The organism is Deefgea piscis, assembly GCF_013284055.1.
Lineage (GTDB): Bacteria > Pseudomonadota > Gammaproteobacteria > Burkholderiales > Chitinibacteraceae > Deefgea > Deefgea piscis.
Genome location: NZ_CP054143.1, coordinates 2,471,991 through 2,702,676, shown reverse-complemented (window position 1 = coordinate 2,702,676; position 230,686 = coordinate 2,471,991). Strand labels below are relative to the sequence as shown.

Below are 230,686 nucleotides of genomic sequence, written 5' to 3'. Positions count from 1 at the left end.
TGTCGGGTAAATCGGTGTTATGCGCGCTTTGCGTCACCCACGTCACCTTTGGCCCAGGCTTAGTTCTGCCCTGTGCGTACAAAGCGTTTTGCTCAGACTGTGGCCGCCAAGTGCAAGTCAAACGTACCTCGAGCGCTGGATTTTGCTGCTGCAAAGTGGCATTGGCTTCAGCCACAAATTTCGCTGCCAGCGTGCGAATACTTGCGTGTAAATCTTTAAGTTCACGACTAGACATGATTTTTCCTTTACTGAGCTGCATCGTCGGTGCTTGATTTAATCCAGCCGCGCTTTTCGCTAAATAAACGCGCCCAATGCTCGACGCCCGACTGGCCCAGCGTACCCAGGGCACACGCCACACCGACTAATGCCAGCGATGGCGGCGAAAACCACAACAACACCACCAGCGCCGACACACTCAAAATGCCGTTAAGCACCGCACGCCCCAGCACCATGCGCCAGTTGTCCGGTGCGGCACTGGCGAGTGCCCGAGCAATCGGCACAATGGCGCCAACAACGAACAGTAGCGCTAGGGTTTCCCAAAACGATTTCAATTCTTCTTGCATGCCGATTCCTTTTTGAAGGGCGTAAAAAAACCCGCCATTAGTTTGGCGGGCTATTGATTTTGCAATGGCAACTACTCAGGCTGTGGCAAGCCCTTAACAAAACGCTCGTTGTCTTGGGTTGTTAAATTCATGACCGCCGAGGCCTGCTCTTCATTTAACAAGCCAACTGAAACCAAGGCATTTACGCCTGCTGATACGTCAGGGTTTTTAAGATCGATGTACTGGCGCACACTAGTGTCACGTACCACAGCCATGACCAGCGGATCAGTGCTCGACAGAATGCCTAATTTACGACTACCGAATCGGTCGTAAAACGCACCAATGTCGATGTGGAAATACGCTCGACTGGCGTTATCCCACGTCAATACGTTTACCAGCGGCTCAGACCATTGACCATTGATCTGCCGCCAACCCTGCTGAACAAACTCAGGTACCACGACAAATTGAGCAGCCAGAATCGGGTGAAAGTCTTGGTCTGGATTATTTGATGCCGCGACAACAGCGTTATTTTCGATTAGTGCTTTCATGCTCACCACTCCACAACAATTAGGCCTTCGCCGCCCTTGGACGGAAAATTTCCGCCACAGCCACCGGCTATGCCACCAGCAGAGCCATTAACTGAGCCACCACCGCCACCGCCAAAGGCGCCACCTAATCCGCCTTGCGTATAGCCGCCAATACCGCCGCTGCCACCACCACCAATACCACCCGTTACTTGATTGCCATTGCCACCACCACCACCTAAAAAATCACCCAAAAACCCTGAATTTACAGCCGGTGCGTTATATAGATTACTGATTGTTGGGCTGCTAGTATTGTAATTACCGTGTGCATCTGTACCACCAAACGCAGAGCCGCCAGTACTTACCCCCGCCGCCACATCACCCATTGGCGAAACACCGCCGCCGCCGCAAACGCCATTACCGGTATTGCCGCCACGCCCTAATTGCGAGCCTGCACCACCACCGCCTGAACCGTTTGCGTTACCAGCCTTACCGCCATTGGCTCTAAAATCGCCGCCGATACCCACGCCACCCGTACCGCCAACCGTCGCCGTACCCGCCGTGCCGCCAGTTGCAGAAATCAGCGCACCAAAGCTGGATGTGCCGCCTGTGCCGCTCACTACACCAAGCCCGACCGTCGCGGTGTGGCTTGCACCCTCGACCACATCGAATACGCCCATCGCGAAACCACCGCCACCACCGCCAGCGCCACCAACAATCGAGCCGCCACCCGCACCAAAAACACGGACTCGAACCGACGAAACGCCAGCAGGGATAACGAATGGTGTGGTTTTGAAAAACACCATGAATTGGCCGCTACCAAATGGCGGCAATTGCCCGCATGCACGGGGCGTGCCGCCCGATCCAAATAGTGCGCTAGCTCTCATTTAATCGCCCATCCGTGGCTGGCGCTGATATAGGTCAGCTGATTATTTAAGTAATTCAGATCCATGATGTAATCCTCGCTTTTGCCTTGGATTTTTTTGCCATTACGCAAAACAGTTAAATTGTTTTTTGCGAACGTACCTAAATGATCATTCAGCCAAACAAAGTCACCGACATTTGGATTTAGCGGCAAGGGAACGCTAAAAGCGGCGGCTGAGGTGTCGCACTCATACGCGCGGCCCGTTTGCAGCTGCACGCTGGCGTTGATGATATTCGTCTGCCCTTCGGTGTGGATGACTTGACCAAATTGCGCCGTGGGCGGTAAACCAGCGGCGGCTTGCGCGGCAGCGGCGGCGGCACTGGCTTGCGCGGCAGCAGACTGCACGGCATCAGTTTGCGCTGCGACCGCTGCGGCATCGGTGGCGACCTGCTCGCCTGCGGCGTTGATGTAAGCACCCAGATCATTGGCTTTAGCGGTCCACCCAGCCAATGCGGCAACATGGGCGTCGGCTTTTTCTGCAAACACCGAGCCCGAATCGGCACGCGAAGGTGCTGGAGGTAAAGCGGGAATAACAGGAACTGGCATTAAGTTAACCCCTCAATTTCTAAATTGCATTCACTTAAATTGGCGTAGGCGATCACAATATCGAACTCCTTAAAAAAGCCATAAATCACCGTGGCGTTATATTGTTCGGCACCGATCCATAAACACGGCTTGGCGCGTAGCGTGGATAAATAGTCCATTAGGCCGTCGATTTGGGTATTGAGTACCTTCATTTGCCAGACACCGCGCTTGGCAAAATTGCGCTCGGTCAGCACAAAATTGCCCCACTGATCGCGCTCTTTGCGCGAGAAATCCTGAATGCCAGCTTTGGCGCCCATTTCGATGCCCTCACCAAATTCAACTTGCGCACCGACAATCGCAGTACCCAGCGTGACATTGCCTGCCGAATTGGTAATGGTCAGCCGAATTTTGGCGGTACCATAGGCAGGCAAGTCGGTTAAGATCACCATGCTTTTGCGCTTAATGGGGGCAAAACACCACTGCCACCAGCTGGTTACAATGCCGTTATCCAGCATTTGGATTTGGCGGCTATATACCAGGCCATCGACCAGATCAATCAACTCAATCAGTACGGTTTCGGCTTCGACATTGAGCAGCGCCACCGTGTTGACGACCTTGGCGGGGGTGATTTCAACCACAATCGACCCCGCCTTGACAGTTTTAGTGCTGTTGACTTGATCAAACATCGCCCAGCGATTAGTCGGCCCAACATCAATCCAATTGAGCTTGTCCACCTCGGGCAAAGCAGCGGTGGTACCCGCGGCCACACGCTCATAAATCCGATGCGTTTGTGTGCGGATCACCCGCTGCCCGACGATATACGCAGTGGCAGCAGCCCATACCGGATAGTCATTTTCCGGTACTGAGCTGCTGCTTAACGCGGCATCACTAAGATTGATCGGCTGTACAATTTTTAAACTCATACCGCCCTCACTTCAGGTTGACCATCCCCATCCCAGCGCGCCAAAACCTTGGCGGTTTTTTGCGTGGATTCGGCGATAGCACGGCTTTGCGCGGCTTGATCACTACGTAAACCTTGCAACTCTTTGATTAGTTCGGCATTGAGTGCGGCCAATTCAGCCAACCGCGCATCACTGGCCGCACTACGCTGTGCTTGCTGAGCCAGCAAAGCAGCGAGCGACGCATTAAAAGCTTGCGTCGATTCATTCAGTGACTTGGTTTCGGTCCATGTGCCTTTTGCAATTTCAAGCTGCTCGCGGGCGGCAGAGACAATCCCATCCAGCCGAAAAATATCAGCGTCATATTGGTTTTGCGCCAGCCCGATTTGCGTATCAAGCTTGCCCAGATTGTCTTTATGCTGCGTTTCTAGCTGTTTGAATTGCGCGGCGGCGCTGGCTTCAAAAGCCGCCTTCATGTCGCGACCTTGCGACTCAATCGCGGCAATCGATTGCTCAAGTAACACCACCTGCTGATCCGCCGTACTGATTTTGGCGTCCACCAAGCTGCCTAACTCACGCAACTGCCCTGCTGTCACTAACTGCTCGCGAGCAAAATCAGCGGCACTACTAAACCGATTGGCATCAATGCGGCTCACAACATCGAGCTGCTGATTGAGTGCATCGCTCGGTGTAAACGTGCCCGATTTGGCCGACTGCAAAGCGCCAGCAACAGCCGCCTTGGCTTGCTCATACTGCACATCTGCCAAGTCTTGCTGACTGCCGGTTAAGCGATCAATTGCCGATTGAATCCCATTAAACACTGACTTCAAAGCGCTTAATGCCGATTTAGCCCCGTCGATCTGTGCTTGATAAGCGGCTTTTTGTGCGTCGAGCTGCGCGGTGGCCATGTCTAATCGCGCGGAATTTTGCGCGGCAATAATCGCCTTTTGCGCTTCAAATGCCGCAACTTCAGCATTTTTTTGCTCGTTCAGCACACCTAAACGCCCATCGAGCGCCGATTTTGCGGCTAATTTCTCCGCATTGGCTGACTTTTCCAGCGCGGTCATCGCCGCATCAGCTGCCGCCTTTTGATCTTGCAAGGCATAAATCTGATTTTGAATAGCGCGATTACTGGCACTGATCACCGCCAATTCACGCTCACGCAATGCGACGGTATTACCTTGCGCGGCCAATAACTGGCCCTCTAAATTAAAACGCTCAGTCGCAATTTCAGCCGCACTTTTGGCCGCCCGATTTTGCATTTCGAGCGCCGCTGCGGCGGCGGTGGCCGATTCATCGACGGCATTAATCACCGGGTGTAATTCAGCAAATGCGCCCGACACCCCCAGCAAAGCGGCATAGGCTTTTTGCCCCGATTCGGTAGTTAAATCTTGCGCCTCAACCACCGCCCGAAACGCCTCGCGGGTCTCGGGCAATTTCACCCCGACAGCGTTCAGCGCATCAGTCATATTGCGCGTGACATTGGCGGTTTTTTCAGCGTCGGTATAAAAGTTGTCGTAATACGTTTTGAGCGAGCCAGTCAGGTTTTCTAAACCGCCAGTAAACCCCAGCAAACCCGCTTTAGCGTCATACGTTAATGCCGACAATTGCGCCATCGGCAGTAAACCAATCACCGCGCCAAACCCCGCCACGGCATTAGCTTGCTCACCGATCGCGGCAATCACGGCATCGGATGCGCCGCCGTTAGCAATGATTTTTTTAACCGCGCCAGGTGCATCAGAGGCGGCGATAGCCGACACCATTGCATCATTAATCCGTGTGGTGTATTCAGCGGCGGCTTGTTCTGCGGTTTTACTACCGCGTCCAACTTGGCGCAGCGTCTCGTTGTCGCCAACATTCCCAAAACCAACGCCATTCGATAACACCCCGCCGGCATACGCAAAGCCCTTGCCATTTTTACTGGTTTCGAGCGCGCCATAGCCACTAGCGACTTTGAGCTGCGAACCGGTGGCTGCCAAAATGCCGTTTACGTTACTGACCATTGCCGACAACTGATTGGCTGCGCCGCCTTGGGTGAAATCGCCGCCCGATGGGCCTTGGATTTTACGCACACTGCCTGCTGCATCCACCGCCAAATCAGTACCGCTGCGGGTTTCGCCCCCCTCAAATTTTTTAAACATGGTATACGCCGCGATGGCCACACCGACGTAAGGCATTACCGTGCCCAGTGTTGAGGCCACGCTACCGAGTGATGAAGCCAAGCTGCCCATTGATGAGGCGGCGAGTGTCGCCCCTTGCCCAGCAACCGAAGCACCGGCAGCAATACCGCCGATGCCAGATGCCGAAGCGCCAACTAAAGACGCGATACCGCCGATGCCTTTAGTGACGAGACTGCTTAAATCCATGCCACCCAAATTAACGCCGCCAGCACTGGCATTGGCCGTGCCTGCCAAACTACCTAAACCTACCGCACTAAGCCCACCCTGAATCCCCATTTTAACCGTGGGCTGCAAGATCAAAGTCTTGAACATATTCACCAGCGTGTCTTTGAAGTTTTTGGCAAAGTCTTTGCCATCTTCAAAGCCGCGCATCAGTGCATCGGTGATCGATGAGCTGATGCTATCACTGGTTTTTTGCCATTCGTCACGGGTTTTTTGCGCGGCGTCAGCTTGGTTTTTAATCCATTCGGCAGTGATCTCTTTGCCTTCAAATTGCTTTTGAAAGCCAAGCGCTTCTTTCATTGCCTTAATTTGGTCTTTGAGCAATTGCTGCTCGTTGTCCATGCTGTTGATACCCGCGCCCATATTGGCTTCGCGCTGCATTTCAACGAGGAGTAATTCTTTTTTGGCCAGCGTCAATTCAGCAATCTGTACTTTACTCAAACCAAATTGCTCGGCCTCATCGCGTGCCGAATTGACTAATTCGGCATTGCTTTTGGCCGCATCGCTAAAGGCTTTGCTGAGTCGATCAATCTCTTCACGCGCCAACTTAGCGCTCATTAACCGATCAATCTGCGTATTCCAAGCCCCCAACAAAACAGCGCCATTTTTAAGCGGCGCGGCGATTTTTTCGGCCTCGAGGCGTAGTTTGCCGAATTCATCAAGGCCGTCTTCAGCGAGGCGTTTACTGAGTGAGGCACCGAAGTTTTCAGCGGCATCGGCAGCGCGTTTCATCGCTTTAGCGGCGGCATCGGATGCATCGGCGGTTTTTTTAATTGGCTGAGTGACATCATCAGCCGCTTTGCCGGTTTTTTTAAGTGCTTCGGTAGCCAGATCGCTGCCATTAATTAACCGCTGCGTTGCCGTATCGCCACGCCCAAATGAATCCACCACACCATCAGCGTAATCACGCGCACTTTGGCCAAGGCCACCGAGGGTTTTTTTCACATCCAGCGTGGCGACGCTAAAGCTACCAACCGCACCACTGGCTTTATTAAATCCAGCTGCGATGGTATCTGCGCCGGTGACACTAGCCACTGATGCGCCGGCGGATAAAACTTTGGCAAAACCACTGGTTAAATTGGCGATGCCTTGCAGTGCGGCATTAATCGGTGCAACCAGCGCATCGACCAAAACCCCACCCATACCGACAACCGTCGCGTTAACTAAATTGAAACCGTCAATCAGTCCAGCAATACCGAGCCGAATACTAAAAATGGTAAATGCCATCACATCAGCACCACCCAGCGCAGTATTGATTTCAGCCGCCCAACTGGCAATCGCGCTGCCCGCATCCCACAAATCACCCACTAAGCCTTTGGTTTGATCCCAAACACGGCCCAACGAATCGGCATTGTCTTGCACCCATCCACTAAAGCTAGAAGCCGCGCTTTCTAATTCAACCCCCGCACTTTTTAAGCTTTCAGTGATTTCATTGACACCTGTCGCCAGCATACTGCCGACGCCCGCACCGTTGATTTTACGAAAGACACCATCCCAAGTATCGCCAAGATTAGAGACTTCACCCTCTAGGCTTTTCATGCGCTTTTCGGCGCCACCCGCAAAAGTAACGTCACCTAATTTGCGTAAATAACCTTCGATTTCTTGGGCGTTATTTTTAACCGTGGTGGTTACACCTTGAAACGTCAGCTTGACTTGATCGCCCTGCTTGCTGGCTTTAATACCGAATTCTTTCAGGCGCTCAAATTCACCGGTTGACGCATCAGCGACGGCCTCAATCATTTCATTAAGTGATTTACCCAGTGCACCGGCGGTATTGGCGTAGCTGGCAATGGCTTTTGACGAAGGGTCTAAACCCAAGTTTTTGAGTTTGACGAAGCCGCCGACTACGTCTTGCAGCGACTCGGGCAGTGTGCCAGCCAAGCCCTCTAATTCAGCAAACTTGGCTTTGGCGGCATCGATCGAACCGGTGGCGGTTTCAAGCTGGGCATTGAGCGTGCCAAATTCACGCTCGACGCTGACTAATTTGCCGATGCCAAAACTAGCTGCTAAACCAGCGGCAGCTACACCGGCAGCAACCATTGAGGCGGTAAAAAGACCGATGTTTTTAATATCAAACGCGCCACGGGCTGAATTGGCCATTTGGCCTAAACTGCCATTTAAATTGGCCGCAGCGGCCGCTGAACCAGTGAAGCTACCGGCCATACCGCGCGCCATATCGCTAATCGAAGTCGATGCCTTACGCGCTTCACGCTCTACGCCCCCCGCGTCGGCGTTGATTTTGATGGTTACATTATTGTCAGCCATTGTTTTGCTCCGACCAAATGGTTAGGGTTTCGACCTCGAGCACTTGCAGCGCTTCAAATAGATCATCAGATTGATCTGGCTCGACTTTAAAGCGCCGCTCCATCATGGGTATGATGTTGTAATCCAAGCCGGTCTTACCGTTCAGACCCACACGCCACTGGGTACCCATCGCCATAAATACCTGATATGCCAGCCAGTTTTCGGGGTAGACGTCGATTTCAGTCGGCGTGGCGGCGGGCATTTGGGCTAGATACTCTGCGGCCAAGTCAGGCGGCAAGCCAGGTGGCAGTGTCGGGGCGGTGGATCGCGCAGGCCGAGCAATCGCCTGTGCGATCTGTTTTAGTTTTTTGCGCGCGATTCCAAAAACGATTTGCGGAAACCGACAAATAGATCGGCTGCTGCGGTTGGGTAATTGGTGCACAAAGTTTCGAGCGCCACACTATCAAACGGCACTGCTGCTCCATCGTCTACGATACCAGCCCAATCGACTATGATTTCGCCAAGTGCTTCGTGGTCTTTTTTACCTTCCAGCGTCTCAAAGAATTCTTTCACTTGCGGGCGCGGCAGATGCTTGAATTCAATCGTAACTTCGACTTGCTTTTCTTGACCGGGCATCGTGAGGCCAACTTTTGCTTTGAATGTCGGTTTTGGTGTGAGTTTGAACATTGAAAATCCTTTAAATTTGAATAAAGACCCGCGCGCGAGTCTTAAAAATTGCTGCGTCAGCCATGCCATAAACTGGCAAAAGCCGACCGCAGCAAAATAACTAAACACTCACTGCGGCAGCAGATGTCAATCGATGATCACTTGGTGTAACGCGGTGCTGATGCCTGCGTGATACTCACCGTTGAGGTATGGACTTCACTGCCACTGCCTTCGGGCGTACCCGAAAAGCCGATATAGCCAAAGAACAGCATTTCGAGTCCATTGGGGTATTGGATCTTCATCGCCAATTTTTGACGCGTGTCGGATGCTTGACGCAAGCGCATCTGCACCGGATCCATCGGGTCCCATAAGACTTTCACTTGGGTTTCGATGCCGTCGGTTTCGGTCGGAATTTTGCGTTTGGTGGTTTCAGACAGCACCTTGTATTCGGCAAACTGCTGCGCACCACCACTAAAGCTGAACTCGCTGGCGGTCGTCAGCTCGGTACCCAGCGTAACGATTTGCATCTGGCCCGAGACCAACGCCGAATAGCCGGTAGTATCTTGGTCTTTAAGCTCAAACGTTTTTGCCGCACCGTTGATATTTGCCGCTTTGACTAAGCCATCATTGAGCTGGCTTGGGCCAACCATATTGCTGAATGCAATGTAGTCGCCGTTGGCTGGCGCGGTGGTTTGCGCGGTCGCTACAGACGGTTTACCAATGGTTAATGCCGTGACGTTTTGTGCGGCAGTGATTGCCGATTGAATAAAGATTTTCGATCCAGCGGGTACATAAATATCAGCCATTTGAAGCTCCTAAGAATAAAATTTAAATACGGCGACCGCGTTCGGTCAGATACGTGGCTTTCCAAATCACGCGCTTGATGGCGTAGTTGGCGTCCGACATTTGCGAATGCTCCCAACGATCACCCAGCCATTCCCATTTCACAGCGTCGCCTAATTGGCGGCTGTCGCTGATGACGGCAAACAACGCGGAGTCCATCGCCTCGATCAGCGCGATAGGATCACTACCGCGCGCGATTAAAGTGACGGAGAACGGCTGATCAACCGCGTGATTACCCATTGGATAACCACTGACCGGCTGAGCATCGAGCGGCTGAATCACCACCGCACGAGTGACTGAATTGGCAAAAGCGGCTTCTTCAGTCGTGACCACCGGTACACCAGGCAGCGTGGATTGCGTTAAAACCGCGAGCGCGTCGCGGATGCGTTGCAATGCGGTCATGGGGTTACCTTTTGCAGATTGACGCGCAGTAGCGCATCGCCTTCGGGTGGACTCATGACCTCAAATAGCTGCGCATTGATCGTGACGTGTGAGCCCACATCGAGGCCGACAAAATCAGCGGGGTCATACGTGATGCTGATGCTTTTGCCAGCGAAACCACCAAACTGCGCAGCGGCGTTGACTTCATCAAAAATCACCTTGCTCACGACTGCGCCAAAGGTCATCGGCACACCGAAATCCACCAAGAAAGCGGCGGGGTTTTCGGTCATTTTTCGCCTTTGTCCTTGATTTCGGGATTTGATTCGTCGACAGTCGTTTCGTTAATCGGTGCAGCTGCATCGACATAACGCACGCGCTTGCAGCTAGACAGCACATAAGCTTCATCGTCGGAAATCTCGACTTGCTCACCGACTTCATGATGCTGACCGCCAATCAGGCATGCCTCTAAAATTTCAATCAGTTTCATTGCAACACCCCATAAAAAAACCCGCCGACTGCGACACAGCGGCGGGTTTCGGTTAAACAATTAGGTCAATGCATCGACCATGGCAGAGAATGATTCAGGGTGGCGCACGGTAAAATCAGCGGATTGGAATGCCGTCACACGCACCGCGCCGGTAGTGCTGTTGCTGTATGGATCAACCAGCAAATCCAAACCGCCCCACAGGCCCATCAGCAAGTCAGCCCAATTGCCGTAAATCAATGCCGAGCACACGCCGCTCGATGTGCCTTTAGTCAGGTTACTTGGCACTTGATTTGATACTGCGACATTACCCGCGATCACGTCCCAAATCGATGTGCCGTTGGTACCCGAGAATTGCTGGGTTTTCTTTAAGCGGCCGCGCACTTTGGTGTTGGTTAAGTACGCGCCGTTGCCGGCATTCAGATTGGCAATGGCTGATTCGAGATCAACGATATTGTCCCAAGTTGGCGCCAAACCGTTCGCACCACCCGCGACTGAACCAATCCCTGCTGTAGCCAAGATGCCGCGCGGCTGATTACCCGTTGCCGAACCATTGATTGCTGCAAAATCCAAGCCCAGCGCCATGCTGCGTTGCAAGTCCATTTGAATAAAAGCTTCAACGTCTAGCGAACTTTGTTTTAGCAGTAAGCGTGATACCTCGGTAAATGCAGCGATGGTTTTCGGTGTGAGTGCGACCTGATCAAACGCGGCTTGCGTCTCAGTCGGTGCGCCATTTTCAGCCACCCAATAGCATGCGGCACCGCCAGTTTGCCGTGGAATCGCCACATTGCCGACCAAGCCCGTCATGCGGGTAATGCCGAGCTGTTCAAGCACCATTTGATTGACCAGCAAATCAACAAAAGAGCCGTGCTGTAAATCAGTCTGTACAGTATGGCCACCCGCTGTCAGCGTGCCGACGAGCAAATCACGCTTCATCGCTGGGCGAACCAATTGGCGCATAATGACTTCATGCGGAATGCTTACCTGCGCCCCCGAGCCTTTGGCAATTGAGCTGCGGGTTTGCGCTGCTGCGCGGCAAGCTTCTAATTCAAAGGCTGCCTCTTTGGCCATGGTTGGATCAGACAGGCTGCAAATCAATTTACGGAAGCTAAAGCTCGCCGCTTCTGCATCACTCAAGCCCGTTTGCACGTCGTTTTCTGAGGCGCGTACGACACCAGACCCTTTTTGCTTGGCAAGGTCATCCATCACGAGGGCGCGATAGTCATTCACCCCCAAACCTTCAGCAATGGCTTTGGTCGCGCTAGCAGCATGGCCAAATTGCTTGGCAATCGCGTTGATTTCAGCAACGCGGTTACGCTCTGCGGTCAGTACCGCGTTTGGATCTACGATTACTTCCATTTGTTTTTGCTCCACTGAATTAATAAGGTCGGTTTTTACTTCGGGTTGTGGTGTTGCCACCGTTTCGATCACACGTTCTGCAGCCAGCGGGCGCGGATCGAATTCGTCGGCACTGCGACCGACCCCCACGGTGTCGTCGGCCGGGACAGACACAATGGAAATTTCGTAAGGCTCCCAATCGGTGACGCGATAGGTTTCGATTTCGCCCGATTTGGATTCCAATTGATAAGCGTTGATGAGGTAGCCGACTGACACCTTGCTGCGGATGCCATCGACGATGTCTTGCCAGATTTCAGTCGCTCGCGGCGACTGGCCAAAGCGCACTGTGGCGCGGCCAGTGCTGTTGTCTAATCGCACCGACTCCACGACGCCAACTTGATCGCGCAGGTTGTGATCCATCAGCAGCGGCGCGGCGTTATTGAGCCGTCCCATGCGAATGGATTCGGGCTTATGGTCCAAAATCTCGACGCCCCACCAGCGCTCGTATGGTTCTTCACTTGAAAATGCCAGCTCGACGGTGCGAGCCTCGGTATCAATCGCATCGCGCACCACGCTAAAAGCGCGGTGGGCAATGTTTGGCTTTTTATTCGCCATCTGCACCTCCAGACGTCAAAACGCCCGCATCAGCGGGCGTGGTTTAAGATTCAGTTTTTTCGGGGGGTGGCGGTGGCGTCTCAACAGCCAGGGTAACTGGACGCCTTACGCCGCCAACATCTTGCCAAGCCGTTTTAACTTCAGCGCTCGCAGCAGGGAGTCCTGTCGCTGAACGCATGAATTCCTCGTCCCCTGTTTGCGGCGTTACCGCCCCAGCACGAACCAACACCCCATAGGTGTCAGCCATCGACTTCAGTGTGTCGCCCCCCCCCACTGCATCTTGTACTCCACCAGAAAACGCCTTCATTTGCTTAATGAGTGGCCCGAATTCATTAATATCCCGCTGGAATCGTTGCTTAAATTCTTCAGGATCAATCCCAAGGCTTGTAAGCACATCACTCCACGTTGATAAACCATTCTCGATAGCCAGAATGCTGGCTTCCATATCTTTCTTAGGGTCAACCCACTGCCAGCGGCGACCTTGCCAGCGAGCGGCGTCAAATTTAGCTAACTTGCTCATCGGTAAGGCCAACTGGCCCGACAAAATCGCTAATGGCAACCATTCGGAATACATGGGCGCCAAAAACACATCGATTAACCAGCTTTGCAGCGCCATCCATTCATCACGTTCATCGAGTAAACCGGCACGAATCGAGCTGTAATTGACGTTTTCCAAGTCACCAGTGAGCCCGTTGTATGAAACGCCCATGCCCGCTGCCATGCCGCGTAAACACGCTTTAGTGAATTCGCCATACAGCGCATGCGGATAATCGGGATTGAACGATTCAAACTTCATGCCGACGGGCAAGGTCTCGAACGTCCCTGGCTCAGCGTCGGTAATCACCGCTTGGGCGGCATCTTCGTACTCACCGAGCGCGGCACCGCCTGAGCTGGTTTCGTCTTGGGTGAAAAAGCCCATTTTGGCCGCGCCGACTCGCGCCGCCGTGACGGCGGCTTCTTCATAGCCCCCGAGCATATTCATGCGAATCATGCCGGTGGTCATCCACGGCACGCCGCGTTGTTGACCGATTTCAAGGGGTAAGAACAAGTGCCAGATTTCATCAGCTAAAACTCGCAAGCGTTCTCCCGCAAGGCGGTTGGCTTGTTTGATGTGATAGGCCACTGGCTTATCCCATTCATCGAGCTCAACCCCCATCACGATACGATTGCCGCTAGCGGCTTCGGTGTTGAGCGTTTCATCGAGCAAGCCTACGTCGAGCATTTGCAGCTGATAACCGAAATCGCCCTTGCCTTTAACACGGCGAATTAAGCACTCACCATCTTTGACCAGCGTTTCAATAATTAAACGCTGCAGCGTGAGTAAGCTGTGTTGGCCTGTCACGTCACACTGGCCACGTTTGGCCCAGAGCCAAAATGCATCGGCAATGGTTTTTGAATCGACAGTGTCAATCTTGCCATCCGGTCTGGCGGCTTGTACTTGCAGCCCAAAGCCTTCTGGCCCGACGATATTTCGCACACAGAGCCGTACAAAATTACGGGCGTAGTCGTTATTGCGTGCGAGATCGCGCGAGCGAGCGCGCAATTGGCGCAGGCCACGCTGTAAATCTTGGTTAATGGTGGTGGGTGTGGTGCCCCAACTGGCGGTTAACCGCCCAGTATTGGCGGCAGCAAAAAGTCGCTTTGCCGCAGGAGGCGGCATACTGCGCAAGCCAAAGGTTTTTTTTATCCAGTCGAACATTAAAAGCGCACCTTAATTTGAGCAGTCCGAGGTTTAAAGCCCTCTGCTGCTTCCAAAGTTCTCACTTCTTTTTGCCAGTGGGTGATCTGCTTGAGAAAATCTGCGCCATCGCGATATTTCATCGAGCGATCGGCACCGCCACCACCCCCAATCCGATATTCCTGAACAACAGCATTACCGCCTTGCTGATAGCTTAAATAAGCAGCGCGCGCGGCAGCGAGGGCGTCTCGTGCAAACACTAAGTCCACACTGGGGATTGGGTCAGCCATGGTGTTTTGCCTTGTTGCGATGTTTTTTATTGCGAACCTTGGCCGCTGCGCGTTTGACCTTGGCGGTACCGCGACCCGTAGCGAGCAAGGGGCGATCATGGCCTGACACCACCGGCAGATTCACATGGGGGGCATTGGCAAAAGCAATGGCAGCCAAAGCAGCGAGTAAGCGAATTGGCGCATGGCGCATGGCGATTCTCCGGGCATAAAAAAACCCGCCAACTGCGATACAGTGGCGGGTTGAATGGATCACCTCCTTCGAGGCGAAAAGAATGAGGACGGCGGGGGTAATCCGCCGTGCCCTGGGCATGTTGCACCGAAGTGCTCAGCGCATCAGGGTTGGGTTGCACAGACATGCAAAGGACAGTGTTTTGAGTTGGGAATGCCGCTTGGGGAGCGGGGCTTGGGGAGCCTTGAAACCCAAAACACTGGCCTTTGCAGATCAAAAACAAACGAGTGGACGCAAAAAAGCCCCTGCATTTCTGCTAGGGGCTTTCTTTAAACTACCTGAACGCAACTTTGTTCACTGTAGCACCACTATAGATGATGGTAAAAATTAGTGTCAAGTTTTTTTGTTAATTATTTGCCGCCAAATCCGATTTAAAGCGACCCATAACACCCGTACCTTGTGGCAAACGTAGGCTTTGCTTGAGTTCTTGCCAGTGAAAGCCAAACCGCTGAACGGCGCAATGCCAGCGATAATTTAATGTTTGCTTTGATACCCCCATAAATTTTGCTTTTTCAACCATTGTGCCGTAGCGCAAATAAACCAGTTCCAGCACTTCCCGATCTTGTGGATTAGGGAGCGCTAAAATCAGTTTTAAGGTTAAATCCAAATCTTTACGATCAAAGGTGTAATCCCGATCATCACGCCCTTTAACGGTGACTTGGTAATACAAGCCACTGGGCAGCATTGCACCTTTACGACCACCACCGCTCACTTCGCCGTACTTTGCTTGAGCAAACCCACCTGAACCTTCAACTTCGAGCTCTTTAAGTTGTGCCAAAGCGGTTAATTGCGCGTCTACATTAATAAGCAGCATTCCCGTCTCCGTAATTCCCCAGAGACTCCTTAGTCTTGTCCAATCCCACACGGCAAGACTTTGTTTTATTGACTTATTTTACTCGATATTTCTGATAAATAAATAACAATCGGTGTCAACAAAGTAACTTTTTTTCTTACCAATTTTTAGCATAGCCCCCTTGGCGGCGTGGGCGTTGTTGCTGCTTGGGCTTGGCAGGCGGCAAAGGTGCGAGCGGTGCAATGAGTGCAGCAGCAGGATCGGGCTTATCCAGCGGCACTTCGACCGGAACAACGTGTGCCGGCTGCAGCATGGCTTCGCGTTTATCCCAATCGAACTGCTTCCATTTGTGAATGTGCAGCTCAGGGTGATGACTGGCCGCGAGTGCATAGACTGCGGTATCGAGCGGCTCATTGCGTTTGCCTTTTTTGATTTCCCAGCGATTCTTTTTCGGGTTAAAGGCTTCGGACACTAGGCCGTCGTACCATTTGGCTTCGAGCTCATGGCTGAAATGCTCTAACCGCGCATCTGCGGGTTTATCGGTATCGGCATTTAATCGCGCATACAGCCAGTGCTTGGCGGTATCGCCACCGACGGTATAGAGTTGCACGCCTTTTTTAATGGTTTGCCCTTTCCAGTTCACATCTTGCTGAGTCGGTTTACTTAAAATGGCGCGGCCGGTGGTATTGGCGCCCTTGATGGCCATGGGGCGGCGCACACGCTGTGAGCGCACGAATTGATACACCATGTGGGTGTGATGACCACCGGTATCGATGGCCGATGCTTCGAGGCGCATGATTTTGCCCCAAGCATTAACGAATTCCGCGCCGTTAAGGTATTCAGCGAGCGAATCCCAAAGGCTTTCTTCTGCTGGATTGCCATACAGAATATGGTAATCAATCACCCACGATTTGCTATCTCGGCCCCAGCCACGAATTTGGATTTCTAAGCGATCATCTTGGGTATCGACGCCGGCAGTGAGTGCCACGCAGCCAATCGGGATGGTGCGTAAGTCGTAAGGCTCAGCGCGAGCGAGCAAGGTATTCGGTTTAAGATCGTGACTGCGATCAGCCCATGTTTCACCGAGGCGGGTATTCATAAACACCATCAGTTTCTCGGGCAGGCCTTGCGCGGCGATCCATTCGTTAGCGAGCTCAACCCAAGACAGGCCAAGGCCGACGGGCGAATAGATGGCGTTAATATGGTAGCTGCGATACGGGGCTGATGGATTGTGCGCTTGCCACACACCACCGGCGAGCATGGCGGTTTTTTCGTGCTCTTCGATAATGCAGCCATTGTGTTCGCAAACATACCAGGCTTGCCGCACGTATTCTCCAAGACGACGCCACTGCACTTGGCCCCAGCGTAAATACTGGCGTTCGCCGCAATGTGGGCAGGCCAGCATATAGCGGCGTTGATCGCCGCCCTCGAATTTTTCTTCGATTTTGCTTGCGTCTTTGATCGTTGGGCTCGATACGCCGAACATTTTGCGGTCATGAAACGTGGTGAGCCGCACTTTAAGCAATTCAACTGGATCACCTTGCAATGTAGACCAGTCATATTCATCAACTTCATCAGCCAGTGCATAGCGTAGCGAGGTCGATTTTAGGTCAGTCGTTGAGCCGGCCGTTTTGGCATATAAAATACCGCCAACGAATTTTTTACGCTCGGCACTATTATCGCCACCCTTATTGCTTCGACTGGCCAGTACGTCACGAACAGCGGGGGTTTGCTCGGCCATTGGGTCGAACTTTTGACTAAACCAGTCTTTTAAGGCTTTTTCAGTCGGCATGATGACCCCGACTGGGCCTTTGGCGTGTGCCATGATGTAGCCCAGCCAGTTCGATCCCGCCTCGGTACCCCCGACTTGGGATGACTTTTGAAACCAGACTTCGCGCACAGGACTGTCTTCAGACAGTGCGTCCATGATCTCGCGCAAATATGGCGTGCGGCTGGTTTTCCACTCACCATGCTCAGCACTGCCCTCGCTGGACAGTTTGCGGTTTTGATCTGCCCATTCAGAGACGGTAATAAATTGCTTAGGGCGAACCGCACGACGCGCAGCGCGGTAGGCAAGGTTAAAGGCGTTGGCGGTTTGCATGCTTAGGCCTTTGCTGCTGCACAAGCAACAATTGCACGTCGCACGGCGGCAAAACGATCATCACCAGACTCAAAATACATCCCATTCACAGACAAATCATCGGCATCGACCAGCATTCGCAAATGTACTGCCAAGCTCAGTGCGTCTCCGTCATCTGCTAGCGGATTCCAATACTTATTCATTGCAGCCATCACAACACCTTTTGGCCTTTGGAGCCTAGGCCCAAAAAACATGCCATGCCCTTCTAAAGCAGGATAATCCCAATCCAAAGGCCCAATACCAGCCGCCTTTGCCGCCGAATCTAATAACTCACGATCAGTCATCACTCATCTCCTTCAACTTCTTATCAAAATTGCGCTCCATTTCGGATAGCGCGGCGTGGATTTCGGTTTTTAGCGTGGCGCGGATGCTGTCTAAGTCCTTGCCGACCAGCTCGCTGGCGATGCGTGCGGGTAGGTTTTCCAGTGCTTGGCGAAAAGAAATGGAGATATCGGCCACGGCGTGGCTCACTTCGCTGGCTTCGACCAGCTCACCAATCCGCAAGCGATAGTCGGCTTCTGACTGCATGGCTTTGAAGTGGGCGGTTTTGGCTTCTGATGCGGCCTTGCTGGGTATATCGCTGGGGATATCATCGGGCATGCCTTCTGTTTCGATACCTTCGCGATGTTGTGCGTGGCGATCACTCACATCGGGCCGCGCGGCACCATCGGTTGCTGCAATGCGCGCTTGACTGGCGGCGACATCAACTTTGTCATCGATGATCACGAGCCGCCCCGCTTGCTTGAGCTTGGTGATATAGCTTTTGGCATAGCCGGTCATGCGAGCGAATTCGGCTTGGGTGACGAGTTGGGTCATGATTGCAGCGCCTTGATAAATTCGGTTTGAAAATGTTCGGAAACAGCTTTTTCTGCGATTTTTTCCAGATCGATTTGCGGCTTGTATCGCGCTTGTTTTACATAGGCCAGCACCATGCGCGAGCCCCAGCCGCTGCCAAATCGGCGACGCTGATAAACGCCAGGTGGCAGGCCTTCGCGATTACCGGGCTGCATGGCAAAGAACGTGCCGTTGCGCTTTTGATTACGTGCTTTTACTTTTGCGTCGGTTGATTTGTTTTGGTAGCCACTGAGTAGCTCGGTGCCGATTTGACTGATAATTTTCATTAAGATGCCGCGCCCCATGCCGCCGTAGGCATCAAGGGCAAACTCTTTGGCGGGTACGGCAACCCAGCCACGTGGCATTTGGTTGACGGCTTGCAAGGCCAGCTCAAAGCGTTTGAGGTGGCGCTTTGATTCACCAACACCACTGACAATATTGCGTAGGTATTTTTCTTGCCAGTCTTTGGCCTCTACTTTTGCGGTCATGCTACCGCGATCATATTTTGCAGGACGCACCACTAGGCTATTCAAAGTGAACGTCGTAGGGCGGTCGATTTTGCTTTTCATTTGCTCGACAACATCGGCCTTGGTTTGCCAGGCGGTCTTGGTGAGTGCAATCGCAGTGCTGCGTTGCACTTTGCGGCCTAGATTAGCGCCCAGCGCTTTGATTGCGCCTTGATCGACTGTGATTGTGACTTTCATGCTTGTACCTTTTTGGCCTTGGTGCCGACTTCTATGCCGTTTTCTGAGGCGTAAAACGTCGGCTGGCCGTTGATGCCCGACTTGATGCTGGGGTTGATGGCATCGGCACCAAATGCGGCGCGTAGGGCATCAATAAAAGCAGTGGTGACGGGCATGGCTTCACGCAGATTTGATTTTTGGCTATTTTTTGCAATGTTAGACATGTTAAGCACCTTGTTAGCGTATTTTTTTAGCCTAACTCATTGTTTTATATAATGATGTTAGGCACGTTAGATGTGTTAGATAGGCTATGTGTATGTGAGATTAATAAAATTAACACAATCATTAATGTGTTCGCGTGTGCGTATACGTGCGCGGGTGTCTAACTGGTCTAACTTATCTAACAAAGCTAATGAATACGCGGGTTTGCGTGGTTTTTTATGGCTAACCAAGTGGCTAACAGGTCTAACATCAATCATCAAAAACTCGCTTTACTGCGCTGATGCACTCAATAAAACGTTCAACTTGTTGTGAATTCCATGCCGACATGGTGGTATTGCTTGGCGGCAGCGTGTGATTGGGTGGGTATACGATGGTGAGTTGTGATTTTTTTAAGCCGAGTTGCACATGCTGGGCTACACGCTTCATAAAATTGGGTAAGCGCGAAATTTTGGTGAGGAATTGATTTTTTTGTTCAACGTATCGGCAGCCATTACGATCTGCCCATTTGCGGTAGAGCTGAAAAAGGGTTTCGATATCGGCAGCCATGACGGGGGACCCGTTTTCATCCGGATGAAAAATCAGGCTGGATGACAATTGACCTGCGGCCCACTCACGAGCAAATTGCTCCCACGAGTCCATGCTGGTGTTGATCAGTTCGGCTTTAGCTGCTGTCATCGGTGGGTAGGTTTCTGGTGTGAAACCATCCAGATTGACATGATGTAATAGGTGGTAATGCAGCGCTGCGAGTCCGCCGTTGTCGAGCGAGGATCGGATTGCGTTGTAGAATTTTTTCTCTTCTTTAGGCGGCGTCCAAATCACCACGTAGCGCCGGTCATCACGCTCTAGCACTAATGGCTGCGCTTCATTGGATAGAAATACCACGTTGCAGTGATTTGATTCCCAGTAGGCTTTGATGTTTTTTGGGTTAATGCGGATTTTCTTGCCGGTGACGATGGCTTTGAGTTTATTTTTGATATGGTGCATTTCTTGGCGAGCGATAACTTCATCGGCAACGACAAATAATTTACGACTGGCCCAGTCGTTATGTTTATCTTCTAGGGCTGATTGGTCGATGATTGCGCCGTATTCACCGTACAGCCGCATAATGGTTTCAAAAAATAGGTTTTTACCTGTGCCTTGTGGGCCATGAAATACCAGCGCTGTTTCCATTTTTGCGCCGTGATTTTGAATCGGATAGGCGAGCCACTTTAAAACCCATTGATAGAGCTCTTCTTTTTTATCGTCTTCATTGCTCACCAGGTAATACAGTAGATCGAGCAATTCACTGCAATCACCCTGCTCTGGACTAGTTGGCCAGCCAGCCCATAGATTGCATTTTATTTTTGGGTCTTGCTCGGTGGGATCAAAGCCGACTTCTTCAATTTTGACGATGCGGCGGCGTTTTGCATCGGCCTGCCATATACGCACGAAGTTTTTATCGGTACATGCATCACGAACATCGCCAAGCGGCACCAATAAATGATGGTCATGATCAAATGCCACAGAGCCGCCGTTGTAGACCAAACTAAAACGACCAAACATCATTTCGGCGTCATCAATCACTAATGCATTTGCAACCCCTCCCCCTTGTGTTGTCGCCACCGCGCGGGGCGCGACTGGCTGCAAACCCATTGCCGTGAGGTGGTCGGCGATTTGTGCTTCGACGACGCGTGGGCCTTCGAGCACCGCGATGTCGTTAAAATCAGTTGGGCCTTTTTTGTCTATCGGGCGTTCGTCGTTAAATTTTGGAATGACAACGGTGCCGCTGACTGCGAGCGCGGCCAGTTTGCCCATGGTGACACCCGGATTGCCATTTGGCATTTTTTGACCGCATTCACATTCAGCGACATCAGCTAGGTGATATTTTTTGCACTTAGGGCATTTCTTGAGATAGTCATCATCACAAGCAATCACGATTTTGGCTTTGGGGTATTTTTTGGCGATGGCCTGCGCGACTGGCTGTAGATTGCCAGCGTCAAAGGCGACGACGACAGGTAAACCCGTTGCTTCATGAATACTGGCGGCGGTGGCGAAACCTTCAGCAATAAATACGATCCACGTTGGCGTGCCGATTTGGTAAAAATGGCCTTTCTTAGCGAGTCCTTGCGGGAAAAAATCTTTGTCACGGCCTTTTTTGGCTTTGTCCGCAGCGCAATAAATGATTTGCAAGCCGTGGATCGCGCCTTTTTCGTCTTGCAATGGAATGGCAAAGTTGCCCCGAGGGCTAAAGCGTCCACCATTGGCGCCGACTTGCTTGCGAGTGAGGTACTCGAACTCACCGTCAGTTGATAATTTTTTCCAATAGACGTTAGCTTCTTTAGCGGCTTTCTCATTTTTGAAGCGCAGCGCGGTGTCTTGTTTCTTTTTGTCAGCCGCCGCACGCGCTTTGATCGCCTCGGCCTGTTCACTTGAGAGCGTCACACCTTTGGCGAGCGATACTTTTTGCGCGTTATTATCGGCACCTTGCCAAACACCAAACGATCCAGTGATAAATGAGCCAGTGCCATCGGTTTTTGGCACTTCGTACAAAATGTACCAACCGCGTGACTCGCGATCGCCATTGACCATTTTGCAGCGTTTCATTTTGCCGCTGTAATCAAGCGAAGTGATATCTAAGCCAAACGCTTGCAGCTGATTGAATACGTCATCGTAATTTGATAGTGAGTTCACGCAACGCACCCCTTGTAACTTACAAAGTGTGCGGCAACGCGTTCACTATGTTTCAAGCCTTTCCACATGCCAAAACATGGGGTCCGAATTACCCGCAGAGGGGAAAGCTCAGGGAGTACCTTTTGTCCGGTGCATTGTTGTAAGTTTTCGCTGATGGTGTTCACCCGCAGTGAACGCGCCATCAAGATGCCGCCCCACCCTTCAACGGGGAGGCGGGGGCTGCATGCTAGAATGATGCGACCCAACACCACCACGAGACCTACCATGACACAAGACCAGCTTGACCAACTCAACACCATGCAACAAGTATTACGGGGCTTAGTTGCATCCTTAGTCCAAGCCAATGCAGTCAACGGCACAGACCTTGCCGCCCACTTGCAAGCATTCGCCAACATGCCTGTTATTGAGCCGTTTGCGAAGACGATGCTACTTGATCTAGCAGTTGGGGCGGATTCGTTCCAGACCAAACAAGCACCTCCGCAGTATCCAGCATCGTAAACAACTTGCGAGCCGCCCACTCTTGCATAAATAATTCCATCGCACCCTCCTTGCTCCATAAGAGCTATTGAAAAATCATCGGCCACCGTTAGCCCTTCGTAGCCAGCATCAACAACAAAGCCGCGCACACTTGATGTGCTGCGGCCTTCTTCTCGCGCTGATGTAAACGTCTTATTGCCCAAGCCCTGCGATTGATACGCTGCTGAATATAAGTCATGATGGAAACTCATGATGCCACCCGAGCCAGCGTGGCGCGGATCGCGTTCAGCCCCTTAATTGCATCAGCAATCGACGCCTCAAGATCATCAGCCTCAGACCGAGTAATCACCAAATCATTAAACGCAGCAGCCAGCTGCCCTGCCACCACCGAACTATCCCCCAACTGCCGACGCATCACCTGCACCGCCAAATCAGCAGGACTATTAAAAATCAAATCAGACGCCAATAAACGCGACTCAATCACCACATGCCCGGTCAAAGCCGCCAAGGCGCTAGCAATCGCGGGAGACTGGCTCAAGCTCACCACCTCAGCCAACTGCAAAGCATTCAATTGTTTCTCAGGTAAATTAGGATTAGCCATGCCGTAGATACTTGGCTCTGCACGATCCAACGCCACACTCAAACGACGCACACCCGCCGCCTGAACGCATTCCTGAATCGCCTCAACGAATCGGCGATAATGATTAGCAGCCTCAGCATTGTTCATCACGACTTTCCTTTTTTAACGATGGATAACGCCGTTCGTAGAATTATCCTTTTACCCAAACCACCCAAGCTACGATTGAGCTTGGGAACTGCAATAAAAAGCTGACTCTTTGGGGGAGTCAGAAACCAACATCACTGGGGAGCGTTGTTGGAGGAGTAATTGTTAGAAGCGAACGCTTCAGGCCTTAATACTTGCAATTGATAAACACGCATCGGCGGAACTGAACCCTTGGTAATCCATTGGCTCACAGCACCGGCCGTCACTCCGAGGGCTTTTGCCAGCGCGGAGGGCGATCCATACAGCTCGATTGCTTTATTCGTATCCATAGGATTACTTTAGCATGCTAAACATTCAAAAAGCAAGCACACTTAATCTGCTTTGCTTTAGCCTACTAAACATGAGTCTTCTATCTGAACGCATCAAAGCGGCAATGCAGGCCAGCGGGATTAAATCCGCGCCATTAGCAAACGCAGCCAAAGTGACAGCCAGTGCGGTATCGCAATGGCGGAGTGGTCTTGTTAAGAATTTGGACGCGGCGACATGCATCCGAGCGGCGAATGCAATGGGCGTCTCCCCGCTATGGCTAGCGAGTGGTGAAGGTCAAATGTATAGCGCGGACACAACAAAACCAATCGCCAGCCCAGCGGTTATGCCGTTGATTGAACGACTCATCAGACTCGATTTAGATCAAAACATCACACCAAAAGAAATCGCGGCACTCAGCACCTTTATCGATGCGATCAGCCAAAAAACAACCATCGACCAGCCCGCACCAGGTACAGCACCCAGCCAATTTCCAACCGACGCCACGCGGCCAAGTGAAGAGTGCGCCCAAGAAGTCAACGACATCAGCGAAAAAATCAGCCAACTAGGCCAAAAAAACGCCCCTAAAAAGTCAGCATAACCGCTGGTCAGGTTGACCAAAATGCACATTCCAAAATTGAACGTAAGTAAATAACTTACGCGGTCATGGAAACCAGCGAAATTCGGCGACTCAACCTCAAGAGGCTCGCCGCCACCTATCCAAGTCAAACCGCCTTTGCCAACGCAATCTATCGCGAGCTTGATCAAGTCGGGCATCTGCTCAGCGGTCGCAGAAACATCGGCGCACGCCTCGCAAAACACATCGAAACCGCACTCAATCTAAATAATGGCAGCCTATCGCTGCCGCCCCCGATTGCACACGACCAAAACGGTCAATACAATCAATCGTCAGAAATCGACCACAATCAACAAATACTCGCCATGCTCCAAACAAACCCGCTACCCCGCGACGACGCGGCAGCGGTTTACTACTTAATAACAAGGCTTTCCGCTTGAGCATTCCTGTTCTACACCACCACAACTTTGCCGCCCCGATTCGTAAACTCACCGGTTTTAAATCAAAATGTGTGCTCTGTATCATCTACGACGAGACTGGCGTACAGCGGCGCGTCTATCTATTCGCACACCCTCACACCAGTAAAGGACTTGCCAATCAGTTAGCCTACTGGATGATACAAGCCTACGCCGACTGCCAACCCTCAGACGCAGCGTGGCTGATTCAGTTGCCTCGCGCCACACTCAGCCAGCTTTGGCCAGATCATCACTGGCACGAGCTGCACACCTGTTGGGCACTGCAAGAAATCCCCAACAGCAGCCCTGAGTCACTATCCACCACTCACAGTGCCGCACTCATGCGCGACCTAAATGCATGGCCAGACCTAGCATTAATCATCGGCATTAATGAAATGCTCTGCCTCAACAGCGCCACACCGACTACCCGCCTCGGCGTTGGCCGCTACGCCGCCATCGACGGCGGCGATCTACTCGGTGGCGAATACTGGACCATACCCAGCCTAAAGCGGCTCACCTGTACGCATAACCACCTCGCCCACCTTGCCGGATTCACCAATTCATGGGGCATCGCCAGCGAGCATCACCAGCAACAAGTCCAAGCAGCGTGCGCCAAACTGCCACAGCAGCTATCATCCATAGAAGAACTACTCGAATGGTTACAATTTATGCTCACCGACCAAGCCGCGCTCGCCGCCATTAAATTCATTCGCCCACGACTAAATCTAGCGCGCACGCGATGGAATCCGCACCATGACCCCCGAATTTGAACAACGCATCGCCCAAAAAATTAACCCCGACAGCATCATGCCCGAAGGCATCACCGGTCATTTCTGGCCTGTTTATCTACGCGGCCACTGGGGCACTGCCGAGCAAGGCGCACTCGGCGTCATATTAAAAATTGAAACTCCAGTCCCGCAACTCGTCTGGAAAATCATGCCCCCGCTCGCCCTTGCCGATCTCTACAACACCGAGACGCTCGAAAGCTGGACATTCCAACTCGAAATACTCGAAGAAACCCTCTCCCGAGGCGATACCCAAAGCCCGTTTCCCAATAGCCTGATCTTTGGTGAACCCATGCCCTGCCGTTTTCCCGACATCAGCAGCGCCGTCAACTCGCTCTACGAAGCCTGCACCAGCTTTCACCACGGCCTTGCCAAACAAGAACAACTCGGCGGCGAACTCAACAACCCATCATCGGCCAAATCGCAAATGCTCATCGAAATCAGCAAACGATTAGCCCGGCATATCACCATCATTAACGATGCGCCACACAATGAGATCATTCGCCTCGAAGGGCTTGGCCTATTTGGCATCGTCACCGACGGCACCCCACAAAGCGCCATCAACACCGCCGTAGAATTGAGAAAACAACAGACTGACGATGAACCGCTCACCGTCTGCATGGTCAACGAAGACCTCGTCTACGCTGAAGCCGCTACCGCTAAATTGATCGAATCGCTACTCTCGATCGGCGTCAACAGCATCATCGCCCCAGACGACAACGAAGCAATTCGTCAAATCGAACAGAACGCGAACAAATAACCCCCAATACACGTATAAACCAAGAACAAACCACAACCCGCTTCGGCGGGTTTTCTTTTGTATGCCATTCCTGTAAATTTCAAGACGCTTACCAATTAATTTACCTAAACCAAATAAACAAAGAGAAAACACTTATGGAACCTTTATTATTAATCCCACTTATTGTTTTACTTTTTCTATACATTAAAGAAAAAAAATCCCATCAAACAAACATCAAACTCGCCAAATTAAGAGAAGAAGAATTAAAGTCGATACAAGAACTAGCTATCAAAGAAGCTGAATCAAAAAATAAAATACTAAACGCAGAGAATGATGACCTAAAGTCAAATATCGAGAAACTTAGTAAATACCAATCCATCGCTGACATCGACGAAGAAATAAAAAAGAAAATAACTGAATCGCAAGCAATCATCGACAGAAACAAAACACATGCACAAAACATTGAAAATAGCGCTAAATCAGCAGCAGAAAGCACTATTCAAAATGCAAACATCAAAGCTACAGAACTTAGAAACAAGGCAAACGCACTACTTAACAGTGCGCGTACCGAATCAGAAACCATAGCCAATTCGGCAAAAGAAAACGCAGAACAAATACTAAAAACAGCTAGAACTAACGCAGCCGAACTTCGCAACAAAGCAGATCAAGCGCTTAACGCTGCCAATAACCAAGCAGCAGAAATCACACTAAGAGCGCAAAACAACGCGACAAGCATCGCTGGCGATGCTTATACAGCACTAGAGCGAAGCAAAGAAATCCAAGCCACAGTCACCGCTATGGAAAATGTAATAAAAGGCTACGGCATCAAATACCTCAAACCCACACAAAGCCTACTTGATGATTTAGCTGATGGATTTAGCCATACTGACGCAGGATTGCAGCTAACCGCAGCCAGAAAAAACAGTAAATTACTCACCGAGACGGGCAAGGCTGCCCTGTGTGACTATGTCGAAGTCAATCGAAGCCAAACCGCAATAGCATTCGTAACCGATGCATTTAACGGCAAAGTAGATTCAATTTTAGCCACCATCAAAGCAGAAAACATCGGGAAACTAGAGCAACAAATTCATGACGCATATAGTCTGGTGAATCATCTAGGCAAAGCATTCAGAGACGCCCGAATTACACCTGCCTACCTAGAGTCTCGATTACAAGAACTTAAATTAGCCGCCACAGTAGTAGCATTGCGCGATCAAGAGCGTGAAGAACAGCGCCAAATCAAAGAACAAATCCGCGAAGAAGAAAAAGCCCGTCGCGAATATGAGCGCGCAATTAAAGATGCAGCCAAAGAAGAAGAAAATATTCGCAAGGCCATGGAAAAAACAGCAGCGCAAATTGCCAAGGCCACCGATGAACAACGCACAGAATTCGAACTTAAATTGGCAGAGCTACAAGAAAAACTCACCGAGGCAGAAGCTAAAAATCAACGCGCACTCTCGATGGCACAACAAACCCGTGCTGGACACGTTTATGTCATTTCAAATATTGGTTCATTTGGCGAAACCGTTTTCAAAATCGGCATGACCCGTCGACTCGAGCCAATGGACCGCGTTAAAGAACTAGGTGATGCATCCGTTCCGTTTACTTTTGATGTTCATGCCATGATGTATAGCGACGACGCCCCTGGTCTTGAGCGTGAGCTACATCGCCGTTTCAACCTGCAGCGAATGAATATGGTGAATTTCCGTAAGGAGTTTTTCTGCGTCGATTTACAACAAATCAAAAGCAGCATCACAGAACTTACTGGAGGTGATTTACTAAAAGAAGCGCCTCACTTCACTCTGACCGCGGCCGCACATGAATACCGCGAAACGCAAGCTATCAAACACATGAACCAAGAAGAGCGTAATCAGCATCTCGCACGACTTTTAAAGCTAGAGACGCTCACTCCACTAGAAGAACTTAGCGAAGAAATCGAATAGTAAAGAAACAACCAACACAAACCGCCTTCTGGCGGTTTTTTTTCGCCATTATGTTTAGCTTGCTAAATATTTATTGACACTAAAACTTTAGCACACTAAAGTTACCACATCACCCCAGCGCAGCGGTGCTGATGTGGGTGTTCAGCCAGTAATCAAACCTCCCCGCTGCGCTTTTTTGGATGTCCACCATGCGTTCAGCAACAGACACTCTGCGCGACATTGCCGGCGGCGAATTGGTCGAGGATCTCGGCGAAGTCATCCGCGAGCTCAACACCGCCATTTCACTCGTCGACAATGGCAAAGGCGGCAGCATCACCGTCAAAATCAACATCAAACCCGCAGGCCGTCAATCTGGCGCGATGCGTGTGGGTTATGACATCAAGCTCAGCAAGCCAAGCCAACCACGCCGCGAATCGATCATGTTTGGCACGCCCGAAGGCGACCTACTCGCCACCGATCCAACGCAACGCCAGCTCGATCTACGTGACATCAACGCGACCAGCCCAACTACCGTGCGCGATCTGGGTACCACCACCCAAACCACCGTTAAACAAGTCGCATAACCCAAGGAAAAACCATGCCAGTCGAACAAATCGAAGCCGAACTCGTCAGCCAACCCAGCTCTGTTGCACAAATCTTAAAAGCCGCCCAAAAGCCGTTTCAAGAAAACGTTGAATTAGACGCTTATCGTGAAGGGTATCGCCCTGTAGTCTTTATCCCAAATGGCTACAAAGCCGAATACCCCGACTTTGAAAAACACCTAGACACCCCTCTACGCAAAACTGCCACCGTGCGCCTGGATGATGCCGAATCATTTGTCTGGTACCTAAAAGAACACGGCGAAGCCCACCGCACCCGCACTTATCTGCAAGCCGATTACGCCGCAGGCAAAGTTAACTTCACCGCGCTAATCAACGACCACCAAAGCGGCTACACCGAGCAAAACTGGCGCGACCATAAAGCCCTATTCACCCCGGCAAATTCGGTGGAATGGAAAAAGTGGACAAGCCGCAACTGCGACGTCATGAGCCAAACCGAGTTCGCCATCTTCCTCGAAGACAACCTCGCCAATATCTGCCTGATCGACGGCCTACCCACCGCCACCGACATGATGGAAATGGTGCTCAACTTTGAAGCCACCAACGAAAAACGCTTCAAATCCGCCGCGCGCCTGCAATCAGGCGGCATCAACTTTGAATACATCGACCAAGAAGACTCCGTCACTAGCAGCAAGATGAAAGTGTTTGAGCGCTTCGCCATCGCCATTCCAGTTTTTGTACAGCCGATTGCTGCTTCGGATGAAATCGTTGCCTACCGCATCGATTGCCGCCTGAAATACCGCATTCGAGACGGCAAATTGGTGCTTTGGTTTGAACTGGTCCGCGAAGACAAAGTGCTAGAGGCCGCCGCCAAAGACATCGTCGCGCAAATCAAAAACGACAGCGGCTTCCCGCTCATCGCAGGCGATCCTTTCGCTCGCTAATCCACCCATTCCCAACGTCCAGCCGTTTGTTAACAGACGGCTTGGCGATGTGAATCAAAACAAGGACAGCATCATGCATACGCTCACAGTTGAATTAATCGACAGCACTGACGACTATTTTGTTTTGCGCACTTGGCGGCTACGCGGATGGCGCATTACCCACAAAACGGGTGATCGCTATCAAGCCACCCAAACCATCAAGGTGGCAGCATGAAACCTCAAATCATCATTGGCCTTACGGGCAAAGCAGGCGCAGGCAAAGACACCGTTGCCGATTACCTCGTAACGCAAAAATTCACCAAAATTGCTTACGCTGATCGACTGCGTGACGACGTGTGCTTTGCCTGGGGCATCGCGCCCGAGCTACTCACCGAGCGCAGCACCAAAGAAATCCCTCAAACCGCGCTCGCGATATCGGGCTGCCAAGACAGCCGCTTCTTGCAACACATTTTGATCGTGCTAGCGGGTGATGATCGCTCGCAGTGGGAAATCGAAGCGCGCATGCCGCGTGCACCGCGCTGGATTATGCAGCGCTGGGGCGACTACCGCCGCGCCCTCTTTGGCGCCGACTATTTCTTAATCGAGCTCGCCAACAAAATCGCCGAAATCGACGGCCACATCGTGGTCTCTGATGTGCGCTTTGATAACGAAGCCCAGCAACTCAATCAACTTGGCGCATGGCTATGGCAAATCCAACGCCCCAATCTCACCGCCGTAACCCACCACGCCAGCGAACAAGGCATCAAATCAGGCTGGATCGACTGCGACATCAACAACAGCGGCACCATCGACCACTTAATCGAAAACGCCGCAGATAAATTGACACTGGCGATTTTTGGGGAGAAGGCAGCATGAAAGAAGTTATTTTTCTTAGTGGCGAAGCACATCCACTGGCGATTGGCAACAATGACCGCCGCTTTTCCGTCGCAGACAATACCCTCGACGATAACGCCACCCGCACAAAACTAAAGCTACTCATCACAAAGCGAGAAGACTCCCCGCCATCCCGCTACACCTCTGACGTAGAAAGCGACGGCGGTGAGATATGAGCTCAAGCAATGCAACTATCATCGCTGCGCTACGCATATTGGCCTGTGAAATTCAATCGGGCGATGGCGTAGCAAACTCCGTAATCAGCGAAGCTGCAGATCGAATTGGCAAACTTGAAATAGAGATAAGCACAGTTGGTCGAATAGCCTCAGATGAGGCCACATTCAACGATGCAATCCTAGCCAGAATCAGATCGCTAAAAAATCAACTACGTAGCGCCTGGACTAAAACCGCCGAACAAGGCCCTGACGACGAATGCGCGGTACTCATGGCGCTCAGTGAAAACGAAGTTTGGAGCGGCTTTCGCCTCGACGGCCAGTGGCACTTCATCAACGGCGACCCATGCTGCGAAGTCCCAACGCATTGGATGCATCTGCCACGCCACCCGCTGGATATCGCACCATGAAAATCAATTTAAAAACCAACAACCCTGCAGCAGCAATTACCAGTGCAAAACGGGTGCAATCGGTACTTGACCGCATCGACGGCGAATTGGTCATCACCACTGACCACAACGCCATCGTGACGAGTGAATACACCCAAGCGAATAACTTTTTCGCCAACGCCGCCAAGTACGGCATGCTCGTAAAAGCGACTGGCGAAGGCACTCAAAAACGCCACGTTTGGCGCAAAACAGGCGAATTCCCTGAGTTTATCGCCCCCGAAATCAGCGAAAGCAAACGCCTTCAGCTCGAAAACCAAGGCCGTGGCCGTGGTGCAAAACGCACTAAACCCGACACCGACAGCCAGCGCCAAGTCGCTACGTATTCCAGCGCCAAACAGCGCGCCAACGCAGCAAAAAGCAGCGTAAAACAAGGCGACGGCTCGGTATTAAAACCAAAATTCAACCACGCCATCAGCCCCGCGAACGAACCAAAAACCTACGTCTATTACGACCGCTACCAGCCCAGTCGCCTAGGGATCATGAACGAAATCGAAGACAAAGGCGGCTACCAACACCACATGCACCAGCCTCAATCAACTGGGCGCGTATTTAGTAACAAGGGGAGATACTAAAGATGGCTCGCCAAACCACTCTACAAAACTGGGCGCGCGCGGAATTTGGCGACGACGCCCCCACGATCAACACGCTAACACGCTGGGCGCGAGAAGGCTGGATCACGCCGCTACCGACTAAAATCGGCCGCACTTGGTTTGTCATTCCGCAAGCGCAATATCGCCCACCGTCACAAAACCACAGCGAACCCGCTGCAAAAGCAATACGCAGCGGCAATCGCCTCATTAACCGCATTCCACAATAAAGCACATCATGGCCCGCAATCGTTCACTCGCTAATCGCCACCTTCCCGTCAATCTGTATTGCCGCGATGGATATTACGCTTGGCGCGATCCACGCACTGGCACCGAGTACGGTTTAGGCCGCGATAAACGCGAAGCCATCAGTCAAGCCATCGAAGCCAACAGCCATGTCGCCCAACCCAGCGCAAGGCTGATCGACCGACTTTCGGGCAAGCACAATCAAACCTTTGGCGCATGGCTAGAGCGCTACGACGCCATTTTGATCAATCGCGGCCTGCGCCCCAATAGCCTATCGAGCGTCAAATCTTATCTGGCACTGGCCAAAGTCACATGGGCCAGCCGCCAAATCGCCGAAATCAGTACCATGGAAGTCGCCGATCTATTGCAAACATGGGTCGATAAAGATCAAAAGCGCATGGCGCAGCACGTTCGCAGCCGCCTTGTTGATTGCTTTCGCGAAGCGATGGCCGCAGGCTGGATCACGCAAAACCCCGCCGACATCACCAAAGTGTACGGCGTCAAAACCAAACGCTCGCGCCTATCGCTCGAGCAATTCCAAGCCATTTACGCTTGGTCAATCAGCCCCGAATGCCGCTGGACGTGGCTACCGCGTCTCTTGATGCTGGCGATCCTATCGGGCCAACGCCGCGAAGACCTATCCAAGCTCAGCCTGAGCGATGTTAAAGACGGCAAACTATGGGTGAAGCAAAGCAAAACGGGCAGCCCAGTCGCGCTCAGTCTCAAGTTATCACTGGACGACTTCCCCGGCTTCACGCTCGGGCGCGTCATTGACGAGAGCCGCAAACTCTACGACACCACATCACTCATCCACCACGAAAGCAATGTCGGCAACGCTCCAAGCGGCTCAAAAATCAACCTACGCACGCTCAGCCTCGCATTTACTTACGCACGCGAAGCAGCAGGCATCATCGATGAAAACCCACCCACACTGCACGAAATCCGCAGCCTGTCAGGTCGGCTGTACGAGAAGCAATACGGCAAAGACTTCGCCCAAGCCCTATGGGGCCACAAAACCGCCCACACCAGCGCCATGTACTTAGACGCACGCGGCTCAGAGTGGGTCGTGGTTGAGCCTATCTAAGGCTGGGATGCGGAAAAATTGATTGATCGATTCTTTTTCATCTAACCACACTGTCCAAGACAGATTTAGCAACAAGCCAGAATGGTTTCCGATATGATTCTTACATCAATCAAACGGAGTCTGCTTTTATGGGTAATGATCTGATCGACAAGGCAGGAAATTTTAAAACTTGGAAAGACACTCACCAATGGGATTCATGCCTTCTCAAGCGAGAAGAATATGGGAAATTTCTCATTGACTATTTAATTGAGGAAAAAGGTGGTTATGTTCTGAATATTGACTCTGAGTGGGGCTCTGGTAAAACGGAAATGCTTAAGCGTTTATATGTAGAAGCGATGGCTCGGCGCAACCCATCTGTATATATTAATGCATGGATTAGTGATTTTAGTAATGCCCCCTTGCAAGTTGTTTCTAGCGAATTGGTTACTCAACTATCTGAACTCAATGAAGTTTCTGGTGATTATTTTGACAAAGTTAAAGGGGTGTTGGGGAAATTTTTAAAACACGCAGCTATTCACGCAGCAGGGGTGCTAGCAGCTAAACTGGGCGGAGAAGCATCTGATGGCAAAGATCTTGCAAAAGACCTTTTTGACAAAGAGCCAAAAGATTTCTTAAATGCACTTACCAATGATTACAACGATCAAATTGCGGCAATTGAATCAATCAAAAATGAGTTGGAAGCTCTTGGCGAAACCTTAAAAACCAATTCGAAATGCATGCTGCCAATATTTATTTTTGTTGACGAGCTTGATCGCTGCAGGCCAAGTTATGCAGTAGAGCTTTTGGAGTCAATAAAACATTTCTTTAACGTGCCTGGCTTTGTGTTTGTTGTGGCAACAGATACCGAGCAAATTAAACATGCCATTAAGGTAATTTACGGGAATGGCTTCGACTCAGAAAAATACCTAAGAAGGTTTTTTGATCGAATCGCAAGTTTGCCCGCACCAAGTATGACCGACTATATCAATTCGAAGGTCATTAATAATGAAACATCAAATCATTTCAAATTATATCCGAGTAATCTGAAAACAACCATTACGCAGCTTGCAATAGTCTATGAACTCACTTTGCGAGATGTGGACCAGCTTTTTACAAGGCTATCTAGTTGTTTAAGGGCTAAAAAACAAACAACTCCCAAAGGCTATCCAATCAATGTTATTTCATTGGTTTCATTATTAATTGAGTTTTCAAACCATAAAGAAATTTATGATCTTCGCATAGGCAACACAGGAGGGAAAAGTATCCAAGCATTGGATTTTTTCATTAATAAAAAAATCAACGAAGAATCTGCACGTACCGTAATTGCAGATGCGCTTAGTTGTGAGGAAAAAATTAATGCTACAAATGATTTAGGAATTAATCATCCACGATTCAATGAAAATTTCCAGCTACAACATCAAAGAAAAAATGAATTGATATATAAAGAACTTGCTAATTACTCTAAAAAAAAGAACGACAATCAGATTGAATTGAATATTCAGGACTACCGAAATTTAGTTGAATTGTCATCATCACTAAAATAGTTGTCGACATAAGCAATGCCAATACGCATTGCTTAAGTACTGCCATTAAAGCATACGACTTTTTCTTGCAAACACTTACGCAAGGGCGCCTTGCTGCCTTAGATGACATACCAACATGGTGTAACGGAAAGGACCAAGGAAAGCTACGATTGGTGGCTTTGATTCAAAATCATCAATCAAATCTTTTCCATGCCATTTAGGAGTTATTTCGGAGGATTTAGAAAAACGAAAAACAAAACCTATTAAATCAAAGACTTAAAATTGCGTTACTTATGAATATTGTAAGAAGCAACTCGCAATATATTTTTGCTTTTTAATGGCATCGCAGCACCCTCCTCAAAATCCCAATGTCAACACTGAATCGAGCAAGCTTAGCACAGCCTTAGACGCTACAACGGGATTGCAGTTCACCATCGTCAGCAAAAATAAAAGGGCCATCGGCCCTTTTATTTTTAATACTGCCACCATCCTTACCTTATTCCAAGGATGTACCCGCTTCCGCTTGCAATATGCCGCATAGCAAACGGCTCAGTGCCGGATAAAACGCCACTTGCGTTGCGATCGTTTGGCATTTCTCGCTAAACATCGGCACCCAGCGCAGCAAAGACGCCACCATCTCTTGCTCGTCCTGCGCTTTGCCCGCCATGGCCAGCCATGACAATAACTCCAGTTGAATCGCCAAATGATCGGCCGCTTCAGGATAATTACTATCTAAGCCAAGGCCATAGAACTCAAGCTTTTCACGCATGGCTTTTTCTTCTGGACCAAACAGCGTTTTATGCTCCCCGACATAACAAGAAGCATATGGCAAAGCACTGCTTTTAACGTCCAACAGAAAACACATGGTGTAATCGGCCGCTAATTCAAGTTGAGCATCGGGCAGATCACGTAAAACATTGATCGACTCTTGCATCTGCTTCACTTCAGCCGCAAATCCCGCTTGCGCCAACACATCAAATAGCGGCTCAGCAGCACCGGAAAACCAAGTTTGTAGCTGCGCCTCATTCAACTCACGCGCAAAGAGCGTGGCAAACCAAGCGTACAATGCCGCGCGTTGATCGGCGGGTGCCGCTTCTGCTTGTTCCGATGTTACTGTGCTTGCATTCATTTCGGCATTACCTCAGTTGGGCCACCAAACGCAGTCACTGCGGGGGCTTTACCTTTGTATTTTTCAACTTCGACCACGCAGGTATTAGCACTAATCGCTTGTGCCAAACTGGACGAGCCAATATCTGGCGTCATGGTATTGGGATCACCATAGGTATCAAGCGCACCAATTTCTGAGCCAGTTGGGCCATACCATGCCCCTTCTTGCAAACGTACCACGCCTTTCGGGTAATCACTAGAAACATGCGCACCCACCAAAGCTTGGCCACGATCGTTAAACACCCGAACCAAATCACCATGCTTAATGCCACGCTGACGCGCGTCTTCAGGGCTCATAAATAATGGCTCGCGACCTTGAATGGCATACGTGGCCCGCATTGGTTCCGAGTCACACATTTGCGAATGCAAGCGTTTATCCGGGTGAGCCGACTGCATCCACAATGGGTAGCGTTTTGAATTCGGACCACCGTGCGAGCGCTCGCTTTTTTCCATCCACACCGGATGCCCCGGGCAATCGGCGTAATTATAGCTGGCGATTTTGCGGCTAAAGATTTCAATAAAGCCCGATGGCGTACCCAAAGCATTGAGTTCCGCGTCTTCACGGAAATCGGCATGGCGCACCCACGGTTTACCCGCTGGGAATAATACAAATCCTTTAGCCCAGAATTCTTTAAACGGTGGCATTGGGAATTTACTACCGTTTTCTTTACGACAGTTTTCGTACAAGAATTCCAGCCATTGCATTTCATCCATACTGCGGCTGTATTCTTTATCGCGACCAAAGCGCTGCGTTAAGCCACGGAAAATTTCAAAGTCCGTTTTAGAACTAAACAGTGGATCAACCAGTTTTTGCATCGCAATCACACCTCGCCCGCTGTATGAACCATACGCATCAATGTCATTACGCTCAAATTGCGTACACGCTGGTAACACGATGTCGGCAAAACGGCAGGTTGCAGTCCAGGTGTAATCCACCGCCACCACCGTTTCGAGGCGATGGAAGGCTTTTTTCATCTTGTTACGGTCTTGTTGACGATGCCATTGATTGCAACCGCTATACACCGCCATTTTATACGGTGGCAATTTAACTTTTTGGCCGTTGTAATCAATCACCTTACCGGGTTCTAGCAATGCGTCGATGGCTCGAGCGCACGGAATCATTGGGCTATAGCCTTTGTAATCGGTGTTGGTGTATTTCGGTTTTTTACCCGGGTCTAAATTCAAAGGGAAAGAACCTGGCATCGCAGCGCCCGAAGACGGTACGCCAATCGAGCTATAGTGATGGGCATAACTAATCCCGCCACCTGGCAAACCAATTTGTCCCAACATCGCCGCCAATACCGCGCCCATCCAATACGGTTGCTCACCATGCTGCTGACGCTGCACCGCCCAGCCAAAAATCAGCTGCGTGCGACCGCTGGCCATCAAGCGCGCCAATTCACGGATTTGCTGCGCTTTTACGCCGCAAATCTTCTCGGCCCATTCAGGGGTTTTGGCGGTTTTGTCTGCGCCTTGACCCAATAAATAAGGCAAGAATTTTTCAAACCCGAGGGTATACGTATCAAGGAATTGCTGGTCATGCAGTTTCTCGGTATACAGCGTATGCGCCAAACCCATCATCAAGGCCACATCCGTCAATGGATTGACGTATTGCTTTTCGCAGCCTAGATAGTTTTGCGTTTTGCTTTTCACCGGATCAATGCTGATCACGCGAATTTCTTTTTTGGCGATCTTGTTTTTCAATTGCTCAAGGTAGGCGAACGATTCATGCGTTTCGCAATTCCAACCCACTTGCAAGTTTTTAACCGGATCGCTGGCCCAAAAGATAACGGTTTTACTTTCTTTAAGGATAATTTCCCACGAAGTGCCTTGTGAATACACTTCAGTCGAGCCCAATACGTAAGGCAAGATCACCTGCCCTGCGCCTGTTGAGTAATCACCGGCAGTCGAAATGGTATGCCCGTGCATATTCATGGCCCGCAACATGTGATTGCCGCAGGTATGAAATTGCCCTGTCTGGCGCCAACCCACTAAACCAGTGTGCATTGCCCACGGGCCATAGCTGGTTTGCACCCGCTCTAATTCCGAATAAAACAGATCTAAAGCTTGGTCCCAAGTCACACGTACAAAGCGATTGTCACCGCGTTGGGTGGTATCACTTTTATGACCATTCTTAAGCCAATCTAAACGCACCATTGGATAACGAATCCGCGATGGGCTGTAGATCAAACCAATAATGCCTTGGATCATTTCGGTCGGGTATTTATCAAATTCAAAGGCTTTGATTTCAACCACTTTGCCACCGGCAACTCGGGCACGAATCGCGCCCCAGTGTGAACCAGTGATTTTCCAATCGGTGCCACTGCCAGTGACAGCAGCCGCTTTGGCCTCGCTTTCGCGAGAGAGTAATAAACTAGGGCTTACTAACGCAGCCACTGAGGCTAGCGACAAACCCTTTAAAAATACACGGCGTGAGTTCTGAGTCATGAGCTTATTCAATTAGTGGCTAGGTTTTTTAAAATCAGACGAATTATTTTGTAGGTACTTCAGTACTAAGCCTTGGGTATCTTTATCCATGCTAGTAAAGCCGACCATCCCACCAAATAACCCCGGCCAGGTATTTGCATCAAAATGCGCTTCGTCCGGCTGCTTATGGCAAACACTGCAGCTATTTTTGTAACTGTCTTTGGCCACTAACCAGATAGGATCGGTGCTGGCCACCACTTCGCCCTTCTTGATCCAGAACGTGGCGGACGATTTTTGCCAAATCAAACCGGTATTTGGATCTTCTTTACTTTCTTGCACTTTCACCAATTGCTTGTCTTGCGCAACGGTTTTTTCTAGCGTGGCAACGGTAATGTTTTTAGCAAAATGGCCATACCAAACTCGGCCAAAACCTTTGCTCTTACGCCAAGCCGAAACTTCAACTTGCTGCGCATCGCCTTTCTCTTGCAATACTTTAACTGGCGCACCAACTTCCAACTTACCCGCCACCTTGCTCATGGCTTCATCCAAGTACAATTCACGCGGATAGACATTAAAGTAAGTGCCACCGACTTTAACGCTCTCATTGCCTGCAGCTTGAATCAAGCCATCAAATGCTGGATTACGGGTGTCGGTTTTTGCTGGTTTTTTGTGCGCAATCCCTTGATGACAATCGACACAACTTTGATTACGCTCGGCCGCACCGCGCATGGCTTCACGCGACGTTTCGCGCATTTTTTCAAAGTCCATGCTGTTGTAATCATGGCAAGTACGGCATTCTTTTGAGCCATTGGCTTTAAAACGATCCCACTCGTTTTGCGCTAAGCGAGCACGATTGGCTTCAAATTTTTCTGGTGTATCGATTTTGCCGGTTAGGTGCGACCAAACCTCAACACTGGCTTGAATCTTGCGGGCCATTTTGTCGGTAAAATCATGCGGCACATGGCAATCAGAGCACTGCGCCCGCACGCCAGAGCGATTGCTCCAGTGCACCGTTTCTTTGAGTTCTTCTTGGTTTTGATGCATGGTGTGGCAGCTAACACAGAATTCTTCCGTATTGGTCGCAGCCATACCTGCGTTAAAGCCTTGCCACGCTAAAATACCGGCGATAAAACCCACCGTTACCAGAACACCAAGACCAATCTTGGCCGCTGGTTTGCAAAATAGATTTCGCAACCAGATCCATATTTTTTTCATAAACAAATCCAATTCATCAAAACAAAAAAGCGAGATAACAATCTCGCTTTACGCGCCCGGCAAGCCGATTAAAAAAATCTGCAATAAGCGCACAATCAAACCATACGTGGCAATCGCACCAAACATCGCAATTGGCAAGCCTACAAATGCCAATAACAAAAGCTTTTTCCATTCGCTTTTTCGTGTTTTCTCTGTTGTTATTTCAGTCATTATTACCACTATCCAATGCTTCAATTAAAACCAATGCCCACCGCGATACACAGCAAACCCATATATATATACTTATAATTATCTACGATCCAATTCATTATTTCAGTTAACTTTTACCCACAAATACATAGGTATATATGCATACCTGCTATTAACAAATACCACAACGGGTAAAGCGCCAGCCAAGCAACCACACGGCCACTACATTAAAGTCGACCCAGAAAACAAATTAGCAGTCATGAATTTGAACTACATAGACAAAACAAGACAGCAGCATGAAATCCTGCCAATCTATTTAAAATAGCGCGCCAAGCAAAATACAATATTGACTTCAATCAAATGGAAACTCAGCGTCAATATTCTGAAAGAACTCAACAATAAAATCCAGACATTGTGTTACGCAATAACCCAACAAAAACAAGCACTCACACTACATCTAGCGAAAAATTCGAAAATACATCTCGTCAATTATTGTTAATATTTACATCAATACTTACCGATAGCATTTAATAAAGAAATAGACGTAATCGCGGCTACGTTTAATCAACATCACCCTACATCACCCAGTGTATGCGCTACACCCTACCGATCTTAAAATCAGCTACGTTTAAAAAAACTGCAATGCAAATTGCAATCCATACCGATGCCAGTGTAAGCAATAATTCATTTCAAGATGAATACACGCGGTTAACTTACAATTAAAATTGCAATTGATGTGCATTATTGCCATTGATCAGAGTAATTTATCCGCTTCGATTATTGATTTAATTCTGCGACACTCAAATACCTGATTGACTTTAAATAAAAGCTCACCGAATGAATTGGATTGACATCTTACAAGCCCAAGCAATTAGCTATGCGCCCAAATTATTATCTGCACTGATTGCGCTTTTTATTGGCTGGAAACTGATTGGCGTTGCTAGTCAGCTATTAGAAAAAATGCTGACGCGTAGCAATGTCGAAACCACACTCAAGCATTTCTTAGGTAGTTTGGCCAATGTGGCATTAAAAGCACTGCTACTGATTAGTGCGGCATCAATGATCGGCATTGAAACCACGTCATTTATTGCGATTTTAGGTGCGGCAGGTTTAGCCATTGGCTTGGCACTGCAAGGCAGTTTGAGTAATTTTGCCGGTGGTGTACTGATTTTATTGTTTAAACCCTTTAAAGCCGGTGATTATATTGAGGCACAAGGCCAAGCCGGCACGGTGGAAGGCATTCAAATTTTCACTACGCTTTTACGCACACCCGACAATAAACTCATCGTCATTCCCAACGGGCCATTAGCCAATGGCAATCTCACCAATTACTCCGCTATGCCGACCCGTCGCGTCGATTTTGTTTTTGGTGTGGGTTATGACGATGATATCGATCACACCCGCGCAGTGATTTTATCGGTACTCAATCAAGATTGCCGCATTCACTCCGACCCCGCCCCATTGGTCGTGGTGGCTTCACTTGGCGAAAGCTCAGTGAATTTCACCGTTCGTGTTTGGACCAATAGCGAAGATTACTGGCCGGTGTTTTTTGATACGACCGAAAAAGTCAAAAAAGCCTTTGATGCGGCCAAGATCTCGATTCCTTATCCACAACGCACCGTGCATCATATTCAGCATATTGAAAAATAAACGGCGGCCAATCAGCGCGCTCGGCTCATGACGGCGTGACAGGCAATAAAAAACCGGCAATGCCGGTTTTTTATTGCGCTGCAGTTTAGCGTGGCTCAGCCCACTGCTCGTATTCGGGCAAATCGACAAAATTCAGCCACGGCACATCGTGCGACGTCCAGATGTGCTGGCTAGCACGCAAACTTGGGTCGTCATCTAAAGTGGCCACACGTAGCACCCACATTGGTTTACCAACCTTTTTAGCCAATAGATGGCTGCCGCATTGCGAGCAAAAATACCGCACCTTATCCGCAGAGGACGCATATTCACTCAGCTTTGCCTCGCCACTAAGCCAACGAAATTGCTCAGGGCGCACGCCTGCGGCTGAATTAAATGCCGCCGCATGCGTTTTACGGCAAGTCTGACAATGGCAGTGCGAAATGGGCGTCGCCAATTCATCCACTGCATAACGCACTGTTTTGCACGCACAAGACCCTTGTAAGCTCATATCCATTCACCTTTATCAATCATCCACAGCGACCTCAAACTTCATCACCAGCAATCCACTTTTTAAGCACTGCCGCTTTCGCGGCATCGTAATCGGCAACGGTAATCAAATCTTGCGCCAGCAAGGATTTTAATTGCTGCAACTGCAATTGCGCCGCGCTCATTTGGGGGGATGAAATTGCCGCACCGGCATGATTTGCACCATCCGCCAGTTCAGCCGTCCGATTGGGCGGCGTGGTTGGCGCCAGCGCAGAATTCATCGCCGATGCCATCACTTGGCCAGCCGCCACACCGGCGCCTAAACCCACGCCCAACCCAGCTAGTCCACTGTCATTTTGCGCGGCGAGCACCATCGACTGGGCTGCCTGATACTGGCCAAACGCGCCTAGATCGCCGATCATCTGCATTGAAATTTTGTTGTCGAGGGCTTTTTGTAATTCATCGGGCAAGGAAATATTTTCTAGCGTAAAGGTATCAAGCACCAGTCCGTACTGCGCAAATTGCGAACGCAGTGCAGCGCCAATGCGCTCGGCCATTAAGCTTTGATTACTCGCCATATCCAAAAAAGGCACGTCAGAACTGGCTAAAACCTGCGTCATCGTCGACACCACATGATTACGCAACTGCAGCTCTAAATCATCGCGAGTATAAACGTCACGCGTGCCACTGATTTGGCTAAAAAACACCGCCGGATCGACGATTTGATACGCATACACGCCAAAAGCACGCATGCGAATCATGCCAAAATCAGCGTCTCGCAGCGTAATCGGCTGCGGCGTACCCCATTTTCGCCCCAGTTGCAAACGCGTACTCATAAAGTACACATCCGACTTAAACGGCGACTCGAACAATTTGTCCCAGTTTTTAAGCGCAGTCAGTACTGGTAAAGTGCGCGTAGTTAAGGTATATCGACCGGGGCCAAATACATCAGCAAACTGGCCTTCATTTAAAAACACCGCCATTTGCGACTCACGCACTGTGAGACTAGCGCCATACTGAATTTCGCAATTAGCCTGCGGGAAGCGATAAGCCAACACGCCATCCTCATCTTCATTCCACTGCAGTATGTCGATGAACTGATTATGAATAAACGATCCTAGCCCCATACCCTCTTCCTCTTCGTCACAATCAAATCGACAAAAAACCCGCCCCATCAACACCAACAACAAGACGCACCACAACGCAGTGCATCTGCCGTATGCAATATCGCAGTTTTGTCAGCGATCAGCAAGCAAATGACCGGCTTATGCTTAGCATTGCTCAATTAGAAACCATTGTAGATTTGAAAAACAAAACGTTAAATGCTGAACTTATTCGCTAAGCGACGACGCACTTAAGCCAAGGTCACACCGCACATGAAGTAGAACCTGACGATTGAACGCCTTCACCTAGAACCAAAAGCCTCGGTCAAAGCCAGCCGACTAGATCAATAACCGACTTGGTAACTGCTGTAAGGCATCGGCATTCGACGGGGAAAACACCATCTCGATGGCCTCATCCAAGCCCACCCAACGATATTGCGTGTGTTCCCGTGGGGAAATCGTTACCGAGCTGCCGCTTGGCACCGCAACACTAAATACATGCTCGGTATTGTGCGTAACCCCGGGCGCGTAACGATGGCGCCAGCGCTCATAAATTTCAAACTCACTGGCGTAGTGCCAATCGCGCACCGCATCGGGGCTGACTTGCAAACCAGTCTCTTCAAAAAGTTCACGCACGGCTGTGTCAATCAGGGATTCATTGGCTTCGCAGCTGCCGGTTACCGATTGCCAAGCGCCAGCAAAATCACAACGCTCGAGCAATAAAATCTGCAAATCCGGCGTATGAATGACAAGTAATATAGAAATAGGCTGTTTATAGGGCATGGCGCATTATACAATTGCGAGTCCAAGCTGCCAGCTGTTCTTCAGGCAAACACCATGTTTGACGCACTTACCCTCAAAAAACAGTTCCCGATTTTTAGTCATTATCCCGAACTGATCTATTTAGATAATGCCGCGACGCTGCAAAAACCACTCGCGGTGCTCGATGCGGAGCGTTTTTATTACGAACACCACAATGCCAATGTGCATCGCGGCGCGCATCGTTTAGCCACTGCGGCCACCGAAGCTTTTGAAAACGCGCGGCATACTGTTGCGCAATTTATCAATGCCGTGAGCGACGATGAAATCGTATTTACGCGTGGCACGACTGAAGGCATCAATTTAGTCGCCAATACTTGGGGCAATACGCTGGCGGCGGGCGACGAAATCATCCTCTCGACGCTCGAGCATCACGCTAATATTGTGCCGTGGCAAATGCTGGCCGAGCGCCGTGGCCTGACGTTAAAAATCATCCAGCTTGATGCGCAAGGCGCGCTGGATTTAACGCATTTTTTAAGCTTGCTATCGAACAAAACCAAATTAGTCGCTATCAGCCAAGTGTCCAATGCCATCGGCAGCATTCAACCGGTGCAATGGATTTGCCAGCAAGCCCATCAATATGGCGCAAAAGTGCTGGTTGATGGTGCACAGGCCGTCGCCCATAGCGTGATCGATGTGCAAGAAATCGGCGCTGACTTTTATGTGTTTTCGGGTCACAAAATCTATGGCCCTACGGGTATTGGCGTACTCTGGGCGCATGCTAAGCTCTTAAATGAGATACCCCCTTGGCAAGGTGGCGGAGAAATGATTGCAACAGTGTCATTTGAGCGCAGCACTTATGCCGCAGCGCCCTATCGCTTTGAAGCCGGCACGCCGCCGATTGCGCAAACGGTCGGCCTCGCCGCCGCGCTCAATTGGCTGAATCAACAAGACCGCACCGCGCTCGCCGAGCATGAAATCGCATTGCGCCAGCAACTTGAAGAGGGGCTAGCCCAGCTGCCAGCAGTCAAAATTCACGGCCAAAGTGCCAATAAGGCCGCCATTACTTCTATGACTTTTATGGATGCGCATCCGTATGATGTCGCCCAATTTCTCGACCATCAGCACATTGCCGTTCGGGTTGGCCATCACTGCGCACAACCTTTACTGCACTCGCTGGGTTTAAGCGGCACTTTGCGCGCCTCATTTGCCGCCTATAACACCGCGCAAGATGTCAGTCGTTTTCTTAGTAGTTTGCAGAATACTTTAGACTTATTGGATGAATCATGATTTTACCGCAGCATCCATTTGGCGTGAGCGCCAACGCCGATACCATAGGGCTTGACGAGCTCAGCCAGCGCCTCGCGCTAGCCCACGGCTGGGAGGCCAAAAATCGCCTGCTGATTCAACTGGCTAAAGCGCTGCCTGAATTTACTGCAGAATATCGCCAAGATGAATTCCGTGTGGCGGGCTGTGAAAGCCAAGTCTGGTTATTAATTCAAGCCAATAACGGCAAGTACGATATCGCCGCCGATAGCGACTCAAAAATCATCAAAGGACTACTCACCTTGATTTTGGCGGCCTACCACGGCCGCAGTGCCGAAGAAATTCAGCAATTTGACTTTAATGCTTGGCTCAATCAACTCGGATTGCATCGTTTTTTGTCGGCCAGTCGTGGCAACGGCCTAGCGGCAATAGTGACAAAGATCAAACAGCACGCAATTTCAATGACATAATGACGCCTTTCTTGCACCGAACTGCTATTTTAGTGGACTAATTGGTCGCACACATTCTACTCAGGGAGACAATACATATGCTTAAACTAAAAACAATCATTAGCTGTATCGGACTATCTGCCGCCATCATTGCGATGCCGGCCGCTGCTGAAAAAACCTATACCGTGGCAACCGATGCAACTTTCGCACCGTTTGAATCGCTGAACAAAAACCGCGAAATCGTTGGTTTTGACGCCGACATTATTAAAGCCATCGCCGCTAAGCAAGGCTTCAAAATTAAAATGAACAACACCCCTTGGGAAGGTTTGTTTGTGAGCTTAAATAATGGCGAACGCGACATTGTAATTGCCGCAGTGACGATCACCCCTGAACGTCAAAAAAGCATGGATTTTTCAGCACCGTACTTTGATGCCAAACAGCTGATTGTGGTGAAAGAAGACAGCCCGATCAAACAATTTAGCGATTTGAAAGGCAAAAAAGTCGGCGTACAAAATGGCACTACCGGTGATACCGTAGTGCAAAAACAGTTCGGCAAAACCAATCCAGATATTCGCCGTTACGAAAACATCACTTTAGCGCTATCAGAATTAAGCAATAGCGGCGTGAGCGCAGTGGTTGCTGATAACGCGGTAGTACGCAACTACCTGGTTAACAATCCAAAACAAAAATTCCGTTTAATTGATGACACCAGCTTTGCAGTCGAGCACTATGGCATCGCGGTACGTAAAGGCAATAGCAAATTACTCAACGAAATTAATGCCGGTCTTGCAGGTATTAAAGCCGACGGCACGTATCAAAAAATTCAAAATAAATACTTCGGCAAATAATTACGCTGAGTCTCTATTAAAAAACGGTGCATTAATTGCACCGTTTTTTTATTCATTTGATCGCTTTGTTTTGCACGATTTACCATTTAGCATGCATGACTGAATTGGTAAAAATGGGATTTTAATCGCCAGAAAGTACCTTGCAACACGGCAATCGCTCTATTAGTATCTAAAAATCATCTTGGTGGAAACAAATACTCCCTTGAATTACGATACTCGAGCACTCATTGCTTGCACAGACTGCGATTTGCTAATCCAAGCGCCGCAACTTAAACCGGCAGAAACCACCAACAGCACGGCACTTTGTCCGCGTTGCAATGCCGTATTGTTCAAACAAGTCAACCACAGTGTTTCACGCACCTTAGCTTTAGCTATTGCCGCTTTTTTTATGCTTTTGCTGGCCAATGCCTTCCCGATTTTAACGCTACAAATTGGTAGCGAAAGCATTTCATGCTCTATTTTTGGCGCTGCCGAGACGCTTTATCAGCAAGACATGTGGTATTTATCGGTCATTATCATCATCACCACCATCATCACCCCTGCTTTGCAGCTACTTATCTTATTGTATTTATTAATCCCCATCGCACTGGGAAAACGCCCTCAGTTTATTATTGTGCCGATGAAAATATTTAATGCCTTACACCCTTGGAGCATGATTGAAGTATTTATGCTCGGCATCTTGATTTCACTGAGTAAACTTATGGGGATGGCTCGCATTGAGCCCGATGTGGCGCTCTGGTCGATCGCTATATTAATGCTGCTATTAACTGCGACATTATCCACCTTCAATCCAAAGAAAATTTGGCAGCTATTAACACCGGCTCCCCAATAATGGCCAAACCATTCACCGCCAGCGCGCTGCGCCTATTTAACTGCCAGCAATGCGGCCTACTCTCCAAACAAATCAGCCAAGTTCAATCTTGCCCACGCTGCCAAAGCCGGCTTCATTTTCGCAAACCCAATAGCCTACAGCGAACATGGGCGTTTATTATTGCGGCGTATATTTTATATATACCGGCCAATTTACTGCCGGTTATGAATACCAGCTCTATTCTTAGCAGTGAAAAAGACACTATATTAAGTGGCGTATTTTATCTTTGGACTTCGGGGTCTTGGCCGCTGGCCATTTTGGTGTTTGCTGCCAGCATTACCATTCCAGGGCTTAAATTGCTGATTTTAACTTTGCTCGCTTGGACGGCAAGCAAAAAAAAACAATGGCGAAACCTAGAAAGAGCAAGATTATTTCGTATTGTTGAGTTCATTGGTCGCTGGTCAATGCTAGATATTTTTGTCACCGCAATGATGGTCGGATTGGTGCGTTTTGGCCCAATCGCTTCCGTCACCGCAGGACCTGGTGCAATCGCTTTTGCCTTAGTGGTGATTTGCACCATGTTGGCGGCACTTTCATTTGATCCTCGATTAATCTGGGATTTACCATCGGACGAACACGACAAAGAAAATGACTGAATCACACACCACACCAGTAGCCGATGACATCAATGACGGCAGCATTGCACAAGCTAAAATTAAACCCAAACGGTTACGCCCCACTTTAATTTGGCTGATCCCTTTTATTGCCGCTCTGGCTGCCGGCTGGATTGGTGTGCAAGCGATCATGCAAAAAGGCCCAACCATCACCATTGAATTTAATAGCGCTGAAGGCCTAGAGTCAGGAAAAACCAAGGTTAAATACAAAGACGTGGTGATTGGTACAGTCAGCAGCGTCGCACTCAGCAAGGATCACCAGCGCGTCAAAGTGACGGCTGAGATGACGCATGGCAGCGATAATTTACTCGGAGAACAATCGCGATTTTGGGTTGTTCGACCATTAATCTCTGGCGGAACGGTTTCCGGCTTAGGCACATTGCTTTCTGGCTCATATATCGCACTTGACCCAACACGCAAACCAGACAGCAAACGATTTTTCACCGGTTTAGAAACCCCTCCGGTCATTACGTCAAATCAACCAGGCCGAGAATTTACACTCAAAGCCCAAAATATGGGCTCAATCAGCAACGGCACGCCGATTTTCTTTCGTCGCTTACAAGTCGGTGAAGTAACGTCATTTAAGCTCGACCCCAGTGGCGAGTTTATTTCCGTATCGATTTTTGTCCACGCGCCTTATGACCAATTTGTCACTGATAACAGCCGTTTTTGGCACGCCAGTGGTTTTGACGTTGCACTCAATAGCAACGGACTGAGCATTGAAACGCAATCATTGGCATCGGTTGTCATCGGCGGCTTGGCATTCCAATCGCCACTTGGCGAAGACCCCGGTGCAGTTGCCAAAGCGGGCAGCCACTTTTTATTGGCCGATAATAAAGCCGCCGCGATGAAAAGCAATGACAGCTATAAACTCCCTTTTGTCATTCACTTTAAAGACTCGGTCCGCGGCCTTGCTGTCGGCGCCGCCGTTGATTTTCGCGGTATCCAAGTAGGTGAAGTGCAATCGATTAAATTAGTTTTGGCCAAAAACAAATCCGATATTGAGCTACCCATCACGATTGCGATTTACCCGGATCGTTTCCGTAATTTGCAAACCGACGACAATCAAATACTTAGCTTGGCCGATCAGAAAAAAATCATTAATCGTTTAGTCGAAAACGGCATGCGCGCGCAAATGCGAACCAGCAATCTGATCACTGGGCAGCTTTATATCGCGCTAGATTACGTGCCCAATGCCAAAAAAGCGCGGATCAATTGGGCCGGCAATCCACCACAAATGCCGAGCGTAAACAGCAGCCTAAATGAGATCCAAGACAGAATTGCATCGATTGTTAAAAAAATGGACCAAATTCCACTGCAATCGATCGGCCAAAATGCTGACCAAACGCTCAAAACACTGCAAGAAACGCTCACATCCAGCAATGCATTGATCCACAAAATTGATCAAGAATTGCTTCCTGAAGCGAAAGGCACGCTAAAGAGTGCTGAGGGTGCTTTTAAGCAAGTACAAACCACCTTGCAGCCAGAGTCGCCGGTACAGCAAAATCTAGATCAAACGCTACAAGAACTCAGTAAAGCCGCACAATCATTACGTGCATTATCAGACTATCTGAATCGTCATCCAGAGGCACTCATTCAAGGTCGTAAGGCAGATCAACCATGAAAATAACACCATCGCGCCTCATGGCATTCATCGCGGTATTATTACTTTCGCTAATTGGCTGCAGCAGCCCGAAAGAATATTTTTACACGCTGAGCGCAACTACAACGCCTAATTTGCAATGGCAAACCGCAAGAAACATTTACATCAACCCGATCCACATTCCTGCCAGCGTTGATCGACCACCAATTGTCATCCAAAAAAACCCGCAACAAGTCACCTTACTTGAGCAACGCCTCTGGGCGTCCCCGCTGAAAGAGCAAATCCTCAATGTGCTGGCGCTCAATCTAACGCGCCTAAGCCAAAATCCCAGTATTAATACTTGGCCGCAACTTCCTGCCAAAAACACCGAACTGACCATTTCGATGCAAGTACTTCGTTTTGAATCAATACCCAGCCAAGGGATTACACTTGAAGTGCAATGGACTTATTTAGATCACAACTTCCAAAGCATCAGCACCCAACATGAGATCATCCATGAAGTGGCAAGTAACGACAGCATTGATGCACTGATTGTGGCGCATAACCAAGCATTGGCCACACTGGCAGCAAAAGTGATCCAAACCCTTCCCGCCACAGGGCATTAACTATGATGTTTGGCGATCAATGGCTTGCTGCAATTGACGCCGCCATTTTTTACTCGGGCGACCTTTAATATCCGGATGATCAAAATGCGGCTGCAATTGCTGCGCATACTGCTCACGCTCACGCCGGACTATACTTTCTGGGGTTTCTTGATATAAAGTTCGCGCAATTTCGGCCGACCCGCGCTGCTGACTCAATTGCACGATATGCACTTCAAACACGCCGTGCGCTGCTTGCACTTTAATAAGGTCTCCGACTTTAAGTGGCATGGCACATTTAGCACGTTGACCTTGGTAATGCACATGCCCCGCGTCAATCGCACGCGCAGCGCATGAACGGGTTTTAAAAAATCGTGCGGCCCACAGCCACTTATCTAAGCGAATTTTTTCTAGCATGATTAAACACAGTTGAAATACAAAATGACATTCTACGATGATTCGAAGTGCCACTATGGATAAAGAAATAACGCAACAATTAAAGCGTTTACGCAAGCAACTACGTGAAGCAAAAAAAGCCCACCACCTACCAGCAGCCAAGACCAAAACCGCCCAAGAGAGCGATCACGCGCTATTTTTAGCCGCGATGAAAGGCGTGCAAGTATTATCTGGCCCAGCAACAGTACAGCATACACGTCCAACACCGAGCCCTTGGCCTAAAGGCTTACACGTTGCCAGCCCTATTTTAAATGACACGATGAGCGATTTTTGGCCATGGGACGAACTGGAGGCGGGCGAAGAACTTATGCATATGAAGCCCGGTCAAAAACTCGATACCTTGCGTAAACTTAAGCGTGGGGAATGGCGCGTCGAAGCCGAGCTTGATTTACACGGAGAAAACATCGACTCCGCACGCCGACAAGTGGCGCAGTTTTTACATCTCTGCCAGCAGCGGCAATTGCGTTGCGCTCGTATTATCCACGGCAAAGGCTTAAGCTCTACCGATGGCATTCCGGTGCTGAAACTCAAACTAAAAAACTGGCTGGCACAAATGCCCGAAGTATTGGCTTTTGCCCAAGCTAATCCATTTCAAGGCAGCGCTGGCGCGGTCTTAATCCTAATTAAATCAGGTCAGCCATGAAGCACTTTGCCAATAAACCCTATTTACGCCTTGCCTTTTATCTATGGATGGCGTGTATTTGGATCGGTTCGTTAATTCCGCTTGGGCCACCGAGCGGCAATCATGGCGATAAAATTGAGCATTTTATCGGCTACGCCATACTTGCTGGTTTAGGCCAACTGATTTGGCAACAACCACGACGAGCTTGGCTGCTGGCCAGTTTAATGGGCGTTGCCGTTGAATTTGCTCAAGCTTGCACAACGTGGCGCAGCTTTGATCTATACGACATGTTGGCCAATGCCATTGGCGCCGCAATCGGTACCACCTTAGCTTATCTGTATTTACGCCGTACACAGGCCACTTAAACGCAAGCAAAGCGATTCAGCGATGGTGTTTGGTAACAATGCATTGCTCGACGCTTAAAGAATATCGTATGGTATAGCTATCAAGATTATTTGCACTAAGGGGGCCATAGATATACCCATGAATCAATTTATTGAGCACTCACTGCCATTTTTACTTGATCGTTCAACCTTGCGCGATGCGCTGTTCACGCTGTTTTTACTGATCGCCATCGTTTCAATGCGCGCGGCAATTCGCTCGACCATTTTGCATCGCAACGATCTATCGGTAGAAATCAAGCGGCGCTGGCTGGTTAGCTTACGTAACATCGCACTAGGCTTTTTTGTTCTCGGCATTATTTTAATCTGGGGCAATGAGATCCAAGCCTTTGCCGTTTCTTTAATTGCCGTTGCCGCCGCATTTGTGCTGGCCACAAAAGAAGTGATTTTGTGCATGCTCGGCTCAATTTACCGCACTAGCAGCCATGTGTATGAAGTGGGTGATCGCATTGAAATCGCGGGCATTAAAGGGCAAGTACTCGACATCAATTTAATTTCCACCACGCTCGTCGAATCGAGCCGTGCCGAGCAGCATAAAGGCACAGTGGGCCGTGGCATTAAAATCCCCAATTCAATGCTGTTTGGTAACCCCGTCTACAATGAAACCATGATGGGTAATTTTGCCATTCAAACGATTCATATCAATGTCGCCCGAGATGCCGACTGGGAACTGGCCGAAACCGTGCTTTTAAAGTGTGGCCGTGAGATTATTTCGGAATACATGGATGAATTAGCGCAACACGCCAAAGAGATTTCAAGTGACTACGTCATTGATACGCCACTTCAAGAGCCACGCGTGCGCCTGATTCTCGATGAAATCGAATTCATTGGACTTCAGCTACAACTTCCCGCACCATTGGGTTTGCGCGCACAAATTGAGCAGCGCGTATTGCGAGACTTCCTAAGAAAAGTCCCCATTCATCCCATCGCCTAGCAGTTATTGTGTGACTATTCAAACAATCACAACAAATATGTTGCATAATTGGCAACAAGTCGGCATAATTCGCCTCCTTCATCCGTGCCTCTATTTTTAGCGCACGATACTCGTTAGCCCCGTCATCGCCTCTAACCTTATTCCCGCGTGCTTTTGATAAAGCGGTTGTTCCTGGTTGGCGTCGATGCTGCGCTGGATTTTCCAGCCCGATACCTTACAAGGACAACTCAATGCCGCATACTACTGCGCCTGAAACAACTACGCCTAATGCTTTTGTAACACTAGGCCTTGCCTCACAACTGACTGACATTTTAGCCGCACAAGGCTTTAATACCCCAACACCAATTCAAGCGGCATCGATTCCAGAATTACTTGCTGGTAACGACGTTATGGCTTCAGCACAAACCGGTACTGGTAAAACAGCCGCCTTCTTGTTGCCTGCGCTGCACCGCCTGACTAAAGAAGCAAAACACACTGCCCGTGGCCCACGCATCCTTGTTTTGACACCGACTCGCGAACTCGCTGAGCAAGTATCAAAAGTAGCGACTGATTTGTGCCGCAACATTCCACGCTGCAAAGTCGTGACTGTTGTGGGTGGCGTGCCTTACCCAGTACAAAACAAATTACTATCGCAACCTTACGAAGTTTTGGTAGCGACACCAGGTCGTTTAACTGACTTGATGCGCAGCGGCCGTATTGACTTCAAACGCTTGGAAATGCTCGTTCTTGACGAAGCCGATCGTATGCTGGACATGGGCTTTATCGACGAAGTTGAAGCCATTGTTGATGCCTTGCCAAAAGAGCGTCAAACCGCCCTGTTCTCTGCAACCTTGACCGAATCAGTTCAACGCTTCGCCGTGCCAATGTTAAAAGCACCGAAATTGGTTGAAATGGCCGCTCAAGCAACAATGCAAGCGCAAATCGAACAATCAGTACATTACGCTGATGGTTACGAACACAAACAAAAATTAACGGCGGCTTTGCTCAAGAAAAACGAAGGCCAACAAGCCATCGTCTTCACTGCAACCAAAATCAGCGCTGATGAATTATCAGAATGGTTGAAAATGGAAGGCTTCCGCGCAGCAGCAATGCACGGTGACTTAGCACAACGTGATCGTCGTCGCACCTTAGATCGTTTGCGCAAAGGCGATATCGATGTATTGGTTGCCACTGACGTTGCCGCACGTGGTATTGACGTTGCCGGTATTACATTAGTATTGAACTTTGACTTGCCACGCTTCTGCGAAGATTACATTCACCGTATCGGTCGTACTGGCCGCGCCGGTCGCACTGGTGAAGCGGTATCATTAGTAACAAAAAATGATTTCACTTTATTGACGCGTATTCGTCGCCAATACAATCTTGACTTCAGCACACAAGTGATTGAAGGCTTGGAAGCGCGCTTCCAACCTGGTCGCGCTGGTTCTGGCGGCGGTCATGATCGTGGTCGTCCAAGTGGTGGTCGTGGTCGTCCAGCCGGTGGTAACGGCGGCGGTCGTGGCTATCAAGGTAACCGTGAAGGCGGCGGCTACCAAGGCAATCGTGATCGTGATGCTGGTCGTAGCGAAGGCTATAACGGCGGCCGTAGTGAAGGCACTCACCCACGTGGCGAAGCTGGTTACCAAGGTCACCACCGCCCAAGCGATTCGTCACCACGTGATGGCGGCTATCAAGGCCAACCACGTGAACAACGTTCATTCGGTACCGGCCAAAGCCGTGACCGTGATGGCGCACCACGTACCGGCGGCTACCAAGGTAACCGCGATGGCGCAGCACCTCGTTCAGGTGGCTATCAAGGCAACCGCGACGGCGCAGCACCACGCACCGGCGGCTACCAAGGCAACCGTGATGGCGCAGCTGCACCACGCACAGGCGGTTACCAAGGTAATCGTGAAGGCGGCAGCAATACCGGCGGCGGTTACGCAGGTCGTGGCGGTGACGGTCAACGTCGCAGCACTGGCGGCGGCTACCAAGGCAAGCCAAGCGGTAATCGTGGCGGCGGTCGCTTCGAATAAAGCTTTCGCTTAAAATAAAAAGGCAGCCTAGGCTGCCTTTTTATTTAGGTATCTCGCTAGAAACGAACCACACCAAAACTTACAAAACAATACCCCATGATTAGCCGAAAAATTCGACTCATGCATCCCGATGACTTTAATGCCATCCTCGCATTGCAATCGGACTGCTACCCCACAGAATTCATTGAAACTGCGCAGACACTACAACAAAAGCAGCAGCTTGCTCCTCATTCCTCATGGGTGATTACCCTCAATGAGCAAATCAGCGGCTATTTATTCTGCCACCCTTGGTTCGGCGAAAAACTGCCGGCACTGAACAGCCCGCTAAACCATCTGCCTGAAACCACTGATCGATTTTATATTCACGACCTCGCTATTTCACCCGGCGCTCGTGGCAACAAATTAGCCGAGCAACTGATACAGCACGCCATAACATGGGCAATCCACGCTAATTTTTCACAAGTGATGCTGGTTGCGGTATTGGGCGCAGATCATTTTTGGCGAAAACACCAATTCAAACCGCTACCCACACCATTACCAGCCGCCTATGGCGAAGACGCCATCTGCATGCTGCGCCAACTATAACGACCGCTCTGACCACACCCAGCGCAGCCAAACCCGCCATTGTCGCAACGATTCGCTGGGGGCACTATCTGGCCATAAGACCAAATTAATCTTATGCTGGTCTTCATCTTCAAAATGCAAAACAATCAAGGCCTGCGTGACCACACTACTTGGCAATAAACGCGCAGAAATTTCGCCACCTTGATGATCAAATAGCCGAAATTCCCCCTCAGAGCACGCACGAACCACCGCAATCGTTTCGGTATGAGTCCAGTAAAAAGGAAAAATACCAAACAAAAACAAAGCCAAAAGCAGCGCCCAAGCAGCCTGAAGCACTAAACATGCCGCAATCGCCAACAGAAAAATCAATAATAAAAAACCCCGCCGCCAAAATGACACGGGGTTTATTTGCAAATCAATTGGTAACATCAATCACCCAGTTGAATACTGCCATTCACATTCACCTGCACATGGCTCTCGCCACTTTCGATCGGCGCTGGCGCGGCAGACACCGCCGCATCCATCATCGGCGCACTCTTCATCATCATGACACGAGGCTCAGGACGATAGCCGGTATTAATATTCATATTCACCAGCTGCCAATCCTTGGCCGACATACTGCGCTGAATCAGTGCCGCTCGGCGCTTAAATGCGGCAATACCTTCTTCGATCAGCAACTCCTCGACCTTGCTTTTGGCAGCATCAGATACGCTATAGCGCACCCCAGCCAATTGCAATCCAGACGAGGCTTGCAAATCACCAATCAATTGCGATAAAGCCGAAAAATCTTTCGACGTTAATTGCAACTCGCCTCGACTGCGCCAACCTTCTTGCTTATTACTTTTATTGCCATAAATCGGGTAAGTCGCATACGTCGTCCCCGCCGATTGCACCGCAGGATATTGCTTTAATGTTTTCAACGCACCCGACAAAGCCAAATTCACTTTTTCCGCTAGTCGCGCAGGATTGGCATCACTTAGCTCAACAAATAAAGTGGCCGTCGCCAAATCATTACTCACTTCACGACTGGCTACCGCCTCAAAATTAACCAGATTCCGTTGCGGCACCTCTGCCGCCCAAACCGAACCCGCCAACAAAGCACACATCAAACCCAATTTATGCATCATAAAACCTCATATAAAAGTCATTGCAATTAATGATAGCTATGATCTGCGGGGGTATTATGAATTTCTTCCGCAACGGCATCCATCACACCCAAATGAATTTCTACATCAAACCACTCCCAAAACAACTTTAAATTGCGCTTTTCTGGCCACAAAGTTTCGTCAATAACCCAAGATGCTAATTCCATCGCAAAAATTTTATCGGCAATTTCATCAATATACGCAATGGCATCTTCTGGCTCGGCGGCTTCTGGCACCATCAGCACAGTACAATCCGTTCTAATTTCATCCAAGGTTAATACAACGTCATTATCTGGCAATTGATTTAACCAATTCAAAAATGCCAGCTTTGGGCGAATAATCGCAGCAGAACGGTCAACAATAAACATACATTACTCCAAAATAAGTCAGTTTTAATCTCAATTTAAATAATAACAAGCCAAATTAGGCCAATAGGCTTTAAACTAGCTCAGTTCGTGTGTCATTATTTATTTTGGTAATCATTTAATTCATGTCGCAAAATACAATCAATCTATCTAATTCTAAACGCAAATTCGTTCGTTGGCGTGCTGCAATTATACCTAAGCATCACACACAAGCATTCGAAGGAAAAATCACCGAAGCCAATGCCAATGTATTAACTTTAATCTCAGCCACTGAATTTAAAGCCGGCAGCGAAGCACGTTTAATGCTCGAAGTTCATGAATACCTTGGAATGGAAAGCACCAAAAACACACTTGATTTAACTGGCAAATTCATTAACAGCGCCTTGGTCGGTCATATCAGTGTTTTTCGGCACCAATTTCAATTGCATTCATTAAGTTACCAACAACAGCAACTACTCAACAAACTCACAAACAGCTAAAAACCAAACACGCCGCAGCTAAATAAACTTTAGCCGCCTCACCCTAGCGAGCAAAGTGCGGCATAACGCCCAACAAAATAGCCAGCCCCAACAAGGCTGGCTATTTTAATTAGCGGCGACGCCGACGACGTGCCGAGGGTTTACTCGTTGCTGCAGGCGCGGCCCCCGACTTAGGCTGACCTTCCGGCTTCACCGCTGCCGGCTGGCGCAATACAGAACGCGTACCCGTGCGTGCTGGGGTTTTTTCTCCACCACGCGTACGACTCGATCTTGGCGCAGTCGGTTTAGATTGGCGCTCTCGCTCGGCAGCATCCAGCACCAGCACAAAATCAATTTTGCTGGTTTCCAAATCAACCCGAGCCACACGCACCTTAACGCGATCGGTTAAGCGATACACCTTACCGCTATGCTCACCCTTTAACTCGCGGCGCTTTTCATCATAATGAAAGTAATCTGTACCTAGCTCAGACACATGCACCAAGCCCTCGACATACACCTTATCGAGCAAAACAAACATCCCAAAACCGGTTACCGCCGATACTGAGCCTTCAAACTCTTCGCCCACTTTATCTTGCATAAAGTAGCATTTGAGCCAGTTTTGTACGTCTCGGCTCGCCTCATCAGCACGGCGCTCAGTCATAGAGCACTGCACCCCCAAAGCTTCCCACTTCATTGCTGGCTTATATTTCTTGCCAGCCAAAATCGCCTTAATCGAGCGATGCACCAACAAATCCGGATAACGGCGAATTGGCGAAGTAAAATGCGCGTAAGCCTCATAACTTAATCCAAAATGACCTTCGTTATCTGGGCTATACACCGCCTGAGACAAACTACGTAACAGCATCGTTTGCAAAAGCGGCGCATCCAAACGGTCTTTGAATGAATTGAGTAATTTGGCGTAGTCGCTGGCGGTTGGATCTTCGTCACCCCCCAAGCTCAAGCCCACTGTTTTTAAATATTCACGCAGATTTTTAAGCTTCTCTGGTGTTGGACCTTCGTGCACACGGTATAAAGCGGGATGCTCTTTTTTCAGCAAAATATCGGCAGCGCAGACATTGGCAGCCAACATGCACTCTTCGATCAATTTATGCGCATCATTACGCAGCACAGGCACGATTTCGCTGATTTTGCCTTTATCATCAAAACGCATTTCAGTTTCTGTCGTTTCAAAGTCAATCGCGCCGCGCTCAGCACGGGCTTTGGCAAACGCTTGAAACAGCGCGTACAGTGTTTGCAAATGCGGCACTTGCTGGGTATATTGCTGCGCGACTTCACCTGCGGGGTTTTGCAAGATATCCCATACCTTGGTATAGGTAAACCGCGCCTTAGAGAGCATCACCGCGGGGTAAAATTGATAGCCTTTAATCGCCCCCTTGGCGCTCACTTTCATATCGCACACCATACACAGGCGCTCGACATCGGGATTGAGCGAACAAAGACCGTTTGAAATTTGCTCGGGCAACATCGGAATCACGCGGCGCGGAAAGTAAATCGAATTGCCGCGCTCAATCGCGGTCAAATCCAAAGCATCATCCGGACGAACGTAATGACTCACGTCAGCAATGGCCACCACCAAACGCCAGCCTTTGCCGCTTTTCTCGGCATACACCGCATCGTCAAAGTCTTTGGCCGTTTCACCGTCGATGGTCACCAACGGCATATCGCGCAAATCAACCCGCTCAACCCCGTTTTCTGGCTTCCAATCCAGTTTGCGCACTTTTTTGGGCATTTTGCGCGCTAACGCTTCTGCTTCCGCCGAAAACACATGCGGCAAATTATGTTTACGCAGGGCAATTTCAATTTCCATACCCGGGTCATCATAATTACCAAGCACTTCGGTCACGCGTGCCACAGGCTGGGTATAACGCGATGGCTGAGTCAGCATCTCAATCATCACGACCTGCCCCACTTGCGCAGTACCACACCCTGATGGTTCGATTTGAATATCACGACTAATTCGCTTGTCTTCCGCCGTCACAAAGAACACACCACGCTCGCAATGCAAGCGGCCGACCAAACGCAAATTAACGTGCTCGAGCACTTCAGCAATCGCCCCTTCAGGACGACCACGCCGATCAACGCCAATCTTGCGCGCCAGTACGCGATCGCCGTGCAGCACTTTGTCCATTTCTTTAGGGCCAAGAAATAAATCATCGCTGCCGTCATCCGGAATCAAAAAGCCAAAACCATCCGGATGGCCCTGTACTTTCCCGGGAATTAAATCAACTTTTTCTGGCAGACATAAAGCGCCGGCCCGATTAATCAGTAACTGGCCTTCACGGCCCATTGCCTGTAGACGTCGCTCAAATGCGACCTCTTCAACCAATAAAATATCTAATTGCTTAGCTAAATCAAACGCCGACATCGGCGCACCATGCTGCTCTAACACTTGCAAAATAAATTCGCGAGAAGGCAAAGGATTTTCATAGCGCTCGCGTTCACGTGCCAAATAAGGATCTTGTGCTCGCAAACCTTTTAGTTTTTTGGCTCGCACAGGTTTCTTCGCTGGGGATTTCTCATTTTGAAATTTATCCATCGGAACCGTTTTTTTCATAGTTTTTTATTGACACCATTTCTAGGTTTGAATATTATTGCGCCCTTCTGTAAGTGGCGCCGCGTTATTGTAGCGCAGTTGAAGAGCCCAGGTGGCGGAATTGGTAGACGCACTAGGTTCAGGTCCTAGCGCCCGCAAGGGTGTGGAAGTTCGAGTCTTCTCTTGGGCACCAACTTTTCAACTTATTTACACACTGTATCAGAAATGCCCAGGTGGCGGAATTGGTAGACGCACTAGGTTCAGGTCCTAGCGCCCGTAAGGGTGTGGAAGTTCGAGTCTTCTCTTGGGCACCATCAGTAAAAGTAGCAAGATGCAAAACCCCATAAAACTTAGGTTTATGGGGTTTTTTGTATTTACGCCGCCACTGAAGGGCGTAGCCCACCTAAAGCCACTTGCAATATATACGTCACGATGGCTTCGTTATCCATTTTGCTAAATTTTTGCAAATACTCGACTGCCGGATCACACGTGCGTGAGTAATAACTAAATAAAATTACATCACTTGGCAACTCTGGATTCAAATCCCCTTTTTTTTGCGCTGCCAGCACCAGCTTTTCAAGCTGCCCATTGAGCTTCAACACCCGAGTTACATACTTTAAATTGCGCATTAACATATCACGCACATGCGCGCTGGTAGACGGCAAAAATGGCATCCCCCCCTCTAGACGCACGCGCAACGCCCATTCCAGCAAAGCAATGAGTTTATCGATCGCACTTAATTCATTATTCAATTGCGCTAAAAAATCGATCGCCCCATCAATCAAACGAATCAAAGCCTCGCCGACTAAATCTTCTTTGGATTTGAAATGCTTATATAAGCTCGGTTTAGAAATACCGACCGCATTGGCAACGTCATCCATCGTCATTAGATCGTAGCCTTTGGTGCCGAGAATCGCCGTCGTCGCATCTAAAATCGCGTTCTCACGCAATTTGAAGGCTTGGTCTTTGAAGCTTAATTTGCTAAAGATACTCATCGGTAAATTTCCGCTACTAATTAGTAGATATTATTTTGAATTAGTAGTAATGTTAGCACTTAAGTAGCAAAACACAAACTACCCATGATGATGAACGGCAGGAAGAACGATGAATTTAACTCGGCAACGCATCGCAGTGATTGGCTCAGGCATCTCTGGCTTGGCCAGCGCCTATTTTTTAAGCCGCAGCCACGATGTGGTGCTATTTGAGGCTGGGCGCTATTTGGGTGGCCACACCAATACGGTCGACATCACTGTTGAAGGACAAACTCACCCTGTTGATACTGGATTTTTGGTATTTAACCAAGCGACGTATCCGAATCTAATCGCTTTGTTTGCTGAGCTGGGGGTCAATACCTACGCCACCGACATGTCGTTTGGCGTATCACTTGATGAAGGCGCACTGGAATGGGCGGGAACGAATCTAAACACCGTCTTTGCGCAACGCCGCCGGCTGCTCTCACCATCGTTCATCGGCATGCTGCGCGATATTTTGCGCTTTAATGCGGCAGCGAATGAAAACCTCGCCGCCAGCCTACACAGCAAAGCCACCTTAGGTGAACTGCTAAAAAGCGGCAATTACGGCGATACTTTCCGCGATGCGTATTTATTACCGATGGCCGCGGCCATTTGGTCAAGCTCACCCAATGATATTTTAGAATTCCCCGCCTCGACCTTTTTGCGCTTTTGCCTTAATCACGCGCTACTCCAAGTCAACGATCGGCCGCAATGGCAAACCGTCCAAGGTGGTGCACGAGAATATGTGCGCAAAATCGCCGCCACTTTGAGCGACATCCGCCTGCAAACGCCGGTATTGCGCGTCGAGCGCCTCGCCGACGGCGTGATGGTGCACACCGACATGGGCGCAGAACAATTTGACGCGGTGGTGTTTGCTACACACGCCCCCGATACGCTCGCCATGTTAAGTGACGCTAGCGCCGCCGAAACGGCACTCCTGTCGGCGGTACGTTACCAAGCCAATACCGCTGTCTTGCACACTGACCCACAGCAATTACCCAAACTTAAAAAAGTCTGGTCGGCGTGGAATTACCTTGGCGGCGCCGATGTTGATGGGCAACGCCCCGTCTGCGTCAGCTATTTACTCAATCAATTGCAAAATCTGCCTGTTGCAACACCGGTGGTGGTCACCCTCAATCCTTTCACACCGCCAGCGCCGGAAACAGTATTGGCGCAGTTTGAATATCAACATCCAGTATTTGATCACGCGGCGATTGCCGCGCAAGCGCAGTTACACACCATTCAAGGGCAAAATCGCACTTGGTTTGCTGGCGCATGGACTGGCTATGGTTTTCATGAAGACGGCTTGAAATCGGCCCTGCGTGTGGTCGCTGATTTTGACCTCGCCCCAGCTTGGACCACCTTGCCATGAACGCCCCTGCGCAAATCATTCGCGGCCAAGTGATGCACCAGCGTTTACGCCCAGCCCAAAACCGCTTTGTGTATCCAGTATTTTGCCTGCGGCTCAATTTAGCGCGCTTGGGCGATATTAACGTAAGTGGTTTTGGCCTAAATCGCTGGCGGCCCGTGGCAATTTACACCCAAGATTACGGCCCGAAAGACGGCAGCAATCTTGAGCAATGGATGCGCAATGTGTTGCTGCAATACGGCATCGAAGCCAATGGCGAAATTTGGCTACACACTTTTCCACGCGTTTTTGGTTTTGTATTTAATCCGGTGAGTTTTTGGTATTGCTACGACCGCGATGGCGGCTTACGTGCGGTGCTCGCTGAAGTCAACAACACTTTTGGCGAAACACACCAGTATTTAATTGCAGCCAATGATGATCAATGCATAGAAGCCGATACCCGTCTTGAATGCATCAAGATGATGCACGTATCACCGTTTTGCGAAGTGCAAGGCCACTATCAATTTGGCTTTCGCGATACAGCGCAAACCGCCTGGGTGGGCATTGATTATTTTGATACTGACGGCCTACTAATTAAAACCGCCGTCGGCGGCAAACGAGAGGCGCTCAATCGGCAAACACTGTGGCGTGCCCTACTCGCGCAGCCCTTGTTGACGCTAGGCGTGTTCGCGCGAATTCATTGGCAAGCGTTTCACTTATGGCGCAAACGGGTGCCGTTTTTTAGCAAACCCGCCCCGCCGACTATTGAATTGACCTCTTCAATCCACCCAACACCACACAAGGTCGTCGCACAACATTCGGAGCTGACATCATGAATCAAAGCCAAGTTATCCAAAGCATTGCGCAAAATGCCCCCACTGCCGCCAAATTATTTTTGAATCTGCTCGGCCGTTTGCAGCATGGACATTTGCAATTGATTACGCCTGAAGGCACGCATCTGATGTTTGGCAACTTGCATCAACCGCCGTCGGCCACCTTGCAAGTGAATGACTGGCGCGCGTGCAGCCGCATCTTGCGGGCTGGCGACATTGGCTTTGCCGAGAGCTACGAAGCGGGCTGGATTGATAGCCCTGACTTGACTGCGGTGCTCAATTTGGCGCTACGCAATGAAACCGTGCTCGATAAAATGGTATTTGGCGGCAAGCTGGCAACATTGTGGTACCGCATCAAGCATTGGCTACGCCCCAATACTCGCGAAGGTAGCCGCCGCAATATTCATGCGCACTACGATATTGGCAATGATTTTTACCAACGCTGGCTCGATCCAAGCTGGACGTACTCCAGTGCGATTTTTCACGGCGATTACGCGCAATCACTACACAGCGCGCAAATCGCCAAATACCAACGCATTATCGACGTGCTCGGTCTGCGCGCCGGCAGCCGCGTACTGGAAATCGGCTGTGGCTGGGGCGGTTTTGCCGAACATGCGGCAAAACTTGGTATTCAAGTGCACGGCGTCACCATTTCACCAGCGCAACTGGCCATCGCCCAAGAACGGATCGCAGCGCAAGATTTGGGCGATCTCGCGCAACTGGAAATCTGTGACTACCGCGATTTGCAAGGCGAATACGACGCGATTGTATCGATTGAAATGTTTGAAGCCGTCGGCGAGCGATTCTGGCCGGAATACTTCAAAACCGTCGCCGCACGCCTGAAATCGGGCGGTAAAGCCTTAATCCAAACCATCACGATTAACGAATCGGCGTTTGAGCGCTATCGCAGCAGCACCGACTTTATTCAGCAATATATTTTCCCCGGCGGCATGTTACCTAGCCCTGAGCGTTTTAATCAAAAAGCCAGCCAAGCTGGCCTGTCCACCCTTGATCAATATCACTTTGGCCGCGACTACGCCGAAACCTTGCGTCGCTGGCGCGCCGACTGGGAAACTGAAAAAGCCGCCATCAGCGCGCAAGGCTTTGATGAAAAATTTATGAAAATTTGGCGTCTGTATTTTGCTTACTGCGAGGCGGGATTTGACGGTGGCAAAACCGATGTAGTGCAATTTTTGCTGAAAAAAGATTAAGGCTATGTTCATCAACCGTATTGCCCTATCCGCTTTATTTGCTATGGCCTGCATCGCAATACCTGCACAAGCAGCCATATGGCGCGAGCATATTCCGCAAGCGCAAGCCATCGGCAGTGGTGATTTACGCTGGTTTGGCTTGCGGATTTATACCGCCAAATTATGGAGCGAAAAAAAGCCATTTGATCTCAACGCCCCCTTTGCCTTGGAGCTGACGTATCACCGCAATATCAGTCGCGAGCAATTTGTTGAAACCAGCTTGGACGAAATTAAGCGGCTATTTGGTACGCGCTACAGCGCCGACACGCTCAAGCGCTGGGAAGGCGAAATGCAGCGCGCATTTACGGATGTCAAAGCCGGTGATCAGTTGATTGGCGTATTTATCCCCAATGAAGGGGTTCGCTTTTATAGCGGGAGTAAATTACTCACCGACATTCGCAACCCCGAGTTTGCCAAAGCTTTTTTTGCCATTTGGTTTGACGCGCGCAGCAAAGACAAAGATTTGCGCGCGCAATTATTAGGCAATTCACCATGAAAGCCATCAGCCCATTGGCCTACGCCAGCTACGGTCTACTGGGCCTGCCATTGGCGATGGCAGCCTTGCCGGTGTATGTGCAAATCCCAGCTTATTACAGTGGGCAATTGGGTTTGGCGCTGGGATTGACCGGCTGGGTGTTATTTTTGGCGCGTTTAGTCGACACCTTTCAAGATCCGCTGCTTGGGCGTTGGATTGACCGACTCAATGGCAATGTCAGTACGTGGTTTTGGGGTAGTGCCGCGCTGTTAGCTTTGGCATTTTTAGGTTTATGGCTACCGCCTGTCCCCACTGGCAATACGATGTATCTGGCGCTATGGCTTGCTGCCATGCTGATTGCTGCCTATACCGCGCACAGCATGCTCAATATCGCTTATTTAACTTGGGGCGCACGCATAGATGCCGGCGCAACCCCTAGCGATCAAGGATTATTAGGCGCGGCAGCATGGCGCGAAGGCGCTGGCTTGTTGGGCGTGATTTTAGCCAGCGTGATTCCAAGCTGGATCATGAGCCGCCCCGCCGCCGCACTGAACAGCAATTTAAGCTATTACAGCATCGCCTTTGCCGCTGTTTTGCTACTGGCCGTATGGGTGCTACTCAAATTCGCCCCCACATGGCAACGCGCCAAAGACACTGCAACAGCAGCAAGTTGGCGAGCCACTTGGGCTTTGATGAAAGCGCATCAAGGTTTTCGCCAACTGTTGCCACCCTACTTTTTAAATGCGATTTCAGTGGCAATTCCATCCACGTTGGCGCTGTTTTTCATCAACGACAGGCTACAAGCGCCCAGCTACGCGGGCGCATTTTTAGCCAGCTACTTTATCGCCGCCGCGATCGGCTTGCCGCTGTGGGTGATGGCCGCCAAAAAAATCGGCGTTTTATGCGCTTGGCGCTGGGGCATGGTGTTGGCGATTGTGGCATTTTGCTCCGCGGCCACATTGGGCGCGGGTGACATCATCGCCTATCTCATCGTCTGCATCGCCGCAGGACTAGCGCTAGGCGCTGATTTGGCTTTGCCACCGGTGCTGCTGGCCAAGCTGATCCGCCACGACCACTCACCCGCCAGTTATTTCGGCGTTTGGACTTTACTCGGCAAATTAGCGCTGGCGCTGTCTGGACTGGCCCTTCCGGCACTCGCAGCGCTTGACTATCAACCGGGCAGCCCAGCTGGGCCGGCATTGGCTTGGGTTTACGCTGGCGTGCCTTGTGCATTCAAATTGGCTGCGTTTTTGTTGCTCACTCGTATCAAAACCGAACCCGCAGGAGTTTCATCATGAAAAAATCCATCATCGCCGCCTTGTGTGGCTTACTGACCGCCTGCGCGTCGCCGGATGTGGCGCAATATCAAAAGGCCGAACCCAAACTCGATTTAGTGCATTACTTTGTCGGCAAAACCGACGCTTGGGGCATGTTTCAAAAACGCAGCGGCGAGGTAGTGAAGCGTTTTCATGTCGAAATCACCGGCAAGCACCATAACGGCAAGCTGGTACTCGACGAGCAATTCAAATACGACGATGGCACCACGCAGCAGCGGATTTGGACACTAAGCAAAGCCGCCGATGGTTCTTGGCGCGGCACTGCGGACGATGTGAAAGGTGAAGCGGTTGGCAAAATTGCCGGCAACGCGCTCAATTGGCGCTACACGATGTTTTTACCGGTGGATGGCAAAACCTATGAAGTGCAGTTTGATGATTGGATGTTCCTTATTGACGACAAAGCCATGATCAATCGCGCCAGTATGCAAAAATTTGGCTTTGAGCTCGGCCAAGTGACGCTGTTTTTCAAGAAAAGAGACTAGCCATGTTTGCCCCATTGAATCAACCCATTCAAGCTTGGGCGGGTCAACGCATTTGGTTGATCGGCGCTTCCAGTGGCATTGGCGCAGCGCTCGCTCAGCAAGCGCTGGCGGCCGGAGCCACGGTGATTTTATCCGCGCGACGCCAAGTGCAATTAGAGCAAGTAGCCCAAGCGCACGCCAACGCCCTTGTTTTGCCTTTTGATGTGCTGGACGTGGCGGCATGGCAAAGCAGCTATGCCGAGCTAGTCGCGCGCGTAGGTGGAATCGATTTGATTGTATTTTGCGCCGCCGATTATCGCCCCGAGCGCAGTTGGGAAGTCAACCCCACCATTGCGGCACAAACGCTGCAAATAAACTTAGGTAGTGTGTACACCGGATTGGCGACCATTTTGCCCGACCTGATTGCTCGCGGCAGCGGCGGCATTGGCTTAATCGCCAGTGTGGCCGGCTTCATGGGTTTGCCCAATGCCAGCGTTTACGGCCCGAGCAAAGCGGCAATGATTAATTTGGCTGAAATTTTATACGGCGATTTGCATCCCAAAGGATTAAATGTCTATCTGATTAATCCTGGCTTTGTGAAAACGCATCTGACTGACAAAAATGACTTCACCATGCCGGCACTACAAACGCCGGAACAAGCGGCAACAGCGATTTGGCATGGCATCAGTAAAGGGAAATTTGAGATCCATTTCCCATGGCGCTTTACCCAAGTTTTAAAGTTACTGCAACTACTGCCCTATCGTTGCCGATTTGCACTGCAATCTTATTTGGTAAAAACGCCATGAACAGCCTAACCCCACTTCTAAACTGGTACAGCACACTGACGCCGCAAACGCTGCAATACGCGGCCCAGTTTTACGCGCCAACGGCACGCTTTAAAGATCCATTTAATGACGTGACGGGGGTGCTAGCGATTGAAGGCATTTTCAAGCACATGTTTGCCACCACTGAAAACCCACGCTTTGTGATTGGCGAACAAATCGCCCAACATCAGCAAGCCTTTGTGACGTGGACCTTTGAATTTAACCTCAATGGCAAGCCCTATCAAATCGTAGGTGGCTCACATTTAGTGTTTAATGACGAGGGTCTGGTCACATTACATCGCGACTATTGGGATGCCGCCGAAGAATTGCTGCAAAAACTCCCCATCGTCGGCGCGCCAATTCGCTGGCTACGCCAACGTTTTGCGGTGGTCAGTTCAGATTAATTTGCCGTATTACTACAACAATCAATGTGCAGTTAAATACTAGAAACACCTGCAAGCCTTGAGCTTAGAGAAAAATAGTCGATAGTAAGCCTACTACAGCTAAAAAGTAAGATCGAAATGGCCGATGATTTCTCTCAAGCGCATGTACTGATTGCTGACGATGCTCCCACCGTCAGGCAATCACTTCGTATGACGCTCGCCCAATGCGGCATCAATCGCGTAGATGCCGCCAGCAGCATTGGTGAAACACGTCGCCGGCTTCGCAACGCGCAGTATGATGTCGTTTTATGTGACTACCATTTTGGCGAAGGCATGAATGGACAAGAACTACTTGAAGAGCTACGTCAAAGCAGCGAATTACCGCTCTACACCATTTGGATCATGATCACCGCCGAAGCTGCGTATGAAAAAGTCGTTGCCGTCGCCGAAATTGGCCCTGATGATTACCTTATCAAACCCTTCACCAGTGCATTACTAACGCAACGCCTCTCGCTGGCGTGGAAGCGCAAACGTTTTTTAAAGCCAATCTACGACAAAATCAATGAAGATGACATCAGTGGCGCCATTGCTGCCGCCAAAGAGCTCATCCCCAAGGCCGAAGGCTTTCGCAGCGATTTGATGCGACTGCTGTCTAGCTTGTTACTTGAAGCCGGGCAACTCGAACAAGCTCGACTGCTATTTGAAGAAATCCTCAGTCAAAGAATGATTCCTTGGGCCAAGCTGGGCCTTGCCAAAGCACTGGTACGCCAAGGCAAAAAAAATCAAGCCGAAGGTGCGCTGCAAGCGGCGATTGTTGAGCATGCCCAGTATGTCGATGCGTACGAAGAACTGGCATCGATGTATATGGCCGATGGCCGGCTAGACCAAGCGATGGCGGTATTTGAAAAATGCCTCGCAATGACGCCCAATAATGTCAGCCGTCTGCAAAAAGCGGGCAATTTAGCCAATATGCTGGGCGACTCCGCCAAAGCCAAAAAATTACTCGAGCAAGCCGTTAAATGCGGTGGCAACTCCGCCGCACTCAGCGCCGACACAGTGTTGCAGCTGGCATTGGCCGCCCGGCGCGAAAATAATTCGTCTGATGCAGAAAAATACCTGCGCCTCGTAAAAGAAATCGCCAAAAAAGACCAAACCGTTAAAAACAAAATCATTGATTTTATTGCTACCTCCATTTATGAAGGCAAACCACAGCTACTCAATGAAATCGAAATTCATTTAAGCCACCCAGAAATGACTCAGGAAATCGCCACCAGCTTTATTATGGCGGCAGACTTAATCTGCCCCGCCACCGTCGAGGGCGAAACGCCGTCAGGGGATGCTGCGCCTTATAAATGGCTACAACATATCAGCCAGCGTTTCATTACCACCCGCCATATCTCTGGCTTACTCGAAAGCGCCGCCAATATGCGGCCAGTATGGAAGACGTATATCCAACAAATTGGACAAGACGTTAACGACCTCAATAACCGCGGCGTTCAACACATGCTGAAATCCGAGTTCACCGAAGCCATCGATATTTTATTGCCCGCAGCCCAAAACACCTGCAACAACCGACTGATGCTCTCGACCAGTCACGCGATTGTCAAATACCTGAAAACCAAGCCTCATATCGAAAAAAAAGAACGTGACGCCTTAATTACGGTTGCCAGTGGCATGATTGAGCGCCTAAATGGCCTGATTGATGCCGGCACACAGCACAGTCTTAGCCAAGACTTGCAACAGCTGTTTGACCATTAATTGTGGATGGCCACATCCACCAACTGCGGTTGCAACACCGCAATACAGTCCGCCGGACTCATCCCCACCAAAAAGCCTCGCCGTCCGCCATTGATGTAAATTTTATCTAAAGCCGCAATCGACTCTTGCATATAGACCGGCATTTTTTTCTTCGTCCCAAATGGCGAAGTGCCGCCAACGATAAAGCCACTCTGTTTATTGGCCACCTCAGGAACACAAGGGTTAATGGCTTTGCAGCCAATAATCCGCGCTAAATTTTTGGTCGATACTTCACAATCGCCATGCATCAGCACCACCAGCGCCTGTTTTTTTTCGTTCTCCATAATCAAGGTTTTGATTACCGCATGTTCTGGCACGCCCAATTCTCGCGCCGAAACTGCAGTCCCACCTTTTTCTTCATAATGATAAAGATGCTCGGTGTAGTTCACTTGATGGGCACGCAAAGCGCGTATCGCCGTTGTGACTGAAATTTTTTCATTCATCATCTAACTCGCTAAACTTGCGGCATAATAACCGACTAAATTACTCAACCATATTTGCCATGCCCACACAGCTTAAGCACTTGCCGGCAGCACTTCGTTTTCAAGCTTTAGGTACGCCGTTTTATCGCGAAACGCCCACCACGCCAATGCCTGAAGCCATCGTCGTGGCCTGGAATGCGCCGCTGGCCAACTCACTGGGCTTGGCACCACAAAATGAACAACTGCAATTAGCTGATTATCTAGTGGGCAATCAAACACCGCAAGACACCACGCCGATTGCCACGGTGTATTCAGGACATCAATTTGGCATTAATGCCGGTCAGTTGGGTGATGGCCGAGCTTTAATCACCGCCGAGCTCACCGATCCGCAGCAGCAGGTTTGGGAAGTTCAACTCAAAGGCGCGGGCCCCACGCCGTACTCGCGTCGCGGCGATGGACGAGCAGTATTGCGCTCAACCATCCGTGAATACTTATGCTGCGAGGCAATGCATGGCCTAGGTATTCCTACAACTCGGGCACTTGGCATCGGCGGTTCATCCCAAACCATCTGGCGAGAAACCCGCGAAACCCGCGAAACCGCCGCAGTATTGACTCGGCTAGCACCAACCTTGCTTCGTTTTGGCCATTTTGAACATCAGTATTATCGCAATAACATCGAAGCTTTGCAGCAACTGGCCAATTGGACTTTGCAATACCATTACCCAGAATGCCAATCCGCAGCAAACCCCTATCTGGCGATGTTTACTCAGGTCATCGAAAAAACCGCGCGCACCATCGCCCAATGGCAAGCAGTGGGATTTTGTCATGGCGTAATGAACTCGGACAATATGTCCATCCTTGGCCTCACACTGGATTATGGTCCGTTCGGCTTTCTTGACGGGTTTAACCCCGGCCATATTTGCAATCATTCGGACGACACTGGCCGCTATGCGTACCAGCAACAGCCACAAATCGGACTCTGGAACTTACATTGCCTTGGGCAAGCATTATTACCACTGATAGCAAAAACCGATTTATTGGCCGCGCTCAGCCAATACCAAGCGCAATTTGAAACCGCTTTTGCTGAGCAACTACGACAAAAACTTGGGCTAACGGTATGGCACGAAACAGACTGGACGCTCGTCACCGATTTATTTGAATTACTACAAGGCGCACAAACCGATTGGACGTATTTTTGGCGCACATTATCGCACTGGATGACGCGGCAAAACGACGCACAGCTGCTCGATCTTATTTTAGATCGAACCGGCTTTGCCGCTTGGCTGGCTCGTTATCGCGAACGCTTAGCACAAGATCCGCAATCGAGTCTTGAACGTAGCCGCGCGATGCTTAGCTGCAACCCTAAATTCATTCTCAGAAATCATTTGGCAGAAATTGCCATTCGTCAGGCGGAAGACCATCAAAACTTTAGTGAAATTGAGCGTTTGCGTGCCTGCTTAGCGCAGCCTTTTGCTGAGCAGATTGAAAACCATCATTACGCCGATCTACCGCCAGACTGGGCCAGCACGCTGTCAGTGAGCTGCTCTTCGTAACGAGCAGCGGGCATTTTTTTCAGCTTATTCTGATCTAACACCATAAACAAGCCAACGGAATACAACAGATTCTGCGATAATTCGCCGCATCATCTTTTTGTAACAATTGAACCATGCCCGAAATTTTCACTGGTTTAGATACCATTACGGCCATTAGTTTAGCCTTGGCACTGCTTTTTGTTTTGGCTTACGAATTCATTAATGGTTTTCACGACACCGCCAACGCTGTAGCGACGGTTATTTACACCAAAGCGATGCCGGCGAATTTAGCGGTTGTTGCTTCGGGTTGCTTCAACTTTTTGGGTGTCATACTGGGTGGACTTGGCGTCGCTTACGCCATCATCCACTTGCTACCGGTAGAGCTACTGCTGAACGTCAACAGCAGCCATGGCCTCATCATGGTGTTTTCTTTGCTCTCAGCGGCCATTATTTGGAATTTAGGCACGTGGTATCTGGGCATCCCGGCCTCAAGCTCGCACACGCTGATTGGCTCGATTTTAGGCGTTGGCATTATGTATGCCATTCTCAATGGCAATCATTGGTTACATGGCATCAACACCCAAAAAGCCATCGACATTTTATTGTCATTGCTGATTTCACCAGCGCTCGGCATGATTCTGGCCGGCATCTTGCTGATTGCGCTCAAACGCTATTTTAGCCAATCACATATGCACCTCACACCCGACGAGCGCAAAGCCATTGATGGCAAAAAGCACCCGCCGTTTTGGACTCGCGTCACACTCATTGCTTCAGCCATGGGTTTAAGCTTTGCGCACGGCTCTAATGACGGACAAAAAGGCATCGGCTTAGTGATGCTGGTGTTGGTGGGCTTAGCGCCGGGCAACTTTGTGCTTGATCGCAGCAGCAGTATTTATGACATTGAGCGCACGCGTGATGCGGCGATTCATATCAAAGACTTTTACGTTAGCCACGCGGATAAAATCAATCAATCGCTGCACTTGGGCCCGATGGATCAGACCTTGCCAGCGCAATTTGAATGCAAGCCGGAAGTGACCTACGCCGCAATTGACTCTCTCGACAAGATGCTGGTCAATGTTAAATCTTACAGCGAGCTCACAGCAGAACAACGCATTACCGCTCGCCGGATTTTGCTCTGTGTTGACGATACGGCCAAAAAAGCATCCAAACTACCAATCTGGACCTCGCACGAAAAACACAGCCTCGATAAATTCCGTAAAGATCTAACGGCAACGACCGAATATGCACCTCAGTGGGTGATTGTCGCCGTCGCTTTAGCGCTGGGTTTAGGCACGATGGTAGGCTGGAAACGGATTGTCTACACCGTGGGTGAGAAGATCGGCAATAAAGGCATGACGTACTCCCAAGGCAATGCGGCACAAATTACCGCGGCATTAGCCATCGGGATCGCCAGCTGGACAGGCATGCCGGTTTCGACCACGCACATTTTGTCATCCGCAGTCGCGGGCACCATGGTCGCCAATAAGAGCGGTTTACAATCAAGCACCGTCAAAAACATCGCGATTGCTTGGGTATTAACCCTGCCTGTGACGATCTGTATGTCTGGCGGACTATTCTGGCTCGCCAGCATCATCTTTGCCTAAAAACTGACTGAATCGCCAGCCAATAAAAAACCCGCTCAGCGGGTTTTTTATTGGGTATTACCTTGTAAACGACAAACTACAAGACATACAGAGCAATACGTATAGATCAGAAGCCAGACACTAAATCTTTAATCAAATCATCAATATGCTCTAAGCCCACAGAAATACGTACCATCCCATCTGAAATACCGGCAGCTGCGCGCGCTTCAGGGGTTAAACGGCCATGCGAAGTGGTTGCTGGATGAGTAATCGTGGTTCGAGTATCACCCAGATTAGCCGTTCGACTCATTAGCTGCACCGCATCGATCAAGGCCCACGCCGCCGCTTTGCCGCCTTTTAGCTCAAACGACAACACACCGCCCGCGCCTGTTTGCTGGCGTTGCGCCAAAGCATATTGTGGGTGTGATACCAATCCCGGATAATACACCCGACTCACTTGCGGCTGCGTTTCTAACCACTGCGCCAATTTAAGCGCATTTTCGCAATGCGCCTTCATCCGCAAACCCAAAGTTTCCAAACCTTTGAGCAACACCCATGCGTTAAATGCCGACAACGTAGGCCCAGCCGTGCGTAAAAACAGATAGATCGGCTCAATCAATGCATGGCTACCGACGACCGCGCCACCCAACACACGCCCTTGACCATCAATAAATTTGGTCGCTGAATGCACCACCAAATCGGCACCCCACTTCAGTGGCTGCTGCAAAGCAGGCGAGCAAAAGCAGTTATCAACCGCCAACAACGCACCATGCCGATGGGCAATTTCGGCAATCGCTGCAATATCCGCAATTTCCGTCAGGGGATTATTCGGGGTTTCTAAAAAAAACAACTTGGTATTGGTTTGCGCTGCAGCTTCCCATGCACTCAAATCGGTTTGCGCGGCATAGCTCACCGTAACGCCGAACTTACCCAAATAGGTATTAAATAATTGGATGGTTGCGCCAAATAAGCCACTCGACGCCACGATATGATCACCAGACTTCAGGTGCGCCATACACAAGGCCAAAATCGCACTCATACCCGAAGCAGTTGCCACCGCGCGCTCAGCGCATTCCAATGCGGCTAAGCGCTGCTCAAAGGCCGCCACCGTTGGATTAGTAAACCGCGAATAAATATACCCCGGCATTTGGCCAGTAAACTTCAGCGCAGCTTCTTCGGCTGAGCCAACAACGAAGCTTGAAGTCAGATACAACGCATCCGAATGCTCACCAAACTCAGAGCGCATTGTTCCTGCGCGAACGGCTAATGTTTCGGGGTGAAGCTCATTTAAATTCAGCATAATGATTGACTTAATCCAATAAAAACAACCCAATAAAAACGACGCAATAAAAACGGGAGCTATCGCCCCCGTTTATTTGTTTCATATACGATTAAATTAAATTTTGCTCGGCAACGCCAATATTCATATCCAAAATACGGCTATCTGCATCACCATCGGCCGCTTTAGTCGACAATGGCGAAATGCGCTTTGCTTCTAATTCATCCAGATAGGCATCCGTAATATCACCGGTAATGTATTTACCATCAAAGCATGACGTTTCAAAGGCCGTAATTTTGCCACCACTGGCATCAGTACAGGCTTGAATCAAGGCATCTAACTCTTGATAAATCACCGCGTCAGCACCAATTTCTTGCGCAATTTGCACAGCGTCTCGATCAGTAGCAATTAACTCGGCACGTGTTGGCATATCAATGCCATACACATGTGGATATTTCACTGGTGGCGCAGCTGAAGCCAAGTACACTTTATTTGCGCCAACGTCGCGCACCATTTGCACGATTTCTTTTGACGTCGTACCGCGAACAATCGAGTCATCCACCAGCAAAACATTCTTACCTCGGAACTCAACCGCAATCGGATTGAGCTTTTGGCGCACTGATTTTTTACGGCTAGCTTGTCCCGGCATAATAAAAGTACGGCCGATATAGCGGTTTTTCATGAAGCCTTCACGATAAGGCAAGCCCAAAGCATCTGCCAACTGTAGCGCTGCATCACGGCTGGTATCCGGAATCGGGATCACCACATCAATATCCAAAGCTGGCACCAGCTTGCGCACTTTATCTGCCAGCTGCTCACCCATTTTTAAACGCGACTCATGCACCGAAATGCCATCAATCACCGAATCCGGACGGGCAAAGTAAACGTGCTCAAAAATACACGGCACCAATACTGGATTAGGATGGCATTGACGGCTAGACAGCTCTCCATCAAACGTCACATAGATCGCCTCGCCGGGTGCTACGTCACGCATAAACTTAAAGCCCAGCACATCGAGCGCCACCGATTCACTGGCGACAATGTATTCCATGCCTTCTGGTGTTTCATGGCAACCCAAAGACAAGGGGCGAATGCCATGCGGATCACGAAATGCCACCATGCCAAAGCCAGCGATAATGGCCACCACCGCATACGCGCCTTTGACACGCTTATGCACCGCAGTAATGGCATCAAATACAGTATCGGCATCTAGCTGTGGGCCAGACACGCGGCGCGACAGTTCGTGCGCAAAGACATTACATAGCGCTTCTGAATCCGAGTTGGTATTAATGTGCCGCAGATCGGTGCGGTACATATCCTCTTTCAGCTGCTTATCGTTAGTCAAATTGCCGTTATGCGCCAATACAATCCCAAACGGACTGTTGACATAAAACGGCTGCGCTTCGGCCAAACTTGAAGCCGAGCCGGCGGTTGGATAGCGAACATGGCCGATGCCGACATTCCCCATTAAAGAACGCATATTGCGCGTGCGGAACACGTCGCGAACCAGGCCTTGGCCTTTATGCATATGAAGCACTTGCTGTTCAGCAGTGACAATACCGGCGGCATCTTGTCCGCGGTGCTGTAATACCAACAGACCGTCGTACAACATTTGATTTACCGGAGTTTTAGCGACCACACCTACAATGCCACACATTGGTCAAGATTCCTTGCGTCTACAACACATTAAAAAATCATTCGAAGTTAATTCGACTAGCAAAAGCAAGTGGCAGCCATGGTTTCACCACGAAGGCACTTTGCTCAAATAGGGGACTAAACATTGCATTACGCCACATCGGCTCTTTGGGCAGACTGGTCAAGCCAGCCAGCATCACTAAGGTCAGCATCAATAAAAACCCGCGCATCACCCCAAAACCAGCACCCAAAACCCGATCAATCGGCTTAAATCCAGTCGCTTTGACAAATTGATTGAGCGTGATTCGCACAATGGCAGAAAGCAGCCACGTCACAAAAAACAGCGCAATAAATGCCGCTAAATAACGCAGCGCATCAGTAGGAATACTTTCTGGCATCCACAATGCAACCATCGTTGCATAATGCATCGCAACCCAAAAAGCTAAAATCCAAGCTAGCAATGCCAATAATTCTTGCGTTAACCCTCGCATTACCGACAACAAAATCGACAGACCGACAATGGTCAAAGCAATGTAGTCAAATGCCGTCATTATGGCGCCTTAGCCACTAAGGAACCCGACACGCCCAGATCACGCATAATTTTCAGCCATGCTTTGGCTTTTGCTTCATCATCGGTCGGCCCGACTCGAACGCGTGTTAGTGCGCCCTTACTGGTATTAATTTGTTCGCTACTCACACGAACCCCTGCCGACTTCAACTTCGCCACCATTTGCGCCGCTTTGTCAGCATCGGCATAAGCACCCACTTGAATAAAGTAGGTTTTTTTATCGAGTTGTTTTTCAGCTGGCTGCGAATGGCTGGTTTTTCCTGACAAAATCGCCGCCGGATCGGATTCTATGGCCGCTTTTACCTCAGGCTTTTTCTCTGGCAGTGGTTTTTTCACCACGGGTGTTGATGTTGGTTTTACCACTTTAGGTTGAGGCGTGGCCGCATGAGTCGGCAAAACGCTTGGAGCGGGTGTTGCAATTGCCGTGGCGACCGGTGTAGCGGTTGCAGCTGCCGCATTCACTGCGACTTGATGATTAACTAATTTGCCTGGCAAAGTCACCGCAGCCACTTGCGAAGCGTCCAATTGCGGTAAGGCCACCTCTGCAACGGCCGCTGAAGCGGGAGCAACATCCAGTGGCGCCGTCTGCACAATCGAAGAAAGTGCGGGTGCACTAGAGATAATTTCGACGGGATGATTGTCGATTAAATTTTTGGGCGGTTCACCATCTAATACCGTCCACAAAAAAATCAAGGCAAACACCACTAAGGTAATTGCCCCGACTAAACGCCGGCGAGCGCGCTTTCTAAGTTGCTGCAGTTCATCACTCACATTTGCCATTGTTATTTATTGCCCACGCGCCACCATGACCTCAGCCACAGTAAAGAAAGATCCAAAGACCAAGATTCTATCAGCTTCAAGCGCATTATTGCAGGCAGATTGATAGGCATCGGCAACTGATTCGTAGCGATTCACTTTGGCTTGCGGGTCAATTTGCAAAATAATTTCCGCTAATGTTGCCGCAGACGCTGCACGTGGCAAATTCGGCGCAGCCAAATGCCAGCAATCGACTCGATCAGCCAATATGCTCACTACACCCAAGATATCTTTATCCTGCATCATCCCCAGCACAGCATGCGTTTTGGGGTGAAAACTCATGCTATCCAAGCAAGACTTTAAAACCAAAGCGGCATGAGGGTTATGCGCAACATCCAGCACGACCGTTGGCCTTCCGGGCATGACCTGAAAGCGTGCCGGCCATTCGACTTCAAGCAAACCTCGCTTAATATCGCCCAGCGTCACAGGCAATTGTGCTTGGCATGCATCAAGCACCGCCAAAACTAAACATGCATTATTTAATTGATATTGCCCACGCAGCGCCGGCAAAGGTAAAGCATGTCGGCGCGCACCATTTTGATGCCACCACGACCACTGCTGCCCCTCAAGCTGCATTTGATAACCAAAATCGCGACCAATTAATCGCAGATCGGCGCCGATTTCTGCTGCGAAATCCAGCAATGTCTGCGGCGGCTGAGGATCAGCGCATAACGCAGGCACGCCTGAACGGTAGACGCCCGCCTTTTCCAGCGCGATTTTCTCACGGGTATCTCCCAAATAACTTTGATGATCAAGACCAACACTCACCACGGCAGAAACGGTTGGCTCGAAAATATTGACGGCGTCAAGCCGCCCACCTAAGCCGACCTCCATAATCGCCACATCAACGTCCTGCTCAATAAATTGATGCATGGCGGCCAAGGTGCCAAATTCAAAGTAAGAGAGGCTCGTGCTGCCGCGCGCCGCTTCAATCGCACGAAAACTCGCCACGATCTCGTCATCAGCGACCGGCTGACCATTAATCGCAATCCGCTCGTTGTAATGCAAAAGATGCGGTGAGGTATAAGTCCCGACCTTATAACCGGCAGCGCGCAGTATCTGCGTCAACATGGCGCAGACTGAGCCTTTGCCATTGGTACCTGCGATCGTCAGCACTGGAAATTGCGGCTGCAACTGCATTTGATCGCGCACTTGAGTCACCCGAGCCAGCCCCATATCGATGGCGATAGGATGCAAGGACTCCAAGTAGCTTAACCATTCGGGCAAGGCATCAGCATTAAACATCGTCATTTAGTTCGCCGCAGGCTGTCGGTTGAGCAAAGTCAGCACGTCGGCCAAGCGTTGACGTAATTCACGACGATCAACAATCATGTCAATCGCCCCTTTTTCTAGCAAGAATTCAGAGCGCTGAAAGCCTTCAGGCAAAGTTTCGCGTACGGTTTGCTCAATCACTCGCGGACCGGCAAAACCAATCAAAGCACCAGGCTCGGCCATCACCACATCACCCAAAAAGGCAAATGATGCAGAAACGCCGCCCATAGTTGGGTCAGTCAACAAAGAAATAAACGGTAATTTTTTATCGGCTAACTTGGTCAAAATGGCGCTGGTTTTTGCCATTTGCATTAATGAGCTCAAACCTTCTTGCATCCGTGCGCCACCCGAAGCCGACACACAAATAAAAGGCAAGTCATTTTCAATCGCCGCTTTCACGCCACGCACAAAGCGCTCACCCACCACCGAGCCCATTGAACCACCAATAAACTTAAACTCAAAGGCCGCCACAACGACTGGCACGGTCAAAATCGAGCCTTGCATCACCACCATGGCATCGTCTTCGCCCGTTGCAGCTTGCGCAGCGCTTAAGCGATCCGGATAGCGCTTGCCATCTTTAAACTTCAAAATATCAACGGGTTTAACTTCGGCACCAATCTCAAACCGACCTTCAGTATCGAGCAACTGATGGAGGCGTTCACGCGCCGGCACTGCATTATGAAAGCCGCACTTAGGGCAAACTTCTAAATTGTTTTCTAGATCTGTGCGATATAACACGGCATTACACGCATTACATTTACTCCACAAACCTTCAGGCACTGCCGATTTACTCGCAGTCGTGCGACTTTGAATTTTCGGCGGCAATAATTTTTGTAACCAACTCATTGAACAACTCCTTAAACCTACTTAGCGACGGGCGCTATCCATTGCAATACGCACTTCAGATAAGAATGTACGTAAACGCTCAGCTAAACCCACTTCGCCTAACTCAACTTCTTGAACCAACCGTGAGCCGATCACCACTGCATCGGCAACTTGCGCTACAGCTTGCGCAGTCTGCGCATCACGAATACCAAAACCCACCCCAATTGGGATAGAAATAAACTGTTTTAATATCGCCAGTTTAGCAGCGACATCCACAACATCTAAATTCGCCGAACCCGTCACACCCTTCAGCGAAACATAATAAACATAACCGCTGGCCAACTCAGCCACAGCCTTCACTCGCGACTCTGGCGTGGTTGGCGCCAACAAGAAAATCGGATCCAAACCCTGCGCTTTAAATACTTTAGCTGATTCCAATGCCTCTTCAGGGGGCATATCCACGGTTAACACGCCATCAACGCCAGCGGCAACGGCAGCACGAGCAAAAACTTCATAGCCCATGGCTTCAACTGGATTGGCATAGCCCATCAATACCACTGGCGTCGTGGCATTACTTTGTCGAAACTGCGCCACCAGTTCCAACACCCGCCGCAACGACACTTTATGCAATAAGGCGCGCTCAGAAGCACGTTGAATCACCGGGCCATCGGCCATTGGATCAGAAAAAGGCACGCCCAACTCAATCACATCAGCACCGCCATCGACTAAGGCGTGCATTAATTCAACGGTCACCTCTGGATTAGGATCGCCAGCAGTAATAAATGGGATCAGCGCAGAACGATTTTGCGCGGCCAATTGTTGCATCACACTTTGAATACGAGACATAGGTATCTTTACCGCTTCATTGATTGACAATAGCTGGCGAGATATACCCCGCCATACAAAATTACAGTTGAATGCCGCTCATTTTAGCAATCGTTGGAATATCTTTATCACCACGACCCGAGAGATTCACCAACAGCACCTCGTCTTTACGCATGGTCTTTGCCATTTTTGCCGCTTGCGCCAAGGCGTGACTCGACTCTAGAGCAGGGATAATCCCCTCGTAACGGCACAAATCATGAAATGCCGCCAACGCTTCATCATCATTAATCGCAACGTATTCGGCGCGACCGATATCTTTTAAATGGCTATGCTCAGGCCCAACGCCTGGATAATCCAAACCTGCTGAAATCGAATGTGTTTCGCTGATTTGGCCATCGGCATCTTGCATTAAATAAGAGCGCTGACCATGCAATACGCCATTTTTTGCATTCGATGTTAATGGCGCCGCATGACGACCCGTTTCAACACCATCACCACCCGCCTCAACACCAATCAAACGTACGTTCGGCACATCAATGTAGGGATGGAAAATACCAATCGCATTCGAGCCACCACCCACACAAGCCAAGACCGCATCAGGCTGACGGCCGATCATTTCTTGCATTTGTACTTTGCATTCTTCGCCGATCACCACTTGAAAATCACGAACCAACTGCGGATAAGGGTGTGGGCCTGCGGCAGTACCAATGATGTAATACGTTGAATCAATATTGGTCACCCAATCACGCATCGCCTCATTCATTGCGTCTTTCAGGGTTTTAGTGCCCGAAGTAACCGGCACGACCGTTGCACCGAGCAATTTCATTCGATAGACATTGGGCGCTTGGCGAACTACGTCTTCCGCCCCCATATACACGATACATTCCATGCCGTAACGCGCGGCGACGGTGGCCGATGCAACCCCATGCTGACCAGCGCCCGTTTCAGCAATCACGCGCTTTTTACCCATGCGTTTAGCCAATAAAGCCTGACCAATGGTGTTATTCACCTTGTGCGCACCGGTATGGTTTAGATCTTCGCGTTTTAAATAAATTTGCGCGCCACCTAATGCCTCAGACCAACGCTGTGCATGGTAAACCGGGCTCGGACGGCCAACATAGTGCTTTAAGACGTAGCGATATTCATCCATAAACGCGGGGTCTTTTATGGCTTTTTCGAACTCGACTCGCAATTCTTCCAAAGCGGGCATTAAAGTTTCAGCGACATAAATGCCACCATGAGGACCAAAGTGACCACGTACATCGGGCTGCTGATAAATTTCGCTCATGACTCTCTCACATAAACTTTAAAGCAGATTAATTAAATAACGGCGCGAATAAACGACTCAACCAAAACTAAATCTTTAACACCCTTAGAGCGCTCTACACCACTGGACACATCAACTGCCCAAGGCTGCACACAGGCAATCGCAGTCGCGACATTCTCTGGATGCAAACCGCCCGACAAAATTAATGGCAATGGCCACTCGTTTGGCAAGGCTTGCCAATCAAAACTTTCACCGGTTCCACCGGGCACACCATCCACCCAAGCATCGAGCAAAATACCTCGGCACAAGGGTGAAACATAACGCGCGGCGTATTCTATCAAATTTATGTCAGGTTTTACCCTAAGTGCTTTGATAAAGGGCCGATCAAATTGCACACAAAACGCTAAATCTTCATCGCCGTGAAATTGCAGCAAGTCTAGCGGCACACTTTCTAACACGGCACTGACGTTTTCCGCCGTTTCATTGACAAAAAGTCCTACAGAAGAAACAAAGGCAGGTAATGCCGCAACAATTTCTGCCGCCAATGGCACAGAAACATGCCGAGGACTCGGCGGATAAAATACCAAGCCGATGGCATCCGCCCCCAATTGCGCCACCTGACGCGCCGTAGCGGCATCCCGCAATCCGCAAATTTTTATTCGAGTTCGCATCAAAAAGCCTTGTTGCTCATTAAATCATTCCGTAGCGATATTCTGGCAGAGAAGCCAATTCGAACTCAGCAGGATAGCTCACGCCCGTCAAATAAAGGCCATCAGGCATAAATGTCGGCGGTGCAGACGTTCTGTTTTTTTGCGCCAATAACCAGCCCATCCATTCTGCAGAAGCCTTGCCTTTACCAACGTAGAGCAGCGCACCCATGATATTTCGTACCATATGATGCAAAAATGCGGTCGCAGAGAAATCGACGCACAGCATATTGCCATGCTCGGTAATTTGAATATTTTGTAAGTGCTTAATCGGAGATAGCGCCTGACATTCAGCAGCCCGAAAACTACTAAAATCATGCTCGCCCAACAAAAACTGCGCCGCGGCACGCATCTGTGCAATATCAAGATCATAATGCACCCAGCCCACTCGCCCAGCTTGCAAACTAGGACGGATAGGGTGACGCAATAAGAGATAGCGATAATGACGTGCGGTGGCAACAAATCGGGCATGAAAATGCTCAGGCACTTCTTGCGCCCAAAGCACTGAGATACCTGCGGGTAAAAAACTATTTACACCGCGTACCCATGCGGTAATTGGACGCTGAGCATCGCTGTCAAAATGTGCAATTTGCCGTGTAGCATGAACGCCAGCATCAGTACGACCTGCCGCATGTATCCGAACCGGATGCCCGGCCATCCTACCAATTGCGCGCTCCATCTCGCCTTGGATTGTATCCATCTGAGGCTGCACCTGCCAGCCACTAAAATCACGACCATCATACTCAATCGCTATGGCAAATCGTTTCAACGCCAAAACCCATCCATCCCCAAAAAAATAGAATACAAAACCAGAGCACCTTGTCCAAACAACAAACCCAATTGCAGTCGATTGATCGGAATATACGACAACTCAATGGTGTGACATGCTGCTGGCTGCGGCTGCAAAATCAGCGACAACAAAGCCTTAAATCCTAGCTTGGACTCCAGCAAGGATTCAGCCACTTGCAATGTTAAAGCAAAACGGACAGCAAATCGCACCCGTGCATTAGAAAAGTACTGCAAAGGGTATAAAAAGAGGTAAAAAGAGGAGAAAACCTCATTGCTTGTTAATCTTTTAAGCAGGATTTGCAAGCTGGCAGCAACAACTAGCAGCCGTCCTACTTGATCAACACCCAAGCTTAAACCGACATCAGTAGGCGACAACACACCCAACCAAAGATAGCGCCCCGGCGTACTCCAACCATAAATCAGCACGGTAACGAGTAAGAGCCACTTTAATTTTGACAAGCTTCGTTGCAATCGTTGCCGAGCATATTTCGTCGCGATGAGCACGACGATCAGAACCAAAAACCAAAGATTATGGCGCTCAAGCCATGGCAGCAACAATAGCAACCACAGCCAAAGCGCCAAAAAATTCACTGGATGTAAATTCAGGATTAATTCCAGACTGTAACAGTTTACAAATCAGCCAAAAGTGACTGAGCTAAACCCTGCTGCTGTGCACTTCCTTCTTGCAATGCTTCTTGAAGAATCTCTCGAGCGCCCTCAACGTCACCCATATCAATATAAGCACGGGCTAAATCAATTTTTGTTTGCACCGGGTCATCCGCAGAGAAATCCATTTCACTCGACGTGGCAGCCTCATCCAAGCTCAAGCTAATATCATCCAACGCAATATCTTCAGTTAGACTGGCATCTAATTGCTCGTTAGCAGAAGTCGCATCTAACTCAGAACCGACTGGTGCGGCCAAATCAAAATTGAAATCCAAACTCATCTCATTTTCTGGCTCGGTAGCCTCCACCTCTGAAATGCTTTCAGAAAGCGGCTCGGAAAGATCTAACTCAGGCAGATTTTCCTCAGGCAAAGCCAAATCAAAAGTGGATGCCGGTGCGCTTAAATCGGCGTCCAGATCCAAAGAGCTCGCCAAAGCGTCAAAATTTGACAAATCAAACTCGGCATCTGGACCGGCATCTGCATCTGCGTTCAGTGAGGTTCCAAAATCAAATTCAGCCAACTCATCAAGATCCGATAGCGCCTCCTCCATCGAGGCAGCTTCTACAGGCAACTCAATCGGCAAGTCCAGCGCCATCATTTCGTCAGCCAGCGGCGACTCGCTCTCTTCTACACTTGGCGCATTCGTTGGCGCTTCGATTTTTTCCACCCCCAAATCGGCCTCAACCGATTCTAACGCGGCACTCTCTGTAAGATCGAAAGATAAATCCTGATCCAAGTCCAGATCAGTACCAGCCAAGCTTTCAGCAAATTCAGACTCCAAATCAGCCTCTTCAACTGGCACATCAACAATTGGCGCTTGATTTTCAGAAAAATCGGCTTCAGCACGATCAACTGAAGGCGACTCTACATCCAATTCAAAATCCAAGTGCTGATTTACCACTGCAGCAGCCGCCACGACTGGTGCAGCGCCCATAACAACCGCAGCAACAGCTCGAGTATCAATAACACCACCTTGCTGATACAACGGATTTTCTGGGTCTATCTCGCTACCAGTTTGCGCCACGCGATCCCAGTGCTCACCCTTGCCACCTGTCATGGCGAACAACGCTGAGGCATGCTCTTCGTAAGAGATCAAATCTTTTCGAGCGGCATAAATATCCAGCAACTTCATGCGGATTTCATGCCGCGAAGGATCTTTATTTAACGCATCTTTTAAGATTTCTTCTGCCTGTGCATCACGGCCATACGCCATATACACTTCGGCCTCGGCAATTGGATCAACCTCATCGGTATCAATCGTGCCTAAGCCTTGTCGACTAAAATCAGTAAGGAACGAATTTTCGGTAGATTGGGTGCTAATTACTCCGCCCCCTGTGCTTCCCAATACCGTATTGGCCTTTAAATCACCACCCGTAATAATGCTATCTTCAAACACATTAGGGCGCTGACGTCGCCGTACCATCCACAAACCACCAACACCCAACAACACGGCCAAAGCGCCGCCACCCAATGCCAGCGGATTTTCAAATAGACTCGCTACGAAGCCAGTTTCCTCTGGCACGTCAGCGACGACTTCAACGCGTTTTTTGGTTTTGACCGCTGGCGCACTAGCAACATGACTCGCCACAACCGCACTCGCGACCGTTGCCGGTGCTGCGACCTCGACTTGCGAAGAGGTCGAAGCAACAGAAGCTACAGCCTCCGCACTGGCAACATCACTGGCCTTAGCCTTCATTGCAATTAAACGCTCCATATCACTGACGTTTTTCTGCAACTCCGCGACACGCTGATTCGCCTCATTCAGCGCTTTTTGCCGTGCGGCCACCTCTTCCTCTAAAGCCTGAACCTTGGCTAAATCGCCTGATTTTTTAGCTAAATCAACCGCTTTGGACAGCTTCAAGACATCTTTATTTTTATCAACTGCACCTGCGCCTTGATCTTCGACCTGAGTAACGATCTTACCGCCAGCCGATTGAGCCGCCAGATCCCGTGCCGAAGATTTTGCGGCGAGATCACCGAGCTTACTTCGGTATTCATTCCAATTTTCGGCCTGTACTTTAACTTCTTTGCTGGCCTGCTGAGCACTCAGCGCCTGTAACTCAGCCACGGGCGGCACGCGCAAAATCTTGCCCCGTTTCAACCGATTCATATTGCCATCAAAAGCGTCAGGATTATTACGATACAAGCCAACCAAGACCTGATCCAAACTCACACCACTCGGCTGCACTGCCCTCGCCACACCCGATAGCGTATCGCCGCCTTTTGTCTTATACGACTCAGCATCACGCGCCTCTACCGAAGATTCGGTAGATCGTGCTTTTTCATTCAAAGGGGCTGATTGAGACTGACTTGGCTTGGCTTTAATCACACCGGAACTACGCACGCCGGGCAAAGCACTCGCAGCAAATTTGGTCGATGCCGTCGGCGAATAACCTGCAGGATCAATCAATGCGGTGTACTCTCGCTGAATACGACCAGTAGCCCAATTAAGTTCCAATAAAAAATCAAGATAAGGCTCAGAAATCGCTTGCGAAGACTTGACTGCAACATAGTGCTGACCATTGCCTCGCTTCTCAATATTAAAGCGCAGCCCTAAAGCCCCTGATGGGTAAGCAATTTGCGCATTTGAAAAAGCCTCAGGCGAAGCCAAGCTCACCACCAATGAATCGGCTTCGCCCGGCAAAACTGAAACCAAATCAATCTCTCCACGAAAAGGCTGCCCCAAGCCGGATAAAACATTCAGCCGACCCAAACCCGCTGCATTAGCAAACCAAGGTAAAGCAGCCATCGTCACGGCCAGTACGCATGTTTTAAATCGTGGCGTCTTAAGCACAAGCAATCTCCCAATCGCGATCATTCTAAATTTTACTTCATTCTTATCTTGATTATATTCAATCAATAACAAACACGAATCAAGTACAAAGCTTTCAAATTAAGACAGCGTAATTTAATTGCCGTCAAATGATACATATTATTTACAAAAACTTTCTCGATAATACTAACAATTCAATCTAGAACAGAATTTTATATTCATTTTTTGCTTCGAGCGTAACAGACACGCTACGTTTTTTAGGGATTTTTGCCAAATCCCAAGCAGAAAACGCCCAAAGCCATAAATTTTTTAAATCGGCGCTTTGTAATTCGACTGGTGGCTGCTGGCCCAAAAAATCAAGACATTGCCATAACTGCAAAACTTCTGACCCTATTTGCAAGGCTGGCGCTTTATTTTGCTTACTTAGCTTCTCGCCCCCCAAATCAGCAAGCAGCGGAATATGTGCGTATTTTACCGTGGGCAAACCAAGGGCCTGCTGCAATGCAATTTGTCGAGGGCTTGAATCGAGCAAGTCGGCGCCCCGCACCACATGCGTCACCCCTGAAGCGGCGTCATCAACAACCACGGCCAACTGATATGCCCAGCAACCATCTGCACGGAGCAAAACAAAATCGCCAACATCCTTTGCTAAATTTTGGGTTTGCCATCCTTGAATTTCATCCAAGAATGAATAATCTCTATCTTCCGTTCGCATACGCCAAGAATGCGCACCCCTTTTTTTTGTAACGCCAAGCCGACATGTACCAGGATAAACAACACCATCTACACCGGAACGCGCATGAAGTGCGATTTCTCTCCTAGAACAAAAGCAAGGGTATACGCGCCCATCCCCTATCAAATCAGAGAGAGCAGCCCTATACTGTGAATACTGACTTGATTGATACAAGACAGGTCCATCCCACTCAAAGCCGAATCGTAGTAATGCATTCACAATCGAGTCAGCCGCGCCAACCTCAATTCGCCCTCGATCTACATCCTCTATTCGTAACAACCATCGCCCAGAATGAGCCCTCGCCTCCAAGTAACTGGCAGTAGCTGCCAACAAAGAGCCCATATGCAAGTGCCCAGTAGGACTGGGTGCAAAACGCCCAACATATGGAGAAACAACAACGTCTGAATGATCACTTTGACTAAAACCCATGATTAACCAGTTAAGACCACAGTCTGCTAAAATAGTGACATTTTTACAGTCGACACAAAAAAGGACAAGCGATGACTTACGTTGTGACCGATGCCTGCGTGAAATGCAAATACACAGACTGCGTTGATGTGTGCCCAGTAGATTGCTTTCGTGAAGGCCCAAACTTTCTCGTTATTGATCCAGATGAATGCATCGATTGCACCTTGTGCGTAGCAGAATGCCCAGTCGAAGCCATTTACGCAGAAGACGACGTCCCCGCAGAGATGCACGATTTCATCGCACTCAATGCTGAACTGGCAAAAACATGGCCAACAATAGTTGAGAAAAAAGATCCGCTTAACGACCATGCAACATGGGCAGCCATCAGTGGGAAAATCGACGAAATCGAACGTTGATACAAATTAGTTCCATATAAAACTTGCCTAAATTGCAAAAAAAGGCTAAATTCATTGGTTCTACAACCTTGCCTAACCGTGGTCGCTAGCGGTAGGCTGTAACCCGTAAGGAGACTTCATGCGACATTATGAAATCGTATTTATCGTACACCCTGATCAAAGCGAACAAGTTCCAGCAATGATCGAGCGTTACAAAGCCCTGATTACTGCAGGTGCAGGCTCAATTCACCGCTTGGAAGACTGGGGCCGTCGTCAATTGGCTTACCCAATCCAAAAGATTCACAAAGCTCATTATGTAATGATGAACATCGAGTGCAGCCAAGCAACTTTGGATGAAATCGAGCACGCATTCAAATTCAATGACGCAGTTTTACGTCACTTGACACTAAAAACTGATGTTGCTGCAACCGAAGCTTCGCCAATGATGAAAGAAGAAAAATCTAAATCATTGTCACAAGCTGCTGGTGAAGGCCTAGCCGCTTAATTCGGCTAAATTGAACTTACGAAACCGAGTACTAATCGAAGGTTTTTTGGTTAGCGATTCAAGTTTACGCAACACACCAGCAGGTATTCCTGTGATTGAAGGGCGGATACTCCACCAATCATCACAAATGCAGCTTGGCAGTGCTCGCAAAGTTGAATGTGAAATTCCTTTTTTAGCCCTGGGCGACATCGCGCAAGCAATTGCCAATCTTGCCCCAGAACAAAAGCTAAAATGCAAAGGATTTCTCGCAGCAAAAAGCCAACGTTTTCGTCATGCTCTGGTTTTGCATATTGATGCATTTGAACTTTTGAATTGAGGAAATCTCATGTCTCGCAATCTTTTCAAGCGGAAGAAATTCTGCCGCTTCTCTGCCGAAGGCATTTCGCACGTTGATTACAAAGACGTTGCCTTGCTTAAAGACTTTATCTCTGAAAACGGCAAGATTATTCCTGCACGTATCACTGGTACTAAAGCTAAATACCAACGTCAATTGTCGACTGCCATCAAATTGGCTCGCTTTTTGGCTTTGTTGCCGTACACTGACCAACACTAATCGAGCAAGGAGAACTTAACATGCAAATTATCCTACTCGAAAAAGTAGCAAACCTAGGTACATTGGGCGACGTAGTTAAAGTGAAAGACGGTTACGCACGTAACTTCTTGATCCCACAAGGCAAAGCAAAACGCGCAAATGCAGCTAACTTAGCTGAATTTGAAGCTCGCCGTGCTGAGTTGGAAGTTAAACAAGCAGAAATCTTGGCTCAAGCACAAGCTCGTGCAGCTCAACTAGAAGGCGCAACCTTCACTATCGGCCAAAAAGCCGGTGTTGATGGCCGCTTGTTTGGTTCAGTAACGACTCAAGATATCGCTGATGCAATTACTGCAACTGGTATCGAAATCAAGAAATTTGAAGTGCGTTTACCAGAAGGCCCATTCAAAGCCATCGGTGAATACGAAGTGGCATTAGCATTGCACCACGACGTTGTAAGCACAATTAAATTAGTTGTTGTTGGTGAAGCTGCTTAATTAGCCTCAACAAGATGATACTAAAAAAGCCATGGATAACCATGGCTTTTTTTATTTTGCCAAAGCTTTTAACACTCTAGAAACTGCAACCAAACCAAATGTTGCCGTCACCGTCATGACCGCCCCAAATCCACCCTCGCAATCTAAACGAACCCCCTCACCAGCCTGAGGCTTAATTGCACATACCGAGCCATCAGCTTGTGGATAGACCAATTGCTCAGTCGAATACACACACTCAATCCCGAATTTTTTCCCCTGCTTCGGAAACTGATAATCACGACGCAACAGACTACGCACCTTAGATGCTAAGGGGTCTTGTAACGTCCGACTTAAATCATCGACTGTAATTTGCGTCGGATCAATTTGACCTCCCGCCCCACCAACAGTAATCAGCTTTACTTTATTACGCCGGCACCACGCAATCAAAGCCGCCTTGGTTTTAACGCTATCAATGCAATCGATAACGAAATCAAATTTCCCTGCCAAATATTCAGCAAAATTTTCTGTAGAAATAAAGTCTTCTATCTGCACAACATTCATTTCTGGATTGATTGCCAACATTCGTTCCGCTAGCACAGCAACTTTCATCCGACCAAATTCGCCCGTCAAAGCTGGCAACTGCCGATTAGTGTTAGAAATGCAAACATCATCCAAATCAATCAAAGTCACCTGCCCAACACCAGAGCGCGCCAAAGCTTCTGCGGACCAAGAACCAACACCACCAACGCCAATCACACAAACCCGAGCAGAATGAAACTTTACCAAACTCTCTGCACCATACAAACGTGCAATACCAGCAAATCGCCGAAGATACAATTCCGACATAGCCATAATACATTCCCTCAAAACAACACAGCCCCACATGGGGCTGCGTTTAAACGTTAATTATTTTTTACTCTAACTTTTTTATGTTGAGGTTTTATCCCGCAACGATGTCATGCCTTAGGTGCCGCTTTACGCCGAACAGTAGGCTTTTTAACCACTTCATCTACCGCAGGTGTCATCGCATCTGGGGGCGCCGTTGGTTGCACATCATCCACATCCGCACGCTGAGGGCCGCCGGGCATGCCAAAACCTGTGAAAAGATTTTTTGCACGATCTTGCAGTTGCTGCTGCATATCAACAAACATCGTAGTACTACTTTCCAAATAGTTTCCCATCATGTTTTGTATCGCCGGGCCTTGGAACTTCATAAACTCGCCCCACAAATTATGATTACTAAACAGTGGATTATCAGCCAGCGTCGTTGATTTAGCTTGATCTTGCAATCGCCCCTGCATTTCAGCAAATAGCTGCATGTTTTTTTCTAGATAATTCCCCATCAGCCCCTGCATTGCATGACCATAAAAACGGATGATTTGGGTCAGAACATCATAAGAAAACATAGGCATACCACCAGCCTCTTCCTCCAAAATAATTTGAAGCAAAACACTGCGTGTTAGATCTTCACTGGTCTTCGCATCAACAATGGAAATATCCGTCCCATCTAGCACCAGCTGCTTAACATCCGCTAGCGTGATATAGCTACTGGTATGGGTGTCGTATAAACGACGATTTGGATACTTCTTAATGACACGCTTTTCGACACTCATTGACTCAACCCTCGAAAAATTGAACTACTCACCATACCAACAGAGAATAGCCCTGTGCAGAGACAGGCGCAACATGATGCACTGCACAAAATTATATTGACAACAATAAAAAGCTCTTCCAAAATGAATGCGTATTGTGCACTGCAGCAATTGCCAGCTTGCGTCTGGTTTAGCCCGTTACCATTCAGGAGAATTTAGCATGACAACAGCACAGCAACAACTAAACGACTTTGCAACCGAACAACTGGAAACAGTATTGCGTTTCGCGCGCATATCAATTGATACCGCCGATCGTCTTGTTCAATTACAGATTGAAACCGCAAAAAATACGCTAGAAGAAAGTGCTCGTAATGTAAAACAATTTAGCACATTTAAAGATGCACAAACTGCATTTTCTAACCAACAAAAGCTCTCTGAAGCTGCGATTGAACAATCGCTCGCTTATGGCAAAAATTTATATGAAATCGCCTCTCAAGCCCAGACTGAATTTAGCAAACTGATTGATGAGCGCAGTGTATTTTTTAACAAGAATGTTGTTTCTGGCTTAGATCGTTTTGTTAAATCAGCACCTGCCGGGGCTGACGTTGCCGTAGCTGCAGTAAAATCAACAGTACAAGCCACTGCTGCTGCTGTAGACAGCATGACCAAAGCTGCCAAACAAGTTGCAGACTTCGCCGACGCCTCTGTAAAAGCGGCATCAACAGCCACTGCAGACGCGGTAAAAACTGCCAGCAAAAAAACCAACAGCGCAGGCTCTACAGCTCAATAACAGCTCAAATACAACCCAAACAAACGGGCACTTAAAAGTGCCCGTTTTTTATTTATTGAAGCGCCTTAGGCGCCTCACTCTTACTCTGGCGTTGATTCAGTCACAACTTCCACCACCGTAGGCGCAGCAACGGCAGCTTCATCATTCAAAACAGCCTTGATTGACAAACGAATACGACCTTTTTCGTCTTGCTCAATCACTTTAACACGAACAATTTCACCTTCTTTTAGGTAATCGCCCACGTTATTGATACGCTCATTCGCGATTTGACTAATGTGTACCAAACCATCTTTACCAGGCATGATTGAAACAATAGCACCGACGTTTTTATCCAAAATCTTAACGACTGGACCTTCGTAGATACGACCAATTTCAACTTCAGCAGTAATTTCTTCAATACGACGACGCGCTTCAGCCGCGCCTTCTGCCGAAACAGAAGCAATCGTAATGGTGCCATCTTCAGTAATGTCGATTTGCGTGCCAGTTTCTTCAGTCAACGCACGAATAACCGAACCACCTTTACCAATCACATCACGGATTTTTTCTGGATTGATTTTCATGGTGTAAAGACGTGGAGCATGCTCGCTCACTTCTTCACGGGCACCATCAAGAGCACCTTTCATAATACCGATGATGTGAACACGACCTTCTTTAGCTTGATCAAGCGCAACGCGCATGATCTCTTTAGTGATACCGGTGATTTTGATGTCCATTTGCAGCGCAGTGATACCGTTTTCTGTACCTGCAACCTTAAAGTCCATATCACCAAGGTGATCTTCATCACCTAAGATATCTGACAACACAGCGAAAGCATTACCTTCTTTAATCAAACCCATTGCGATACCCGCAACGTGGTTTTTCATCGGCACACCCGCATCCATCAATGCCAAACAACCACCGCAAACCGAAGCCATTGAAGACGAGCCATTTGACTCAGTGATTTCAGACACAACGCGCATTGAATACGCGAAGTCTTCTTTGTTTGGCAACATTGCAATCAAAGCACGTTTAGCTAAACGGCCATGACCGATTTCGCGACGCTTTGGCACACCAACACGACCTGTTTCGCCTGTCGAATATGGTGGGAAATTGTAATGCAGCATGAAGTTATCGGTATAACCACCATGCAATGCATCAATTTTCTGCTCGTCCAGCTTAGTACCCAAAGTTGCCGCAGCAATGGCTTGAGTTTCACCACGAGTAAACAACACCGAACCGTGTGCGCGTGGCAATACGCCAGTGCGAATCGAAATTGGGCGTACAGTGCGCGTATCACGACCATCGATACGTGGCTCACCCGCAAGGATTTGGCCACGAACAATTTCGCCTTCCAAGCCTTTGAAGATACCTTTGATTTCATTAGCCGCTAAAGTGCCTGTTTCTTCAGTAATCAGCGCGTCTTTAACCAAAGCCCAAGTTTCATTGATTTTTTGTGTACGAGCTTGTTTTTGACGTAGTTTAAAGCCCTGCGCCAAGCCTTCAGCAGCAATACTGCGAACTTGTGCAATCAATTCTTCATTAGCAACAGGTGCAGTCCAGTCAAACAATTCTGGGTTAACTTCATCCGCCAATTCATTGATTGCGTTAATAGCCACTTGCATTTGCTCGTGACCAAATACCACCGCACCCAACATCACACTTTCTGATAATTCGTTGGCTTCAGACTCAACCATCAATACCGCTTGGCTCGTACCAGCAACCACTAAGTCCATTTGGCTGTCTTTCATTTCAGACATCGCTGGACACAATACGTATTCGCCATTGATATAACCCACGCGCGCTGCGCCAATAGGGCCATCAAAAGGCACGCCAGATAATGTCAATGCAGCAGAAGCGCCGATCATTGCGGCGATATCAGAATCAACTTCAGGATTAATCGACATCACCGTTGCGATAATTTGGATGTCGTTAAAGAAACCTTCAGGGAACAACGGACGAATCGGACGATCGATCAAACGGCTCGTCAATACTTCTTTCTCCGATGGTTTGCCTTCACGTTTGAAGAAACCACCAGGAATTTTACCTGCAGCGTAAGTACGCTCTTGGTAATCAACAGTCAACGGGAAAAAATCTTGCCCAGGTTTTACCGAGCGGGCAGCAACGACAGTCACTAATACAGATGTACCATCCACATCCACCATCACGGCGCCAGTAGCTTGACGGGCAATTTCACCAGTTTCGATAGTGACGGTATTTTTGCCGAAAGCAAAAGATTTAGTAAATTTATTGAACACTCGTTGTCCTTTTCACAATGTTTGCCAACGATCTTGGCGAGAGAAACTTCCGCTGCGATGGGATCGACGGCTACGTTTAGCCTGCACATCGCCGATTCCGGCACAACCTAACTCTACTCTGCCGCCGGAATCGCTATTGGGCAGAATAAAGCTTTAAAACTTAAAGAGCATAAAGAAAAAAGTCGCAATCGGTTGACTGCGACTTTTGTCGTTAGGTCTTACTTACGTAGACCCAATGCAGCGATCAAGCTGCGATAGCTATCATTGTTCGTGCGTTTGAGATAGTCCAACAAACGACGACGACGAGAAACCATAGCCAAAAGACCACGACGTGAGTGATGATCTTTCTTATGTGTTTTAAAATGCTCAGTCAAATCATTGATACGAGCAGTCAACAAAGCAACTTGAACTTCAGAAGAACCAGTATCGCCTTCCGCATGTTGGAATTTTTTTACTAATTCAGCTTTTTGAGCAACAGAAACAGACATTCAACTTCTCCAAAAAATCATCTTACGATGATTAGACAAGCATAGATTGAGTCTTACAACCCATTCCAGCTCCATTAACCTTCTACCCCACATGGGTAGAAAGCAGTCGTTTGGGTCGCAGCACGCCATCAGCGCCCACTTCACCCAAACCGATAAACACAGGATTATCCGACTTTTCGCTAAGTCCGTAAAGCCTTAACTCACCCTGCGGCGGTTTGACCAAATCCAAAATAGGCATACCATTGCGCATGAGTGCAGTTTGTGACAGATTGAGCTGCACACTTGGCAACTCAATAATAAGTTGCTCAGCGGGTAGCAACTTCGCTTCGCGAAGTGGCATATCCATCGCAATGTATTCATCCAAGGTAATGGCATCTTCGAGTTTAAAACCACCCGTCAAAGTTCGACGCAATCCAGATAAATACGCACCACAACCCAAAGCATTACCGATATCTTCGGCCAACACTCGGATATACGTCCCTTTGGAACACAACACATCAACCACCAACACAGGCGCATCATACGAAACGACGTTGATTTCATAAATCGTAATGGGGCGAGATTTTCGCTCCAAAACAACGCCTTCACGGGCATATTCATACAGCGCTTTGCCAGCAACCTTGAGCGCTGAATACATCGGGGGAGTTTGTTCAATTGGCCCGGTAAACTGAGCCAAAATCGGCATGATTTCTGCCAGATCAGCAGGAGCTACGCCTGTCTCGCTAATCTCACCTTCGCCATCTAGCGTTGTTGACATCTGCCCAAAGCGGATCGTTGCGCGATAACCCTTGTCGGCATCAAGCATGCGCTGAGCAAACTTTGTCGCCTCACCAAAACAGAGTGGCAACAAACCCGTTGCAAAAGGATCTAACACCCCAGTATGACCGCCCTTTTCCGCCTGTAATAACCAGCGGCATTTAAGCAAAGCGCCATTACTTGAAAATCCAAACGGCTTGTCTAGCAATAAAACACCATCAATTTTACGCTTGGCCATCTTCTTCTGGCGCTTTCGGCAATGCATTAGCCTGATCAATTTTTTGCGTTAAATTCATGCCGTACTCAATGGATTCATCATATTCAAAATGCAACTCAGGCATTTTATACAAAGAAAACCCACGAGCGATTTGCGCACGTAAAAAGCCTTTAGTACCTTCAAGCAAACGAGCGATTTCTGGACGATGACTCACGTCACCCAAAAAAGTATAAAACACCTTGGCGTGCGAATAATCACGTGAAACTTCAACGTCAGTCACCGTAATGAGCGAAGCTAGCGGATGATCCAACTCGGCACGAATCACCGTAGCCAAATCGCGTTGAATTTGCTGAGCGACACGGTCAGCACGAGTAAATTGTTTATTAGCCATAGTCTCTGTGAGGAGGACGGTGCGAGGAGTGAGGTGAATAACCTCTCAACACCTAGTTAATTTAAAGCAAAAAAGCGCAAGCACCACCTTGGGCTTGCGCTATTGCGTCGGAGTGAGAACACCTCACACCTCACTCCGAACACCTTATATCATCACAGCGTACGAGCAACCTCGACCACTTCAAAGACTTCCAACTGGTCGCCCAATTGAATATCGTTAAAGTTTTTCAACTGCAAGCCACATTCGAAACCAGCTTTCACTTCTTTAGCTTCATCTTTAAAGCGTTTGAGATTTTCCAGCTCGCCTTGATGGATTACCAAGTTGTTACGCAAGACACGAACACCTGCCGAACGTTTAACAACACCTTCCATCACCAAGCAACCTGCAATCGTACCCACTTTAGATACAGCAAAGACCTGACGAATCTCAACCAGACCAATGATCGACTCACGACGCTCTGGTGCCAACATGCCCGACAAGGCCGCCTTCACATCATCTACAGCATCATAAATAATGTTGTAGTAACGTAAATCAACGCCTTCAGCCTCAGCCAATTTACGCGCAGCCGCATCAGCACGGGTATTAAAGCCAATAATGACCGCTTTAGAAGCCAGAGCCAAATTCACATCTGACTCAGAGATACCACCTACAGCACTGTGCAAGATTTGTACCCGCACTTCGCTGGTAGATAGTTTCTGCAAGCTTTGTGACAAGGCTTCTGAAGAACCCTGAACGTCAGCTTTAATAATGATTGGCAAGTTTTGAACATTGCCTTCCGCCATTTGCGCAAACATATTCTCAAGCTTAGATGCTTGTTGACGAGCAAATTTCACATCACGGTATTTACCTTGACGGAACATCGCAATTTCACGCGCTTTTTTCTCGTCAGCCAATACCATGGCATCAACACCGGCAGATGGCACTTCCGACAAACCAAGAATTTCAACAGGCATTGATGGGCCTGCTTCAGTAATTGGCTTACCATTTTCATCCAACATCGCACGGATACGGCCATAAACCTGACCAGCCAAGACAGTATCGCCTTTGCGTAAAGTACCAGACTGAACCAGCATTGAAGCAACCGGACCACGACCTTTATCCAAGCGAGCTTCGATAATAATCCCTTTAGCAGGACCATCAACTGGCGCAGTCAACTCAAGCACTTCAGCTTGCAACAGAATTGCATCCAGCAACTCATCAATCCCTAAGCCTTTTTTCGCTGATACATGAACGAATTGAGTATCACCACCCCAATCTTCCGGCACCACTTCTTGCGCTACCATTTCTTGGCGAATACGCTCGAAATTAGCTTCTGGCTTATCAATCTTATTCACGGCAACAACGATCGGCACACCGGCCGCTTTCGCGTGGTGAATGGCTTCAATCGTTTGCGGCATCACGCCGTCATCGGCAGCAACCACCAACACCACGATATCCGTCAATTGAGCACCACGGGCACGCATTGAAGTAAATGCCTCGTGACCCGGGGTATCGAGGAAGGTAATCATGCCCTTGCCTGTTTCAACGTGATACGCACCAATGTGCTGAGTAATACCACCCGCTTCGCCCGAAGCGACTTTTGCGCGACGAATATAATCGAGCAAAGAGGTTTTACCATGGTCAACGTGACCCATCACTGTCACAACTGGCGCACGCGGCGTTGATGCATGATCAGTTTTAGCTTCTTCATCCAAATAGATATCTGGATCATCCAATTTCGCAGCAACTGGTGTATGGCCCATTTCTTCAACAATAATCATTGCTGTTTCTTGGTCCAGCACCTGGTTGATGGTGACCATCATGCCCATCTTCATCAACGCTTTAACCACTTCAACGCCCTTAACGGCCATTTTGTGGGCCAAATCGGCAACTGAAATCGTTTCTGGCACGTCCACTTCACGCGCTACAGGCTCAGTCGGTGCCACAAATGCATGGGCATTATCCGCTTGCTGCTGAGCATGGTTCTTCTTACCACCTTTTTTAGACTTCCAATCATTACCCGTATCACCGCCACGAGTTTTGATGCCCTTCTTCTGACGACCATCATTCCAGCCGCCTTTTTCATCTTTCTTCGGCGCCGCGCCAGCAGGTTTTTTATCTGCTGGTTTAGCCGCCGCAGCCGCTGCAGGCGCAGCTTTTTCTGGGGCATGAATTGGTGTTTCTTTCGGACGACGGAAATCGACACGCGCACCAACACGTGGCGCTTCGTGGCCCGGCTTGATGTGCGGTTTCACTGCAGGCTTGGCTGCTTCTGTCGCTTTAGCTGGCGCTTTTTCTGCCGGCTTAGCTTGCTGTACCTGTGGTTTAACCGCAGGCGCAGGAGCCGCAACAGGCGCTGGCGCCGCCACAACTTCAGCTACCGGAGCAGCAGGAGCCACCATTTCGGCAGGCTTTTGATTGCGATTTTGCTTAGCTTGCATTTCGGCCGCTTGGCGAGCGTACAATTCATTTTGGCGGCTCGCTTCCGCTTCACGACGTTGGCGTTGAGCCTCATCAATCACCGAAACTGGCGCGGCAACTGGCGCAGCCACTTTAGGCGCTACAGGTGCTGGCGCTGGCGCGGCAACTGGTGCCGGTGCGGCAACTGGCGCAACTACTTCAGGTGTTGCAGATGTCTCAACAACACGCTTTTTACGCACTTCAACTTGAATCGTTTTTGATTTGCCAGTCGCATCAGTTTTACGAATTTCAGTCGTTTCTTTACGCGCCAATGTTACTTTCGGCTTATCACCGCCTTGACCATGCTTTTGTTTCAGATGACCGAGCAAAAGCTGCTTATCATCCGAACTTAATACGTCATCGGCATTGTTTTTGTTCACGCCAGCTGCTTTCAATTGTTCGATAAGCTCTTGTGTTGGCATTTTTAATTCGGCAGCAAACTGGCTGACTTTGGGTTCACTCATTGATTACTCTCCCGCGCCTTAGGCGAACAAATGTTCGCGCGCTTTCATGATCAGTTGTTTAGCGGTTTCTGCGTCGATACCAGTCATTTCGGTTAATTCATCGACCGCCAAATCTGCTAGATCGTCACGGGTATGTATATCGTTCTCAGCCAATACAGTAGCTAATTCCGAGGTCATACCCTCCAGCGTCTTCAGGTCTTCGGACTGATGCTCTAGCTTTTCTTCACGCGCAATAGCTTGAGTTAACAAGGCATCACGAGCACGAGAGCGCAGTTCGTTTACGGTTTCTTCATCAAACGCTTCGATTTCCAGCATTTCATTCAGTGGCACATAGGCCACCTCTTCTAATGTATTGAAGCCTTCTTGTACCAAGACATCAGCTACATCTTCATCAATATCCAGCGCCTGAATAAACAAAGCGCGAATCTTAGTGAATTCTTCTTCGTGTTTTTGCTCTGCTTCATCAACGGTCATGATGTTGAGTTTCCAACCCGTTAACTCAGCCGCTAATTTCACATTTTGGCCGCCACGACCAATGGCCATCGCCAAATTATCTTCATCAACGACGACATCCATACTGTGGGTGTCTTCGTCCAAAATAATTGAGCTCACTTCTGCAGGTGACAAAGCATTAATCGCAAACTGGGCAGCATCAGCCGACCATAAAACGATATCAACACGTTCACCGGCCAATTCATTACTAACCGCATTAACCCGTGTACCACGCACACCGATACAAGTGCCTTGTGGATCAACACGTTGATCGTTGGATTTAACGGCAATTTTAGCGCGCATCCCTGGATCACGTGCCACGCCTTTTAGCTCGATCAAATTGTTTTCAATTTCTGGCACTTCAAGTTCAAACAATTTTGCCATAAATTCTGGCGCAATCCGCGACAAGACCAATTGCGGGCCACGGCCATTGCGATCAATACGTAATAAAAACGCTTTAACGCGATCACCAACACGCAAGTTTTCTTTTGGAATCATCTGATCGCGCGGCAAAATAGCTTCAAGCTTACCGAGCTCAAGAATGGCATTGCCACGCTCAATCCGCTTGATGCTACCTGAAACAATATGTTCACGACGTTGCAAGAAATCATTCAAATTTTGTTCGCGTTCAGCATCACGGATTTTTTGCAAAATCACTTGCTTGGCCGCTTGTGCGCCAATACGACCGAACTCAATCGGCTCTAACTCGACTTCCCATACATCACCCACCGACAAATCGGCACTGTATTCTGGGGCGTCAGTAATCGCGATTTGACGCGACGGTTCTTCGTGGTCGTTATCTTCAACCACGTCCCATACGCGAAAGCTACGATAAGCACCGGTGTGACGGTCAATTGAAACGCGAATCTCAACTTCTTCTTCGTAACGTTTTTTGGTTGCAGAAGCGAGCGCCAACTCAAGCGCACCAAACACAACTTCTTTTTCCACGTTTTTTTCGTGCGCAAGTGCTTCGACCAGCACTAGAATTTCACGATTCATAAATTAGTCCTCCGGCATAGAACAAAAGCCAAATTAACAGTATTTGCCAAATGGGTGGCGCAATTTAAAACTGCGGTTCGATCCGAACGCGATCAATCGACGCCAAAGGTAATTTCAACACTTCGCCCGTCACATCAATCACAACTTGATCATCCACCAAACCTAATAACTTGCCGATGAGATTTCGGCGACGATCAGGCAAGGGCAACCGTAGTTTTACCTTCACCATCTCACCGGCAAATCGCTCAAAATCCGCCGGTTTTTTAATGAGGCGATCCAATCCCGGTGAAGACACCTCGAGGCGCTCATGGGGGATGTTTTCAACCATAAATAAACGCAACAAGTGATTACTCACTGCCACGCAGTCATCAATAGTTACGCCACCGTCTTTGTCGATGAAAATGCGCAATAAACCTTTTTCGCCCATTTCAAAATCGACTAATTCGTACCCTAAACCCGGCAAGGTATTGTCCAACACAGATTGCAGATTGGCCGCCATACTCTTCTTCTCAAAGCTACAAACAAAAAATGGGCTGCAATTCCTGCGCGCCCATTTGAAAGCACTCCCGTCGTTTTTTACGGGATTTTCCTGATTCTAACAGAAAAGATAAGCTGGCGAAATACTCCTCACACAAAGATGCACTTGTCTCACCGGTGCCTTTGCCCATAAAGTAAGGCCATAACGGAGACAAATAAATGACAAAGCCTTGGCTAGCCAGCTATCAAGCAGGTGTTCCACACAACGTAAATCTGAATGAATTTGCGTCAATTCCAGAAGTAATGCAGCAAAGTGTGCTCAAATACCGCGATCGACCCGCCTTTATCAACATGGGGAAATCGATCACCTACGGTGAATTAGACCAACTTTCAATTCAGTTTGCAGCGTATCTACAACAAACATTAAAACTACCATTTGGTACTCGCATCGCCGTCATGATGCCTAATTTGCTGCAATATCCGGTCGCAATTTTTGGCATTTTACGTGCGGGCTACGTCGTCGTGAACGTTAATCCGCTCTACACTCCGCGCGAATTACAACACCAACTCAATGATTCCGGCGCAGAAGCCATTTTAATTTTGGCCAATTTTGCCCACACGCTAGAAAAAATCATCAGCAACACGGCCATCAAAACCACCATCATCACCGAAATCGGCGATTTATTAGGTTTTCCCAAAGGCTTACTCGTCAACAGCGTGGTCCGCTACGTGAAAAAAATGGTGCCGAACTATACACTACCTGGGCATACCACGTTCAATAAGGTCTTAAAACAAGGGCAGAGCAATACCCTGCAGTCCGTTCCATTGACTCATGATGACATCGCCTTTTTACAATACACCGGCGGCACCACTGGCGTCGCTAAAGGCGCCATGCTCACGCACGGCAACATCGTTGCCAACATGCAGCAAGCGCACGCATGGATTAGCCCTGTTGTGACCGAAGGGCAAGAAATGATCGTTACGGCACTGCCGCTTTATCATATCTTCTCACTGACGGCCAATTGCATGGTGTTTAGTAAAATTGGCGCCACCAATTTACTCATCACCAACCCGCGCGACATTCCTGACTTCATCAAAACACTAGGGAAATACCCAGTAACCTGCATTACGGGTGTCAATACCTTATTTAACGCGCTACTCAACAACCCTGAATTTGCCAAGCTCAACTTTGGCAACTGGAAACTCGCCCTCGGCGGCGGCATGGCGGTACAACATGCCGTAGCAGATAAATGGCAAAAAACCACCAAAGTCCCTTTGGTTGAGGCCTACGGCCTCACTGAAACCTCACCGGCCGCCATGATGAACCCGATGAACACCTTGGAATTCAATGGCATGATTGGGCTACCGATTCCAATGACTGATGCTGTCATTCGTGATGATGCGGGCGCGGAAGTACCTGTGGGCGAACGTGGCGAGCTCTATATTCGCGGCCCTCAAGTCATGAAAGGCTACTGGCAACGCCCTGAAGACACCGCCGATATTTTAGGTGCCGATGGCTTTTTGGCGACAGGCGACATCGCCGTCATGAAACCGAGCGGTTTTTTCCAAATCGTCGACCGTAAAAAAGACATGATTTTAGTTTCGGGCTTTAATGTCTACCCGAACGAAATTGAAGACGTCGTCGCCAACCATCCTGGCGTACTCGAAGTGGCCTGCATCGGTGTAGCCGACGAAAAAACGGGCGAAGCCATCAAACTGGTGATTGTCAAAAAAGACCCCAATTTGACGCCAGAAGAAATCATTGAGTTTTGTCGTGGACAGCTGACTAATTACAAAGTGCCGCGAATTATTGCATTTAGCGATAGCTTACCTAAATCAAATGTGGGTAAAATTTTACGTCGCGAATTGCGTAATTAATCAACCAAGGATCTCAAGATGAATTTATTGCCGTTTTTTAAGCTAATGGCTGAACGTAGTGCATCCGATCTGTTTTTAGCTGCCGATTCGGCAATTGTGATTAAAATTCAAGGCACTTGCCACCCGGTTAACAATCAAATTCTCAGCGCAGAGCATGTGAAGCAACTCGCCTATCAACTGATGGGCGAAGCCCGCATCGCCACTTTTGAGCGTGAATTAGAAATGAATTTTGCCTATCCAGTGGCAGGGATTGGCAATTTTCGGGTTAATGTTTTCAAAAGCCGTGGCACTGTTGCCCTTGTTGCACGCTTTATCAAGCCCAAAGCCGACACGCTCGAAGAGCTATTTATGCCCGAAGTGCTTAAATCACTCATCATGGAAAAGCGCGGCATTATTTTAGTGGTTGGCGCCACCGGCTCAGGCAAATCATCCACCGTTTCGGCCATGCTTGAATACCGCAACGAGCATCACAGCGGGCACATCCTGACCATGGAAGACCCGATCGAATTTATCTATAGCCATAAAAAATCACTCGTTAATCAACGCGAGGTGGGCACCGATACGCACAGCTATGATGACGCACTACGCAACGCCATGCGCGAAGCACCCAATGTATTGATGATTGGCGAAATTCGCGACCAAGCGACGATGACTTACGCCATGCAATACGCTCAAGCCGGCCATTTATGCATCTCCACCTTGCACGCCAACAATAGTTACCATTCTTTAAGTCGGATTGTTAACTTCTATCCGCAAGAAGCACGTGAGTCATTGCTGTATGACCTATCCACCTCATTGCGAGCGATTGTTTCGCAACGTTTGGTGCGCTGCAAAGACAGCGGCAAACTCAAACCCGCCGTCGAAGTCATGCTCAACACCAATCGAATTGCCGAGCTCATTAAAAACGGCGAACTCTCTGAAATCAAAGAAGCGATGGAGCAATCCTTATCCGAAGGTTCACAAACCTTTGAGCAATCGCTGTATCGCATGTATCGCAACAACGAAATCGAGCTAGACGAAGCGCTTCGCAACGCCGACTCGGCCAGCAATCTCTCATGGATGGTGAATAACGCACAATCGGTACAAGAACAAGAAGCCAGCAAAAAAGCCACGAGTAACCAAGCCGCCGAGCCGGATGTGAGCTTTGATATTTCACTACACTAAGCGCTACACCTCAACAACAAGGTCGCTGCGGCGGCCTTTTTCTATGGAAAAAATGATGAAACTCTACGGAATTCCTAACTGCGACACCGTCAAAAAAGCGCGGGTTTGGCTCACTGAAAATAACTTTGACTACGAATGGTACGACTTTAAAAAAAACGTTTTAAGCCCCGCACTCATTGAAGATTGGATTGCCGATTGTGGCTGGGAAGTATTAGTCAATCGCCAAGGCACCACTTGGCGCAAACTCGATGAAGCCTGTAAAGCGAGCGTCATGGATGCCGCCAGCGCCACCACCCTGATGTTAGCCAATCCATCGGTCATCAAGCGGCCGGTACTCGATTACAACGGAAAAATCATCGTTGGCTTTAAACCTGAAACCTACAGCGCCCTACTTTTATAAAGGTATATGATTAAAAGCCATAATCAATATGGCATAGATCAATATACCCGTATAACTACTTGGTTTCCGCCTCAATTTTATTGAGTTGATCCCCTGCTTGCTGCTCAACCATACTGGCCACTGCGTGAGTTTTCTGCAAAGCCTCACGCTGTGGCTCAGCAATTTTTTCGCTTGGCACGGACTGAGCAGGCCCACAACCCACTAACAAGACCACGCCCCACAAGATGACATTTTTCATTTTCACACCTGAACGCAAACTTCAATCCATTCAGCATCTACGAAAAATCAATTAGCATCGACATTGATAGTTTCGTTAAGTGCCAGCCTAACGCCAGACAGCAAAACGGGTTCTCGATAGAGAACCCGTTTAAAATTTGGCGCTGACAAAGCAAGCCTTAAGGCAGGAAAACTTTTTCTGCGTCAGGCTTACTTCAAATGACCGCGAATCAACGATAACATTTGGCCAAATACGCGTGGTGTACCGCAAAGTACATCACCAGAAACCAAGAATTTTTCTTCGCCATTGAGGTCAGTCACCAAACCACCGGCCTCTTGCACCAACAAAGTACCTGCAGCAATATCAACCAACTTCAAGTCAAACTCAAAGAAGCCATCAAAACGACCACAAGCCACATAAGCCAAATCCAAGGCCGCAGCGCCCGGACGACGTACGCCAGCCGCTTTTTGTGCCATATCGCGGAAAATATTCAGGTAGTTTTCTAAATTATTGAACTTGGTATACGGAAAGCCAGTCCCAACCAATGCATCAGACAATTCACGCACTTTTGAAACACGGATACGGCGGTCATTCAAGAATGCACCAACACCACGGGTCGCAGTGAACAAATCATTGCGGTTTGGATCGTAAACAACGGCTTGTGTGATCACGCCTTTATGCTCAAGCGCGATAGAAATGGCGTATTGTGGGAAGCCATGCAAGAAATTTGTAGTACCATCAAGTGGATCGATAATCCAAACGTATTCAGAGTTACCGCGGCTACCCGACTCCTCTGCTAAAATCGCGTGATTTGGGTACGCCTCTAAAATAGTATCGATAATGGCTTGTTCTGCTGCACGATCAACCTCAGAAACAAAATCATTATGACCTTTTTTTTCTGGGGTAATTAAGTCTAAATTATTCGACGCACGTTGAATAACGGTGGCGGCGCGACGCGCAGCGCGCACCGCAGTGTTCAGCATTGGATGCATGACTTCTCACTATTAAAAAAGATCAGATATATTAAGGACGCATTCTACCCGTCTCACGCGAAAGTATAAACCCGATTATGAATAAAGAATCAAATCAAATGAATGAAACCGCTTGCTTATCCAACATCCGTGTTGTTTTATCGCACACCAGCCACCCCGGAAACATTGGTTCAACGGCTCGCGCCATGAAAACCATGGGCTTAACCCAACTCTATTTGATTAACCCCAAAGAGTTCCCTTCTGAGGTGGCCGACGCCCTCGCCTCAAGTGCCCGCGACATTTTGGCCAACGCCAAAGTAGTCTCTTCAATGGCCGAAGCGCTAGAAGGCACCACTTTACAAGTGGCAATGACCGCCCGCCGTCGAGAGCTATCACAACCACTACAAACCCCGCGTCAAATCACACCTGAATTAGTTCAGGCAGCCAGAACTGGCGCTTCAGTGGCATTGGTCTTTGGCGCGGAAACCAGTGGCTTAACCATTGCCGAACTTGAGCAATGCAATCGCCGCGTAACCATTCCAACTAACCCAGACTATTCCAGCTTGAATCTATCGCAGGCCGTGCAAATCTTGGCCTACGAATTGCGCACTGCCTGTTTTGACGAAGGCTATGACGACATTCGCTACCTAGAAGAAAATCGCGAACGCGCCCCACATCAGGCGGTAGAGCTGTTTTTTGAGCATTTCGAAGAAGTGTTATTAACCATCGGCTTTTTGAAACCCAATGCGCCAAAACGGTTAATGCCGCGTTTACGTCGTTTATTTGTGCGAGCTCAAATGGAGCGCGAAGAACTCGACATTATGCGCGGCATTTTACGCGCCGCGAGTGAATTCAAAACCGAGAAAAAAGACTAAGCCCCGGTAGTTACAAACAAAAAAAACACGACACCATCATCAAATATGGGTCGTGTTTTTTTATAAAAACGATCAAAACCTACTGCGTATTACTCTGCAAGCCTTATTCAGCGGCTTTTTCACCGCCATACTCTTCAAAAGCGATCAAAGCTTCGGCGCCCGTCATCACGCTAGGACCACCGCCCATATAAATCGCCACTTGCAGCATTTCCATAAATTCAGCACGCGTCACACCAAGCTTGACACAAGCTTGGGCATGAAAACCCAAGCAACCTTGGCAACGCGCCGCAATGGCAATACTCATCGCCATTAACTCTTTGTGTTTTTTACTTAAAGCGCCTTCAGTGTGCGTCGCCTTAGCGGTCTGCATAAAGCCTTGCTGAGTTTCGGGAATCTCTTTGGCAAACTGGCGCAATTTTCCACTGATGCTTTGCACTAAATCACGATAATTTTCTGTCATCTCTACACTCTTTATAATATAAATTTATATAATAATATTATGTATTATATTTCAGGCAAAAGCAAACAGGCCTCCGAAGAGGCCTGCTTAAAGACGACTTAGCGCAAATTAAGTTCTTGGCAACGTCACACCGACCTGCCCTTGATACTTTCCTTGGCGATCACCATAGCTGGTTTCGCAAACATCATCGGCATCCGCTTCAAAGAACAACACTTGCGCCACACCTTCATTAGCGTAAATCTTGGCAGGCAATGGCGTGGTATTAGAGAATTCTAAAGTTACATAGCCTTCCCACTCCGGCTCAAACGGCGTCACATTCACAATAATGCCGCAACGTGCGTAGGTGGATTTACCCAAGCAAATGGTCAGTGCATTGCGTGGAATACGGAAATATTCAACCGTGCGCGCCAGCGCAAATGAGTTTGGCGGAATAATGCAGTATCCCTTGCCTGACACGTCAACAAAACTGCCTTCATCAAAATTCTTTGGATCAACAATTGTTGAGTTGATGTTGGTAAACACTTTAAACTCATCCGCACAGCGAATATCGTAGCCATAGCTTGAAGTGCCGTACGATACAATACGCTCACCATTCACTTCTTTGACCTGACCCGGAACAAACGGCTCAATCATGCCGTGTTCTTGTGCCATTTTGCGTATCCATTTATCCGACTTAATGCTCATAGTGTGTACTCATTGTAATTGGTGCAGGTTTGTCACAGCTCTGTCATTGAGATGTGACCATCATTGACCATATTGTAACGGTATTAAGGGGCATCGCTAAGGGCTTCTGCTCAGCAATGCGACTTAATTGTGCCACTTCGGCATTTTTTGTATTTTACGTTCGCAAACCTTGCTCTAACACCTAGGATTGCCGACAATAAAGTAAGCATCATTCATCAACCCTGCGGAGTAATTCATGAGTTTAAGCCCTTGCCCAACCCTAGCACTTGCGGGTACTGGCAATGTCGTATTTGATACTGCAAATCTAAGCAATCAGCGCTTCGTATTGTTTTTTTACCCCAAAGACAGCACCCCCGGCTGCACCACCGAAACCAGCGATTTTCGCGATTTATACCCACAATTTTTAGCCGCCAATTGCGCTATTTTTGGCCTAAGTCGTGACAGCCTAAAAAGCCATGAAAACTTCAAAGCCAAATTAGCCCTGCCTTTTGAGCTAATTTCTGACCCAGATGAAATCGCTTGCGAGGCATTTGGCGTCATGAAACTAAAAAACATGTATGGCAAGCAAGTGCGTGGCATTGAACGCAGCACGTTTGTGATTCAAAACGGCATCATTATTCAAGAATGGCGCGGCGTTAAAGTCCCCAATCATGCCGCGCAAGTTTTGGCGTTTGTGCAAAGCTTGCCCACCACGTAATACCAGCAGCGGCCAGATGGCCGCTTTTTTTCAACCCACTTAGCACGACCAAGCTCTCTTCAACACTTATCCTAAAAATTAGTTTCTCACAACCAGGAGTGCATCATGGCCGCCCGTAAACGTAAAGCCCCCAGTGACCGCAAGCTCTTTGTACTGGATACCAATGTGTTGATGCATGACCCCACCTCGATTTTCCGTTTTCAAGAACACGATGTGTTTGTTCCCATGATGACGCTTGAAGAACTCGACTCCAACAAAAAAGGCTTAACCGAAGTTGCGCGAAACGCGAGGCAAGCCAGCCGCTTTATGGAAGAACTCGTCGCCGGCATGGAGCACAACTTGCATGAAGGCGTTTCACTAACCGCCACCAGCAAAGAACAAGCCACTGGCCGCTTATTTTTACAAACAGAAGCCATTACCAGCGTTTTACCGGCACAACTACCGATGGGTAAAGCCGACAATCAAATTTTAGGCGTAGTGCACCATCTGCAGCAGATGTACCCCAATCGGCAAGTCATCTTGGTGTCCAAAGACATCAATATGCGCATCAAAGCACGCACCTTAGGACTGGCAACCGAAGATTACTTTAATGACAAAGTACTCGAAGACACCGACCTACTTTACAACGGCATGCGCGAAATAGATCAGCCGTTTTGGGAGCGAAATAGCAAAGATTTACAAAGCTGGCAAGAAGGCAATCGCAGCTACTGGAAAATCAAAGGCCCTGATGTTGTCGACCTGTATGTCAATCAGTTGCTATTTCAATCTGGCGAAACGCCGATGCAGGCGCGAGTGATTAGCATCGAAGGTAAAACCGCCGTCCTCGAAAGCCTAAAAGATTATGGACACAGCAAAAATGCCATTTGGGGAATTGCCGCACGAAATCGTGAGCAAAACTTCGCTCTAAACCTACTAATGAACCCCGACATTGACTTCATTTCTTTATTGGGACAAGCCGGCACAGGGAAAACCTTGCTCACGCTGGCTGCGGGTTTAGCACAAACCCTAGAATCCAAAATCTACACCGAAATCATCATGACCCGCGTAACGGTGCCGGTCGGTGAAGACATTGGATTTTTACCCGGCACCGAAGAAGAAAAGATGATGCCGTGGATGGGGGCACTTGAGGACAATCTAGATGTGCTCAACCAAACAGACGCCGAAGCGGGCGACTGGGGGCGCGCAGCAACGCGCGATTTAATTCGCTCACGCATCAAAGTGAAATCACTTAACTTTATGCGTGGCCGTACATTCCTTAAAAAATTCCTCATCATCGACGAGGCACAAAATCTAACTTCAAAACAAATGAAGACCCTAATCACCCGCGCGGGCCCTGGCACCAAAGTGGTTTGCCTGGGCAATATCAGTCAAATTGATACGCCATACTTAACCGAAGGCTCATCAGGCTTAACCTTTGTCGTTGATCGCTTTAAAGGCTGGGGGCACTCCGGGCACATCACCTTAACCCGAGGCGAACGCTCACGCTTGGCCGACTATGCCGCCGAGATGCTCTAATTAGACTGGTGTTTACCGCAATAAAAAGCCCCATCGCAATTTGCGACAGGGCTTTTTTATTGACCGACAAATGATTACAAATTACAAAGCCGCCACGACCGCGTCACCCATTGCTGAGCACGAAACACGTGTGGTACCTGCCTCAAAAATATCACCCGTACGCAGACCTTGCGCCAACACCTTTTTAACTGCATTTTCTACGCGCAGCGCCGCCGCTTCATTGTTAAATGTATAGCGCAGCATCATTGCCACCGACAAAATCGTCGCCAATGGATTAGCAATGTCTTTGCCCGCGATATCCGGCGCAGAGCCATGGCTTGGCTCGTACAAGCCTTTATTGTTGGCATCCAGCGATGCGCTTGGCAACATACCAATCGAACCGGTTAACATCGATGCTTCATCGGACAAAATATCACCAAAGATATTACCAGTAACGATCACGTCAAATTGCTTCGGCGCCTTCACCAATTGCATCGCCGCGTTATCAACCAACATATGGCTGAGCTCAACGTCTGGATATTCTTTGGCCATGTCGGTCATGATTTCTTTCCAGAATTCAGTTGTTTCCAGCACATTGGCTTTATCCACTGAACACAATTTTTTACCGCGTTTTTGCGCTGCTTGGAAAGCTACATGACCAATGCGGCGAATTTCGCTTTCAGCGTACAACATCGTGTTAAAGCCTTCGCGCTCACCGGCTTCATTCACGCGAATACCGCGTGGCTGGCCAAAATAAATATCGCCAGTCAATTCACGCACAATCAAAATATCCAAGCCTGAAACGACTTCAGGCTTTAAGGTCGACGCATTGGCCAACTCTGGATACAAAATGGCAGGGCGCAAATTAGCAAACAGATTCAAATCTTTACGAATCGCCAGCAAACCGCGCTCAGGGCGCAGTGGACGATCCAATGTGTCGTATTGCGGCCCACCCACCGCGCCAAGCAAAATCGCATCCGCTTCACGGGCTAACTTTTGCGTAAACTCTGGATAAGGTGAACCGTATTGATCATAAGCGGCGCCGCCAAGAGGCGCTTCTTGTAACTCTAAATCTAAGCCATCATTTTTTAAAACAGTGAGCACTTTTTTAGCTTGCGCTACGATTTCAGGACCAATGCCATCGCCGGGTAGGATCAATACTTTCATGCTGTTCTCGCGGTATTTTGTTTTTTAATTTTTTAAACGTAGAAAAAGAGGGGCTAGCCCCTCTTTTTAATTCATTCGAAACAATTAATACGATACTTTGTAGTTCACATCGCAATCAGTCATAACAATGACGCGTGGGTGCGTTTGCAACAAAGATGCAGGCACTTGGGTGGTGATAGGACCATTGAGTGTGCGATCTAAGATCTCAGCTTTCTCTTGGCCTTTAACGACCAACAAAATCACTTTAGCTTGCATAATCGAGCCCATACCCATCGTTACTGCTTGAGTTGGCACTTCATCGATATGATTAAAGAAACGCTTATTGGCTTCACGGGTTTCTTCTTTTAATGTGACTTGATAAGTACCACGTGACAATTGGCTATCTGGCTCATTAAAACCAATATGACCATTACCACCGATACCCAATAATTGCAGATCAACTGGACCTTGTTCGAACATCATTTTGTCATACAAGCGGCATTCAGCATCAATATCAGCTGCATTGCCATCTGGCACATGCGTGTTTGCCGCTTGAATATCAATGTGATCAAACAAATTGCGTTGCATGAAATTGCGGTAGCTTTCTTGATGCGTTACTGGCAAGCCAACATATTCATCCAAATTAAATGTTTTGGCTTGCGCAAAACTCACCAAGCCAGCTTGATAAGTTTTAACGATTTCTTGATACAAACCCACTGGCGTACCACCTGTTGCCATACCCAATACTGCATTTGGCTTTGCACGCACCATGGCAATAATTAGATCCGCTGCTGCACGATCTAAATCGCTTTGATTTTTAAATTTATGCAAGATCATTGATTTTCTTTCCAAAATTAATTTTGACTCTAAAAGGATACGATAAAATTCGAATAACAATATTGATTCAGTCTAAATAAATACCGATCAACAAGTCCGAATTAAATATTGCGTTTAGGACTGAAGCATCATGATGCGGCAGGCCGCTAGCCTGATCGAATTGACAACCGACACCACCATCAAAAATCCAGCAACCCGACGTTGATGCGCGCAATGTTTATTTAACAAACAGCCACGGCTGCGCAGCTTCATGCTGGGTTTCAAACGCCTTAATTTTGTCGCTATGAGCCAATGTCAGGCCGATTTCGTCCAAACCATTGAGCAAACAATGCTTACGATGCTCAGTCACGTCAAATGCAAACACTTCACCACTGGGCGTAGTGATCGTTTGTTCAAGCAAATCAATTTTTAAGCGATAACCTTCGGTTTTGGCTTCGGCAAATAACTGCTCAATGACAGCCGCAGGCTGCACAATCGGCAACAAGCCATTTTTAAAGCAATTATTAAAGAAAATATCGGCAAAACTTGGCGCAATCAGCGCACAAAAACCGAAATCTTCAATCGCCCAAGGTGCGTGTTCGCGTGATGAACCGCAGCCAAAATTGTCACGCGCCAACAGTACTTGTGCACCTTGGTTACGCGGCAGATTCAACTCAAATTCAGGGTTCAATTTGCGCTGGCTGTTATCCATCCCCGGCTCGCCGTGATCAAGATAACGCCACTCATCAAACAAGTTTGGGCCAAAGCCAGAACGCTTAATGGATTTCAAAAATTGCTTTGGAATGATCGCGTCGGTATCGACATTAGCGCGATCCATTGCGCAGACCAAACCATCGAGTTTAGTAAATGGCTTCATTTTGTTGCCGCCTTATCAATTTCATTACCGACTTTTTTCAAGTCTTTGCCAAAGCCCGACACCGTATTGCATGCCGTTAACGTAAACAATATCAACAACAGGCTTGCGAATAGTTTCATTACACGCCACTCCTTATTGCAAAGAGAAGGTGCGAATATCAACAAAATGACCGGCAATCGCTGCCGCGGCAGCCATTTCAGGACTCACCAGATGCGTACGACCACCCTGCCCTTGACGACCTTCAAAGTTACGATTTGACGTTGACGCGCAACGCTCACCCGACTCCAAACGGTCAGCGTTCATCGCCAAACACATCGAACAACCCGGCTCACGCCACTCGAAACCCGCTGCGATAAAGATTTTGTCCAACCCTTCAGCCTCAGCTTGCGCTTTGACCAAACCAGAACCTGGCACAATCAGCACCAACTTCACGCTATCGGCTTTCTTCTTGCCAGCAACAACACCCGCTGCGGCACGTAAGTCTTCAATCCGACTATTGGTACAGGAACCGATAAAGACTTTATCAATCTTAATATCCGTGAGCGGGGTATTGGCTTCTAAACCCATATATTGCAAGGCGCGCGCGTAACTACCCTGACGCGTTGCATCTGATTCTTGTGCCGGATCGGGCACTTTACCGGAGACACCGAGCACTTGCTCAGGCGACGTACCCCAAGTGATTTGCGGCTCAATATCAGCGGCCTGCAATACCACAGTTGCGTCAAACACCGCACCTTCGTCAGAAACCAGGTTTTTCCAATTTTCAACCGCGGCATCCCATTGCGCATCCGTCGGCGCAAAAGGACGACCCTTTAAGTAATCAAAGGTTTTTTGATCCGCGGCGACCATGCCTGCACGAGCACCGGCTTCAATCGCCATATTGCACAAAGTCATACGGCCTTCGATCGACAAAGCACGAATCGCTTCGCCACCAAATTCAATCGCAAAGCCCGTGCCGCCCGCAGTACCAATCTTGCCAATAATCGCCAAAGCAATGTCTTTGGCCGTTACGCCACGACCAACTTGACCGTCGACCCGAACCAGCATCGCTTTAGATTTTTTTGCGACCAAGGTTTGCGTAGCAAGCACATGCTCAACTTCTGAAGTGCCAATACCGTGTGCCAACGCAGCAAATGCGCCATGGGTTGACGTATGGCTATCACCACAAACGACTGTCATACCCGGCAGCGTCGCACCATTTTCTGGGCCAACGACGTGCACAATGCCTTGACGCAAATCTTTAAATGGAAAATAAGCCAACGCACCATATTCTTTAATATTGGCGTCAAGCGTTTCGACCTGTAAACGAGAAATCGGATCTTGAATCCCTTTTTCCCATTCATTGGTTGGCGTGTTGTGGTCTGCCGTCGCAACAACAGAAGAATTACGCCATGGTTGGCGATTGGCCAATTTCAAGCCTTCAAAAGCTTGTGGGCTCGTCACTTCATGCACCAAATGACGGTCAATATAGATTAAGCAAGTACCGTCGGCTTCTTCATGCACAACGTGGGACTGCCAAAGTTTGTCGTAGAGCGTTTGAGCCATAACAATCATCGCAAAAGAGACTATCGGGGAACTCCCGAAGTTAGCACAGAAGGCATATTGCGACAAGCCGCAATACCCTATTTACCCAACACACAATCTTGCTCGAAGGGCAGGATTGAGTCATTTTAAAGCAACCTACCCGCCTAAAAATGACAGCAGGCCGAAAGAATTATTCGCCAATACTCAACAAGGGCATGCACGCATACATTGCATCGCAATGTATGCCGGCCTAAGCCGCTAAAAACAGCGGAAAAACAGCGCCTGAATGGCTAGTTTTGTAGGATTCACGCAACATCACGCACCGAACGACAACCCAAACGCGCCGCCGCGCTGCACTGAAATTCGCCAATCATTGCGATTTATCGTTGCAAACAAGTCGCGTAAAACACACCGTATTGCCCACAAGCACATGCACTACCAGTCAATGAGGGCAATACATCGCATAACTAACAAAATGCGCCACCACTTTTTGACTGAAATAGCCTGCATAACAAAATTAATCATTTTGCGCGAGTAAATAAGACACCATTAGTCATATGGAATAGTGCCGTGTTTCTCACTTTGATGACTTATATGATGAAAGAAAATCTAATCATCATGCAATACAAAGGACCCAACATGACCAAGAAATTCAGCCCGCGCGATATCCGTAAACAATTGGGCATGAACCAGCAAGACTTCTGGAGTCAAATTGGCGTAACGCAAAGTGGCGGCTCGCGCTACGAAAGTGGGCGCAACATGCCTAAACCAGTGGCCGAATTATTACGCGTCGTTCACATCGAAGGCATTGATCTAGCCAAACTACGCAAAGAAGAAATTAAAGTATTAGAACTTTTGCGCAGCGAACGTCCGGAACTGATGGATGAATTACTGCAAAAAGCCCAACAAAGTGAAGCAGCAAGTCACTAAGCTGCCAGCTTAACTGACAAACCTAATGATGTAATTCGTTCGGCCAAGCGTTGCATCCACTCTGTGGGTGCGGCGCTCAGCTGCGACGCTTCTGCTTGCATCGAAGTGCGAGCAATCCCATAGAGCAACACCCCTTCTAGCTTCACACCCGCCTCAATTTGCTGCGCCAAAAACGTTAAATACGCCTGCAACTCAACTTCCGAGGGCAACTGGCCATCCACCGCAAACATGCACGTCTGTATCCATGTTGGGCACAGCGCCGCTGCCTGCGCCAAGCGGCGCGTTACTTGCTGCCGATTTAATCGTATTTGATTGACCCATGCAAAATCATCTTGCGGCGCACGATCGACCTTAAACCAAACCTCTCCGCGCAACGATGCCATGGTTTTAAGCGCAAGCTGTACACCGGCCTTATCCAGCTGACTACCATTGGTAATCAGCACCACTTTGATTTGCCCGCGCAAGGAAAAACGATCTAAGGCCCGCTCAACAATCGCGACACATTCGGCAAACTGCCCCGAAGTCGTTGGCTCGCCATTACCTGAAAATGCAATGTCATTGAGTCGACGCACACCATCTGGGACTGCTCGAGCCATAAAATCTCCGTTAACAACATCCCCGAGCATCAAATCCAATTCAAACTCTAACTGCGGTAATGCAATTTCTGGCGCAGTACCTCTTTGCAAATCAGGCACTTGGCAATACACGCAGCGCCAATTACAGGCGTTATTTGGGTTTAAATTGATCCCCACCGAAACCCCGCCAGCACGACGCGACACCACCGGGTAAACATAAGTCAAACCTGCAATATCTCGCCGATGATCATTCACCTGTAGCGGTGCAATCCATTGTGTTTTAAGCGACATGCTCAGGCGCTCTCACCAACAAAACCGGCGTTTTAGCATAGCGAAGCACGCCTTCAGCCACACTGCCAAGCAGCAAATGCGTCAAGCCGCCATAACCATGCGTACCCATGACCAGCAATTCGGCATGCCATTTCTCACCTTCATCGACAATCGTACGCGCAATTTGTCCGCCCCAGATTTCAAGCAAGGCCACGTCAACCGTTAAACCCAGTGCACGGAGCTCTTCAGCTCTAGAGTCAAGCAATGCTTGCCCACCAACGCGAAGCGAGGCCTGTAATTGCGGTACATCCAAAAATTCATTGGCACTCCAAGCAAACTGCGCCAGATCAATCACATGAATCAGCCGAAGTACCGCCCGTTGCTCACCAGCAAGACGCTTTGCTTCTTGTAGCGCCGCAGCACTGGTATCACTATGGTCGACTGGCACTAAGATACGTTGATACATAGGGCAAACTCCTCCAAAATAACTACTTTAGTCTTACAGGACAAAGCTTATTGCGGCAATGTGCTGACGCGCTTAAACTCAAAGCTACATCAATACTTAAAACCAACTATGCCACGAATTAAACTCGACTTACCAGAGTGCAATCTATTTCAGTGCAATATTACGGTTCGAATTACCGATATTAACTACGGCCAGCATTTAGCACATGATGCCTTACTGGGCTTACTGCACGAAGCAAGGTTGCAATGGCTCGCTCATTTGGGGTATCACAGTGAAGTTGACATCGGTGGCGCAGGTTTAATTTTAAGTGATGTCGCCGTTATTTTTTTACACGAGGCCTTTTATGGTGACGTGTTGCAGATTAGCCTTGGGATTGACGAAATCAGTCAAACTCGGTTTGAACTTTATTATGATGTAAGCACCCAAGCACATCCAATTGCTAAAGCAAAAACAACCATGGCCTGTTTTAGCTATACCGAACGAAAAATCATGTCCTTGCCGGTTCTTTTTCGGCAGGCGATAAAAAGTCAGGAGCAACAATAGAAATGAAAAAATACCCTAGCAATAGCCCAGAAGCCATGGCACGGATCTTAGTCATGCAGATGATGTGTGATGGTAGTTTTGACCCAGAAGAAATCGAAGAGCTAGAGCACTTACGTGCCTACGAGATTCTTGGCATTACCCGCAAAGGCTTCATTCAAGTATTACAAGCTTATTGCGCCGACATCAGTGATGAAGCCGACGAAAACGGCCAAATTCGTTTAATTGATAAGCAACGAATTGACGATCTACTTGAAACCATTGATGAGCCACAAAAACGTTTGCAACTGGCGGCGCTGGCGCTCGACATCGCCAAATCAGACCAAGAAATTTGCGACGCTGAATTGGCGGTATTTAGCCGCATGCTCAAAAAATGGCATATATCGCTCGACGATTTAGCCATCGCTTTTGGCGAATAAACCCGCAAATGGCACTTGATGTACATGACACAACGCCACATTGCTTAAGCTGTATATCTTGGCAATAACGTCAACATGTTCAAGGCCCGTTTGCCAAGATCAGCAAAACAACGATAGCTCAAGCCAGCAACTACTGCACAAACACAGATCGCTCGGCTTGAGCGACTCAACTCGCACCACACTGTGGCGCGCACCCTAAAAAAATAAAATACCACGACAGGTACGCCATGAGCTGGGTTATTGACTTACATACCGCACTGGAACGCAGATTCATTTCAACGCTGGCTAAGAAATTTGCTTTTATTGGCTTATTTTTAATCTTTCCAATATTACTCCTGATTGCCAGTCACCGACTTGAATCCAAACTCAGCGCCACGCTCGCACAACTCGCTCCGGCTACCAGTCAATTGATACTGCAAGAAATCCAGCATTTGCAATGGTTTGCCATCGCCTGCACCGCCCTTACTGTATTACTCTGCGCCATTGAAATTACTTATTTTCATTTTTGGATTACCAAACCGGTACAACGCATCGATCAAGTCTTTTATGAAGCGGCCAGCCACGAAGGCGATCTTTCAAAGGATATTCCGGCCCCCTACTCCGATGAAATCAGCCAATTAGCCCTCACCTGCAACCGCTTTTTAAGTAAACAACGTGACATCATTGCCAATGTCCAAACCATGACGGTTGGCATGGCGCTTGAGGCGGCCAAATCACAAAAAAACATCAAAGATTCTGCCTCGGCTACCGCCCAACAAGATACGCTAGCCAGAAATGTGGTCAACGCCAGCAATGCAACCACCGAAGGCATTAACCACGTCTCGCACCGCACTGGCGAAATTGCACAAACGACGGCACAAAACTTGCAAATGGCACGACAATCCTCGGCCGAGCTCCAAGACGTGACCACGCGCATCAATGCAATCACCCATAAAATTGCCACCTTCAACCACACCGTCGATGGTTTAAATCAACGTTCAGCCAGCATCAAAACCATTGTTGATTTAATTAAAGAAATTGCCGGACAAACCAATTTATTAGCGCTCAATGCCGCCATTGAAGCTGCACGAGCAGGTGAACAAGGTCGTGGCTTTGCTGTTGTTGCCGATGAAGTGCGTAAACTGGCAGAAAAAGTTGGCGTCGCAACCGACGAGATATCCAACGACATCGACAATATGCTCAGCCAAGTTGCTGAGACCTTGGCCGAAACTGCCATGATTACCACGGATGCCAACCTAACCCGTGAAGCAGTTGCCAAAGCATCAATGCAATTTGCACAATTGATGCAAGATTTTGAAATGACCGCGCAAGCCTTATCTGGCATTGCTCAAACACTCGAAAACTTCACCAGCGCCAATAATTTGGTGAATGCCAACGTTTCAGAAATTCACCAATTATCCCTCGGGGTGAATGAAAAAATGGGGCGATCAGCACAATCTTCTTTTGATGTTGCGCAAGCGGCAGAAAAAGTCCAAGCCATGATTGGCCGTTTTACCGTAGGGCAAGGCGCGCTGGATTCCAGCATCTCATCGGTATGCCAATTCCGCGATCGGATTGCCGCCCAAATTGAGGCACTGCATCAGCGTGGCATCAATGTGTTTGACCACAGCTACCGCCCTGTACCCAATACCCAACCACAAAAATTCCAGACCGAATACAACGCGCACTTTGTGTCTGACATCCAACCACTTTACGATGAGCTCGCCAAAACCGCCCCTGGCGGGCGCTTTGTTTTAGCCGTTGATTGCAATGGCTATGCGCCAACCCACAATAGCTGGTACGCCAAAGCACCAACCGGCGAGAGTGCCATCGATTTAATTGAGAGCCGTCACCAACGAATTTTCAATGATCCCGCCGGGCTACGTGCGGCACGCAATACCGAACGCTTCTTATTGCAAACGTATGTTCGCGATACCGGTGAAATCATGACGGAAATCGACGTGCCGATCACTGTCAATGGTCGACACTGGGGAGGATTGCGTTTAGGGTTTGATGGTAATGCGATTTTAACCAACGCCTAAATGCATGACTTTGCGACAAAAATCCAGCTTCAATGCGGTGTTTGATGCCCATAGCCGCATCTTAATTTTAGGCAGCTTGCCAGGCGATGCCTCGCTCAATGCAGGGCATTACTATGCGCACCCGAGAAACGCCTTTTGGCCGATAATCAGTCAATTGATTGCCATCGACTTAACACCCCTCCCATTTGCTGAACGCTACCCCCTTATTCAGCAATATGGCATTGCGCTTTGGGATGTGGTGCAACAAGCGAGCCGTGTTGGCAGCCTTGATACCGCGATCCAAACACCGCAATTTAATCCGCTTGACGCATGGTGTAGAGCGCAGCCTCAACTGCAACTAGTCGCCTTTAATGGCCAAGCCGCAGCCAAATACGGCAGCAAACTCATTCCGGGGTATATTGAGCAAGTCGTTTTACCATCTAGCAGCCCTGCGCATACCCTTAATGTTAGTCATAAGACCGAAGCTTGGCTCACCACGCTGAGGCCTTATTTAACAACTTAACGCTCGTCTTTGCCAGAAGCCCAAATCGCAAACATCAACCAAATTGCATTAACCAAAGCGACAACAAAGCCCAAAAAACCCAGCAAAGGCATCCCCAATAAAGTGGGCCCAGTCTTAATCGTCATGGCAATCGATGAGCCAATAATCAATGCACCAGTCACAATGCCCATCGTCAACCGATTCGCACTTTTAGCCAGTAAACTGCCAAAACGATCTAAGCGTTTTAAGTCCAAATCCACCTTTAAACTACCGCGCCGAGCTTGCTTGATCAGTTTACCAATATCACTGGGCAAACCGGACAACACACTGAATGCTTCAAACACATTGTCTTTGCCGGTTTTAAGCCACGCCTTCGGACTCAAGCGTTCAAGAATAACCTCTTTCACAAATGGCGTTAGATGAGGCACCATTTTAAAATCAGGATCAAGCTGACGCCCCAAACCTTCCAAGGTGATCAGCGCTTTAAATAACAAGGTTAAATCCGACGGCAATGTGATTTCATGGTCGCGCATAATGACGGCAACATCGTTGAGCATATGTCCAAACGGAACGTCTTTTAGCGGCAGATTCTCGTAATTAAACATAAAATCGGCAATATCACTGGCCAATTTAGTCTCATCAACTAAAGTGTCACCGGTCCATTCGAGCAATACATTTAAAATGCCATGCTCATCACGTTGCGATAAAGCGGCCAATAAATCGACAATTTGATCGCGCCGTGGCCGTGGCAAACGGCCAACCATGCCAAAATCTAAAAAGGCAATGCGATTGCCCGGCAAATACTTCACATTGCCAGGATGTGGGTCGGCATGAAAATAACCATCGATTAACACCATTTTAAGCACCGCATCAGCACCACGGGCTGCCAATACTTTTCTATCCATACCTGCAGCATCGACTTGCGCTAAGTCATTGCCCGCGATCCCGCCGATAAAACTTTGTACATTCAAACTTTCGCCAGTCCATTGCCACCAAATACGTGGAATTTCAATCTCATCATGCGCTGCAAAGTTTTGTACAAAACGCTCTAAATTACGCGCCTCGGTCGACAAATTCAGTTCTCGACGCAGCGACTTGGCAAATTCATCCACAATCCGCACCGGCTGATAACGCCGCAAATCTGGAAACTCAAATTCAGCCAAGCTGGCAACGTGCCGCAAAATACGTAAATCGGCTTCAATTTTTGGAATAATTCCCGGCCGACGAATCTTTAACACGACCTCGGTGCCATCTTGCAACTGCGCCCGATGCACCTGAGCGATGGATGCCGAGCCCACTGGAATGGGATCTAATGCTTTAAAAATCGCATGCGGATCATCACCTAATAATTGCTGTAATTCCGGCAATAAAATAGCAAAATCCAAAGGTGGCACTTCACTTTGTAGTTTTTCAAATTCAGCAATCCAATCGGGGGTAAACATATCCACCCGAGTGGCTAAAACTTGGCCCAATTTAATAAATGTAGGGCCCAATTGCTCTAATGCTTGTCGAACACGCACTGCAGGATCAAGCAATTCAATTTCATGTTCACCGGGCAAATGCAAAGCATCACTAGCGCGTTCTATTCCTTTGTTCAAGCCTAATTTTTGCACCAAATTGCCAAGGCCATAACGAATCAAAATCGCTACAATCTCTCTCACTCGAGGTAAATCTCTGACAACAGTGAACGTTTCTTTCAGCATTCAGTCCTATTTCCTTAAATGAAACCAATAAAATTCGGATTTTTTCAATTTTATGCTTTACAGCCCGATTCCACATCCGTACAGTTCCTGCCCATGAAATGGATCATCATTCTCACCACACTATTTAGCCTGAGCGCACTCCCTGCCTACGCCGACGAGGAGATGCCGGTTGGCGAAGTTGCGACTCCAAGTAGCTGGGGCGCTAACAAACCAAGTAGTAATACCGCCAGCAAAGCCAAACGCAATAAAAAATCCGCTGAGAAACAAGCTGACTATACACCGGCTCAGGATTTACTTTTATCTGCAATGAGCTTAATTGGTGTGAAATACACTTGGGGCGGCAACACGCCTGAATCAGGACTCGATTGCAGCGGATTTATTCGCTATGTTTTTCAGAATTCGATGAATTTAACTTTGCCGCGCACCGCCTTTGAAATGGCGCAAAAAGGTAAAACCATCGACAAATCAGAATTAAAACCGGGTGATTTGGTTTTTTTCAACACCTTAGGCAGAACGTTCTCCCACGTTGGTATTTATCTGGGTGACAATCGATTCATTCATTCACCTCGTGCAGGGCGCAGCGTCGAAGTGGCCAATATGGGTATTAACTATTGGACCACGCGCTTTACTGGCGCACGTCGCATCGCCGATGCGGGCAATACCGAAGGTCTAAACGTCAATGCCATGCTGGCTGCCAGCAGCAATGAAAACAAACGCAGCGCAGTAGCGACTAAGTCGGCAAGCACTAGCAGTAAACGAGTTTGTAAAAAAGTGATCACCGGCAAAGGCAAGAACAAAAAAACGGTGACGCAATGCTCAACTGTTACCAGTAAGCCAAGTACAGTACAAGCGCGTAAATCGACAAAAACACAAAAAAGTGCCACGACTCGCAAAGTAAGCAGTAAGAAAGTAACTGCCAACAAAAATGTGGCGAAAAAACCGGCGAATAAAACCCCGCGCAAAGTCGCGCCAAAAACCAGCACTGCAAAACCTAAAGCAACGACTCAAACTAAAAAATAATCACTTATTTTTAGCCAATAAAAAAGCCATTCAACGAATGGCTTTTTTATATTGCGCGAAATTTAAATATCAAAATCTTTTGCTGGCACAATCACCAAGCCCGCGCGCAAACCCGGTGGTACATCGGGATTAGGGAAAATAATCCGTGCGTCAGCTTCTTCAATAATAAATTGCTCGCCCTGATCTTCCGCCAACACCAAACCTTGCGCCAAGGGCGTAAAGTTATCCGTTTTGCCATCAATGGCAAATTTAAAATCATTGGTTTTCTTCATTACTTCACGCGAAACACGGAAAACTTGCACCTGTTCCGGCACTAAATCTGGCGTCGGCAACTCACCTTGAATTAATTGCTGCAAATAGGCAGCCATTTTAGATAAGTCGATCTGCTGGTTCTCTCCAAACGGGCGAGCACTTCCCAATTCAATGGTAAAAGCCGCAGCATTACAATGGCGGCTGGAAAAAAACGAAAAGGTACTCGACACCGTCGATTGCAATAACACCGTATCGACCCCTGCCAATGACAAGCGCGCAATTTCAACTGTCGAGAACGTATTTCCAGGTTTAGGCAGTGGGTAAATTGCGAATTTTTCAATCAAAGAACCGTGAATCGCCGTATGTAAATCGTAATGAAACCTTGGTTTTTTCGCTTGCGCATTGGCTTGAAAAAACCGCATTACATGCATTTCTAGCATTGCAGCGCGCCTTTTCTCAATGCCGTCTTCAACCTCTGGCGTGCGAGAAAACAGTCGATTCATGTCTTCTTCAACAAAACGACGACCTAAACGCAAAGCCGCCACATTGCCAAAAATAAACAGCACACGTGCGCGCACCTTAATTGCGCCCAGCATGATTTGCTCAATCAATTGGTCGACCAATTCAACAGGTGCAGTTTCATTCCCATGGATGCCGCAGGAAATCACCAGATCCAATGCCGTATTATCGATGTCTTGCGGCTCGAATCGAATCACCCCCTCATCCATCACCTGTACGCCAGCCCCTGTCGGCAAGCAGTACGGCAAGGCGATGGCGGTATTTCCTGATAATGTTTCTTGTAAAAAACGACTCATTTGCACTTAACCCAAGGGAAATCGATAATGGTGAGCTAATTTTAGCAGGATCAGCCCATGACACGGGCGTTCTTAAACATCCACGCCTTGCATCTGAAACGGATAAATCGCGCCTAATTGCAAAATCTGCGTCAATTCATCCAATGCGCTACGCACTTCAATTAAAAAACTCGGATCAAGCAAATCAGCTTCAACTAAACGATCGCGGTAATGCCGCTCAACCCACTGCGTCAGCCGTGCATACAGGGCATCATTCATCCACACCCCAGCATTGACCGCGTTGGCTTCAACTTCATTTAAAGCCACCCGCAGCCGCAAACACGCTGGGCCGCCACCATTTTGCATACTCTGCTTTAAGTCATAGACCAACAACTCATCAATTGGCCCATTACTCGCTTGCAATGCTTGTAGATAAGCCCACACCGCTGGCGTATTACGGCACTCCTCAGGCACAACGAGGCGCTGCCTGCCATCGGGCTTAGCCAATAGTTGGCTATTAAACAAATACGACTTCACCGCGTCAGCCACGCTCACTACATCACGGGACACTTCGATAATGTGTAATTGGCCAGCCATTTTGGCCGTCAACTCGGCATACACTTGATCAGACGCTAAAAACGCATCTTGATGGCAAAACAACACGTTTTGATTGCCAACCGCAATCACATCGTTATGAAACACCCCGGCATCAATCACGGCTGGATTTTGCTGCGCCAACACCGTATGGCTGGCCGCTAAACCATGACGACGAATCACCGCTTCGCTCGCCTCTCGAGTTTGTCTGGCCGGATAGTGCTGCGGCGCAATCTGCCCTCCCCAGTGCTGACGGCCATAAACAAAAAACTCGACGCCTTGCTCGGCATAGTCATGACACAGCCGAGTATGATTGGCAGCACCTTCATCGCCGAACGCCGCAAGCATCGGCAAAGCGTCGTGCACCATAAAATGCTGTGGATGCGCAAAAATGCTTTTTAGCGTGCGGGCGGTTTGTTTGTGCTCGATGGCGCGGTGAAATTTATTTTGTAAGTTCGCCACCGTAAAATGCACCCGGCCATCTTGCGTATCGGCTGATGGACTCACTGTCGCCGCATTGGCGGTCCACATGGACGACGCCGAACTCAACGAAGACAAAAACCCCGAAGGGGTATTGCTCATGGCTGCAATGATTTCAGCATCGCTACCCGTATACCCTAGATCACGTAACATCCACATCGCCGGCCGCTCTTGCGGTGGCAATACGCCTTGGCGATAGCCTAAATCGGCCAAGGCCTTCATTTTGGCTAAACCCTGCAATGCCGCCTCACGTGGATTGGCCACTTGATTGGCATTACCCGTTGACGCCACATTCCCAAACGAATGACCGCCGTAATGATGCGTTGGCCCCACCAAACCATCAAAATTGGCTTCAAATGCCCGTACTGAACTCATAAAGTCATCCCCACTGGCAACTGAGCCGGCAATTGCAATTGCTCAGCCTCAATCGAGGCCACCGGATAAGCGCAATAATCGGCAGCATAATACGCACTGGCGCGATGATTACCCGACGCGCCAATACCACCAAATGGCGCAGCACTGGATGCGCCGGTCAGCGGTTTATTCCAATTCACAATCCCAGCGCGCGACGCACGCCAAAAATATTCATATTGCGAGCGAGAATCAGACAACAAACCGGCCGCCAGACCAAACTGCGTGCGATTAGCCAGCACCAGCGCTTGATCAAAATCGGTATAACGCTGCACTTGCAGCAATGGACCAAAATATTCTTCATCTGGCAGATCAGCCAAACCGGTCACATCCAAAATGCCTGGCGACAATAAGGCGGTATTGGGCATCAATCGTTGCATGGCCAATAAAGTGTGCGCGCCTTGGGCTTGCAAACGCTGCTGCGCCGCCAGCATGGCATCGGCCGCAGCCAGTGAAATCACCGCGCCCATAAAGGGCTGGGCTGACGCATCCCAAGTACCGACTTGTAAAGCGGCGGTCACCGTAATCAGGCGAGCAATAAACGCATCACCCCACGCACCAACCGGCAATAGCAAACGCCGCGCGCAAGTACAACGTTGCCCCGCAGAAATAAACGCTGACTGAATCACATGGTGGATTGCCGCATCAACGTCACTCACTTCCTCCACCACCAATGGATTATTGCCGCCCATTTCTAGCGCCAAAATTTTATGTGGCGCACCAGCAAATTGGCGATGCAAGGCGTAGCCAGTATGCGCACTACCGGTAAAGTACAAACCATCTAAATCAGCATTGGCCGCCAGAGTAACGCCCGTTTCACGCCCGCCTTGCACTACATTCAACACCCCTGCGGGTAAGCCAGCTGCAATCCATAGTTCAGCGGTTTTTTGCGCCGTCATCGGCGCCAATTCAGACGGTTTAAATACCACGCAATTGCCAGCCAGCAGCGCGGGTACAATGTGGCCATTGGGTAAATGACCGGGAAAATTATACGGGCCAAATACCGCAACTACACCATGCGGCCGATGGCGTAACACCGCTTGCGCATCGCCTTGCTGCGCCTCTTTATAACCGGTTCGCTCATCGTAACTTTTGATCGAAATCTCGATTTTATTGACCATGGTTGCCACTTCAGTCAACGCTTCCCAACGCGGTTTGCCCGTTTCAATACCAATCACATCAGCCAAACTGGCCTGATTGGCTTTTAATAGCTCGGCAAAGTTACGAATCAACGCCGCACGCTCGGCAAATTGCAGATCTCGCCAAGCAATAAACGCGGCACGAGCGGCACAAACCGCCTCCTTCACGTCATCTTCATTGGCAGCTGCACCTTGCCAAACAATGTCTTGTGTCACTGGATTGCGCGAAGAAAAAACCTCACCACGGCCAGACAGCCAATGCCCATGAATTAATTGCATACTTTTTCCTTTAAACCTTTGCGGACAAAGGCACAGCACGAACAGTCGCGTCATGCGTTAAATTTAAGCGTTTTAATACTTCGCTAGTCAGCGGCAAGATGCCATCTTGTGGCAAGGACACCGCTAAGGTGACTCTAAAATCGCTCAAGCTTCGATTGCTCACTAACCAGACGGAGCCATCCACGGGCTCGGTAGCGACGGCCAAAACGGGAAACACCGCGCTGTCTTTGATGGCACGAATATCTGCCAAGCTGCATTCCAAGCTCGGACCGGCATCAAAAATATCGACATAGCCTTGGTAACGAAAGCCTTCCGACTCCAGCAAAGCGCGTGCCGGTTCAGTGGCCGGATGCACATGCCCCAAAGCAGCTCTGGCCTCATCGGATAAGAAACAGGTATAGATCGGATGCTTAGGCATCAATTCTGCAATAAACGATTTGCTACCGACGTAAGACAGAAAATCTGCTTTAGCAAAATCCATCGTAAAGAAATGCCGACCTAAGCTCTCCCAAAATGGCGAACGCCCAGTTTCATCAGAAACCCCGCGCATTTCAGCGATCACGCGCTCAGAAAATCGATCAGGAAACTCGGCCATAAACAAAAACCGACTTTTCGACAGCAAAGCACCATTACCATCGCGGCGATACGTTGGCTTTAAAAATAAAGAACACAACTCGCTTGAACCGGTTAAGTCGGAAGTTAAAAATAGTGTGGGCAGTTGTTTATAAATCTGCATTTCGCGCGAAGCATGCACCGACAGACCCACTCGGTAGTTGTACCAAGTGTCGTGCATACCCAAAGCAGCTTCTACGCCGCAAATACCGACGATTTGTTGGCAATCATCGTCTTCAAGCACGAATAAATAGCTGGCATCAGCCAAGTCAAGTTGACCATGAAGACTTCGATTACTGGTTTGAATGCGCGCACTTAAGCGCTCAGGATTGGGCTGTAACGTTGTAACGCCTACACCCGCGGTCGCTGCCAAAGCAAGGAGCGCCTCTAGATCTGCGGGGACGATCGGGCGTATTAACATGGTCTTCAACTAAAAATGGAATATAACCAATGTAGCAAAGTGTTGAAAAACCGCGTATCGGTACTATCCCCATTGAAGCGGGATGCAGCGTGCTCTTTATTGCTTGGCCAACATCAAGGTACGCGCTCCTTCAAAGCGCGGTGCAAAGTAAACATTTTTCAATGATTCGATCCGAACTCGACCATTACTCGATGGTGCATGAATAAATTTCTCATCGCCAAGATAGATACCAACGTGAGAAAACGAGCGATCGGTGGTTTTAAAAAATACCAAATCACCCGCCTGCATTTCTGACTGGCTCACCGGTCGTGATGCCGCCGCCATCGCCGCTGCCGTACGTGGCAGCGTAACACCGAGGGCATTTTTATACACCAGCAAGACCAATCCACTGCAATCTAAACCCGCTTCTGGATTAGTACCACCAAACTGATATTGCGTTTCCAATAAGCCCAAGGCATACATCACCACTTCGCGACCAGCACCATCGGCTTTAATATTAGACAGCGAGGGTATTGGCTTGGCGGGCTTATTTTTTGCTGGTTTGGTGGAAGTACACCCAGTCAGTATAAAAAGCCCACACAGCAAAGTGATCGTAAACTTAATCATCCACTAACACTCGCACGTGCTCAGTGACGCTGCGTGCCAGCGCAGATAAATCGTAACCACCTTCGAGCATCGACACGATGCGCTGCTCACTGTAGCGCGCGGCGACTTTCATTAATTGCTGCGTCACCCACGCATAATCGGCTTCAACTAAGCCCATTGACCCCATTTCATCTTCAAGATGCGCATCAAAACCGGCTGAAATCAAAATCAATTGCGGCTTAAATTCGTTCAACAATGGTAACCATTGCTGAGTGACCACTTCACGAAATTCCGCACTTTTGGTCGCTCGTGGCATCGCAATATTGTGCATATTGTCCGCCATCGGCACATCACCAGAATAAGGGAAAAACGGATGCTGAAAAATACTCACCATCAAAGCGCGAGGCTCATCCCATAAACAGTCTTCAGTGCCATTACCGTGGTGCACATCAAAATCAACAATCGCCACGCGCTCCAAACCATAAGCGGCAATTGCATGCTTGGCGGCAATCGCAACATTACTTAAAAAACAAAATCCAAAAGCTTTTTCTTTTTCTGCGTGATGCCCCGGTGGACGAATCGCACAAAATGCATTTTGTGCCTTACCTTGCATCACCAAATCCACCGCTTGAATCCCGGCGCCTGCGCCATGGTAAGCTGCGTTCAAGGTGTAGGGATTTAACACCGTGTCAGGCTCTAAATGCACATGCCCTTGCGCTGGACTGGCAACAGCTAAACGATCTAAATACGCCGCCGGATGCACCCGCAGCAATTGTTCTCGCGTTGCCGCTTGCGCCGTGACATGCAATAAATAATCCCAAATACCCGCCGCGATCAAGCGGTCTTGAATCGCCGCCAAACGCTCAGGACATTCAGGATGACCTTGCCCCATTTCATGCATCACACACGATGGATGACTAATATATGCAGTTGCACCACAGGAACCGACCACAGAATTGCCCCTTGCTCAATAGACATGTTTATTGTTAAGTTTACGCTGCACAGCACAAGAGGGAAAGAATGACACCATCAACACCGCCACGCCTGTTGCAGCAACTCCACGCCGCAGAGCAGCAATTAAATCAAATTATTCTGGGCAAGCCGCACACCATTCGGCTTGCGTTGACATGTATTTTGGCCCAAGGCCACTTATTAATTGAAGATATCCCCGGCGTGGGCAAAACCACCTTAGCCCATGCTTTAGCTCGAGTTTTAGGTTTGGCATTTGCACGAATTCAATTTACCAGCGACTTACTGCCTGCCGATTTACTCGGGGTTTCGGTGTATGAGCGTCACGAAGCACGGTTTCAGTTTCATCCCGGCCCGATTTTCACGCAAATTTTGTTGGCCGATGAAATCAACCGCGCTACCGCCAAAACACAATCAGCCTTACTTGAAGCGATGGCCGAGCGCCAAGTCACTTTGGATGGTGAAACGCATTTACTCCCCACGCCGTTCTTTGTGATTGCAACACAAAACCCACAACAACAAATCGGTACTTTCCCTTTACCCGAATCGCAACTCGATCGATTTTTATTGCGTATTGAACTGGGCTACCCTAGCCCCGCCGCCGAACGATCCCTTCTCGAAGGAATTGACCGACAAGTTTTACTCCAGCAAACAGCGGCATTACTTAACGCAGAGCAGCTCATCGCCGCGCAAACCGCGATACAACAAATCACGGCCTCACCCGCACTGCTCGATTATATTCAAGCCCTGATTGCCTACACGCGCCGCGACACGCAATTTGTATATGGCCTATCACCGCGAGCCGCTTTAGCCTTGGTTCACGCCAGCAAAGCTTGGGCATGGCTCAATGGACGAAGCATGGTGCTACCCGATGATGTACAGCAAGTTTTTGTCCCCGTTGCTGGCCATCGTTTAATCTCCAAACAAAGCCATCGCAATGACTTTACTGCGGTTCAACAAATTTTGACGCAGGTCGCAATTCCTTGAGTAAACCAACTTTTAATTGGCCATGGCAGCAATGGATCAATCGCCGCCACCCCGCACACAGTGGCCAACAAGAAATCCGCCATCAGCAGCTCTATATTTTGCCGACTCGCTACGGCTGTGCATTTAGCTTTATGGTGCTAACACTGCTTGTTGGGGCATTAAATTATCAACTCAATCTGGGTTTACTCTTTGCCTTTTTGCTCATTGGCGTTGGCCAAACCATGATGCTCAAATCGTACGCCAATCTACTTGCCCTTCGATTGGAAGTACTCCCAATATCCGCCGTTTTTGCTGGGGAACATGCTGCCGTTTTAATTCGTTTTGAAAACAAAAAAGACATTACGCGCAGCCAATTGCATGTTTCTTGCCGCGACAGCGCCATTGCGGCACTGAGCAATCTGCCGCCGTGGGCGACACAAGACGTCACTTTACGACTGCCATGCCCGCAACGTGGCATCGTTACTTTGCCGCGTTTACGCCTAGAGTCAACGCAACCGATGGCCTTATTTCGTTGCTGGAGTTACCTGAACAGCCCGCAATCACTATGGGTTTATCCCGCGCCAGAACAAAACCCACCGCCACCGCCAACTGGAGGCGACCCATCTCTTGGAGCGACGCGATCTAATACCACTGGCCAAGATGAATTTAATGGATTGCGTTTATTTCAACGCGGCGACGCCAAACATGCCATTGCTTGGAAGCAAAGCGCACATGGCGAGCAACTGCTGGTGAAGCACTTTCAATCCCCCGCCGGAGAAAGCCGCTGTTTTCACTGGCGTGATGTGCAAGAGTTAGAGCTTGAGCTGGCTTTAAGTCGACTTTGTGCTTGGATTTTAGCCGCCCACGAACGTGGGCAAGATTATGGGCTCGAGCTACCCAATGCACACTTTGCCCCAGCATCTGGCGCAATCCATCAGCAGCGCTGCTTAATGGCACTCGCGCAATTTACCCCCACACAATGAGCATGAGTCGAGCACTGAATCCTCAAGAACAACAGCAACTCGGTGTGCTGATGCTCTTCGTTTGCCTGCCGCACCTAATTATGCAAACCCCATGGCTATCCGGTTTGCTCGGCTTGGTATTGCTGACTTATTGTGGATTAAGCCCCCAACGGCGAGCGCAGATACCGCGCCACCTGAGCTTATTGCTATCTATTTTGAGCTTGCTTCTCGTTTACCAAGCCCATCAAACCCTCATGGGGCGCGAAGGTGGGATTGCCGTGTTGATTGCGCTATGTATTAGCAAACTGTATGAAACACGCACAGTCCGCGATGCACATGCCATGTTATTGCTGGCATTTTTTGCGACAGGAATCAGCTTTTTACATGGGCAAGCGCCTTGGCAAGCGGCATTGGCTGGCTTGGCCTTAGTCGCAACCGTTTGCATTGCGCTGCGATTGGAAAACAATGCACTAAGTCTAGGTATATCCATCAAGGCTGCGATTAAAATCTGCTTACAGGCAATACCCCTTGCCGCCTTATTGTTTATTTTATTCCCTCGACTACCAGCACCACTCTGGAGCTTGCCCAACGACAAAGCCGCTCGCACCGGTCTATCTGGGGAAAGGATGTCTCCAGGCAGCTTAAATCAATTAATCCAAGATGATCGCATCGCCTTTCGGGCTGAATTTAACGGCACCGCGCCAGCGCAAAGTCAGCTGTACTGGCGTGGCCCCGTGTTCAATCAATTCGATGGCCAATACTGGCTACCCACCACGGCAAACTCGAGCAAGCCACCACAAATCATCGCACGCGGCCCGCAAGCCAACTACAGCATTACCTTAGAGCCACATCAACAAAACTGGTTATTGGCACTGGATTTGCCAACCGAATTCCCGCAATCGGCGATGCTGAACTCACAATTGCAATTAATCCAACAGAGTCCGATCAATCAAAGACTGCGCTACTCCGCCAGTAGCACCTTACACTGGCAAACCTTGGGTGATACTGGCATTGCAGCCGCCCTGCAACTACCGCCTTCTCTGAACCCCAAAACGATATCCCTCGCGCAAAGCTGGCGGCAACAAGCCCCAGCACAACGCGTTCAATCCGGTTTGCAATGGCTAAAAAACCAGCATTTCAGTTACACGCTAACCCCACCATTGCTAGAGAAAAAAGATCGGATTGATGAATTTTTATTTGAATCAAAACAAGGCTATTGCGAGCATTACGCCAGTGCTTTTGCCGTACTCATGCGCGCCGCCAACGTGCCGGCACGTATCGTAACTGGCTATCAAGGCGGCCAGTTCAACCCCAATGGCAATTACTACATGATTCGACAAGCCGATGCCCACGCTTGGGTTGAAGTTTGGCTACCAGAGCAAGGCTGGCAGCGCGTAGATCCTACTTTTGTGGTTTCACCCACACGCATCGAAAATGGTTTCGAAAACAGCTTTGCGTCTCGCTTACAAAATGATGCACTACCAAGCTTATTGAATCGCAACGCAACATTCATCAAAGCCATGCGTCTGCACCTCGATGCGTGGGTGAATCATTGGAATCAATGGGTCATTGCGTATGACAGTCAGCGGCAATTGAATTTACTACAGCGCCTAGGCATTAAAGACTTTCTATCTTGGCCATTCATGCTTTATTTCGGAGGCGGATTACTCATCATCCTTGGTGGCTTTGTATTTTATTTTTTACATCGCAATCAGGCACCACCGACCGATATAGCCAATCAATTATTTATTCGCTATTGCAAAAAATTACAGCGCTATCAACTTTACAAAGCACCGCATGAAACGGCCAGCCAATTTGCCACACGCTGCCAAACTGCGCGGCCTGAATTGGCGGCCAACATGATTGAGATCACCAATCTCTATCTGGCCGCGCGTTATGCGCAAGACCCAACGGCATTAGCACAATTAAAAATGGCCATTAAACGTTTTGCTTAATTCAAACAGATCGATTTATGATGGCCAAACCCTCACTCATTCATTCTCATTTAAAACTATGGCGCGCTATTTAACTGAACCGCAATTCGCACATCAAAACCCGGCCAAAATTGGCGTACTGTTAATCAACCTAGGCACACCAGAGGCCCCCACCGCCCAAGCGGTACGCCCTTACTTAAGACAGTTTCTATCTGATCCCCGTGTCGTTGAAATCCCCAAAGCCATTTGGTGGCTCATTCTCAACGGCATTATTTTGACCGTGCGCCCGAAAAAAAGTGCTGAAAAATACGCCAGCATTTGGACCAAAGAAGGCTCACCACTCAAAGTCTGGACCATCAAACAAGCCAAGCTCCTTAAGGGACAACTGGGCGAAGCATTTCCAGGGCAACTGGTGGTTGACTATGCAATGCGCTACGGCTCACCCTCAATCGAAAGCCAAATCAGCCAATTAAAAACACTCAATTGCCAAAAAATCATTATCGTTCCGATGTATCCACAATATGCCGCTAGCACCACCGCCAGTGTGAATGATGAGGTTTACCGGGTATTACAAAAAACACGTTTTCAACCTGCCATCCGTACTGTGGCGCCTTACTATGACCATCCTCGCTATATCGCCGCCTTAGCCGCGCAAGTTCGTCAGCATTGGCAAGCCAACGGCAAGGGTGAGCACTTATTGATGAGTTTTCATGGCGTGCCGCGCTACACGCTGGAAAAAGGCGACCCATATCACTGCCATGCACTCAAAACCGGCCGACTACTGGCTGAGGCACTCGATTTAAATCCCACACAATATACGGTGTCTTTTCAATCTCGCTTTGGCAAAGCCGAATGGCTTAAACCGTACACTAGCCAAGTAATACAACAGCTTGGCCAGAAACAGTTATCACAGCTAGATGTAATCTGCCCCGGATTTGTCGCCGACTGCTTAGAAACACTGGAAGAAATTGCCATCGAAGGCCGGCATGACTACCTACAAGCGGGGGGAAAAAACTATCAATTCATCCCTTGCCTGAATGATCATGCTGAATGGATTTCTACGCTCGAAGAATTGGTTCGTACCGAGCTGACAGGCTGGCTGACAAACGGCAAAGCTGAAAAAAGAAATATAGATGAATTAAATCAATCACTTAATAGATGTAAGACCATAAACACAACAAATTGAACTTGGGGATTTTAGAAATTAACGCTACACTCTGCGGTAAGCTTAATCTTACAAAAGGGGATATACCCAATGGCCACTAAACTATTCTTAGCTGAAGACGACCTGATCTTAGCCGACGCGCTAAAATCAAGTCTTTCGCAAGCAGACTTTCAATGCGACTGCGTGAATGATGGCGCATTAGCATTACAAATTTTACTTCACAACGACTACGATGCCGTTGTCTTAGATATCGGTCTGCCAAATATGGACGGTCTGACTGTACTGCGTAATGTTCGTCAGCATAAGCCTTCTTTGCCAATTTTGATTCTAACCGCACTAGATGGCTTAGATGAACGCGTTGCAGGCTTGGATGCGGGTGCCGATGATTACTTGGCAAAACCATTTGAGTTTTCTGAATTAGAAGCACGTTTACGCGCCCTGTTACGCCGCAGCCAAATCTTGCCGCAGTCAGTACAGCAATTGGGTAATTTACGCCTTGATCGCGCTGGTCAACGTGCATGGTGCAATGATACGCCGCTTGATTTGTCAGCTCGTGAATTAACCGTACTCGAAATCTTGATGTCAAACATCGACCGCGTAGTGACTAAAGAGCAAATCGTTAGCGAATTAGGCAATGAAAACGCTGAAGTTGGCCTCAATGCGATTGAAGTTTACGTGCATCGCTTACGTAAAAAATTAGATCCAGCTGGCGTGGTAATTCGTACGATTCGTGGTTTGGGTTATTTACTTGAAAAGCAGCAAGTCATTCCTACTGATGCGACTAACTAAAACTTCGCTACGACAACAATTATTGTTGTGGCTTTTACTGCCCCAGCTGGTATTTTGCCTTGCTGGGGCAGCACTTTTTTTATCAATTACTTTGCACTATGCCGACAATGCAATTGATAAACGTTTAATCAAATCGGCCAATGCCGTAGCTAAACTCATCCAACACCAACCGCAGATTGGCCCAGAACTCAGCAGCAAAATTATCGCAACCATTGATTCACTGGATGATTTGGAAATTTATTCCATCCATGACAGCAATCAGCGCTTAATTGCTGGTCGAGCGGAAATCGCCCTACCCCAAACGCATCAACCGCAAAATGACCCGTTCTTTTATTACCAAACAATAGACGGTCAAAAATACCGCGTACTTTTGCAAAAAAGTGCGCAGCAATCGGATAGAACAATACAAATTGCGTTTAATCTACATGAACGTGATGTTTATACGCGTAATATTTTCCTCTCGACTGCAATCCCTCTACTCTTACTCATTATCCTCACGATTTTCTTTGTCTGGTGGGGGATCGGCCTAGGATTACGACCTTTAGCACAGTTGCAATCGATGATGGAATTACGTAAGCCACAAGACTTGTCGCCACTGGCTTTACAAGATGCCCCGCGAGAGCTCAATGCCCTTTCGGCAGCACTCAATCATTTATTGGCAACGACCGAAGCCAGTATTGACCGGCAACGCCGATTTATTGCCGATGCGGCACATCAATTACGTACCCCACTGGCAGGACTAAAATCGCAAACTGAATTGGCCATGCGTGAAAATTCGCCTGAAGGTCTACGCGAACGACTCAATATGGTCCATACCAGTGCCACGCGAAGCATTCATTTGGTTAATCAACTTTTGACCTTAGCTCGCTCAGAGCCTGGTAGCCAAACTAGCATCCCTAAAGTACACATGGATTTGGCGAAAATCATTCGTGACTTAACTGCTGAACTCGTACCACGAGCTTTAGCCGCTCGGATTGATCTAGGTTGCGATTGCTTTGTGCAAGACGCGCCACTGCACGGCAACTCAGCGCTTCTAAGAGAAATGTTTATTAACTTGGTGGAAAACGCCATTAAATACATTCCTCGCGATGGTAGCGTCACCGTTCGACTCACAGAAGACGAAAAGAACTACATCGTTGATGTCGAAGATAATGGACCCGGCATTCCTGATAGCGATAAAGATCGGGTGTTTGAGCGTTTTTATCGCCGAGAGCAAACTGGCAATGGTTGTGGACTTGGGATGGCGATTGTACGAGAAATTGCAGAACGCCACGCTGGTAGCGTGCAATTACTCGATGCGGAGCCACATGGTTTAATTGTGCATGTGGTATTGCCAAAAACAGAGCTAAATACCTAGGGTCTGTTGACGTTTGGTTTGCGGATCGCGTTTGTGCTGATTTTGGCCTAAAACAAGGCGAAAGACGCGTGGCATAGTCATTCTATGCAAGCGTTTTTCAACGCAGTGTCAGGCCAAAAGCAGCCAAACCCTAGCACTGCACGCAATACCCTCGTGTTTTTAAATTACGCCGCTTGCCGGCCATAAAAAAATCCCGCATCTAAAAGCGGGACTTTTTTATGGTTTAATACAAAGTCAGTTCGGTGTCATCAATCAAAAATAACCGTTTTATTTGAATACACCAAAACACGATGTTGCAAATGCCAACGCACAGCACGTGATAAGACCACGCGCTCTAAATCACGACCTTGCTGAATCAATGCTTCAACATCATCTCGATGCGAAATACGATTCACATCTTGCTCAATAATTGGACCATCATCGAGTACTTCAGTCACATAATGACTAGTCGCACCAATTAACTTAACCCCACGAGCAAACGCACGATGGTAAGGCTTTGCGCCATCAAAAGCCGGCAAGAAACTATGATGAATATTGATAATGCGCTGCGGGAATTGCGCAGTAAAGTCATGGCTTAGCACTTGCATATATCGCGCCAGCACAATCAGATCAATTTCTTTTTCATGCAGCAATGCCGTTTGCGCGGCCTCTGCAGCCGCTTTATTGTCTTTACCAACAGCAATTACATGGTATTCAATACCATAAAAATCGGCTAAAGCTCGGCAATCTTCGTGATTTGAAATAATCAGTGGAATTTCACAATTAAATTCGCCACTTTTATGTCGATGCAATAAATCGACCAAGCAATGATCATATTTCGATACAAAAATAGCGACTTTTTGTGGACGATTCGATAAAGAAACTTTCCACGTCATTTGAAAGCGATCAGCAATCGGCTGAAATGCCGCTGCAAAAGCTTTCATATCTAAAGTAAAGTCAGCTAAATCCCATTCGATACGCATCAAAAACAAACCATCAGTATTGTCTTGATGTTGATCGGAATGAACAATATTGGCGTTATAGGTATACAAAAAGTTAGCGATCGCGGCAGACAGACCTTTTCGATCTGGGCAACTGATCAGTAGTGTCGCGGTATGTGTCATTCGGCATCATCTTGAATAAAGTTGTAACCTTATTCTAACAGCACCCACCCCCAGAAAACAGTCGCGTCAGTCCAAGTATTGCCTTTAATCAGCCGTGAAGCGTATTTTTCACCGTTGTACGCTGCGCCTTTGCCAATAGAATGCCATCCAGTAAAAACTGCTCAAATGGCGGACTAAAACCATAAGACGGCAAAGCCGTCGACCAGCGAAACCCCGTTGGGCTTTTCAAGTCGACCACCAAGGCCATTGAATGGGCAAATAATGCGGCATAGATCGCCCGCCCAAAGCCAGCGCACCTCGCTGGGCTATAAAACACCCCATTTGGCGCTAAGATTGGATGGTCTAAAACACGAAACGCCAAAGCCATCGTCTGTTCAGGTGATAAACTCGCTTCTTTGGCAACTTTAGCTACTGCACAGAGTAACTCTTGCGGTACGATATCCATTGGTATTCCTTAGCAGCTACACTGTTTCAGTTTAGCTGGAACGATTCGGTTCACCTTTTCTTATACCCTCCATTCATCAGCTGACATCATGTTTAATATTGTTTTGTTTCAACCTGAAATCCCGCCCAATACCGGCAACGTCATTCGTTTAGCGGCCAATACCGGCTGCATTTTGCATTTGGTTAAACCACTGGGTTTTCCTTTGGATGACACCAAAATGAAGCGCGCAGGATTGGATTATCATGAGTACGCCAATATGCTGGTTCATGAAGACTGGGATGCCTGTGTCGCACATTTAGCCGGTCAACGCTTTTTTGCTGCCACCACCAAAGGCTCGCAACGCTTTGACTTACTGCAATATGAGCCAGGCGATGTTTTTGTATTTGGACCAGAAACACGTGGCTTGCCTGCCGATTTATTACAAACTTTTGCTGCCGATCGTCGCATTCGCGTCCCGATGCAGCCAGACAATCGCAGCCTGAATTTATCCAACTCGGTTGCGATCACCATTTATGAAGCATGGCGTCAAAACGGGTTTATTGGTGGCGCATAAAGTAATACCAATTTTAAAAGACTATGACTAAATCAGGCTTGCTCGAAATCGAGAAATACCCATCGATAACACTACGAGCAAGCTCTGACTTGCCAAATCAAAGTCACTTTATCCTTTGCAATCAATACATCTACATCAACTCAAGCAAGCCAAAGCCCTCACGCCAGTTACCAGCCCAAATAGCGAACCTTCCTCACAAGTCCCATACCACTTTCCCTGAATATCAATTGCACCCAAGGGGATTTACCTAGTGCTGTTGTACCCAATACGGATTTCCCCAGCTTTCTTCAATAGGGTTGCGGGTCTATTCTTGTATCGCCGAAGGATGAAATCGACATTCAGGACCCTACACCGACTAGCGACATTTGCTTAATCGTTTAGGTGCATTCAGTTGAGCGCCTCTGGCATCGAATTTGTAACTTAAACAGAAACAATCGATAGATTACGAGCCCATACCACTGATTGATGCCCGCGAAGGAGTCCGATATGCTTTGGAATACCGCACCACACAACCGCCAAAAACTAGCCATAGCACGCCGTAATAAATTGGTCGTTGCCAATTGGAAAATGTATGGCAGTCTTGCGCTGTGCCGAGAAACCATCAATCAACTCAATCACATCATTCAGCCCGGCGCTGACCTCATCATTAGTCCTCCCGCACCTTATTTAAGTGAATTGGGGCGTCTTGCGCAAAAAACCGGCATTCATTGCTGCGGGCAAGATGTAGCAGCACAACAAAATGGCGCACGCACTGGAGAATGGTCTGCCACGATGCTGGCGGAACTAGGCTGCCATCATGCGATTGTTGGCCACTCGGAGCGTCGCCAACATCACCGCGAAGATGACCTACTTATTGCGGCCAAAGCACAAGCCTGTATTGATGCCGGCATCACGCCGATTGTCTGTATTGGCGAAACCTTGGACGAGCGCAATGCAGGCCAACTCGAACGCGTTCTCGGCCAGCAATTGGACGCACTACTAGCCACTGCTGGCTGGCGAGAAGCCATCATTGCCTACGAACCCGTTTGGGCAATTGGTACCGGCAAAGTGGCCACCCCAGCGATTGCCCAAGCAGCGCATCAATTTATCCGTGAATACCTCGCCAAAACCGATGCCGATGCCGCTGATGAAATGATGTTACTGTATGGTGGCAGCGTCAAAGCCGACAATGCCACTGCTTTATTTGCCATGCCCGATATTGACGGCGGCTTAATTGGCAGCGCTTCGCTAGAAGTGCATTCTTTAGTGCGCATTTATCAAGCGGCTAGCTTGACTAGCCGTGCCGCAGCACAAATGACTTTATAAGGAATCCCCATGACTGTGCCACTCTCCACTTGGCTGCAAACACAGCATAGCGACATGCGTCAGATGCTCGGCAATATTGCTGGTGCATGCAAAGTGATTAGCAATGCGGTCGCCCGCGCGGCTTTATCTGGCGCACAGGGCGACGCGGGCAGTGGCAATATCCAAGGGGAAGAACAAAAAAAACTCGACATCATCAGCAATGACATCATGCTCAACTGGGCAGGTGCTTGCGGACATTTTTCCGCCATGGCCTCCGAAGAGCTCGACACCATCGTGCAATGCAATCCACAAGGCCGCTACTTGCTGGTGTTTGATCCGCTTGACGGCTCGTCCAATGTCGACGTCAATATCTCAGTGGGCAGTATTTTCTCTATTTTGCGCGCGCCTGAGCAGACCCCAACCGAGGCTGATTTTTTACAAACCGGTCGCCAGCAAATTGCCGCAGGTTATGCCTTATATGGCTCATCCACCATGCTGGTCATCACCACCGGTACCGGCGTGCATGGTTTTACTTTAGACCGTGAAATTGGCGAATTTGTTTTAACTCATCCTGAATTAACCATCCCCAACGACACCCGAGAATTTGCCATTAACGCCTCAAACTCGCGTTTTTGGGAGGCGCCGGTCGCGCGTTATATTGATGAGTGTGTTGCCGGCAAATCAGGCCCGCGCGGCGAAAATTTCAATATGCGCTGGGTGGCCTCAATGGTTGCCGAAGTGCATCGCATTTTAATTCGTGGCGGGGTATTTTTATACCCGAAAGATAGCGCAAAACCCAATGGAAAACTACGTCTGCTGTACGAAGCCAATCCAATGGCGATGATTGTTGAGCAAGCGGGTGGCGCCAGTAGCACCGGACAACAACTGACTTTAGACGTGCAACCGAGCCAGCTGCATCAACGCGTGCCGGTTATGCTGGGCTCTAAAAATGAAGTCGCCCGTTTAATTCGTTACCACGAATAAAAAAATAAGGGTATTTAACTGCAAGCCATATTCATGAATGCCTACAGATAAATACCCAGATTTTTTACTGATTTCGCATGAAATCAGCGGTTTTCATAAACGCCTCTTCTAAATGCTCGCGTAAATCGTTACTCATCGGCACTTCGGCCAAAGCCTGCAACATACACAACATCCATTGATCACGCTCGGCCTCACCAATGGCAAACGGCATATGCCGCCCACGCAAACGTGGATGACCATACTTTTCAATAAATAATTGCGGCCCACCGAGCCAGCCCGACAAAAAATCATAAAATCGTTCACGAATCTGTGTGGTATCCGCATGATGCATCGCATGCACCCCCGCCGCACGTGGATCGCTCGCCATAATGTCGTAAAACCGATCGACTAATTGCCGCAAAATTGCCGGGCCACCCAGTAATTCATACGGCGTCATTGCCTGCACTGCTGCGCTTTCAGTCATGATTCACCTCAACGGGCTGCACACAACTAGCGGCCAATTTAGCGCGCTGCCGCGCTTGCTCTACATCCACGCCACTGGCCAGCGCCACCCCCATTCTGCGGCGAACAAAGGCTTCAGGCTTGCCAAACAAACGCACATCGGCCGTCGGCACGGCCATCGCCTGCGCCACACCATCAAATGCAACACCAACGGCATCCACGCCACCATAAATCACGGCACTTGCGGCTGGCAAACGTAAACTCACATCGACTGGCAAGCCTAAAATCGCCCGTGCATGTAATTCAAACTCTGAGTATTGCTGGCTTTGCAACGTCACTAAGCCAGTATCATGCGGTCGTGGACTGACTTCACTAAACCACACCGCATCGCCCTTCACAAAAAGCTCAACACCAAATAAGCCGCGACCACCCAAGGCGGTAGTTACTTTTTCGGCGATGTCTTGCGCTCGAGATAGCGCCAAAGCCGACATCGCTTGTGGCTGCCAGCTTTCAACATAATCACCACTCACTTGCACATGGCCAATCGGCTGGCAAAACTGCGTTTCAACCTCACCACTAACGGCGATTGCGCGTACCGTCAGCAGCGTAATTTCATAATCAAAATCAACAAAACCCTCAACAATCACGCGGCCATTTTTGACTCGCCCCCCACTGGCGGCATAGTCCCAAGCCGTCACGATATCTGCTGGCGTTTTGAGCAATGATTGCCCTTTACCACTGGACGACATAACGGGTTTGACCAAGCAAGGAAAACCGATTTCAGCCACCGCCGTTTGCAACTGCGCCAAGCTGTCGGCAAATCGGTATGACGACGTTGCCAAGCCTAAATCTTCTGCCGCTAAGCGGCGAATACCTTCGCGATTCATCGTTAAATGCGTCGCTCGCGCCGTTGGAATCACCGTCGCCAAACCTTCCGCCTCAATCGCCAACAAAGCGTCCGTCGCAATCGCTTCAATTTCCGGCACAATCCAGTGCGGCCGTTCTAACGCCACCACAGCACGCAGCGCTTGGCCATCCGTCATATCGATCACATGACTACGATGGGCCACTTGCATGCCGGGTGCATTGGCATAGCGATCCACCGCAATCACCTCCACCCCTAAGCGTTGAAAAGCGATAATCACTTCCTTACCCAATTCACCCGCACCCAATAACATGACCTTGCTGGCGCTAGGCGTTAATGCCGTACCAATTCTCATCTCATTCCCTTTTTTTACTGCGCGAACAGATCGCTAGATTAAATTCAGTTTTTTGCTGGCGACTCACCCTGCGAGCTTACCATTACCGCGACATTCGGTTTTAGCCGAGCACAATATTTACACTCATTCCCCAAGCCCGCCCGCTATCAATAACTGTAGGAATATTAAATTTAAAGCATGTGTATCAATGGGTAAAACATGTTATTAAAGGCTTACCGAGCAATACCTGCACGCAATAAAAAATCCCAGCCGGAGCTGGGATTGATTCAAAACACATTCAATACATTATTCACCAAGATACGCTTGCTGAACTTTTTCATTGGCCAGTAAAGCGGCGGCATCATCGCTAAAAGTCACTTTACCCGATTCCATCACATAGCCACGATTGGCGGTTTGCAATGCTAACTTGGCATTTTGTTCCACCAGCAACATTGTCACGCCTTCAGCCGCTACCATGCGAATAATCTCAAAGATTTTTTGCACAATAATCGGTGCCAAACCCATCGACGGCTCATCGAGCAACAACAACTTAGGTCGGCTCATTAAAGCGCGCCCCATCGCGACCATTTGCTGCTCACCACCAGAAAGCGTGCCTGCCAGCTGCTTATAACGCTCTTTGACGCGTGGAAACAATTGATAAACACGCTCTAAGTCATTGGCCATTTGCGCTTTATCATCGCGCCAATAGGCCCCCATCAGCAGGTTTTCTTCCACCGTCAAGCGGCCAAAAATACCTCGACCTTCTGGCACCATCACCAAACCATGCCGCACATAATCATGCGCTTCGATTTTGGCTGTCGATTGATTTTTAAATAAAATCTCGCCTGCGGCCGGCTTAACCATGCCCATTAAAGTTTTCAAGGTGGTGGTTTTACCCGCACCATTGGCGCCAATTAAAGCCACCAATTCGCCTTCTTTGACTTCAAGATTAATGCCTTTTACCGCATGAATCCCACCATAAGCGACCTTTAAATCTTTAACTTGTAATAATGTGTTCGCTGACGCTGTCATTCTGGTGCCACCCCTAAATACGCTTCGATCACTTTTGGATCGTTTTTAACTAACTCAGGAATCCCCTCAGCAATTTTTTTGCCGTAATCGAGCACCGCAATCCGATCGCACAATCCCATCATTAATTTCACATCATGCTCAATCAATAAAATGGTCACGCCATCATCACGGATTTTTTCCATGAGTTTTTTTAAATCATCGGTCTCTTTCGGATTCATCCCCGCCGCTGGCTCATCGAGCGCCAACAACTGAGGATTCGTCGCCAAAGCGCGCGCAATTTCCAAGCGCCGTTGATCGCCATACGATAAATTACGCGCCAACTCATCGGCTCTATCCGCAATACCAACATAAGCGAGTAAAGTTTCGGCTTTAAGCGTAATCGCCGCCTCTTCAGCACGTGCTTTAGGTGGCCGAAATACCGCACCAATCACGCCGGTGTGGGTTCGAACATGTTGTCCGACCATAACGTTTTCTAAGGCCGTCATATTGGCAAACAAACGAATATTCTGGAATGTTCGCGCAATACCCGCCTCAACCACGACATTGGGTTTTTTGCGAAATAAATCTTTGCCGTTAAAAGTGAACTGCCCTTCATCAGGCTGATACAAACCCGTTAGCACATTAAATAGCGTAGTTTTACCTGCGCCATTGGGGCCAATCAAACCGTAAATCTCACCTTTATTAATCGACAAAGCAACGCCAGATAATGCATGCAATCCACCAAAGCGCTTATTGATGCCACTGATACTTAATAAAACCTCAGTCATGATTGCGCTCCGCGTCTTGCAAACTGTCTTTTTCTTGTTGCGAAATGGTTTTCGTTTTGGGGGCCAATTCGGCTCGGCGCTGCTTAGATGGCCACAGGCCAGCAGGTCTAACGAGCATAATCACAATCATTGCCAAACCAAAAATCAACATCCGTAAGTTTTCTGGATCAACCACCTTGCGACCCACTAGCGCTTGCTGCAATGGATTAATCACATCACGCAAGATTTCTGGCGTAATCGACACAATCACCGCACCTAAAATCACCCCAGGAATATTGCCCATCCCGCCCAATACCACCATTGCCAATACCATGATCGATTCCATCAAGGTAAACGACTCGGGTGACACAAAACCTTGGAAGCTGGCAAATAAAGCACCAGCTACACCACCAAAGCTAGCGCCCATGGCAAATGCCAATAGTTTGACATTGCGGGTATTAATCCCCATCGCATTCGCGGCGATTTCATCTTCACGAATCGCCACCCATGCACGGCCAATACGCGAGCGTTGCAAACGTTTAGATACAAAAATAATGAGGAAACACATCGCAAGAATCAGGTAGTAATACAAATGAATTTTTTCGAAACTAAGCCCGAAAAACTCAATTGGACGACCCAAATCGTAGCCAGCAAATTGCACAGCAGGAATATTATTAATCCCTTGTGGGCCATTGGTGATATTGATCGGACGATCTAAGTTATTCATGAAAATCCGAATAATTTCACCAAAACCCAAGGTCACAATGGCTAAATAATCACCACGTAATTTCAATGTTGGCGAACCCAACAACACGCCAAATATCCCCGCAACAGCTGCAGCGATCAACATCATGACAAAGAAATTAGGTTGAAATAGCCATTCTGGGATCACCGCCTGCAAATGCGGTGAATTGAGTAAGGCAAAGGTATAAGCGCCTACGGCATAAAACGCGATATAACCCAGATCCAGCAAACCAGCATAACCCACCACAATATTGAGCCCTAAAGCCAACATAATGTAGAGCAAAGCAAAGTCTACGGCTCTCAGCCATGAATTACCACTTTCAAAAAAGTGCCCTAATACCCAAGGCAAAATGGCTAACACTATGGCAAAAACGCCCAGCACCAGCGTGGTTTTTAAGTTATTGGCACGAAATTCGGCGCTATTTATTGTATTTGTCATCTCTTCACCTCGGCTTAAGCACGTTCTGCAACGCGTTCACCCATCAAACCTGAAGGACGGAACACCAAGACTAGAATCAACACAACAAAAGCTAAAATATCTTTGTAATTACTGCCGAGCACGCCGCCAGTTAAATCACCCAAATAACCAGCTCCCAAGCTTTCAATCACACCCAGTAATAAGCCGCCCAGTACCGCGCCACCTAAATTACCAATACCACCGAGCACTGCCGCAGTAAAGGCCTTCAAGCCGATCATAAAGCCCATATAAGCGTGCGCTTGATCATAATTGGCTGCGACCATCACACCGGCCATCGCGCCCAAAGCAGAACCGATTACAAAGGTCATTGAAATAATATGATTAACATTCACCCCCATTAATTTTGCTACTTCTGGGTTTTGTGCCGTTGCGCGCATCGCACGGCCCATTTTGGTTTTTTCAATCAGAAAATACATGCCCACCATCAATAGCAAAGTCAAAACCACAATGGCCACTTGCACTTGCGTAATCGAAGCGCCGCCAATGCTATACACCTCGGTTGGCAAAATCGCTGGGAAGGGACGATAGTTACGGCCCCAAATCAGCATCGCCAATTGCTGTAACACAATCGACACACCAATCGCAGTAATCAACGGCGCTAGGCGAGGTGCACGGCGTAAAGGCCGATAGGCTACTTTTTCAATGGTGTACCCAAGCACCATCGACACCGGTATCGCCATCAGCAAACCCACCATTAAAAGCGCCGGCCCTGATAAATTAAAATGATGCCCTAGTAAGAAATTGATGCAGGTGATTGTCACCATTGCGCCAATCATCACCACTTCACCATGCGCGAAATTAATCAATTGCATGATGCCGTACACCATGGTGTACCCCAAAGCAATCAGCGCATAAATGCTGCCGATTACCAACCCATTAATAATTTGTTGGAGAAAAATATCCACTGCAGGCCCGTCCCTAAAAAGACTATTCGTACAACGAAACTACTGCTTCGCCGTTTTATTGATCCACTGCTACGTATCAGTAACCCTCAAATCTTACCGTAACAGTTTATAAATGTGAAAATTACCTGTTTGTAGTTGTGCGGAATACTGCGGTTTTCCCTAGCTCTAATTTCTTACCAATAATTACAATACAGTTATTTATTAAGTCATCATATTTACTCGCCGTTTTTATTATTTTTTTAATAGGTATACACATCAACACCAATTCAAATATAGCCCACGCAGATATACACCTAAAATATAACAATCCCTCCGCAAACAAATCGGCATAAAAAAACCGCCCATCGGGCGGTTGAGGATAAAGTCAGCAGTGCAGTTCTATGCAACAAACTGTGCAATTGCCGTTTCAAGTCGAGCCAAACCCGTTGCAATCTCTTCATCACTCACAATTAAAGAGGGCGCAAAACGAATCACATTGGGTCCTGCCATCAATACCATCACGCCATTTTGTGCAGCAATATTCAAAATTTCTTTCGCGCGGTCTTGATACGCTTCAGTTAAAACTGCACCAATTAACAAGCCAAGACCACGGACCTGACTAAACACTGGGTACTTCGCATTGATTGCCTGAATGCCGTCAACAAACTGTGCGTGCTTGGTTTTAACGCCAGCAAGAACTTCAGGCGTGTTAATCACATCAATTACTGCACCTGCAACAGCACAAGCCAATGGATTACCACCATAAGTGGTACCGTGTGTGCCAGCAACGAGGTATTTAGCAATCTCAGCCGTTGTCAGCATCGCGCCAATTGGAAAACCGCCACCTAAGCTTTTCGCACTGCTCAAAATATCTGGCACCACGCCGTATTCTTGATAGGCAAACAAACTGCCCGAACGCCCCATGCCTGACTGCACTTCATCAAAAATCAAATACGCATTGTGCTGAGTACATAAATCACGCACGCCTTGCAAAAAGGCCGCATCGGCAGGCACTACACCGCCCTCGCCTTGAATTGGCTCTAAAATCACGCAAGCAGTATCGTCGTCAATCAAGGCTTTGAATGCTTCTAAATTATTGTATTCAAAGTATTCAATGCCAGCGGGCTTAGGGCCAAAACCGTCTGAATACTTAGGCTGACCACCCACACATACAGTAAAAAAGGTGCGGCCATGAAAGCTACTGAGCGCCGAAATCACTTTATTTTTTTGCTCGCCAAATTGCTCAATCGCCGCACGGCGGGCTAATTTAAGCGCCGCCTCATTGGCTTCCGCACCTGAATTACAAAAAAACACTTTATCGGCAAATGTGGCATCGACTAATTTTTGCGCCAATTCAAGCGCGGGCTCGTTGGTAAACACGTTTGAGACATGCCACAGTTGATTGGCCTGCTTGGTTAAAGCGCCAACCAATGCCGGGTGGCAATGGCCCAAAGAATTCACGGCAATACCACCGGCAAAGTCGATATATTCTTTACCCGATTGATCCCAAACACGGCTGGCCTCACCACGGACAGGTATAAATGCAGCGGGCGCATAATTGGGCACCATGTACTGATCAAATGCAGCGCGGGTCAAAGCCATAGCAGTCTTCCTTTTAAAGTCAAATCAACAATGGCTCGATAATAAACTAAGACGATGGCAGCAGCCTATTCGGGGTAAACACTTAATTAGAAATACTGTGTTTTTATCTGAGTACAATCACACAGAATGCGTAATTTATAAATGGCCTAGCGTTTTAATCACGATGGTATGGGCCATGTAATGGCTCATTTTTACACCCCGTATTGGGAATGCCGAACAATGATTCGCTCAGTTGATTCAGCGAAAAATACACCGTTGGTGACGCCCCCGTTGCAGCGCACCAAACGGCTTTTCTTTGCTGGATTTCAGGTAAGTTAGCCGGACAAAAACGCTGCGCCTTCGGGCTATTTTTCTCGGTAAACACTTCTAAAATGCCACTCCACTGCTGACGCGGCAACGCGGCATTAACCGCGCTGAGATAAGATGCCGTTGCGGGTTGCGGCTTACGCAAGACACCCTGCCCCCCCTGCACCATCCATTGAATGCCGGTTTGCTGCTGTAATGAGCGCAGCATTTCTGCGTATTCTTTCGGTGTACTAAAACCACCAAAAAAAGAACTCGCATACACCGGCAGATCAGGGCGCAACGCCTTTAAATCTCGCGAAATGGCTTGATAATGCCGCGCCAACATCGCTTGTCTAGCCGGCGTTCGCCAATTCAAATCATCAATTTCTTCCGGCAAATACCAGCCAATCATTTTTACTTTGGATTGCGTAATGATTTTTTTGGCCTCAGCCAAACTCATCTCACGCAACACCGATAAGTACGCTTCTAATTCATTATCGGGCAAATTTAAAGCATTAAAAAAACCAGGGTCTGAATACAAACCCATAATGTAACTGCGCCGCGCAGGGCTCAGCAGTCGATTTTGCAACCACCCTGAGCCATCACTGGGCCAAAATTCAGTTAGGCCATTGCGACTCCATTGCAGCAATACCACATTAAAACCCAAGGCATCCAGCTGTCGATTAATCCGCCGAGCGTTGTCGACCGTCACTTCAGATTGGCTCTGCCAAGGTTGCAAAATCACTGTTTTAAGAACTGCATCTTGGCAAGGACTAGCCAACAACACCGAACTCACCCCCCACGCCGCAACTGCCCATGCCCATTTCAATGTAAAACTCTCCAATGGAATAAAACAGCAAACCGATCATCGCTATTACCGCCAATAACCTGCCGAACCTCGAATGAAATTCTTTGCTGTAAATCAGGAGCTCGCCAAGGATCTCCCCCCAACCAGCTCACTAAAGCCAAGCCAACCCCAATATCGAATCGACTCACCGTCGCATGCTGCTCATTATCGGTATTCATCGCCGCCATGCTATTGATGTAAGGCATTAAAGTGGTTTTACCGGCGTCACTTAAACGATAATGCTCACCGATTTCGGCCAAAGCGGTTAAATAATAGCTATTAGCGCGCACCAAGCCTGCCGCATCACCATACACAGTCAGCGAAGTCCATTGCGATTTAACTGGCTGCCAATCGGTATTGATGGAGTGCGAACCAGACAATCGCAACATCATATCTTGGCTATAAGGTGCGCCTTGTCGATAAATCCATTCGGCCGATCCCACCAACACATAATCGCTTAATAAGCGCTGACGAATCCCAATGCCAAAATTGGCATTGTCGTTTAACAACGCGATCGATTGGTCTTGCAAACTAGTATCAGTACGCGCGAACAGCATCGTTGGACGTGCGGCATCGAGCAAAGGATCAAGTCGATACGCCACTTCCGCATTTAAAGAACCGCCATATTGGGCAAATTGCACCGGACTACTAATAAGCTGGCCATCAGGCCCTTGATTCAAACGAATCTGCCCGCCCAAAGACCAGCTCCAGCGGTCTTCTAAAGTTTGTACATTGCGTTGCCAGCCAAACAACTGCGTTTGCATTGCGGCATTATCTAAACGTAGTCGAGTTTGAATCTCAGCTTGGTGATCAATACTTAAGCGTAAATCCGCAATGGCCAATTCCGTTTGCCCCAAGGCCATTTCAAGCTGCGCAATTTCAGGGCTGAGCTCTTTACGATTAGCGTCCTGCGCCAAAGCGGCACGAAACAAGGCTAGAGCTTGCTCCGTTTGCCCTTGGCCCTTCAACCAAAAACCATATTCGGCCAAAATTTGCGGGTTATTCGGCGCCAACTGAGCGGCCTTTGCCAGTGCCGCACCTTGTTGCTCATGACGTTGCAATTGCTGCAAGAACCCAGCATATTCGTACCACAACAAAGCAGTTGGCTTCGCGGCTAGGGCTTGTTGGTAAGCCGCATCGGCAGCTTCAAAATCTGCCTGCTGACGCGCTTGCCTTGCGTGTTCCAATGCCAGCTCACCCGGCGGGAAATAATCAGGGTAATGCGCCGCAATATCCGCGCTGACCGCCAAATCAAGATGCTGCAGCGCAATTTTTGCCAATTCACGCGCCTGCGCTTCATTCATTTCTAACTGCAATCGTTGATCTAAACGGTGCATTCCTTGCGCAAAATCGCCACTGGCCAGCAATGCCTCGCCCTCACCTTGCATAGCGGGGATTGATGAATGGCCTTTTTGCTCACTCAAGCGATTGGCGGCAGCAAAATAAGCCGCCGCTTGCGCGTAATTGCGTTTACTACAGTAGGCAGCCGCCATTTGAGCGCGCTCAGTCGTTTGGCTGGGCAAATCTGAAACTGGGGTTTCTTTAATTAACAAGGGGCAGTTTTTTTCTTGTAGTAAATTACTCACCACCTCAGCTAAAGCTGGGGTAAACAAATGAGCTTGTCGTAGCTGGCTCAGCTGAAGTTGCAGTGTTTTATATTGTTGCTTTGCAATCAAAGCTGAAAAATCATTGGTAATTTTTTGCTCACGCTGCGCAGCAGACAACGCCGTATATGGAAACACTTCAGGCGCAACGGGCGCGCGCGCTGCAGGCTGGCTAGGCTGTGCGGTTTGCTGGGTAACTTTTGGTTTCATCGCGGCAGTCATTGCCGGTATGGCCGAGGGAACTAACTGTGCAGAATAAGTAGGATTTGACTTCGCCGATTGCAATACCGCTTCAGCTTGCGCTAGCAAGGCGCGTGACACAGGAATGCGATATTGCGCCAACCGCGCCAAAGTCTGTTGGATCTGACTAACATTCCCTTGCCGTAGTGCGGCATTGAGCCATGCTTCTGCGGCCTTGTTTCGCGAAAAAGCAGACAAATTAGGACGCTTTAACGCCTCTGCCGCCCCGCGCATCACCATCACATCATCTTGTTTCAAATAGGCATGCCACGCCTGCAGTAGGTAACCCATGCCATCATTGGGAGCGCGACGCAGCCAGTCTTTAGATAGTCGATCCAAACACTGCATATCTTTTTGACGAGCACATACGTCCGCTAACGACAATGTGCCCTTTCGTCGATTTGGGTCAATTTTATAAACTTCTTCAAGCAACTGACGCGCACCGACATAATCACCTTTATCCAAACGCTGATAGGCTTTTTCCATCCGAGGATAGCTTCTAAACTCACGCCATTCATCCCCCAACCAATTGGCTTCTGCCATCGGACTAGCTCCCAGCAGCAAAAGCCAAGCCGATGAATGAATAAATCGCTTATTGTTTCGCATCATGCTCTCCTGCATGCAAGTCAGGAAAATCGTGGCTGGTTTTATCCCACTGCACTGCCCGCCCGGTTTTATTGCTATGCCGAACTTGCGAAAACGCCCGAAAAAAAGCCGCAATATTAACGACATTGCCCACCACCATTCGTGGAATTGACTGCATGCCTTGCCAAAATCCAAAATAACGCCGCGTAAAAATAAACCGCTGCATCACCCGATTTAGCATAAAGAAGAAATTAATCGCCACCAAAAACCACAAACTACTACTAGATTCAATCAGCTCAGGAAAAGTCCACCATTCGGGATTCGCCGCGTGATGCAACCATGCCTGCAGTACAGAGAACACAATGACGTACCCCATCAGCAAGGAAGGAAAAGCAATTACGCTTTTTCTATCTCGTGCCAACATATACTTCATTAGGGGTTTACCGCTCCAGCCTAGATTTTTATAGCCTTGGAAGACAATACCCACGATCCATCTAGATTTTTGCCGAATCGCTTGCCAAAGATGATTGGGAAAATACTCTTGCACACAAATCATATCGTGCACACCACGACGGCCATACCAAGCAGGAGGCGCCCCTTTAAACTGCACATGGTAGTGCATCATCATTTCTCGAGCGCCAACCTCATGCAGTCGAAAACCGATTTCATAATCTTCGGTTAGCGTGCCAGTATCAAACACCACTCCGCCGTTAATCTCCGAGAGTAAACCCAAGGCTTTGCGACTAAATGCCGTACCCACACCCGCACTGGGCACTTGGCCGGTGAGTAATTGCCGCACCAAAATATCTTTGCCATGCCACTCCGCAAATTCATCCACGTAATGATTGCCGACGACATCTCTCCACGGGCGCGCCAAGGGCATTACCGGCAGCTGCACCAAGTCAAACTGCGGCACCAAGCGATTAAACGCTCGTAATTCCAATGGATGAATAATGTCTTCGGCATCGTGATACGCCACACACGTAAAGTGGATCTGCTCGCGCGCTTCCATCTCAGTAATAAAGGCGACAATATTGTTCAAGCAATCGGCTTTGGTGGTCGGGCCTGGATCGCGCGTTACCACCTTATGCACGTTGGGATATTTTTTTGCCACCAAGTCGACTTCGGCCTGCGTCTCCAAATCGTTTGGATAGGTGCCAACAAAGATATGATAATTGTCGTAATCAAACGTACTCGCGGCATAATCGGCCATCCGCTGAATCACTGGCGCTTCATGCCAAGCCGGAATCATAATGGCAATGGCTTGCTGCTCATCTTGATACAAATCATCGGCAAATTCAGGTAGGTATTCACTTCTACGCCATGATTTTCGGTGCTTAAATCGCCATACCCAGTAGTAACAGTCGATAAAAAAATCATCGAGCGAGCTTAAAAAAATCACCACAATACCGAGCCGCAGCAGCAAAGACATTAAAAACCAATATGCCGCCAATACATCCAGCCAGCTCATCGCCCACCCTCCCAAGCGCAAATTAAATCGACAATCCGCTCAGCCGCATTCCCATCACCATACGGATTGCCCGCCTGAGCCATCGCCTGATAAACCTCAGGCTCGTCGAGCAACTGGCTCACTGCCTGCACAATGTGCTCACCATTGGTACCCACTAACTTGGCCGTCCCAGCATCCACCGCCTCTGGGCGCTCGGTGGTTTCGCGCATCACCAACACCGGCTTACCTAAAGTGGGTGCCTCTTCTTGAATACCGCCACTATCGGTGAGCACCAAAAATGAGTGTTTTAATAAATACACAAAGGGCAAATAAGTCTGTGGATCAATCAAATGCACGTTCGAGCACGATTGCAAAATTTCATTCACCGGCGCTTGCACTTGTGGATTTAAATGCACTGGATACACAATTTGTACATCATCACGCAGCGCCAACTGGCGCAAGGCCTGACAAATATGCACAAAGCCATCGCCAAAATTTTCGCGCCGATGGCCAGTGACTAAAATGAGTTTTTTGCTTGGATCTAAAAAAGGAAAACCTGCAGCGAGTGATGCAGCCAAGCCGGCATCACGGTCAATCTGTTGACTCACTTGCAATAAGGCATCAAGTACCGTATTGCCGGTAATAAACACCGAGGCCGGTGCAACCCCAGCCTGCAATAAATTATTGGCCGCCGTTGCGGTTAGCGCGAAATGCAGCGCGGCAAATAAGCCCACCACCGAGCGATTGAGCTCTTCAGGCCATGGCGCGTATAAATTGCCCGTTCTCAAACCGGCTTCTACATGCCCAACGGGAATATGCTGATAAAACGCCGCCAGTCCCGCCGCCAATGTGGTCGTGGTATCGCCATGCACCAACACTAAATCCGGCTGATAAGCCACCAACACATCGCGCACGGCCTGCAAGGCCCGCGCGGTTAAGTCGGTCAAATTTTGCCCGGGCTGCATTAAGTTCAAATCATAATCGGCCTCTAGGCCAAATAAACGCATGACTTGATCGAGCATTTCTCGATGCTGTGCCGTCACACATACTCGGCATTCAATTTCGCTATTGCCCTGCAAAGCCAAAACCAGCGGCGCCATTTTAATCGCCTCAGGCCGAGTGCCAAAAACACAGAGCACTTTTTTCTTTGGGTGCTTTAGTTCTTTTTGTAAGCTCATGATTATTTCGCCGAAAGTTAAATGTGTAGTTATATTTTACTTCAAGTAAGCAACAGCTTTGCACTCATTTCACACAAACCATTCACAAACACCACCAGCGACAAAAATCTAAAGCAAAAAAATACCGGCAGCGCAGCGCTTGCCGGTATTTATTAATCACGCATGAACGCCAAACTAAGCTTTGCCGCCATTAGCCAAGAAGAGCCAAGTTTCAATCACGGTGTCCGGATTGAGTGAAATCGTTTCAATCCCTTCTTCAACCAACCATTGGGCAAAGTCAGGATGATCAGACGGGCCTTGGCCACAAATCCCCACGTATTTACCCAATTTACGGCAAGCTTTAATCGACATCGACAGCATCGCTTTCACCGCCTCATTGCGCTCATCAAAGCTAGTTGAAACTGGGCCGCCAGAATCGCGATCAATCCCCAGCGTCAATTGCGTCATATCGTTAGAACCAATCGAGAAGCCATCAAAGTACTGCAAAAATTGCTCAGCTAACACGGCATTGGCCGGAATTTCACACATCATAATCACGCGTAAACCGTTTTCGCCGCGTTTCAAACCATTGCGTTCCAGCAACTCAATCACACATTCCGCTTCGTTTAGCGTGCGCACGAATGGAATCATCACTTCAACATTGGTCAGGCCCATCACATCGCGAACTTTTTTAACCGCGCGGCATTCCAATTCAAAACAATCACGGAACGATTTATCGACATAACGGGCCGCACCGCGAAAGCCAATCATTGGGTTTTCTTCGTGTGGCTCATACTCAGTACCGCCGAGCAGATTGGCATATTCGTTCGATTTAAAATCAGACAAGCGCACAATGACTTTTTTCGGATAAAACGCCGCACCTAAAGTTGCAATCCCTTCGGCAATCTTGTCGATATAAAAATCAATCGCCGAGCGATAGCCTGCGATGCGCTCTTCAACTTGTGATTTCAGCGGTTCGGCCAAATTAGGGTAAGCCAGCAGCGCTTTGGGATGAATCCCGATCATGCGATTAATAATGAATTCCAAACGCGCTAAACCCACACCCTCATTTGGCAGCTGGCAAAAATCAAATGCCAGCTCAGGATTACCCACATTCATCATGATTTTAACCGGCGCTTCAGGCAAGCTTTGTAGCGCCACGTCTAGTCGTTCAAACTTCAACAAGCCTTCATACACAAAACCGGCATCGCCTTCCGAGCAAGACACGGTGACTTCATCACCTTCGCGGAGCATTTGTGTTGCATCACCACAACCCACTACCGCTGGAATACCCAATTCACGCGCGATAATCGCCGCGTGGCAAGTACGGCCACCGCGATTAGTGACAATCGCCGCCGCCCGCTTCATCACTGGTTCCCAATCTGGGTCGGTCATATCCGACACCAAGACGTCGCCAGCTTGCACTCGATCCATTTCGGACACATCGCGAATAATCCGCACTTTACCTTGGCCGATTTTCTGACCAATTGCCCGTCCCTCGGTCATGATGCGACTGGTTTCTAGCATCCGGAACTTGGTGAGTTTATCTGAGCCCGATTCTTGTGATTTCACCGTTTCTGGCCGCGCTTGCAAGATATACAGCTGGCCATCAATCCCATCACGGCCCCACTCGACATCCATTGGACGACCATAATGCTGCTCGATAATCACCGCGTAGCGCGCCAATTCTTCAACTTCGGCATCGGTAATTGAGAATTGATGACGCAACTCTTTAGGCACCGCCACGGTGCGAACTGACTTACCCGCCACCGACTCGGTATCAAATTCCATTTTCAGTGCCTTACCACCCAAATGGCGGCGCACAATCGCTGGACGACCCGCTGCCAAGGTGGGTTTATGCACAAAAAACTCATCGGGATTCACCGCGCCTTGCACCACGGTTTCACCTAAACCATAAGAAGCGGTAACAAACACCACTTGATCAAAACCCGATTCGGTATCAATGGTAAACAGTACCCCTGCCGCGCCCTTATCCGAGCGCACCATGCGCTGAATACCCGCCGACAGCGCCACAATTTTATGATCAAAGCCTTTATGCACTCGATAAGCAATCGCTCTATCGTTATATAAAGAAGCAAACACATGCTTCATCGCATCCACCACGTTTTGGTAGCCGACGATATTCAAAAAGGTTTCTTGCTGACCGGCAAAAGACGCATCGGGCAAGTCTTCGGCCGTGGCAGACGAGCGCACCGCGACGGTGACATTGTCACCCAACCGCGCATAGTGCTCGGCCATTTCGGCCTCAAGTTGGGCTGGCAACGGGGTGGCCATAATCCACTCACGGATTTGCTTACCCACTACCGCCAATTGCTTAACATCATCGACATCTAAAGTGCTGAGGATTTCATCAATTTGCTCAGCCAGACCGTTTTGCGCCAAAAAAATTCGATAAGCTTCTGCGGTGGTTGCAAAACCACCGGGCACGCGTACGCCTTTCTCGCTAAGCTGCGAAATCATTTCGCCCAATGAGGCATTTTTCCCACCAACTTTCTCTACGTCATTCATGCGTAGCTGGGCAAAATCAAGTACGTATTTTTCAGTCATCTGGCGTGGCCCTTAACAATTAAAGAATGCTGCATTGCAAAAATCCCCTCAAGTTTAGCTTTTTAGTCGCGAAAGCCAAGTCAGGAAATACCTTTACTGGTTTTCCTGATCATTGCACGTTATCCTGCTGCAAAGGGGGGTTATATGCGCCGAACAGCTTTTTTTGTCTCTGATCGAACAGGGATTACTGCCGAGATTTTAGGTCATTCATTGCTATCACAATTTGAAGATGTTGACTTCAACCGAATCACCTTGCCATTTGTTGACACTATGGCCAAAGCCGAACAAGTGGCCTTGGATATCCGCCGCCACGCTGTGGTTGATGGCTGTCGGCCCTTAGTTTTTAGCACCATTGTTGACCCCATCTTGCGTGAGAAAATTCACGTCGAAGACGCATTAACCGTTGATTTTTTAGAACAATTTATCGGTCCGCTCGAAGAAGAACTGGGCATCGAGTCAACCCATACCATTGGGCGCTCGCACTCGATCGGCAATTTTGAAGAATACAAAAATCGAATTGACGCGGTTAATTTTTCAATCAATCACGATGACGGCATCATGCCGCGCGACTTGGCCGAAGCCGACTTGATTTTAGTGGGCGTTTCTCGCTCCGGCAAAACCCCCACTTGTCTTTACCTCGCCTTACAATTTGGGATTAAGGCGGCCAACTACCCACTCACGCCAGAAGACTTTGGCCAGCACACTTTGCCGCGCCTTTTGTTGCCATATCGACACAAATTATTTGGCCTTACAATTGAGCCAGAACGCTTACAACAAATTCGCGCAGAAAGAAAACCCGATAGCCGTTATTGCTCAATTGAAACCTGTCAGTTTGAAGTGGCCGAAGCCGAAGCTCTCTTGCGACACGTGGGTGTTCCGTATCTCAACACCACACGCATGTCGATTGAAGAGCTTTCAACTACCATCATGCACCGCACTGGCATCAAGCGCCGTACGTTCTAAATCGTCATCATTACGGTGTAAATTCGTGACCAATCGTGGTTTTGTCATGAATTTACGCTGTATTGATTACGAAAGTCGCAAACTCAGCTTCCTAGTGTGGTACTGAGACGGTAAACTGCGATCTTTCGCTGTTGTGACCATAGCACCATGACCAGTTTTGCTTACGCCGACGATCCGGCGCCTGTATTTGAGTTTAAAAGCACCACCACCAAACTCACCGCCTTTGTGCCTAGCTCACTCGAGCCAGAAAAATTAATCTTGGCCCTCCAAGAGCAGCTTGGTGATGGCGAGCATTTTTTATCCAATGAGCAAATCGCCATTGATTTTAGCTTGCTCAAATCGATTCCTTCAGCGCTAGAAATCGCCGCCCTCGTCAATGTGTTGCGCCAATTTCAGCTCAAGCCGATTGCAGCCCAAGGCGGCTCAATCGATCAGCAAGTTGCAGCACAAGAAGCTGGGCTGGTTGTCTTACAAGACAGCGGCATTACCCCCGCGGCAGCACCGATTGTAGAAACCATTGCTGCGCCATCAGCAATGATTATTGACCGTCCGGTTAGGACCGGTCAGCAAGTGTATGCCAAAGGCGGCGATTTAATCGTTCTGGCCTTGGTTTCACACGGCGCCGAAGTGATTGCCGATGGCAATATTCATGTTTACGCACCACTGCGTGGTCGAGCGCTCGCGGGCGCTCGCGGCAACACCGAGGCACGCATTTTTACCACCTGCATGGAAGCCGAGTTGGTATCGATTGCGGGTGTTTATCGCTCGCTCGATGCCAACCTGCCGGATTCAATTGCGGGTAAGCCAAGCCAAATTTTCCTCGATCAAGACAAACTCGTGATCGAAGCACTCAGCCAAACCAATTAACTAAATTTAAATTATTCCAGGGGATTTCCGTGGCGAAAATCGTTGTAGTAACTTCAGGCAAAGGCGGCGTAGGCAAAACCACCACCAGCGCCAGCTTTGCTTCTGGCCTTGCTTTGCGTGGATTTAAAACTGCCGTCATCGACTTTGATGTGGGCTTACGTAATCTTGATTTGATCATGGGTTGCGAGCGCCGTGTGGTGTATGACTTTGTTAACGTCATTCAAGGCGAAGCCAATCTGCGCCAAGCGCTGATTAAAGACAAAAACTGCGACAATCTTTACGTTTTGCCAGCTTCGCAAACACGCGATAAAGACGCGCTATCCAAAGAAGGCGTAGAAAAAGTACTCAAAGAGCTCGAACATGATGGTTTTGATTACATCATTTGCGACAGCCCGGCCGGCATCGAAACGGGTGCGTTTTTGGCCTTGTACTTTGCCGACGAAGCGATTGTGGTCACCAATCCAGAAGTATCCTCCGTGCGTGACTCAGATCGCATCATCGGTATTTTGGATGCCAAATCAAAACGCGCCGAAGACGGCGGCTCAGTAAAAACGCATTTACTGATTACCCGCTACAGCCCAGCACGTGTAGAAAGCGGCGAAATGCTGTCGCTAGACGACGTACAACATCTGCTGCGCATTCCATTGATCGGCATCGTGCCAGAATCGGAAGCGGTATTACAAGCTTCAAACTCGGGCACACCCGCGATCCACAATGCGGGCACCGATGTATCAGAAGCGTATAAAGACGTTGTTGCACGCTTTCTTGGCGAGACCAAGCCAATGCGTTTTGTTGAAGTACCAAAGGCACCGTTCTGGAAACGGTTGTTTGGAGGTTAATTGATGTCTATTTTGAGTTATTTTTTTGGCGAAAAGAAAAAAACCGCCAACGTCGCACGTGAACGCCTACAAATCATTCTGGCGCACGAGCGCAGCAGCACCAATAGTACGCCAGATTATTTGCCGCAATTACAGCGCGAATTATTAGAAGTCATTTCTAAATACGTGGCAATCAATCCAGAAGACATTCAAATTCAACTGGAACGTAAAGATGATTTTGAAGTGCTTGAGTTGAACATCGTATTACCTGAGCACAAAGTAAAGTAATTCAGAATGCCAATCGCATTGGAGCGAAGCGCAGCGAGTAGTCCACCGCCCGCGCCCCAATATGCCCTTCTGATTACCCGATCAAACCCAGCTTACGCTGGGTTTTTTTATCGCTACCGCCCCCATGCGTATTGTTAACCAACAGCGCGCGAATGGACTGCAATCCGCAGCGGCGCGGGCAATGTTATACTTGCGTTAAATCAAACTCATCTCGCGTGGCGTTAGCGGCGCGAAGCAACTCAAGGCTTGTATGACAATTACCATTAAAACTGCCGAAGAAATTGAAAAAATGCGCGTAGCTGGCCGTCTTGGCAGCGAAGTGCTCGACTACATCACCCCATTTATTCAACCGGGCGTCACGACCGAAGAAATCGATCGTTTATGCTATGAATACATGGTCAATGTGCAGGGTACTATCCCCGCGCCATTAAATTACTGCCCGCCTGGCTATATACCCTACCCGAAATCAATTTGTACTTCGGTGAATAATGTCATCTGCCACGGCATTCCAAACAGCAAGCCACTTAAAAATGGCGACGTGGTAAATCTAGACATTACCGTAATCAAAGACGGCTACCACGGCGACAATAGCCGTATGTATATGGTCGGTGACAATGTCGCTACCCACGCCAAACGTTTGTCACAAATTACTTTTGATTGCATGTGGATTGGCATTGATCAAGTCAAACCCGGCGCTCACCTAGGCGATATTGGCGCGGCGATTCAAAAATACGCCGAAAAAGCGGGTTATTCCGTGGTGCGTGAATTTTGTGGCCATGGCATTGGCGCGGTGTTTCATGAAGAGCCGCAAGTGTTGCATTACGGCAAAGCCGGCACAGGTGCCGAGCTAAAACCAGGCATGATTTTCACCATTGAGCCGATGATTAACGCCGGCAAACGTGAAATCAAACAAATGAGCGATGGCTGGACGATTGTGACTAAAGATCGCAGCTTATCCGCACAATGGGAACACACAGTGCTGGTCACCGAAACCGGTTACGAGGTATTGACCGTATCGGCTGGCACGCCGCCGCGCCCAGAGAAATACCTACTCGCTTAATTCTAAACGCCCTCGATTGAGGGCGTTTTTAAGTCAAAAACCATCCTGATTCATCACGCCTGCGCCCGCCTTTATCTAAAGGCAATACAGCGCGTGCGTGCCTTGCAATATCAGGCATTCACAGTATTGTCGTTTGGAGTTTATCGTCATGCGTTCGGTCAGTGCGATTCGTGAATCTTATGCCCTTGCTAAACTCGCGCTGCGCGAGCGTTTTTCTGAACCTACCAAAGCCGCACCACTACTGAATTCACTCTCGAACCTCACCGATGCCACTTTGATCGAGCTGTGGGATAGACATGAATTTAATAGCGATGTATTGCTCTGTGCCGTTGGTGGTTACGGGCGTGGCGAGCTATACCCTTATTCAGACATCGATTTATTGATTTTACTGCCTGAGCAGCCCAGCGCTGGCCTACTGGAAAAACTCGAAGTCTTGGTTGGCGAGCTATGGGATATTGGTATCGAGGTCGGCCATTCGGTCCGCACCACCACCGACTGCCTGTATGAAGCCGAACGCGACATCACCGTACAAACCGCCCTACTTGAAACTCGGCCACTCACTGGAGACCGGCAGCGCTTTCATGATTTTATGGATACGGTGCATCGCCACATCGACCCAAAAGAATTTTTTGAAGCCAAATTGATCGAGCAACAAGCGCGCTACGGCCGCTTTCAAAACGCCACTTACAAACTTGAACCCAATATTAAAGAAGCCCCTGGCGGCCTGCGTGATTTACACCTAATTGGCTGGATTGCCGCCAGCCAACGCCTTGGCCGCGACTGGCATGCCTTGGCGGCGCTCAGCATGCTCACGCCTGAGGAAAACCGCAAACTATGCGAAGCCGAGCGCGTGCTACGCACCTATCGCATTGCCTTGCACTGGCGCGCCAAACGCCGTGAAGATCGGATTTTATTTGATTACCAGCATGCGCTGGCCAAAGACTTTGGCTTTGATGACGTCTCCACCGCCGGCCGAATCACTCAGCGCGCCAGCGAAGCCTTTATGGCTGAATATTATTTGGCGGCGCGCATCATCACCCAATTGGTGCCGGTGTTGGTGCATGCTTTACGGCAACGAATCTACTCCTACCTCAGTAATACCACGCCAATCAATGCTGATTTTTATATTCGCGATGGCTTGCTGGCGATTTACGACCCCGAATTATTCACCCAAAACCCCTCAGCAATTTTGGCGCTATTTTTGCACCTAGAACAACGCCGCGAAGCCAGCGATATTGCCCCAGAAACCTTACGCGCACTGTGGCATGCGCGCGATTTAATTAACGACGACTTTTTGTGCAATCCACACAATAAGCAACTATTTATCGCACTATTTAGAGAGCCGCGTGGCTTAACTCGCGTACTGCGGCGTATGAATCAATACGGCGTATTGGGCCGCTATATTCCCGAATTTGGCGATATTGTTGGCCGCATGCAACATGATTTATTTCATGTGTATACCGTCGATGAGCATATTTTGATGGTGCTGCGTAATATGCGCCGTTTTGCCGTTCCGGCGTTCACCCACGAATACCCGCTGTGCTCGCGACTGATCGAAGAATTTGCCCACCCTGAAGTGCTGTATTTAGCCGCGCTATTTCATGACATTGGCAAAGGCCGTGGGGGCGACCATTCGCAACTGGGCGAAACCATTACCCGCGAATGGTGCGAGCGCCACCCCTTGCCCGCTGCCGACACCGATTTGATTGTTTGGTTGGTGCGGCATCACTTAACCATGTCGTCGATCGCGCAAAAACAAGACGTGTACGATCCAGACGTGATCACCGAATTTGCCGCCTTAGTGGGCGACGAGCGCCATTTGAACGCACTGTATTTGCTGACGGTGGCTGATATTCGCGGCACCAGCCCCAAAGTTTGGAACGCATGGAAAGCCAAATTACTCGAAGATTTATTTAAAGGCACGCAGCGCTTTTTAAATCAGCAAAGTGGCCATTCATGGCTGAGCGAGCGGCAAGAAGAAGCATTGCGACTATTGCGACTGTATGGTTTACGCAATGACGCGCACGATCCATTCTGGCGCTTACTCGACACGGTGTATTTCTTGCGCCACGACGCACGCGATATTGCTTGGCATACGCGCATGCTGTTTGCCCGCACGCATAGCGATGAAATCCAAGTGCGCGCCAAACTCTCCGAGTCCGGCGAAGGCTTGCAAGTCTTGGTCTACGGCCCGGATCAAGCCGATTTATTTGTGCATATTTGCAGCTTTTTTGAACGCGCTGGCTATTCGATTTTTGACGCGCAAATCCACACCACGCACCACGGCTATGCGCTCGATACTTTTTACGTGTTCATTCCCGATAGTCAGCATATTTCCTATCGCGATTTAATTAATTACGTTGAATTTGAGCTCAGCGAAGTGCTCAATCAGCGCAAACCCGCACCCGCCAAACTGAGCGGGCGTATTTCACGCCAGCAAAAACACTTCCCAGTGAAAACGCATGTGCAAATTCGCCCCGATGAAAAAGGCAAATACTCGATTTTATCGGTGGTGGCTGGCGATCGCCCGGGCCTGCTCTCGACCATTGCGCGTATTTTGGCGGCCAATCGCATCGAGATTCAATCGGCCAAAATCATGACCTTGGGCGAGCGCGCCGAAGATAATTTTTTAATCTCTGGCCGCGTGCTTAGCGACGCAAAATTTGTATTACAGCTGGAAAGTGAACTACTCCAAACACTGAGCGAAAAATAAGGGTATTGCCACGCAATCAACATCAAATATTGATTGCGTGGCAATACCCCAAAGCTTAGGGCGATATTCAGATTACGTGTTGATGATTTTAAGTGCCTACGGCACAGTGTTTTACAGTCGCAGTCCGCGACAGGGACCCTCTTTTCTTTGTCTCGCCAAAGAAAAGAGGGGAAAAGAAAGGCGAGGTATGGTTCACACTCATAGGTAACACATTAGTTCAAAGACATAGGTAACACTTCTCTGGTTTGTGATACGCGCAACCGGAGCACGCTATGCCGTGGAATGAGGTGAAACCGATGGACGAAAAAGTAAAATTTATCGCCGATTACTTGCGTGGCGAGCTGGCGTTCAAGGCCTTGTGTGCTCTGTATGGGATTAGCCGCAAGACGGGTTACAAATGGGTACGGCGTTATCACGCGATGGGGCTCGAAGGTTTGCAAGCGCAAAGTCGTCGTCCGCATGATTCGGCTGTCACCCCCTATGTCGTGCGGCAGGCGATACTGGAATTGCGTAATCACAAGGGCGATGTGCTGGGGCCAAAGAAAATCCAGCCGCTGCTGGCTGCGCGATTTATCGAGTCGCTGATTCCGTCGCAAACGACGATTTACAATATTTTGAAAGCGGCGGGTTGCGTAAAAAGTCGAAGGCGGATTAATCGCACGCTGCGTTCGATTCAACCGCTCAAGACAGCAACACAGGTCAATCAGCTGTGGAGTGTGGATTACAAAGGGCAGTTCAAGTTAGGTAATGGGCAGTGGTGCTATCCGTTAACGATCATGGATCACGCCAGTCGTTATTTGCTGAGTTGCCAAGGGTTTAGCGGTACGACAGGGGCAGAGGCCAAGGCGGTGTTTGAGCAATTGTTTCGCCAATATGGTTTGCCGGAGCGGATTAGGAGCGACAACGGCACACCATTTGCCAGTGTGGGTGTCGGAGGGTTATCGAAACTATCGATTTGGTGGATTCGGCTAGGGATTATTCCAGAGCGAATTACGCCAGGGCAACCACAGCAAAATGGTCGACATGAACGGATGCATCGGACGTTGAAATTACGCATTGGTCAGCCCGGTGCGGCCGACTTAACGCAGCAACAAGTGATTTTGGATGAGTTCTTGCGCCACTATAACGAGGATCGTTTGCATGAGAGTTTGGGGCAGTGTGTGCCTAAATCGGTGTATCAGAGCTCATCGCGCCGCTATCCAGAGTCGCTGCCAGAGTTGGTTTACCCTGACTACTTTGAGCGTGGACGAGTCTGTCAAAGTGGACTGATTTATTGGCGTAGTTTACGAGTTTACATTGGCTATTTATTGCGTGGCGAATGGGTCGGTTTGGAGTTGGTCGGTGAGGGTATTTGGGACGTTTATTTTGGTCCGATTCGACTAGGCTCGTTGGACGAGCGAGAAGTGAAAGGGACCAAAAACGATTATTTAACGCTAAAAGTGTCACCCATGTCGTTGAATTAAAGTGTTACCTATGTCCTTGATCTTTCACGACCCGAGCGCGCCCAGCTCCGCTGTTCCCTCGATTGTCGTGAGCCAAACGATATAGCTGTTTGTCTCTCTCCGCACTCGGTGCGCTTAGACGGGTTTTTAAGCCCCAGCTCGACGAGCGCGGCACAGCATCAAATCTGAACATGACCAAGCTTAACAGTCTGTTGCTACGCCAGATCGCCTATCAGCAAGCTGGCGATTTACGCCGCATGGCAATTAACGTGACGAGGTCTTTTTAATGACTCGACCCAGTGGATTGGGTTGATTGCGTTTTTTTGCCAACTCAATTTGCTTTTGCCGCTCGAGCGCGCCGCTGCGGGTTTTTTCGCTGAGATTGTCAAAGCAATGCGGGCAGCTTACGCCAGCCACATAATGCGGCGATAGGCGCTGCTCTTTCGATACCGGCTGACGGCAAGCGTGGCACAACTCAAAATCACCCTCGCTCAAATCGTGGCGCACCGTCACGCGGTTGTCGAACACAAAGCAGTCGCCCTTCCATAGCGTTTCTTCCTGCGGTACTTCTTCGAGGTATTTCAAAATCCCACCTTTTAAGTGGTATACCTCTGCAAACCCTTCACCAAGCATATAGCTCGACGCTTTCTCGCAGCGAATGCCGCCAGTGCAAAACATCGCCACTTTTTTATGTACCGCTGGGTCGAAATGCTCTTTTACGTAATCGGGAAATTCACGGAATGTTTCGGTTTTCGGGTCAATTGCCCGCTCGAACGTGCCAATCGCCACTTCGTAATCATTACGGGTATCAATCACCAGCACTTCGGGATCGGAAATAATCGCATTCCAATCTTTGGGCTCGACATAGGTGCCGACGGCTTTATTCGGATCAACACCGGGCACACCCAAGGTTACGATTTCTTTTTTTAGTTTTACTTTGGTGCGCAAAAATGGCTGCTCAGCGCAATACGATTCTTTGTGATCAACAGCCGCCAAGCGCGGATCTGAGCGCAACCACGCCAGCAAGCCATCAATCCCCGCGCGCGTTCCCGCCACCGTGCCGTTAATGCCTTCATCGGCCAGCAGTAAAGTGCCGTGCACGTTTAAATCCAGCATCGTTTGCAATAGTGGCTCGCGCAATTGAACGTAATCGCTGAGCGTGACAAATTGATACAGCGCCGCAACAACAATCGCGCCTTCGTTTTGATTCGACATGATTTCTCCAAGTGGTCACCCGCGTAAAGGGCGGACCGGAATTTTTATTCTGGGAGCGGATTTTACCTGAGCTAAGGCAAGATAAGCGGCGGAGAAATAAACATTTTTTAACCGTCGTAAACTAACTGAAACGCCAACAAATTTGTGTAAGTAGTAAATTGAACAGCCCTACGCAAGTTTTGTTTGCGCAGCCAAACTTATCCAGTAAGCTTGCAGACTAAATTCTGAATCACATCAGTGATTGAGTTCGGCCAGAAGCGGAAATTGAATTGTAGGTTGGCGCTGAGCTTGCGAAGCCCAACAATCGCGGTAAACGTTGGGCTGCATTTCATTTAGCCCAACCTACGCACTATCATGAGTGTTTCGTTAATTTTTAAGGCCCTTGATGCAAAAAATAATAGATGTAGCGGTAAAAGAATTAATATCAATAATCGATTCAAAAAAGCATAGTAAAAAAGTTGCGATGCAATTTGTACTTGAAGAACTTGATGCAGCAAGACAGGGTAACGATTATGTAAAAGATAAAATTAAAAGCTTTTACTTTAATGAATCGGATTACATCGGAGCAATGGAAAGTAGCTGGGAAGATGTAGATGGCCCTACAGGACCACAACAATTTTTAGTTGTACTAACCATGCAATTATCAAAGGAAATTGGTATTGACAATGCCGCCATGGTTAGGATCTCTATTGTTGAATACATTGTTTGTCACTATAAATTCGGGCGATACTATTTAGATGAGGAAATCAGGAGGGCGACAAAACCGCTAAAACTTTTCGATGTATTAGTTGATGATGAAAACTTCCTGCATCCAAACTTCAAGTACTTGTTAGAAAGTAAAAATAAGCCTTTAGTCGATGTAATATCACGTTGGGCAAGCGGCTTTGAAGATAGAGACAATAAGTTTAATTATGAATTTCAAACGACATTCAACTCGTCGTTCTGGGAAGTGTATTTGTACCAATGCTTTAAGGATCTAAACCTTAATGTAGATTTTTCAAAAGCCAGTCCAGACTTTACTGTTAAGACATCAAGCAATGAAATAATTAATATTGAAGCCGTTACAGCCAACCATGCTCAAGACTCTAGTCCTGAATGGGAGAATGAAAAGCTGAAAGAGAATGGTGAATTTTTAAATTTTGCTAGTGTTCGAATTTTAAACGCCATAAATAGTAAACACAAAAAATACTTAAGTACATATTCAAAGTTTGAGCATGTTGTGGGAAACCCATTCGTTGTCGCTGTCGCTCCTTTCGAACAGAATATGTTTTTTATACAGAATAATGAAGCTATAAATAGAGTCCTATATGGTCAGGGTATAGACAAAGATAATGGCTTTACAGAAGTTGAAGTTCCATTTGCCTTGAAGAATGAAAAAGTTGCTTTAGATCTTGGGATATTTACAAACGATAAATATAAAGAGGTTAGCGCAATTATTTTTTCTACTATGGGGACCTTAAGTAAGGCTATTACGCAATCATCACTGGCTATGGATATAAGATCGAGTCGTTATCATGATCGTAAAGGATTGATTATGGAGATAAAAGAAAACAACAAGCACTTTGAAACTCATCTTGATGGATTACAAATACATCACAATCCTTATGCAATAAACAAGCTTTCAAAAGATGTATTTGACCGATATGAAGTGACACATTACTACTATGACATAGAGTCAAGATTTATAGATAATCAACAAAAAAGTTATACTATGATCTCCAGAAGCTCGTGGCCATCATCTTCAAAAACAGTGCCGTAGGTTGGGCTAAATGAAATGCAGCCCAACGTTTACCGCGACTATTGGGCTTCGCAAGCTCAGCACCAAGCTACAAACACCAGCAAAAAAGCCGCTTTTCAGCGGCTTTTTAACAATCAAAATCCCAACAATTAAAACAAGCGGGCAATCAATGCATTGGCGTATTTGGCATCGAGCGGAATGGCGGCTTTAGCACCGCTGCCGAGAGCGGATTCCACCAAAGCGCCGTTTTTACCACGGATTTGCTCGAGTTTAACGATGATATTGCCGCTTGGATGAATGATTTCCAGCGAATCGCCAACTGAGAATTTGTTTTTCACTTCAATCTCAGCCCAGCCGTCTTGGATATTGAGCACTTCGCCAACGTATTGGCTGCGGTGTGCTTTGGAATGGCCATCCAGATAGTTTTGCGCTTCGTGCGTGGTGTGGCGCTGGTAAAAGCCGTCGGTATAACCACGATTGGCAAGGCCATCTAAATCAGCCAACAACGTTGGGTTAAATGGGCGACCAGCCACCGCGTCGTCAATGGCTTGACGATACACTTGGGCGGTGCGCGCCACGTAATACAGCGATTTGGTACGACCTTCGATTTTGAGTGAATCGATGCCCATTTTCACCAGACGCTCGATATGCTGCACCGCGCGCAAGTCTTTGCTGTTCATGATGTACGTGCCGTGTTCGTCTTCGACAATTGGCATTAACTCGCCGGGACGATTGGCTTCTTCGATCAAATAGGTTTTGTCGGCCAATGGATGGCGCTCTTGGCCGCCACAGGCGGAGAACACTTGATTGGCGTCATTCATCGCTTTATTAAAGTCAAATTGAATGATTTGCTCTTTGGGCTGAACATCGCCAGCATCGTCGGTGGCGGTGTCGTGCGTTTTGTAGTCCCAACGGCAGGCATTGGTACACGTGCCTTGATTTGGGTCGCGGTGATTGAAATACCCCGACAATAGGCAACGGCCGGAATATGCAATACACAGCGCGCCGTGTACGAACACTTCCAACTCCATATCTGGGCAGAGTTGGCGAATTTCTTCGATTTCATCGAGAGACAATTCACGCGACAAAATCACGCGCTCTAGGCCCATTGATTTCCAAAATTTCACGCCAGCGTAATTCACCGTATTGGCTTGTACCGACAAATGAATCACTTGTTCTGGCCATTTTTCACGCACCATCATAATCAAGCCTGGATCAGCCATGATCAGCGCATCTGGTTTCATCGCAATCACCGGCTCCATATCCGCCAGATAGGTTTTTACTTTGGCGTTATGCGGCAAGATATTGCTAGCGACAAAGAATTTTTTGCCACGGGCGTGGGCTTCTTCAATCCCTTGACCAATTTGCTCCAATTTAAAATCATTATTGCGCGCGCGCAGGCTGTAGCGCGGTTGACCGGCGTAGACCGCGTCGGCGCCAAAGTCATAAGCGGCACTCATTTTTTCGAGCGTACCGGCGGGCAATAAGAGTTCAGGTGCTTTTAAGGTCATGGTGGGTGCGTGTGTTCAAACTAAGAAAGGCGGGCATTATACCGCAAATACGCTGCACAAAAAACAAGCAATATTAAATAAATGAACGAAATCAGTAGCTTGCCGATATTACCCACAGCTAACTCACACGCTATGCTTTTTTTTCGGGGATAAACTGGCAAATTGTGGGATAAGTGCTAAATACAACAAAATTTGCTGAATTCAAGCTGTGATTTGAATTTTTCTGCCTATTTTTTAATCGGCAAACAAAATCAGTAACAAAACAGTCACTTAGGCAAGCTATCCACAGCCTGTGCACATGACTATCCATCTAGCCTGTGAATGAGCACCACATACTGATTAAAATTTAATCAGCCAGTATTTTCCCTATGGTTTCAAGCACCTAGCCGACTTACTCACAGCCAGCTCACAGACTTAGCCAAGCGGCGTGGGGAAAACCACGATGGCCGCCGTGGATAACAAAAAACCGAGCATTTAGCTCGGTTTAGTCAAGACGATATTGCGGCGCAGCAGCGGTGTTAGGCAAAGCCCAGACCCGACAACGGCACATGCTGCTGCTCGGCCTGCTCAGCAAGTGCTGCTTTTAAAACTTGTTTGGCACAGCGCGCACATTTGCCGCAGCACGTAGCGACCTCGGTCACCTGTCGCAACTGGGCAAAGGTACGAACCCCTTGCTGCGCGACAGCGCGATTAATCGCTTTATCACTCACATTGTTGCAAACACAAACAATCATAATGAGAACCTTATCAATAACTATTCTCATTATCATCAAATTTTTTATAACTGCCAAGTACTTTTTTCAGCCACAGGTCATTTCACGGCACAAGCCCTCCCCTCACCAGCATTTTCCACAATAAAAAAGCCGCCCATAGGGGCGGCAGTTTATGCAAACAACAACTTTGCACACTTACAGCACAGCCAATCTCTGCTCAATACTGGCAACAATACCGGCATCATCTAAACCACAGTCCGCCAGAATTTGTTTTTGCTCGCCATGCTCTACATAGCTATCGGGCAAGCCCAATTGCAATACGGCACGAGAAACGCCTTGCGCGGCCAAGCATTCTAATACCGCACTCCCCGCCCCACCCATAATGGCGTTGTCTTCCACCGTTACCAGCAGATCATGCGAAGCGGCCAGCGCCAGAACCAACTCGGTATCGAGCGGTTTAATAAAGCGCATATTGGCCACCGTTGCATCCAATGCTTCAGCGGCAGCCAGCGCAGGCTCCAGCACAGCGCCAAACGCCAGAATTGCCACGCGTCGCGTTGTTGTTGCCGTGTCTTGCCGCGAGCGGCGAATTTCGCCCTTGCCCCAAGGCAATGCATGCATCTCAGACTCAACCGTCGCCCCTAAACCACTACCGCGCGGATAACGCACGGCGGCTGGGCCAGCGTATTGATACGCGGTATAGAGCATTTGTCGGCATTCGTTTTCATCGCCGGGCGCTAAAATCGCCAGATTTGGAATGCAGCGCATAAATGACAAATCAAAACTACCGGCATGCGTTGGTCCATCGGCCCCGACTAAACCGGCGCGATCAATCGCAAAAGTAACATCTAGATTTTGCAATGCCACATCATGAATCAATTGATCATAAGCGCGCTGCAAAAAGGTCGAATAAATCGCTACCACCGGCTTTAAGCCCTCACAGGCTAAACCCGCGGCAAAAGTAACCGCGTGTTGCTCAGCAATACCCACATCAAAATAGCGACTTGGATATTCCGCATGAAAGCGCACCATGCCCGAGCCTTCACGCATTGCCGGTGTAATCCCCACCAATTGCTCGTCTTGCGCGGCCATATCGCACAGCCAGTCGCCAAACACTTGGGTAAATGTGGGTTTACTCACCTTGCTGCTACAAACACCATCTTGCTGATTAAACGGTGCTACGGCGTGATACTTCACCGGATCGGCCACCGCCAACTTGTAACCATTGCCTTTTTTGGTCACCACATGCAAAAACTGCGGGCCTTTAAGCTGCTTGATGTTGGATAAGGTGGCAACCAGCGTTTCCATATCATGACCATCAATTGGGCCGATATAATTAAAGCCAATTTCCTCAAATAAAGTGCCGGGTGTTAAAAAGCCCTTGACGCTTTCTTCGCCTTTTTTGGCAAATTCTTTCAGCGGCGGCACCGCATCGAGCACTTTGCCGGACGCATTGCGAATACCGTTGTAAAACTTACCCGACAATAATTTGGCTAAATAATTATTAAACGCGCCGACATTGGGTGAAATCGACATTTCGTTGTCGTTTAAAATCACCAATAAATCGACGTCGTCGCGATGACCCGCATTAAACAAGGCTTCAATCGCCTGCCCAGCCGTCATCGAACCGTCGCCAATCACCGCAATCGCTTTGCGTTTTTCGCCTTTAATCAACGCCGCTTCGGCCATGCCCAACGCCGCACCAATCGAGGTTGAAGAATGCCCAACGCCAAACGTGTCGTATTCGCTTTCTTCGCGCTTGGGAAAGCCTGCCAAGCCGCCTTTTTGCCGCATCGTCAGCATGCGGTTTTTGCGCCCAGTCAGGATTTTATGCGGATAGCTTTGATGGCCAACGTCCCACACCAAACGATCGTGCGGGGTGTCAAACACATAATGCAGCGCAACGGTTAACTCCACCGCGCCTAAATTAGAGGCAAAATGTCCACCGGTATGACTCACCGAATCCAGCAAATAACTACGTAATTGCTGAGCGAGCGCAGGCAATTCTTTGCGGTCAAGTTGGCGTAAATCAGCGGGTATTTCTATGGTATCAAGCAAAGGATAATTCATGTGTACCTTGCTTTGCCGGGGTATCCCCCTGCAAGCCCTGTTAGTATTTTCTATCAACAATATACCCAGCAAGGGCACTTAATATATTGGCTCTTTCCCCAAAGGGCGCTAATGACGCCAAGGCCGAGGCTTTCAGTTCGGCCGCTTTTTCTTTGGCGCCTTTTAGCCCCAGCAAAGCCACATAGGTGGGCTTATTATTGGCGGCATCTTTACCTGCGGTTTTACCCAAGGTGGCCGAATCCGCCTCACAATCCAAAATATCGTCAACCACTTGAAACGCCAGACCAATGCATTTGGCGTAATGATCGAGCGCTTCGCGCTGCTCACTGGTGAGTGGCGTACCGCAGTAAGAACCCAACAATACCGCCGCACGAATCAAGGCGCCGGTTTTCAAAATATGCATCATTTCGAGTTGCGGCAAAGTCAGCGTTTGCCCAACGCTATATAAATCAATACCTTGCCCGCCACACATACCCAAACTACCCGATGCGCTCGCTAAGATACGAATCATTTGTAATTGATCTGCCGGATTGTCGGCCAAGCTATGATTGGCCAGCACTTCAAACGCCGCCGCTTGCAAAGCATCGCCCGCCAAGAGCGCAGTCGCCTCACCGTAAGCCACATGCACTGTTGGCTTACCTCGACGCAACACGTCGTTATCCATAGCCGGCATATCGTCATGCACTAAGGAATAAGCATGAATAAATTCCAAGGCGCAGCCGGCATACTGCAAGCGCTCAGCCGGCGCATCAACCAGCGAACCGGCAGCAAAAACCAATAAAGGCCGCACTCGCTTGCCGCCATCAAGCACGCTGTAACGCATCGCGTCGTGCAAGCGTTCGGGCAAATGATTGCTCGATGGCAATACCCGCGATAGCGCGCGCTCCATTTGCGCCTGAACGTCTTCCATCCAGAGTTTAAAATCAGTCGCTACCGTTTTGCTCATTATTCTGTCCCCATCTTTGGCATCGGTTTGAGCTCTCCACCTTCTAAGAGGCGAACTTGCTGCTCTGCCGCGCTTAATTTGCTTTCGCAAAAGCGCAATAATTCAGTACCACGGCTAAATGCCAACAAACTCGCATCGAGTGCTTGTCCACCCGCTTCCATTTGGGCAATGAGAGCCTCTAACTCGGCCAAGCCTTGTTCAAAGTTATCGGGTAAATTCGCCGATTTCGCTGCTGCTTTTGCCATAAGTTTGAGCCCAAAATAAAAGTATTTCACAAAAACACACGAATAAGCGCAGTCAGCCGCCCCATTCGCGCAAGGGGCTTATTGTACCCTTGCCATCGAGCTGAAAACAGTCATTAAAGCCGCAAAACCGTCGTCAGCACCGCTCAACAAGTCAAGACTGTTAGAATAGAGACACTTTAAACCGTGTTTTTGCGTAAAAAATGACCACCATTGCTTACTTTATTCTGGCCCACGCCCATCCCGAACAAATTTCACGCTTGGTTCAGCAACTTAATACCCCGCATTCACGGTTTTATATTCACATCGACGCCAATACACCTGATGCAATCTTCACTGCACTCCAAAGCCAACTTTCGGCGCTAGAGAATATTCACTTTATTGAACGCCAAGCCTGCCGCTGGGGCGGGTTTTCATTGGTCGATGCCAGTCTAAGGCTGATGGCAGCCGCTAACAAAGATGGTTTTGATTGGGGGGTATTACTCTCTGGGCAAGATTACCCAATTCATAGCAATCAATACATCGAAGAAACCTTAGCACGTAGCCCCTACCTTGGCTTGATTGACATCAAGCCAGCACCAGAGTTCGACATTGCCTACCGCTATCGCGCATGGTACTTTGAAGCCCTCAACGGCACGCGCCTCAATAAAGCACTGCAAAAAATACAGCGCTTAAGCCGAAAAGTCGGCATTGAACGCGCTTTGCCGGCGCCAATTTCGCAAGTGTATGCCGGCTCGCAATGGTGGACACTCAGCCATACCGCCTGCCAAACCGTACTCGACTTTGTGGCAAAGCAGCCGCAGGTGGTGGATTTTTTCCGCCACACCCTCATCCCTGATGAGATGTTTTTCCAAACCATTTTAATGAATAGCCCACTGGCCGAGCAGCTATCTAGCGATGCGCGGCGTTATTTAGAATGGGATGAAGGCGCATGGTCGCCCCTCCTACTCAAGCCTGAAAACATCAGCCAACTTCGAGACAGCAAGGCTTTATTCGCCCGAAAATTTGCCGCAGATTCTGCCACCACCCAAGCACTTATTAATTTACATCGCCAATAAGACAGGCCAATTGACGTTGCGTTCACTAAGATAAAGACTTCAGCACACCGCAAAGTTAACCATGCCGATCGCGAGCGTCGATTTAAGTTCACCCCATTCCAACACAGCCGAGCGCGGCGGGCTATTGCAAGCCATTAACGATCAAGCTGCGCTATACGCCAATCTAATTGAACACGCCAAAGCCAACACGCTAGCGCCTTGGCTACAACAGCCCGAGCGCTTTGCCGACACCCAAGCGGTGTTACTGATCGCCAGTGGCTCGAGCTTTCATGCGGCACAAGTTGCTCGCTTTTGGATTGAAAGCCTTGCAAATCTTCCCACTCAAGTTGAATTAGCCAGCGAGTTTTGCTATCAACATTTACGCTCTCGCCCTCACACACTGGTGATTATCCTTGCCGAATCAGGCGAAGCCGCCGACACCTTAGCCGCACTCAAATACGCACAACAACTGGACTACCCTTTGACGATCGCCATCGGCCATCATGCCGACAGCACGCTGATGCAGCAGGCCCAATGGCAATTAGTGCTGGAGGTTGGCGAGCAACACAGCCGCATTGCCACCAAAACATTTTGCGCCCAACTGCTGGGCTTATTTTTAATTACGCAAACCCTCGCCCAATCACAAAACCAAGCCATACCCAGCGATATCGACGCCGAGCTTGCCGCCCTGCCTTACGCAATCGCACAAGTTTTAAGCCTCGCGCCACAACTCAAACAATGGGCGCAATGCCTGCAGCAACCATCCGCAATTTTCATCACCGCACGACAAAATTACACGCCTATTGCCAGCGAAGGCGCACTCAAATTCAAAGCCATGGCGCATCGCTTGGCCGAGGCTTGCTCTTGTGGCGAACTCAAGCACGGCATTGCCAGCCTTGCCACGCAAAAAATTGCTCTAATTGCCTGCCTGCCTTGGGATAGTGTGGCCGAAAAGAATTTGGCTGACTTACGTCAGTTTCACCACCATCACTGCGCTATTTTTGTTTTAAGCGACACCCCACTCACCAAAATTAACGGCCTCAACTCGATTCAAATGCCATACAAACTCAATCACCTTAACCCGCTGCTGTACGCCATCGCTCTACAACTCCTCGCCTACTACACCAGCACCACAAGTGATTCATTTGAGCAAAACATAAAAAAAGCCACATCAAAAGATGTGGCTTGATCGGCAGAGTTTGATTAATTATTTTGAAGCATTAATCAAATACAAGGCAGCAGCATTAAATTCAGCATCTGAACCGCTATAACCGCCCTTCGGTGGCATCGCATTCAAACCCTTAGTTGCAATTGCGATTGCATTATCAACGCCGTCTTTCAAACGTGGTGCCCAAGCCGCTTTATCGCCAAATTTAGGCGCACCAGCCACACCAGTGTCGTGGCAAGCCATACAAACGCTAGCGTAAATTTCTTTGCCTTTTACGTTTGGATCAATCGTTGCCGCAGCACCAGCAGCCACTTTAGGCTCTTCAAACTTCGCACCCGCTGCATTACCCATAAAGGCCACGGCACGCGCCACTTCTTCATCCGTTAACGCTGGATCACCGCCCTTCGCAGGCATCGCGTTAAACCCAACCACGGCATGCTTCACCAAAGTCGCAAAACCTTGACCAATTCGCGTAGACCAAGCTGCTGCATCAGCAAATTTAGGTGCGCCAGCCAAGCCAGCGCCATGACAGGAAATACATACGGCCTCATAAACAGCCTTGCCTGAGCGAGAACCAATCGGCGTGCTATCGACAATCTTGACAACGCCGACAGGTTGTAAGCGTGCGGCGACGGCCTCATTGGTCATCGTTGAGCTTGCCATATTCATCGACATACCCGAAGTAAACAGCTTGATTACCAAGTAAACAAACAGAGGTACGCCAATTAAAGCCGCCAGAATCATTCCGACAACGCTTTTAGACGCAGATGCGTTGGAACCGCTCATGCTGTCATCCCTTTCTTGAAATTGTTAAATTAATTGGCTGTATCGCCTTTATGGCTGACAATTATACCGACAACATCGAAACAACAAAACACTATTCACCAACTGACTAGACGCGAACGCAAATAGCCGTTATCATCGCTCCCCTAATCAAAGCGCCCGTAGCTCAGTTGGATAGAGTATCAGTTTCCGAAACTGAGGGTCACAGGTTCGATTCCTGTCGGGCGCACCAATCAAATCAAGGGGTTGTAGCTGTTAAAGCTAGAGCCCTTTTGTTTTATGCTAAAAAAAGCATCCACCGCCCCGACAAAAGCCCCGACACGCGCATAAACCCCACCCAAATCTAGATAAAAACCAAATAACAAAAATACAACAACCCGCAAAAACCTTAATCAAATTAAGGCCCCAATCATAGCCCAAGCAGCCAGTTATTTAATATAACTTGACCCAATTCTCCTGCCAGCAATGACCACAAATGCAACAAAACAATATAAATTGCAGCTGACTGGGATTATTTAGACACCTTTTATGCCCATAAAGCTGCTGCTTAAAACCCTTTAACACCCCGGAAAGCTACATTGGTCGATTACTTTTTGAATGCACATGACTGGTTGTAGTTCCCGCTCTCACCCCGGAAAGCTACAATATGCGCGGGTGAATCAATTGCGCGCCGCGAGTTGTAGTTCCCGCTCTCACCCCGGAAAGCTACAATCGTGATATTCGCGCTGGTGCTATCCGCTTGGTTGTAGTTCCCGCTCTCACCCCGGAAAGCTACAATTTTGATTTCACCAAGGCTTCAACTTCACTTGTTGTAGTTCCCGCTCTCACCCCGGAAAGCTACAATAAAACCTTTTTCCTCAATCGCCATTGTCAAGTTGTAGTTCCCGCTCTCACCCCGGAAAGCTACAATAAATTGGGTACGGTCACAGAAATGTACTACGTTGTAGTTCCCGCTCTCACCCCGGAAAGCTACAATCGACGTGTGGCGCTCGGTGCCGGTCATTACGTTGTAGTTCCCGCTCTCACCCCGGAAAGCTACAATTTGTCGATTCCAGCCATCGCCCGACGCGAAGTTGTAGTTCCCGCTCTCACCCCGGAAAGCTACAATAAAATGGCACTGGGTAAACTCACCGCCGCCGTTGTAGTTCCCGCTCTCACCCCGGAAAGCTACAATCGCAGCCCCGATCACGCCGATCAACACACAGTTGTAGTTCCCGCTCTCACCCCGGAAAGCTACAATTGGGGGTGTCACGGCAAGCACTGGAAACGAGTTGTAGTTCCCGCTCTCACCCCGGAAAGCTACAATAAAGTGCAAGCCACGCTGCATGTCGGATTGGTTGTAGTTCCCGCTCTCACCCCGGAAAGCTACAATAATACGAGCAGCTGGCCGAGTTCATGCGTAGTTGTAGTTCCCGCTCTCACCCCGGAAAGCTACAATTTCACTTACTCGGGGGGCTAATATGCTGCCGTTGTAGTTCCCGCTCTCACCCCGGAAAGCTACAATAGAGGCGGTCGCCGTGCTGGCTTGGTCCGTTGTAGTTCCCGCTCTCACCCCGGAAAGCTACAATTTAACCCAAAACACGTCACCGCCCACACCGTTGTAGTTCCCGCTCTCACCCCGGAAAGCTACAATAATAGCGCGAGTCGCGGCACTACAGACCATGTTGTAGTTCCCGCTCTCACCCCGGAAAGCTACAATAAGGGGCGCTCGCTATCAGTCGGCAATCCCGTTGTAGTTCCCGCTCTCACCCCGGAAAGCTACAATACTAACTCATGCCGGTGTGTGGATTGATGAGTTGTAGTTCCCGCTCTCACCCCGGAAAGCTACAATACCAAATGGCCTCGGGCCGCACCATAAGCAGTTGTAGTTCCCGCTCTCACCCCGGAAAGCTACAATTGGTCGGGTATTGAGGAGTCGGTGCGCCGGGTTGTAGTTCCCGCTCTCACCCCGGAAAGCTACAATTCAGGTGTTTGCCTTGGTTTAATTCGCCAAGTTGTAGTTCCCGCTCTCACCCCGGAAAGCTACAATATTCGGAATTGGTTGCTTTGTGCAAACGCGGTTGTAGTTCCCGCTCTCACCCCGGAAAGCTACAATAAGTACGCCAGATGCTTATGCCCTAATGGAGTTGTAGTTCCCGCTCTCACCCCGGAAAGCTACAATTGTGCTTTGGCACGGAAGCTGTGACGATTCGTTGTAGTTCCCGCTCTCACCCCGGAAAGCTACAATCACCTACCGCTTTGCCGCAACCCAAGCCCTGTTGTAGTTCCCGCTCTCACCCCGGAAAGCTACAATCCAGATATGCGTTATACGGCACGTTACCTGTTGTAGTTCCCGCTCTCACCCCGGAAAGCGACAATATTTGCAGCAAAGCGTCTTGCTCTTTGAATGTTGTAGTTCCCGCTCTCACCCCGGAAAGCTACAATACTTTGTTGCTAACCCTACCAAGCTCACGGGTTGTAGTTCCCGCTCTCACCCCGGAAAGCTACAATTGCATACGCTGGCCTAGTGACACGTCCTTGGTTGTAGTTCCCGCTCTCACCCCGGAAAGCTACAATCGTTTTAGTTGAATGCTCTCTGCTAGAGAAGTTGTAGTTCCCGCTCTCACCCCGGAAAGCTACAATGGCTAATGTTGGACTCAATGAACAGAAGAAGTTGTAGTTCCCGCTCTCACCCCGGAAAGCTACAATAAAGCAGCACCGGCAACGGCCGTCGTCGCGGTTGTAGTTCCCGCTCTCACCCCGGAAAGCTACAATCCATAACAAATAACCCCATGATTTTATGGGGTTATTTGTTATATTCCGGATTAAAAATAGCAAATTTAAAACACTAAAACTTGCTGCAAACTCACTTTTTCTTCTTGAGTAGTGACTGTTCCAACCAGAATTTCCATCGCAACATATTGTTTTTCACTTACTTTCATACAGCGGATTGAACCCTTTTTTGGTAAATTTGCAACAAGACGCTGCTGGTGTTTTTTGACATCATCCTCTCCGTTGACGATGCGCGAATACACTGACCACTGCAACATATCGTAGCCATCTTGCAATAAAAAGCGGCGAAACAAGGTATAGGCTCGTTTATCAGCTTTGGTTATGGTCGGCAAATCAAAAAATACTAGTAGACGCATAAATCGCCTTGTAACTTGACTCATCCATGCCACCTCGAGATGAAGAAAGCATTAAGCTAGCTTTGGCCAAGCGAGCTCATTAAGGTCACCAGTACTGCAAAAACGGCCAAAACATTGCGCCATGTGGTCAATAGCGCTAAGTACATTCATTGCCCCATAAGGCATATTGACATCGGTATATAGCAGTTGGATTAGCGCGGCTTTATCTGTACTACTCAATTCGCTGCTTGTCGTATTTTGCTGACGTACCCAGACATCGACGACGGGTCGTAATGGTTCGATAAAATCATCTGCTAAATTAAAAGTGTTGAGCTGGTTGTGGTGCTGTAAACCAAAGGCGGGTAAAAAACCATAACAAACTAGACTACGAGCGATTGCTGCGCGAAAAATGGCGTATCCATAATTAAGAGCGCTGTTTTGCCAACAGGGCTTATCTCTTGTAAATTCGTCGCCAAATAATTCAATAAAATAATAGCGAGCAGAACTTGCCTCGCGATTATCTGGGTCACCGGAACGCACTCGCTCTGCTTGGTCGCGTAAAAAGCGCCCAGCCTGCGGTTTGAAAACATCAAGACAGAATGCTTGGTTGCGGATTTTTTGCTGTATCACCCCCTGCCAAGCACGTTTTTTTTGTGGCAATGTGAGTGCTAATTGTTGTTGCATCACTTTGAATGCACGACTATGTGGTAAGTAAGGAAGTAGTACACCATTCGGATGATGAGTTTCATCACACGTAATCACCGCCACATCATGTGCAGCTAGTTCTGCCAATAGCGCACTAGTAATGGTGGCTTGCGGCGTTTCAAGTACTACGACCGCAATATCTTCAAGCGGAATAGTGGCGCTGAGTCCCATATCTTGTTCCAGCAAGAGTTGGCGATTTTTTACCGCCAATCTTGCAGGCTGACTAATGAGTATGCTACGCCAAGCCACGGCGAGACCCAGCTTGATTTAGATATACTTGACCAAGAACGTTTACGTTAAATTTATCAACTGAAAGTGCAACTTTTACGCCAACACCCCGAATCAGCCCATCTTTACCTATTGCTTGGTTTCTATCGTGCACCCATAAATTAACACCGCCAGTTGCACGGTCACAGCCCGAATAATAACCTTCAATAGCTGGTTTGCCTTTAAGTTGAATTCGTACCAAGTCGTTTGGATGTAATGAAAAACAAAATGAAAACGTATCATCAATCTGGGTCCAATCACTTTCTTCCTTAGCAGCGACAATTGCACGATTAGGTAAGTCTTTTACATTTTTGATAATTCGATGTTGAACATATATCGGGACAAGATGAAATTTGCCCGCTTTAGTAAATACATCGACTCGCAACATGCTGTCATTCTTCGCAATTCCACCGCGCAGCGCGATACCAGATAGGTTATCAATCACCTTGGTCACAGTTCGAACGATAGGGCCTTGGCTACCATCGCGTGTTGGTTTGTAAAACGGAGTTGCAAACGCTTTGTCGGCTTTCCCACCAAAAGCTTCGAGTCGTTCGCGTAGAGCGGTATAAAGCGCGACATTTCGATGAGGCTCAATGAGTCCACAACGCTCAGGGTCTAGGTCTAAATCGCTCAGTTTTAATGCACTCAGAGCAATTTTTTGTGTCACACGATTTGGTTGTGCTGGCATGGGGCGCTGCGCATATATCGTATCTTTATGTGCAGCGCCACTATTGCGTCGTTGCGGTGCGCGAGAAACAAACAAGGGACGTATCGAGCTAAGCATCGTCTCGTCGTAGCCTAATGCGGCTAGGGCCTCTCGAGTTAATTCCAAACTGAGAGTGTTATTCACTTTACCCGTACTGCGGTCTAAACCTGCTCGAAGGCTTAGCTCCATTTCAAAATGTTCCCAAGGACGTGGAAAGTGCTGCTCAAGTTGTCGCCACATTGCTAAATTGGCTACCTCTCCAGTTTCTAAGTCAATCAGTCCATCTTTGGCATTTAGCGTTTCTTTGCGACGAGCATAATCAGATAACCGTTTCACCATACCAGCACTGCAAGCAGCAACCACCGCAGCATCGACCGCATGATGGCGGTCACTGCCTTCGCGTAATTTGGCTAAACCCCAACGAGCCCGCAGGAAGCTGGTTAGCTGGCCGCTGACCACGATACAACGCTTGGCATCACTAGCAAGCTTTAAGTGTTGTTCCACAAAGTTTTTGAAATATTTGCAAATGTAGCGAGTGTCATTTAAGTTGCGCTCGATGAAGCCGCTAGCTTCATCTTTGCCAAATTGTTGTCGCAATAATCGGTCACGTTTTGCTTGGCGATATTTTTTATTGCTATTCACAGCAGCTGCATAACGCTGCCAGCGCTCACTATCACTTGCACCATCTAGATATTCGAATGGCGTACGATTCGCTTTGTCTCTATTTTCACGCGTTAAGGCGAGTACTTTATTATTTTTACTATCATCAAAGCTGCGAGAATACGGTAACGCATGGTCAACTTCGGCGTAATTGGCATCATCAATTAAGCGATTCAGGTCGAGTGGAGAAAGACTATAAGCACATTTACCGTCTTGTTCTTGATACAGTTGCCATTTTTCAAATTCACGCCCGGTAGGGCGTCGACCAAAAGCTTCACTAAAGCGTTCACGGTCTTTCTCATTTCGTTCTGCAAATTCGCTCTGCGCCTTTTCGATTTTATATCGCTCATCTAATGGTCGTGATAAGTCACGTGCCATTTCGATATGAACTCTCTGAGGCGCTCCATATTGACGAATAATGGCATTTACGACTTTTCGAGTTTGATTTAACGCTCGTTTCACAACGGGGTTGTTCGGAGCGTCTTCGTCAAATGCTGGCAAAAAGCGGCTAGCCGAATTTTCTACTAATACGCTATGGTGATACCCAGCAGCTAAGCAGGCTTCGTCATATCGTTGGCCACGTTCCATTCCCGGCAAAATGCCATCAAGCGCTTTTAACGACAGGCGAATAAAATCACTAAAACTGATGGCAAGTAGTGAATTGATAACGGCAGGCGTTAAATTGCAGGCGGTTAATTCACGCTGAATTTCTTCATCTGTTTTGTAGATGCTGAGTATTGATGTAATCGCATTAATAAGTAAGGGCTGAGTGGCAATGCCTTGCCATTCAGTTTTTAACCCCGCCTTCTCTAAGGTTGTGCGAAGTGTGTGCCAACCGGTTAATTCAATCAGTTTAGATTCTTCAGGGTCTTTGCTGTTATCTCGGTAGTTGAGCCCAGTAAAACGTACGGCCTCTGGCCAGGGACCGAGTTTAATTAGATGAGCTTTTAGTTGCTTATGAGTGAGTTTTGCTTTTTCGTAGGGTAGGTCTATTACGGCTTTACGTTCAACTTCGCTCAGTGGACGGCTTTCACCATTGATGTTAATGCGAAGATTATTTAAGCGTGTAAGCCAAACAAACCGCTCCGCAGACCATGTATGTTTTGCTGCGCGGTACTCATCTTTATTCTTTCCACTTTTCTTTCTTTCAAAAGTGCAGAACCCAATACGTTCGAGCATTTCTTTACCCGAGAGTGCTGGCTTTTGTTGCCACAACAAACCTGTTTTTGTATTCAATATTGCATCTTTAAAGTCATCGTTAGTGTGCGGGTTACCAAATTCACGCTGCTTTTCGAATAAAGAGTGCAATTCATCAGCTAGTAGTTCTCTACTTAGTGACTGTCCATAGTCGCCGCGTTTGTTCCGTTGATTATTGGGGAATTGTGCCAGCATCATTTCTGCCGCGCTGCGATACCCATGCTCCCTCATCAAATTACGTGTGCGTTCTAGCCCTTGTTTTACCTTTCCGCCCTCTGAACCTTCTGCATCTGCTTTGCTAGCAAACCAAAAGCCCCGATGTTTGCAAATGTGATAAATAACTCGCGCCCATTCTTCTGTGTTGAGCTGACGGTCTAGTGCTTCAGCTCGTAGCTTCCATAACGACTGTGTAATTGGAGTTTGTTGTAGAAAAAGTCGACTATCGGTAATCAAGCCTTCACGCTTTAGCAATCGAGACAACTTGAGTAATCGCCATGCTCGACGACGCAATCTACGACGTAAGAGGCGAGCGGTGCGCCGGGCGGTGTTGAGCGATTCGCCATCTGGGGTTTCTGCTTTATCAAATGCACGCACGCCAAGGTCAATAATGTGACGCTCGCCTAAAACACACCAACCTACTGATGCAATCCCAATATCTAGACCTAAATCGTATGAAACTGCTTGCTGCATAAAAACCCCTTGTGCTATTGTCATCCCGTAGTAGTTTTCCGGGGTGAGAGCCGTTACTACAATAAAGATTTAATTATCTGTACCCAAGCCCGCGCAAGCGGGCTTTCTGCTTTGTGGCGTTTGGTTGGGCGTGCTTGTAGTGTTTTCGACTTACTCTACTCCTCAAAGTAATAGCTGACAAATTCAACGTTTAAAATTACGAACGTTGTTGGTTGATGTTCTTTTTTTAAATTACAGTTCTTTGCGTGCGTTTTACTAAACGAAAGTTTTGTTGTGTGTCGAAGATAAAATTTGTTACGTACCTAAGGGGTTGGGGAAACCTTGGAATATCACACGTGGCTTATCAAACACATTTATAGGTTGTTGGATGAGTTGCGACGCCAATTGCATCGCTGATGTATCACCCGCGTATTATTGTTTTCTCTGTAAAGGCAAGATTTTGCAACTACCACAACATCCCCTGCCCTACTTATCAACGGTAAAGTTAAACCCGACACGCACAAATTTTGTAGTCGGCACTACATCAATTCACCAGTGCCAATAAGGTACACCTCACCGAAACCACACAAAACCGCTTATCATCCAGTTCCAAAATAGTCGTTTACCACTCAAACGGCACTACCTATATTGAAACCACATAAACGGAACTTTTGATGGGGTGTCACCATGTTTGTTCGAGCCTACCTGCGTGCCAGTACCAAAGAGCAAGATGCCAGTCGTGCGCGCCAGCAACTTGATGCGTTTGCCGCTGAACATAATTTACGTATTGCCAGTTATTACATAGAGAATGAAAGCGGCACCAAACTCGACCGCCCCGAGTTAATGCGACTCTTGAATGATGCAAGTCACGGCGATGTATTACTTGTTGAGCAGGTCGACCGCCTCAGTCGGATGAAAAACTCAGACTGGCTCACGCTGCGGCAGATGATTGGCGACAAAGGTGTGCGAATTGTGGCGCTGGATTTGCCGACCAGTCACAGCATGCTGAAAGATGGCGATGGCTTCACCGCGCTGATGCTGGCAGCGATTAACAATATGCTGCTCGACATGCTCGCCGCGATTGCACGCAAAGATTACGACGACCGACGCCGCCGTCAAGCCGAGGGAGTTGCCAAAGCTAAAGCACAAGGTCTATACGCAGGTCGTCCAAAAGATGCTGAGCTGCACCGCAAAATTGCTTGCCTGCTGGCAGAGGGGAAATCGTGGAGTGCGATTCAAGATTTACTGGGGTGTGGGCGCGGAACGATTAAGCGGGTGAAGGATAAAATTCAAGAAGGTCAATAAATCTCACAGATTAAACTAATGAAGATCAGCAAATTGCAGTTGGCGTATCACACTAATCGTTCCACGAACAAGCGTTTGTATACCCTAATTTGCAGACACTCCGCCTAAGCTCTGAATAAAATATTAACGCTGAGTCTCAGTCACCAACTTAAGCAAGCTCAACGGTGCTATATGCATTGAGCTGTAGCCATTTAGTCAGAGATGCCAATGCTTGTAGGGTGCCCTCTAAAGTACGGTCTTTAGCATAAGCTCCAAAGCATAAATATTTTCCATCACGTTCTTGCCAGCAATGATTTGACTCCACGTTTTTGTCATCTTCCCACAGATCCAATTTTTTTGCCGTCCTATGCGACAGTTCTTTACTAATAGTATCGAAATCTACTTTCTCAGACCCTTTTTTGATATACGCACGAATATAAAAATTAATGGGTTGTTCTGCATCATCTTCATTGCCGTAAAAAGCAAGAACGACATCAGACTCTCCGCCCCAGCACTCTGGTCGAAAACGCAGTGCTTTGGCTTCTCCCCAAGTATGGGAGCGGGTAACAATATTTGTTTCTACACCAAGCTCTTGCAATACTTTACTTACAGTAGCACTACCCTGATGAAGCAGTTGTTTTTCAAAGTCATCCAGCAGATTACGACCTTTACGCAGCGTAATAAAATGTTGAATTACAAAGTCGAAAGACTGCTTATCCATAGGGTTCTCATTTTCTGGGTGTGCTAATCCATACAGATGCTGCAAAAATTCTGTATAAAAAAACTGCCATTTGCTAATTGGAGTAAAGGCAATATCCGAACCATAAAACAGTTTTGCTTTTACAATTAATTCGTCGTAACTCACCACAGGCCAGTCACCACGTATATCTGCAGCATATTTACTTGGGCGTAACACACACTTAATAATCGTCTTTCCCTCTGACCTACTCTGCAAAAGCTGGTCGTAGACATCAAAAGGATTTGCGGCGGCACTGGCGTAGACCTTGTGTTCAATACCAAGAACAAATGCGGCACCTGTCACAAGTAAATCTAACCGTTTATAGGTATCAGTCAGTTCGTCATTAATTGAAACTTCCCGCTCCACAAAAAGCTCATTCCACTCACACAAGTCAAAAGCGTCTTGTGAAAAATGACCTTGGTCTACGAGACAATAAACTAAAGCTTTAGCTAGCCAAGTTGGCGTCCCGCCCTGCCCACCCATGAAAATAGCTAATAAATCCGAAGTTGGATTTTCAAAATATCCAGTTCCGCCAATTGAAAAGAAATTTGGCTCTTGCATTACAGTGGCAGGTAATCCCTGAACCCCTTTAATTAGTTCTATTAGGTTTTGCATGCGTTAATTATGGCAACCTTGCAATGATGCTATGTACAAAGAATCAAGTCTTTATTAAATTTAAAGGTGAATCGTATTTGTTTTTGCAAGCGTAATTATGTTTGAATCAAACCAATTCAACTTGATCGCGTTGATGACAGCAAACGCTTGCATCTTCTTTCTCTGGAGAAAAAACTGATGGCCTGAGCAAATGATAATTAAGCAGTTAAATCCATTCAATTGACGTTTGGTACAAAAGAAGAAATGGCTATTTGCCGGTTAAGCAACTCTTCACAAGCAAGTAGATTTAATGCTACAAACTTTGACCAACTTAAATTAAGTTTGTAATGCTGTTGATAAGTGCGTTGAATATTACAAATATCAGGACGAGAGTCATAAATAGTGCAGAAATTTTGAACGCAATCTAAATGCCTGCACACGCCATCTCCTCGGTCCAACTCCACTGTTAATTCAGAGAGCCGAATAGACTTGCAACAAGCGCCGCAGCCTGAACATGGGAATGCATCGTTCATATGTCAATCGTGCTGACATTAGGATTATTCATGTCGGCAATGACTTGTCGTGCTTGAGCTAAGGGTGATTCTTTAACAATCGCAACGATTGAATTCATCATTAAGCCGACCACTTCTGAATTTCCTTCAACCAACGCCTGATCTAAACGTTCAAACGTCCCTTGTATCGTACTAGCACGCTCCTGAAAGGATTTTTCTAAGTAGAGCTTTAAAATAGCTGAGTTTTCTTCAATAGCTTTGATATTAGTATCACGCCACGATTTAATATTTTCACGTTTAGTTTTTTCAATCTCCGCAGTGTTATTGCAATCTTTCCACGCATCAACTAAATTATTAAAGGCATCCATGGCCGCAGTTGAAGGGATCGGAATCGCCTTTGCGACACTAGGTATCTTATTTGTGAAATTCTTAAGCATCTCAGACATCTCCAATTAAATAACTAAAAACCCTGCAATTTTGGCTTTAATGTGCTTGCTGGCTGTGCCGTCACTTTCCATAATCGGTGTATCCGCAATAGCCTTAAGCCCCTTTCCTAGCATACACATCTGTTCAAATGCCACAGGGTTTTGATTATTATTTACTTTTATGGATTCAAATCTTCGCGCTGTTTCAACTAAAGCACTGGCCATTTCTTTTGCGTTATCGCTTAGAGCCACTAAGATAATTTCCGTTGATTTCATTTGTTCAATTGCAATATCTACATCAGCTTCATATTTTTTTGCTTTAGTTAGGGCTTCTTCAGCCTTACTCGCCATCATAAACCCACCGATAGCTAGTGCAGGACCCAGCACAATACCACCTAAGGCTAGTGCACCACCGGCCATCCCGAAGCCACCTGTTGCAAGTGACCCTCCACCTAACCAAGCCAGTGTCGCATTAGTAGCAGCCACTCCACTTAAACCTGAAATAGCTGCGCCTGTTGATGCTGCTGCCAACGTGCCAACGCCACTATAAGCACCTAGCCCGGCAAGAACCCCTGTCACAGCTCCTGATGCAATGCCATGTTCTATTTCTAACGATTTAAGAACTAAGGCTTCCATTTCTTTTAGGCTCTCAACGGAAAAGCTTTGGTCAAATTGGCTTAACGTGGATTGAGCGTTTTTCCCTGAGTTTTTAATCGCCTGAACAAGGTGTTTAATTTGGGTAGTAAAAACTGAAAGTTTGATCTGGCCTAATTTTTCGAACGCAGCATTTGTTTTTTTTCGTTGACTATCTAAATCAGATTCGGCTTCTTTATAACGACTTTCAGCAGATTTACCGATATTTTTGGCATCATCGAAATCACTCATCGCACCAACGCCCTTTACAACGCCTGTACCGGCAAGAAGAGCAGCAGCGCCCCAAAGAATGAGTGGTAATGGCATATAGTTTATAACCTCTAGAATGGCGCACTAAAATAGTGAAGCACGAATATATCAACCACAAACAATACGTTAACAAGCACAAACACACTCTTACTAACAAAAGAAGTTGTGCAAATAGTCCGCATCAATCCTGACAAATCCTGAAATATTAATTACAAGGCGGGCCATCCTACATTCAGCATTCATGTGACATAATTAGGGTTTTCGGCAATCAACTAAATTACTACTCACCACAAAACAGGCTTTCACTGGCAAAAGATGAATATTTACCTGCTAATTCAACGTACACCAATATCGGAAGGTGTTCGCCTACGACTTGTTCGATATTTTTGTTCGATATTTATATGGATCGCGAAGTTAATATAGAGCGCCGTCGCATCATCAAAAATGGTGGAGATGCAGCAGACCTTTGGGAAGACAGTAATTGGCAGTTCGACTACATGTCACTTGAAGAGGACGAAGCCAGCTTTCATTCGCGACAAATCTTGGAACGAGCTCGCAAACTTCGCATTTCTACCCCGTTAATGTTCGAGGACCATGTTTTATCCGCTGATTACCAGCGAAGTGGATTGAACGGTCACCACCTTTTTTTATAACTCCCCGGAGAGACAAAGGTTCGTTTAGCCATACGCGAGGAGGAGAAATATCGGTCAGAACGTTAGGCACGGCGCATCCCTTATATCACCGCTCTTAGTGGACTAATTTGGTTCAATCACCGGTCTTGTGGCTCTTTTAGGCAAATGGGGAACGTAGTCCCCCTCTTTTGTGAAACATTATCAAACGATCATCACCCATCCCCGACCAGCCCCTCAGTTTAATCGCTAGGCCGCATGAAGGGGCACTCCATATTCTTCGTCTCTATCTAACAATCGGCAAATCCGCCCACCGTGTAGTCCAATACGGCGATAAGGTGTTCTGCCGCATTTTCCAGCCGTGATTAAATCCCGCACTGGCAACGCGGATTGAGCCTCTTCCCCATTGGCGATTGATGTCGTCCATCACTTTATTGAGTGCCGCACGTTTGATTGGGTCGGCGGTTTGCAGAAATAGATGGCCTTGGACTGCCGTTCTTGGCTGCAGGTCACACAGCATTACGCCTGCTTTGGCATAGGCAAAGCCCGTTCGATAAATACGTTTGAGCACCCATAGCGCGGCGCGGGTCAGTAGTAGCGTATCGTCACTGGCTTGCGTGAGCGGGACGAGGATGTGCTGACTGTATTGTGGGTCTTTGGGGCGAAACGGGTTGGTGCGTATAAACACCGCCAAACTGCCTGCGAGTGAGCCTTGTTGACGTAGTTTTTCAGCGGCACGAGCGATGTAGGTGCTGATGGCTTCACCTAATTCTTGCTCGGTATAAATCTCTTGGCCAAAGCTACGTGAACACAGTATTTGCTGTTTGTCGGGCGTCGATTCTTCCAGTTCAATACTCGGTATGCCGCGTAGTTCGTGTACGGTGCGTTGCACGACAATGCTGTGGCGTTGCCGTATCTGGTCAGCATTGCTGGCCCTTAAATCTGCGATGGTATGTATCCCTTCTTGCGCCATGCGCTCTGATATTCGGCGGCCAATACCCCATACATCACCCACTGGCAAAGCCTGCATTTGCGCGTCTTGTTGGTTGGGGTTGAGTTGCTGCCATGCACACACACCATTGAATGGCGCTTGTTTCTTGGCGATGTGATTAGCAAGTTTGGCGAGCGTTTTGGTTGGCGCAATGCCAACGCACACGGGTAAGCCCGTCCATTGCAATACGGTGCGGCGAATGTCTTGCGCCAGCTCGGTATGGTCTTGCAGCAAGCCGTCAAAACTCAAAAAGCATTCGTCGATGCTATAAATCTCTTGGTTCGGGCTAAAGCGGCTGAGTATGGTCATTACCCGATGGCTCATATCGGCATACAGCGCGTAATTGCTGCTACGGGCGATGATGCCTTCTTGCTGCGCAAAGTCACGCAGTTGATGCCACGGTGCTGCCATTTTGATGCCCAGTGCTTTGGCTTCGCTGCTGCGCGCCACCACACAGCCATCATTATTCGAGAGCACCACCACAGGCTTACCCATCAGCTTGGGCTCAAATACCCGCTGGCACGATACATAGAAATTATTCACATCAACCAAGGCAATCATCGCGGCCTCGCTATCCACGCCGTCACTACGCCCCAAATTGATAGCTCTTGCTCTTCGCCCAATACAATCGGCGGATAGACTGGATTTTCAGCAATCAACGCCAAGCGTGCGCCACGGCAGTACAAGCGCTTCACGGTAAAATCGCCATCAATCACTGCCACAACAATATCGTCGTGCTTGGCGCTCAAGGCACGGTCAACAATCAGCGTTGCACCATCAGGGATGGAGCGCTCGGCCAGACTGCTGACCATGCTGTCACCTGCAACCGTAAAGTAAAAGGTTGCCTCGGGATGCTGCACATAACGCTGATTCAAATCGACGCGCTCTTCGGCCCAATCTTCGGCTGGCGACGGAAATCCCGCCGAAACTGAAACACCCATAACGGGCAAATAGAGTGACTTTGCTTCAAGTGCAGCGGGGATTGGCGGGTGCAAATGCAATGACATGAGTTATCCTGAAACCATCTGAATCAGAATATTATAGAACGAACGTTCTTTTCTATGTGCGTAAATTACATTCCAATTCCTAAACGGTTAGTGCTTAGCCAATTTGCCGCGATTGAACCCAAGGCCGACTGGCCCGATGAAGTGTGGCAAGACTACGCTGCGCCGATGATTGTGCATGGTCGCCAAGGCCGACAAGCTGTGGTCGCGAACTACGGTTTTTTGCCCAAAGCCAAACTACCGCAAGGTGCGCGCTACAGCACTATGAACGCCCGCGCCGAAACCATAGGCCAACTCAAAAGCTATCAAGCAGCATGGCAACGCAGCCAGCTTTGTCTGGTGCCAATGCTGGGCTTTTTTGAGCCGTGCTATGAATCAGGCAAAGCGGTAAGACATCAAATCAGCTTGCTCAATGATGCACCGTTTGCGGTGGCGGGATTGTGGCGCGCATGGGAAGAAGAGAATGGCCGACGCAGCTATTCGTTCACGCAAATCACTATCAACGCTGACGAACACCCGCTCATGAAGCGAATGCACAAGCCAAACGATGAAAAGCGAAACCTAGTCATCATCCCCGAAGCCGACTATGACGCGTGGTTGGATTGCAAAAACCCTGAGCTGGCGAAAGCGTTTTTGAAGAATTACCCAGCTGAGTTGATGCGCACGCATGCCTTACCGCAAATTCGGTCACACTCCATACGCTCATCACAGCAATCTTTGTTTTGATTGCTGAAGACGTGGCTTCAATATCTTTTGGTTAAAATTTAATCAAAAATACAACGGAATTTATTAACTAAGTTGACGAGCTTGATATGCCAAATGTAAGATTTTGCTATAGTTGGGGATCAACCTCATCCAGAACTCATAATAATCGTTATCCGCCAAGCCCGCTTTTGCGGGTTTTTTCGTTTCTAGCCCTGCTTTCTTGGTGGGGCTTTTTTTTGGGAGCAACTTATGGAAATGCTACAAGACAGTCTGATTAACACATGGGGGCTTTCAACCGAGCAGATTGGGGCTTATTACTTGCTACTAACGGCCAGCCGAATTAATGGCGGCATTCCGAATAACGACAAAATCTTGCAGCAAATCACAAGATTATCGGCCTACCAGTGGAAAAAACATAAGCCCGTTTTGGCGTCGTATTTCACTGTGACGAGCACTAACTGGAAACCAAAGTAGTCATTAAATTTTCGGGTAATTACGAGTAACCAGTAGCACTAAGGCGACCTTTGGGTTGCCATTTTTTTTTGGTAAATTTGAATGACACAACTTGCTCACCAAACCCAAAATGTAAAGTCTATTCATCCCAAGCGCTGCAAGGGTTTGAATAGCCCTAGCAAAAAGGGGTTTAAACCTAGTGGTTTAGCTTCTGGTTTAGCTTGTGATACACCCGACCCCAAAAATCCACGGATGAAAGTCCGAAATGAAATCACCTCGGTCGCGTCGAGCGCAAAGAAATTTCGACAAGTTTTTAAACCAATCTGGCAAGCCATTGAGCAAGTATTCAATGAAGGATTGGCAACATCTAAGCGACCTATCGCGATTGTGGTTCGGTTTACAACCCTCAATAATGAAAGCATATCGAAGGTCATGAAAACCTTGTCAGGGCGCATGTTACGGAAAGGGGCGAGAATGCACTATGTCTGGTGCCATGAGATTAGGTCGCACGATTATGAAGGGGTTGAATGTGACTATGAGCATTATCATGCGATATGTATTTTGGATAAATCCGTGCATACGTTAGCTAAGTTTTATGCGATATGCACTGATTTGAAAAAAACTGGCTGGCTAGATAGTTTCCACCTTAGCAAGGACGCGGGCTCAACAAAAGTACACGATTTAAAGACCGTAGAGGGTTATCAGGAGGCAAAGTGGCATGCGAGCTACATCGCAAAAGTAGAAACCAAAATACCTACCCATGGTCGACGATTGTATGGGCGTTCAAAGATTAACCATCACGATTTAATGCCATTGCCCACTAAACATAGACTTAAACCTCTCAATGACCGCGAGTTAGATAGGGAGGTTGATTTTATTCAAGCATGCCATGTCGATGACTTGAATCATTTGGCAACAAAACACATAGAGAATACACAAACAACCGCGCAACATCAAACCGCCACTTCGGCGGTTTTTTTATGTCGAGAGGAAATAAATATGACGAGTAAATCTAGTCAGCAGCCAGTAAAACATGGCACAAATGCAAAGCCAGATAGCGAACGCTACCGCAATGACCGTGCAGGCCATGCAATTGACTGGAACTCGATAGAGCGTGATTTTATCGCCGGAATATTGTCGATTCGAGCGATTGCATCAGGTGCAAATATTGCTGACATCACCGTTCGGCGCAAAGCTTCTTTAGAAGGCTGGCAACGCAATCTCGTCCCGCGCGTATTGGCGACGGCTCAAAATTCAATGTTGATTGATATTGGTGATGAGCACAAAGAACGTGAACGACGCAAAACCCAGCAAGACAATGGTGCTGCGTTCAGTAATCACGGCGTTCAGTCCTTGCTGACGCAAACCCTACGCGCGCGAGGAGATAGTGCGTCCACATGTGCCGATGATGGCGAGCAAGACGCTTTAAGCGTATCGGGTCAAACCATCATCAACATAATGCGCACCCATCGGCAAGACATCGCCAAAGCGCGTGAAGTGGTGAACAAACTAATGCATGAATTACGACCAAACTGCTCGCTAAGCTTAACAGAGTTGCTCGAATTGGCATTCAATGATGACTATGATGAAAATACGCGGCAAATCTATCAAAAACTCGCCATTGAGCGCGCAATCAATCTAGCTGACCATGCTAGGGTGGCACGTGACTTGATGAGCGCGCTTAAAGTGGTCATCACACTAGAGCGACAAGCTTTAAGAATCAATGAAATGAGTCGCTATACAGCAGCATCAAAATCGATTCAATCGAAACCCGACCCCATACCAGTACAAACCATTCAGGAAATAATTGATAAAGTTAAAAACAATTACTTTATCAATTGATTTACATATAACGCAATTAGCAATAAAAACCATTAGCATTACATACTTAACATAATGACCCGCCGCGAGCGGGTTTTTTCATTTTCTGCGCTGTGAACTCAAGCTTACCAACCCCACCCTAGGTGGGTTTTTTTATGGGAAAATAAAATGAGAAAAAACATGAAGAGAAAAGAAACCGCAAAATTTTTAAGTATGAGTGCAGATACGTTAGACCGCAGAGTGAAGAATGACCCGACCTTTCCCAAACACTACAAAATTGGTCGAATTAAATTTTGGTATTTAGATGAAATCGAATCATGGCTAAAAACTAAGCGCAGTGTATGAGTAGTTAACTCGACACATAGATGACTTAAATCAACAAAGAAACCGCCTACTCTGGCGGTTTTTTTATGCCAACAATTCTGAATAATATATACGAATAAAAACATGAAAAAAAATTACTCTATTTATGAAACAGCTAGCTTACTAGGAATTAGCATTCGTGGGGTACACCGCTTCGCAACTAATGACCCTACATTTCCACGACGCCTAAAGTTAGGACGAAAAACGCTATTTAATATAAATGATTTAAGCGAATGGCTTGAATCAAAACGAGCTAACTAAAAATTAGTTTTAAATAAATAAGTACGGTCGCCTCACTCAGCTTGAATGATGGCAACGCAAGCACATGATTTAAATAGGCTTGTTGTTTTTTACATTCAAACTACCTGGAGTCAACCCACTTATAAGCATTAAATCACCGCAAGCTTTCTTAAGCTACATCATCTAGATGCAATTTGTGGCGCTCGTTTTTGACATTCTAAAACAAAATTATTAACTCGAGAATCATCACCAGCTTCACAAAGCATTAATGCATCGCCCAAAATATTTAACGCCCAGCAACGGTTATTCCAACTGGCAAAGCGCGCATATTTGGGTGTTACTGAATTAGTATTTGCAGGTGCGTGCGCCAAAATACGCTCAACCACCCCCCAATCCTCACCAATTAACTCGCACAATCTAGTAGCCACTGTACGTCGCAAGTCATATAACGTCCATTTTCCATTAGGCAGGTTATATAACGTGGCCTCTTTTCTAGAACGATGATTTTTTAAGCGTACCTCAAGACGTTTTCGATATTGTTCATCAGACTCCCCATCTTCACAATAAAATTGTCGTGTCGTGATATCACTACCCACATTGCCACGCAACACCGATGAATTTTCTTTAATCGGGGCAGGAAACACGAAATCATTAATGCGAAGTTCTGACATTATTTCTAACTGCTTTAATGCAAATGGCGATAGATGAACATCGTGTCGCTTACGTGCCTTCATTGCTCCAGCAGGAAATACAATTAAACACTCCTCTCTCGATATCCATGCCCAACGCATTTTAACCGCCTCAGAAGCACGTATACCCGTTGCCAGCATAAATCGAATAATACATTTTCCAGTAATCGCCTGCATTGAGCTAGGCAGTCTGCTGGACAATAAAATAGTCAATTCATTAAAATGAATTGCTCGTCCAGCTTTACCATACTCAGCATCTTCCCCAATGATTGCAGCGCCATTTTTAGCGATAAATTTCTCAAGATTGAAATTCTCAATTTTCTGGTCGTCGCTAACGACCTTCAATTTCACAGGCAACGACAATGACAGCAATTCATGACCACTAGCCACTAATTGACGCTGAAGCCCCCATGAAATAACTTGCTTTAAAAATGTTAAAGCTCTCCGCGCAGACCCAACCTTACCATCCAAAATCATTTGGTCAAAATGGCGAAAAAACTCACCGGCTGTAACGGTACTTATCTTTTTTTTTCCAATGCACGGCGAAATGTGGCATCGCCATAAAGATCTTCTTGTCGCACGCCAGCTGGGGTCAATCTGTGCACCATGGTGAGCATCCCAAGATTGAAACAAATCATCCATAGTCAACTCTGCTGCCGCAACTAACTGAGCTTGAGCCAAGGCATCTTCCACTTTTATTTGCTCTAAACGCGCTTGCTTTTCGCGCTCAGCATCTATCAACGCATCTTTTGCCGACTCAATAGGGTCGACACCTGAAGACACCAAACTACGCAGGCGATTACGCTCAGCACGAATTTTGCTCAAACTTTTCAGAGGCCATGTTCCGCATCGCTTTTCGCGACGTTTTTTACCAACTCGAAATTGGTAGGTAAATGCGACACTAATGCCACCACCACGGTCAACATGAACGACACCTGTTAAGCCGCCACCATCCTTCAGTGAACGCCCCTTGTCTTGAGTTGATAATTTATCAAGCAAGTCTTTAGAGAGTATTTCTTCTATTTTTGCCACGCTAGCGCCCCGACAATTGCCCCGACAGGTTTTTAGGTCTCATACTGAATTGTGGCACACTAAAATTATTTAACGCAATTAAAAACCCATGAAAACATAAGCATTTTGGTGTTTTTTGCACACCAATGCGTACTACTGGCACGATACGGGATCAGTTTCCGAAACTGAGGGTCACAGGTTCGATTCCTGTCGGGCGCACCAATCAAATCAACGACTTAGCCCAAAACAAACACAAAAACCACTGCGCTAAGTTCGTTTACCGCCTCCTGCAGACTTCCAGCTTATATTTTTTTGCCGGCACACCAAAAAGAGACAGCCAAGCAAAATACACGGCAACAATCTTCGCTTTGCTACCTTTTTTAGCCGTTCACCGGCAAAAACCATAAAAACTTAAGCACTCCTGACTCCGCCACCACAACTAGACTCACTAAATACTTATTACCCGATATCAGCAACACAACATCGTCACCTTTATCAGCCCAACAAAAGCACCATCGCAAAGTGCGTTTCGCACGCCAAATCAAACTACACATCAACCAAATCTACGACCCTACGGACTCAGCCTCAGCCCAAGCCACAACTTAAACCCGCCCTTCTGCGCCAATGCTTGCGCCTTCATTGCGGCTTTTAAGCAACAAAACCACATTACCAACACCATCAAAACAGGCCGGCGACGGCCAAGGCAACGCCCCTTTCAACCAACCACCACCTCGATGAGTTTTAGATTGCGCTGTTTGCTTGCGTTTTTTGCGCCAAATACAAACCCAGCATCACCATAGCAAACCCTAACACCACGCTTAACAATAAATACGCGCAGGCCATTAGCCATTCACCCGGCGTTTTAAGCATGGTTAATGAGCCATAGATATAACTAGAAAACGTCGACATTCCACCCATAATGCCGGTGCCGACCATGGTATGCACGTGATGGTGAATCATAACGCGGCGATGAAAACTAGTAGAAAGGCCCAGCAAAAAACTGGCCAGCATATTGGCAATAAAAATATCCAATGGAAAACCGCCAGTTACCGGAGGAATCAACAGCATGATAAATTCTCGGCACATCGCGCCAAAAGCGCCGCCGACAAAAATGAGAATAATCCAATTAGCCACAGCGCACTCCTAGCGAGACAATAGCGCCAGCCAAGCGCCCAATATGGCGGCTACCAGCCCTGCAAATACCGACAATAACAAATACACAACGGCCATCTTGCCACGGCCCGAATCGGTCAATTTCGCGGCATCCAATTGCATACTACTAAACGTGGTAAACCCACCCAAAGCGCCCGTCAACACGCCGGCATTGAGTGGCGTACCAAAGCGCTCACGCCAATCAATCGAAAACAAAATCGACAGATAGGCAATCACAAACGCGCCGCTCACATTAATCAACAAAGTCCCCCACGGAAAAACCCCGTGATAACGCTCGCCAAACCAAAGCCCCACCCGCCAACGCGCCAACGAGCCCAAACCGCCCCCCAACCCTACCCACATCACATCCAATGCTGAGACCATCGCCCACCTCCTGAATCACCTTGAAACCCAAGCCAGCTAGGTCACGCTTTAACATAGCCGATATTGCTCACCCTTAGCCCCATTGATGCCAGCAGGCGTAAAAACTGCGCACGAAAAAAAACAGCACTTCAAGTCAAAGCCTAGCGACTCCAACTTAAAATGCTGTCTATTAATTTACTTCTAAGTTACATCAATCAACAAGGGCACTTATTGACATTGCCCGCACCCGGAAAACGAGCATCAAGACAATAGCGATAAAATGCTTCTCGACTTAATGGCTCAGCACCAGGGTGCTGGCGGCGCATATGATCATAATAATATTCATAATCATGTATCCCCACCATTAAACGACAAGTTTGCACTACTTTTTGCGCGGTATCTTTCAGTCCCGTCAACCAGTTAGAGCCCAAACTAAAGCGGCGAAAGTCTTCTGGCGACATCAAAACACCGTACGGATTGGTTAACCGCTGTTCGGCCACGTAGCGGTCATACTCATCCTGAAACACTTCATCGCTCACCACCGGTGCTTTGGTGGCGGGCAATAAAAAACTCAAATCAAGCACGACCAGCCTCTACGCTGACTTCACCACCGATTTCATTCACTGTCGGCTTAGCATGGCCAAATGCTTTGCGTGCATGAATAATCGTTGCAATCAACATTGTCACCGCCACCAACATAAAGAAGGCGCACAAACCGGCGTTAATTTGATTGTTGAACACAATGCGTTCCATATCGGCAATGCTTTTTGCTGGGGCTAACAACGTACCATCCGCAATAGCACCCTTAAAGCGATTGGCTTGTGCCAAGAAACCAATTTTTGGGTTTTCATGGAATATTTTTTGCCAACCCGCCGTCATCGACGTAATAAACAACCAAGTTGTCGGCAACAACGTCACCCAGATATAGCGCTCTTTTTTCATCTTAAACAGCACGACCGTACCCAACAACAAGGCCATCGATGCGAGCATTTGATTACCAATACCAAACAGTGGCCATAGCGTATTAATCCCGCCCAATGGATCAGTCACCCCTTGGTATACAAAAAAGCCCCAGCCCGATACTGCAACGGCGGTACCCAACATATTGCCAACCCAAGAATTGCTTTTTGCCACGCCTGGAATAAACACACCCACTGTGTCTTGCACCATAAAGCGGCAAGCACGGGTACCGGCATCCACTGCAGTCAAGATAAACAGCGCTTCAAACAAGATGGCAAAGTGATACCAGAACGACATCATGGCTTTGCTACCAAAGATATCGGAAATAATGTGCGCCATACCCACTGCAAACGTCGGAGCACCACCAGCACGTGACAAGATTGAATGCTCGCCAACGTCTTTGGCCATTTGCGTCAAAATCTCAGGCGTTACCACAAAGCCCCAGCTATTAATTGCCGCTGAAGCCGACTCCACCGTCGTGCCAATTAAAGCCGCCGGCGAATTCATCGCAAAATACACGCCAGGCTCAAGCACCGAAGCGCAGATCAAAGCCATGATGGCAACGAATGACTCGCACAACATTGAGCCATAACCAACCACGCGCATATGACTTTCTTTTTCGATCAGCTTTGGCGTAGTACCTGATGAAACCAAGGCATGGAAACCAGAAATCGCACCGCAGGCAATGGTAATAAACAAGAACGGGAACAAAGAACCCGAAAACACCGGACCTGAACCATCAATAAATTGGGTCACAGCAGGCATTTTTAGCTCAGGCGCCGCAAAAATAATCCCCACGGCCAAACCAGCAATCACACCAATTTTTAAGAATGTCGACAAATAATCGCGTGGTGCTAATAGCAACCAAACTGGCAATGCCGAAGCCACAAAACCATAGATCACTAAGGCCACAGTCAACTGCGGACCAGTCATGGTAAAGAATGGACCCCAGTAAGCATGCGCGGCGATATTTTCACCGAACACGATCGCAGCCATCATCAGCACAAAACCAATGATGGAAATCTCACCAATACGCCCCGGGCGTAGGTAGCGCATATACACGCCCATAAACAAGGCGATAGGAATCGTTGCCGCAATCGAGAACACACCCCATGGGCTTTCTGCCAAGGCTTTAATCACCACCAAAGCCAAAGCCGACAAGATGATAATCATCACGCCCAAAGCGCCGACCATCACAATAAAGCCTGGCACTACACCGAGCTCTTGCTTCGCCATTTCGCCAAGCGAGCGGCCATCGCGGCGCGTCGAAATAAACAAAATCAAGAAGTCTTGCACCGCACCCGCCAGCATCACGCCGACCAAGATCCAGATTGTGCCCGGCAAGAAACCCATTTGCGCCGCCAAAATTGGCCCCACCAAAGGACCAGCACCAGCAATTGCGGCAAAGTGGTGACCAAACAACACCCACTTATTGGTCGGCACATAATCGAGTCCGTCATTGCGACGCACTGCCGGCGTTAAACGACGATCATCCAATTCAAACACGCGCTCGGCGATAAATTTTGAATAAAAGCGATAGGCAATGCTGTAACAAGAGATAGCGACCAGCACCAGCCAAACTGCGTTGACGTGCTCTCCGCGCGATAAGGCCAGCATGGCAAAAGAGAATGCGCCAACCAGCGCAACCGCCATCCATACCCCCCACTGTTTGATTGAGTTCATTTCGATCTCATTAATTAGTTTATGACACGCCAATGCTAAAACAGCCCTTACCGCCAGTGACGATCAAACTCAGTGAGTGGTAATGAGCGTAATTAAGCGGTGTGAATATTTACTTTAGCGGTGGCGCGGTGGCGGGATTGGGGATTGGGGATTGGGGATTGGGGATTGGGGATTGGGGATTGGGGATTGGGGATTGGGGATTGGGGATTGGCAGGTATATCGCCAAGCATTTTATCAGTCAACGCCTAGCGATATATACCTTTAAAAGCATTCTTTACATCACTTCAGGCTAAAGCAAAACCCCCAACTGCGCTTTCAGCGGCTTTAAAAACCTGCGGCTTACCGGCACATTGAGTCCAGCCCGCGTAATCACCTCGCCACCACCGGTCTCACCCAAAACAATCTGAGCTACTTTTTCGGGATGAACCAGATATTGCCGATGGCAACGCAGCAAGCCGGTTTTTTCTTCCAGCACCTTTAATGTCAGCTCAGTAAAATGCTCTGTGCCGTCTTGCGTCACCAAATACACGCCAGACAAACGCGCTACAACGTAATCGACCTCATCGAGCGGCAATAATAAGATCCGATCATGCCGATGACACGGCAATTGTCTGAGTGCTTGCCGAGGCGCAATTAAATTGTAATCCGGTGCCGCGCCATTTTGCTTACTTAAGCGCGCCAAGGTTTTATTCAATCGGCTAGCTAGCACCGGTTTCAGCAAATAATCAAAAGCGTGCTCTTCAAATGCTTTCACGGCATGTTCGTCAAACGCTGTCACAAACACGATCTGCGGTATTTTATCGGGGTCGAGCATACCCACCAATTCCAGGCCAGAAATCCTGGGCATTTGAATATCCAAAAACACCACATCTGGGCGCAAACGATAAATCATTTGCATCGCCTCGATGGCATTACTCGCCTCCCCCACGACGTCAATGCCCGCGTCCTCGAGTAAACAGCGCAACTCATCGCGCGCCAACGGTTCATCATCAACCAATAAAGCTTGAATCACAATTCCTCCACCGCCAACAATTCATCAACCACCAAAGGCAAACTTAAACTGATCCGGGTAAATTGCTCGGGCACGTGCGCTATGCTCAAACCGTACTCTGGACCAAACTGCGCTTTTAAGCGTCGATCCACCAAGCTCATCCCCATGCCATCACTGCTTCTTCCCAAGGCATTAAAAAGACCGGCATTGTCTTCAACGTGTAGCAGCAAGGTATTACCCCGACTCGCGGGCTCAGCGTAAAGGCGTATTTTTCCTATCCCGAGCAGCTGCGACGTACCATGCTTAATCGCATTTTCAACCAAGGGTTGCAATGAAAACGCCGGCAAGCCCACTTGACTAAATTGCGAGTCAATCTCGACATCAACCTGCAAACGCTCAGCAAAGCGCGCCAATTCAATTTGCAAATAGGCATTCACATGTTCGATTTCATCGGCCAATGTGGCAGTACCATCGGGGCGTTTGAGGTTTTTACGAAAAAAAGTCGATAGATGCTGCACCAAAATTCGCGCTCGCGCCGGATCAATCCGAATCACCGCATTTAAGGTATTCAGTGCATTAAATAAAAAATGCGGATTCACTTGTGCATGCAGTAGTTTAATTTCTGCCTGCGCCAGCAAAGCGCGCTGCGCCTCGATCCGGCCAGTCAGAATTTGCCGCGACAATAGCTTAGCTATGCCCTCACCCAAGGTTCGGTTGAGCTTGGCAAACAACCGCCCCTTGGGTTCATACAGCTTAATGGTACCGATGACTTGATCATCCGCGTCTTGCAATGGAATCACCAAGGTCGAACCAAGGCGACACTCGGGATGAATCGAGCATTTATAGGCAATCTCATTGCCATCGGCGTACACCACCCGATTGTCACGAATCGCGTCTTGCGTATGCTTGGAGGTAATGGGGGTGCCGGGCAAATGATGATCAGACCCCGCGCCGGTAAACGCCAGCAATTTTTCTCTATCGGTAATCGCTACCGCACCAACGCCGGTTTCTTCGGAAATAATCTGCGCCACGCGCATTGAATTGGCTTCGTTAAAGCTAGTACGAAATAAACCCTCAGTTCTGGCCGCAATCCGCAGCGCACGCGCTGAAAAAGCACTCGAATACTGTTCAGCCATTGCCCGCCGATCGAGCAATAAGCGCATAAACATGGCCGCCCCGACACTATTGGCAATCAGCATCGGTAAGGCCACGCTATTGACCACACCATACGCCACTGAATACGGCCGAGTAGCAGCCAGGATAATCATCATTTGCATCATTTCAGCCAGCAAAGTCACCACCCCGACCAAGGCCGGCTGAAACAATAAATCAACCCGAGCACGGCTAATTAAAGCGCGATGCACCAAGCCGCCAAGCAAACCTTCGCAAATTGTTGAAATCATACAGGCTAAATCAGTGGGGCCACCGAGTGAGTAGCGATGCAGCCCGCCGGTAAACCCCACCGCCAACCCGACTGAAGGGCCGCCCAATAAGCCGCCCAACACGGCGCCGATTGCACGAATATTCGCAATCGAGTCATCGACCTTGAGCCCCAAATACGTGCCAAGGATACAAAAACCAGAAAAAACCAAATAGCACGTCAGTTTATGCGGCAAGCGAATGGTGACTTGCATCAAAGGCGTAAACAATGGCGTGCGCGCCAACAACCAAGCGATAACCAAAAAAATGCAGGTTTGCTGGAGTAATTGCAAAACAAGGGAGAGTTGCTGCGACAACATGGCGGCTTTTAAAACAGTGGGGTGATCAGTGCTTATAACGGATTGAATGCACGGTGCCTATTCAAGCTTTCCCGATCTAGGCAACAGCAGTCACACTCGCTAGTTTGTCAGCGACTGCGGTAGAATCCGTCAGTAATTCGACATCAACGCGCCAAGCAAAGAGAAAACCATGCCCATCTACGCCTATCGCTGTGCCGCCTGCGCGCACTATGGTGAACACTTACAAAAACTCAGCGACCCCGCACTCACCCAATGCCCAGCGTGTGCCGCAACCGAATACCAAAAGCAGCTCAGCGCCGTTGGCGTGCAAATTAAAGGCGCGGCAGCAACCAGCACCGCGCCCACGCCACATCACTGCGGGCCAGGCTGCCAGCACTAAACACGCGACACGGCGTCTTGGTATTGCCAGCACGCCAAGCTGACTTTATTACTTTTAATGCCCTATGTGCTGCACTACCATGCCGATTCTTGCCAACTTGACTGAATCGGATGCAAACACATGTCTGCCCGCCTACCTATTCGAACCACCCTTTGGTGCGTGAAATTACGCCGCCAAAGTGCCACGCATTTTGCCGCCTTGCTGGCGGCCTTGACTTTGTGTGCTGGGCTCGCGCAAGCGCAAACCTTGATCACGCCACAAGCGTCAGGCTTTGAAGAAAACAGTCAAATCGCCGCAGTTTTTGCCAAAGCGCAGATCCAAGGCAGCATCGCCATATTGGATGTCAGTCAGCAGCGACTCGTGGGGCACAATGGCGAGCGGGCCGCAACGCGCTTTATTCCTGCGTCCACCTTTAAAATCGCCAATAGCTTAATTGGCCTCAGTCGCAAGGCGGTCAGCAGTGTGGATGAGGTGTTTTACCATTACGATGGCCAGCCCGTGTATTTAGCCAGTTGGGCGCACGATATGAGTTTACGCGACGCGCTACGCGTGTCTAACGTACCAGCCTACCAACAACTGGCCAAAAAAATCGGCCTGAGCGCCATGCAAAGTGAAGTGAGCAAACTCAATTACGGCAATGCCGATATTGGTTCACAAGTTGATCAGTTTTGGCCCAAAGGGCCACTCAAAATCAGCCCGATTGAACAAAGCCAATTTTTAGCTCGCCTCGCACAAACCCAGCTCCCGCTACCTCAATCAGCCCAAATCGCGGTGCGCGACATTATGCAACTTGAATCGGGCAATGGCTGGACGCTCTACGGTAAAACTGGGCTCTACCGCACTAGCCCATCGGACATTGGCTGGTTTGTTGGCTGGATAGAAGAAAACGGTAAAATCTATAGCTTTGCGCTCAATATGGATCAAGCCAAAGAAACACCGCTCAGCCAGCGCATTCAATTAAGTAAAGACAGCTTACAAGCGCTAGGACTGATGAAAAAATAGCCATTACAAATGGACTCGCAACCGGGCAGCTCACTGCAAGCTGCCCTGCTGTGGTCAATATTTTCCGAGCACAACCACAATTGTTTTTCTTTTATTGCTAACGAAAGAGCACGCATTAAATGCATGCAGGCTTTGCCAATTGAAATACACCATCAAATGCACGCTAATTTATTTCTGAGTGGCGGATATTGATTCTTAGCCATCTAAAACAAACGCTTGGCTGCTACTGCGCTCGTTTGCTACGCAAACCAGCTTCGCACATCAAGGCTCTGGCTTTGCAACGGCCATTTGAACCCCTTCAATGGCCAGCACCCACCCCAAGTTTCGACTGCCTGCGGCACCCAAACTTTTTAAAAAGTGCGTATTTTGGCGCACAGTTCAAGCGAATCAATACGGGCATTGAGCTCTTGAATTTTACGCAGCTCTAGCGTGAGCGTTTTAGCTTTGGGGTTTCAGCCCATGCTGCTCTTGGCGGTACGGTGTAATCCTGCGCGAAATGCGATGTCACTAACACCCTAAACTGGCAAGCCTGAGTGATTAAATAACCTTGCTGGAGAACTAAATTAGCGGCTTCGATTTTAAAGTCTGGGGTAAATATTCTGCGGACCTTGCTTATGAAACACCTCATTAACGAGAGCGCGCTGAGTACCTAAGTTGGCACCCAGAATCATACGCCACAACACATTTTGCGTTATTGCTCACCATCCACGTGCGCCAACCAAAGTTCAATCCAGAGGGGTTGCTGTGGCACAATATGTTGCGTGAGGGCGAGGTTTTCTATTTCGAGATACGACATGATGCTTTCCAAAAAGATAAAGACAAGCTCGCCAAGATCCTCTTTATGCTGCGTCGCAACATTGATAAAAATCAATGCTTAAGCCATCTATCCCTCTATTTCCGACAAAATACCACCCCTGATTAACGCCAAAAAACTCACGTAATTACGACGTAATATTTTGCCAGCCGCACCATCAGCCACTTCGGTATTATTTACTCGTATACCACCAAAGCTGTGCAGCAAGATGCAGGGGAATAACAGGCAATTACTGTGCTTTTCCATGCAAAGTATCGTCATTAAATCCTCATCAATTTAAACTAATGTCGCTGGTAACGACCCAGCTAAACCCTAGGTGAAAGTGAATTATGCGCATCCGGCGATTCAAAACCGGCGATGAAGTCGCCTTATTTCAAGTTTTTTTATCTGCTGTGCATGGTATTGCGGCACACGATTATTCGCCAGAACAAATCCAAGCCTGGGCCCCCATCACCCTGCCTGCCGAGATATGGGCCAGCAAAATGCAAACTTTGCGCCCATGGGTGCTCGAGATCGACAATACAATTGTTGCTTATGCTGATGTGCAAGCCAACGGCTATATCGACCATTTTTTTGTTGCTGCCAACGCCACACGAAAAGGCCTTGGCAGCCAATTAATGCAGCAGATTTTTGCTACCGCAACACATTTGGCAATGATTGAGCTCAGCGCCGACGTGAGCATAAGCGCCGAGCCGTTCTTTTTGCACCACGGCTTTGCAGTAGCCGAGCGAAAACAAACCCTTTGCCGTGGCGTCATATTGCAAAATGCATTGATGCGAAAAAAGATGGACTACCGCATCGATATCCCTCAAAAAAAGTAACCGTCATCAAAAGCTAAATGCTCACTAATCAAAACAATCTTGAATGAGCGCAATGGCCAAAGTGTTGATGCCGAAATTTAGAAAACCAAAGGCCGCAAACCCTCGGGTTGCGGCCTTCTTTATTTTCTAGATACACCCGTACTGTTCGGCCTAAGCGGCCATCGCAAGTTTCTTCATTTTCAATAATGCATTCCTATTTTGGCTTAAATTATTTCTCAGTCTATTTAAAAAGCCGAGCGCTAAAATTGAGTACTAAAATTCGCAGTTAAAAAATACATTTTTGAATCATTGTATTGACCACTGAGCGGACCAAGATGATTGACCGAGGCTGCGCCAATATCCATGTATTCAAATGCGATACCTAGGCTGTTTTTCTTGTCCAATTGATACTGAGCACCGATACCAAACCGCCATGCTTCTCCTGAAGGCAAAGTGAGCGAGGCATTTTGACTATCCTTGTAAAAGCTGCTGTCGTAGGCAATGCCCGTATTTAATCTGAGTTTCTCACTGTATTGGTATTGCACACCGAGTGCGGTATGCCAGGTGTCTTTAAATTGCTGAGAGGCTTCATTGCCATTGTTTTTGTTATGGTTGTAGGCACTCCAATCTTGCCAACCTAGATTACCCATCACCGCCCAACGTGGCGTGAGCTGATGAAACGCGCTCAACATAATTTGCTGCGGCGCATTCACTTCTTGTGCAACTAAAGCTTGCTGGCCAAGTACAGTCGGATTCAAATCAAAGTTATATTGTGTTGCGCTAGTGTAGGCCAAGCCAAAGCGGGTCGATTCGTCCAATTGATAGAGAACGCCCAATTTTGCATTTAGCGCCCAATCATCACTCGACGTTTTCTCTTCTGAGCCAAATAAAGTATCGCGCGTTAACGAAGCATAGCCGTAATTGATACCAATGCTCCCACCCACAGACCACTCATCGTTAATCCGGTACGCCATGCTAGGTTGGATTGTGACCGCCATCGTTGCGCCATTTTTGATCGCCGCACTGCCAACATAATTCCCTTTTGGGCCTGCGATCCCCCAACCCCCAAAATCTAGCGCCAGCCCATAATTGCCATAGACACCGAGGCCGACCGTGACCTGATCGTTCACGGCATGGCTATAAAATGCGCTCATTCCTGGGAACCAACCGATGACGTTGTCGGCGTTGTTACCATTATTCACTGTGTATGGCACATCGCCGTACAGTGCTTGAGCGCCCAACGTGAGCTGGTCACCTTTCATCATGGCCAACCCTGCCGGATTGGCCACCATCACCGATGGATCTTGTGCTCGTGCGGCCATACCAGCACCAGCTAGACCCACATCCTCAGTGCCAACTTCATAAAGATAAAGTCCGCCCGCCCAGCTTGGCGCTGAACATAGTGCTGTAATCAGCAGCATGGATTTGAATTTCATTGAACTACCTGAATTTAAAGAAATGCGCGCACAGCTGACAAATCAGCCATCTAAATGTATCGCTCTGCAATCACCAGCCACACCTCGGCTTGAGATATGGCTGGCGATGCAGCAGTTTTATCGCGAAATCACCATCAATGTGTTTTCTTTGTACCCGGCAAAATTTCGAAACGTGGGTCGAATTTTTCTTGCGTGCTCATCAATTGACCGAGCACCGCTTTATTACCATCGAGCTTCACTTTCCCAGATTGTGCTAATTTTTCAAATGTCGATTGACCTGTCATGATCATTTCCAAATCAGCGCGGTTTGCAGTTACCGTCAAATCGGCGTCTTTAGCGGTGTAGCCCTTGATATTGGTCAGCGTCGAATTACTCATCTCAAGTACAAACTTTTCGCCATTATCTGGCGTGATCAGATTAATTTTGAATTTCATACCCGCCGCTTTTGTGCTGTTCATTGCAATACCCAAATAATCCAGCATCAATTCGGTACTCATTGCACGCACCATATCGGGACTACCTGCCTTCGGTGAAGCGCCTTCTGGAATACCATGGCGCAATTCATACGCACTGGCCAAGAAGCTGTTACGCAAAGCCACGCTTTCTTTCTGATAACCCAGTTGCTCATACACATCAGCCAACAAGTCTTTCGCAGCCGTATTATTCGGCTCAGCCAGGGTCAGCTTATTGAGAATTTCGACAGCCTCAAGATATTTACCTTGTTTATTCAGCTCACGACCCTTGGCAAGAATTTTCTTGCTGCCACCCATCATTTCGACATACAGCGGTGCAGAGTCGCGTGGTGATAGCGGCATCAGCGTGGCTGGATTGGCATCCCAATACCCCAGATAGCGATTCAAAACGGCGCGGCTATTGTGTTCTTCAGAGCCATGGTAAGAATGTGCCGCCCAATTGCTTTGCAATGATTGCGGTGGTTTGTACACATTGTGAATTTCGTTGATCGTTACACCCTTGTTAGCATGATGTAGTACGTCATTATTCAAGTTGGCGTAAATATCACGCTGCGTGCGCAGAACCTCTTTCACGCGCTCATTGCCCCAACGCGGCCAACTATGCGAAGAAAACATCACTTCGGTTTTATCGCCAAACAAGTACAGCGCGTTGTTGATATTTTTGGACCACAACAATGCATCACGCACTAAAGCGCCGCGTAGGGTGTAAATGTTGTGTACGGTGCCAGTTACGTTTTCCGCTGCCCAAAATGCATTAAATTGTGGGAAATACGTATTCATCTCGGCAGGCGCTTCGGTGCCTGGCGTGTTCTGGAACACCATTTTCACACCGTCAATGGTGATTTCTTCAATGTCTTTGCTCACGGTACGGTTTGGTTCAATCAGACCAATCTCACCCGATGAAATGTTTTTCCCAATCGCTTGGTCGACGTGGCCATGAGGATTACGCGGCAGCAAAGTACCGTAAGTGAGCTGCATCCGACGCGTCATCGCATTACCGGCATAAATATTTTCTGAAACGGCATGCTCCATAAAACCTTCTGGCGCAATCACAGGCACTTTGCCGCTTTTCACGTCTTCTTCATTCACCACACCGCGAATACCACCAAAGTGGTCACCATGCGAATGGGATAGAACAACCGCCACCACAGGACGATAGCCGAGTTGTTCATTGGCAAAGGCCAGTGCTGCTCGCGCCGTCTCTTTTGAAGTCAGTACATCAAATAAAATCCAGCCCGTATCGCCTTTAATGATGGTCATATTGGCCAAGTCAAAACCACGGATTTGATAGATTTTGCCTGGTACAACTTCATACAAACCATAAGCCATATTCAGCTGTGCTTGGCGCTGTAAAGAAGGATGGATGCTGTCGTAGTCTTTGCCTTTAAGCAGATACTCATAACTACCGATATTCCACGCGACAACACCATCATCCCCTTTGATCGTGGTATAGGTCGGCGCAGCAATAAAACCTTTTTTTGACTCTTCAAAATCTCTTTGGTCTTCAAACGGTAAAGTAGCCCGCTGAACATTTTGCTTATCAATTGTATATTGCGATGGTGGCTTACCTTTTGGATCAAAATGCTTGCCTTGCAAAGCAGCAGGATCCGTCTCGGCCGAACCACCGCCGCCTGCTGCAAAGCTCGTCGAGCTAATACTGCTCATTAAGGTGAGTGATACAAGTAATGTCAGAGTTTTGATACGCATGATATTGACCTCGGTCGCGTTAGAAATACCAACCATCAAAAACACACTGTGATGGAAAAGTATTACGTGTTTAAATTAGGTTGTTTGCACTAATTTGTGCATATTAGTACAACTGCACTAACTTTTATTTGTACTATTACACTGCAACAGAGGTATTTATGACAAAAGAAAAACCCGTTATTGCGCGTAATATTCGCACCCAAAAACCTGTTTCCTTAGCCACGATTGACAATATTCTCGGCAGTGCGCGGCAAGTGCTCATTCAGCATGGCTATGCTAGTTTCACCACCCGCCGTGTTGCCGAAGCGGCCGGCATTTCTCCTGGCAATTTGTCATACCACTTCCCCAGCAAAAACGAACTTATTCAAGCGTTGATCTCGAACATGCTGGACGAATACCTACTTAATTTTGAAAAAGAAATTAATATCGCGGATAAAAATTTAACGATTGGTTTAGATAAGCTCGTTGAATGGTTGCTAGACGATGCGATTACCGAGTCAACCGCAAGAACATTTCGCGAACTTTGGGCGATGGCACAACATGATGAATCGATTCGCAAGATGGTCGATGACTTTTATGATGTAACCATTGAAAGAGCTGCGATGCTAATTGCACAAAACCAGCCTGCCGCACAGATAGATAGCCTACGTGAATGGGTACATTTACTGGCCATGATTGCCGAAGGTGCGATTGTGCTTTATGGCTCATGCCAAACTAGAGTCGTTAGTTTTGAGCGCATAAAAAAAATGGTGATTTCACTATGCCTTAACGATATCGGAGCACGCCAAATTCATTCGGAATCAATGCTTTAATTTCATGCTGCTGTCGGCTCGTCGACATTCTGGCCACAATGTGCTGTGGCGACTATTCAGTAAGTTATATGCTTTCCCCTCTCAGCATAAAAAAAGCCGCCCAAAATCTGGGCGGCTGTTAACGAGTTAAACTGGGTTACTTGATTTTCACCACGCGATTGAGTGCAGGCACGGCAAGGTTAGGATTGGCTTTGATATACGCTTCAAACGCATCAACATCCTGTGCTCCGCCAAGGATATTCGTACCTTTGGTCAGCACGGTAAAACCATCGCCGCCGGACGCAAGATAATTATTCACCGTCACTCGGTAATTCAGAACATTGGAAATCGCCACGCCATTGAGCTTAATGCTGGCGGGATCGACTTTTTGCCCCGCCGCCAGCGTTGAATCCCAACTGTAAGTAAACCCATTCGAGACCAGCAAAATACGGTTAAATGGCTGATTATTGCTGTAACCGGTAAATTGCTGCTCGAGCATCTCCTTGATTTGCGCACCATTGAGCGTCATCGACACCAAAGTATTGCCAAACGGTTGCACGGTGAAGAGCTGACCATAAGTCACTTGCGAGGCAACCGGCACTAAATCAGCACGCACACCACCTGGGTTCATAAACGCGATTTCCGCTGCACCCATATTAGCTGGCTTGGTGGCGGCTAATTGCGAATCAACAATCACATCGCCCAAGGTGCTTTCACCGGCGGGATTGGTGGTTTTAAGCAAAGAACCGGCAATCGTACCCACAATGCGATTTTCCAATGGTGTGACTAGCGCATCGTATTTGGTGATGATTGCAGTTTGTACAGCGTCTTTAGCAACATCATTCGTCACGACGATGTTTTTTGCCGATGATTTAATCACATCGCGAGTTTTTGGATCTAATGTCAGATCGATCTCAGAAATGACTCGGCCATATTGATTGGCACTAGTGACCAATTTGCCATTAATTTGGCAGTTATACGCTTGGTGAGTGTGCCCAGAAACAATGGCATCTACTGCCGGATCAAGGCGTTTCACGATGTCGACAATCGCGCCAGATACGCCTTTGCATTCATTCAAATCGCCGAGCTGGGTACCCCCTTCGTGCACCAACACCACAATCGCCTCGATGCCTTGCGCTTTGAGCTTAGGCACCAGTGCATTGACGGTGTCGGCTTCATCTTTAAACGTTAAGCCCGCCACGCCTGATGGCGTCACAATGCCTGGTGTGCCTTTGAGCGTCATGCCAATAAATGCGACTTTAACGCCACTAAATTCTTTGACTTGATACTCGGGAAACAGTGTTTTACCCGTTTTGCTATCAACGACATTCGCCGCTAAAAATTTAAACTTTGCTCCGCCAAATGTCGTTCCCGCTTTGCAGCCATCGGTTGGATGGCAACCGCCGCTTTGCATCCGCAATAGCTCGGTGCTACCTTCGTCAAATTCATGATTGCCAACCGCGTTGAGTTCCAAACCCATTTCATTCATAGCTTCGATCGTTGGTTCGTCGTGAAACAGCGCCGACAACAGCGGACTAGCACCAATCAAATCGCCAGCGGAAACGATAATATTATTCGGATTTTTGGCTTTCAGCGTTTTTAGCCATGTAGCCAGATATTCGCTACCCCCTGCGGCGACCTTGATGGTTTTAGTTGCATTGGCAGGATCGGGAATCGTTACCGTACCACCGGGTTTTAGATTGCCGTGAAAATCATTAATCGCCAGCATTTTAACTTCAATCGGCGCCGTATTAACCTCCGGGTTGGGCGTCGGTGATGCTAAAGCAGGATTTGTTGTTGCAGCTGGTGGAGTCAGCGTCGGCTCTGTGGATGAGCCGCCACCACAAGCGGTTAAAAACAGCGGCATGGCGCAAATTGCCAGTACCGCTTGAACAGATGCACGAATTTTCATTGCACTCACCTCGTAGAAAATGAGGCGAGCATATGCTTACATTCTTTCAGTTTAGATACGGCAAGGTGAAACTTTTGTTATGCACTTATTGAAACTGCCGGCCTCGTAAGGCAAGCAATCAAACCAGTGAGTAGCAGTAAAACGCAAGACACAGCGACGACTTACTCGCGCCGCCGCGATTTTAACCCAGTAGCCGAATTTTTAAGTAGCTGAAATTTAATGGGAAAATTGATTTTGGTATCGGCTTTACGAAGACCGGCTGGTAGCTCAATAATTCATCAGCGCGAACAGTGAAGTTTAGTGACCCACTGATTTCGTACGCCGAGAAAGCGTTTTAGTGTCCGTTGAGTCCGAGTAGCTGGTGTAGAAACTCATCACAATGAGGGCCGCTACCTGATGGTTTGCGGCCATTCATTTTGTATTATCGGCATCGACGAATTGGCTAAAGCAGATAAAAACATTCAAAAAAATAAGCGCCTAAATATAGTTCAGTTTGTTAGTTGCTTTGATAAAAAAGCAGAAGATAAAGGACAAAGACTAGAAAACTGGCTTGTTGCCTGAATCTCTATTGGAGCCATATTGCGTTCTGTTATTTGATAGCTGGCCTTAAGAAAAAACTTCTCGGCCGTATTCGTTAACAGATATAGCGTTTTTACACCTTGCTGCCGGGCTTGATCCTCTGCGTATAAGACAAGTGAAGTAGCTAGTCCTTTTTCACGAAATGCAGCGGCGACAGCCAATGAGCGTAGCAGGCCAACATCCTCGAAAATTTCTAAGCCAATAATTGCGATCAACTCATTCTTGTATTTTATTCCACAGAAAACCGGTAGATTTTCTACTGCGACATCGCTACTTTTTAAATTGCAATCGTCCAGTAGACGAGTGATTTCTGCTAAATCACTTACTCGCTTTATTTGCATGGCATTTTTTTCCAAATTTAACAGTTAAACTTAAAAATTTAGAAGTTGGTTTAATTTAAATTAAAAAACACTGCCTTTTTTAAAATCCCTTCGTTTTAAAATTGATCTTCTCCCATACTGCATTTAGACCTGTATAGGAAATGCCATTGTTTTTGAATTCACACATACTTCTGACTAACTATCAGTTAAAAGGTAACTGCGACGTAGTCAGTAGCTGATGCAAAATTAAGATGGCCTATGCTGTATACAAGTACAGCAGCGAGCGCTTTGGCCGAGTTGCACGAGATTTCATTACAAAAGACGAAGGCCGCTACCTGATGGTTTGCGGCCTCTCTTTTTTCATCAGTCGACATCGACACCTTGGCCAAAGCGGCCGCTCCACCGCTTTCATCTGAACGGGAACAGTGAGGTAAAAAGCCGACAGACCGGTCTCTACAAACACTAGGGCAATTTACTTACCGCAGAAAGACTCACAGGGGCGATTAGCCCTTCACAGCCAGTAGCTGATCGGTGTCAAGGCCCGTCAGTTTTTTAAGACTGTGCAGCAAATACCACAGACTGGCCATCAGAACGATCATGCTGGGAACCATGATTACTGGGTAGCTAAGTGCGGTCATTTTTCCCAATTCGGCGGCAAATTCGCTGGTACCCGGAGGGCTAACGACGATCCAACGGGCCAACAGATAATTCAGAACACCCGATAAAAAGAACGAGCTTGCGACCAAGTAGCTGGTGATGGTCAGGCGTTTAGCCAACTCAGCTTGCTGTTGCTCAGTGCTGAGTGCTTGCTTAATGGCTGCGAGGTTAAGAATTTGATCGTTATATAGCAGCTTGTGCAACAGCGGATAGGACGTGAACTGGCTAATCAGTAGCGCTAAGCCAATGAGGGTGGGGATGGCAGCCTCTTTGATGGCGAGGTACTTGGGATCAAGCTCTAACAAACTAATGCCACCGGTTAGTAGTACGCTGACCACCCCTAGAATCGAAATAAAATTTACTTTGCCGCTTTGTTTTAAGTCGTATAGGCCGTAAGCCAAGGGAAACGCCAGCGCGGCCACCACTGCCCAAGTCGGCCCTAGCCATTGGTCGGTGCTTAATTTGGTGAGAATCAGCGTCGGGATCAGAATGTTCAGCAGCAGATTGCCAAACAGGCTGGGTTGTTTTTGTGCGCTCATGATGTTCAGTAAGTAAAAAAGAAGCCCATGCTAACAAAAAAATGCCCAACGGCGATAAATCTACTAAAGTAGTCGCGGCTTAAACGGCGATTTGCAATACCGACATCCTGTGCGTTGCACTGCCTCCACTAAATACAAAGAACATCAAGGACTTCAGCAATGACTGCCCCATCAAACGCTTTTGCGCAGCCTAGCATTTCAGATTTAGCAACTTTTGCAAAGGCTGTAGATTATTCTTTGATGGATCGGCTTACACCAGATCCAGATGGCACATCCGATGGAAACGATCACAACACACGGCAAGTGTTTTCTGGTCATTATGTCCGAGTGAAACCTACCGCAATGGGCCATGCCGAATATATTAGTCATAGCCAAGCTTTGTTTGCTCAATTGGGAATCGCCGATGCCCTCGTCCATGACAATGGCTTCAAGCAACTTTTTTCCGGTGATTTAAGTCAGGCGCCTACGCCGATGGTGCGCTATGGCTGGGCAACAGGATATGCACTATCAATATACGGGACTGAATATACCCAACAATGCCCCTTTCGCACTGGCAATGGCTATGGTGATGGCCGTGCAATGTCGGTATTTGAAGGCGTCTTTAGCGGCAAACGCTATGAAATGCAGTTAAAAGGTGGCGGGCCAACCGCCTACTGCCGCGGAGGCGACGGTCGGGCAGTTTTGCGATCAAGCGTGCGAGAATTTTTAGCACAAGAATATATGCACGCCTTAGGTGTGCCAAGCGCTCGTTCGCTCACTTTATATGTATCCAAGTCAGAAACTGCGGCGCGGCCTTGGTATTCGCCAAATTCCTACTCAGCCAATCCCGACATCATGGTGGACAACCCTGTTGCCATATCGACGCGCGTCGCTTCTTCATTTTTGCGCGTTGGCCAGATAGAGCTGTTTGCCCGTCGAGCACGTGTTAATGCGCATGACAATGCTCGGCTAGAGCTAACAGCCATCGTGGCACATTTGATTGAGCGCGAGTACCAAAGCGAAATAGATCCAAGCCTAGCGTTTCACCAACAAATTATTGAGTTGGCTAAATCGTTTAGAAAGCGTTTAAGTCAACTCGTCGCACATTGGTTACGTGTAGGCTTCTGCCAAGGCAATTTTAATAGCGACAACTGCCAAGCGGGAGGATTAACCTTAGATTATGGCCCATTTGGATTTTGTGAGCTCTTCGACCCCGACTTTCAGCCGTGGACTGGTGGTGGCCAGCACTTCGCCTTTTTAAACCAACCTGCTGCCGCTGAAGCTAACTTTCATATGTTTTGGCTGGCACTACGAACTTTGCTTGCGCAAGATCAGCAGGCAATCGAGCAATTAGATGAGGTTCGCAGTGGCTTTAAAGTTGAGATGCAGCAGCAATGTCAGAGCATGTGGGCCGCAAAATTAGGACTGAGCGAGTTTCCTCAGCAATTGTTTAGCCAATTGATGCCGTTAATGACTCAAACAAAGCTGGATTACACTATCTTTTTCCGCGAGCTATCGCATATACCTAGCGATATCGGAAGCTTGAAAAAGAGCTTTTATCAAGCAACTTCCGCCGTGCTTGATCAGCAATGGCAACATTGGCTAGACCAATGGCTCGATCTGTTAGCAAATGAAAAACAAGATTTAGATACAATTAAAATCAACATGCAACTCACCAACCCAAAATACACCTGGCGAGAATGGCTGGTTGCACCCGCTTATGAACAAGCGAAACAAGGCGATTACTCATTAATTGAAGAGCTGAAACAGGTGTTTAATGACCCCTACAGTGAACAAGAACAGGCGATTGAAGAAAAATATTACCGACTCAAACCCGATCATTTTTTCAACGCAGGTGGCATTTCGCACTACAGCTGTTCGTCTTGAATAACTAAATGACGGTTAGGCCATGATGCCGAAAAATCGCTTCGGCCGCTCCGCAGACGCAAATGCGTGAAAGATGAAAGAACACAAACGAATACGTTGCGGCTCTTTCATTTGTCAAATTCATGCCAACGCCGTCCCCCAATTGCTTTGTCAGCGCTTTGCAATTGGCTTTGTTTTTCTTTACAAGGCTTTTGTCGTGGCTCACTAAATTGAGTCGCCAGCTAATGTTGGGAGCACCGTCTGCTTTGGCCGATCTGTTAAAGAAGCCAAATCATGAAAAACGAAAGGCCGCTAACCAAGGTGTAGCGGCCTTATTCAATTCGCTGGTCGGCAAAAGAGAACGCTGCCTCCGATAATACGAGCGGCAGAATCTGAAAAGCGGTCGACCCGTGGTCAATTAGAGAGCAATACTTTAGCTTACAAAGTTAAAACCTGCGCCAATGCATTTTCTACAACTGCATTAAAATCCAATCGGTGTATGGTAGTTCAAGAACTGCAAAAGCAGTTTATCGCATGGTTTAGCACCTTGATCAAAGATCGCGGTCGATATTAATCGTGTATTTAGCCATACTTGCTGACACCAACAAGACCATAGAAAAAAACATAAATTAAGCTAACAAATCGCAAACCGTGTTTTATATCCAACCCTGAGATACTATCTGCCCAACGCTCTAAAAACACGCCAATCATGAATAACTTGACTACTGATTTGCCAAATGAAGCCATGCAGCTCAAGCTGACTGCGCTGCAACACGTTCTGTCGTATAGAAACATATTTATAATTAGCTTTTTTAGTTCGGGCGAAATTCTGTCTCACAATTACCCCTCGCACGACAACGCAAAACGGCTGGACGACTTCACGTTTTTGATCGGCAAAGACAATTTACTGGCAATTAGTGCGCTAAGTAAAACGTCAGTCACAGGGGCAGATGGCTGGAAATTTTATAATCGCAATTTGCAATTGCATTTATTTCGCGTCAATGAGCAATTGTGGAATCTGGAAGTCGGCTCGCAAGAAGAAGAAAACGACGGGCACTTTAGCAACCCTGATTTCGAAAAGTTTTACAGCCTGACCGAAACACTCAGCGATGTGCGTGAATGGCAAGATGGCGGCGAAATGGACGAATTACTGGCGCGGATACGCGATGTACATTTGCCAAAAATTCGCCAAATCAAGTCAACAATCAGTGACCCGATTTTAAGTATGTGCCTCGATTTAATCGAAGGCATGGTCGTTTCAACACTCAATGTTGATACCGACATCGACGCCAGCTTGTATGCGCTATTAACACCCTCCGAAGTGCAGGTCGCCAAATTTATCAAAGTAGGCATGTCGACCAAAGAAATCGCGACCAGCCTGAGCGTGGCATCCAAGACAGTCGAAAACCACCGCAACAGCCTGCGCGCTAAATTGGGCATTACCAATAAAGGCATTAATCTACGCAATTATCTCATCACCCTGGGCTCGCACCCAGGGGTATAGCCGCCCAATCAAATCAGATCATAACTCTCCAGCACATACCCTCGCTGCGGCGCGAGCGCTGCATTCTCGGCTGGAATAAGCGCATAGATACGGCACATCGCTATTCATCGCCTCGTAGCCACTACGCAAGCCTACGACAAGCAGCCGTTGCGGCACGGTTCGGCGCAAAGTATCAACCAACTCGCGCGACGCTGCTTGCTGAAAGTCTTCACCGGGCAGCGGATAATTTTCTGTGACCGCCAGCACCAGCGCGGTCGATGAAGACGCCTGATTGAGCAGCCACGCCTGCGCCGCGTCATGATCAAGAATCAGCAAACGATCTACCTCCAGATGCAAGCTAATTTCTGCGGCAAAGTAATCGAAGGCGCTGATCGCCTGATTGGGGCCGATGCCGCGCAGATTCATCAAATTAGCGTAGTCGGCCAGCGGCGTAGTTTGAATCACCACCACCTGTTGCTCGGCCTGAATCGGCAATAAGCGCGCGGGGTCGCGCAAGATTTTCACCGCCGCCTGCGCCGCCTGTTTTTCTATTTCCAGATGCGCCACCAGATTAAAATCTTGAAACAAGGCCATCGGCTGCAAACGCGCTAGTTTGAACGCGACCACTCGGCTGACGATGCTATCAAGTTCAGGGAAGCGCCCCGCACTCGCCTCGGCCACAATCGCATCGAGCATTGCCAATTGATTATCCAAATACGCCGTATGGTGATCGTAATGCTCTTCAGACAGCATCATCATGTCGATACCGGCCTTAAACGCCAGCAGCGCCGCGTCAACGGGCGCGTAATTGCGGCGGATCGCGCCCATATTCATGCTGTCGGAAATCACAATCCCGCCAAAGCCCAACGTCTCGCGCAGCACGCCGCGCAAAATCGGCGCAGACAACGTCGCGGGATGTGCCGCATCAAGTTGCGGATAGCGAATGTGCGAGGTCATCACCAGATCAACGCCAGCATCGACCGCCGCCTTGAACGGCAACAGGTCTTGCTGCATCAATTGCTCAAACGATTTATCCACCACCGGAATCTCCCGATGGGTATCGCCCGTGGTATCGCCGTGCCCTGGGAAATGTTTGGCGCACACGGTAATGCCCCCCTGATGCCCGCCCTGCACCGCCGCCGCCACATGCGCCGCGACGTGCGTCGGCACTTCGCCAAAAGCGCGGGTGTCGATAATTGGCGAATTGGGTTTTAGATTCACATCGGAGCATGGCCCGAGCACACAATTAAAGCCAGCCGAACGCATTTGCTCGCCAAACACCGCATACATCGCCGACGTTAGCTTGGTCTGATTGGCCGCCCCCAGCGCCAGATTGCCCGGCCCAGTTGTTGATGCCGGTGTCAGCACGCTCCACGCCCCTTCCTGATCAACGCCGAGCAGCAAAGGCACATGGTGTTCGCGCTGCTGCACCATCGCCGCCATTGCCCGCGTTAACTGTCGTGCTTCGGCGAACGTTTCGGCATTATCTTGGCTCAGATAGCAGCCGCCCAGATTATATTGCTCGATCAAAATACGGGCAGCTTCGGCGTTTTTGCCGGGGAATGCCAAAATAAACAATTGCCCGACTTTTTCTACCACAGACCAGTTAGCAACGATTTGGGCAGCTTGCACCCGATAAGCCTCAAACATATTCGACATTATTTTCTCCCTAATGAAGCGTTTACCAAATTGCAGGCAAAGCCTGAGCTAGGGTATCTATCTCAAAGATATATACCCAAATGTTTTGATAGAGATACTAGGTGCAGGTATTAAAGAAATAGGGCTAGGTTTTGGTCTTTTTCTTTCGCAACGTCCCCATCGTCATCGTGACGGCGAAAATAATAATGATGCCGCGCAGGATCAATTGCTGATCCACATTCAAGCCCATCAGCACCAGCCCGTTATTGACCATACCCATAATCAGCGCACCGATTAGCGCGCCAATCACCGTGCCTTTGCCGCCGAACAAACTGGTGCCACCGATAATCACCGCCGCAATCACCATCATCAGATCGCTCTCGCCCAAGGTGTAGCGCGCGCTTTGTAAACGGCCAGCATACAAAATACCCGCCAGCGCAGCCAAGGTTGAATTAAGCACCAAGACGTACAGCTTGACGCGATTGACGTTAATGCCCGAATACATCGCCGATATTTTATTACCGCCGCTGGCGAGCACTTCTTTACCAAAGCTGGTTTTACGCAGCAAGACATGGCCACCTGCCGCAATCACCATCATCCAGATAAACAGCACCGAAATCGGCCCGATATCGCCCGAGCCAAAAATAAAAGCAAAGGTTTCGTTATCCACCGGAATCGTCTGCAAATCAGTGACCCAACGCGTGATGCCCGTGATAATGCCTGTCATCCCCAAGGTCACCAGAAACGATGGAATCCCGACTTTCGATACAAACAGCCCATTAATCAGCCCACACACAGCGCCCACCAACAGCGCGGCAGGTACTGCAATAATCATCCCGTACGGCAACAACAGCGCGACGGTAACCGCCGACAGCGCCACCACAGCGCCGAACGATAAATCAATCTCAGCCGCCGACAGCACAAAAGTCATCCCGACCGCCATAATCGAAATCATCGCTGTTTGCCGGGCGATATTCATCAGATTACCGGCTTGTAAAAAGCCTTTGTCGTGCAGAAAAATCGAGAAAAAGACAAACAAGCCGACAAACACAAAATAAATAATAAAGCGTTGCCATTGCCCGATGGCAAACGGAAAAGCGGCGCGTTTAATGGCGATATCCATGATGCATCCTCACTGTACGGCGGCCAGTAGCCGCTCTTCTGTTGTTGCCGCCAATTGGCCTGCGATTCGCCCTTTTTTCACGATGTAAGTCGTGTCACAAAAGCTGGCGATTTCACTGTATTCACTCGACACAAACACCACCGCATTGCCCTGCTGCACGTAGTCATTCACGATGTGCATAATTTCGTGTTTGGCCGCCAGATCGATGCCAAATGTAGGATCGTCGAGCAGCAAGACTTTAGCTTGGGTATGCAGGCATTTGCCGATCACGACTTTTTGCTGATTACCGCCGGACAGAAAACGCACTATCTGATCAATGCCGGTGGTTTTCACTTGCAAGCGTTTGACCAATTCGTGCGCCATCTCAGCCGCCCGATTCTGATCGATAAAGACAGGATTTGCCAGCTTGCGTAAAGCACACAGCCAGAGATTGTCCATCACGCTGAAATCCAGAATCAAACCTTGGCTGCGCCGATCTTCCGGCACCAAGTTAATGCCATGTGCAATCGCTTGCGCGGGTGACTGTATTTGCACCGCGCGGCCATTGATGCGAATCTGCCCGCTATCGAGCGGATCAAGCCCAAAAATCGCGTTCAGAATTTCGGTGCGACCACTACCCAAGAGCCCCGCCAGCCCGACGATTTGCCCCGGATAAACTTTGAACGAGACTTCATCCAGATGCGAGGTCACTAGATTTTCCACTTCTAACAAGGGCGTTGCTGATTGCGGGAAATCCGTGCTTGCGCGTTGCCAATTGTTTTGCCGCGCAACCGCTTCGCCGAGCATCGACGCCACCAGTTGCGGCACGGAAGTCTCGCTCACCGCCCATTGCTGCACACAACGCCCGTCGCGCAGTACGCTGACGCGATTGCAGATTTTGAAAATATCGCGCAAATAATGCGTGATATAAATCAGCGAAACGCCTTCACTTTGCAGCCGGCGGATGGCCACAAATAGGCGCTCGATTTCCTGATCTGACAGCGATGCCGTGGGCTCGTCCAGAATAATAATCTGCGCATCACTCGACAGCGCCTTGGCGATTTCGACCAATTGCCGCTGCCCCATACTGAGCGATTCAACCAATTGATCGGGCGAAATTTCATTGGCAATGCCAACTTTATCGAGCAGTCGCAACGTCGCGGCACGCATCGCATCGGCATCGAGCAGGCCGCCGACGATGATCCAGTTATTCATGAAAATATTGTCGGCCACCGACATCGTCGGCACGAGGCTGAGCTCCTGATACACCATCGCAATCCCGCGCGAGCGCGCTTCGCTGGTTGAGCTAAAACTCGCTACTTGGCCAAAGATACTTAAGCTGCCCTGATCAGGCTGATGCGTGCCATTAAGCACTTTCATCAAGGTGGATTTGCCTGCGCCGTTTTGCCCGACCACGGCGTGAATCTCGCCATGCGCCAATTCAAAATTCACACCTTTTAATACGGCATTACCGTCAAACTGCTTGAAAATACCTTTGGCGACAATGGCTGCTTGCTGTGACATAGCGACCTCCAAGATGAGGTATATCCACCAACATCATTAAAATTAATGTACTTATGGATATACCCGTTCTTATTTACGATTAGCCAAGGCTTTTTGAATGGCATCGGGTGGCGTGCGCGACAATGCTTTTTGCCATTGCGTGGCCAAATTGGCGGGCGTGACTTTGATCGCATCCACGGTCACAAACGGCGGTGTAGGCTGGTTGAGCAAAGCCAGTGCGCCCATCCGCGCCAGCGTTTTACCCATGTCATAGGGCAGATCAGTGACAATACCAGCAACATTGCCGCCTTTCACCATATCGAGCGCAGTGGCCGCGCCCAAATCCATCGTCACCACTTTGACATCCTTGCGCCCCGCTGCACGCGCCGCCGCAGTGACCCCTTCTGCAATGGCATCCCATGGCGCATAAATCGCTTTCACGCTCGGGTTTTGCGTCAAAATTGCACCTGCGATGACTTCGCCATCATTTGGATTGGCAATGCCTTTGTTGGCGATAATCTTGATATTGGGAAATTTGGCCAATTCGGTTTTTACCGCCGCATCGCGCTGATTAGTCACATAGTAATTAGCGGCGTGATAAAGCAAAGCAACATCGCCTTTACCACCGATACTGGCCGCCATTAACTCCGCAGCTGATTTACCCATGCCGTATAAATCATCGGTCACAATACCGGCGTAATCTTTGCCGGCTTTAAAGCCTTGCGGCGCATTGCTAATAAATACTAGTTTGACGCCTTTATCGCTGGCTTGGCGGAAAGCCGCCGCGCCAGAAACCGGGTCGATCACCAATGAAATAATCACATCGGGCTTGAGCGCTAGTACCGTTTCTAAATCGGTACGTTGTTTTTTAGAATCCATTTCTGCGTCGGTGACGGCTACAACGCTAATCCCCTGCTCGGCGAAGACTTCTTTTGCACCTTTAATCAGCGCCGATGAAAAATCTGACGTGGTGTGCATCAGAATTGCCGCTTTGTACTTTTTACTTTGTAGCGCCTTTGTTTGATCTGGTTTAAGGGTAACTTGCGTATAAGGCGTAGGCTTTTCACCATTTGGTCCAGCGGTTTCACCTGCAACAACCCAAGTACTGGCAACGAATGCAGCCAGACCGATTAATTTATGCATCACGTTCATCATCCACCTCTCAAATATTGCATCCAATCGTAACAAGCGACTCTTGCACCAAACACCAAGCAGTTAACACCCATAAAATGGGTGTTTTATAGGCGGTATTGCGGTGAAGTCTAGGTGTGAAAAATGACAACGTCAAAACAGACGCTGACTCATGTGTCATTTTCGCCCTTTTTTTACCGGTGTGATTGAGCTGCTGAATGTGGCTTTGTTGTATAAATCGGTCGTGAGTAAGTCACCCCACTCGCGCCACCATGGGTGCGCCGAGGTTCTGTGAAGCAGTTCAAAATTTCGGCTCTTGGCAACCCCGCCACCTGACGATCGAAACCCCATGTCATCACCCGCTCACCATCATTTGAAGCCGAGTTTTTTTGTTGCGACCAAACTGCGCCGATGACACCCCGAGCACTTTTGCCCAATCGTTCGACTCAGGTATTTACCTGAAAGCTGATTTTATCAATCAGCCCCGAGGTAATTAACACATAGTTTTCAGGCCTGCATATATGAAATGGCTTAAGATAAAGCATCACCAAAAGCGGTCCAAAACTAGGGCATATGCATGAATTTATCTTCGGAACGGCTGCAAGGCATCCGGGCTTTCATTGAGGTAGCCCAATGCAGCAGTTTTACTGCGGCCGCCGAGCGTATGGCGCTCACTCGATCGGCCGTCGGTAAAGCGGTCCGCCGCCTTGAGGAACGTCTTGGCGTGCAGCTACTAGAACGCACCACCCGCTCAGTGAAGCTGACACCGGAAGGAGCCCGCTTTTTCCAGAGTACCCTGAAAGTACTGAACGAACTTGAAATGGCCGAAACAGCGCTACTGGATAGTAAAAACGGCCTAGCAGGGACTTTACGTATTGCACTGCCTACCTTATTTGGCCGGCGCTGGATTCTCCCTCCATTACTGGAATTAGCGAATACCCACACTGGCTTACAATTAGAATTGCTGTTTTCCAATGAACTGCAGCACTTGCAACAAGATGGTATCGATCTTGCGGTTAGAATTGGTCAGCTCCCGGACTCGGCACAGTTGATCGCCCGCCCATTGGGGATACAAACCGTGCAGCTGTATGCAGCTCCTGCATTTTTAACTAAACATGCCCCCATTCTTTCGCCCAGACAACTAAGTGAAATCCGCTGCATCGTCAGCCATCCGGGTCAGCACTGGCTCTTATACAATGAGTATGGCGAATTAGAAAATTTCCCCCTGCTTGAAGCCTTAGCATTAGATGAAGCGCAGGCCATCCTAGACGCCGCAGTAGCTGGCTTGGGCGTCGCTCGCTTGCCAACTTGGCTGGCCACAGAGGCGATTGCAACGGGCCAATTACAGCCCTTGCTCGCATCAAGCACTCCCCCTGGCCGACCGATTCATCTGCTTTGGACTGCTCGGCCTTATCTGCCTGCCCGACTAAGGTTAGCAATCGACCATCTCATTACGCATTGTCAAGCAAACCCTTGGTGAATCAGCAAAAATAAAATCTCAACTAGGGAATTTAATTCCTCAATATGGGAAATAAACTCGCTTCAGCAGATTCAATCAGCGCATTAACATGACCTTTTCCCTTTATGTCTGGAGACAAAGTCATGACCTCAACAAACTTACAGAATCAGACCATCGTCATTATCGGCGGCAGCTCAGGACTGGGTTTGGCAACCGCTCATGCCGCCATTAAGTCAAAAGCGCGGGTCATTATTGGAGGTGCAGATAACAACAAACTGCAAGCTGCACTCGCCGAACTTGGAGAGCATGCCACTGGACGGACACTTAATGTGCTAGACCCCACGTCAATTCAACAATTTTTTGATGCGATTCCAGCCCTTGACCATTTACTCATTACCGCTGCAGTTATTCGACCTGGGCGGCTGCTTGATGCCCCAATCGAAGCACTCCAAGCCAATCTGGATAGCCGTTTCTGGGGCAGCGTACACAGCTTACGAGCAGCAGCGCCGCGCCTTGCAAGCACGGGGTCTATCACACTAACTTCAGGCATGGTGACCCAGCGCCCACAAGTAGGAAAATCACTGGCAGCGGTCGCAGCTGGAGCAGTAGAAACGCTAGCGCATAGCTTGGTAAGAGAAATTGCCCCCCGTCGCATTAACGTCATCAACCCCGGTCCAATGCATACGTCCTTGCTCACCGACATGCTTGGCAACAACAGCGCACGGATTAATGAACTAACTAATGCCCAACCGCTGAAACGTTTGGGCATGCCTGAGGATTTTGCTGATGCGGCATTATTCTTAATGCACAATCCAAATATAAACGGTGAAGTACTGAATCTGAATGGAGGCAGTTCATGGGCATAAGCACTTACATGAATGAATTAGAATTATTGTGTTTCTGACTTCGGCTTTGGCCGAGCAGCACTGGCATAACTCCAAAATAATACAGGCCGCAACCTAATGGTTTGCGGCCTATTTAAGATCACTCATCAAGGGGGCAAATTTATAGCTTGCTTTTATTAAACTGTCGCTGAATTAAACCATGCTCGGATACAACCCTGCACGTCATCTTTGCGTAATGAACGAGCAGTAAGCTTCGCGTTTCCATAAATTACAATGGTTACATCATGTTGCTTCGTGATCACCTCAAATTATCGTGCCAAACACTACGGCTCCCAAGCAGTGTTTGTGCTTTAGCATTATTGCTGTCTGCCTGTGGTGGCAGCAGCGACTCTACACCGCCTTCAGCAACACTTGCGCCGACATCGACACCTTCACCGACTGCAACGCCACTACCAATTACAGGCAAAGTCCTTGGTAGCTATTTCCGCAATGCAAAAGTCTGCCTTGATAGCAACAATAATGCGCGTTGCGATGAGTCAGAAGTGAACACCCGGACTGATAAAAATGGCCAATTCTCATTACTTGGCAACAATTCATCGATTGTGGCCGAAATAGGAACCGATGCGACTGAATTTGATCCGATCGCCAACACTGAAACCAAAGTGAGCTCGCGAATTGTCTTGCGAGCACCAAAAGAAGCTAATGCGACAGTGAGCCTACACTCCAGCTCTATCGTGGCAGAGATGGAAAACAATGGCTTGTCTTTTGCCGATGCCAAAGCGAAAGTGGCCATCGCCGTTGGCGTATCTCGGGAGCAATTACTGAGTGACTTTAATATTGAAAAAGATGCGATTGTTGCTGCCGCTTTAAAAAATGCATCTGATGATGGCATCAAACGTATCCGCGAAAATCTAGTCCTAGCAGGCAGTAGTGCTGACCCAAAAGCCATTTTGGCCGCAATGACGATGACTGATCGTTACTACCAAACGAAATCCCCTTATCGCCCACAGCAAGATCCAAGCAGCTATGAGAAAGCCCCTACTGGGTTTACGCCGGTTTATACTCAAATGCTGGCTCGCCATGGCTCACGTGGCTTGTCGAGCCTGAAATATGATTTGGCGATTCACAATATGTGGAGCAAAGCCAAAGCAGAGGGCGCACTCACCCCGTTGGGCGAAAAGCTCGGCGAGGACACCCTCAAAATCATGAAAGCCAATTTCTTGCTTGGTTGTGGCGTGGAAGGCATCACTAAACCGGGTTATGGCAACTTAACCCAAATCGGTATCAATGAACACAAGCAGCTTGCTGTGCGTATGCTCAATCGGATGCCTGATTTTTGGAAGCAAATTACAGACGACGCAACAGCGGCACGTAAAGTCCAAGTGGTGACATCCGGCGTTGACCGTGCGGTAGATAGTGGCAATTACTTTGCACAGTCACTAAAAACCACTCAACCTAAATTAAATACAATGCTCAGCTATCCTGCCGCTCCCGGCCCATTCCCTGATACTGGCACGGCGCTTGCCCAAGCAAGCGGAACAGATCGCTTCCAATTGTATTTCCATAAACTCGTCGCCAAGACGGATCTCGTGAGTAAAGTCGATAGCCCATTTTATGCCACCTACCAAGCCAGCCTTGCCTACCAAGCCTTCAAAAAAGACGCAGATTTAATCGCCAAACAAGAGGGCTTGTTTAAAACCGCAGAAGCAAACGCCAAAGGTCGTCAGGTGTTAGAGCGCCTATTTAGCAAAGCCTTTGTAGATAAAGTCGAAAGTGGCACCTATAGCTTTGCCAATACCGGCTCATTCACGTTCAGTAGCGCGGATGGCAAATGCACCGCACCAACGACCCTGAGCGGTGATGGTGAAACCACAATAAAATCAACAGCCGATGCAGCTGCTTTGTTGTATGAGTTGTATGTCATTGCACCAGCGATGCGTACTGAAGCAGGCGTTGATTTCGCAAGCTATATGCCCGCTGAACAAGCGCGCTTCTTTGCTGAACTCAATGATGCCTCTGACTTTTACGACAAAGGTCCAGGCATGACTGAAAAAGGAGATGTCACGTATAAGATGTCGCAAATGTTGTTTGATGACTTCTTCAAAGAGGTGGATGCCATCGCCGCGAACAATCTAGCGAACGCCGCTAAACTTCGCTTTGCTCACGCTGAAATTATCGCGCCATTCGCATCACGCATGGGGCTGAAAAACGTACTTCAGCAAATTCCTAAAGCAGAAACATTTAGCTACAAAAACAATCCTTGGCGCGGTGATTATGTTTCGCCAATGGCTGCCAATATGCAATGGGATGTCTATCGCAATGCTGCGGGTAAAGTGATTGTTAAAATGCTTTACAACGAAAAAGAAACCGACTTTATGGCGAAATGCGATAGTGCCAAATTAGCCGCCAATAGTTATTTCTACGACTATGTGAAACTCAAAGGATGCTACGGTAAATAAATAGAGCGTAATTAACCAATGCCCAATTTAATTTTTAATTGGGCATTTTTTTGGAAATATCACGACCAATAAGTCACATCGCCGCAGCAAAAAAGTGTATCCCGAAAAAAACGCCAGAAGCGCTAAATATTGGTTAAATCTTTTTGAATATCAGCAGAGATGGTCAGATATATACATCTGCACCCTGCTGATTGTCGTGCTTTGTTGATTTCTTGCGCAAACGTAGTGAGTTAATGTGTTCGCAGCTACACATGAGTAACTGCAATGGCCAATCTGTTGATGGCTAAAGCGTGAAAAAATGAAAGGCCGCTCCATTTGCTTGCGGCCTTTCATTTCAGCTAGCAGCCAAAGCTATTCGGCCTATGCGAACATTTTTTGGGTCATTGTCTGGCTGAATTTATCTCACGCTCCGGCGTTTGTTTTAAGCCACACGCCTGACTCAATCCACTGTTTTTCTCGCTCTACTCCATGTTCGCACTTTTTCTTGCAATTGACTGTCGTTAATTGGCTTAGATAAAAAATCATCCATCCCTGCCGCCAAGCACATCTGTCTATCCTCTGATGTCGCATTGGCCGTTAATGCCACGATAGGAATCTTCGGCCAACGCACGCCCGTATCGGGATTTCGGATTCGCCGCGTGGCCTCGATGCCATCCATCTCGGGCATCTGCATATCCATAAATACCAGATCAAAATCCTGATCAATCAGAATCTGAATCGCCTCAATGCCATTTTCAACCGCATGCACAGTACAACCTATTTTTTCCAATAACTTGATCGCAACGATGCGATTGACGCGGTTATCTTCAGCGAGTAAAACACGCACCATTGGCTCAGACTCCATGACGGAATAACGCGTCAAGAACGCAGGCTCGTGTGGTTTACGACGCACCATGCCTAATGCCATTTGCCACGATTTGTGCTGCAGCGGTTTACTCAAATAGCCCGAAAATCCGGATTCACGAGCCCGCAAAGCATCACCTCGTTTTCCAACTGCTGTTAACAAAATCAGCAATGGATTGCCCAAGTCAGCATCAGCAATAATCTGCTGCCCCAACTCAATGCCATCGATTTTCGGCATAAAAAGATCAATCAACACCAGCTGGAATGGCTGCCCCGTTTGCGCGGCTTGCCGAAGCAGATGCAAAGCTTCGACGCCGCCCTCAGCCATCTCCGCATTGCTGCCCCATGTTCTGAGCTGATGACATAGATATTCGCTTTGTGAAACGCTATCGTCAACGACCAGCACTCTAAAATTATCCGTTTGGTTTGTGGCAGTGGGAAGTGCAGTACTTTGTTCGGCAGCGCTCAGCGTTACGCTAAAGGCAAATTCAGAGCCAAGCCCATCAATACTCTGAATGCTGATTTGCCCCCCCATCAACTCGACTAATTGTTTACTGATGGCCAAGCCCAGACCCGTGCCACCAAAACGGCGGGTTGTCGAGACATCGACCTGAGAAAAACTTTCAAATAAATGATTTATTTTATCTGCAGGTATACCCACCCCAGTATCACGAACACTAAATCGTAAGGAAATACCCTTCTCATTAATGCCCAGCAAGCTAGTCGTAACGGTCACACTGCCTTGTTCAGTAAACTTAATCGCATTGCCAATCAAATTGATCAATACCTGCCGTAGACGCCCCGGATCACCTCTGACCCAAGCCGGAACATCGGGCGCACGACTACAACTCAATGCAATGCCTTTTTCACGCGGACGCAAGGCCATAACAGCAGCCACACCATCGAGCAGAGCAGCCAGATCAAAGTCGATCTGCTCTAACTCCATCCGGCCCGCTTCAACTTTAGAAAAATCGAGAATATCGTTGATGACGCTGAGTAAAATATCGCCACTTTGACGAATTGTTTCGGCAAACTCCCGTTGTTGGATCGACAAATCGGTATCGAGCAACAAACCCGCCATACCCAGAACCCCGTTCATCGGGGTACGAATTTCATGGCTCATATTGGCCAAAAAAGCGCTTTTTGCTCGGCTTGCGGCTTCCGCGGCCAATTTTGCCGCACTCAACTCGGCCTCGGCCGCCTTGCGTTCAGAAATATCTTCATGCGTCCCCGACATTCGCAGCGGTTGTCCATCTGGCAACCATTCAATAACCCGCCCTCGATCATGCACCCAAACCCATTGCCCATCTTTGTGTTTCATGCGGCAATCGAAATCGTAATAAGGCACTTCGCCACTAAAATGTCGCTTTAATCGCGCCTCAGACTCAGGAAAATCATCTGGGCACGCCAGCTTGAGCCAAGTTTCAATCGAAATGGGTGCAAGCTCATCCAAGGTATACCCGACGATTTCTGCCCATCGATCGTTGAAATAAGTCTCACCGGTCTGAAGATTCCATTCCCACGTCCCGATATGCGTCGCCTCAATAATATTTGCAAGTCGCTCACGTTCTTGCGCCAGCAATAGTTCTGCCTGTTTGCGTGCGCTGATATCGGTTTCAATCGCAATAAAATGATTAATCTGCCCTTGCTCATCTCTAACCGGCTCAATATCAAGCAAAATCCAGTACGAGCGACCATCTTTGGCATAATTCACAATTTCAGCATTACAACGCTCGCCGAGGCGCAATTGTCGGGATATTTCGGCCACTGTGTGCTGGTTAGTGAGCGCACCTTGCAAAACGACGCCAGGGCGTTTGCCGTGCATAAATGACAAGTCATAGCCTGTCATACGGACAAAGCCGTCGTTCACCCATTCAACAAGACCCTGTGCATCGGTAATCACCACGGCATTCGAAGTGCGACTTGCCACCAGCGACAACATTTGTGTCTCGGCCTCGCTGGCCTGCAATCTGGCTTCAGCCTCCTTGCGTGCCGTAATGTCGGTGATGAAGCCATGCCAGAGCGTATCGCCTTCAAGCGTACGTTCTGGACTGGCGATCCCTTCCACCCAAATTACTCCCTTTTGCGGATGGTTCACCCGATAGATTGCCTGCCAGCACCTTAGCGTTTCGAATGAAGTTGTTATGCTATCGACCACCTGTGCCACATCATCCGGATGTAGCACAGCAAAAACTGAACTCGCATCCTCGCAAACATCAGCCGGGCTCACTCCGTAAATATCGCGAATGCCACTGCTGACATACGGAAAGCAACTACGGCCATCGGCAAATAGACGATACTGGTAGACCATACCCGGCACTTGAGTACCTATTTTTTGTAAGCGGCCGAGCAATTCCTCGCGTGAGCGGGTCTGCTGCTGGCGTTCGAGTACCGCACCGACCCAGCTGGCCAGTAAGCGCATAAATTCAAAATCAACCTCGTCAAACGTCGTCAGGTGAGGCTGACTCGAGGAAAAATTCAAGGTACCAATTCGCTGCCCCGTCAGCAATATGGGTACGCCGATATAGCACTCCAAACCGAAAGCCTGATAGCACGGATGACCCGCATACTCAGAGCTAGTCATACGGGTAATGGCCACAACATCATTAGCAGCATAGGTTATAGAGCAATACGTCACACCTAGCGAAAATACCATCCCATCCTGTAAAGTCTCAGGCGGACTTGTCTGCACCGAGATTCGATAAGCGTCGCCTTCAATCCGACTAATAATTCCCATGGGCAAATCAAAATAGTCGCACGCCAAACAAAGCGACTGCCGCAGCAAGACTTGATCATCGCGATCTGTCAGTGCCGCAATATGGCTCAGCACCCGCAAGGCCTGTTGCTGACGCTGCTGATGTGACTCGGCGATCATTCGATTTAGATTGGCACGACGAAACAGCAATAACTGGCCAATCGTCATCAGCAAAGGCTGCAACAGCTCGGTCCAATTCGCCGCATAACCGTCCGGCCGATTGGCGAGCCCTACCATCGCGAGCAATTCGCCCTGACAATGAATCGGCAAGCCTAAAAAAGCCGTCATCGGAGGATGACCAGATGGCAAGCCACCACCTCGTGGATCATGCGCGGGATCATTGGAAATTACGGGCTTACCCGTGGCCATCACTGCGCCGAATAAGGTATTGAG

At 48.5% G+C, this 230,686-nt stretch carries 219 protein-coding genes, 4 tRNA genes and 1 CRISPR repeat array (2 of these 224 only partly in view); of the genes, 97 read left to right on the top strand and 126 right to left on the bottom strand.

The window, feature by feature from the left end; translation table 11 throughout:
- From HQN60_RS12675 to HQN60_RS12560, 24 genes are all read right to left on the bottom strand, one after another.
- On the bottom strand, positions 1-235 hold the 5' portion of the coding sequence (locus tag HQN60_RS12675) for a M15 family metallopeptidase (RefSeq protein WP_173533994.1). The gene continues 200 nt to the left of window position 1, outside the view; the window shows 235 of its 435 coding nt (coding positions 1-235); the start codon lies at positions 233-235; its stop codon lies beyond the left edge, outside the window.
- Between the two features lie 10 nt (positions 236-245).
- Positions 246-563: a phage holin family protein gene (locus tag HQN60_RS12670; protein ID WP_173533993.1), complete on the bottom strand. Its 318-nt coding sequence runs from the start codon at positions 561-563 to the stop codon at positions 246-248.
- Between the two features lie 71 nt (positions 564-634).
- Positions 635-1,090 carry a hypothetical protein gene (locus HQN60_RS12665; protein ID WP_173533992.1) on the bottom strand — a complete coding sequence of 152 codons (456 nt, stop codon included), beginning with the start codon at positions 1,088-1,090 and terminating at the stop codon, positions 635-637.
- 2 nt (positions 1,091-1,092) lie between these two features.
- A complete protein-coding gene (locus HQN60_RS12660) occupies positions 1,093-1,953 on the bottom strand; it encodes a hypothetical protein (RefSeq protein WP_173533991.1) in 861 nt (286 codons plus the stop codon).
- Positions 1,950-2,537 carry a hypothetical protein gene (locus HQN60_RS12655; protein ID WP_173533990.1) on the bottom strand — a complete coding sequence of 196 codons (588 nt, stop codon included), beginning with the start codon at positions 2,535-2,537 and terminating at the stop codon, positions 1,950-1,952. The genes HQN60_RS12660 and HQN60_RS12655 overlap by 4 nt, the downstream gene beginning before the upstream one ends.
- Complete coding sequence (locus tag HQN60_RS12650) at positions 2,537-3,439, bottom strand: hypothetical protein (protein ID WP_173533989.1); 903 nt, start codon at positions 3,437-3,439, stop codon at positions 2,537-2,539. Before HQN60_RS12650 ends, HQN60_RS12655 begins: the two co-directional genes overlap by 1 nt.
- Positions 3,436-8,082, bottom strand: a complete 4,647-nt coding sequence (locus HQN60_RS12645; RefSeq protein ID WP_173533988.1) for a tape measure protein — start codon at positions 8,080-8,082, stop codon at positions 3,436-3,438. The genes HQN60_RS12650 and HQN60_RS12645 overlap by 4 nt, the downstream gene beginning before the upstream one ends.
- The gene (locus tag HQN60_RS12640; RefSeq protein ID WP_173533987.1) at positions 8,075-8,347 is read right to left on the bottom strand and encodes a DUF1799 domain-containing protein; all 273 of its coding nucleotides are present in this window, start codon (positions 8,345-8,347) and stop codon (positions 8,075-8,077) included. Before HQN60_RS12640 ends, HQN60_RS12645 begins: the two co-directional genes overlap by 8 nt.
- A 74-nt stretch (positions 8,348-8,421) precedes the next feature.
- A complete protein-coding gene (locus HQN60_RS12635) occupies positions 8,422-8,748 on the bottom strand; it encodes a phage tail assembly chaperone (RefSeq protein ID WP_173533986.1) in 327 nt (108 codons plus the stop codon).
- Positions 8,749-8,885: 137 nt separating this feature from the next.
- Positions 8,886-9,533: a phage tail tube protein gene (locus HQN60_RS12630; RefSeq protein ID WP_173533985.1), complete on the bottom strand. Its 648-nt coding sequence runs from the start codon at positions 9,531-9,533 to the stop codon at positions 8,886-8,888.
- A 22-nt stretch (positions 9,534-9,555) separates the two neighbouring features.
- Positions 9,556-9,972, bottom strand: coding sequence for a hypothetical protein (locus HQN60_RS12625; RefSeq protein ID WP_173533984.1), 417 nt, complete (start codon positions 9,970-9,972; stop codon positions 9,556-9,558).
- Entirely contained in the window at positions 9,969-10,241 is a 273-nt protein-coding gene (locus HQN60_RS12620) for a head-tail joining protein (protein WP_173533983.1), read from the bottom strand. The genes HQN60_RS12625 and HQN60_RS12620 overlap by 4 nt, the downstream gene beginning before the upstream one ends.
- Positions 10,238-10,438, bottom strand: a complete 201-nt coding sequence (locus HQN60_RS12615; RefSeq protein ID WP_173533982.1) for a hypothetical protein — start codon at positions 10,436-10,438, stop codon at positions 10,238-10,240. Before HQN60_RS12615 ends, HQN60_RS12620 begins: the two co-directional genes overlap by 4 nt.
- Before the next feature lie 60 nt (positions 10,439-10,498).
- The gene (locus HQN60_RS12610) at positions 10,499-12,388 is read right to left on the bottom strand and encodes a phage major capsid protein (RefSeq protein WP_173533981.1); all 1,890 of its coding nucleotides are present in this window, start codon (positions 12,386-12,388) and stop codon (positions 10,499-10,501) included.
- Between the two features lie 43 nt (positions 12,389-12,431).
- Complete coding sequence (locus tag HQN60_RS12605; RefSeq protein ID WP_173533980.1) at positions 12,432-14,087, bottom strand: phage portal protein; 1,656 nt, start codon at positions 14,085-14,087, stop codon at positions 12,432-12,434.
- Positions 14,087-14,356, bottom strand: coding sequence for a hypothetical protein (locus tag HQN60_RS12600; RefSeq protein ID WP_173533979.1), 270 nt, complete (start codon positions 14,354-14,356; stop codon positions 14,087-14,089). Before HQN60_RS12600 ends, HQN60_RS12605 begins: the two co-directional genes overlap by 1 nt.
- Positions 14,349-14,546 carry a hypothetical protein gene (locus HQN60_RS12595; protein ID WP_173533978.1) on the bottom strand — a complete coding sequence of 66 codons (198 nt, stop codon included), beginning with the start codon at positions 14,544-14,546 and terminating at the stop codon, positions 14,349-14,351. The genes HQN60_RS12600 and HQN60_RS12595 overlap by 8 nt, the downstream gene beginning before the upstream one ends.
- A 385-nt stretch (positions 14,547-14,931) precedes the next feature.
- The gene (locus HQN60_RS12590) at positions 14,932-15,399 is read right to left on the bottom strand and encodes an ECF-type sigma factor family protein (RefSeq protein WP_173533977.1); all 468 of its coding nucleotides are present in this window, start codon (positions 15,397-15,399) and stop codon (positions 14,932-14,934) included.
- 136 nt (positions 15,400-15,535) lie between these two features.
- Positions 15,536-17,479: a phage terminase large subunit family protein gene (locus HQN60_RS12585; RefSeq protein ID WP_173533976.1), complete on the bottom strand. Its 1,944-nt coding sequence runs from the start codon at positions 17,477-17,479 to the stop codon at positions 15,536-15,538.
- Positions 17,480-17,481: 2 nt separating this feature from the next.
- Positions 17,482-17,802: a hypothetical protein gene (locus HQN60_RS12580; RefSeq protein WP_173533975.1), complete on the bottom strand. Its 321-nt coding sequence runs from the start codon at positions 17,800-17,802 to the stop codon at positions 17,482-17,484.
- A complete protein-coding gene (locus HQN60_RS12575) occupies positions 17,795-18,334 on the bottom strand; it encodes a hypothetical protein (protein WP_173533974.1) in 540 nt (179 codons plus the stop codon). Before HQN60_RS12575 ends, HQN60_RS12580 begins: the two co-directional genes overlap by 8 nt.
- Positions 18,331-19,056 (bottom strand): hypothetical protein, encoded by a 726-nt coding sequence (locus HQN60_RS12570; RefSeq protein ID WP_173533973.1) that lies wholly within the window; start codon positions 19,054-19,056, stop codon positions 18,331-18,333. Before HQN60_RS12570 ends, HQN60_RS12575 begins: the two co-directional genes overlap by 4 nt.
- On the bottom strand, positions 19,053-19,259 hold the full coding sequence (locus HQN60_RS12565; protein ID WP_173531756.1) for a hypothetical protein: 207 nt from the start codon (positions 19,257-19,259) through the stop codon (positions 19,053-19,055). Before HQN60_RS12565 ends, HQN60_RS12570 begins: the two co-directional genes overlap by 4 nt.
- Before the next feature lie 247 nt (positions 19,260-19,506).
- On the bottom strand, positions 19,507-21,927 hold the full coding sequence (locus HQN60_RS12560) for a DUF5906 domain-containing protein (RefSeq protein ID WP_173533972.1): 2,421 nt from the start codon (positions 21,925-21,927) through the stop codon (positions 19,507-19,509).
- 264 nt (positions 21,928-22,191) lie between these two features.
- Here HQN60_RS12560 and HQN60_RS12555 point away from each other — a divergent pair, with 264 nt between their 5' ends.
- Positions 22,192-22,425 carry a hypothetical protein gene (locus HQN60_RS12555; protein ID WP_173533971.1) on the top strand — a complete coding sequence of 78 codons (234 nt, stop codon included), beginning with the start codon at positions 22,192-22,194 and terminating at the stop codon, positions 22,423-22,425.
- Positions 22,426-22,651: 226 nt separating this feature from the next.
- Here the strand turns inward: HQN60_RS12555 and HQN60_RS12550 are convergent, their stop codons facing one another.
- Complete coding sequence (locus HQN60_RS12550) at positions 22,652-23,131, bottom strand: phage regulatory CII family protein (protein ID WP_173533970.1); 480 nt, start codon at positions 23,129-23,131, stop codon at positions 22,652-22,654.
- Positions 23,132-23,262: 131 nt separating this feature from the next.
- Positions 23,263-23,457, bottom strand: coding sequence for a Cro/CI family transcriptional regulator (locus HQN60_RS12545; RefSeq protein ID WP_173533969.1), 195 nt, complete (start codon positions 23,455-23,457; stop codon positions 23,263-23,265).
- Positions 23,458-23,528: 71 nt separating this feature from the next.
- Between HQN60_RS12545 and HQN60_RS12540 the strand changes: the two genes are divergently transcribed.
- The 15 genes from HQN60_RS12540 (at position 23,529) to HQN60_RS12470 (ending at position 34,351) form a co-directional block, all read left to right on the top strand.
- Complete coding sequence (locus tag HQN60_RS12540; RefSeq protein WP_173533968.1) at positions 23,529-24,035, top strand: helix-turn-helix domain-containing protein; 507 nt, start codon at positions 23,529-23,531, stop codon at positions 24,033-24,035.
- Between the two features lie 65 nt (positions 24,036-24,100).
- A complete protein-coding gene (locus HQN60_RS12535; RefSeq protein WP_173533967.1) occupies positions 24,101-24,451 on the top strand; it encodes a hypothetical protein in 351 nt (116 codons plus the stop codon).
- Positions 24,448-25,236 carry a hypothetical protein gene (locus tag HQN60_RS12530; protein WP_173533966.1) on the top strand — a complete coding sequence of 263 codons (789 nt, stop codon included), beginning with the start codon at positions 24,448-24,450 and terminating at the stop codon, positions 25,234-25,236. Before HQN60_RS12535 ends, HQN60_RS12530 begins: the two co-directional genes overlap by 4 nt.
- On the top strand, positions 25,220-26,011 hold the full coding sequence (locus HQN60_RS12525) for a hypothetical protein (protein WP_173533965.1): 792 nt from the start codon (positions 25,220-25,222) through the stop codon (positions 26,009-26,011). The genes HQN60_RS12530 and HQN60_RS12525 overlap by 17 nt, the downstream gene beginning before the upstream one ends.
- Before the next feature lie 134 nt (positions 26,012-26,145).
- The gene (locus tag HQN60_RS12520; protein WP_173533964.1) at positions 26,146-27,933 is read left to right on the top strand and encodes an SNIPE associated domain-containing protein; all 1,788 of its coding nucleotides are present in this window, start codon (positions 26,146-26,148) and stop codon (positions 27,931-27,933) included.
- A gap of 188 nt (positions 27,934-28,121) precedes the next feature.
- Positions 28,122-28,496: a YfdP family phage-associated protein gene (locus HQN60_RS12515; protein WP_173533963.1), complete on the top strand. Its 375-nt coding sequence runs from the start codon at positions 28,122-28,124 to the stop codon at positions 28,494-28,496.
- Between the two features lie 14 nt (positions 28,497-28,510).
- The gene (locus tag HQN60_RS12510; protein WP_173533962.1) at positions 28,511-29,416 is read left to right on the top strand and encodes a DUF2303 family protein; all 906 of its coding nucleotides are present in this window, start codon (positions 28,511-28,513) and stop codon (positions 29,414-29,416) included.
- A gap of 73 nt (positions 29,417-29,489) precedes the next feature.
- Positions 29,490-29,630 carry a hypothetical protein gene (locus tag HQN60_RS12505; RefSeq protein ID WP_173533961.1) on the top strand — a complete coding sequence of 47 codons (141 nt, stop codon included), beginning with the start codon at positions 29,490-29,492 and terminating at the stop codon, positions 29,628-29,630.
- Positions 29,627-30,271 (top strand): deoxynucleotide monophosphate kinase family protein, encoded by a 645-nt coding sequence (locus HQN60_RS12500; protein WP_173533960.1) that lies wholly within the window; start codon positions 29,627-29,629, stop codon positions 30,269-30,271. Before HQN60_RS12505 ends, HQN60_RS12500 begins: the two co-directional genes overlap by 4 nt.
- Positions 30,268-30,465 (top strand): hypothetical protein, encoded by a 198-nt coding sequence (locus tag HQN60_RS12495; RefSeq protein WP_173533959.1) that lies wholly within the window; start codon positions 30,268-30,270, stop codon positions 30,463-30,465. The genes HQN60_RS12500 and HQN60_RS12495 overlap by 4 nt, the downstream gene beginning before the upstream one ends.
- A complete protein-coding gene (locus HQN60_RS12490; RefSeq protein ID WP_173533958.1) occupies positions 30,462-30,872 on the top strand; it encodes a DUF551 domain-containing protein in 411 nt (136 codons plus the stop codon). Before HQN60_RS12495 ends, HQN60_RS12490 begins: the two co-directional genes overlap by 4 nt.
- The gene (locus HQN60_RS12485; protein WP_173533957.1) at positions 30,869-31,483 is read left to right on the top strand and encodes a hypothetical protein; all 615 of its coding nucleotides are present in this window, start codon (positions 30,869-30,871) and stop codon (positions 31,481-31,483) included. Before HQN60_RS12490 ends, HQN60_RS12485 begins: the two co-directional genes overlap by 4 nt.
- A gap of 2 nt (positions 31,484-31,485) precedes the next feature.
- Positions 31,486-31,728 (top strand): excisionase, encoded by a 243-nt coding sequence (locus HQN60_RS12480; protein WP_173533956.1) that lies wholly within the window; start codon positions 31,486-31,488, stop codon positions 31,726-31,728.
- An 8-nt stretch (positions 31,729-31,736) separates the two neighbouring features.
- Positions 31,737-32,828, top strand: coding sequence for a phage integrase Arm DNA-binding domain-containing protein (locus HQN60_RS12475; protein WP_173533955.1), 1,092 nt, complete (start codon positions 31,737-31,739; stop codon positions 32,826-32,828).
- Between the two features lie 128 nt (positions 32,829-32,956).
- Positions 32,957-34,351: a KAP family P-loop NTPase fold protein gene (locus tag HQN60_RS12470; RefSeq protein ID WP_173533954.1), complete on the top strand. Its 1,395-nt coding sequence runs from the start codon at positions 32,957-32,959 to the stop codon at positions 34,349-34,351.
- A gap of 475 nt (positions 34,352-34,826) precedes the next feature.
- Here HQN60_RS12470 and torD read toward each other — a convergent pair whose 3' ends face one another.
- Genes torD through HQN60_RS12450 form a run of 4 tightly spaced genes read right to left on the bottom strand, consistent with a single transcriptional unit; the run spans position 34,827 to position 39,349 of the window.
- On the bottom strand, positions 34,827-35,459 hold the full coding sequence (gene torD / locus HQN60_RS12465; protein WP_173533953.1) for a molecular chaperone TorD: 633 nt from the start codon (positions 35,457-35,459) through the stop codon (positions 34,827-34,829).
- Positions 35,456-37,945, bottom strand: coding sequence for a trimethylamine-N-oxide reductase TorA (gene torA / locus HQN60_RS12460; RefSeq protein WP_173533952.1), 2,490 nt, complete (start codon positions 37,943-37,945; stop codon positions 35,456-35,458). Before torA ends, torD begins: the two co-directional genes overlap by 4 nt.
- A 12-nt stretch (positions 37,946-37,957) precedes the next feature.
- Positions 37,958-39,139, bottom strand: a complete 1,182-nt coding sequence (gene torC / locus HQN60_RS12455; protein WP_173533951.1) for a pentaheme c-type cytochrome TorC — start codon at positions 39,137-39,139, stop codon at positions 37,958-37,960.
- A gap of 48 nt (positions 39,140-39,187) precedes the next feature.
- The gene (locus HQN60_RS12450; protein WP_173533950.1) at positions 39,188-39,349 is read right to left on the bottom strand and encodes a nitrate/trimethylamine N-oxide reductase NapE/TorE; all 162 of its coding nucleotides are present in this window, start codon (positions 39,347-39,349) and stop codon (positions 39,188-39,190) included.
- 816 nt (positions 39,350-40,165) lie between these two features.
- On the opposite strand from HQN60_RS12450, the gene HQN60_RS12445 reads away from it, so the two are divergent.
- The gene (locus tag HQN60_RS12445; protein ID WP_173533949.1) at positions 40,166-40,978 is read left to right on the top strand and encodes a mechanosensitive ion channel family protein; all 813 of its coding nucleotides are present in this window, start codon (positions 40,166-40,168) and stop codon (positions 40,976-40,978) included.
- An 85-nt stretch (positions 40,979-41,063) separates the two neighbouring features.
- Here the strand turns inward: HQN60_RS12445 and HQN60_RS12440 are convergent, their stop codons facing one another.
- The 3 genes from HQN60_RS12440 to nudB form a co-directional block, all read right to left on the bottom strand.
- Entirely contained in the window at positions 41,064-41,465 is a 402-nt protein-coding gene (locus HQN60_RS12440) for a GFA family protein (protein WP_217390136.1), read from the bottom strand.
- A 34-nt stretch (positions 41,466-41,499) separates the two neighbouring features.
- Complete coding sequence (locus HQN60_RS12435) at positions 41,500-42,570, bottom strand: SPFH domain-containing protein (protein ID WP_173533947.1); 1,071 nt, start codon at positions 42,568-42,570, stop codon at positions 41,500-41,502.
- Between the two features lie 315 nt (positions 42,571-42,885).
- The gene (nudB, locus tag HQN60_RS12430) at positions 42,886-43,329 is read right to left on the bottom strand and encodes a dihydroneopterin triphosphate diphosphatase (protein ID WP_173533946.1); all 444 of its coding nucleotides are present in this window, start codon (positions 43,327-43,329) and stop codon (positions 42,886-42,888) included.
- A gap of 54 nt (positions 43,330-43,383) precedes the next feature.
- Here nudB and HQN60_RS12425 point away from each other — a divergent pair, with 54 nt between their 5' ends.
- The 7 genes from HQN60_RS12425 (at position 43,384) to HQN60_RS12395 (ending at position 49,561) form a co-directional block, all read left to right on the top strand.
- Positions 43,384-44,595, top strand: a complete 1,212-nt coding sequence (locus HQN60_RS12425; RefSeq protein ID WP_173533945.1) for a cysteine desulfurase — start codon at positions 43,384-43,386, stop codon at positions 44,593-44,595.
- Positions 44,592-45,041 (top strand): SufE family protein, encoded by a 450-nt coding sequence (locus tag HQN60_RS12420; protein WP_173533944.1) that lies wholly within the window; start codon positions 44,592-44,594, stop codon positions 45,039-45,041. The genes HQN60_RS12425 and HQN60_RS12420 overlap by 4 nt, the downstream gene beginning before the upstream one ends.
- Before the next feature lie 77 nt (positions 45,042-45,118).
- Entirely contained in the window at positions 45,119-45,868 is a 750-nt protein-coding gene (locus HQN60_RS12415; protein ID WP_173533943.1) for a basic amino acid ABC transporter substrate-binding protein, read from the top strand.
- A gap of 184 nt (positions 45,869-46,052) precedes the next feature.
- A complete protein-coding gene (locus tag HQN60_RS12410) occupies positions 46,053-46,700 on the top strand; it encodes a paraquat-inducible protein A (RefSeq protein WP_173533942.1) in 648 nt (215 codons plus the stop codon).
- The gene (locus tag HQN60_RS12405) at positions 46,700-47,335 is read left to right on the top strand and encodes a paraquat-inducible protein A (protein ID WP_173533941.1); all 636 of its coding nucleotides are present in this window, start codon (positions 46,700-46,702) and stop codon (positions 47,333-47,335) included. The genes HQN60_RS12410 and HQN60_RS12405 overlap by 1 nt, the downstream gene beginning before the upstream one ends.
- Entirely contained in the window at positions 47,328-48,977 is a 1,650-nt protein-coding gene (locus HQN60_RS12400) for a PqiB family protein (protein ID WP_173533940.1), read from the top strand. The genes HQN60_RS12405 and HQN60_RS12400 overlap by 8 nt, the downstream gene beginning before the upstream one ends.
- Complete coding sequence (locus HQN60_RS12395; RefSeq protein ID WP_173533939.1) at positions 48,974-49,561, top strand: PqiC family protein; 588 nt, start codon at positions 48,974-48,976, stop codon at positions 49,559-49,561. Before HQN60_RS12400 ends, HQN60_RS12395 begins: the two co-directional genes overlap by 4 nt.
- On the opposite strand, the gene HQN60_RS12390 is transcribed toward HQN60_RS12395, so the two are convergent.
- On the bottom strand, positions 49,562-49,954 hold the full coding sequence (locus HQN60_RS12390) for an RNA-binding S4 domain-containing protein (protein ID WP_173533938.1): 393 nt from the start codon (positions 49,952-49,954) through the stop codon (positions 49,562-49,564). It abuts the gene before it with no gap.
- A 55-nt stretch (positions 49,955-50,009) separates the two neighbouring features.
- On the opposite strand from HQN60_RS12390, the gene HQN60_RS12385 reads away from it, so the two are divergent.
- The 5 genes from HQN60_RS12385 (at position 50,010) to HQN60_RS12365 (ending at position 54,550) form a co-directional block, all read left to right on the top strand.
- Positions 50,010-50,636, top strand: a complete 627-nt coding sequence (locus tag HQN60_RS12385; RefSeq protein WP_173533937.1) for a Smr/MutS family protein — start codon at positions 50,010-50,012, stop codon at positions 50,634-50,636.
- On the top strand, positions 50,633-50,980 hold the full coding sequence (locus tag HQN60_RS12380; protein WP_173533936.1) for a VanZ family protein: 348 nt from the start codon (positions 50,633-50,635) through the stop codon (positions 50,978-50,980). The genes HQN60_RS12385 and HQN60_RS12380 overlap by 4 nt, the downstream gene beginning before the upstream one ends.
- Before the next feature lie 118 nt (positions 50,981-51,098).
- Positions 51,099-51,950, top strand: coding sequence for a mechanosensitive ion channel family protein (locus HQN60_RS12375; RefSeq protein WP_173533935.1), 852 nt, complete (start codon positions 51,099-51,101; stop codon positions 51,948-51,950).
- Between the two features lie 230 nt (positions 51,951-52,180).
- The gene (locus tag HQN60_RS12370) at positions 52,181-53,965 is read left to right on the top strand and encodes a DEAD/DEAH box helicase (protein ID WP_173533934.1); all 1,785 of its coding nucleotides are present in this window, start codon (positions 52,181-52,183) and stop codon (positions 53,963-53,965) included.
- A 96-nt stretch (positions 53,966-54,061) separates the two neighbouring features.
- A complete protein-coding gene (locus HQN60_RS12365; RefSeq protein WP_173533933.1) occupies positions 54,062-54,550 on the top strand; it encodes a GNAT family N-acetyltransferase in 489 nt (162 codons plus the stop codon).
- Here HQN60_RS12365 and HQN60_RS12360 read toward each other — a convergent pair.
- From HQN60_RS12360 to HQN60_RS12350, 3 genes are read right to left on the bottom strand one after another with little or no spacing between them, the layout of a single operon-like run.
- Positions 54,545-54,958, bottom strand: coding sequence for a protein YgfX (locus HQN60_RS12360; protein ID WP_173533932.1), 414 nt, complete (start codon positions 54,956-54,958; stop codon positions 54,545-54,547). The two genes, HQN60_RS12365 and HQN60_RS12360, sit on opposite strands and share 6 nt — an antisense overlap.
- Entirely contained in the window at positions 54,958-55,656 is a 699-nt protein-coding gene (locus tag HQN60_RS12355) for an SIMPL domain-containing protein (protein ID WP_173533931.1), read from the bottom strand. Before HQN60_RS12355 ends, HQN60_RS12360 begins: the two co-directional genes overlap by 1 nt.
- Positions 55,657-55,682: 26 nt before the next feature.
- The gene (locus HQN60_RS12350) at positions 55,683-56,042 is read right to left on the bottom strand and encodes a hypothetical protein (RefSeq protein ID WP_173533930.1); all 360 of its coding nucleotides are present in this window, start codon (positions 56,040-56,042) and stop codon (positions 55,683-55,685) included.
- 122 nt (positions 56,043-56,164) lie between these two features.
- Here HQN60_RS12350 and HQN60_RS12345 point away from each other — a divergent pair, with 122 nt between their 5' ends.
- Positions 56,165-56,518, top strand: coding sequence for a hypothetical protein (locus HQN60_RS12345; protein ID WP_173533929.1), 354 nt, complete (start codon positions 56,165-56,167; stop codon positions 56,516-56,518).
- A 109-nt stretch (positions 56,519-56,627) separates the two neighbouring features.
- Here HQN60_RS12345 and rnr read toward each other — a convergent pair whose 3' ends face one another.
- Positions 56,628-59,072 carry a ribonuclease R gene (gene rnr, locus HQN60_RS12340; RefSeq protein WP_254456626.1) on the bottom strand — a complete coding sequence of 815 codons (2,445 nt, stop codon included), beginning with the start codon at positions 59,070-59,072 and terminating at the stop codon, positions 56,628-56,630.
- Positions 59,073-59,157: 85 nt separating this feature from the next.
- Here rnr and HQN60_RS12335 point away from each other — a divergent pair.
- Positions 59,158-59,244, top strand: a tRNA-Leu gene (locus HQN60_RS12335).
- Between the two features lie 34 nt (positions 59,245-59,278).
- Positions 59,279-59,365: transfer RNA gene (locus HQN60_RS12330), tRNA-Leu, on the top strand.
- Between the two features lie 60 nt (positions 59,366-59,425).
- Here the strand turns inward: HQN60_RS12330 and HQN60_RS12325 are convergent.
- A complete protein-coding gene (locus HQN60_RS12325) occupies positions 59,426-60,046 on the bottom strand; it encodes a TetR/AcrR family transcriptional regulator (protein ID WP_173533928.1) in 621 nt (206 codons plus the stop codon).
- A gap of 109 nt (positions 60,047-60,155) precedes the next feature.
- On the opposite strand from HQN60_RS12325, the gene HQN60_RS12320 reads away from it, so the two are divergent.
- From HQN60_RS12320 to HQN60_RS12280, 9 genes are all read left to right on the top strand, one after another.
- Positions 60,156-61,436, top strand: coding sequence for an NAD(P)/FAD-dependent oxidoreductase (locus HQN60_RS12320; RefSeq protein WP_173533927.1), 1,281 nt, complete (start codon positions 60,156-60,158; stop codon positions 61,434-61,436).
- Complete coding sequence (locus HQN60_RS12315) at positions 61,433-62,248, top strand: DUF1365 domain-containing protein (RefSeq protein ID WP_173533926.1); 816 nt, start codon at positions 61,433-61,435, stop codon at positions 62,246-62,248. Before HQN60_RS12320 ends, HQN60_RS12315 begins: the two co-directional genes overlap by 4 nt.
- Positions 62,245-63,456 (top strand): SAM-dependent methyltransferase, encoded by a 1,212-nt coding sequence (locus tag HQN60_RS12310; RefSeq protein ID WP_173533925.1) that lies wholly within the window; start codon positions 62,245-62,247, stop codon positions 63,454-63,456. The genes HQN60_RS12315 and HQN60_RS12310 overlap by 4 nt, the downstream gene beginning before the upstream one ends.
- A 4-nt stretch (positions 63,457-63,460) precedes the next feature.
- On the top strand, positions 63,461-63,991 hold the full coding sequence (locus tag HQN60_RS12305) for a chalcone isomerase family protein (RefSeq protein ID WP_173533924.1): 531 nt from the start codon (positions 63,461-63,463) through the stop codon (positions 63,989-63,991).
- Positions 63,988-65,268 carry an MFS transporter gene (locus tag HQN60_RS12300; RefSeq protein WP_173533923.1) on the top strand — a complete coding sequence of 427 codons (1,281 nt, stop codon included), beginning with the start codon at positions 63,988-63,990 and terminating at the stop codon, positions 65,266-65,268. The genes HQN60_RS12305 and HQN60_RS12300 overlap by 4 nt, the downstream gene beginning before the upstream one ends.
- Positions 65,265-65,789, top strand: coding sequence for a DUF3833 domain-containing protein (locus HQN60_RS12295; protein ID WP_173533922.1), 525 nt, complete (start codon positions 65,265-65,267; stop codon positions 65,787-65,789). Before HQN60_RS12300 ends, HQN60_RS12295 begins: the two co-directional genes overlap by 4 nt.
- A gap of 2 nt (positions 65,790-65,791) precedes the next feature.
- Entirely contained in the window at positions 65,792-66,574 is a 783-nt protein-coding gene (locus tag HQN60_RS12290) for an SDR family NAD(P)-dependent oxidoreductase (RefSeq protein WP_173533921.1), read from the top strand.
- Positions 66,571-66,996: a nuclear transport factor 2 family protein gene (locus HQN60_RS12285; protein ID WP_173533920.1), complete on the top strand. Its 426-nt coding sequence runs from the start codon at positions 66,571-66,573 to the stop codon at positions 66,994-66,996. The genes HQN60_RS12290 and HQN60_RS12285 overlap by 4 nt, the downstream gene beginning before the upstream one ends.
- 189 nt (positions 66,997-67,185) lie before the next feature.
- Positions 67,186-68,733, top strand: a complete 1,548-nt coding sequence (locus tag HQN60_RS12280; protein WP_254456625.1) for a response regulator — start codon at positions 67,186-67,188, stop codon at positions 68,731-68,733.
- On the opposite strand, the gene ybaK is transcribed toward HQN60_RS12280, so the two are convergent.
- Entirely contained in the window at positions 68,730-69,218 is a 489-nt protein-coding gene (gene ybaK / locus HQN60_RS12275) for a Cys-tRNA(Pro) deacylase (protein WP_173533918.1), read from the bottom strand. The two genes, HQN60_RS12280 and ybaK, sit on opposite strands and share 4 nt — an antisense overlap.
- Positions 69,219-69,274: 56 nt before the next feature.
- Between ybaK and HQN60_RS12270 the strand changes: the two genes are divergently transcribed.
- Positions 69,275-70,747, top strand: coding sequence for a protein adenylyltransferase SelO (locus tag HQN60_RS12270; protein ID WP_173533917.1), 1,473 nt, complete (start codon positions 69,275-69,277; stop codon positions 70,745-70,747).
- Between the two features lie 113 nt (positions 70,748-70,860).
- Positions 70,861-72,330, top strand: coding sequence for an inorganic phosphate transporter (locus HQN60_RS12265; RefSeq protein WP_173533916.1), 1,470 nt, complete (start codon positions 70,861-70,863; stop codon positions 72,328-72,330).
- Positions 72,331-72,436: 106 nt separating this feature from the next.
- Here HQN60_RS12265 and HQN60_RS12260 read toward each other — a convergent pair whose 3' ends face one another.
- From HQN60_RS12260 to gluQRS, 13 genes are all read right to left on the bottom strand, one after another.
- Entirely contained in the window at positions 72,437-73,609 is a 1,173-nt protein-coding gene (locus HQN60_RS12260; RefSeq protein WP_173533915.1) for an O-succinylhomoserine sulfhydrylase, read from the bottom strand.
- A gap of 91 nt (positions 73,610-73,700) precedes the next feature.
- Positions 73,701-75,245: an amidophosphoribosyltransferase gene (gene purF, locus HQN60_RS12255; RefSeq protein WP_173533914.1), complete on the bottom strand. Its 1,545-nt coding sequence runs from the start codon at positions 75,243-75,245 to the stop codon at positions 73,701-73,703.
- A 37-nt stretch (positions 75,246-75,282) separates the two neighbouring features.
- Entirely contained in the window at positions 75,283-75,774 is a 492-nt protein-coding gene (locus tag HQN60_RS12250; protein WP_173533913.1) for a CvpA family protein, read from the bottom strand.
- Positions 75,774-76,562 (bottom strand): SPOR domain-containing protein, encoded by a 789-nt coding sequence (locus HQN60_RS12245; RefSeq protein ID WP_173533912.1) that lies wholly within the window; start codon positions 76,560-76,562, stop codon positions 75,774-75,776. Before HQN60_RS12245 ends, HQN60_RS12250 begins: the two co-directional genes overlap by 1 nt.
- A 15-nt stretch (positions 76,563-76,577) precedes the next feature.
- Positions 76,578-77,858 (bottom strand): bifunctional tetrahydrofolate synthase/dihydrofolate synthase, encoded by a 1,281-nt coding sequence (gene folC / locus HQN60_RS12240; protein ID WP_308419404.1) that lies wholly within the window; start codon positions 77,856-77,858, stop codon positions 76,578-76,580.
- Entirely contained in the window at positions 77,859-78,725 is an 867-nt protein-coding gene (accD, locus tag HQN60_RS12235; RefSeq protein WP_173533911.1) for an acetyl-CoA carboxylase, carboxyltransferase subunit beta, read from the bottom strand. It abuts the gene before it with no gap.
- A gap of 21 nt (positions 78,726-78,746) precedes the next feature.
- A complete protein-coding gene (trpA, locus tag HQN60_RS12230; protein WP_173533910.1) occupies positions 78,747-79,550 on the bottom strand; it encodes a tryptophan synthase subunit alpha in 804 nt (267 codons plus the stop codon).
- Positions 79,551-79,611: 61 nt separating this feature from the next.
- A complete protein-coding gene (trpB, locus tag HQN60_RS12225; protein ID WP_173533909.1) occupies positions 79,612-80,817 on the bottom strand; it encodes a tryptophan synthase subunit beta in 1,206 nt (401 codons plus the stop codon).
- 32 nt (positions 80,818-80,849) lie between these two features.
- The gene (locus HQN60_RS12220; RefSeq protein ID WP_173533908.1) at positions 80,850-81,467 is read right to left on the bottom strand and encodes a phosphoribosylanthranilate isomerase; all 618 of its coding nucleotides are present in this window, start codon (positions 81,465-81,467) and stop codon (positions 80,850-80,852) included.
- A 19-nt stretch (positions 81,468-81,486) separates the two neighbouring features.
- Positions 81,487-82,278 (bottom strand): tRNA pseudouridine(38-40) synthase TruA, encoded by a 792-nt coding sequence (gene truA, locus HQN60_RS12215; protein ID WP_173533907.1) that lies wholly within the window; start codon positions 82,276-82,278, stop codon positions 81,487-81,489.
- On the bottom strand, positions 82,269-82,751 hold the full coding sequence (locus tag HQN60_RS12210; protein ID WP_173533906.1) for a hypothetical protein: 483 nt from the start codon (positions 82,749-82,751) through the stop codon (positions 82,269-82,271). The genes truA and HQN60_RS12210 overlap by 10 nt, the downstream gene beginning before the upstream one ends.
- A gap of 170 nt (positions 82,752-82,921) precedes the next feature.
- Positions 82,922-85,753: a motility hub landmark protein FimV gene (locus HQN60_RS12205; protein ID WP_173533905.1), complete on the bottom strand. Its 2,832-nt coding sequence runs from the start codon at positions 85,751-85,753 to the stop codon at positions 82,922-82,924.
- A 178-nt stretch (positions 85,754-85,931) separates the two neighbouring features.
- Positions 85,932-86,807 carry a tRNA glutamyl-Q(34) synthetase GluQRS gene (gene gluQRS, locus HQN60_RS12200; RefSeq protein WP_308419442.1) on the bottom strand — a complete coding sequence of 292 codons (876 nt, stop codon included), beginning with the start codon at positions 86,805-86,807 and terminating at the stop codon, positions 85,932-85,934.
- A 158-nt stretch (positions 86,808-86,965) separates the two neighbouring features.
- On the opposite strand from gluQRS, the gene fdxA reads away from it, so the two are divergent.
- From fdxA to rplI, 5 genes are all read left to right on the top strand, one after another.
- Positions 86,966-87,289, top strand: a complete 324-nt coding sequence (fdxA, locus tag HQN60_RS12195) for a ferredoxin FdxA (protein WP_173533903.1) — start codon at positions 86,966-86,968, stop codon at positions 87,287-87,289.
- A 118-nt stretch (positions 87,290-87,407) separates the two neighbouring features.
- A complete protein-coding gene (gene rpsF, locus HQN60_RS12190; RefSeq protein WP_173533902.1) occupies positions 87,408-87,773 on the top strand; it encodes a 30S ribosomal protein S6 in 366 nt (121 codons plus the stop codon).
- 46 nt (positions 87,774-87,819) lie between these two features.
- The gene (gene priB / locus HQN60_RS12185; protein ID WP_173533901.1) at positions 87,820-88,089 is read left to right on the top strand and encodes a primosomal replication protein N; all 270 of its coding nucleotides are present in this window, start codon (positions 87,820-87,822) and stop codon (positions 88,087-88,089) included.
- 9 nt (positions 88,090-88,098) lie between these two features.
- Entirely contained in the window at positions 88,099-88,326 is a 228-nt protein-coding gene (rpsR, locus tag HQN60_RS12180; protein WP_173533900.1) for a 30S ribosomal protein S18, read from the top strand.
- Between the two features lie 20 nt (positions 88,327-88,346).
- A complete protein-coding gene (gene rplI / locus HQN60_RS12175; RefSeq protein ID WP_173533899.1) occupies positions 88,347-88,799 on the top strand; it encodes a 50S ribosomal protein L9 in 453 nt (150 codons plus the stop codon).
- 51 nt (positions 88,800-88,850) lie between these two features.
- Here the strand turns inward: rplI and tcdA are convergent, their stop codons facing one another.
- Together tcdA and phaR are read right to left on the bottom strand one after the other, a co-directional pair.
- A complete protein-coding gene (gene tcdA, locus HQN60_RS12170) occupies positions 88,851-89,630 on the bottom strand; it encodes a tRNA cyclic N6-threonylcarbamoyladenosine(37) synthase TcdA (protein WP_217390134.1) in 780 nt (259 codons plus the stop codon).
- Between the two features lie 104 nt (positions 89,631-89,734).
- Positions 89,735-90,391: a polyhydroxyalkanoate synthesis repressor PhaR gene (phaR, locus tag HQN60_RS12165; protein ID WP_173533898.1), complete on the bottom strand. Its 657-nt coding sequence runs from the start codon at positions 90,389-90,391 to the stop codon at positions 89,735-89,737.
- 199 nt (positions 90,392-90,590) lie between these two features.
- Between phaR and HQN60_RS12160 the strand changes: the two genes are divergently transcribed.
- On the top strand, positions 90,591-91,160 hold the full coding sequence (locus HQN60_RS12160; protein WP_173533897.1) for a phasin family protein: 570 nt from the start codon (positions 90,591-90,593) through the stop codon (positions 91,158-91,160).
- Positions 91,161-91,240: 80 nt separating this feature from the next.
- On the opposite strand, the gene pnp is transcribed toward HQN60_RS12160, so the two are convergent.
- The 7 genes from pnp to rimP all read right to left on the bottom strand — a co-directional run bounded on the left by pnp (position 91,241) and on the right by rimP (position 100,139).
- Positions 91,241-93,394: a polyribonucleotide nucleotidyltransferase gene (gene pnp / locus HQN60_RS12155; protein WP_173533896.1), complete on the bottom strand. Its 2,154-nt coding sequence runs from the start codon at positions 93,392-93,394 to the stop codon at positions 91,241-91,243.
- 218 nt (positions 93,395-93,612) lie between these two features.
- On the bottom strand, positions 93,613-93,882 hold the full coding sequence (gene rpsO / locus HQN60_RS12150) for a 30S ribosomal protein S15 (RefSeq protein WP_173533895.1): 270 nt from the start codon (positions 93,880-93,882) through the stop codon (positions 93,613-93,615).
- 82 nt (positions 93,883-93,964) lie between these two features.
- On the bottom strand, positions 93,965-94,876 hold the full coding sequence (gene truB, locus HQN60_RS12145; RefSeq protein ID WP_217390132.1) for a tRNA pseudouridine(55) synthase TruB: 912 nt from the start codon (positions 94,874-94,876) through the stop codon (positions 93,965-93,967).
- A complete protein-coding gene (gene rbfA, locus HQN60_RS12140) occupies positions 94,863-95,246 on the bottom strand; it encodes a 30S ribosome-binding factor RbfA (protein ID WP_173533893.1) in 384 nt (127 codons plus the stop codon). Before rbfA ends, truB begins: the two co-directional genes overlap by 14 nt.
- Positions 95,247-95,398: 152 nt before the next feature.
- Complete coding sequence (gene infB / locus HQN60_RS12135) at positions 95,399-98,149, bottom strand: translation initiation factor IF-2 (RefSeq protein WP_173533892.1); 2,751 nt, start codon at positions 98,147-98,149, stop codon at positions 95,399-95,401.
- Between the two features lie 18 nt (positions 98,150-98,167).
- Positions 98,168-99,640: a transcription termination factor NusA gene (nusA, locus tag HQN60_RS12130; protein WP_173533891.1), complete on the bottom strand. Its 1,473-nt coding sequence runs from the start codon at positions 99,638-99,640 to the stop codon at positions 98,168-98,170.
- Positions 99,641-99,704: 64 nt separating this feature from the next.
- Positions 99,705-100,139, bottom strand: a complete 435-nt coding sequence (gene rimP / locus HQN60_RS12125; RefSeq protein WP_173533890.1) for a ribosome maturation factor RimP — start codon at positions 100,137-100,139, stop codon at positions 99,705-99,707.
- A gap of 197 nt (positions 100,140-100,336) precedes the next feature.
- Between rimP and HQN60_RS12120 the strand changes: the two genes are divergently transcribed.
- The 3 genes from HQN60_RS12120 to HQN60_RS12110 are packed head-to-tail and all read left to right on the top strand — an operon-like array spanning position 100,337 to position 103,559.
- Positions 100,337-101,995 carry an AMP-binding protein gene (locus HQN60_RS12120; protein ID WP_173533889.1) on the top strand — a complete coding sequence of 553 codons (1,659 nt, stop codon included), beginning with the start codon at positions 100,337-100,339 and terminating at the stop codon, positions 101,993-101,995.
- Between the two features lie 18 nt (positions 101,996-102,013).
- Positions 102,014-103,159: a PilT/PilU family type 4a pilus ATPase gene (locus tag HQN60_RS12115; RefSeq protein ID WP_173533888.1), complete on the top strand. Its 1,146-nt coding sequence runs from the start codon at positions 102,014-102,016 to the stop codon at positions 103,157-103,159.
- A 52-nt stretch (positions 103,160-103,211) separates the two neighbouring features.
- A complete protein-coding gene (locus HQN60_RS12110; RefSeq protein WP_217390130.1) occupies positions 103,212-103,559 on the top strand; it encodes an ArsC family reductase in 348 nt (115 codons plus the stop codon).
- A gap of 55 nt (positions 103,560-103,614) precedes the next feature.
- Here the strand turns inward: HQN60_RS12110 and HQN60_RS12105 are convergent, their stop codons facing one another.
- Together HQN60_RS12105 and HQN60_RS12100 are read right to left on the bottom strand one after the other, a co-directional pair.
- Positions 103,615-103,797 carry a hypothetical protein gene (locus HQN60_RS12105; RefSeq protein ID WP_173533887.1) on the bottom strand — a complete coding sequence of 61 codons (183 nt, stop codon included), beginning with the start codon at positions 103,795-103,797 and terminating at the stop codon, positions 103,615-103,617.
- Between the two features lie 188 nt (positions 103,798-103,985).
- The gene (locus HQN60_RS12100; protein ID WP_173533886.1) at positions 103,986-104,768 is read right to left on the bottom strand and encodes an inositol monophosphatase family protein; all 783 of its coding nucleotides are present in this window, start codon (positions 104,766-104,768) and stop codon (positions 103,986-103,988) included.
- Positions 104,769-104,845: 77 nt separating this feature from the next.
- On the opposite strand from HQN60_RS12100, the gene HQN60_RS12095 reads away from it, so the two are divergent.
- On the top strand, positions 104,846-105,622 hold the full coding sequence (locus tag HQN60_RS12095; RefSeq protein WP_254456624.1) for an RNA methyltransferase: 777 nt from the start codon (positions 104,846-104,848) through the stop codon (positions 105,620-105,622).
- Positions 105,623-105,725: 103 nt separating this feature from the next.
- Here HQN60_RS12095 and HQN60_RS12090 read toward each other — a convergent pair whose 3' ends face one another.
- Together HQN60_RS12090 and dcd are read right to left on the bottom strand one after the other, a co-directional pair.
- On the bottom strand, positions 105,726-106,082 hold the full coding sequence (locus HQN60_RS12090; RefSeq protein WP_173533885.1) for a carboxymuconolactone decarboxylase family protein: 357 nt from the start codon (positions 106,080-106,082) through the stop codon (positions 105,726-105,728).
- Between the two features lie 108 nt (positions 106,083-106,190).
- A complete protein-coding gene (gene dcd, locus HQN60_RS12085; protein WP_173533884.1) occupies positions 106,191-106,766 on the bottom strand; it encodes a dCTP deaminase in 576 nt (191 codons plus the stop codon).
- Positions 106,767-107,001: 235 nt separating this feature from the next.
- Here dcd and HQN60_RS12080 point away from each other — a divergent pair, with 235 nt between their 5' ends.
- Together HQN60_RS12080 and HQN60_RS12075 are read left to right on the top strand one after the other, a co-directional pair.
- Positions 107,002-107,463, top strand: coding sequence for a peroxiredoxin (locus HQN60_RS12080; RefSeq protein ID WP_173533883.1), 462 nt, complete (start codon positions 107,002-107,004; stop codon positions 107,461-107,463).
- Positions 107,464-107,568: 105 nt separating this feature from the next.
- Positions 107,569-108,978: a PhoH family protein gene (locus HQN60_RS12075; RefSeq protein ID WP_173533882.1), complete on the top strand. Its 1,410-nt coding sequence runs from the start codon at positions 107,569-107,571 to the stop codon at positions 108,976-108,978.
- An 81-nt stretch (positions 108,979-109,059) separates the two neighbouring features.
- Here HQN60_RS12075 and leuB read toward each other — a convergent pair whose 3' ends face one another.
- The 5 genes from leuB to leuC all read right to left on the bottom strand — a co-directional run bounded on the left by leuB (position 109,060) and on the right by leuC (position 113,341).
- Positions 109,060-110,124: a 3-isopropylmalate dehydrogenase gene (gene leuB / locus HQN60_RS12070; RefSeq protein ID WP_173533881.1), complete on the bottom strand. Its 1,065-nt coding sequence runs from the start codon at positions 110,122-110,124 to the stop codon at positions 109,060-109,062.
- 84 nt (positions 110,125-110,208) lie between these two features.
- Positions 110,209-110,940, bottom strand: coding sequence for a glucosamine-6-phosphate deaminase (gene nagB / locus HQN60_RS12065; protein ID WP_173533880.1), 732 nt, complete (start codon positions 110,938-110,940; stop codon positions 110,209-110,211).
- Positions 110,941-111,157: 217 nt separating this feature from the next.
- Positions 111,158-111,796 carry a 3-isopropylmalate dehydratase small subunit gene (gene leuD, locus HQN60_RS12060; protein ID WP_173533879.1) on the bottom strand — a complete coding sequence of 213 codons (639 nt, stop codon included), beginning with the start codon at positions 111,794-111,796 and terminating at the stop codon, positions 111,158-111,160.
- The gene (locus HQN60_RS12055) at positions 111,793-111,915 is read right to left on the bottom strand and encodes an entericidin A/B family lipoprotein (RefSeq protein ID WP_173533878.1); all 123 of its coding nucleotides are present in this window, start codon (positions 111,913-111,915) and stop codon (positions 111,793-111,795) included. Before HQN60_RS12055 ends, leuD begins: the two co-directional genes overlap by 4 nt.
- Before the next feature lie 13 nt (positions 111,916-111,928).
- The gene (leuC, locus tag HQN60_RS12050) at positions 111,929-113,341 is read right to left on the bottom strand and encodes a 3-isopropylmalate dehydratase large subunit (protein WP_173533877.1); all 1,413 of its coding nucleotides are present in this window, start codon (positions 113,339-113,341) and stop codon (positions 111,929-111,931) included.
- A gap of 618 nt (positions 113,342-113,959) precedes the next feature.
- Here leuC and HQN60_RS12045 point away from each other — a divergent pair.
- Positions 113,960-114,250, top strand: coding sequence for a helix-turn-helix domain-containing protein (locus tag HQN60_RS12045; protein ID WP_173533876.1), 291 nt, complete (start codon positions 113,960-113,962; stop codon positions 114,248-114,250).
- Here the strand turns inward: HQN60_RS12045 and HQN60_RS12040 are convergent.
- Complete coding sequence (locus HQN60_RS12040; RefSeq protein WP_173533875.1) at positions 114,247-115,116, bottom strand: radical SAM protein; 870 nt, start codon at positions 115,114-115,116, stop codon at positions 114,247-114,249. The two genes, HQN60_RS12045 and HQN60_RS12040, sit on opposite strands and share 4 nt — an antisense overlap.
- Positions 115,106-115,561 carry a universal stress protein gene (locus HQN60_RS12035; protein ID WP_173533874.1) on the bottom strand — a complete coding sequence of 152 codons (456 nt, stop codon included), beginning with the start codon at positions 115,559-115,561 and terminating at the stop codon, positions 115,106-115,108. Before HQN60_RS12035 ends, HQN60_RS12040 begins: the two co-directional genes overlap by 11 nt.
- A gap of 108 nt (positions 115,562-115,669) precedes the next feature.
- On the opposite strand from HQN60_RS12035, the gene HQN60_RS12030 reads away from it, so the two are divergent.
- From HQN60_RS12030 to HQN60_RS12015, 4 genes are all read left to right on the top strand, one after another.
- Complete coding sequence (locus HQN60_RS12030; protein ID WP_173533873.1) at positions 115,670-116,104, top strand: acyl-CoA thioesterase; 435 nt, start codon at positions 115,670-115,672, stop codon at positions 116,102-116,104.
- A gap of 2 nt (positions 116,105-116,106) precedes the next feature.
- Entirely contained in the window at positions 116,107-116,520 is a 414-nt protein-coding gene (locus HQN60_RS12025) for a tellurite resistance TerB family protein (RefSeq protein WP_173533872.1), read from the top strand.
- 227 nt (positions 116,521-116,747) lie between these two features.
- Positions 116,748-118,541, top strand: a complete 1,794-nt coding sequence (locus HQN60_RS12020; RefSeq protein WP_173533871.1) for a methyl-accepting chemotaxis protein — start codon at positions 116,748-116,750, stop codon at positions 118,539-118,541.
- Positions 118,542-118,545: 4 nt separating this feature from the next.
- The gene (locus HQN60_RS12015; protein WP_173533870.1) at positions 118,546-119,043 is read left to right on the top strand and encodes a DNA-deoxyinosine glycosylase; all 498 of its coding nucleotides are present in this window, start codon (positions 118,546-118,548) and stop codon (positions 119,041-119,043) included.
- Here HQN60_RS12015 and HQN60_RS12010 read toward each other — a convergent pair.
- Positions 119,040-120,725 (bottom strand): ABC1 kinase family protein, encoded by a 1,686-nt coding sequence (locus tag HQN60_RS12010; protein WP_173533869.1) that lies wholly within the window; start codon positions 120,723-120,725, stop codon positions 119,040-119,042. The genes HQN60_RS12015 and HQN60_RS12010 overlap by 4 nt on opposite strands.
- 93 nt (positions 120,726-120,818) lie before the next feature.
- On the opposite strand from HQN60_RS12010, the gene HQN60_RS12005 reads away from it, so the two are divergent.
- On the top strand, positions 120,819-121,745 hold the full coding sequence (locus HQN60_RS12005) for a C40 family peptidase (RefSeq protein ID WP_173533868.1): 927 nt from the start codon (positions 120,819-120,821) through the stop codon (positions 121,743-121,745).
- 62 nt (positions 121,746-121,807) lie between these two features.
- Here the strand turns inward: HQN60_RS12005 and astE are convergent, their stop codons facing one another.
- From astE to HQN60_RS11975, 6 genes are all read right to left on the bottom strand, one after another.
- Positions 121,808-122,812, bottom strand: coding sequence for a succinylglutamate desuccinylase (astE, locus tag HQN60_RS12000; protein ID WP_173533867.1), 1,005 nt, complete (start codon positions 122,810-122,812; stop codon positions 121,808-121,810).
- Between the two features lie 72 nt (positions 122,813-122,884).
- Positions 122,885-124,240, bottom strand: coding sequence for an N-succinylarginine dihydrolase (astB, locus tag HQN60_RS11995; protein WP_173533866.1), 1,356 nt, complete (start codon positions 124,238-124,240; stop codon positions 122,885-122,887).
- Positions 124,237-125,694, bottom strand: a complete 1,458-nt coding sequence (astD, locus tag HQN60_RS11990; RefSeq protein WP_173533865.1) for a succinylglutamate-semialdehyde dehydrogenase — start codon at positions 125,692-125,694, stop codon at positions 124,237-124,239. The genes astB and astD overlap by 4 nt, the downstream gene beginning before the upstream one ends.
- Positions 125,695-125,704: 10 nt before the next feature.
- On the bottom strand, positions 125,705-126,727 hold the full coding sequence (gene astA / locus HQN60_RS11985) for an arginine N-succinyltransferase (RefSeq protein ID WP_173533864.1): 1,023 nt from the start codon (positions 126,725-126,727) through the stop codon (positions 125,705-125,707).
- Positions 126,728-126,823: 96 nt separating this feature from the next.
- Positions 126,824-127,333: a C40 family peptidase gene (locus HQN60_RS11980; RefSeq protein ID WP_173533863.1), complete on the bottom strand. Its 510-nt coding sequence runs from the start codon at positions 127,331-127,333 to the stop codon at positions 126,824-126,826.
- Positions 127,326-128,264: a histone deacetylase family protein gene (locus HQN60_RS11975; RefSeq protein ID WP_254456623.1), complete on the bottom strand. Its 939-nt coding sequence runs from the start codon at positions 128,262-128,264 to the stop codon at positions 127,326-127,328. The genes HQN60_RS11980 and HQN60_RS11975 overlap by 8 nt, the downstream gene beginning before the upstream one ends.
- Positions 128,265-128,332: 68 nt before the next feature.
- On the opposite strand from HQN60_RS11975, the gene HQN60_RS11970 reads away from it, so the two are divergent.
- From HQN60_RS11970 to HQN60_RS11945, 6 genes are all read left to right on the top strand, one after another.
- Positions 128,333-129,268: an AAA family ATPase gene (locus HQN60_RS11970; protein ID WP_173533862.1), complete on the top strand. Its 936-nt coding sequence runs from the start codon at positions 128,333-128,335 to the stop codon at positions 129,266-129,268.
- The gene (locus HQN60_RS11965; protein WP_173533861.1) at positions 129,265-130,230 is read left to right on the top strand and encodes a DUF58 domain-containing protein; all 966 of its coding nucleotides are present in this window, start codon (positions 129,265-129,267) and stop codon (positions 130,228-130,230) included. Before HQN60_RS11970 ends, HQN60_RS11965 begins: the two co-directional genes overlap by 4 nt.
- Before the next feature lie 2 nt (positions 130,231-130,232).
- A complete protein-coding gene (locus HQN60_RS11960; RefSeq protein ID WP_173533860.1) occupies positions 130,233-132,164 on the top strand; it encodes a transglutaminase TgpA family protein in 1,932 nt (643 codons plus the stop codon).
- Positions 132,165-132,222: 58 nt separating this feature from the next.
- Positions 132,223-133,329, top strand: a complete 1,107-nt coding sequence (gene hemH / locus HQN60_RS11955; protein ID WP_173533859.1) for a ferrochelatase — start codon at positions 132,223-132,225, stop codon at positions 133,327-133,329.
- A gap of 69 nt (positions 133,330-133,398) precedes the next feature.
- Complete coding sequence (locus HQN60_RS11950; protein WP_173533858.1) at positions 133,399-134,097, top strand: response regulator transcription factor; 699 nt, start codon at positions 133,399-133,401, stop codon at positions 134,095-134,097.
- A gap of 22 nt (positions 134,098-134,119) precedes the next feature.
- Positions 134,120-135,454, top strand: a complete 1,335-nt coding sequence (locus HQN60_RS11945) for a sensor histidine kinase (protein ID WP_254456622.1) — start codon at positions 134,120-134,122, stop codon at positions 135,452-135,454.
- A 248-nt stretch (positions 135,455-135,702) separates the two neighbouring features.
- Here HQN60_RS11945 and purU read toward each other — a convergent pair whose 3' ends face one another.
- Entirely contained in the window at positions 135,703-136,557 is an 855-nt protein-coding gene (purU, locus tag HQN60_RS11940; RefSeq protein WP_173533856.1) for a formyltetrahydrofolate deformylase, read from the bottom strand.
- Positions 136,558-136,645: 88 nt separating this feature from the next.
- The gene (locus tag HQN60_RS11935) at positions 136,646-137,002 is read right to left on the bottom strand and encodes a hypothetical protein (RefSeq protein ID WP_173533855.1); all 357 of its coding nucleotides are present in this window, start codon (positions 137,000-137,002) and stop codon (positions 136,646-136,648) included.
- A gap of 88 nt (positions 137,003-137,090) precedes the next feature.
- Between HQN60_RS11935 and trmL the strand changes: the two genes are divergently transcribed.
- The 3 genes from trmL (at position 137,091) to HQN60_RS11920 (ending at position 139,823) form a co-directional block, all read left to right on the top strand.
- The gene (gene trmL, locus HQN60_RS11930; RefSeq protein WP_173533854.1) at positions 137,091-137,555 is read left to right on the top strand and encodes a tRNA (uridine(34)/cytosine(34)/5-carboxymethylaminomethyluridine(34)-2'-O)-methyltransferase TrmL; all 465 of its coding nucleotides are present in this window, start codon (positions 137,091-137,093) and stop codon (positions 137,553-137,555) included.
- A gap of 486 nt (positions 137,556-138,041) precedes the next feature.
- Complete coding sequence (tpiA, locus tag HQN60_RS11925) at positions 138,042-138,860, top strand: triose-phosphate isomerase (RefSeq protein WP_173533853.1); 819 nt, start codon at positions 138,042-138,044, stop codon at positions 138,858-138,860.
- Positions 138,861-138,869: 9 nt separating this feature from the next.
- Positions 138,870-139,823, top strand: coding sequence for a class 1 fructose-bisphosphatase (locus tag HQN60_RS11920; protein WP_173533852.1), 954 nt, complete (start codon positions 138,870-138,872; stop codon positions 139,821-139,823).
- A gap of 64 nt (positions 139,824-139,887) precedes the next feature.
- Here HQN60_RS11920 and HQN60_RS11915 read toward each other — a convergent pair whose 3' ends face one another.
- From HQN60_RS11915 to ppsA, 12 genes are all read right to left on the bottom strand, one after another.
- Complete coding sequence (locus tag HQN60_RS11915) at positions 139,888-140,286, bottom strand: group II truncated hemoglobin (RefSeq protein WP_173533851.1); 399 nt, start codon at positions 140,284-140,286, stop codon at positions 139,888-139,890.
- Positions 140,279-141,484, bottom strand: coding sequence for a formate-dependent phosphoribosylglycinamide formyltransferase (purT, locus tag HQN60_RS11910; RefSeq protein WP_173533850.1), 1,206 nt, complete (start codon positions 141,482-141,484; stop codon positions 140,279-140,281). The genes HQN60_RS11915 and purT overlap by 8 nt, the downstream gene beginning before the upstream one ends.
- A gap of 285 nt (positions 141,485-141,769) precedes the next feature.
- A complete protein-coding gene (locus HQN60_RS11905; protein ID WP_173533849.1) occupies positions 141,770-142,495 on the bottom strand; it encodes an ABC transporter ATP-binding protein in 726 nt (241 codons plus the stop codon).
- The gene (locus HQN60_RS11900) at positions 142,492-143,262 is read right to left on the bottom strand and encodes an ABC transporter ATP-binding protein (RefSeq protein ID WP_173533848.1); all 771 of its coding nucleotides are present in this window, start codon (positions 143,260-143,262) and stop codon (positions 142,492-142,494) included. Before HQN60_RS11900 ends, HQN60_RS11905 begins: the two co-directional genes overlap by 4 nt.
- Positions 143,255-144,424, bottom strand: coding sequence for an ABC transporter permease subunit (locus HQN60_RS11895; protein WP_173533847.1), 1,170 nt, complete (start codon positions 144,422-144,424; stop codon positions 143,255-143,257). The genes HQN60_RS11900 and HQN60_RS11895 overlap by 8 nt, the downstream gene beginning before the upstream one ends.
- Before the next feature lie 14 nt (positions 144,425-144,438).
- Positions 144,439-145,368 carry a branched-chain amino acid ABC transporter permease gene (locus HQN60_RS11890; protein WP_173533846.1) on the bottom strand — a complete coding sequence of 310 codons (930 nt, stop codon included), beginning with the start codon at positions 145,366-145,368 and terminating at the stop codon, positions 144,439-144,441.
- A 378-nt stretch (positions 145,369-145,746) separates the two neighbouring features.
- Positions 145,747-146,949 (bottom strand): aspartate aminotransferase family protein, encoded by a 1,203-nt coding sequence (locus HQN60_RS11885; protein WP_173533845.1) that lies wholly within the window; start codon positions 146,947-146,949, stop codon positions 145,747-145,749.
- 154 nt (positions 146,950-147,103) lie between these two features.
- A complete protein-coding gene (locus HQN60_RS11880; protein ID WP_173533844.1) occupies positions 147,104-148,063 on the bottom strand; it encodes a DUF4434 domain-containing protein in 960 nt (319 codons plus the stop codon).
- Positions 148,060-150,468, bottom strand: coding sequence for an NfrA family protein (locus HQN60_RS11875; protein WP_173533843.1), 2,409 nt, complete (start codon positions 150,466-150,468; stop codon positions 148,060-148,062). The genes HQN60_RS11880 and HQN60_RS11875 overlap by 4 nt, the downstream gene beginning before the upstream one ends.
- Before the next feature lie 49 nt (positions 150,469-150,517).
- Positions 150,518-151,981, bottom strand: a complete 1,464-nt coding sequence (locus HQN60_RS11870; protein WP_173533842.1) for a glycosyl transferase family protein — start codon at positions 151,979-151,981, stop codon at positions 150,518-150,520.
- The gene (gene wecB, locus HQN60_RS11865) at positions 151,978-153,138 is read right to left on the bottom strand and encodes a non-hydrolyzing UDP-N-acetylglucosamine 2-epimerase (protein WP_173533841.1); all 1,161 of its coding nucleotides are present in this window, start codon (positions 153,136-153,138) and stop codon (positions 151,978-151,980) included. The genes HQN60_RS11870 and wecB overlap by 4 nt, the downstream gene beginning before the upstream one ends.
- Before the next feature lie 174 nt (positions 153,139-153,312).
- Positions 153,313-155,685, bottom strand: a complete 2,373-nt coding sequence (gene ppsA / locus HQN60_RS11860) for a phosphoenolpyruvate synthase (RefSeq protein WP_173533840.1) — start codon at positions 155,683-155,685, stop codon at positions 153,313-153,315.
- Between the two features lie 144 nt (positions 155,686-155,829).
- Here ppsA and ppsR point away from each other — a divergent pair, with 144 nt between their 5' ends.
- The 7 genes from ppsR to HQN60_RS11825 all read left to right on the top strand — a co-directional run bounded on the left by ppsR (position 155,830) and on the right by HQN60_RS11825 (position 163,857).
- Positions 155,830-156,648, top strand: coding sequence for a posphoenolpyruvate synthetase regulatory kinase/phosphorylase PpsR (gene ppsR / locus HQN60_RS11855; protein ID WP_173533839.1), 819 nt, complete (start codon positions 155,830-155,832; stop codon positions 156,646-156,648).
- Positions 156,649-156,795: 147 nt separating this feature from the next.
- Positions 156,796-157,515: a septum site-determining protein MinC gene (minC, locus tag HQN60_RS11850; RefSeq protein WP_173533838.1), complete on the top strand. Its 720-nt coding sequence runs from the start codon at positions 156,796-156,798 to the stop codon at positions 157,513-157,515.
- 29 nt (positions 157,516-157,544) lie between these two features.
- A complete protein-coding gene (minD, locus tag HQN60_RS11845; RefSeq protein WP_173533837.1) occupies positions 157,545-158,354 on the top strand; it encodes a septum site-determining protein MinD in 810 nt (269 codons plus the stop codon).
- Between the two features lie 3 nt (positions 158,355-158,357).
- Positions 158,358-158,621: a cell division topological specificity factor MinE gene (gene minE / locus HQN60_RS11840; protein WP_173533836.1), complete on the top strand. Its 264-nt coding sequence runs from the start codon at positions 158,358-158,360 to the stop codon at positions 158,619-158,621.
- A 250-nt stretch (positions 158,622-158,871) separates the two neighbouring features.
- Positions 158,872-159,681 (top strand): type I methionyl aminopeptidase, encoded by an 810-nt coding sequence (gene map / locus HQN60_RS11835; protein ID WP_173533835.1) that lies wholly within the window; start codon positions 158,872-158,874, stop codon positions 159,679-159,681.
- Positions 159,682-159,829: 148 nt separating this feature from the next.
- Positions 159,830-162,394, top strand: a complete 2,565-nt coding sequence (locus HQN60_RS11830; RefSeq protein ID WP_173533834.1) for a [protein-PII] uridylyltransferase — start codon at positions 159,830-159,832, stop codon at positions 162,392-162,394.
- Positions 162,395-162,666: 272 nt separating this feature from the next.
- Positions 162,667-163,857 carry an integrase core domain-containing protein gene (locus tag HQN60_RS11825; protein ID WP_173533080.1) on the top strand — a complete coding sequence of 397 codons (1,191 nt, stop codon included), beginning with the start codon at positions 162,667-162,669 and terminating at the stop codon, positions 163,855-163,857.
- Positions 163,858-164,100: 243 nt separating this feature from the next.
- Here HQN60_RS11825 and trhO read toward each other — a convergent pair whose 3' ends face one another.
- Positions 164,101-165,051, bottom strand: a complete 951-nt coding sequence (trhO, locus tag HQN60_RS11820; protein ID WP_173533833.1) for an oxygen-dependent tRNA uridine(34) hydroxylase TrhO — start codon at positions 165,049-165,051, stop codon at positions 164,101-164,103.
- 385 nt (positions 165,052-165,436) lie between these two features.
- Between trhO and HQN60_RS11815 the strand changes: the two genes are divergently transcribed.
- Positions 165,437-166,810, top strand: a complete 1,374-nt coding sequence (locus HQN60_RS11815) for a hypothetical protein (RefSeq protein ID WP_173533832.1) — start codon at positions 165,437-165,439, stop codon at positions 166,808-166,810.
- A gap of 128 nt (positions 166,811-166,938) precedes the next feature.
- Here HQN60_RS11815 and trhP read toward each other — a convergent pair whose 3' ends face one another.
- The 5 genes from trhP to xseB all read right to left on the bottom strand — a co-directional run bounded on the left by trhP (position 166,939) and on the right by xseB (position 172,274).
- The gene (gene trhP / locus HQN60_RS11810) at positions 166,939-168,300 is read right to left on the bottom strand and encodes a prephenate-dependent tRNA uridine(34) hydroxylase TrhP (RefSeq protein WP_173533831.1); all 1,362 of its coding nucleotides are present in this window, start codon (positions 168,298-168,300) and stop codon (positions 166,939-166,941) included.
- A 518-nt stretch (positions 168,301-168,818) separates the two neighbouring features.
- A complete protein-coding gene (locus HQN60_RS11805) occupies positions 168,819-169,034 on the bottom strand; it encodes a (2Fe-2S)-binding protein (RefSeq protein WP_173533830.1) in 216 nt (71 codons plus the stop codon).
- A gap of 174 nt (positions 169,035-169,208) precedes the next feature.
- A complete protein-coding gene (dxs, locus tag HQN60_RS11800; RefSeq protein ID WP_173533829.1) occupies positions 169,209-171,083 on the bottom strand; it encodes a 1-deoxy-D-xylulose-5-phosphate synthase in 1,875 nt (624 codons plus the stop codon).
- Between the two features lie 40 nt (positions 171,084-171,123).
- Positions 171,124-172,029: a polyprenyl synthetase family protein gene (locus HQN60_RS11795; RefSeq protein ID WP_173533828.1), complete on the bottom strand. Its 906-nt coding sequence runs from the start codon at positions 172,027-172,029 to the stop codon at positions 171,124-171,126.
- Entirely contained in the window at positions 172,029-172,274 is a 246-nt protein-coding gene (gene xseB, locus HQN60_RS11790; RefSeq protein ID WP_173533827.1) for an exodeoxyribonuclease VII small subunit, read from the bottom strand. Before xseB ends, HQN60_RS11795 begins: the two co-directional genes overlap by 1 nt.
- 200 nt (positions 172,275-172,474) lie before the next feature.
- Between xseB and HQN60_RS11785 the strand changes: the two genes are divergently transcribed.
- Together HQN60_RS11785 and HQN60_RS11780 are read left to right on the top strand one after the other, a co-directional pair.
- Positions 172,475-173,329, top strand: a complete 855-nt coding sequence (locus tag HQN60_RS11785) for a beta-1,6-N-acetylglucosaminyltransferase (RefSeq protein ID WP_173533826.1) — start codon at positions 172,475-172,477, stop codon at positions 173,327-173,329.
- Between the two features lie 61 nt (positions 173,330-173,390).
- Positions 173,391-174,497, top strand: coding sequence for an SIS domain-containing protein (locus tag HQN60_RS11780; RefSeq protein WP_173533825.1), 1,107 nt, complete (start codon positions 173,391-173,393; stop codon positions 174,495-174,497).
- A gap of 18 nt (positions 174,498-174,515) precedes the next feature.
- Here HQN60_RS11780 and HQN60_RS11775 read toward each other — a convergent pair whose 3' ends face one another.
- On the bottom strand, positions 174,516-175,262 hold the full coding sequence (locus HQN60_RS11775; protein ID WP_173533824.1) for a c-type cytochrome: 747 nt from the start codon (positions 175,260-175,262) through the stop codon (positions 174,516-174,518).
- Between the two features lie 152 nt (positions 175,263-175,414).
- Here HQN60_RS11775 and HQN60_RS11770 point away from each other — a divergent pair.
- A tRNA-Arg gene (locus tag HQN60_RS11770) sits at positions 175,415-175,491 on the top strand.
- 378 nt (positions 175,492-175,869) lie between these two features.
- Positions 175,870-178,013: a CRISPR direct-repeat array (repeat unit 36 nt; unit sequence GTTGTAGTTCCCGCTCTCACCCCGGAAAGCTACAAT).
- Between the two features lie 65 nt (positions 178,014-178,078).
- On the opposite strand, the gene cas2 is transcribed toward HQN60_RS11770, so the two are convergent.
- From cas2 to cas9, 3 genes are read right to left on the bottom strand one after another with little or no spacing between them, the layout of a single operon-like run.
- Complete coding sequence (gene cas2 / locus HQN60_RS11765) at positions 178,079-178,411, bottom strand: CRISPR-associated endonuclease Cas2 (protein WP_173533823.1); 333 nt, start codon at positions 178,409-178,411, stop codon at positions 178,079-178,081.
- Positions 178,412-178,438: 27 nt separating this feature from the next.
- Entirely contained in the window at positions 178,439-179,320 is an 882-nt protein-coding gene (cas1, locus tag HQN60_RS11760; protein WP_173533822.1) for a type II CRISPR-associated endonuclease Cas1, read from the bottom strand.
- The gene (gene cas9 / locus HQN60_RS11755) at positions 179,307-182,591 is read right to left on the bottom strand and encodes a type II CRISPR RNA-guided endonuclease Cas9 (protein WP_173533821.1); all 3,285 of its coding nucleotides are present in this window, start codon (positions 182,589-182,591) and stop codon (positions 179,307-179,309) included. The genes cas1 and cas9 overlap by 14 nt, the downstream gene beginning before the upstream one ends.
- Before the next feature lie 666 nt (positions 182,592-183,257).
- On the opposite strand from cas9, the gene HQN60_RS11750 reads away from it, so the two are divergent.
- On the top strand, positions 183,258-183,875 hold the full coding sequence (locus tag HQN60_RS11750; protein WP_173533820.1) for a recombinase family protein: 618 nt from the start codon (positions 183,258-183,260) through the stop codon (positions 183,873-183,875).
- Positions 183,876-184,023: 148 nt separating this feature from the next.
- On the opposite strand, the gene HQN60_RS11745 is transcribed toward HQN60_RS11750, so the two are convergent.
- The 3 genes from HQN60_RS11745 to HQN60_RS11735 all read right to left on the bottom strand — a co-directional run bounded on the left by HQN60_RS11745 (position 184,024) and on the right by HQN60_RS11735 (position 187,084).
- Positions 184,024-185,208 carry a PDDEXK-like family protein gene (locus HQN60_RS11745; RefSeq protein WP_173533819.1) on the bottom strand — a complete coding sequence of 395 codons (1,185 nt, stop codon included), beginning with the start codon at positions 185,206-185,208 and terminating at the stop codon, positions 184,024-184,026.
- 508 nt (positions 185,209-185,716) lie between these two features.
- Positions 185,717-186,136: a hypothetical protein gene (locus HQN60_RS11740; protein ID WP_173533818.1), complete on the bottom strand. Its 420-nt coding sequence runs from the start codon at positions 186,134-186,136 to the stop codon at positions 185,717-185,719.
- A gap of 15 nt (positions 186,137-186,151) precedes the next feature.
- A complete protein-coding gene (locus HQN60_RS11735; protein ID WP_173533817.1) occupies positions 186,152-187,084 on the bottom strand; it encodes a TrbL/VirB6 family protein in 933 nt (310 codons plus the stop codon).
- A 344-nt stretch (positions 187,085-187,428) separates the two neighbouring features.
- Between HQN60_RS11735 and HQN60_RS11730 the strand changes: the two genes are divergently transcribed.
- Positions 187,429-187,680 carry a hypothetical protein gene (locus tag HQN60_RS11730; RefSeq protein ID WP_173533816.1) on the top strand — a complete coding sequence of 84 codons (252 nt, stop codon included), beginning with the start codon at positions 187,429-187,431 and terminating at the stop codon, positions 187,678-187,680.
- A gap of 262 nt (positions 187,681-187,942) precedes the next feature.
- On the opposite strand, the gene HQN60_RS11725 is transcribed toward HQN60_RS11730, so the two are convergent.
- Together HQN60_RS11725 and HQN60_RS11720 are read right to left on the bottom strand one after the other, a co-directional pair.
- Positions 187,943-189,244 carry a Y-family DNA polymerase gene (locus tag HQN60_RS11725; protein ID WP_217390126.1) on the bottom strand — a complete coding sequence of 434 codons (1,302 nt, stop codon included), beginning with the start codon at positions 189,242-189,244 and terminating at the stop codon, positions 187,943-187,945.
- On the bottom strand, positions 189,205-189,654 hold the full coding sequence (locus HQN60_RS11720; protein ID WP_173533815.1) for a LexA family protein: 450 nt from the start codon (positions 189,652-189,654) through the stop codon (positions 189,205-189,207). The genes HQN60_RS11725 and HQN60_RS11720 overlap by 40 nt, the downstream gene beginning before the upstream one ends.
- 54 nt (positions 189,655-189,708) lie before the next feature.
- Here HQN60_RS11720 and HQN60_RS11715 point away from each other — a divergent pair, with 54 nt between their 5' ends.
- From HQN60_RS11715 to HQN60_RS16485, 4 genes are all read left to right on the top strand, one after another.
- Positions 189,709-190,377 carry an SOS response-associated peptidase gene (locus HQN60_RS11715; RefSeq protein WP_173533814.1) on the top strand — a complete coding sequence of 223 codons (669 nt, stop codon included), beginning with the start codon at positions 189,709-189,711 and terminating at the stop codon, positions 190,375-190,377.
- A gap of 228 nt (positions 190,378-190,605) precedes the next feature.
- Complete coding sequence (locus HQN60_RS11710; RefSeq protein WP_173533813.1) at positions 190,606-190,830, top strand: DUF1376 domain-containing protein; 225 nt, start codon at positions 190,606-190,608, stop codon at positions 190,828-190,830.
- Positions 190,831-190,911: 81 nt separating this feature from the next.
- Positions 190,912-192,651, top strand: a complete 1,740-nt coding sequence (locus HQN60_RS11705) for a YagK/YfjJ domain-containing protein (RefSeq protein ID WP_173533812.1) — start codon at positions 190,912-190,914, stop codon at positions 192,649-192,651.
- 426 nt (positions 192,652-193,077) lie between these two features.
- On the top strand, positions 193,078-193,254 hold the full coding sequence (locus HQN60_RS16485) for a helix-turn-helix transcriptional regulator (protein WP_173533810.1): 177 nt from the start codon (positions 193,078-193,080) through the stop codon (positions 193,252-193,254).
- Between the two features lie 158 nt (positions 193,255-193,412).
- On the opposite strand, the gene HQN60_RS11690 is transcribed toward HQN60_RS16485, so the two are convergent.
- Positions 193,413-194,954 carry a tyrosine-type recombinase/integrase gene (locus HQN60_RS11690; protein ID WP_173533809.1) on the bottom strand — a complete coding sequence of 514 codons (1,542 nt, stop codon included), beginning with the start codon at positions 194,952-194,954 and terminating at the stop codon, positions 193,413-193,415.
- Positions 194,955-195,081: 127 nt separating this feature from the next.
- Between HQN60_RS11690 and HQN60_RS11685 the strand changes: the two genes are divergently transcribed.
- Positions 195,082-195,155: transfer RNA gene (locus HQN60_RS11685), tRNA-Arg, on the top strand.
- A 519-nt stretch (positions 195,156-195,674) separates the two neighbouring features.
- Here HQN60_RS11685 and HQN60_RS11680 read toward each other — a convergent pair.
- From HQN60_RS11680 to HQN60_RS11655, 6 genes are all read right to left on the bottom strand, one after another.
- Positions 195,675-196,067, bottom strand: a complete 393-nt coding sequence (locus HQN60_RS11680) for a CrcB family protein (protein ID WP_173533808.1) — start codon at positions 196,065-196,067, stop codon at positions 195,675-195,677.
- Positions 196,068-196,076: 9 nt separating this feature from the next.
- Positions 196,077-196,469, bottom strand: a complete 393-nt coding sequence (locus HQN60_RS11675; protein WP_217390124.1) for a fluoride efflux transporter FluC — start codon at positions 196,467-196,469, stop codon at positions 196,077-196,079.
- A 194-nt stretch (positions 196,470-196,663) separates the two neighbouring features.
- The gene (locus HQN60_RS11670) at positions 196,664-197,032 is read right to left on the bottom strand and encodes a YbdD/YjiX family protein (RefSeq protein ID WP_254456621.1); all 369 of its coding nucleotides are present in this window, start codon (positions 197,030-197,032) and stop codon (positions 196,664-196,666) included.
- Complete coding sequence (locus HQN60_RS11665) at positions 197,025-199,091, bottom strand: carbon starvation CstA family protein (RefSeq protein WP_173533807.1); 2,067 nt, start codon at positions 199,089-199,091, stop codon at positions 197,025-197,027. The genes HQN60_RS11670 and HQN60_RS11665 overlap by 8 nt, the downstream gene beginning before the upstream one ends.
- 289 nt (positions 199,092-199,380) lie before the next feature.
- Positions 199,381-200,103, bottom strand: coding sequence for a two-component system response regulator BtsR (btsR, locus tag HQN60_RS11660; protein ID WP_173533806.1), 723 nt, complete (start codon positions 200,101-200,103; stop codon positions 199,381-199,383).
- Positions 200,100-201,821: a sensor histidine kinase gene (locus HQN60_RS11655; RefSeq protein ID WP_173533805.1), complete on the bottom strand. Its 1,722-nt coding sequence runs from the start codon at positions 201,819-201,821 to the stop codon at positions 200,100-200,102. Before HQN60_RS11655 ends, btsR begins: the two co-directional genes overlap by 4 nt.
- 169 nt (positions 201,822-201,990) lie before the next feature.
- Here HQN60_RS11655 and HQN60_RS11650 point away from each other — a divergent pair, with 169 nt between their 5' ends.
- From HQN60_RS11650 to HQN60_RS11640, 3 genes are all read left to right on the top strand, one after another.
- Complete coding sequence (locus HQN60_RS11650) at positions 201,991-202,200, top strand: FmdB family zinc ribbon protein (protein WP_173533804.1); 210 nt, start codon at positions 201,991-201,993, stop codon at positions 202,198-202,200.
- A gap of 120 nt (positions 202,201-202,320) precedes the next feature.
- Positions 202,321-203,202 carry a class D beta-lactamase gene (gene blaOXA / locus HQN60_RS11645; protein WP_173533803.1) on the top strand — a complete coding sequence of 294 codons (882 nt, stop codon included), beginning with the start codon at positions 202,321-202,323 and terminating at the stop codon, positions 203,200-203,202.
- Between the two features lie 1,143 nt (positions 203,203-204,345).
- A complete protein-coding gene (locus tag HQN60_RS11640) occupies positions 204,346-204,837 on the top strand; it encodes a GNAT family N-acetyltransferase (RefSeq protein ID WP_173533802.1) in 492 nt (163 codons plus the stop codon).
- A gap of 239 nt (positions 204,838-205,076) precedes the next feature.
- Here the strand turns inward: HQN60_RS11640 and HQN60_RS11635 are convergent, their stop codons facing one another.
- Positions 205,077-206,252, bottom strand: a complete 1,176-nt coding sequence (locus HQN60_RS11635) for an OmpP1/FadL family transporter (protein ID WP_173533801.1) — start codon at positions 206,250-206,252, stop codon at positions 205,077-205,079.
- Between the two features lie 134 nt (positions 206,253-206,386).
- Positions 206,387-208,432, bottom strand: a complete 2,046-nt coding sequence (locus HQN60_RS11630; protein WP_173533800.1) for an alkyl/aryl-sulfatase — start codon at positions 208,430-208,432, stop codon at positions 206,387-206,389.
- 158 nt (positions 208,433-208,590) lie between these two features.
- Here HQN60_RS11630 and HQN60_RS11625 point away from each other — a divergent pair, with 158 nt between their 5' ends.
- Positions 208,591-209,244 (top strand): TetR/AcrR family transcriptional regulator, encoded by a 654-nt coding sequence (locus tag HQN60_RS11625; protein ID WP_173533799.1) that lies wholly within the window; start codon positions 208,591-208,593, stop codon positions 209,242-209,244.
- A gap of 136 nt (positions 209,245-209,380) precedes the next feature.
- On the opposite strand, the gene HQN60_RS11620 is transcribed toward HQN60_RS11625, so the two are convergent.
- From HQN60_RS11620 to HQN60_RS11610, 3 genes are all read right to left on the bottom strand, one after another.
- The gene (locus HQN60_RS11620) at positions 209,381-211,135 is read right to left on the bottom strand and encodes a bifunctional metallophosphatase/5'-nucleotidase (RefSeq protein ID WP_173533798.1); all 1,755 of its coding nucleotides are present in this window, start codon (positions 211,133-211,135) and stop codon (positions 209,381-209,383) included.
- Between the two features lie 488 nt (positions 211,136-211,623).
- The gene (gene arsN2, locus HQN60_RS11615) at positions 211,624-212,055 is read right to left on the bottom strand and encodes an arsenic resistance N-acetyltransferase ArsN2 (RefSeq protein ID WP_173533797.1); all 432 of its coding nucleotides are present in this window, start codon (positions 212,053-212,055) and stop codon (positions 211,624-211,626) included.
- A gap of 482 nt (positions 212,056-212,537) precedes the next feature.
- Positions 212,538-213,230, bottom strand: a complete 693-nt coding sequence (locus HQN60_RS11610) for a VC0807 family protein (protein WP_173533796.1) — start codon at positions 213,228-213,230, stop codon at positions 212,538-212,540.
- A 159-nt stretch (positions 213,231-213,389) separates the two neighbouring features.
- Between HQN60_RS11610 and HQN60_RS11605 the strand changes: the two genes are divergently transcribed.
- Positions 213,390-215,096: a protein adenylyltransferase SelO family protein gene (locus HQN60_RS11605; RefSeq protein WP_173533795.1), complete on the top strand. Its 1,707-nt coding sequence runs from the start codon at positions 213,390-213,392 to the stop codon at positions 215,094-215,096.
- A 688-nt stretch (positions 215,097-215,784) separates the two neighbouring features.
- Complete coding sequence (locus tag HQN60_RS11600; RefSeq protein WP_173533794.1) at positions 215,785-216,579, top strand: LuxR C-terminal-related transcriptional regulator; 795 nt, start codon at positions 215,785-215,787, stop codon at positions 216,577-216,579.
- A gap of 18 nt (positions 216,580-216,597) precedes the next feature.
- On the opposite strand, the gene HQN60_RS11595 is transcribed toward HQN60_RS11600, so the two are convergent.
- From HQN60_RS11595 to HQN60_RS11580, 4 genes are all read right to left on the bottom strand, one after another.
- Positions 216,598-218,217 carry a glycoside hydrolase family 3 protein gene (locus HQN60_RS11595; protein WP_217390122.1) on the bottom strand — a complete coding sequence of 540 codons (1,620 nt, stop codon included), beginning with the start codon at positions 218,215-218,217 and terminating at the stop codon, positions 216,598-216,600.
- 124 nt (positions 218,218-218,341) lie between these two features.
- Positions 218,342-219,319, bottom strand: a complete 978-nt coding sequence (locus HQN60_RS11590; RefSeq protein ID WP_173533793.1) for an ABC transporter permease — start codon at positions 219,317-219,319, stop codon at positions 218,342-218,344.
- Positions 219,320-219,328: 9 nt separating this feature from the next.
- Positions 219,329-220,822, bottom strand: a complete 1,494-nt coding sequence (locus HQN60_RS11585; RefSeq protein ID WP_173533792.1) for a sugar ABC transporter ATP-binding protein — start codon at positions 220,820-220,822, stop codon at positions 219,329-219,331.
- A gap of 69 nt (positions 220,823-220,891) precedes the next feature.
- Positions 220,892-221,944 (bottom strand): substrate-binding domain-containing protein, encoded by a 1,053-nt coding sequence (locus tag HQN60_RS11580; RefSeq protein WP_217390120.1) that lies wholly within the window; start codon positions 221,942-221,944, stop codon positions 220,892-220,894.
- 565 nt (positions 221,945-222,509) lie between these two features.
- Here HQN60_RS11580 and HQN60_RS11575 point away from each other — a divergent pair.
- The 3 genes from HQN60_RS11575 (at position 222,510) to HQN60_RS11565 (ending at position 226,695) form a co-directional block, all read left to right on the top strand.
- Positions 222,510-223,412 carry a LysR family transcriptional regulator gene (locus HQN60_RS11575; RefSeq protein ID WP_173533791.1) on the top strand — a complete coding sequence of 301 codons (903 nt, stop codon included), beginning with the start codon at positions 222,510-222,512 and terminating at the stop codon, positions 223,410-223,412.
- A 122-nt stretch (positions 223,413-223,534) separates the two neighbouring features.
- Positions 223,535-224,257 carry an SDR family oxidoreductase gene (locus HQN60_RS11570; RefSeq protein ID WP_173533790.1) on the top strand — a complete coding sequence of 241 codons (723 nt, stop codon included), beginning with the start codon at positions 223,535-223,537 and terminating at the stop codon, positions 224,255-224,257.
- A 263-nt stretch (positions 224,258-224,520) separates the two neighbouring features.
- A complete protein-coding gene (locus tag HQN60_RS11565) occupies positions 224,521-226,695 on the top strand; it encodes a histidine-type phosphatase (RefSeq protein WP_217390118.1) in 2,175 nt (724 codons plus the stop codon).
- Between the two features lie 439 nt (positions 226,696-227,134).
- Here HQN60_RS11565 and HQN60_RS11560 read toward each other — a convergent pair whose 3' ends face one another.
- A protein-coding gene (locus HQN60_RS11560; RefSeq protein ID WP_173533789.1) for a response regulator crosses the window boundary here: on the bottom strand, positions 227,135-230,686 show its 3' portion. 258 nt of this gene lie beyond the right edge of the window; the window shows 3,552 of its 3,810 coding nt (coding positions 259-3,810); its start codon lies beyond the right edge, outside the window; the stop codon is at positions 227,135-227,137.

Excerpts from the sequence above, each read along its gene's own strand:
- HQN60_RS12670 (WP_173533993.1), bottom strand. The coding sequence starts at position 563 with ATGCAAGAAGAATTGAAATCGTTTTGGGAAACCCTAGCGCTACTGTTC.
- HQN60_RS12665 (WP_173533992.1), bottom strand. The coding sequence starts at position 1,090 with ATGAAAGCACTAATCGAAAATAACGCTGTTGTCGCGGCATCAAATAAT.
- HQN60_RS12660 (WP_173533991.1), bottom strand. The coding sequence starts at position 1,953 with ATGAGAGCTAGCGCACTATTTGGATCGGGCGGCACGCCCCGTGCATGC.
- HQN60_RS12655 (WP_173533990.1), bottom strand. The coding sequence starts at position 2,537 with ATGCCAGTTCCTGTTATTCCCGCTTTACCTCCAGCACCTTCGCGTGCC.
- HQN60_RS12650 (WP_173533989.1), bottom strand. The coding sequence starts at position 3,439 with ATGAGTTTAAAAATTGTACAGCCGATCAATCTTAGTGATGCCGCGTTA.
- HQN60_RS12645 (WP_173533988.1), bottom strand. The coding sequence starts at position 8,082 with ATGGCTGACAATAATGTAACCATCAAAATCAACGCCGACGCGGGGGGC.
- HQN60_RS12635 (WP_173533986.1), bottom strand. The coding sequence starts at position 8,748 with ATGTTCAAACTCACACCAAAACCGACATTCAAAGCAAAAGTTGGCCTC.
- HQN60_RS12630 (WP_173533985.1), bottom strand. The coding sequence starts at position 9,533 with ATGGCTGATATTTATGTACCCGCTGGATCGAAAATCTTTATTCAATCG.
- HQN60_RS12625 (WP_173533984.1), bottom strand. The coding sequence starts at position 9,972 with ATGACCGCATTGCAACGCATCCGCGACGCGCTCGCGGTTTTAACGCAA.
- HQN60_RS12620 (WP_173533983.1), bottom strand. The coding sequence starts at position 10,241 with ATGACCGAAAACCCCGCCGCTTTCTTGGTGGATTTCGGTGTGCCGATG.
- HQN60_RS12615 (WP_173533982.1), bottom strand. The coding sequence starts at position 10,438 with ATGAAACTGATTGAAATTTTAGAGGCATGCCTGATTGGCGGTCAGCAT.
- HQN60_RS12610 (WP_173533981.1), bottom strand. The coding sequence starts at position 12,388 with ATGGCGAATAAAAAGCCAAACATTGCCCACCGCGCTTTTAGCGTGGTG.
- HQN60_RS12605 (WP_173533980.1), bottom strand. The coding sequence starts at position 14,087 with ATGTTCGACTGGATAAAAAAAACCTTTGGCTTGCGCAGTATGCCGCCT.
- HQN60_RS12600 (WP_173533979.1), bottom strand. The coding sequence starts at position 14,356 with ATGGCTGACCCAATCCCCAGTGTGGACTTAGTGTTTGCACGAGACGCC.
- HQN60_RS12595 (WP_173533978.1), bottom strand. The coding sequence starts at position 14,546 with ATGCGCCATGCGCCAATTCGCTTACTCGCTGCTTTGGCTGCCATTGCT.
- HQN60_RS12590 (WP_173533977.1), bottom strand. The coding sequence starts at position 15,399 with ATGCTGCTTATTAATGTAGACGCGCAATTAACCGCTTTGGCACAACTT.
- HQN60_RS12585 (WP_173533976.1), bottom strand. The coding sequence starts at position 17,479 with ATGCAAACCGCCAACGCCTTTAACCTTGCCTACCGCGCTGCGCGTCGT.
- HQN60_RS12580 (WP_173533975.1), bottom strand. The coding sequence starts at position 17,802 with ATGACTGATCGTGAGTTATTAGATTCGGCGGCAAAGGCGGCTGGTATT.
- HQN60_RS12575 (WP_173533974.1), bottom strand. The coding sequence starts at position 18,334 with ATGACCCAACTCGTCACCCAAGCCGAATTCGCTCGCATGACCGGCTAT.
- HQN60_RS12570 (WP_173533973.1), bottom strand. The coding sequence starts at position 19,056 with ATGAAAGTCACAATCACAGTCGATCAAGGCGCAATCAAAGCGCTGGGC.
- HQN60_RS12565 (WP_173531756.1), bottom strand. The coding sequence starts at position 19,259 with ATGTCTAACATTGCAAAAAATAGCCAAAAATCAAATCTGCGTGAAGCC.
- HQN60_RS12555 (WP_173533971.1), top strand. The coding sequence starts at position 22,192 with ATGACACAAGACCAGCTTGACCAACTCAACACCATGCAACAAGTATTA.
- HQN60_RS12550 (WP_173533970.1), bottom strand. The coding sequence starts at position 23,131 with ATGAACAATGCTGAGGCTGCTAATCATTATCGCCGATTCGTTGAGGCG.
- HQN60_RS12545 (WP_173533969.1), bottom strand. The coding sequence starts at position 23,457 with ATGGATACGAATAAAGCAATCGAGCTGTATGGATCGCCCTCCGCGCTG.
- HQN60_RS12540 (WP_173533968.1), top strand. The coding sequence starts at position 23,529 with ATGAGTCTTCTATCTGAACGCATCAAAGCGGCAATGCAGGCCAGCGGG.
- HQN60_RS12535 (WP_173533967.1), top strand. The coding sequence starts at position 24,101 with ATGGAAACCAGCGAAATTCGGCGACTCAACCTCAAGAGGCTCGCCGCC.
- HQN60_RS12525 (WP_173533965.1), top strand. The coding sequence starts at position 25,220 with ATGACCCCCGAATTTGAACAACGCATCGCCCAAAAAATTAACCCCGAC.
- HQN60_RS12520 (WP_173533964.1), top strand. The coding sequence starts at position 26,146 with ATGGAACCTTTATTATTAATCCCACTTATTGTTTTACTTTTTCTATAC.
- HQN60_RS12515 (WP_173533963.1), top strand. The coding sequence starts at position 28,122 with ATGCGTTCAGCAACAGACACTCTGCGCGACATTGCCGGCGGCGAATTG.
- HQN60_RS12510 (WP_173533962.1), top strand. The coding sequence starts at position 28,511 with ATGCCAGTCGAACAAATCGAAGCCGAACTCGTCAGCCAACCCAGCTCT.
- HQN60_RS12505 (WP_173533961.1), top strand. The coding sequence starts at position 29,490 with ATGCATACGCTCACAGTTGAATTAATCGACAGCACTGACGACTATTTT.
- HQN60_RS12500 (WP_173533960.1), top strand. The coding sequence starts at position 29,627 with ATGAAACCTCAAATCATCATTGGCCTTACGGGCAAAGCAGGCGCAGGC.
- HQN60_RS12495 (WP_173533959.1), top strand. The coding sequence starts at position 30,268 with ATGAAAGAAGTTATTTTTCTTAGTGGCGAAGCACATCCACTGGCGATT.
- HQN60_RS12490 (WP_173533958.1), top strand. The coding sequence starts at position 30,462 with ATGAGCTCAAGCAATGCAACTATCATCGCTGCGCTACGCATATTGGCC.
- HQN60_RS12485 (WP_173533957.1), top strand. The coding sequence starts at position 30,869 with ATGAAAATCAATTTAAAAACCAACAACCCTGCAGCAGCAATTACCAGT.
- HQN60_RS12480 (WP_173533956.1), top strand. The coding sequence starts at position 31,486 with ATGGCTCGCCAAACCACTCTACAAAACTGGGCGCGCGCGGAATTTGGC.
- HQN60_RS12475 (WP_173533955.1), top strand. The coding sequence starts at position 31,737 with ATGGCCCGCAATCGTTCACTCGCTAATCGCCACCTTCCCGTCAATCTG.
- HQN60_RS12470 (WP_173533954.1), top strand. The coding sequence starts at position 32,957 with ATGGGTAATGATCTGATCGACAAGGCAGGAAATTTTAAAACTTGGAAA.
- torD (WP_173533953.1), bottom strand. The coding sequence starts at position 35,459 with ATGAATGCAAGCACAGTAACATCGGAACAAGCAGAAGCGGCACCCGCC.
- torA (WP_173533952.1), bottom strand. The coding sequence starts at position 37,945 with ATGACTCAGAACTCACGCCGTGTATTTTTAAAGGGTTTGTCGCTAGCC.
- torC (WP_173533951.1), bottom strand. The coding sequence starts at position 39,139 with ATGAAAAAAATATGGATCTGGTTGCGAAATCTATTTTGCAAACCAGCG.
- HQN60_RS12450 (WP_173533950.1), bottom strand. The coding sequence starts at position 39,349 with ATGACTGAAATAACAACAGAGAAAACACGAAAAAGCGAATGGAAAAAG.
- HQN60_RS12445 (WP_173533949.1), top strand. The coding sequence starts at position 40,166 with ATGAATTGGATTGACATCTTACAAGCCCAAGCAATTAGCTATGCGCCC.
- HQN60_RS12440 (WP_217390136.1), bottom strand. The coding sequence starts at position 41,465 with ATGAGCTTACAAGGGTCTTGTGCGTGCAAAACAGTGCGTTATGCAGTG.
- HQN60_RS12435 (WP_173533947.1), bottom strand. The coding sequence starts at position 42,570 with ATGGGGCTAGGATCGTTTATTCATAATCAGTTCATCGACATACTGCAG.
- nudB (WP_173533946.1), bottom strand. The coding sequence starts at position 43,329 with ATGCCCTATAAACAGCCTATTTCTATATTACTTGTCATTCATACGCCG.
- HQN60_RS12425 (WP_173533945.1), top strand. The coding sequence starts at position 43,384 with ATGTTTGACGCACTTACCCTCAAAAAACAGTTCCCGATTTTTAGTCAT.
- HQN60_RS12420 (WP_173533944.1), top strand. The coding sequence starts at position 44,592 with ATGATTTTACCGCAGCATCCATTTGGCGTGAGCGCCAACGCCGATACC.
- HQN60_RS12415 (WP_173533943.1), top strand. The coding sequence starts at position 45,119 with ATGCTTAAACTAAAAACAATCATTAGCTGTATCGGACTATCTGCCGCC.
- HQN60_RS12405 (WP_173533941.1), top strand. The coding sequence starts at position 46,700 with ATGGCCAAACCATTCACCGCCAGCGCGCTGCGCCTATTTAACTGCCAG.
- HQN60_RS12400 (WP_173533940.1), top strand. The coding sequence starts at position 47,328 with ATGACTGAATCACACACCACACCAGTAGCCGATGACATCAATGACGGC.
- HQN60_RS12395 (WP_173533939.1), top strand. The coding sequence starts at position 48,974 with ATGAAAATAACACCATCGCGCCTCATGGCATTCATCGCGGTATTATTA.
- HQN60_RS12390 (WP_173533938.1), bottom strand. The coding sequence starts at position 49,954 with ATGCTAGAAAAAATTCGCTTAGATAAGTGGCTGTGGGCCGCACGATTT.
- HQN60_RS12385 (WP_173533937.1), top strand. The coding sequence starts at position 50,010 with ATGGATAAAGAAATAACGCAACAATTAAAGCGTTTACGCAAGCAACTA.
- HQN60_RS12380 (WP_173533936.1), top strand. The coding sequence starts at position 50,633 with ATGAAGCACTTTGCCAATAAACCCTATTTACGCCTTGCCTTTTATCTA.
- HQN60_RS12375 (WP_173533935.1), top strand. The coding sequence starts at position 51,099 with ATGAATCAATTTATTGAGCACTCACTGCCATTTTTACTTGATCGTTCA.
- HQN60_RS12370 (WP_173533934.1), top strand. The coding sequence starts at position 52,181 with ATGCCGCATACTACTGCGCCTGAAACAACTACGCCTAATGCTTTTGTA.
- HQN60_RS12365 (WP_173533933.1), top strand. The coding sequence starts at position 54,062 with ATGATTAGCCGAAAAATTCGACTCATGCATCCCGATGACTTTAATGCC.
- HQN60_RS12360 (WP_173533932.1), bottom strand. The coding sequence starts at position 54,958 with ATGTTACCAATTGATTTGCAAATAAACCCCGTGTCATTTTGGCGGCGG.
- HQN60_RS12355 (WP_173533931.1), bottom strand. The coding sequence starts at position 55,656 with ATGATGCATAAATTGGGTTTGATGTGTGCTTTGTTGGCGGGTTCGGTT.
- HQN60_RS12350 (WP_173533930.1), bottom strand. The coding sequence starts at position 56,042 with ATGTTTATTGTTGACCGTTCTGCTGCGATTATTCGCCCAAAGCTGGCA.
- HQN60_RS12345 (WP_173533929.1), top strand. The coding sequence starts at position 56,165 with ATGTCGCAAAATACAATCAATCTATCTAATTCTAAACGCAAATTCGTT.
- rnr (WP_254456626.1), bottom strand. The coding sequence starts at position 59,072 with ATGAAAAAAACGGTTCCGATGGATAAATTTCAAAATGAGAAATCCCCA.
- HQN60_RS12325 (WP_173533928.1), bottom strand. The coding sequence starts at position 60,046 with ATGAGTATCTTTAGCAAATTAAGCTTCAAAGACCAAGCCTTCAAATTG.
- HQN60_RS12320 (WP_173533927.1), top strand. The coding sequence starts at position 60,156 with ATGAATTTAACTCGGCAACGCATCGCAGTGATTGGCTCAGGCATCTCT.
- HQN60_RS12315 (WP_173533926.1), top strand. The coding sequence starts at position 61,433 with ATGAACGCCCCTGCGCAAATCATTCGCGGCCAAGTGATGCACCAGCGT.
- HQN60_RS12310 (WP_173533925.1), top strand. The coding sequence starts at position 62,245 with ATGAATCAAAGCCAAGTTATCCAAAGCATTGCGCAAAATGCCCCCACT.
- HQN60_RS12305 (WP_173533924.1), top strand. The coding sequence starts at position 63,461 with ATGTTCATCAACCGTATTGCCCTATCCGCTTTATTTGCTATGGCCTGC.
- HQN60_RS12300 (WP_173533923.1), top strand. The coding sequence starts at position 63,988 with ATGAAAGCCATCAGCCCATTGGCCTACGCCAGCTACGGTCTACTGGGC.
- HQN60_RS12295 (WP_173533922.1), top strand. The coding sequence starts at position 65,265 with ATGAAAAAATCCATCATCGCCGCCTTGTGTGGCTTACTGACCGCCTGC.
- HQN60_RS12290 (WP_173533921.1), top strand. The coding sequence starts at position 65,792 with ATGTTTGCCCCATTGAATCAACCCATTCAAGCTTGGGCGGGTCAACGC.
- HQN60_RS12285 (WP_173533920.1), top strand. The coding sequence starts at position 66,571 with ATGAACAGCCTAACCCCACTTCTAAACTGGTACAGCACACTGACGCCG.
- HQN60_RS12280 (WP_254456625.1), top strand. The coding sequence starts at position 67,186 with ATGACGCTCGCCCAATGCGGCATCAATCGCGTAGATGCCGCCAGCAGC.
- ybaK (WP_173533918.1), bottom strand. The coding sequence starts at position 69,218 with ATGATGAATGAAAAAATTTCAGTCACAACGGCGATACGCGCTTTGCGT.
- HQN60_RS12270 (WP_173533917.1), top strand. The coding sequence starts at position 69,275 with ATGCCCACACAGCTTAAGCACTTGCCGGCAGCACTTCGTTTTCAAGCT.
- HQN60_RS12265 (WP_173533916.1), top strand. The coding sequence starts at position 70,861 with ATGCCCGAAATTTTCACTGGTTTAGATACCATTACGGCCATTAGTTTA.
- HQN60_RS12260 (WP_173533915.1), bottom strand. The coding sequence starts at position 73,609 with ATGCTGAATTTAAATGAGCTTCACCCCGAAACATTAGCCGTTCGCGCA.
- purF (WP_173533914.1), bottom strand. The coding sequence starts at position 75,245 with ATGTGTGGCATTGTAGGTGTGGTCGCTAAAACTCCGGTAAATCAAATG.
- HQN60_RS12250 (WP_173533913.1), bottom strand. The coding sequence starts at position 75,774 with ATGACGGCATTTGACTACATTGCTTTGACCATTGTCGGTCTGTCGATT.
- folC (WP_308419404.1), bottom strand. The coding sequence starts at position 77,858 with ATGACGATGTTTAATGCTGATGCCTTGCCCGAATGGTTAAGCTACTTG.
- accD (WP_173533911.1), bottom strand. The coding sequence starts at position 78,725 with ATGAGTTGGTTACAAAAATTATTGCCGCCGAAAATTCAAAGTCGCACG.
- trpA (WP_173533910.1), bottom strand. The coding sequence starts at position 79,550 with ATGTCTCGTATTCAAAGTGTGATGCAACAATTGGCCGCGCAAAATCGT.
- trpB (WP_173533909.1), bottom strand. The coding sequence starts at position 80,817 with ATGAGCGAAATTTATCAGCAGCCCGATGTACGTGGTCACTTTGGTCCT.
- HQN60_RS12220 (WP_173533908.1), bottom strand. The coding sequence starts at position 81,467 with ATGCGAACTCGAATAAAAATTTGCGGATTGCGGGATGCCGCTACGGCG.
- gluQRS (WP_308419442.1), bottom strand. The coding sequence starts at position 86,807 with ATGGGCTCTTTGTTGGCAGCTACTGCCAGTTACTTGGAGGCGAGGGCT.
- fdxA (WP_173533903.1), top strand. The coding sequence starts at position 86,966 with ATGACTTACGTTGTGACCGATGCCTGCGTGAAATGCAAATACACAGAC.
- rpsF (WP_173533902.1), top strand. The coding sequence starts at position 87,408 with ATGCGACATTATGAAATCGTATTTATCGTACACCCTGATCAAAGCGAA.
- rpsR (WP_173533900.1), top strand. The coding sequence starts at position 88,099 with ATGTCTCGCAATCTTTTCAAGCGGAAGAAATTCTGCCGCTTCTCTGCC.
- rplI (WP_173533899.1), top strand. The coding sequence starts at position 88,347 with ATGCAAATTATCCTACTCGAAAAAGTAGCAAACCTAGGTACATTGGGC.
- tcdA (WP_217390134.1), bottom strand. The coding sequence starts at position 89,630 with ATGGCTATGTCGGAATTGTATCTTCGGCGATTTGCTGGTATTGCACGT.
- phaR (WP_173533898.1), bottom strand. The coding sequence starts at position 90,391 with ATGAGTGTCGAAAAGCGTGTCATTAAGAAGTATCCAAATCGTCGTTTA.
- HQN60_RS12160 (WP_173533897.1), top strand. The coding sequence starts at position 90,591 with ATGACAACAGCACAGCAACAACTAAACGACTTTGCAACCGAACAACTG.
- rpsO (WP_173533895.1), bottom strand. The coding sequence starts at position 93,882 with ATGTCTGTTTCTGTTGCTCAAAAAGCTGAATTAGTAAAAAAATTCCAA.
- truB (WP_217390132.1), bottom strand. The coding sequence starts at position 94,876 with ATGGCCAAGCGTAAAATTGATGGTGTTTTATTGCTAGACAAGCCGTTT.
- rbfA (WP_173533893.1), bottom strand. The coding sequence starts at position 95,246 with ATGGCTAATAAACAATTTACTCGTGCTGACCGTGTCGCTCAGCAAATT.
- infB (WP_173533892.1), bottom strand. The coding sequence starts at position 98,149 with ATGAGTGAACCCAAAGTCAGCCAGTTTGCTGCCGAATTAAAAATGCCA.
- nusA (WP_173533891.1), bottom strand. The coding sequence starts at position 99,640 with ATGAATCGTGAAATTCTAGTGCTGGTCGAAGCACTTGCGCACGAAAAA.
- rimP (WP_173533890.1), bottom strand. The coding sequence starts at position 100,139 with ATGGCGGCCAATCTGCAATCTGTGTTGGACAATACCTTGCCGGGTTTA.
- HQN60_RS12120 (WP_173533889.1), top strand. The coding sequence starts at position 100,337 with ATGACAAAGCCTTGGCTAGCCAGCTATCAAGCAGGTGTTCCACACAAC.
- HQN60_RS12115 (WP_173533888.1), top strand. The coding sequence starts at position 102,014 with ATGAATTTATTGCCGTTTTTTAAGCTAATGGCTGAACGTAGTGCATCC.
- HQN60_RS12110 (WP_217390130.1), top strand. The coding sequence starts at position 103,212 with ATGATGAAACTCTACGGAATTCCTAACTGCGACACCGTCAAAAAAGCG.
- HQN60_RS12105 (WP_173533887.1), bottom strand. The coding sequence starts at position 103,797 with ATGAAAAATGTCATCTTGTGGGGCGTGGTCTTGTTAGTGGGTTGTGGG.
- HQN60_RS12100 (WP_173533886.1), bottom strand. The coding sequence starts at position 104,768 with ATGCATCCAATGCTGAACACTGCGGTGCGCGCTGCGCGTCGCGCCGCC.
- HQN60_RS12095 (WP_254456624.1), top strand. The coding sequence starts at position 104,846 with ATGAATAAAGAATCAAATCAAATGAATGAAACCGCTTGCTTATCCAAC.
- HQN60_RS12090 (WP_173533885.1), bottom strand. The coding sequence starts at position 106,082 with ATGACAGAAAATTATCGTGATTTAGTGCAAAGCATCAGTGGAAAATTG.
- dcd (WP_173533884.1), bottom strand. The coding sequence starts at position 106,766 with ATGAGCATTAAGTCGGATAAATGGATACGCAAAATGGCACAAGAACAC.
- HQN60_RS12080 (WP_173533883.1), top strand. The coding sequence starts at position 107,002 with ATGAGTTTAAGCCCTTGCCCAACCCTAGCACTTGCGGGTACTGGCAAT.
- HQN60_RS12075 (WP_173533882.1), top strand. The coding sequence starts at position 107,569 with ATGGCCGCCCGTAAACGTAAAGCCCCCAGTGACCGCAAGCTCTTTGTA.
- leuB (WP_173533881.1), bottom strand. The coding sequence starts at position 110,124 with ATGAAAGTATTGATCCTACCCGGCGATGGCATTGGTCCTGAAATCGTA.
- nagB (WP_173533880.1), bottom strand. The coding sequence starts at position 110,940 with ATGATCTTGCATAAATTTAAAAATCAAAGCGATTTAGATCGTGCAGCA.
- leuD (WP_173533879.1), bottom strand. The coding sequence starts at position 111,796 with ATGAAGCCATTTACTAAACTCGATGGTTTGGTCTGCGCAATGGATCGC.
- HQN60_RS12055 (WP_173533878.1), bottom strand. The coding sequence starts at position 111,915 with ATGAAACTATTCGCAAGCCTGTTGTTGATATTGTTTACGTTAACGGCA.
- leuC (WP_173533877.1), bottom strand. The coding sequence starts at position 113,341 with ATGGCTCAAACGCTCTACGACAAACTTTGGCAGTCCCACGTTGTGCAT.
- HQN60_RS12045 (WP_173533876.1), top strand. The coding sequence starts at position 113,960 with ATGACCAAGAAATTCAGCCCGCGCGATATCCGTAAACAATTGGGCATG.
- HQN60_RS12040 (WP_173533875.1), bottom strand. The coding sequence starts at position 115,116 with ATGTCGCTTAAAACACAATGGATTGCACCGCTACAGGTGAATGATCAT.
- HQN60_RS12035 (WP_173533874.1), bottom strand. The coding sequence starts at position 115,561 with ATGTATCAACGTATCTTAGTGCCAGTCGACCATAGTGATACCAGTGCT.
- HQN60_RS12030 (WP_173533873.1), top strand. The coding sequence starts at position 115,670 with ATGCCACGAATTAAACTCGACTTACCAGAGTGCAATCTATTTCAGTGC.
- HQN60_RS12025 (WP_173533872.1), top strand. The coding sequence starts at position 116,107 with ATGAAAAAATACCCTAGCAATAGCCCAGAAGCCATGGCACGGATCTTA.
- HQN60_RS12020 (WP_173533871.1), top strand. The coding sequence starts at position 116,748 with ATGAGCTGGGTTATTGACTTACATACCGCACTGGAACGCAGATTCATT.
- HQN60_RS12015 (WP_173533870.1), top strand. The coding sequence starts at position 118,546 with ATGACTTTGCGACAAAAATCCAGCTTCAATGCGGTGTTTGATGCCCAT.
- HQN60_RS12010 (WP_173533869.1), bottom strand. The coding sequence starts at position 120,725 with ATGCTGAAAGAAACGTTCACTGTTGTCAGAGATTTACCTCGAGTGAGA.
- HQN60_RS12005 (WP_173533868.1), top strand. The coding sequence starts at position 120,819 with ATGAAATGGATCATCATTCTCACCACACTATTTAGCCTGAGCGCACTC.
- astE (WP_173533867.1), bottom strand. The coding sequence starts at position 122,812 with ATGAGTCGTTTTTTACAAGAAACATTATCAGGAAATACCGCCATCGCC.
- astB (WP_173533866.1), bottom strand. The coding sequence starts at position 124,240 with ATGAGTTCAGTACGGGCATTTGAAGCCAATTTTGATGGTTTGGTGGGG.
- astD (WP_173533865.1), bottom strand. The coding sequence starts at position 125,694 with ATGCAATTAATTCATGGGCATTGGCTGTCTGGCCGTGGTGAGGTTTTT.
- astA (WP_173533864.1), bottom strand. The coding sequence starts at position 126,727 with ATGTTAATACGCCCGATCGTCCCCGCAGATCTAGAGGCGCTCCTTGCT.
- HQN60_RS11980 (WP_173533863.1), bottom strand. The coding sequence starts at position 127,333 with ATGATTAAGTTTACGATCACTTTGCTGTGTGGGCTTTTTATACTGACT.
- HQN60_RS11970 (WP_173533862.1), top strand. The coding sequence starts at position 128,333 with ATGACACCATCAACACCGCCACGCCTGTTGCAGCAACTCCACGCCGCA.
- HQN60_RS11960 (WP_173533860.1), top strand. The coding sequence starts at position 130,233 with ATGAGTCGAGCACTGAATCCTCAAGAACAACAGCAACTCGGTGTGCTG.
- hemH (WP_173533859.1), top strand. The coding sequence starts at position 132,223 with ATGGCGCGCTATTTAACTGAACCGCAATTCGCACATCAAAACCCGGCC.
- HQN60_RS11950 (WP_173533858.1), top strand. The coding sequence starts at position 133,399 with ATGGCCACTAAACTATTCTTAGCTGAAGACGACCTGATCTTAGCCGAC.
- purU (WP_173533856.1), bottom strand. The coding sequence starts at position 136,557 with ATGACACATACCGCGACACTACTGATCAGTTGCCCAGATCGAAAAGGT.
- HQN60_RS11935 (WP_173533855.1), bottom strand. The coding sequence starts at position 137,002 with ATGGATATCGTACCGCAAGAGTTACTCTGTGCAGTAGCTAAAGTTGCC.
- trmL (WP_173533854.1), top strand. The coding sequence starts at position 137,091 with ATGTTTAATATTGTTTTGTTTCAACCTGAAATCCCGCCCAATACCGGC.
- tpiA (WP_173533853.1), top strand. The coding sequence starts at position 138,042 with ATGCTTTGGAATACCGCACCACACAACCGCCAAAAACTAGCCATAGCA.
- HQN60_RS11920 (WP_173533852.1), top strand. The coding sequence starts at position 138,870 with ATGACTGTGCCACTCTCCACTTGGCTGCAAACACAGCATAGCGACATG.
- HQN60_RS11915 (WP_173533851.1), bottom strand. The coding sequence starts at position 140,286 with ATGACTGAAAGCGCAGCAGTGCAGGCAATGACGCCGTATGAATTACTG.
- purT (WP_173533850.1), bottom strand. The coding sequence starts at position 141,484 with ATGAGAATTGGTACGGCATTAACGCCTAGCGCCAGCAAGGTCATGTTA.
- HQN60_RS11905 (WP_173533849.1), bottom strand. The coding sequence starts at position 142,495 with ATGACAGCGTCAGCGAACACATTATTACAAGTTAAAGATTTAAAGGTC.
- HQN60_RS11900 (WP_173533848.1), bottom strand. The coding sequence starts at position 143,262 with ATGACTGAGGTTTTATTAAGTATCAGTGGCATCAATAAGCGCTTTGGT.
- HQN60_RS11895 (WP_173533847.1), bottom strand. The coding sequence starts at position 144,424 with ATGACAAATACAATAAATAGCGCCGAATTTCGTGCCAATAACTTAAAA.
- HQN60_RS11885 (WP_173533845.1), bottom strand. The coding sequence starts at position 146,949 with ATGGCTTTGACCCGCGCTGCATTTGATCAGTACATGGTGCCCAATTAT.
- HQN60_RS11875 (WP_173533843.1), bottom strand. The coding sequence starts at position 150,468 with ATGGCAGAAGCCAATTGGTTGGGGGATGAATGGCGTGAGTTTAGAAGC.
- HQN60_RS11870 (WP_173533842.1), bottom strand. The coding sequence starts at position 151,981 with ATGAGCTGGCTGGATGTATTGGCGGCATATTGGTTTTTAATGTCTTTG.
- wecB (WP_173533841.1), bottom strand. The coding sequence starts at position 153,138 with ATGAGCTTACAAAAAGAACTAAAGCACCCAAAGAAAAAAGTGCTCTGT.
- ppsA (WP_173533840.1), bottom strand. The coding sequence starts at position 155,685 with ATGACTGAAAAATACGTACTTGATTTTGCCCAGCTACGCATGAATGAC.
- ppsR (WP_173533839.1), top strand. The coding sequence starts at position 155,830 with ATGCGCCGAACAGCTTTTTTTGTCTCTGATCGAACAGGGATTACTGCC.
- minC (WP_173533838.1), top strand. The coding sequence starts at position 156,796 with ATGACCAGTTTTGCTTACGCCGACGATCCGGCGCCTGTATTTGAGTTT.
- minE (WP_173533836.1), top strand. The coding sequence starts at position 158,358 with ATGTCTATTTTGAGTTATTTTTTTGGCGAAAAGAAAAAAACCGCCAAC.
- map (WP_173533835.1), top strand. The coding sequence starts at position 158,872 with ATGACAATTACCATTAAAACTGCCGAAGAAATTGAAAAAATGCGCGTA.
- HQN60_RS11830 (WP_173533834.1), top strand. The coding sequence starts at position 159,830 with ATGCGTTCGGTCAGTGCGATTCGTGAATCTTATGCCCTTGCTAAACTC.
- HQN60_RS11825 (WP_173533080.1), top strand. The coding sequence starts at position 162,667 with ATGCCGTGGAATGAGGTGAAACCGATGGACGAAAAAGTAAAATTTATC.
- trhO (WP_173533833.1), bottom strand. The coding sequence starts at position 165,051 with ATGTCGAATCAAAACGAAGGCGCGATTGTTGTTGCGGCGCTGTATCAA.
- HQN60_RS11815 (WP_173533832.1), top strand. The coding sequence starts at position 165,437 with ATGCAAAAAATAATAGATGTAGCGGTAAAAGAATTAATATCAATAATC.
- trhP (WP_173533831.1), bottom strand. The coding sequence starts at position 168,300 with ATGACCTTAAAAGCACCTGAACTCTTATTGCCCGCCGGTACGCTCGAA.
- HQN60_RS11805 (WP_173533830.1), bottom strand. The coding sequence starts at position 169,034 with ATGATTGTTTGTGTTTGCAACAATGTGAGTGATAAAGCGATTAATCGC.
- dxs (WP_173533829.1), bottom strand. The coding sequence starts at position 171,083 with ATGAATTATCCTTTGCTTGATACCATAGAAATACCCGCTGATTTACGC.
- HQN60_RS11795 (WP_173533828.1), bottom strand. The coding sequence starts at position 172,029 with ATGAGCAAAACGGTAGCGACTGATTTTAAACTCTGGATGGAAGACGTT.
- xseB (WP_173533827.1), bottom strand. The coding sequence starts at position 172,274 with ATGGCAAAAGCAGCAGCGAAATCGGCGAATTTACCCGATAACTTTGAA.
- HQN60_RS11785 (WP_173533826.1), top strand. The coding sequence starts at position 172,475 with ATGACCACCATTGCTTACTTTATTCTGGCCCACGCCCATCCCGAACAA.
- HQN60_RS11780 (WP_173533825.1), top strand. The coding sequence starts at position 173,391 with ATGCCGATCGCGAGCGTCGATTTAAGTTCACCCCATTCCAACACAGCC.
- HQN60_RS11775 (WP_173533824.1), bottom strand. The coding sequence starts at position 175,262 with ATGAGCGGTTCCAACGCATCTGCGTCTAAAAGCGTTGTCGGAATGATT.
- cas2 (WP_173533823.1), bottom strand. The coding sequence starts at position 178,411 with ATGAGTCAAGTTACAAGGCGATTTATGCGTCTACTAGTATTTTTTGAT.
- cas9 (WP_173533821.1), bottom strand. The coding sequence starts at position 182,591 with ATGCAGCAAGCAGTTTCATACGATTTAGGTCTAGATATTGGGATTGCA.
- HQN60_RS11750 (WP_173533820.1), top strand. The coding sequence starts at position 183,258 with ATGTTTGTTCGAGCCTACCTGCGTGCCAGTACCAAAGAGCAAGATGCC.
- HQN60_RS11745 (WP_173533819.1), bottom strand. The coding sequence starts at position 185,208 with ATGCAAAACCTAATAGAACTAATTAAAGGGGTTCAGGGATTACCTGCC.
- HQN60_RS11740 (WP_173533818.1), bottom strand. The coding sequence starts at position 186,136 with ATGCTTAAGAATTTCACAAATAAGATACCTAGTGTCGCAAAGGCGATT.
- HQN60_RS11735 (WP_173533817.1), bottom strand. The coding sequence starts at position 187,084 with ATGCCATTACCACTCATTCTTTGGGGCGCTGCTGCTCTTCTTGCCGGT.
- HQN60_RS11730 (WP_173533816.1), top strand. The coding sequence starts at position 187,429 with ATGGATCGCGAAGTTAATATAGAGCGCCGTCGCATCATCAAAAATGGT.
- HQN60_RS11720 (WP_173533815.1), bottom strand. The coding sequence starts at position 189,654 with ATGTCATTGCATTTGCACCCGCCAATCCCCGCTGCACTTGAAGCAAAG.
- HQN60_RS11715 (WP_173533814.1), top strand. The coding sequence starts at position 189,709 with ATGTGCGTAAATTACATTCCAATTCCTAAACGGTTAGTGCTTAGCCAA.
- HQN60_RS11710 (WP_173533813.1), top strand. The coding sequence starts at position 190,606 with ATGGAAATGCTACAAGACAGTCTGATTAACACATGGGGGCTTTCAACC.
- HQN60_RS11705 (WP_173533812.1), top strand. The coding sequence starts at position 190,912 with ATGACACAACTTGCTCACCAAACCCAAAATGTAAAGTCTATTCATCCC.
- HQN60_RS16485 (WP_173533810.1), top strand. The coding sequence starts at position 193,078 with ATGAAAAAAAATTACTCTATTTATGAAACAGCTAGCTTACTAGGAATT.
- HQN60_RS11675 (WP_217390124.1), bottom strand. The coding sequence starts at position 196,469 with ATGGTCTCAGCATTGGATGTGATGTGGGTAGGGTTGGGGGGCGGTTTG.
- HQN60_RS11665 (WP_173533807.1), bottom strand. The coding sequence starts at position 199,091 with ATGAACTCAATCAAACAGTGGGGGGTATGGATGGCGGTTGCGCTGGTT.
- HQN60_RS11655 (WP_173533805.1), bottom strand. The coding sequence starts at position 201,821 with ATGTTGTCGCAGCAACTCTCCCTTGTTTTGCAATTACTCCAGCAAACC.
- HQN60_RS11650 (WP_173533804.1), top strand. The coding sequence starts at position 201,991 with ATGCCCATCTACGCCTATCGCTGTGCCGCCTGCGCGCACTATGGTGAA.
- blaOXA (WP_173533803.1), top strand. The coding sequence starts at position 202,321 with ATGTCTGCCCGCCTACCTATTCGAACCACCCTTTGGTGCGTGAAATTA.
- HQN60_RS11640 (WP_173533802.1), top strand. The coding sequence starts at position 204,346 with ATGCGCATCCGGCGATTCAAAACCGGCGATGAAGTCGCCTTATTTCAA.
- HQN60_RS11635 (WP_173533801.1), bottom strand. The coding sequence starts at position 206,252 with ATGAAATTCAAATCCATGCTGCTGATTACAGCACTATGTTCAGCGCCA.
- HQN60_RS11630 (WP_173533800.1), bottom strand. The coding sequence starts at position 208,432 with ATGCGTATCAAAACTCTGACATTACTTGTATCACTCACCTTAATGAGC.
- HQN60_RS11625 (WP_173533799.1), top strand. The coding sequence starts at position 208,591 with ATGACAAAAGAAAAACCCGTTATTGCGCGTAATATTCGCACCCAAAAA.
- HQN60_RS11620 (WP_173533798.1), bottom strand. The coding sequence starts at position 211,135 with ATGAAAATTCGTGCATCTGTTCAAGCGGTACTGGCAATTTGCGCCATG.
- arsN2 (WP_173533797.1), bottom strand. The coding sequence starts at position 212,055 with ATGCAAATAAAGCGAGTAAGTGATTTAGCAGAAATCACTCGTCTACTG.
- HQN60_RS11610 (WP_173533796.1), bottom strand. The coding sequence starts at position 213,230 with ATGAGCGCACAAAAACAACCCAGCCTGTTTGGCAATCTGCTGCTGAAC.
- HQN60_RS11605 (WP_173533795.1), top strand. The coding sequence starts at position 213,390 with ATGACTGCCCCATCAAACGCTTTTGCGCAGCCTAGCATTTCAGATTTA.
- HQN60_RS11600 (WP_173533794.1), top strand. The coding sequence starts at position 215,785 with ATGAATAACTTGACTACTGATTTGCCAAATGAAGCCATGCAGCTCAAG.
- HQN60_RS11595 (WP_217390122.1), bottom strand. The coding sequence starts at position 218,217 with ATGTCGAATATGTTTGAGGCTTATCGGGTGCAAGCTGCCCAAATCGTT.
- HQN60_RS11590 (WP_173533793.1), bottom strand. The coding sequence starts at position 219,319 with ATGGATATCGCCATTAAACGCGCCGCTTTTCCGTTTGCCATCGGGCAA.
- HQN60_RS11585 (WP_173533792.1), bottom strand. The coding sequence starts at position 220,822 with ATGTCACAGCAAGCAGCCATTGTCGCCAAAGGTATTTTCAAGCAGTTT.
- HQN60_RS11580 (WP_217390120.1), bottom strand. The coding sequence starts at position 221,944 with ATGCATAAATTAATCGGTCTGGCTGCATTCGTTGCCAGTACTTGGGTT.
- HQN60_RS11575 (WP_173533791.1), top strand. The coding sequence starts at position 222,510 with ATGAATTTATCTTCGGAACGGCTGCAAGGCATCCGGGCTTTCATTGAG.
- HQN60_RS11570 (WP_173533790.1), top strand. The coding sequence starts at position 223,535 with ATGACCTCAACAAACTTACAGAATCAGACCATCGTCATTATCGGCGGC.
- HQN60_RS11565 (WP_217390118.1), top strand. The coding sequence starts at position 224,521 with ATGTTGCTTCGTGATCACCTCAAATTATCGTGCCAAACACTACGGCTC.